Below are 220,439 nucleotides of genomic sequence, written 5' to 3'. Positions count from 1 at the left end.
CGCCCCCGCAAATCTGAAACCAACGAGGTCAAATAATGGCTATTGCTTTTGACACCATCCCGGGGAACCTGCGTGTCCCTCTCTTTTACGCCGAGCTGAGCGCGGGCGGTACGCCCTTTGCCTCTTCGGAGCGGCTTCTTCTGATTGGCCAGAAGCTGCCCGCCGGTGCCGCTGTCGCTGAGGAGCCCATCCTCGTGCCATCGTCCTCGCAGGCCGAAGATGCCCTGTTCGGTCAGGGCTCGATGCTTTCGCAGATGATCAGGATCGCTCGTCGCAACGCGCCTTTCCAAGAAATCTGGGCTCTGCCCTTTGATGACGCGGGCGGCGCGGCTGCCGCGACCGGCGCAGTCGACTACACCACCCTGACTCTCCCTGTCGCGATTGCGCAAACAGTGTCTCTGTACGTTGCAGGCCGCCGGTACGCTGTGACTGCGACACCAGCCTCGACGGCCGCCACGATCGCGACTGCGATGGCCGCTGAGATCAACGCTGATGCTGATGCGCCTGTCACCGCGACAGACGCTGCTGGCGTTGTAACCATCACCGCTCGGCATGCCGGCGACCTCGGCAATGGCATCGACATCCGCACCACCTTGATTGGCGGAGAGACCATCATTTCCGGTGAAGCAACCGTCACCGCTATGGCGGGCGGCGCCACCGATCCGACCATCACCGCCGGGCTGGCGAACCTCGCTGATGAGGACTTCCTCTGGCTGGCGTCTCCTTACGCGGATGCCACCAACACCACGGCGCTGACCGACCTGCTGAACAACCAATCTGGTCGCTGGTCTCCCTATCAGCAGCTGTATGGCCATGCGGTCACCGCAAAGATCGACACTGTAGCGAACCTCTCAACGCTCGGCAGCGGCCTGAACGACCCCCACCTGACCGTGATGGGGAGCAACGGCATGCCCAGCCCTGTTTGGGAGCTGACAGCTGCCCTTGGCGCGAAAGTGGCGCAGCACCTGTCCGACGCTCCAGAGCTGTCCCGTCCGCTGCACTACATCGAGCTGGAAGGCATCGTCGCGCCCAAGGTTTCCGATCGCTTCGGCATCTCCGACAAGAACGTCCTGCTGTATGATGGCATCGCAACCCATGGCGTAAGCCGTGCCGGTGCTGTGACCATTGAGCGTGCGATCACCACCTACAAGACCAACGCGGCTGGCGGTGCTGATGCGACCTTCTTGGATATTCAGACCATGGCGCAGAGCCAGTACATCTTGCGCTACCTGCGCACGAAGGTTCTATCCCGCCATGCCCGCCAAGGCCTTGCTGGCGACGATACTCCGGCAATCAACGGCGTGGCGCGTCCCAAGGATATCCGAGCCACCCTGATCGCGGGTTATGCGGAGCTGACTAATCTCGGCGTCGTGGAGAACCAGCGCGCATTTGAGGATGCCCTCATCGTCGAGCGTAACGCTGTCGACTACAACCGCGTCGACGTCTCGCTGCCGTTTGATGTCGTAAACCAGCTGCGCGTCCTTGCCGTGCAAGCTACCGCCAACCTGCAATTCTAAGGAGCTTCGAGCATGTCTTGCATTAGCGCTGGCGGTACAGTCCGCCTTACAGTGAACGGGACCGTGTACGCTGTACGCGGCTCCGTCACCATCAACCCGACCGCTGAGGAGCGCACCGAGGGCGCCAACCTCGACGGCTCGCCCTACTACACCTCCAAGCCGGTGGTTCCGAGCGTTGAGATGACCCTGTCGGATCAGGTCGGTCTCGATATCGGCGCGCTGTCGGGCACGGCGTGTGGTGATGCGACCATCGACCTCGACGAGGTGGAGCGGACTTACATCGTGGTGAACGCAACTGTGGTCGGCCGCGCGTCCTTGAACCCCGAGTCGGGCGAGTGGTCGGGCCTCAAGCTGATCGGCTCCGAAATCCGCACGATCAACGGCTAAGCTGCCCAGCGCGGCCAAGCACTACCCTAAAGGACCCCCGGCTTCATCGCTGGGGGTTTTTCTGTGCCGATCTGGAAAAACGAAAGAGCATAGCTTACATCTGGGGTTCAGAGGCGGGGGTGTTCCCCGAGTAACCCAGATGAAGAGGCATTCATGGAAAAGACTATCAAGCTGAGCAAGCCGATCAACGAAGGAAAGATCAAGGAGCTGACGCTCGCGGAGCCGACCTTTGGTCAGCTGAAGCGCTGCGGCATCCCGTTCTCTAAGGGTGAGTTTGACTTCGCGAAGGCTGGCCCGCTGCTGGAAGCGATCTCCGGCGTGCAGGAGCCCTTCCTCGACCAGATGTGCGCCAAGGACTCCATGAAGGTCATCGAGGCCATGGCTGAGCTGATCGGCGGTGACGAGGGAAACTCCGCAGAATTGCCCGCGAGCTAGTCTTCGGGTGCGAATGGTCTCCGCTCGATGTCGAGCGGATGACCCCCTCACAAATGAAATACTGGCACGGCGAGGCCGTCATATGGCAAAAGCAGAGGGGTAAGGACTGATGGCGATGTTCACGACGACCATCCGCGTCAATGCCCTCGACAACACCAAAGGTGCGTTTGGGAGCGCGATGCAGGGGCTGGAGCGCATCCAGCACCAGCTGAACAAAGTCGGCACCCAAACGCAGCTCGCTGGCTTCCGCATGACGGCAGCCATCACCTACCCGCTCCAGCGGTTCGGCCGATCGGCGCTGACCGCCGCCAAGGACATGAGCGAAGCTGAGAACCAGCTGCGCGCGGTCTTGAAGGGCGGCATGCTGGAGGACCTCAAGCAGTCCGTCCCCGGCATCACAGAGTCCGAAGCTCTGGCGAAGGTCACTCAGGGCATGAAGGACCTCCGCGCGGAGGCCCACCGGATGGCTGAGGGCTCGCGCTTCGATATCATCGAGGTGACGCAGGCTCAGAAATACCTATCGATGGCAGGCCTCGGCCAGCAGCAGGTTCTCGGCTCAACCGAGGCCACGATCGCGGCTGCGACGGCCCTGTCGATGGATGTGGCTACGGTTGCCGACAAGCTGTCGAACACCGCGCTCGGCTTCGGCTTGATGGATAGCGACAGCGACCTCGACGAAGCCCGGGGCGCGATGACCAAGATCGCGGACGTGGTGGCCTTCACCGCAAGCCGCACCAACGTATCCGGCGCGCAGGCCTTCGAGACTCTGAAGTCGCTTGGCCCTGTGGCGCGAGGCACCGGCCGCGATCTGGAAGAGATGGCGGCCATGATGGGCGTCCTCGGCAACAACGGTATCCAAGGTGCTGAGGCTGGCGTAGCCTTGCGCTCCAGTATCGCTCGCATCGCCGCCCCAACGAACAAAATGCTTGGCCTCTTCAAGAGCGTCAACCTGAACCTCGATGACTTTATGACGCGCTCCGGCAAGCTGGATAGCGGCGGCCTGTTCAAGGGCCTGCTGGGCACCGGCCTGCTGTCTCAGAGCGACATCTCCAAGATCGAGAACCCGATCAACGCCATTTTTGCCAACACGAACATTGGGGACTCCGAAAAGATCGCCGAGGTGCGATCTGTGATCAAGGATGTGCTGGACCTCGATCCTGCCGATCTGGAGGAGCTTGGCGAAGCGATCTCGACGTTTGGCATGAGCACGGTCTCTGGATTCAACTTCCAAGAGTTCATGAAGACCATCTCCACGATGGACCTCTCCTACGGCCAGCTGGCTGACATCTTCGGCAAGCGCCACGTCACCAAGATGCAGGCGTTGATGTACGGTATCGTCGACTCCTTCCGCATTGAGGATGAGATCAGGAACGGTGCGGCCGGGCAGGCCAACCGGATGCTGGAAGAGCAGATGGCGGGCCTGTACGGGGCCTTGGAGAAGCTCCGATCGACATGGAAGAACTTTCAGACCAACCTGTTCACCGGGGAGGCTGGCGACCTGCTGATCGGTTTCATCGAGAAGCTTCGGGGTGCGATCCAGTGGCTGGATGGCCTGAACCCGGCGATAAAAACCACTGTCATGGTGGGCGCGTCACTGCTGGCAGTTCTAGGGCCGCTGCTGATTTATCTCGGGATGGTGATTCAGTTCGGCGGCGTGGTCGTGGGTGTCTTCACGGGGCTAGCTAAGGGCATCGGAGTCGCTGCACGGGTTATGGCGCGACTTCCGCTCAGGTCGATGACACGCCTGTTCAGCGGCGGTGCGGGCGCTGTTGGCCGCATGGCTGGGGCGCTTCGCAAGCTGACCCCAGTGGGCATCGCATTGACGTTCCTGATCTCGATCTTCAAGTCGGTTAAGGATCGCCTGTCTGGCGCGGCCGATCAGGTCCGCCGGTTTTGGCGTGCCCTCAAGGGGGTGGCCGAATACTTTGCGATCCTGAACTTCCGCAAGTTTAACGAAGATTCTGACGGAGTCCGCCGCGCCTCGATCATCATGAAGTATCACATCGAGAACTTGGTTGAATCGTTTAAGATTCTCGCCAAGGAGATCGGTCTCGGCGTCCTTGAGGGTATCTTCGGGAAGAGCAACCTCGACACCGTGCTGGAGAACTTCGGCAAGATCAAGAAGGGCTTCGACAACATCACCGAGGCGGCAGGCGCGTTCTTCAAGGGCTTCCAAGGTGAGGAGGGGACCGGCCTAGTCGGCGGGATCATGGATCTGATCACGCAGGCATTCAGGGGCCTGCAGGACCGCCTGACGCTGGTGATCGAGGTTTTCGGCTGGCTCATGGAAAAGGTCGACCTGAACGCCGAGAGCTTCGAGGCCTTCGGCGAATGGGTGCGCTCGGTCGTCGATTGGCTTGCAGAGCTGACCGGCGACACCATTGAGGCGTGGCGCGAAATGCTGGGCATTGTCGACAATGCCTTGGAGAAGCTCGGAACCTACGTCGCTCCCTTCGCTCTGGACGAGTGGAACCGCTTCAAGGAAGACATGGCGGGAGTCTGGGATTTTATCACCACGGCGATCGAGGGCACCATCGGAGCTCTGCAGCGCGCCATGGAGGCCTTCCGCAATTGGCGCGATGGCCGCTCTGTGATGGACTACACCGGCGTGCCCACGCACAATCCCGAAGTGCCGGTCGGGCGCGGCGGCCCAATGGCTGCCCCCAAGCTTCCCGTTGCTCCAAAGCCGGGGCCGTCTTTCCGCGACACGCTGGGACTCACCGGCCCGAGCATCATGGATCAGTTCAACCTACCATCGGTGCCCGGCGGCGCAACGCTGGACCCCGCGAATTACAACGGGCCGGTGGTCAGCCCCGAGGGTCTGTCGGGCGACAGCCTGATGCCGCAGGAAGATGTGATGGCGTCCGCAATGACCCGAGCTCTCGACCGCAAGTTCGGGGAGGGCAATCTTCAGGCGAAGCTCGATGGCAAAGCAAATGTCGTAGTTTCACTGAAGGGATTCCCCAACGGCACGACGGCAAACAGCACCTCAAAGGGCGACGTATCCACATCACTAGACCTCGGCGGCTCTTCACTGTCCGCTTGATGTTGCCAAAATGGAAATCAGTTACCACATAGGTCGCATAGGATAGCCGAGGGCTGGTATGTTTGTAAAGACGAAGAATGACACCGTTGTCGCGAAGCTGATCGACGGAGGCAAGAAGCTGCAGCGGAGCTACTACAGCGCCGGCTCCACGATCGAGGTCAATTCCCTTGAGGGTGCGGACATGATCGCCGAGGGCATCGCCACCGCCACTGGTGCCGTATTCGCCTCAGCTCCCGTGAGCGTGGAGGTAGCCCCCACAGCCGCGGCATACATCGACAGCCCGCTCCCGGCCGGCGCTGCCGGGTGGCTTAAGAATGATGGGGTAGGGGGCCTCGCGTGGGACCCCGCTGGCCCCGGTGCGGTTAAGTCGACCCTCACCCCGCAAACTGGGAACAAGTTCCGCCACGACGACGGGCTCGGCAATACGGTGGACTTCCATGGAGGGCCAGACGTTCTCACCGCCGTAGGCTACAGCTACGTCTCAAATGAGCTGTCCTACATGGATGAGACTGGATTGATCACTAAGATCGATCTCTCTCACTTGTCCAACGACGTCCGCATTACCTCGGCGTCACTCACGTCTGACATCCTGTCTTTGCACGACAACAGCCCTATGACCGGGGATGTGACGGTGAGCCTCGCCTCGCTACGGGCCACCCTGACGGATAACGGGGATGGGACTTTCAACATCGACAACGGCGCGGGCAGCTCGATTACAATCGACACGCGCGCCGATGCCGCCTCAGCGCCGCCCCCCGCCACTGGGGCGACAGGCTCGGCGGGCGTATCCCCGCTGAAGGCGCGCGAGGACCACCGGCACGCCGCTCAGACTCCTTCTGCCGATGCCGGTAACAGCATCACGGTGGGCGCTGATGGCCTCCATTACCTCGCCGAAACCACGACCGGCCTGAGCTTCGATGGGGACAAGCTGCTCACCTACATCGACGAGGATGGCGTCTCGTCAGTCTTGGATATCAGCAACGTCGTCAAACTCAACGGCGCGACCCTGCCAGCCACGAGCCATGTTGGCGCTGCCGGCTCTTCGACTGAGGCTGCCCGCGCCGACCACCGGCACGCCGCTCAGGCCCCCTCAGCTGACGCGGGCAATAGCATCGGCATGGGCGGCGATGGCCTGCATTACTTCGCGGAGTCGGTGACGAGTCTGTCCCTCAACGCTGTGACGCGCCAGCTGCAGTACGTCGACGAGCTCGGGGTTCAGAAGAACATCGCCCTGCCGGCGCTGACGCCAGCCGCGACCAAGGACACGTTCACTGCCATCTCCGCTGCAACCCCGGCAGAGGTGGCCGGCTTCTCCGGCGGCGAGATGGTCCTGATCCAGCTCTCCAACGGCACGCTTCGACGCGCAAGCGTAGGGGACCTGCGTGTCACGGAAACCGTCACGACCATCACCTTTGACCCCGCCACAAGCCAGCTGACCTTCACGGATGAGGCTGGTGTCGCGAACGCAATCGACCTGTCGAGCTTGGCTTAATCCGCCGTGCCGTTGGCAACTTTCAAGAGGTAATCAATGCCCCGCTATCAAGTCACTCCCCGCCATAACGATATGGTCATTCAGCGCGTCACCAACTTCGGCGCGACCATCGAGCGGCAGCATTACCGCGAAGGCGACATCGTCACGATCGATGCCGTCGACGCAGCCCAGCTGCTCGCGGATAAAGAGGTCGTGCTCTACACCGGGCTGGACCCTGACTCTCTTCCGTACAAGACCCGAATTATTGCCAACCCCGCGGCCGGCAACACTGACCCCTTCAAGCTCCCCACCGACGAGCAGGGGGTCCTGCGAAACGATGGCACTGGCGTATTGACGTGGATGCCGCTCTCGATCGCCACTGGCCAGATTTCCGCGGACCCCGGCAACGACATCATCTTGGGGGGTGACGGCAAGCCTTACTTTGCTGAAGCTGTCACAGGCCTCACGCTGGTGGGTCACGACCTGCAGTTTGTTAACGAGACCGGCGCGACCACGACCATTGACCTGTCGCCATACGCCAGCAATCTTGCCCGCGTGGTTTCCGCATCGCTCAACACTCTCACGGGTGTTGCTACGTTCACCCGTAACGATGCTTCCACGTTCAATCTGGACCTGTCGGCGCTTCTCCCCGGCAACCCTGCTACCGCCGTCTCGCCGGCGTCCGATGACCCGGCTGGCGCCGTGGGCACCGATCCCGCGTATGCGCGAGGGGACCATAAGCACCCAGCACAGCGACCATCTTCGGATATCGACAATGCTCTGACCGTGGGGACCGACGGACTTCATTTCCTCGATATCGCGGAGGTGGGTGGGAACACGATCACGGTCGGCGACGAGCGCGGCAGCAACGCAGGCCCTGTTCCTGCTAACCCGCCTGCGACACCTAAGGTCGGCGACCTGCACGTCGAGTTCCATGACGACTACGTCAACTGGTTCCGACAGAGCGCAATGCCGGGCTTTTGGCAGCGGCTCATGGTTGAGCCGGTAGCGCTTAAGATCGCCGTCACGACACCCCCGGCGGCCGATGACGCAACTGGCGCTGTCGGGGTCGCGCCCGATGCGGCGCGGAGCGACCACAAGCATCCCGCTCAAGCCCCCTCGGCCGACGCCGGAAATGCGATCGTCGTAGGCTCCGACGGCCTGCACTTCGCACCAGAGGCGCCAATGGCTGATGCCGTCTCGCCTGCCGCTGATGACGCCACCGGAGCCGTTGGCGTGTCTCTCGAGTCCGCCCGCGAGGATCACAAGCACCCAGCTCAAGCGCCGTCCTCTGACCCCGGCAACGGGATCACCGTGGGCTCTGATGGCTTGCACTACGCCCCCGAGGCGCCGATGGCCGACGGTATCTCGCCAGCCGCCGATGACGCCACCGGCGCGGTCGGCATCTCTCTCGAGTCGGCACGTGAGGATCACAAGCACCCTGCGCAAGCGCCGTCGGCTGACCCGGGCAACGCGATTGCTGTTGGGGCTGACGGCCTGCACTACGCGCCCGAGGCCTCCTTCGCGGCCGTCGTCTCGCCAGCTGCTGATGACGCAACAGGGGCGGTGGGTGTGTCGACTGACGCAGCCCGTGAGGATCACAAGCACCCTGCGCAGGCGCCGTCCGCCGATGCTGGCAACGCGATCGTCGTGGGTTCTGATGGCCTGCACTTTGCCCCCGAGCCGCAGCTGGCTGATGCAGTATCGCCTGCCGCGGACGGCGTCACTGGCGTCGTGGGGGTGTCGACAGAGGCGGCCCGCGAAGACCACAAGCACCCCGCCCAGAAGCCTTCGACTGATTTAGGAAACTCGATCACCGTCGGATCGGATGGCTTGCACTACGCGGCAGGGACACCTTTGGCAAACTCGATCCCTCCCGCCGCGGACAACGGAGCGGGGGCTGTGGGCGTTTCCGGCGAAGCAGCGCGCGAGGATCACAAGCATCCAGCTCAGGTCCCCTCAGCGGACCCGGGCAACGCGATTACCGTGGGCTCCGATGGCCTCCACTACTCCGCCAGTGCGGCTCTGGGTAGCGTCGTGCCTCCCGCGGCGGACGACCTCACCGGCGCCAACGGCACAGCCAGTCAGGCAGCTCGCGAGGATCACAAGCATCCGGCCCAGCCCCCGTCGTCCGACCCCGGCAACGGAATTACTCTGGGCTCCGACGGGCTGCACTTCACGACTGCGATTGACTTCGCAAGCACCCCTTCACCCGCCGCTGACGACGCCGTCGGCATTGCGGGCACCACGCTCAGGGCCGCTCGGCAGGACCACAAGCACCCAGCTCAAGGTGTGTCGGCTGACGTCGGCAACGAGATCGCCGTCGGCTCAGATGGGCTGCACTACCACCAAGACACCGTGACTCAGCTCGTTCTTGATCCTGCAGCCCAGCGCCTGACCTACACGGACGAGGCGGGGGTGGCGAACCTGCTCGATATGGAAATGACTGGCGCGACTGCTGCAATCGCTGGCATGGGCGGCACGGTTCCGGCGCCTGCTGCAGGTGACGAAGGCAAGGTTCTGTCGGGAGCTGGAACTTGGATTGACCCGCTTGAGCCGCGCATCACTCGCGCCATGGTGCAGGTCAAGGACCTGTCGGGTACGGGGCTGCGGAGCTCTAACTTTGCGGTGCACTACAACGGTGTCGGGCGCGATGTCGACACCACCGGGTCAATGAACACATCAAATGGGGTCTTCTACGCGCCGCGTGATGGGGTCTACGATGTCCGCTCGATCCTGACGTGGGACAACAACGGCCCTGTTGGCGACGATACGATGCTGCATAACATTGAAGTCAACGGCGCCGCGAGGGTTCCGATGGAGATCAACCCGGGCGCATTCACACGCCCCGGTGAGGAGCTGAATACCGTCGTGCACGGGCTCGTGCGGGTGGATGCTGGCGACCAAATTCGGATTACCGTCACCGGCGTCAGCGATGTCACCAATCACAAGCAGAGCTTTCTGACCATCGTGGAGCTGTCGCCTTACCTCTGACGCAATCCGAAGGCGCCAGCAGTGCACCTTCATCCTTGCCAAAATGGCAATCCATAACCACATATCAAGCAAATCAGACAAGAGGTGATCGATGCCCCGCTATCAAGTTTCTCCCGACCGCAATGAGGTGGTCGTCCAGCGTGTCTCGGGGGGCGGTGCCTCCATCGTCCGCGAAACCTACCGCAGCGGTGACATCTTCACCATTGACGCGGTCGATGCTGCTCAATTGCTCGCCGATGGTGAGGTGATCGCGTATGGCGGGGCTGACCCAGACTCAACCCCCTACCGAACCACCACGCGGCCTAACCCCGCTGCGGGATCCACCGATCCCCTCGTTCTGCCAGCTGACGCGCCGGGGGTACTGCTTAATAACGGCAGTGGCGTACTGACGTGGTCAGTGGTGGCGGCCGGCGGCAGCACACCTTCCTTCGATGTCGGCAACGATATTACCGTCGGCTTTGACGGCGGCCTGTACTTCAGCGAGTCGGTCACGGCATTGAGCATGGTGGGTACAAACCTCCGCTACTTCGATGAGAACGGCATCCTGACCAACATCGACTTGGCGCCGTATGCGAACAACCCGCGCGTGGTTTCCGCTGCGCTAAACGGCGCGACAGGAATTGCGACCTTTACCCGCGACGACGGATCGACCTTCGCCCTTGACCTTTCAGGCCTGACCGGCGCCGCCACGGCCCCCTCTGCGGACCCGGGGAACGCGATCACTTTGGGATCGGATAACCTGCTGTATTCTGCGGGGGCGACTCTTTCGGGCGTGGTATCGCCTGCGTCTGACGACCCTGCCGGCGCAGTAGGCACTGCGGCTGAGGCTGCGCGCAGCGACCATAAGCACCCTGCTCAAGCTCCTTCGGCTGATGCTGGCAACACCATCACCGTGGGCTCCGACGGGCTGCATTACTCTAGCGGCGGCGCTGGCTCCCCTGCCACCAACGTCTCGCCAGCCGCCGATGACGCCACTGGCGCGGTCGGTGTGTCGACCGCCTCCGCTCGTGAGGACCATAAGCACCCGGCGCAAGGCGTGTCGGCTGACGCGAACAACTCGCTCACAGTTGGCTCAGACGGCCTGCATCACTTTGAAGAGGCGGTAACGAACCTTTGGCTGGACATGTTCTCGCTCGATCTGCGCTTCACTGACGAGACCGGCGTCACCAAGAACATTCCTATGCTCATGCAGGGCGGCACGTCTCCCTTCCCGCGCGGCGGTCTTGTTCCCGAACCGCCCTTCGGCGAGGGCACGTTTCTCCTTCAGTCGGACGGGACGTGGGTTGATCCGGCGGCTACCGCAGGCACGCCCGCGCGGGCATTCGTGGAGATCCCAGCGATGGGGTCACGAAACATGAACTACTACGTTAACTGGTTCGGGACCCCGGCGGAGGTTGACGTGACCAGCTCGATTGATCAATCTTCGGGTAAGTTCACGGCACCGAATGACGGCCTTTACGATATTGAAGTGTCCGCTGCGATCCTCCAAGACCCTATGGGGACGACGTCAGACGCCATCTATTTCAACTTCCGTGTGAACAGTGGAGTTGCACTCGCAAGCCCGCCAACGGACGTGGTTGGCGCGGCGACCGATACAAACTCAGTTGTTATGCGTCACCGTGCTGTGCTCGAACTGAATGCTGGTGACGAGTTTCGGTTTCAGGTCGCCGGGGTGACAGGCGCTCACGTTCATAACGGCGGAACGCTGACCGTCATCGAGCTGTAAGGCTTGCGCTAAAAGACCGGCTGGGCTCTACAGTTCTCGGAGCCCAGCCTCGATTGCTTCTTCCATCGTGACCATACTCAGGACGCGGTTTTCACGCACGGGTTCACACACGGAGCTGTATGTGAGGGCGAGGGGCTCGATACCGAGGAGATCGAGACGCAGAATCGTTTTGCGCGATCCGCACAGAAACTTGCCACGTAAGTTGACGTTGTGCTCGACACGAGCTGAGGCCAGCCTCCCAGTCATGAACCCTCTGAGTACTCCTGAGGCCTCCCCCTCCTCCCGAAGCCAGTCAGAGGAGACGTCACGCCAATCCTTGCCCACGACTTCATCCTCAGTGACGCCATAGAGCTCGCAGTACAGTTCGTTTACAGCCCGCACTCGAAGTGTGCTCAGGGATGTTGCTGAGGCCGCCTTTGTGCTGTTTTTCAGTATGCAGCGAACCGCCGGCGAGGAGCTCGCTGAACTGGGAATCTCAGCTCTAAGTTGTCTCTTTACGATGAGATTCGGCTCAGTTACGCCGCGCTCCCATCGGGACACCGTCACCGAATCAACTCCAAGCTGATGGGCAAGCTGCTTCTGCAGCATTCCCGTCCTCTCCCGGTATCGCTTCACCACGTTTGCCCAGTTCATGCCTAATTCCTGTCTACTTGAAGGATATTACCAACCCCAGATTGATGCTCTAAACACCTCCCCTGCATGCTTAACATATGTAATGGAGTGAGATTATGTCGAATGTTCAGGGGCTGGCAATCGATGCCCTCTTGGAGGCGCGTGAGGCCATCAAGGTTATGGAGGGCCTCATTGAGGAGCTTGAGGGCTATGTGAACAGATTCAACTGTGCTAGTTGCCATTGTCAAATGGGCAACACCATCCCACATGATGGAGATGACATGTCTGAGCCTTAGTGAGATTCGATCCCAGCTCCGCGCCGCCAGTTTTGGCGGTGTGGGTTTTCATGTGGAGTCGGCAGACAATAGCTACGGTCATAGGTCTGTCGTTCATGAGTTCCCGGGGTCAAATTCCCACTTCACGGAGCAGCTGGGCCGCAAGGCCCGCGAGGTCAGCATCACGGGCTACATCACTGGCCCCGAGTGGCTGGATGTCCGCGACCGGCTGATCGAGGTGTGCGAGAGCGGGGATGCTCAAAGCTTCAGGCATCCCTTTTATCCGTCCGCTCAGTCTGCAAAGTGCCTGACGCTGGACGTTCAGGAGAGCCGTGACGAGCTGGGCATGATCCGGTTCACGATGAGGCTGGTCCCTGAGAGCCGCGAGAAGCCCAGCTTCGGCGGCGATCTCCTATCATTCCGTATCAACAACGCCCTGGACTCATTCGTCGGGTCAGCTGCCGATGTATTTAATGGCAGCGTGCTGTCAGATATCCGTCAGTATGGCGACAGCGCGCGAGCTGGTTTCGTCGACACCCTCCGCGGCTGGGCGAATGACTTCGAGGGCTCCCGGCTGGTAACAGAGGTCCAGAGCGGCGCAGCATTGGCCCGCTCGATCGGCAACTTGTATGACAAAGCTGAAGCGGTAGTGGACGGCGGGGTCGCCATCAAAGACTTGATCGCGCCGCTCGTCGATCAGTGGCGCGCCGCGCCTGTATCGGCTGGAGCTGCAGCCCAATCGCTTCGCGAGATGATCTTCACCGGCGTCGAGCGCCGAGCGCCCATCGTGGGGTCGCGCACCGCTATCCGCGCGAGCGAGGTGGCCATCGCAACCGACCGCTTAATGCGACGTGTGGCTGGCGGCCTGTGGGCAGAAGCCACGTCAGCTCGGGATTACCCGGGCAGGGGGGAGGCCACGCAGGCCCGCAACGAACTGGTCCGCTGGCTGGAGAGCGAAGGCATGCTGATCGACCCACGAACAGAGCCCCAGCTCTTCGAGGACTTCGACCGATTCCGCGCTCGCCTGACCGAGGAGGTCTCGCGCAAGTGGACTGACAGCTCGCCCATCGTAACGATGACCATGCCCCGGCGCACGAGCGCGCTCGCGCTGGCACACCAATTGTACAATGACCCCACCCGGGCGGAGGAGTTGATCTCCCGCAACCGCGCCGCCAACCCCGCCGCGATCGGCCCCTACATCGAGGTCTTGGCGCGCTGATGGGGCTGACGATGCTGCATGACGGCAAGGAGTACGCCAACTGGACCTCGATCTCTGTCGAGGCCAGCTCCACTAAGGCCACGCGCGGGTTCACCGCCACGGTCATCGAGGTCAGCCCCGATGGTCTCGACGCTCCATTTTGGATGTCGCCGGGTGACGAGGTCGCAATCTACGCGGACGGTCACTTGCTGGTGCGTGGATACATCAACGAGTACAGGCCGACGTTTGACGCGAACAGTCACAGCGTGACAATCTCGGGGCGGGGGAAGTCTCAGGATGCAGTGGACTGCTCTGCTCGACACGCGACTGGGCGCTTCGAGAACATGACCGTGGGTCAGATTGCCAACGAGCTGGCGGGCATCGTCGGGATTACTGTCGAGGTGCCTGAGGACACCCAGCGCATCACGAAGTTTCAGGTCAACCAAGGCGAGACGATCTGTGGGGCGATCAACAGGCTTTCCAAGAGCTACGGGTTGAACCTGCAGGGGTTGCCTGACGGAAACATGAAGCTCTCCAAGGGCACCGACGGGGATCGCCTGTCCGGCGCACTTGTGCAAGGACAATGGCCCTTCTTGGCTGGTAGCGCCACGATCTCCGACGCGCAGAAGTTCTCAGACTATGAAGTGAAAAGCCAGCTGGCGGGCGCTGAGGGGCGCTACGGCACGCAGGCGGCGCAGGAGGTAGGTCGAGCTGTCGATCGCACTGTGAAGCGCTACAGGCCCCATGTGGCAGTATCAGAGATTGCCTCTCCCACGCAGACCGCCGCAGAGCGCGCCTCGTGGCAGGCCCGCCGGATCGCAGGCAAGAGCGTGAAAGCGGACGTCACCGTGCAGGGCTTTCACCTCGATGGCCAGCTATGGGCGCCAGATCGATTGGTCTACGTCCAGTCGGCGATGTTGAAGATGGATCACGAGATGCTCATCGAGAGCGTCAAGTACACGCAGGACGACAACGGCTCACGCTGCGACCTGAAGCTCGTGCCCCCGAAGGCCTCGAAAAGCACCGGCGGCAAGAAGCGGCGCGGCGGGGCTGGCAGCTCCTCAGGCAGCGGAAGTGAAGCCTACGACGGCGTCGAGCCGGAGAATGGCGTAAATCCCCCTTCGCAGCTCGGCGAATGGGGTGCATGGAAATGGCCGGTGGGACCCCAATGACGGACTTAGTGGAAGTGGTAATGCAGCTGAAGGCGGAAGTCGCCGAGCTGAAGACTCGCATGTCCAGTTCTATCTCTCGCGGCGTGCTTCTGGATACCGATGACCAGCCGGGGCTCCAGCGCCAGAGGGTCTTCGGGCTTTACGGTGAGGAGATGGACAAGGTCCAGAACTGGCAGCCTTTCGGTCTGACCGCTGTCTGCCCGCCGGGTGGCGATGTCGTGATGCTGTCGATCGGCGGGACGCGGGACGGTGCGCAGGTGCTGAGCGCAACACACCCAGCGTACCGGCAGAAAGACACGGGGATCGGCGAGACAGTCCTGTATGACGCGGGCGGTCAGACCGTAAAGCTGACCACTGCGGGCATCACGATCACCGACCAGTGGGGCAATATCGTGAGCATGGCAGACGGCAAGGTGACCATCACGGCTGCAGCTGACTACACGGTCAACGCGGGCGGCACCATTACGCTGGCGGCGAGCGACGTGAAGATCGAGAGCGGCTCGCTCACCCACAATGGCACCAATGTAGGTGACGATCACAAGCACTCGGGCGTCAGCAGCGGCCCATCAACTACAGGTAACCCGGTATGACACGACCCTCCGAGTATAGCGTATGCGATCGCGACAATCTGCTGTTGTGGGATACCGACTGGGCGTCGGGCGGCAGCATGGGCGACTGGGTCCTTGAGGGTGGTGATCTCAGGGATAACGCTGTGCTGCTTACTTCGATCATTCTCTGCGTCTTCTCTGATGCTCGCGCACCCGACGACCGCGACCTACCAACTTCAGCTGACGACCGCAGGGGGTGGTGGGGCGATCAGGTCGACGTGCGGGCGGAGGACGGTGAGACAGAGCTGGGCTCACTGCTGTGGCTCTACGAGCGCAGCGCGATCACCGATGAGACGCTGAAGGGCATCAAGGACACGGTATACGACTCCCTGCAGACGCTTGAGGATCAGGGCGCCATAGCAAGCCGGGCGGTGGAGGTGGAGGCTGACCGGGGGTCTGGTCACGTCTACATTGAGATCAATGTCTACTCTCGCGACGGCCAGAAGCGCTACAGCCAGCGGTTCTCACGCCTGTGGGGGCAGGTCTCGGGCCTTTAACCCAGCACATTGCCGCCCTATATGCCAAACAGGTAACCCGATGCGGCAAGGACGGCAAGAATGGCGTGGAGCATTCCCTCCCTACAAGACATCACCGAGCGGACCCGGGCTGCGTTCACCATGCACTTGCCCGGCACCGACTTTACGGTGTGGCCAAACAATATCACGATCTCCGCGAAAGTGATCTCTGGCCGCATCTGGGAGCTGTTCTCACGGCAGGATTATTTGGCTAAGCAGGCGTTCCCCCTCACGGCCGACGGTGAGTTTTTAGACCGGCACGCGCAGAGCTACGGCATCACTCGCCGGCTGGATATCAGAGCGACCGGCTTGGCTACTGTCACCGGCGGGACGCACATGGCCGCAATCCCGGCAGGGACCCAGTATCAAAACGCGGCAGGCCTGCTGTATAATGTGCTGGAGGAGACCCGCGTTGATGCCTCGGGTACGGCCACCCTGCTGCTGGAGGCTGACGCCTCTGGGGAGGATTACAACCTTTCCGGCGGCTCTGAGCTGACGATGATCGCGGTGATAGCAGGCGTGCCAGCCACATCCGAAACCGTAAGCGACGGCATCAACGGCGGCGCAGCCATCGAGTCGGACACCACGCTTCGGCGCCGACTACTGCATCGACTGCAGACTCCCCCTCATGCTGGATCAAGGGCAGACTATGTGCGCTGGGCGGGCGAGGTCTCCGGCGTCACCCGGGTCTGGGTCGCGCCCACCGCATACGGTCCCGGCACGGTTGGTGTCTGGTTCACGATGGATGACTCGTACCCCGACGGCGTGCCCAACGCTGCGGACGTCTCGATCGTGCAGGCCTACATCGATAGCCTCAAGCCGATCACGGCCAATGTCACCGTGTCCGCCCCCATCCCCGAGCCAGTGCGTATCGAGATCACCGGCCTGTCCCCGTACACTCCAGCGGTTGTGGCAAATGTGAAGGCTGAGCTGAAAAACATGATTGCCGAGAAGGCGGAGGTCTCGACGGTCGACGACACCGTCTACATCCGCCAGTCGTGGGTATGGCAGGCCGTGGCAAACGCCACCGGCGAGCGATACCACCGGGTTGTCCTGCCCGCCACCGACTACGCGATCCCTGTTGGGCGGCTACCCGTATTTGATGAGGCATTCATCGAGGTGTCCGCATGACAAGCTTTTGCGAAACTCAGCTTTCCGACAGCGCCGCCGCCCTTTGCGGGGCGGATGTGGATACGCAGCTTGAGCAGGTAGCTGACCTCCTGCCTCGGGGCCGGGCGTGGCCGCGCGATCCTGACTCTACGATGATGCGATACTGGAAGGGCTTCGCTGAGGTTGTGAAGTACTTCGAGGACCGGGCGTGCGCCTTGGTAAGCGAGTTCTTCTGCGAGGGCGCGGACGAGACGCTAGAAATCTGGGCTGAGCAGTACGGCATCGAGTACCAAGAGCAAGTAGACGCACCGCTGGTCTGCTTGAAGCCGGATGCTGACCCGAGAGCCAACCTGCGAGCCGACATTTGCGCTAAGGTGGCCGCGCAGGGCGGCGGCGACTGCGCTTACTTCACCAGTGTGGCGACGGCGCTTGGGTGGGTCGTGACCTGCGAGGACGTGTCAGGCATCCCGCCACTGGTGGCTGGAGGGTGCATCACCGGCTGCGCTCAGCTTGGGGTGACCCCAGAGCCAGCGGATGCCGGTTCGGGACTCGGCCTGACTGAGATTAACGCGAGCTGGGCGGGTAGGGCCGTAGAACACCCCGGTCCTGAAGACTGGCTGCAAGGCGGTGGGCAGCAGGTAACGTGCGCGACCGTCCCCGGGTCCTTGCTGGGTAGCGCGGCGCTTGGCGACGGGTGCTGCAACCTCGCTGGATGGTTCGTCAAGCCAGAGGCCCCCACCGGGCCTCGGATCGATGCCGGGTACTGCGCCGGCCCTGCGCTTAGCGGGGTAAATGGAAATCTTACGCCGCTGTATGGGAAGGAGGACTTCCCGCACTGCCGGGACGCAACCGGAAAGTTCAAGCCATACACCAACCACGCGCACCACTGGAAGCTGACGATCGACGTTCCGGCGTCGATGGTGAACCAGCAAGCTCAGTCCCCCTTTCTGGACCCGTGGTGCCTCACCGGGTGCGTATCCGCAGGAGACCCGTGCCAGCCCCTCAGGGGCTTGGGTATTGATACGCTCCTGACCGCAATGAACGAGATTAAGCCCGCGCACACCGTGTTGGCGATTGAAATGATCTGGAGCTGATATGGCGACCAATACTGCATTCGGCCCGCAGGGCTACAACTCCGCAACCTCACTGCCACCGGGGATCACGAACAACCGGGCCGGGTGGGGTGTGGATACATGGGTAGTGGACTGCACCCCGGGGGATCAAAACGGCACGATTCTTGATGCGGCATTCTTCAACATGATCCTCGGCTCGCTGCGCAATCTGGTGCGGCAGGCTGTGGCGGATGGCGCGCCCATCACCATAACCGACGGCGACATGAATATGGTCCTGCAGGCCGTGAAGTTCTACGGCAGCATTGACTCGCTGGTAGTCGGGTCGGGCCTGAAGAAAACGGGCAACAAGATTGAGATCGATGTTGCAACCCTCAAGACAATGACGGCGTGAAGCATGACAAAAGTTGACCCTAAAAACGACCTTCTGGTCATCCAAGACACTTCGGTAGGCGACTTTGGCAGTATCTCGCCCTACGAGATACTGAACGCCGTGCTGGTCCCACCCTCAGGCACAACTCTGACCATGGATAAGAATCCGGCGACAGGAAGGATCACCCTGAACCTTTCTACCGGAGCGTTCCTGACCTCATCCACCGCGGTTCTCGCAGGGCCGGGGCTGATCGGGGGCGGGGACCTTTCGCAGGACCGCGTGCTTAAATTGGATGTCTCAACTCTGCTGCCGGTGGCCAGTGTGGATCCAGTCAACGACTACATTCCGATCCACGACGCGAGCGCTGGGGGAACTCGGCGCGTCAGTATCGCAGAAGTCAACGCATCGATCGACACCTCCGCCTCAACAGCACGACCCATGGGGACAATCTGATGACCAAGTTCAATAACGCCGCCCACACTGTCTGTTTCCTACCGACCGATAAGCTCGGAGATGCGGAGCGCGCGCACCTGTCCGACTTGGTGCTCTCCGCTTTGGCGGACGCGGGTATGTTCGATCGGACTACAATCGCGCCCACCGCCCCGTCAGCTCCCCGCCGCCGAGACCTCTGGGTCGATACCGGCTCAGCGCCCGCTGTGGTAAAGTGCTTTGACGGCGCAGGGTGGGCCGCTGCGTCCTTTGATGAGGTGTTCCCCGTCACCAAGGCAACATCGAGCCCGGGTGCGCCGGCCAACCCTGCGCCCGGCGACCTGTGGACGGACACCGCTACGGGGGAGGTCCTCGTGCGGGCTCACGACGGCTCATCCGAGCGCTGGGTGAATGTCGCCACCATCGGTGATCCGAGGTGCGTTAAGATGGGCTCCTACTCCTCTCCATCGCTGCTGCCACCGGCCGGGTCGGCGGGGAAGGGCGCCGCCACCTACTGCGAGGGGATGGCAGGTGTCGGCGGCGCTGAGGGTATGGTCTACTGTGACGGCGCGAATTGGCGGAAGCAAACCAACGGCAATATCGTTGCCTGATCTCCGCTCACCGCGGCTGACGCTGTTTTAATCGGCAAGGGTTTTCTTCGGGCGCGGGCGACCCTATCTAGGTTCCTATACCGTGCCATATTGGCAATGAGGATACGCATATGACGGCACTTGGCCCGCAATCTCCAAACTACGCGACCACGCGACCGCCCCTTGACCCCAATGTGTCGGGTGTCGGGATCGATACCTATTTTAAGGACTGTACTGGCCCGGGGACGGCCGACGGCACCATCGTGACCGCGTCTTGGCTCAATGTAATTACCGTGCAGCTGCGAGAAGCAATCCGCGCCGCGGGGGTTACGCTGGACAACACCAACGACCTCATGCTGTCTCAGGCCATTACTGCAACCGTTGTCAATGCCATGGGGTCGCTGACCGCATCTCGCGGCGTGAAGCGTGTGGCAGACGACTTCTCAATGACATTGGGCGATGGCACCCAGCCGGTACTTGTTGCCGCCGCCACTGACCCTCTCAACGACAAGCTGAACGTATACGACGTTTCAGGCGGTGTGATCTCCGAGATTACGATTTACGATCTGGTCAAGGCGGCGCTTAGCTCCGCCACCGGCGTCACGTTCAACGATGTCGCGGGCACGATCCAGTTCTCCGCGCCGATTCATACCGTCAATCCTGTCCCCCCGGCTGCGCCCAACGTGGGCGACACTTGGTACGATTCCGACGATGACATTTTGTACAAGCGCACGAATGACGGCACGTCCGACATTTGGCTGCAAGTAGCGTAAGGACGAGGCATGGCATTCCCCACAGCACCAGCAGTAGGAACGCAGCACACTGCTGCCAACGGTCGGGCGTATGAGTACACCGCCGACGGAGCTTGGCGTCTGGTCGCCACAGGCGGCGGCGGGGCAACGCTCCCCCCAGACGCCGCCGGCACACTGACAAACGACGGCGCTGGCAATCTGACGTGGGTCGCTTCCGCTGCTGCGCTTCCTGCGGACTCTGAGGGATACCTACGCAACGATGGCGCGGGCAACGTGACGTGGGAGCCCACCAGCTGGGCAACCGCCGCGCGTCCAGCATCGCCTTACGTTGGCCAAGAAGGTTTCAACACAGACCTCGGGAAGTCTGAATGGTGGGATGGTGCGGCGTGGGCCACCAGCGCCACCCCTCAAGCGCCAACCAACCCCGCCGCAGACTTCACCGCAGCTGCTGGGGGTGAGTACTGGTGCGACACCTCGGGCGGCGCAATCAACGCCACGATGCCCGCCGCTCCGGCGGTCGGCGACAAGACCGCCGTGTACCGGCTTGGCGCGAATGATGTCGTGATCGTGGGCAACGGCAACACCATCGCGGGCGCGGCGACGTTCACGCTCGACGTGGACGAAACAGGAATCGAAATGACCTTCATTGCAGGGCAGTGGCAGGCAGTAGAAAGGGTTGTGGGCTAATGGCTACCTTCACAAGCACCTTCGGGGCAAAGTACAATTATTTCGAGTCGGACGGTGGTTTTTACCGGCACGTCGTCGGGACCGACGATCTTGAGAAGCTTGATCCAGCTACGGACACGTGGGCAAGCGTGACGTCCATTGACGTCGATCCTTACGAGTATTTCAGCGCCGGCGGCGTGTTCTATCGCCACAACGTGGATACGCCTGATCTTGAGCAATTTGATCCGGCGACCGACACTTGGTCGAATGCCACTGCTGTGGCTTCCACCTCCGGTCAGTATGAGTACTTTGTCGAGGACGGCACCGCCTACCGGCTGGATACCACCAACGGCGAGTTGAAGATGCTGAGTGGGTCGAGCTGGGTCTCTCCGTCCCCGGCGGGCAGTACGTCAATTGCTAATGCGATTATTACCGACTGGGTGCCTGCGTTCAATCCAACTGGCGCCGTCGATCACTACCAATCTGCGAGCGACGGCGATTCAGTTGTTGTCGCCATGCTTAACTCCTCGACGTCTGGCCCGGCGGGGCCTCTGGCTGTATCGCAGGATGGGAAATCTTGGGCGGAAATCCCCAAGGAAATGATTGACGCCTCAAGCCGTGGTTTTGCGGGCATTGTCCACGATGGGGCGCGGTATATTGCGGTATCCAAGGATACGGGGTCTGGCGGCGATATTATTTGGTCTAGTGACCTTATCTCATGGACCCCCGCACCAGCGGGGGCTCTGTCGGTCAATGATGACGTAGTTTCGCGTGTGGGCTTGGCGGTTGATTCCGCAGGCGGCGTGCTGTTCATGTCTCGCTGGACCACCACCACTGTCTACTACAGCTATTCTCCTGATGGCTTCGCAACAGCCCCCACCGACAGCGGCACCGCCCCCGGCGGCGACGGCTGGCAGGTGTGCTACTCCCCCACATACGGGCGCTTCTACCGCCCGCGCGAAGACAACCCGCCGCAGTACTTTGTCCCCGGTTCGGGCTGGACGGACTGCGCTGGGGTCAGTGCGGGCAGCAAGCCAACGGACGTCATTGAGTTTGATGGTGCGATCTATGCATTCGGAAAGGACGGCTATCACTACTCAAGTGACGGCATAAATTTCTCGTACATGCCGACCCAGTTTAGCGAGGACGCGCGTGCATTTGTTGCTGATGGGGCTTTGTATGTTCAGGGCAACGGCGGGGACCACGTCTACTCCGCAGCGAGTAAGGGCCTGCTCTATCAACTTGGCGAAGCCGAGGAGTTTATTGTTGCGAAGCACCGTGGGGTTTTCGTTGCGGTGAGCTACAGCTCGGGCGACCTCAGCTATCTCTCGTAAAGGATGAGCAAGATGAAGAACGACAAACTTAGCAAAGATGAGTGCAAGCGGTTGGCGGCGGCTTTGGAGGGCAACCTGATCACGGCCCGCGAATTGCCGGATGGCGGGTCTGCGCGCGACTTCAGGGTCGGGGAGGATACAGTCACACTTGAAGCTGGGCGGCATCAGATCGACGTACTCTTCAACGGGGACTACGCGGGCAGCACAGGGCGCGATTGCAAGTCCCTGCGCAGACTTGCCTTGCTTCCTGCGCCATCGAAAAAGGAGGCAATGCTCGCGGCAATTGCGCCCGTTGAGGGGGGCGGCGTCTAATGTTCGGCTGGCTGCGCCCCAAGCGGCGCCCAGCGAGGCTGAGAGCGCCGGTAGACGCCGAGCTGGTCCGCAAGGCCCTCAGCGTCGTGCCGGATGCAAAGCCCCATGTGCGCAATGCTATCATCGATCACACCGATGTGCTGATCGAGGGTGGCGTCGACACGCCGCTGCGTCTGGCTCACTTCCTCGCGCAAGCGGCTGTTGAGACCGCGCATTTCCGCACGTTCAGGGAGTACGGCGGCACCGCCTACTTTAATCGGATGTACGGCCCGCAAGGTGGTCGCAAGCACGTCGCCAAGATGCTTGGCAACACCCAGCCGGGGGATGGCGCCAAGTACCGGGGCCGGGGCATTTTCCAGACCACGGGGCGCTACAACACTACCGCTCTGGCGCGCGCCATGGGTGTCGACTTCGTGTCCAAGCCTCAGCTGCTGGAGACCCCCGAGTGGGCAGTCAAGTCCGCGGTCTTCTATTGGCAGGACCGCAAGCTCGGCGTCATCGCGGATCAGGGCGCCACAGGGGCTGTGGTCAAGAAGATCACCAAGAGGGTCAACGGCGGCTACAACCACCTCACAGAGCGCAAGGCGTACTTCGTGCGCTTCGCTGAAGCTCTGGAGCTAGGCCAGACCACCGGCAAGCCGATCACTCGATCCAAGACCGCTGGCGCGGCGCTGGGCCTCGGTAGCCTCGGCGGACTTGGGGCTGTGTCTGAGGCGCGCTATGCGCTGGAAGACGGCAAGGGTATCGCTGACCTGTTTGGCATCGATCCCATGCAGGCGCTGATGATCGCGGCGATCGTCGGACTCACTGGCTTCATTATCTACGATCGCTGGCGCAAGTCCCACGAGGAGCTGGTGTGAGACAGGCCCTCGGCCAATATCTGGTCTACCTGATCGTCGCGGGTGCTCTCGCCCTCGGGGCGGTCATGTACGGGCAGGGCCGGGGGGCCGAGAAGGCCGCCGCGATGCGCGATGAGCTGGCGCGCGCCGAGCGAGTCATCGAGGCGCACCAAAGGGTGCGTCAGCAGGATGTGGAACGCGCGAAACAACACCGCGCCGAGATCGTTGAGCTGGAGGAACGCCATGAAGAGCTGGAAGCCTATCTGCAGAGCGTGCCGGATCGCGCCTGTATTTCTAGCGATGATGCTGACTGGCTGCGTAGGCTTTGGGAGCCAGCATCTGGACCTGAGGCCCGACCCCGTCCCTGACGAGATCGTTGCCTGCTTTGAATATACCGTGCCCGCACCTGAGGGCGCGCTAACCCGGCAAGAGGCCATCCGGCTGATAGCCAAACTGAAACTCAGCGATCGACAGAAGGCCCTCTGTGGGGAACGTCTGATCGCTCTCTACCAAGGATTTACGATGTCATGACCGGAGTTGAGCCTTTGACCCTTCCTGCCCTTCTCGAATACCTCATCCCCGCGCTCGTTGCGACCGGGATTGTTTCCGTGATCGGGGCGGTGATGGGGGTCAAAGTTATGCGCGGCGAGCTAGCTGGTCTCAAGGATATGATTCAGAAGGGCTTTGAGAACGTCCACCGTGATATCGCGGACCTGAAGGCGCGGCATGGTGGCCACGAGGATCGCCTGCGGTCTCTGGAGATCAGAGCCGCCTTCAAAGACGGCCGCGACGGCACGCTTGTCGACCCCACGCTGCCAGCCACGGAATAGAATTGACGCGCCAGCCCCTGCCTCATTGAGGCGCGTCATACAGCCCCAGCGATCCGCGTGCGCCTCGCGCGAATCGTTGGGGTTTCTTTTGGCTCATACAATTGCCATATTGGCAAATATAAACAGCACAGGCAGAGATAATGGGCAAGATTTTTACCACCGAAGAGCTGCAGGCGGCAATCGATTGGCTTGATGTATGCGGTAGCTCTCGGGCGGCTGCGCGGGAAAGCGGCATTCCCCGTAATACGCTGGTCTACCGCCGCGACCGCGGTCTGGAACTGGGCATGACGCCCTCGGGGCGGGATCCACGCCACGACAATCTATCCCCAGAGCAGGTCGAGCAATGCGAGGCCCGGGGCATCCCCACCGCCCAGCTCAGGCACGGCTGGGACAAGGATCAAGAGACGGGGCGGTCCTACTTCTTCAAGGTCCCGCAGCCCGGCGATCTCGGAGCTACCGAGGATCACGTCAAAGCAATCATGGCTGCAGCGCACGCGCTCGGCGGGACTCGAGTCCCACTGAGCGGCATCGAGTACAAAGGCGGCGACCACGCGCTGGTACTGACCCCGGCGGACCTCCACTTCGGTAAGTTGGCGGCTGCGATCGAGACCGGCGATGAGTACAACATCCGTATCGCTGAGCAGCGCACCAAGGACGGCACCAAGGCGTTGCTGACCATGGCCGGGGCCTTTGGCCTTGAGCGCATCATCCTCAACACAGGCAACGACGGCATGCACACTGAGGATGGCCGAGCCACAACCGGCGGCACGCCTCAGGACTCCGACGTGACATGGCACAGCCAGTGGATCGCCGCATTCGAGACATGGGTCTGGGTGATCGAGGAGGCAGCCAAAGAGGCACCTGTCACTGTCGTCTTCACCGCATCCAACCACCCGTGGCGCAGCGACTGGAGCGTCAACATGGCGCTGGCCGCGCACTTCCGCAACGACGGGCGGGTGAGCTTCCCTGACGACCTGCAGACCCCGCGCCACCGCAAGTACATGGTCTACGGTGAGAGCCTGCTGGGCTTCACTCACGGCGACGGCGCAAAGGAGTCTGACCTCGCGCACCTGATGGCCTTTGAGGCGGGCCACCACTTCGGCGAGGCCATGCGCGGATACTGGATCACCGGGCACCTCCATCACAAGGTCAAGAAGTCGGTCGGCATCGGCGGGCAGATCGTCGAGAAGGACGGCATCGGTGTGACGGTGATCCGGCCCGGCAAAGAGGACTTCCGGCGTCAGGTCATGGTCGAGGTGGTGCGATCCCCCAGCGGCACCGACGGCTGGCATGACCGCAAGGGCTATGTCGGCGCGTTGAAGGCGGTCGAGGCGTTCATGTTCCACGTCCGCAACGGTCAGATCGCAAGGTTCACCCACCCCTTTTATTGACCCAAAATAGGTTTCCTCGCGCCCCGTATTGTGCCAGATTGGCAATACGAATCAACACAAGAGAAAAGCGCGAGGAACACCATGCTTGAAGTTCTCCAATTTTACGTCTCCGGTTTCTGGGTTTGGGCTGGCCTTACGGTCGGCCTGACAATTGCCGTCAGCGGCACAGTAAACCTGCTCTCCGCTGCTGCCCGCATGGTGCGCAAATGAGCGCCCCTAACATCCGCGCAATCAACGATATGGCATTCGACTTCCACGCTGCGAGCCTGAAGGCTGGCTGGTGGAAGACCCTGCAGGCCGACGGCACCGTCGATCCACATGAGGTCGGCACGAAGATTGGCCTGATCCACTCTGAGGTCAGCGAGGCGATGGAGGCCTTCCGCAAGGACGCGATGGACGACCACCTGACCGACCGCAAGGGCGTCGAGGTTGAGATCGGCGATGCCATCATCCGCCTGCTCGATCTGGCGGGTGCACTCCGAGTGGATGTCGGCAACGCAATCTACGCGAAGATGGCTTACAACGCCGCGCGCGCCGATCATAAGCCCGAGGCCCGTGCGGCCGTCGGCGGCAAAAAGTTCTAAGGGGCAGCATTATGGCAAGACTGATTATTGGGCTAAATGCGTATGCGGGGGCAGGCAAGAGCGCCGTCGCCCAGCGCTTGATCGACGAGCACGGGTTTGTCCGCGTGAAGTTCGCGAAGTACCTGAAGGCTGCGACCCGGGGGCTGCTGCAGTCCATCGGGTTCTCGGACGACATCGTCGACCAAATGATCGAGGGTGCGCTCAAGGAGGAGTACATCCAAGGCCTCGACACTACACCGCGTGAGCTGATGCAATGGCTGGGCGAGGGCGCGCGCGTCCGCTTCGGCGAGAACTTCTGGGTCGATAAGGCGGTGCGCGACATCCTCGCAATGCCGTCCGATTCTCGTATTGTTGTTGACGATCTCCGCTACGAAAATGAGCTGATCGCGATCAAAGCAGTTGGCGGCTACGCTGTCCGTGTGGATCGCCCGGGCGTGGGGCCGGTCAACGATCACGTTTCCGAGCTGTCAATGCCGGACGACCTGATGGACGGCGTCCTAACAAACGACGCAGGGCTTGAAGAGCTGCACAAGGATGCAGACGACATCGCCTTCGCGTTCATGGACCTTCTTGGAGAATGGACTGCAGCATGAACAGCACAACACTACCTGACGCGGCCTACCTCCCGGTCGGCAACATTGAGCGGCGCACACCCCTGAGCCCGGGCAGCATCGGCGCGCCGGGGTGTATCTCCTCGGTCTGCGGCACGCTGCTGGACATTGGTGCGCCCAAGGCTGCGGACGTGATCAATGAAGACGTGATCAACGCCATGCTCCACACGAACCGTTTCGGCGGTCGCGGCAAGACCAAATCGAACCTGCTACAGCACAGCTTGCTGGTTGCGGAGATGGTGCCGTATGACCTGCGCGGCATTGCGCTACTGCATGACGCGCATGAGGTCTACCTCGGTGAAATTCCGAGCCCTGCCAATGCGGTGATCAAGGCTCGCGCCGGGTTCGATGTTCTGGGTCAGATCAAGATGGACTTGGACAAGGCTATCTTTGCGTCCTTCGGCGTCACGCCGCCAGCCTGCGACCGGGACGTTCACTGGATCAAGGCTGCCGACGCCGAGGCTCTGCGGCTGGAGCGTGCCTTTTGCGAGATTGGGCCGGGGGTGAACTTCCACTGCGGGCCGGAAAAGATCACCACGAAGGAGCGCGCTCTGGTGGAGTACATCTTCAACATGTCTCGCGATGAGCTGGTGACCACATTCCTCTCGTCCATGCAGGAGTACAATGAGGGCAGGGCATCGCGCGATCGCCGCAAAGCAGGGGAGGTATCGGCATGAGCGTTCTGGGGTTCCTCTACTTCCTCTGCACCGGGATGTTCTATGTGATGGGGGGGCTGGCGATCGCCGCAGGTTGCGGCATCTTCATCGCTATGTGCCTGCCGGAGAAGTACCTCGGCAACTCGCTGGGGCGCATGTGGGCGTCCATGGAAATGTGCTTCTGGCAGGGCTACCACGATCAGCGGCAGGAGCAGCTGGAAGAGGCGCTCTTGAAGGGCAGCAAGAAGTAAATAGGGGGCCGGTTGCCAGCCATGCGGTTACCGTGGGCAGGGGGGGCTGGAATATCCCTGATGCGACGGGCTTTTGTGATCCTGCCCACCCGAAGACTTCTTCGAGGGCGGTATCACGATTTTAAAGCAGACGTTGTTATGGCATTGGGCAACGACCGACATGCGGTAAAACCGCACATTCGCTGCAGCCGCCCCGATGGCTACTATTGATCGGCGGATCATTATGCTTCGGCGCCCGTAGGCGTTATTTTGGTAATATACTAACAATATCTTCGGGGGTTTGCAGGAGATAGCCCCCTCCCAAAAAAAACGGCGACACGACGCTCAACTCTGCAGGCTGCCAGAGATAGACGTGAGTTAGCTATTTGAGGCGCTATCCAAATATTTCTTGATCGCGCCTCTGCAAGTGTCTCGTACCAATTTCGCCTCTGTTAAAACCAGCTCAATCGGCTCGCCTGTTCCCATCAGCGCATTCAAGCGTTCTGATGAGCCGCTAACTACTTTGTTAATATCTTCACCAAGCTTCGCGGCATAATCAGGGTCTTGACCTATTATGTGTCCAATCCAACGTGTGAGTGCTGAGAGCTTAGCGGTCGTTTCGGCAACAGCGTTGTGGTATTCTTGCACGCTCTTAGAGCTGAAGTTCAGGACGCCAACTGATATTCGAAAAGACGCTTCATAGAACTCCTTCGTGGGGGCTCCGGATGAACGACGTATCATTCGCTCTGCCTTCTCAATAGCCGCATCGAAATCATCCAACGCTTCCTCTAGTGGTGTTAACATCGAAATACGGTTACGGACGGCTCCCACAGTGGAAGAGGGGCGCGCCTTAGCTTGGCTGATCTGAATAAGCTGTAAAATTACCGCTGTACCCTGTAAGCACACGGCTGCGAGCAGAAAAGGATCAGGATCGACTAGCTCATTATTACTCGGGTTCATATTCTGTAAACTACTGTTGTTGGCTGTTTCATGTTACCTGTGATGTCGTCAAATTCTTACTGGACACAGGTGGGAAGCTCCAGTTCGCAATGGCTCGAATATCTTCGACAAGGCCGCAATCTCCAAAGCTGACCTTCGCTTGAATGCAGAATAAATGCAATATGGGCTTAAACCGGACTTCTACTGAGCGGGCGAGCCTTTTCAGCGGTGAAGGTTGCAGCTGATGGCGGGTCTGCGTTGAGAGCGGTACAAAGGCCTTTGCCTCTTGGGGCGTCGCACGTCAAAGTGGTTTTCTTCGCAAAGATAACTTAGAAAATTGTTGAAGCCCCAATATTGTGACTAAGGCCACGTGAATGCTAGTACCGTTTAAAAATGCGATGGAGACCGTAGATGCTTTTGAGGAGCTGCTGGCTTCAAAGAATATAAGCATCCCTAAGCACCCAGAATCTGGCGCCGATACGCTCTCTTTGTACAGAATCTTACAGCGTATCAAGAGCGGAGAGCCCACACCTCATGAAGACCGAAGACAAGAGAGTACGGCTGGTGCGGCCATCCACGACCTCGCGGCCAAGGTTCTCAAGGTACAGAAACATCCAGACTTCGAAATGCTTATCCCTCATCTAGAAAAGTTGGCCGATGGCGCTGTACACCTGACTCAACAGCGCCAGTACGAAAGCGCCGACACTTACAACAAGTTGATCGAATTGTATTGGGCCTGCCTTTTAATGGCGAACGACTTACGGATCCGGCTTGATCATCCAACACACTCTGCTGGAGACAATCCCGACGTGATTTCCGTTCAAGAGGACAAGTCTCGTGCCTATGCCTTTAAAACGATCCAATCCCATCACACGCAGTCTCTACTTGAACATCTGAAAAAAGGAATTGAACAAATAGAGCGATGTGATGCGGACGAAGGGATCGTTGTTTTCAATTTGACACCATACATCTTGGACGCCGATCCTTGGCCAGCTGAAGGAACCTATTATCAAGATTGGCGCGTCGTTTGGACAATATGCCGTTCCATGATTTCTGGAATGATAGAACAATTGATCGCAGACAATGGGCAGGCCGAGATTGATAAGATTTTTGCGGGGAAAAAGACTGTAGGGTCAATCCTATGTCTAGCGATTTTTACCACCGTTGCAAAGAACCCGTTGACCGGTAACCCCGTAGCGATGCCCATAAAGATGGCAGTACACATACCCGTGGCTTCAAAGTGCAATCTAGCAGGAGATTTTTACGACGAAGTCAATTTGGCCAACCATGCAATGCAGCAGAATCTTTGAAGCTCAAAGAACTCAACACCCGAGATGCGTCCCATAGTGCTCTCAGTGGACCAACTCGGACGTTGAGGCAGAGCGCAGCATTCGGAAGTATAAGCACGACCGGAACTTCGCCCCGCATTCGGCGAACGGCAGCATTCAGTTCAAACGAAGCGTCTCTGTCACACATGCGGGGTAGCCAACTGTGATTAACATTATGGGCCGGGGGGCCGGCTGGCCCCCTTTTCTTATGCCGCGCCTTTCTTTCTGGCCTCAGCCTGCGCAGCGAGCTTCGACAGGTTTGCGACAAATGCGATGAGCCCCTGACGGGCAGCGGCGATCTCTTTCTCGGTCATCGATATTCCTCTTGCATGGGTACGGATGTGGGCACAGCTGCGCCCGACATCAACTCTTGTAATTCTATGCCATAATGGTATTCTGATTCGGCATAGATTGAAAATATACCAAGAAAAGGACGAACACATGGCTGGATCACCCGACATCAAGGTCTTCGATGCCGACGGCAAGTATCAGGCGGCATGCAAAGAGATCGAGGCCGCCGCTGCCCTAATGGGCTTCTACGGCGAAGGGGCCACGATCCGCTTCGGTCACGCGAAGGCCGCCACGGTCTGGACCGAGGGTAAGGAGGATCAACTCGCATGCGAGAGCTACGACCACGTCGCACAAGTCGCCCTCGGCCGCCAGCACGAGCGCAACGTCGCGTCCCTGCGCAAGTCGGGCTACTCTGACGCCGAGATCGCGGTGCTGACCGGCGGCCCAGTCACGCTGGAAGCCTGAGGGATGTTCTACAAGCCGTTTACTGACAGGGTCTTCAAAGAAGGCGAGCATGAGATCGTGGTCATTCGCGCAAGCGGCGGGCGCACCACGATCCGCGGCGAGGTGGTCCCGGGCGGCATGAAGTTCCGCGTCGGCGGGTATGTCACCCACGCCTCGGTCGTTGAACTGATCCTCGATGGATACAGGCGGGCCTAAGCCCATCAGGAATTGGACACATTTTTGTGCACATTTTGGGTCACAGTCCGTATACGGCCCAGCGCATACTCTGTTTATTTTCAATAATTTAGAGTATCATCTCTCAAAACTATGGTTGATCTAGGGTCCGCCATTTTTCCCATATGAATGTCGTTTGTCGCGTTGGGGGTTGTGCCTTCGCCTGCGGGGGGCTTTGCCGTAGGCTTGCCAAGCGTTCGGATTATACTCTGTATCTAAAAACTCTATCCGCATCTCTCTCGGTTTATATAGCCCGGCAAGCTGATACCTTCTGCCCAACAGCAATATCCCTGCAGAAGGACAGACGAAATGAAAGCCATCGGCTATAACACCACCGGCCCGGCAGAGGTTTTGGAGATGCTCGAAATTGAGCGTCCCGCCCCCGGACCACGTGACCTTTTGGTGGAGGTGAAGGGCATCTCGGTCAATCCTGTGGATGTGAAGCTGCGCGCGCTTTCGGGGCCTGAGGGTGGTTCGAAGGTCTTGGGCTTTGACGCCGCGGGCGTGGTCGTGGAACTGGGCGCAGAGGTTAGCGATTTCGCGGTTGGCGATGAGGTGTTCTATGCCGGGGACGTGACCCGCGCGGGGACCAATGCCGCCTTCCACACGGTCGATTCCCGGATCGTCGGGCGAAAGCCTGAAACCCTTGATTACGTGGAGGCCGCCGGTCAGCCGCTGACCGCGATCACGGCTTGGGAGATGCTGTTCGATGCCTTCCGGCTGGCCGAGAGCGCTGGCGAGGGGGAGGCGATTTTGGTCATCGGCGGGGCCGGGGGCGTGGGGTCGATCCTTATTCAACTGGCGAAGGCCCTGACCGGTTTGACCGTGATCGCGACCGCCTCGCGGCCAGAGACACAAGATTGGGTGCGCAAGATGGGGGCGGATCATGTGGTGGACCACCGGGGCGATCTGGTGGCGCAGCTTGCCGCGCTCGATCTCACGCCCAGCTATGTCGCCGCGCTGACGGCCACCGATACGCATTGGCCCGCCATCATCGAAGCCATCGCGCCGCGTGGGCAGATCGCGCTGATCGACGACCCTGAGACGCTGGATATGAAAGCGGCGAAACCGAAAGCCCTAAGCGTGCATTGGGAGTTCATGTTCACACGCTCGATGTTCCAGACCGCGGACATGACTGCGCAGCGCGACCTGTTGAACCGGGTGTCGCAGATGATCGACGCAGGCATTTTACGCTCTACCGTGACAGAACATGCGGGCGTGATAAATGTGGAAAACCTTCGCGCGGCCCATGAGCGTCAGGAAAGCGGGCGGGTGATCGGAAAGCAGGTTCTGGGCGGTTGGTGATCGCGCAGAGCCGCCTCCCAACCCCGCGCAGAGACCCAGTAAGGAGAGACAGATGACCAAGACGATCCTCATCACCGGCGCGACCGACGGTATCGGTCTGTTGACCGCCAAAAAGCTCAGCGCGCAGGGGCATAGCGTTTTGCTGCACGGGCGCAGTGCCGAGAAACTCAGCGCCGCCGCGGCGGAGGTGGGCGGCAATCCCCAGACCTACCGCGCGGACCTGTCGCGGCTGGAAGAGGTCGTGACGCTGGCAGAGGCGCTGCGCATTGATCACAGCCAGATCGACGTGGTGATCAACAATGCCGGTGTCTTGAAACTGCCCGAGCCGCGCACCGAGGCAGGGTTGGACGCGCGTTTCGTGGTCAACACGCTGGCGCCCTATCTGCTGGTTCAACTGTTGCTGCCGGTGCTTCCCAAAGCGGGCAGGGTGGTGAACCTCTCCTCCGCCGCGCAGGCGCCGGTGGAAGTGGCTGCGCTTAGGGGCGAGGTGACGCTTGACGATATGGCGGCCTATGCGCAGAGCAAATTGGCGATCACGATCTGGACCCAACAGATGGCCCGCGCGCATCAGGACGGGCCGCTTTTCATCGCGGTGAATCCCGGCTCTCTTCTAGCGTCGAAGATGGTAAAGGAAGGCTTTGGCGTCGCCGGGAACGACCTGAGCATCGGGGCTGACATACTTGCCCGAGCAGCCCTTTCGGATGAGTTTGCAGAGGCCTCCGGCGCCTATTTCGACAATGACATGGGCGGGTTCAATGAGCCGCATAGCGCGGCAAAAGACCCCGATCATGTGGCCGCCGTCATGGCCGCGATCCAAGAATTGGTGAGTGGGAACCGGCCGGAGTAGCGCCGGAAAGCGTCGTTTCGGACTTCCGCCCGCCCGCATAGAAAAAGTCCCACCAAGCGATGCTGGCGGGGCTTTTCAATCTTGCTAGGCGGTCTTAGCGGCGGCGGCGTCCACCTGAACGGCCCGCGCGACCGCGGCCTTCTTGCCCCGCTTTGGGCGCGCTTTTGTTGAACTCGATCCAGGCGCTGCCGTGAGGGTCACGGTCAAAGAGGAAGTTGGCGGCGCGAATGGCCTCCATCTCCTTGCCCGGGCGGGGTTTGGTCGAGCCGAGGTTAAAAAGCGTCGCAAAGGTCTCATCATCCATATCTTCGGGGAGGATGATCCCCGCGGCGGTAATCTCGGCCCGCTTTTCGGCGATTTTGGTGGCGTTCAGCGGCACGGCCACCGGGTTCATGATCGCACTCGTCATGCCCGCACCCATCGCCATGGGCAGGAAGGCATTGTTGATGCCGTGGCGGTTGGGCAGCCCGAAGGAGATGTTGGAGGCGCCGCAGGTGGTGTTCACGCCCAATTCCTCGCGCAAACGGCGGACGAGGGTAAAGACCTGATGCCCCGCCGTCGCCATGGCGCCAATCGGCATGACCAGCGGGTCGACGACGATGTCATGGGCGGGAATGCCAAAATCGGCGGCGCGTTCGACGATCTTTTTCGCCACGGCAAAGCGGACATCCGGGTCCTCGGAGATCCCTGTGTCGTCATTGGAGATCGCCACGACAGGCACGTTGTATTTCTTGACCAGCGGCAGCACGACCTCCAGCCGCTCTTCCTCTCCGGTGACGGAGTTCAGCAGCGGGCGGCCTTCGCAGGCCTCAAGCCCCGCCTCCAGCGCGCCGGGGACCGAACTGTCGATGCAGATCGGCACGTCGACGGCGTTTTGCACGACCTTGATCAACTCCGGCATCAGCATCGGCTCGACAAAGTTGTTGTCGGCATAGCGCGGGTCTTCGGCCATTTTGTTGGAGAAGACCGCGCCCGAGTTCACGTCGAGCACCGTGGCGCCTGCGGCGACCTGCGCGATGGCATCCGCCTCGACCCGCGAAAAATCGCCTTGCTCCAGCTCTTGGCTGAGGATCTTGCGGCCCGTGGGGTTGATCCGCTCTCCGATCACGCAAAACGGCTCGTCAAAGCCGATGACGGCGGTCTTGGTCTTGGATTCGATGACGGTTCTGGTCATGTAACTTCCTTCAGGCTGCGTCGGCGGGCACCCCAGAGGCGCCGCCATTCTCTTGGACCCATGCGGCGCTGGTCTTGATCCCGCCCAGCGGGAAAAGATGCACATGGGTGATGTTGAAATCCGGGTGGGCCGCTTTGTGGGCGGCTAGTTCGCTGATCACATCTGTCGGCTCATAGGGCAACAGCAGCTTGGTGACATCCATCGCCCGCTTTTGCAGCACCTTGAGCGAGGGGCCGACGCCGCAGGCGATGGCGAATTTGATCAGCGTTTGCAATTTGGCGGGGCCCGCGACGCCGATGTGGATCGGCAGGGTGATACCAGCGGTTTTCAGACTGTCGGCCCATTCGATGATCGGCTGCGCGTCAAAGGCGAATTGCGTGGCAATGGCCATTTCGGCATCGGTGCGGGTCTGGAAATCGTTCTTCCATTTCAGCGCCGCATCGACGTTGAGGCGGCCCCCGTCGACATCGATATCGCGGTTGCCTTCGGGGTGGCCTGCGACATGCAGGCGGGTAAAGCCTGCTTTGTCGAACAGCCCCGTTTCCATCAACTGCATCGAGTCGCTGAATTCCCCCGCCGGGGTGGTGACACCGCCCGCCAGCAGCAGCGCCTGGCGGACATCGGCCTCGCCCTGATAACGGGCGATCCAATCGGCCAGCGTGGCGCGGTCTTTGATGATGCGGGCCGGGAAATGTGGCATGACCTTGAAGCCATCCGCGTTCAACCGCGCGGCGGTGGCGACCATATCCTCGATCGGGGTGCCGTCGATATGGGCGATATAGACACGGGTGCCCTCTGGCAGCAGGGCGCGGAAATCCTCGACCTTTTCGGCGGTGCGGGGCATCACCTCGATCGAGTAATCTTCCAACAGCGCCTCGATTTCGGCCACCGGCGCCTGCGGGACCGGTGTTTCCTTTTTGCGGAAGTTCAAAAGTGCCATGAGCGTGTCCTTGATCATAGGGCTGGCAGGCTATGCCCAGCCGTCGTTGTCAATCAGTTGCTTAATCCGGTCGCGGTCGTATTCCGCGTCGATGCGGGCGGCTTCGGCATCGGCGATGCTATCGGGATCACCCTCAACCTCAAAAGGCTCTGCCTTGCGCCATTCCGCGAGATAGGCATCGGTATTGGCGGCCCCCACCTTCATCGCCGCGCGGTCGATCGCCTGTTCAAAGCGTTCGGGCAGGGGGCGTTTTGACCCGCGACGGCCCTTGCCGACGATCACCTGAGCGGGGATATCGCGCCAGTAAACGATGGTGACTGCGGGCATGGGACGATTCCTCCGGTTTAAACCTGTCTAACGAGCGTCGCGGTCAGGACAGGGCCGTTTTTCGACAAAACACGACCCATCCGCGACTTGGGAGAGGTGATAGCGCATTGACCCTGCCATCACGAGGGGGCGGCGCCCCCATTATTCTCAAGATGATTGTGAGGTAGCCCTGATGGCGGGGCGAGGAAGGCCCACGGACGCCGCGGAAATTGGCCCAAGGCACCGCGACCACTTGCACCGGCTGGGCGCAGGGAATACCTTGGGGGCAACTCGATATGAAAGGCGCGTAACCATGGCGCCACAGCGTCCCAAAGGTGCGGGTGCGCTCGACAAAGACATTCCGGCTCTGAGCCCCGCGCCAGTTCCGCCCAGATCTAATGAGCTATATGCGGCCCTAGATCTGGGTACAAATAGCTGCCGCATGTTGATCGCCCAGCCTCGGGGCAGCGGTTTCCATGTGGTGGACAGTTTTTCGAAATCGGTGCAATTGGGTGCCGGTTTGGAGAAGACCGGGCGGTTGTCGCGCGGATCGATGGCGCGCACCATTCAGGCATTGCGCATCTGTCAGCAGAAATTGCGGCGCAACAAGGTGCAGAACATGCGTCTTGTCGCGACCGAAGCCTGCCGCCGTGCGCAAAACGGGGCGGAGTTCATGCGCCGTATCCAGCGCGAGACCGGTCTCAAGCTCGACATTATCCGCCCCGAAGAAGAAGCCCAGCTTGCCGTGATCTCCTGCGCGCCGCTGGTCAGCCGCAAGACGGAAAACCTGCTGGTGGTGGACATCGGCGGCGGCTCGACCGAGTTGGTCTGGATCGACATTTCCAAAGTGCCGCGGGCCGACCGCGCACGCTCGATCATGCGGCTTCAGGGCGGGTTCTATCAGGCGAAATCCGATGTCCCCGCCGCCCGGGTGGTGGATTGGATCAGCGTGCCTTTGGGGGTGGCCACCCTGCGCGATCAATTTTCTGACGTTGAAGACGATGCCGCGCGCTTTGCGCTGATGAGTTGGTTTTTCGAAGAGAACCTCACCGATTTTACGCCCTATCAGACGATCCAGTCGCAAAAGCGGTTCCAGATCGTTGGCACTTCGGGCACCGTGACCACCGTGGCGGCAAGCCACCTGAACCTGAAGCGCTATGACCGGACAAAGGTTGACGGCCTCAGCATGACCAGCGCCCAGATCGATAAGGTGATCCATTCCTATATCGCCATGGGTCCGGGCGGGCGGCGCGCCGATCCGCGTATTGGCCAAGACCGGGCGGCGCTGATCATGTCGGGGGCGGCGATCCTGCAAGCCTTGATGCGCTGCTGGCCGACCGACAGGCTGTCAGTTGCGGATCGCGGTCTGCGCGAAGGCCTGCTATATGCACAGATGAGCGCCGATGGCGTATTAGAAGAAGGGGTCTTTTAATGGCCAAGACACCGGACGGAAAGAACACCTCGGGGCGCGGTCAGCGTGACCTCAAGGTTAAGGTGAAATCCGCACGCGGGCGCAAGCTCAGTTCGACCCGTTGGTTGCAGCGGCAGTTGAACGATCCTTATGTCAAACGCGCGCAGGCCGAAGGCTATCGCGGGCGGGCGGCTTATAAGATCATGGAGTTGGACGATAAATACCGTTTCCTCGTCCCCGGCGCGCGGGTGGTGGACCTTGGCGCCGCGCCGGGCGGTTGGTGTCAGGTCGCCGTCAAACGCTGCAACGTATTGGGCGAAAAGAAGGGCAAGGCGCAGGGCACCATTCTGGGCGTTGACCTACAAGAGATGGAGCCGATTGCGGGCTGCGAGTTGCACCAGCTCGACTTCATGGAGGATGACGCCGACCTCAAGGTCAAGGAATGGCTCGGCGGCAAGGCAGATGTGGTGATGTCGGATATGGCCGCGGCCTCATCCGGGCATAAACAGACCGACCACCTGCGCATCATCGCGCTTTGCGAGGCGGCGGCCTATTTCGCTTTCGATGTCTTAGAAGAGGGCGGCACATTCGTAGCCAAGGTGCTGGCAGGCGGCGCGGAAGGTGAGTTGCAAAAGCTGCTCAAGCGCCGTTTTGCCAAGGTCGCCAATATCAAACCACCTGCAAGCCGTCCCGATTCATCGGAGAAATTCGTGGTGGCCACAGGGTTTAAGGGCGAAGAGGGTTAAGCCGCCATCGCCGTTCATGGGGCGTAAACCAGTCAAGGATTAGGGTGTAGCTCTCCCGCGGTATTGTGCCGCCTACCTCATGAGGGCTCCCCGATGCTACGACACCTGCCACTTGTATCGCTCATCTTCATCCTGTGTTCCGGGCTCAAGGTTTCCGCCTCCGAAGTGCCTTGGGCGGTGACCGATTACATCGACCGCGAATTGCTGTCTTGGGTCAATGATGCCCGCATCGTCGATGCGATCGCACAGCAGAATGAGCGGCACCGCGAAATGAATGCGCTGGCGGTCACGCCGGCGGCAGTCACCGGGCCGGGCGCCGGGGTGCCCCAGCTGAAAGCTCCGATTGCTGCCGCCTTTCTCCAAACGCAGATCGCCCGCGCCGAGGGTCAGATCGCCGGGGTGACTTTGCTGGATGCCTATGGGCTGACCGTGGTCTCCACCGGCAGCGCCTCGGTCTATTTCAAGGGCGGCAAGCCCAAGAACAGCAACCGTTTTTCGCCGCCCTCGGGGATTTTCGTGATTGATCAGGTGGCCGTTGACGAGAGGTCGAAGGCCCATCAAAGCCGCGTCTCGATGCCGATCACGGAACCGTCGAACGGCGCAATCATCGGGGTGATTACAGTTGAGCTGGAAGCGGCTGCTTTCTTCTGAGGCTGCTCTCTGCGCAGACCGGTCCCGGCAGGCGGGGCCGGTCTGTTACTCAGCCCTAAGCGGGGTCGGGACTATCAAATATCCCCGAACAATCCTTCAGCGATAAAACCCTTGGCCTCGGCCTGGGAAGCGGCAATTCTGCAGTCCATCCCGACGGAGAGAGTTGATGACCCCCCCAAGCTATTTCGCACCCACCGGCGGCCACCCGGATCAAAAAACGCTTTTGTCAGATCGCGCCGTCTTTACAGAGGCCTATGCCGTTCTCCCGCGCGGCACGATGCGCGATATCGTGACATCGTTCCTGCCGTTCTGGGAGGGCACACGGCTGTGGGTTATCGCCCGCCCGATGACCGGTTTTGCCGAGACATTCTCGCAATATATCATGGAAGTGCAGCCCGGTGGCGGCTCCGAGCGGCCTGAGCTTGATGCGCAGGCGCAGGGGGTGCTTTTCGTGGTCGAGGGTGGCTTCACCCTGACCGTTGATGGCCAGCAGCACGCGATGCGCGAGGGCAGCTATGCCTATGTCCCCGCGGGGGCCGATTGGACGCTGAAAAACGACAGCGGCGCGGTGACGCGCTTTCACTGGATCCGCAAAGCCTATGAGGCGGTGGAGGGGTTGGACCGCCCCGACCCGCTCGTGCTGAACGAGCAGGACATCGAGCCGAATGTGATGCCCGATACTGATGGGGTCTGGGCGACGACGCGGTTCGTCGATCCGCAGGATCTGCGCCACGACATGCATGTGACTATCGTCACGCTACAGCCCGGTGGGGTGATCCCCTTTTGCGAGACCCATGTGATGGAACACGGGCTCTATGTGTTGGAGGGCAAGGCGGTCTACCGGCTCAATCAGGATTGGGTCGAGGTCGAAGCGGGTGATTTCATGTGGCTCCGCGCTTTCTGCCCGCAGGCTTGCTACGCGGGCGGACCGGGGCCGTTCCGGTATTTGCTTTATAAGGATGTGAACCGGCATATGAAGCTGCGGTGAAGCGGTGAGGGCCAGCGCCTGCCCGCGGGTCGGCGATCCTGAGGTCGGCCCATGCCACTTTATGGTTCAACCGTGATCAGCGGCACCAAGGTCGCGCCTAGCCTCCCCAGATCGCCTACCCGTCCGGGCGGGCAGGCGATGGCCCGGCGCCTGCGGCTTGATTCCGGGCCGGGGTGGTAATCTCAGCCCCCCAAAGAAAAGGGCGCCACATCGGGCGCCCCTTCATCATCAAACCCGCTTCTCCAACGACCCCGAACCATGCCCCGAAAGCCCGCCGGAGACCTCCTCCGTCGCCTCATCCGACAATTGCTCAGGCAACACCAAGTTCAGCACGATCGCGATCAGCGCGGCAGGCAGCAGCCCGCTGGTCATCAGCACGCGCAGCGTGTCGGGCAGGTATTGCACCGCCTTGGGATCGAGCTGCAGCCCCAGACCGATCGAGAGCGAGATCGCGAAAATCACCATATTGCGGCGGTTCCAGTTCACGTCCGACAGCATCGAGATGCCCGCTGCGACCACCATGCCGAACATCACGATCACCCCGCCGCCGAGCACTTCGATGGGAATGGTGCGGATCACCGCGCCTACTTTCGGCACCAGTCCGCAAAGGATCAGGAACAGCGCGCCCACGGTTACCACATGGCGGCTCATCACGCCGGTCATGGCGATGAGGCCGACGTTCTGGCTGAAAGAGGTATTGGGAAACCCACCAAAGACCCCGGCCACCGCGCTGCCCAAACCGTCGGCATAGGTGGCACCCGTGATCTCGGCATCCGTCGCCTCACGCCCCGCGCCGCCCTTGGTGATGCCCGAGACATCGCCGACGGTCTCAACCGCCGAGACGAAGGCCATCAGGCAGAAACCGACGATGGCGGCGAAGCTGAACTCGAACCCATACGCAAAGGGCACGGGCAGCGCCACGGCGGCGGCGCGATTCCAACTAGTGGTGATGCCCTCAAAGGTGACCATCCCCATCGCCAGCGCATAAAGATAGCCCACCCCAATGCCGATCACCACGGCGGAGACCGATAGCATGCCCCGGGCGAAGAACTTCAGCCCCAGCGTCGCCACGATCACCACCAGCGCCGCCGACCAGTTCAATAGGCTGCCGTATTCGGGGCTGTTGATCGCAGGCACACCCCCGGCGGCATATTGGATGCCCACCTTGACCAGCGCGAGGCCGATCATCGTCACCACCAGCCCAGTTACCAGCGGGGGCAGGGCAAAGCGAATGCGCCCAATGAAAGTACCCAGCAGCACATGAAACAGCCCGCCGACCAGCACGCCGCCAAAGAGCGCGGGCAGCGCCTCGACCCCTTTGCCCGCGACCAGCGGGATCATGATGGGCAGGAAGGCGAAACTCGTACCCTGCACAATCGGCAGCCGCGCGCCCACCGGACCCATGCCGATGGTCTGAAACAGCGTGGCGATGCCCGCGAAGAGCATCGACATCTGGATCAGATAGGTCATGTCGGGAAACCCCTGCGCCCCGGCGTCCGAGCCAAAGCCAAAGCCCGCAGCCCCCGCCACGATGATCGCGGGGGTCACGTTGGAGACGAACATCGCCAAGACATGCTGAATGCCCAAGGGCACGGCCTTGGACAGGGCGGGGGTATAATTCGGGTCGCGCAGTTGCGCCGGCGTGCCCAGTGAAGCGTCAGTCATGTCATTCTCCCTATTGACCGATCCCGACTGCCGCTTCTGCTGAGGGCATGACGGTTATTCCTTGGCTGCGACCACCTCCCACGGCTGATCGAACCAATGTTCTTCCAAATTGTCGCCTTCGCCGATCCGGTCGACCACGGCGAAAAGACCGGGGGCGCTCAGCGGGCAGCAAACCGCGTGCCATGTATTGCGGCGGTAGTTCACGCCCTGACCGGGGCCTGCGAGAAACGCCTGCAAGGGGCCGGGGCGGCCTGCGTCATCGGGGGCGACGACCACCAGATAGGGGTTTTGGTGCATCGGCAGAAAAGCCTGCGCGCCAAGCGGATGCCGCTCGACCATCTCAAGGCTGAAGGGCAGGGCGCGCGGCTCTGCGTTAAAGACGCTGATGCCCGCACGCCCCCCGCCAAAGTCGAGATCGGCTAGATCGTGATGCCGCCCGCAAAGCCCCTGATTGATGATCTTGTCCGGCGCGCCTTTTACCTCGAGCACCTCGCCAAACGGCGCAAAGGCCTCCGCGGTCAGAGGCTGCAGGACCAGTTGCCGGCTCATGGCAGCATGTCCTTCAGCCGCAACTGCGCGATGCGCTCGACCTGACGGCAGGCCTCGGCGAACTCGGTGTCGCGGTCATTGCCGATACGGCGCTGGAACGCGGCGAGGATGCTGGCCTTGTCATGGTCGCGCACGGCGATGATGAAGGGAAAGCCGTGTTTGGCGACATATTCCTCGTTGAGCCGGGTGAAGGTCTCCCGCTCATCGTCCGTCAGCGCATCCAGTCCGGCCGCGGCCTGTTCCGAGGTGCTCTCAGCCGTCAGCCGCTTGGCCTGCGCCAGTTTGCCCGCCAGATCGGGGTGGGCCTGCAGCACGCTGAGGCGCTGCGCATCTGAGGCGGAGCGGAAGATCCGCGCCAGAGCGTTGTGCAGGCCGACGGCGGTGTCATGGCCCGCGCCAAGTTCCAGCGCATGGGCGCCTTCGGCGATCCATGGGGAGTGCTCAAAGATGCTGCCGTATTTGGCGACGAAGGTCTCGCGGTCCATCTGGCTGGGACGCGCGCGGCGCTGGTGCGGATGGGTGGCGGCCCAATGATCTGCGATCTGCTCGCGGGTCGCGAACCAGACGCCCTCATGGCTTTGGGCGTAGTCGATGAACTGGCGCAGCGCCTCGACCCGGCCGGGGCGGCCAATCAGGCGGCAATGCAACCCGACCGAAAGCATCTTCGGCGCGCCCTCGACCCCTTCGCGGTAAAGCGCGTCGAAACTGGCTTTGAGGTAGTCGAAGAACTGCGCGCCCGCATTGAACCCCTGCGGCGTGGCGAAACGCATGTCGTTGGCGTCGAGCGTATAGGGCACGATCAACTGGTCGCGGTCACCGACCTCCATCCAATAGGGCAGATCATCGGCATAGGCGTCGGCGACATAGGCGAACTGCCCGGTCTCTGCCGCAAGGCGCAGCGTGTTCTCGGACGAGCGCCCGCAGTAAAAGCCGCGCGGCGCTTGGCCTGTCACTTCGGTATGCAGGCGGATCGCCTCGGCGATGGCCGCGCGCTCTGCGTCTTCTGCCATGTCCTTGTGTTCGATCCATTTCAGACCGTGGGTCGCCATCTCCCAGCCGGCGTCGATCATCGCGGCGACCTGCACGGGCGAGCGCGCCAGCGCCGTGGCGACGCCATAGACCGTGACGGGCAGGTCCTTCATCAAACGGTGCAGCCGCCAGAACCCGGCGCGGGCGCCGTATTCATAGATCGATTCCATATTGGCATGACGCTGGCCCGGCCATTGCGCGGCGCCGACGATCTCGGACAGGAACGCTTCTGATGCCGCATCCCCATGCAGGATGTTGTTCTCACCGCCTTCTTCGTAGTTCAGCACCAGTTGCACGGCGATCTTCGCGCCACCGGGCCATTGTGCATCTGGGGGGGTGGGGCCGTAACCCTGCATGTCGCGGGGGTAGCGAGTCATGTCGTTCTCCTTCTGTCGTTCTCTGTCTAGACCGGAAGGTCTTGGATTGCTTTCAATTAATTCCTGAAAGACTATCGTGAAAAGGGTACTTTCGCTCAGCCACGGCTCGGGCGATCAAGGGTTAGGCACGGAGGGTATGATGACAGGCTATCTGACAACACATGTATTGGACACCGCGCGCGGATGCCCGGCGGCGGGGCTGAAGATCGACCTCTACCGTTTGGAGGGCGACAGCCGCACCCATCTACGCAGCCTCACCACCAATGCCGATGGCCGCACCGATGAGCAGATCCTGCCTGCGGCGGAGTTCCAGACCGGCACCTATGAGCTGCTGTTTCACTGCGGCGATTACCTCGACGCGCAGGGCGTCCCGGCAGAGGAACCGCGCTTTCTGGATGTCGTCCCGCTGCGTTTTGGCATGTCTGAGGCCGCGCATTATCATGTGCCGCTGCTGCTCTCGCCCTTCGGCTATTCCACCTATCGGGGCAGCTAGACCTTTAGCGCGTCTTCCATCCGCGCGATCATGAAATCCATGAAGAGCCGTGTTTTCGGGTCTTGATGGCGGCGATGGGTGTAGAGGCAGGCCATCTGAACGGGCAGGGGCGGCGTGTCTTCCACGACCCGCACCAAAGCGCCGCTTTGCAAATGTTCGGCGATCTCAAAGATTGGTTTCATGGCGATGCCCGCGCCGGCAAGCGCCCAATCGGTCAGCACGTCGCCATCGTCACTCTCAAACCGCCCGCGCACATCGTATTTCACCGCGCCTTCAGGGCCTTGTAGCTGCCATTGAAACTCGGTCGCGCCGGGAAAGCGCAGGTTAAGGCAATTGTGCTGGCCGCGGTCGATCTCGGCTCCCGAGCGGGGATGCCCATGCGCCGCGACATAGGCCGGGCTGGCGCAGAGCACGCGCTCGCAATCGGCCACCTTGCGGATCCGTAGTGTAGAATCCTGCGGGCGGCCCAGAAAAAAGGCCACGTCCAACCCTTCGGCAGTGAGATCGAGCTTGCGGTCGCTGAGGCGCAGACGCACATCTACCAGCGGATAAGCCTCTGAAAACGCAGGCACATGCGGCGCGATCAGCCGCCGCCCCACGCCCAAGGGGGCCGCCACATGCAGCGTGCCGCGCGGATTGTCAGTGACGTCTTCGATACCCGCCTCGGCCTCGGCCACGGAGGCGAGGATCTTGCAGGCCCCATCGTAGAAAATCCGCCCCTGTTCGGTGGCCGACAGGCTGCGTGTGGTGCGCTGGAACAATCGTACGCCCAGATGCCCCTCAAGCTGCGTGATCCGCGCCGAGGCCACCGCCGGAGAAACCCGCTGGTCGCGCGCCGCCGCCGACATGCTGCCAAGCTCGTAGACGCGCACGAAGGTGCGGATGTTGTCGAAATAGGACATTTATCGGGAACTTTTGATAGAGTTTAGGGAATGCCAAATCTAGCGGTAAAATCCGCGATTGAATAGTCTGCCCGGTGAATCATCCGGAGAGACCTCATGCACGACTTAGCCATCATCTGGGATTGGATCGGCTTTGCCATCCGCTGGGTGCATGTCATCACCGCCATGGCATGGATCGGCGCGTCCTTCTACTTCATCGCGCTCGACCTCGGCCTGCGCAAGGTGCCGCATCTGCCCGCGGGCGCTTTTGGCGAGGAATGGCAGGTCCATGGCGGCGGTTTCTACCATATCCAGAAGTACCTCGTGGCGCCGGAAAACATGCCCGAGCACTTGATCTGGCACAAATGGCAGAGCTATTCGACGTGGCTGTCGGGCGCGGCGCTCTTGATGGTCGTCTATTGGGCCGGCGCGGAGCTCTACCTGATCGATCCCTCCAAGGCGGACCTCTCGGTCTTCCAAGGTATCCTGATCTCAGCGGGTTCGCTGACGCTGGGTTGGCTGATCTACGACTTCCTGTGCAAATCGCAGCTCGGCAACCGGCCCACGGTGCTGATGCTGCTTCTCTTCGTGCTACTGGTGGCCATGGCCTGGGGCTACAACCAAGTCTTTACGGGCCGCGCGGCGCTGCTGCATCTGGGGGCATTTACAGCGACGATCATGACGGCGAACGTGTTTTTCATCATCATGCCGAACCAACGCATCGTGGTGAAGGACCTCCAAGAAGGGCGCACGCCGGACGCGAAATACGGCAAGATCGCCAAGCTGCGCTCGACCCACAACAACTACCTGACGCTGCCGGTCATCTTCCTGATGCTTAGCAACCACTATCCACTGGCGTTTGCGACCGAGTACAACTGGCTGATTGCCGCGCTGGTCTTCCTGATGGGGGTGACGATCCGGCATTACTTCAACACGATGCACGCGACCGGAAAGGGCCCGCATTGGACATGGGGCGTGACCGCGCTTTTGTTCGTGGCGATCATGTGGCTCTCAACCGCGCCCTTGATGCAAGACGATATCGAGGCGGCAGAGGCCCGCGCGCTGACAGAGACAGAGCAGCTTTTCGCCAGCGCCGAGGGGTTTGACGAGGTGGCCAATATCGTGCCGGGGCGTTGCGCCATGTGCCATGCGCGGGAGCCGTTCTACGACGGTATCCACCGCGCGCCCAAAGGGCTGCTGCTTGAAACACCCGCGGACATCGCCCGCGCCGCGCGGCAGATCTATCTGCAAGCGGGGGTGACCAATGCCATGCCCCCCGCCAATGTGTCCTTCATGGAGGAAGAAGAGCGCCGCAAGATCATGCGCTGGTATCGCGACGGGGCCGCATCACAGCCCTTCAGCCTTGCGGGGAAGTAGCGGGGCGCACTACTCGAACTCCATCTGCTCAAAAACGCGGCCTGCGTTTTTCGTCGCCAATTCCTCGAAAGTATCAAGCCCCGCATAGGGCGATTGATCTACATAGTAAGCCTCGGCCAGACCGCCGCCCGCCTCCAGATGGGCGGCGATCTGCGCGCGGAGGTAGAACAGATAATCCCGGGTGAAGCGACGGACCTGCGCCATATTGGTCGGATGCCCGTGACCGGGGATCACATAACGCGCCCCAAGCGGCTCAAATGCGGTTTCCCAAGTCTCGATCCATTCGGCGGTCATCGTGTCGGGAAAGATCGGCAGCATGCGCTCATGAAAGGCCATGTCGCCCGAGATCACGAGGCTCTGCTTCGGCAGCCAGATCACGATATCGCCGGGGCTATGGGCCGGGCCGAGGTGGCGGGCCTCGATGCGGAAATCGCCCTTCTCGACGATATATTCATCCTCGAAGGTCTCGGTTGGCAGCTGCACCTCCGTCCCCTCGGCCCGGTCGCGGTTGTAGCGCTGCATGGCCTCCAGAATGCTGCCGCCAAAGCGCTCCACCTCATGCGCGGCGTCTGCATGCGCGACGATCGGCACGCCTTGCTCAGCCCAGTAACCGTTGCCCAGAACCGCGTGGCCCTGACCGTTCTCGTTAAAGACCAATTTCACCGGCTCGTCGGTCACGGCCTTGATCTCTTCATGTAGCGCCGCGGCCAGCCCGTAGGCCGCGCCGCCGTTGATTACGACAACGCCTTCGCCGGTCACGATAAAGCTCAGGTTATTGTTATGGCCCGCGTTTTCATAACTGGGCGGGGCCGTCGCACCGATGGCTGAAAAGACGCCGGGAATGACTTCATAGGGTTTGTCGTAGAGCAGGGAGCCGGGGTATTTATCGGCGATATCCTCGCTGGCCATGACGTGCGAGCCGAGCAGAAGGGCGGCGGCGTAAATCAGGTGCTTCATTGTGCGGCCCCCAGAAAACGATAGCCCTCGCCACGGCGTTCGACACGGCCCAATCCGCCCTGCGGCAGGTGAAAGCCCATCAGCCAGATTTGCTCCTGCGCCAACCGATCCAACAAGCGCTGCCGGGTCCTCGCGCCTTTCTCGGGGTCTTGGTCCGATCCGCTGGCCCAGCCCGGACGGGCAAAGGCAAGATGGTGGTTGCCAATGGCATCGCCGCCGATCAACAGCGCATCACCGCCCGTGCCGAGAAGGAAGGACATATGCCCGGGCGTATGGCCGAAACTGGCCTGCGCCGTGATCCCGGGCAGCACTTCGTCCCCGTCGGCGAAATGGCTCAGCCGATCCTCAATCGCCGCCAACCGCCGCGCGGCCCCCACGGCAAAGGCGGCGCGGGCCGCACCAATCCGGTCCACCGTCGCCGGATCGCGCCAATAGTTCCATTCAACTTGGCCCATATGGTAGCGCGCATTGGGAAAAACCAGATCGTCGAAATCGTCCAGCACGCCCCACAGGTGGTCGGGGTGGCCATGGGTAAAGACCACATCGGTCACCGCCTCCGGCGCGACGCCTGCGGCATCAAGGCTGTCGAGCAGTGCCCCGGCGGAGGGCATAAAGGCAGGGCCCGCGCCCGCGTCAAAGAGGATCACACGCTCGTCATTGCGCAAAAGCGTGAGGTTGCAAGGTGGTTCCAACTGGTCTTGGGGCAGGTCAAAGGGTGCCAAGGCCTCCGCCAGTGCGTCTTGCGGCAAACCTTCGAAGAAAAAGCTGCGCGGCAGCACCAGATTGCCGTCGCTTACGCTGATGAACTCATAGCCGCCGATCTGGGCCGAGGTCATCGCGAAAGCGCGCAGCGGCGTTTGGGCGAGGGCGGCCGCCCCCATTCCGGCCAGCACCATCCGTCTGTTAATCTTCATCCGATCTCCTCCCATCATTCATTCCGATTCGTGAATATAATCATCCCCATCGGTTTGCGGCACAAGGGGCGAATGCGGCGGCGAGAGATAGGCCCGAGAAACAAGGCAGCTATGCATGATCATGCCTTGCATCGCCCGCAGGGGTTCTATCTACGGGGGCACCACTCGAAACCCACCCCGATCCGGACGGAAAATGACTGATATCACGACAGAAGGCGCCTCGATCGCCTTTGACAAGGTCGGCAAGGCCTTTACCAAAGCGGGCGGTGCGACCGTGAACGCGCTCGAAGGGATTTCCCTTGACGTGGCGCCCGGCTCCATCACCGGGATCATCGGGCGTTCAGGGGCGGGCAAGTCGACCCTGTTGCGGATGGTCAACGGGTTGGAGCGTCCGACGACCGGCAAAGTGCTGGTCGGGGGTGAGGATGTAGGCAGCGCCAAGGGCGGCAAGCTGCGCGCGATCCGTCGTGACGTTGGCATGATTTTTCAACACTTTAACCTGCTGTCTTCACGCACCGTGGCGGGCAATATCGCCCTGCCGCTCGAAGTGGCGGGAATGCCGAGCGCGCAGATCAAGCCGCGCGTGGCCGACCTGATCGACCGTGTCGGTCTGAGCGCGCAGGCGGGGCGCTATCCGGCGGAGCTTTCGGGCGGGCAGAAACAGCGTATCGGCATCGCGCGGGCCTTGGCCACCGGGCCGAAGGTGCTGCTTTCGGATGAGGCGACATCGGCGCTCGACCCCGAAACCACGCAAACTGTTCTGGCGCTCTTGAAAGATATTAACCGCGATCTGGGGCTGACGATCCTGCTGATCACCCATGAGATGGCCGTGGTGCGCGACATCGCGAGCCATGTGGCGGTGATCGACGCGGGCCGCATCGTGGAGCATGGGGAGACCTATGACATCTTCACCGCGTCGCAACATGCGACGACGCGGTCCTTCCTGTCGGGCGTGACGGGCGTCACCCTGCCTGCCTTCGTCAAAGACCGCCTGACCCAAACCCCGCCCGCGGCAGGGGGCGAAGAGGTCATCCGCGTCACATTTGCGGGTACCCATGCCACCGATCCGATGCTGGCGCGATTGACGCAAGAAATGGGCATTCCGGTCAATATCCTTGCCGGTGCGGTGGAAGAGATCGGCACGCGGCCCTTCGGCAACCTGCTGGTGTCGATGCCCGTGGCACAGGCCGCCCAAGCGCGGGCCTTTTTGGAACAACACGGGCTTCTGACGGAGGTGCTGGGCTATGTCGGCTAACCTGATTAACCTATTGATCGAAGCCACCGGTCAAACGCTTTATATGGTGGCGATTTCGGCCATCCTCGGCACGCTCTTCGGCCTGCCGCTGGGGCTGTTTCTGGCCACATCGCAACGTGGGGAACTGCTGTCGTCGCCATGGGTGAACAAGGTGCTCGGGCTGGTGGTGAACGCCACGCGCTCTGTGCCGTTCATCATTCTGGTCGTGGCCATCATTCCCTTCACCCGCATGATCGCCGGCACCTCCATTGGCACCACGGCGGCGATCGTGCCGCTGACAATTGCCACGGTGCCCTTCATCGCCCGGCTGGTGGAAAACGCTATCCGCGAGATCGATTCCGGCCTGATCGAAGCCGCGCGCGCCATGGGTGCGACACCGCTGCAAATCATCCGCAAGGTGCTGCTGCCCGAGGCGCTGCCCGGCATCACACTGGGCCTGACCCTCGCCATCGTGAGCCTCATCGGTTACTCCGCCATGGTCGGCGCCGTGGGCGGCGAAGGTCTGGGCGATCTGGGTATCCGCTATGGATATCAGCGGTTTATGCCCGACGTCATGGCGATTGTCGTGATCATCCTCATCGTTCTGGTGCAGCTTGTGCAGTCCATTGGCGAGCGTATCGCCAGCGCCGTGGATAAACGGGCCACCAAAAGTGGCGGTCAATAGGCCGCGCCTTACATCCGTTCTCTCAATCTAAGGAGACTACTATGCTTCGTCTTACAACACTCACCTCCGTTCTGGCGCTGATTGCCACTGGCCTTGCCGCCGAGGAAATCAAGGTCGGCGTTTCCCCCGGCGAACACGCCGAAATCATGGAAGAAGTCGCCCGCATCGCGGAGCCTATGGGCCTTGAAATTGATGTGGTCGAATTCTCTGACTATGTGGTGCCGAACCAAGCGCTCGCCGATGGCGACATTCAGGCGAACTCTTTCCAGCACGTGCCCTACCTCGAAGCGCAGATGAAAGACCGCGGCTTTGAACTCAGCGTGGTCGGCAACACGATCACCACCCCGATGGGCGTCTATTCCGACAAGATCACCGATCTTGCCGATCTCGAAGGAGGCTCAACATTCGGCATTCCGAACGATCCCACGAACGGTGGCCGCGCGTTGTTGGTTCTGCAAGAACTCGGTTTGATCAAGGTCGATGAGGCCGCAGGTCTGGTGCCGACCGTCCTCGACATCACCGAAAACCCCAAAGATCTGTCCTTCAAAGAACTCGACGCCGCGCAACTGCCGCGTTCGCTGGCCGATCTGGATGCGGCTTTGATCAACACAAACTACGCGATTGCTTCGGGCCTAAGCCCCAAGGAAGATTCCATCGCGATGGAAAGCGCCGAAAACCCCTATGTGAACGTCATCGCCGTCCGCAAGGGCGACGAGGACGCGGCATGGGTTGAGACATTGCTCAAGGCCTATCACTCTGATGAGATCAAAACCTTCATCGATGAAAGCTATCAGGGCACGGTCATCACCTCCTGGTAAGCGCTTGTTATAGAAGCGTATTGATAGACTTGACCCGCGCCCGCGCGGGTCAAGAGCGCCCCAGACCGTGCCGGGGCATTCCGACTGGTTAAAACTCCCCTAATCATTGGGTCGAGGCTGACGGTCAGCTAAAACCATTAAATTTCTGTTTAGAAATTCCGCGTAATTCTCGCAGACAACGCGCGTTCTGGCACATCTCTACGCACATTTCTTAACATTGAAATTATGTTGCGCTGCGGCGTGAGAAAATTGTTGAAAAGTTCAATTCCGCCCGTATCGTGAAATCGTGAGGGATTTTTTCACATGACCCGGGGCTTGCCCTTCCTGATGTCTGACAGGGCCGATGGTCGCGATCCATGTGAACGGGAGTTCGACTGCAAGACGCGACCATAACAAACCAAGGGAGACTATCATGAAGACCGTGAAACTGATGGGCACCGCCGCCAGCCTGCTTGTGCTGGGGGTCAGCCAATCCGCCGCGCAGGATCTGACCGTTGGGTATTTCCTCGAATGGCCGATGCCGTTCCAATACGCCAAGGCGGAGGGGATGTATGACGAAGCGCTCGGCACGACGGTGAATTGGGTGAGCTTCGATTCCGGTACCGCCATGTCGGCGGCGATGGCCTCGGGGGATGTGCAGTTGTCGCTGAGCCAAGGCGTGCCGCCCTTCGTGGTCGCCACTTCGGCGGGGCAAGACCTGCAAATTCTCGATGTCGCGGTCAGCTATTCCGAGAATGACAATTGCGTCGTGCGCGAGGCGCTGGAGATCGACAAATCCTCTGCCGAGGAACTGACGGGCAAGAAGGTCGCGGTGCCGCTCGGTACGGCTGCGCATTACGGTTTTCTCAAACAAATGAACCACTTCGACGTCGATGTAGGATCGCTCGACGTGGTGGATATGGCGCCGCCAGATGGGGCCGCGGCCATCGCACAGGGATCGGTCGATATGGCCTGCGGCTGGGGTGGGTCGCTGCGCCGGATGATGGAACATGGCAATATCCTTCTGACCGGCGCGGAGAAGGAAGAGTTGGGCATTCTTGTCTTCGACGTGACCTCCGGCCCGGCCTCCTGGGTGGCCGAGAACTCTGACACGGTCGCCGCCTTTCTCAGCGTGACGGCTGAGGCAAACGCGATGTGGGCGGATGAGGCCAACCGCGGCAAGATGCTGCCTGTCATCGCCAAGGACGCCGGTATGGACGAAGACGCCACGATGGAAACCATCGCGACCTTCTCCTTCCCTTCGGTCGATGAGCAGATGGGTGAGAAATGGCTCGGCGGGGGCGCGCAGGAGTTCATGAAAGGCGTGGCCGATGTCTTTGTCGAAGCAGGCGCGATCGACAGTGCGCTCGACAGCTATGAAGACGCGGTGAACACCGGCCCGCTGCAAGCGGCGAGCGATATGTAACCCAAGCGGCGCAAAAATAGGCCGCCCCGTTGCAGCCCGGTGCCTGATTGCGAGGGACAGGGCAGATGGGGCGCGCCGATAAACGAATAAGCAGCGGGGCGGCATGTCGGGATTGAAAATCGAAAACCTGTCGATGCGGTTTGATCTGCCCAATGGCAGTCATGTGCAGGCGCTTGAGGACGTATCGCTTGACCTTGCGGAGGGGGAATTGATGTCGGTCCTTGGCCCCTCGGGCTGTGGCAAGACGACGTTGCTCAATATCGTGGCGGGTTTCCTTGCCCCGAGTTCGGGCGAGATCGTGATGAACGGCCATCGTGTCACGGGGCCGGATGCCGAGCGTGGCATGGTCTTTCAACAGGGCGCGCTCTTTGAGTGGATGTCGGTGCGTGAAAACGTGAGCTTTGGTCCGCGCATGAAAGGGCAGAGCGAAAAGCAATACGGGGCCGAGGTTGACCATCTGCTTGATATCGTCGGGCTGGGCGATTTCAAGGAAAAGGCGATCTATGAGCTCTCGGGCGGGATGCAGCAGCGGGTGGCGCTGGCGCGCTGTCTGGCGAATGACCCCGATGTGATCTTGATGGACGAACCCTTGGGCGCGCTGGATGCGCTGACCCGCGAAAAGATGCAAAGCCTCGTGCTGAAACTGTGGAAAGAGACAGGCAAGACCATCATCTTGATCACCCATTCCGTCGAAGAGGCGCTGCTGCTCGGCGAGCGGCTTTTGGTCATGGCGCCGCGCCCGGGGCGCATTCACCGCGAATACCGTCTGCCCTTTGCCGATCTGGGCGTGGGGCAAGACCTGCGTGAGGTCAAGAAACACCCGGAATTCGCCGAAAGGCGCGAGGAAATCCTCGGCATGATCTGGGACATGGAGGAAGAGATCATGGGCCGGACGGAGGAGGCATGATGTTGATCCTGCTTATTTATATCGTCATCTTCGCGCTTTCCTTTTTCCTTGTCCGTTTGGTGGTCGATCAGACAGCCAGCGGCTTTGCGGCGCGTAAAACGGTAACCTTTGGCGACGAAAGCGCGGTGACGTCGAACCGCACCGCCAGCGTAATTTCGATCCTGACGATCTTCTTGCTGTGGGGCGCGTTCACCGGCTCGTCCCTGCTGCCCCGATTTTTACATGCGCCCGGCCCGTTCGAGGGGCTGGCTGAGCTGACCTATACTGCTGAGGCCGATGACGGCTCCCGCGATGATGGTACGATCACGGTGCTGGTGCATCCGGTGGGCGAAGACGCCGAGACGCCGCAGCTCGATCCCGGCGAAGGCTGGGCCAAGAATGACGCTTTCACCATCGGCGCTTGGCGCTCGGGGCTGTTGCGTGTTGATAAGAATGACGAGAAGGGCCGCGATCTCGGGCACCGGGTTGTTGCCGTGAACGGGCAGAAGATCGCGCCCGGTGGCGAGGTGCAGACCGAGTTTGGCCGTGTGGGCATGTCGCCCAAGGGCACGCTGAATTTCGAGCCCGCCAAGGGCTGGCAGATGGAACCGATCTGGCTGCCGCCCCCCGAAGCCGTGGTCTCCCGCCTTGCTGAAATCTCAAGCCAAGGCTACCGCGACAGCACCCTGTGGGAGCATCTGGGCTATTCGCTGTTTCGCGTGGTGGTGGGGTTCGCTCTTGGGGCGCTGGTGGGCATTCCGCTGGGCTATGCCATGGGGCTGTCGGGCTGGTTTCGGGGTTGGTTCGATCCGATTGTCGAATTCATGCGCCCGGTGCCGCCGCTCGCGCTGATCCCGCTGGTGATCATCTGGGCGGGGATCGGGGAGGTGGGCAAGATCATCCTGCTGTTCCTCGCGGCGCTGTGGATCATGGCCATCGCGGCGCGTTCGGGCGTGTCGGGGGTGAATATCACCAAGGTCCATGCGGCTTATTCGCTGGGCGCCTCCAAGGCGCAGATCATGCGCCATGTCATCGTGCCAAACTCGCTGCCCGAGATTTTCACCGGCGCGCGGGTGGCGATGGGGGTCTGTTGGGGCACGGTGGTCGCCGCCGAACTGGTCGCGGCAGAGAAGGGGGCGGGGATGATGATCATGGTCGCCTCCAAATTCCAGCTGACCGACATCGTGCTTATGGGGATCATCCTGATCGGCATCATCGGGTTCGGTATCGACATGCTGATGCGCAAGGCTGAGCGGTTGCTGGTGCCTTGGAAAGGGCGGTCTTAACCCCGCCCGTCACCCTTCGTTTTCAAGGAGAAACACTTGCCAGACGCCGAATTCCGCGCCACAGTGAAAAAATGGAGAGAATTTTCACATGACCCGAGCGAAGTCGTACGGGGCCGGGGGCACGGGCCCACGCTCACTCGGTGCGGATTTGCGCGCGATCCGCAAGGGGCGGAAACTGACGCTTGCGGATATGGCCGAGGCGTTGGACCGTTCGGTTGGCTGGGTCAGTCAGGTCGAACGCGATATCTCGACCCCCTCCATCGCCGATCTGCGGCGCATGGCCGAGATTTTGGACGTGCCGATTTCCCTGCTTTTCGGCGAGGCGACAGTGACCTCCGAAGAGCGCGGCTATGTCGTGCGGGCCGGGGCGCGGCGGGCCATGGGCAGTGCCGCCAACGGGCTGACGGAAGAACTGCTTTCGCCCGATCTGACCGACAGTTTCGAAGTGATCCATTCGACCTTTGCGGCCTATTCGGGGCTGGAAGCGCCGGTGAAGCGGGAGACGCAAGAGGTCGGCTTCGTCATCTCGGGCCGGTTGAACCTCACGATTGCCGACCGCCGCTTTACCGTTGGCCCCGGCGACAGCTTTCGCATTCGCGGCGAATATTACACTTGGGACAACCCGCACGACACGCCCGCCGTGGTGGTCTGGGTGATCTCTCCGCCGGTTTACTGAACCGGGTTTTCATCAATTTAAAAGAACTGCAACTGACCGGGGGCGCCTCTGGCAGGCCCTTTGTGAGTGCATGGCGATAGGAGGTGCATGTGGCTGATTTTCCGACAACGGCACGGGTGGTGATCATCGGCGGCGGCGTGGTTGGGGTCTCGACCCTCTATCACCTCGCCCGCGCGGGGTGGACCGATTGCGTTCTGCTGGAAAAGAACGAACTCACCGCAGGCTCCACTTGGCATGCGGCGGGCAACTGTCCGAATTTCTCGAACTCATGGGCGGTGATGAACATGCAGCGCTACGGGCTTGAGATGTACCGCGGTTTGGGTGAGGCGGTGGGCTATCCGATCAATTATCATGTCACCGGCGCGCTGCGGCTCGCGCATAGTCGGGAGCGGATGCAGGAGTTTGAACATGTCGCCTCCATGGCCCGCGCGCAGGGGCTGGGGATGGAGATGTGCACCCCCGCCGAATTGAAGGAACACAACCCTTTCATAGAGTTGCACGACCTAGCTGGCGGGCTGTGGGATCCCTTGGATGGGGACATCGACCCGGCGCAGCTGACCCAAGCCCTTGCCAAAGGCGCGCGAGAGGCAGGGGGGCAAATTCACCGCTTTACCCCCGCCACCGGCATAGATCGCGATGGGGGCGAATGGATCGTCCATACCGAAAAGGGCGATATCCGCTGCGAGAAGGTGGTCAACGCTGCCGGCTATTACGCGCAGCGGGTCGGCGAATGGTTCCGCCCCCATGGGGGCCGCCGCGTGCCTGCGGTGGTGATGAGCCATCAGTATTTCCTGACCGAAGACATCCCCGAACTCGCCGCTTGGACCGCCGAGAAGGGCCATAAGATGCCGATGGTCCGCGATGTGGACAGCTCCTATTACTTGCGGCAGGACAAGAACGGTCTGAACCTTGGCCCCTATGAGCGCAACTGCAAAGCGCATTGGATCACCCCCGAGGATCCGATGCCCGAAGATTTCAGCTTTCAGCTCTACCCCGACGATCTGGACCGGTTGGAATGGTATATCGAAGACGCGATGGGGCGGATGCCGCTCTTGGGCCAAAGCGGCGTCGGACGGGTCATCAACGGGCCGATCCCCTATGCGCCCGATGGCCTGCCGATGCTCGGCCCGATGCCGGGCGTCCCGAACGCCTTTGAGGCGCATAGTTTTACCTTCGGGATCGCGCAGGGGGGCGGTGCGGGCAAAGTGATGGCCGAATGGATCACGCAAGGCGAAACGGAGTGGGACATGTGGGATGTCGACCCGCGCCGCTACACCGCCTATGCCGATCACGACTTTACCCTCGCCAAGGCGCTTGAGACCTATGGCCATGAATATGCGATGCATTTCCCGCATTACGCATGGCCCGCCGGGCGCGACAAGAAGCTGTCGCCGCTGCACGACCGGCTGTGCGACGCGGGCGGTCAGATGGGGGCCTACAACGGGTGGGAGCGGGCGAATTGGTTTGCCAAACCCGGTGATGACACCGCCGAGGCCGCGACCCAGACATGGGACCGGGATGGCCCGTGGGCGGCGCGGGTTCGTGAGGAGGTCGCGGCGGTGCGCGACCATGTGGGCGTGCTCGATCTGCCGGGGTTCTCGCGTTTCGCGCTTGCGGGGCCGAGGGCCGCGGAATGGCTGCGGGGGCGGATCGCGGGCGCGCTTCCCAAGGTCGGGCGGATGACGCTGGGCTATTTCCCCGACAGCCGGGGCCGGGTGCTGACCGAGATGTCGATCCTGCGCCATGCAGAGGATGACTTCACCCTGATCACCGCCGCTCCCGCGCAATGGCATGACTATGAATTGCTGCGCGACGCGTTGCCCCAAGACGGGGCGATCAGCCTGACGGATCGAACCGATGCCGTCTCGACCCTGATCCTATGCGGCCCGAAATCCCGCGCCCTGCTGGCGCCGCTGGCCCCGGAGGCCGATCTGGCGCTGCCGTGGCTCAGCCATCAAGAGGCGTCGGTAAAGGGCAAGCCAGCGCTGCTCGCCCGGGTCTGTTTCGCGGGCGAGTTGGGCTGGGAAATCCACGCGGCCCCCGAAGACATGCCGGCGATCTATGATGCGGTCATCGCGGGCGGGGCCACGCCCTTTGGGATGTTCGCGCTCAATTCCATGCGGCTGGAAAAAGGCTACCGGACGTGGAAGGGCGATCTGTCGCAGGAGTATACCTTGCTGGAGGCCGGGTTGGACCGTTTCCTGCGTCTCGACAAGCCGGAGGCATTTCCAGGAAAGGAGGCGCTGATCGCCGAACGGGACGCAGGGCCGCAGCGCCGCTTCGTGACGTTGGTGGTCGGAGGTAACCCGCAAGATGCGCCGCCGATGGCCACGCTGCGCCTGAACGGAGATGCCGTGGGTGAGGTGACCAGCGGCGGCTATGGCTACCGGGTTGATGCCTCCATCGCGCTCGGCGTCGTGCGGGCCGAGGCTGCCGTGCCGGGTACCGAACTTACGGTCGAAATCTATGGTCAGAGCTACCGTGCCACGGTGCAGCCCGACACCCCGCTTTGGGACCGCGAAAACGCACGCATCCGCGCGCAGGAGGTTTGAGATGGGACAGCTGCCTTCCAAGGCCCGCGCGGTGATCATCGGCGGTGGCGTGATCGGCTGTTCGGTCGCCTATCATCTGACGAAACTGGGCTGGACCGATGTGGTTCTGCTGGAGCGCAAACAACTGACCTCGGGCACCACATGGCACGCGGCGGGGCTGATCGCGCAGTTGCGGGCGACGCAGAACATGACGCGGCTGGCGAAATACTCGCAAGAACTCTACGGTGCGTTGGAGGGGGAAACCGGGGTCGCCACCGGGTTCAAGCGCGTGGGCTCGATCACCGCCGCCCTGACGCTTGCGCGGCGCGAGGAGATCCTGCGGCAGGCCGCCATGGCCCGCGCTTTTGGCGTCGAGGTCGAAGAGATCACCCCTGAAGAGGTCCGCGCGAAATACCCCCATGTGAAGACCGAGGGCATGACCGGCGCGGTCTATTTGCCGAAAGACGGGCAGGGCGATCCGGCCAATATCGCGCTGGCCTTGGCCAAGGGCGCCCGGGCGCGTGGCGCGGTGGTGGCCGAGCGGGTCAAGGCGACGGGGGTCACCCGCGCGGGGCGTCGGATCACGGCGGTGGACTGGGCCGGGGAGGATGGCAGCACGGGCCGGATCGAGGCCGAACATGTCATCAATTGCGCGGGCATGTGGGGGCAGGACGTGGGCCGGATGCTGGGCTGCAACGTGCCGCTGCAAGCCTGTGAGCATTTCTATATCGTCACCGAGGCCGTGCCGGGCTTGCGCGAATTGCCGGTGCTGCGCATCCCCGATGAATACGCCTATTACAAAGAGGATGCGGGGAAGATCCTGCTCGGCGCCTTCGAACCCGTGGCCAAACCTTGGGCGCTGGACGGCATCCCCGAGAGTTTCGAGTTCGATCAATTGCCCGATGATTTCGACCATTTCGAGCCGATCCTCGAGATGGCGGTCAAGCGGCTGCCGCTGCTCGCGGAGGCGGGGATCCATACCTTTTTCAACGGCCCCGAAAGTTTCACCCCCGACGATGCCTATCACCTCGGTCAAGCGCCCGAGATGGACAATGTCTGGGTCGCCGCAGGGTTCAACTCCATCGGCATCCAATCGGCAGGCGGGGCGGGCATGGCGCTGGCGCAGTGGATGGAGGAAGGGCAGAGGCCCTTTGATCTGGGTGACGTGGACATTGCGCGGATGCAGCCCTTTCAGGGCAACAAGACCTATCTGGCGGAACGGTCGACCGAAACGCTGGGGCTGCTCTATGCCGATCACTTCCCCTACCGCCAAAAGGCCACCGCGCGGGGCATCCGGCGCAGCCCGCTCCATGCGCATCTGCTGGAGCATGGCGCGGTCATGGGCGAATTCGCAGGCTGGGAACGGGCCAATTGGTTCGCTGATCCCGGGCAGCCGCGCGAATATCGCTATGCTTGGGGCCGGCAGAATTGGTTCGACAATCAAGCCGCCGAACATGCCGCCATCCGCGCGGGCGTGGGGCTTTACGATATGTCGTCTTTCGGCAAAATCCGCGTCGAGGGGCCAGAGGCCGAAGCTTTCATGAACCACGTCTGCGGCGCGCAGATGGCGGTGCCGGTGGGCAAGATCGTCTACACTCAGTTCCTCAACCCTCGCGGCGGGATCGAGGCGGATGTCACCGTAACCCGGCTGAGCGAGACCGCCTATCTTGTCGTCACTCCGGCAGCGACGCGGCTGGCGGATGAGACATGGCTGCGCCGCCATGCTGGCGACCGGATGGTGGTGATCACCGATGTGACGGCGGGTGAGGCGGTGCTCGCGATTATGGGGCCGAAGGCGCGGGACGTGTTGCAGGCGGTCTCCCCCAATGACTTCTCGAATGAGACGCACCCCTTTGGCATGGCGCGCGAAATCGAGATCGGCATGGGCCTCGCCCGGGCGCATCGGGTGTCCTATGTGGGCGAGTTGGGCTGGGAGCTTTACGTCAGCGCCGAGATGGCGGGCCATGTGTTTGAGGTGCTGATCGAGGCGGGCGCGGCCTTTGGCCTGAAGCTTTGCGGCCTGCACGCGATGGACAGTTGCCGGATTGAAAAGGGCTTTCGCCACTTCGGCCATGACATAACCTGCGAGGATCATGTGCTGGAGGCGGGCTTGGGCTTTGCGGTGAAGACCGACAAGCCCGATTTCATTGGCCGCGACGCGGTGCTGCGCAAAAAGGAGGAGGGGCTGAAGCTGCGGATCCTGCAATTCCGCCTGACAGACCCCGAGCCATTGCTCTACCACGCCGAACCGATCCTGCGGGAGGGGGCGATCGTGGGCTATCTCACCTCCGGCAACTATGGCCATCACTTGGGCGGAGCAGTCGGGCTGGGCTATGTGCCCTGCGCGGGCGAAAGCCCCGCCGATCTGCTGGCCTCGACCTATGAGATCGACGTGGCAGGCCGCCGGATCAAGGCCGAGGCCAGTCTGAAACCGATGTATGACCCCAGCGGGGCGCGGGCCAAGAGCTAGGCCGTCGCCTTAAGAAAAACGATCCCTTCGCAGGCTTATCCGCCCGGTTTTGACATAGATCAAAGCGGCGGTTTGGGGCCCATGCGATCCGTCTCCCAAAGATGAAGGGATTCGGAATATGTTCGATACGCTCAAGTTGATCGTGCTTGCGCTTATAGTGTTCTTTGCAGCACTCGGGGCGGATTGGGCGCGCGATCCGGCTTATATGGTTCACGCCCTGCTGGTCATGTTGGTGGCCGCAGGGTTGTTTTTCTGGCAATTGCGCCGGATGCCTGTTGACGGCGCGGTGCCTGTCGCAGCTGTGGCGCCGCAGGGCTATATGGATGGCCCCATTCGCTATGGCGTCATCGCCACCGCCTTTTGGGGCGTGGTGGGGTTTTTGGTCGGCACCTTCATCGCCTTCCAACTGGCCTTTCCCGCGCTGAACATCGACTGGGCGCAGCCCTATGGCAACTTTGGCCGCCTGCGTCCGCTGCACACCAGCGCGGTGATCTTCGCCTTTGGCGGCAACGCGCTGATCGCCACGTCTTTCTACATCGTGCAGCGCACCTCTTCGGCACGGCTCTGGGGTGGGAACGCGGCTTGGTTCGTCTTTTGGGGCTATCAGCTTTTCATCGTTCTGGCGGCCACGGGCTATCTGCTGGGCGCGACCCAATCCAAGGAATATGCCGAGCCGGAATGGTACGTGGACATCTGGCTCACCATCGTCTGGCTGGTCTACCTCGCCGTCTTCTTCGGCACGATCCTGAAGCGGCGCGAGCGGCATATCTATGTCGCCAACTGGTTCTTTCTGGCCTTCATCATCACCGTCGCCATGCTGCATGTGGTCAATAACCTCGCCATTCCGGTGTCGATCTGGGGCTCGAAGTCGGTGCAGGTCTTCGCGGGCGTGCAGGATGCGATGACGCAGTGGTGGTACGGCCACAACGCCGTGGGCTTTTTCCTGACCGCCGGGTTCCTGGGTATGATGTATTACTTCGTGCCGAAACAGGCGGGCCGCCCGGTCTATAGTTACAAACTGTCCATCATCCACTTCTGGGCGCTGATCTTCCTCTACATCTGGGCCGGTCCGCACCATCTGCACTACACTGCCTTGCCCGATTGGGCGGCGACGCTGGGGATGGTGTTTTCGATCATCCTGTGGATGCCCTCATGGGGTGGCATGATCAACGGGCTGATGACGCTCGAAGGCGCGTGGGACAAGATCCGCACCGATCCGATCATCCGCATGTTCGTGGCCTCGCTCGCCTTCTACGGCATGTCGACCTTTGAGGGGCCGATGATGTCGATCCGCGCGGTGAACAGCCTCAGCCACTACACCGACTGGACCATCGGCCATGTGCATTCCGGCGCGCTTGGCTGGAACGGGCTGATCACATTCGGCGCGCTCTACTTCCTGACCCCGCGGCTCTGGGGCCGGGCGCAGATGCATTCGCTGTCGGCGATCAACCTGCATTTCTGGCTCGCGACCCTCGGGATCGTGCTCTACGCCGCGTCGATGTGGGTCTCGGGCATCATGGAGGGGCTGATGTGGCGCGAGGTCGACGCCAATGGCTTCCTCGTCAACAGCTTTGCCGACACCGTCGAAGCGAAATTCCTGATGTATGTGGTCCGTGGTCTGGGCGGGGTGCTCTACCTCGCGGGGGGTGCGGTGATGGTCTGGAACATGTGGATGACCATCCGCGCCCCGCAGGCCCGCCCCGTCACCGTCGCCCTGCCAGCGGAGTAAGATCAATGGCCAAGAACCCCCACAGCCCCAACTATGACCCCGCTGACGACCCGAAGGTGGTCACCGCCAGCGGAGGCTTGAAGACGGGCAAAATCCCCAACGAGCTGCCGCCCGAGACGGAGGCGATCACTTTTCACCAGCGGTTTGAACGCAATGCGACGCTACTGCTGATCGCCTCGCTCGGGGTGGTGAGCATCGGTGGGATCGTCGAAATCGCGCCGCTCTTTTGGCTGGAGAATACGATCGAAGAGGTCGAGGGCATGCGCCCCTATTCGCCGCTGGAACTGGCCGGGCGCGAGATCTATGTGCGCGAGGGCTGCTATGTCTGCCACAGCCAGATGATCCGCCCGATGCGCGATGAGACGGAGCGTTACGGCCATTACAGCCTTGCCGCCGAATCCATGTACGACCATCCGTTTCAATGGGGCTCCAAACGCACCGGGCCGGATTTGGCACGCGTGGGCGGGCGCTATTCGGACGAGTGGCATGTCGATCACCTGATGGACCCGCAATCGGTGGTGCCGGAAAGCGTCATGCCGAAATACGCTTTCCTGATGGAGGCCAAGCTTGAGCCTGAGGATGTGACCGATCTGGTGGCCACCCACCGCACGGTCGGCGTGCCCTATAGCGATGAGATGATCGCGAATGTCCGTGGCGATTTCCGGGTGCAGGTCGACCCTTTCGGCGATTACGACGAGCTGCTGGACCGCTACCCCGGCGCGCAGGTGCGCAACTTCGACGGCCAGCCTGGGGTGAGCGAGATGGATGCCCTGATCGCCTATTTGCAAATGCTCGGAACGCTGGTCGATTTCTCGACCTTCGTGCCTGATGCCAGCCGCTGAGGAGCCCGCAATGGACACCTATTCTTTCCTGCGTGAACTGGCGGATAGCTGGGCGCTGTTGATCCTGACGCTGATCTTTCTGGGCGTCATTGCTTGGGCCTTTCGCCCCGGCTCGCGCGCCCTGCACGACGATGCCGCCGCCGTCCCGTTTCGCAACGACGACCCCGATCAAGCCCGCAACGACGGAGCCCGCACATGACCGATAAACCCAAGATCGACCCCGCCACCGGGACCGAGACCACAGGCCACAGTTGGGACGGGATCGAAGAGCTGAACACGCCGCTGCCGCGCTGGTGGCTCTGGACCTTCTATGCCACCGTCGTCTGGGGCGTGATCTATACCATTCTCTATCCCGCCTGGCCGATGGTCTCAGGCGCGACGGCGGGGCTGCTGGGCTATTCCACCCGGGGCGAGGTCGCTGCCGAGATTGCGCGTGTGGACCTGTCGAATGCCGATCTGACCGAAAGCCTCGTCACCGTCGATCTGGGGGTGCTCAAGGACAACGAAGAGCTGCACCGTTTCGCGACACAGGCCGGGCGCTCGGTCTTTGCGGCAAATTGCTCGCAATGCCACGGCGCGGGGGCAGGGGGTGTGGTGGCCTCGGGCTATCCCAACCTTCTGGATGACGATTGGCTCTGGGGCGGCACGATGGAGGAGATCGCCTATACCGTGCGCCACGGCATCCGCAACGAGGATGACCCCGACGCGCGTTTCTCGGAGATGCCGCCGTTCGATTGGATGGAGGAGGCCGAGCTCGACGCCACCGTGCATTTCGTGCGCAGCCTTTCGGGGCTTGAGCATGACGCGGGCGCGGCGCAGGCGGGGGCAGAGGTCTATGTCGACAACTGTAGCGCCTGCCATGGGGAGCGTGGCCTTGGTGACCGTGAGTTGGGCGCGCCGAACCTTGCCGATGCGATCTGGCTGCGCGGCGGCAGCCATGAGGCGATCCTGCGGCAGCTCAAAGCGCCGCGTATGGGGGTGATGCCGCCGTGGCAGGCCCGTCTGGGCGAGGCCGAAGTGCGTGCCGTGACCGCCTATGTCCACGGACTGGGCGGCGGCGAGGCTGCAGTCGATGCCGAGGGTGCCGCTGCCGACTAAACCGGTACGACAAATAATCTGCGGATTGATGCAGATCAAAGCGGCCTGCGCCCTAGGGGTGTAGGCCGCAAGACGTAACACCGGAGCCTACTGCCCATGTCCAACGCCGCCCCCCCGCTTTTCGCCGCCCGCGAGCCGATCTTTCCCCGCCGGGTCAGTGGGTTCTTTCGTCGGTTAAAATGGGTGATCCTGATCCTCACGCTGGGGGTCTATTACATCACCCCCTGGATCCGCTGGGACCGGGGGCCGAACCTGCCGGACCAAGCGGTTCTGGTCGATCTCGCAAACCGGCGCTTCCATTTCTTCTGGATCGAGATTTGGCCGCATGAATTCTACTTCGTGGCCGGGCTGCTGATCATGGCGGGGTTGGGGCTGTTCCTGTTTACCTCCGCTCTGGGGCGGGTCTGGTGTGGCTATGCCTGCCCGCAGACCGTCTGGTCTGACCTCTTCATGACCGTGGAGCGTTGGATCGAGGGCGACCGCAACGCGCGCATCCGTCTGCACAACGCACCCTGGAGCCTGCGCAAGGCACGGCTGCGGGGGGCGAAATGGGTGGTCTGGCTGTTGATCGCGGTGGCGACGGGCGGGGCTTGGGTCTTTTACTTTGCCGATGCGCCCAGTCTGGCGCGCGACCTCGTGACCCTGCAAGCCGCCCCCGTGGCCTATGCCACCATCGGCGTGCTGACGGCCACGACCTTCATCTTTGGCGGTTTCATGCGCGAACAGGTCTGCATCTACATGTGCCCTTGGCCCCGCATCCAAGGCGCGATGATGGACCCCGGCACGCTGACCGTCGGCTACCGCAAATGGCGGGGCGAGCCGCGCGGCAAGGGCGGGGTGAAGCGCCAGAAAGCGGCGGCAGAGGCGATCGGCAGCGGCGATGCGGTGGCCCGCTATGGTGCGGCGCTCGACAAAAACACCGCGGGCGACCGCCAGTCGCGGGACGGCGAGGTTTTGGGCGATTGCATTGATTGCAACGCCTGTGTCGCGGTTTGCCCGATGGGGATCGACATCCGCGAAGGCCAGCAGATGGAATGTATCACCTGCGCGCTCTGTATCGATGCCTGCGACGATGTGATGGCCAAGATTGGCCGCCCGCGCGGGCTGATCGACTATCTCGCGCTGGATGATGAGCCGCCCACCGCGCCCAAGGAAAGCGCCGCCGTGGCGGGCCTTGCCGAGGCGCCCGCGGGCGATGTCGCCGGGGCCACTGCGCCGCCCTGGCAGCCCAAGCCGCTTTGGCAGCATGTCTTCCGCCCGCGTACCTTAATCTATACCGCCGCTTGGGCCGCCATCGGTGTGGCGCTTGTCGTGGCGCTCTTCATCCGGCCCGAGATCGACATGACCGTGGCGCCGGTGCGCAATCCGACCTTCGTCACCCTCTCGGACGGGTCGATCCGCAACGCCTATGACATCCGTCTGCGCAACAAACATGGGGAGGCACGGGATTTCCGGCTGTCTCTCGCCGGAGACCGTGGCTTGGACCTCAGCGTCGAGGGGGCGGCGGGTTCGGTGGTCTCCGTGCCCGCCGACACCACCCGCCTGCAACGGGTCTATGTCATCGCCCCGCCGCAGAATGACGCCGCCATCGCGCCGCGCAGCGATCTGCGGTTCTGGGTCGAAGACGTCCGCTCGGGCGAGCGGGCCTTTGGTGACACGATTTTCAATGGAAAGGACAGCCAATGACCGCAGCGCAATTGCAACGGGGGCGCCCCCTGACAGGCTGGCATGTGCTGGCGATCTTCGTGGGCGGGTTTTCGATCATCATCGCGGTGAACCTCGCGCTCGCTTTCAATGCGGTGCGCACCTTCCCGGGCAAGGAAACCGAATCGAGCTACGTCGCCTCGCAGAATTTCGACAGCGACCGCGCGGCGCAGGAAGCGCTCGGCTGGGCGGTGCAGACCGAGTTGACGGGGGAGACGCTCCGCTTGGCGGTGCAGGATGCCAATGGCGTGGTGCAGCCCGAGATCATCGCGGCGACATTGGGCCGGGCGACCACCGTGGCGGATGACATGACGCCCGACTTCGCCTGGGCTCGCCGCGCGTGGGTTGCGCCGGTCACCGCAGGCCCCGGCAACTGGAACCTGCGGGTCGAGATGCGCGCCGCGGATGGCACGCTCTTTCGCCGCCGCATTCCCTTGCAGGTGACACGATGACCGTCGCCGCCTGTCCCGGCTGTGTCGCAGGCACCCCCACGGCTGAGGCCGCGGCGCAGCGCATCGCGGAGAACGACAAGGCCATCCATCTTGCCCTGCCGCAGATCCGCTGCGCGGCCTGTATTGCGGGGGTCGAGGGGGTTTTGGCCCACTTGCCCTCGGTCAAAGCCGCGCGGGTCAACCTTGGGGCCAAACGGGTGCGGATCGTGCTGAGCCCCGGCTATGACGCCAGCGCCGCGCTTCAGGCGTTGAACGACGCGGGCTTCGAGGCACATGAGCTGGACGCGACCGCCCTGCGGCCTGCGGGGGATGACACGGGCCGCCGTCTGCTGGCCCGCGCCGCCGTGGCGGGCTTTGCCATGATGAATGTGATGGCAGTCTCCGTCGCGGTCTGGTCCGGGGCGGGCGATATCACACGCGAGATGTTTCATTGGGTCTCCGCCACCATCGCGCTGCCCGCCTTGGCCTTTTCCGCGGTGCCGTTCTTTGCCTCTGCCGCTGTCGCCCTGCGGGCTGGGCGGATGAATATGGATGTGCCGATTGCGCTGGCGATCCTGCTGGCGGCGGCGACCTCGCTTTATGAGACTTTCGCCGCCACCGGGGCGCATACTTGGTTCGATGCGGCGCTTTCGCTGACCTTTTTCCTGCTGGTGGGCCGCTATCTTGAGCATCGCGCGCGGGCCACAGCACGTTCCGCCGCGGCGGAGTTAACGGCGCTGGAGCTGCCCCGCGCGACGCGCCTGACCGCCACGAGGCGTGAGACGGTGGACGTCAGCGCCCTGATGCCCGATGACCGCATCGCCCTTGCCGCCGGGGCGCGCGCGCCGGTGGATGGCATCGCCTTGGGCGCGGTGATGGTGGACCGCTCCGCCCTGACCGGAGAGGCCGACCCCGTCGCGGTGGCGGCGGGCGGGCCGATCTGCGCGGGCGAGGTAATCCTTGGCACGCCGCTGACCCTAAGGGTCACCCGCCGGGCCGAGGACAGCACCCTGCGCCGCCTTGCGGCTTTGGTCGAGGTCGCCGAGACCGGCAAACACCGTTACAGCGGGATCGCGGACCGCGCGGCGCGGCTTTACGCGCCGGTTGTGCATGGGCTGGCGGCGCTGGCTTTCGTGGTCTGGTGGGCACTGACGGGGGACCTTTATCACGCGATTGCCGTGGCCACGGCGACGCTGATCATCACATGCCCCTGCGCGTTGGCGCTGGCCATTCCGGCGGTAACGGCGGCGATGACCGGGCGTTTGTTCCGCGCGGGCGTGCTGCTGAAATCCCCCACGGCGTTGGAGCGTTTGGCCGAGATCGACACGGTTCTCTTCGACAAGACCGGCACGTTGACCGAAGGCGTTGCGCGGCTGTCTGCGCTTGATGCAGAGGTGGCATCGGTCGCGCTTGCCCTCGCGCAGGCGTCTGACCACCCCGCCTCGCGCGCCTTGGCGGCGGCGTTGCAGGGGCAGATGCCCGCCGATCTGCGCGACCTGCAAGAGGTGCCGGGCGAGGGCGTCTGCGGTCTATGGCACGGGGCGCGGGTCTCTTTGCGTCGTGGGCTGGAGGGGCCGGAACTGCATCTGCCTGATCGCCGTATTCCTTTGCCCCTGTCCGAAACACCCCGCGCCGGGGCAGCGGAAGTTGTCAGCGCCCTGCGCGGGCGTGGGATGGCGGTGGCGATGGTCACCGGCGATACCGCGCAGCGTGCAGAAGCGTTGGCCGAAACCCTCGGGATCGCCAAGGTTCATGCCGCCGTTCGGCCCGAGGACAAGGCCGGTCTGGTCCGCGACATGGCCGCGCGGGGCAAGCGGGTGCTCATGGTGGGCGACGGGCTGAATGACACGGCGGCGCTTGCCGGGGCGCATGCCTCTCTCGCGCCCGCCACGGCGCTGGATGCCGCGCGGGTCGCCTCAGACGGGGTAATGCTGGGCGGTGATCTCTCGGCGGTCGCCGATACCCTGCGGCTGGCCCGTCGGGCGCGCAGCCGCATTCGCCAGAACCTCGGGCTGGCCGCCGCCTATAACGCGGTCGCGATCCCGGTGGCGGTCATGGGCTTCGCCACCCCGCTGATGGCGGCGGCGGTGATGTCTTCCTCATCCATCCTCGTGGTTTTGAATGCGGTGCGCCGATGAATATCCTGATTGTTCTCATCCCCGTCTCCGTCTGTCTTGGCGCAGCGGGGCTTGCGGCCTGTCTCTGGACGCTGCGCAACGGGCAATACGATGACCTTGAAGGAGACGCGGCGCGGATTTTGCTGGAGAATGGGGTGCCTGATGGGGACACCCACCAGCGAGATACCGAAAAGGCGACCTAAAAACGCAAAACGCGGGCCGAGACCCGCGTTTTCTTAACCCAGTACAAGCCCGCCGTCAGTCGGCGGCCTGAGAGGCCGAGATCAGCGCGTCCATATCCTTGATCAGCACGGTCTGAGAGGTCTCGAGCGCGATGATATCTTGCTTGCGCAGGCGGGTCAGGGTGCGGCTCACCGTCTCAATCGTCAGGCCGAGGAAATCCGCGATGTCGCTGCGGGTCATCGGCAAGGCGCAGGTGGTGTAGCTGCCGATCGGCCTGCCGGTGCGCTCCGCCAGCGTGATGAGGAAGGAGGCAACCTTTTCCAGCGCGGATTTGCGCGCCAGCATCATGAAGTGATCCTGCATCGCCGAAATCTCACGCAGGGCAGCGTTCAACAGCCGTTTATGCGTCTCGTGATCCCCCTCGAAATCGTCGAGCGCATGGCGGCGGTGGGCGATCACCTCTGCCGTCTGGATCGCCTCGCAATCGCTGTGATGGAGCGCGCCATTGGGAAAGCCGATGATGTCGCCGGGCAGGCCAAAGGCGATGACCTGCCGCCGCCCGTTGTCGAGCACGCGGGTCAGGCGAAAGACGCCCGAGGTGATCTCATAGATATGGTTGGCGATATCGCCCTCGTGAAACAGATGGCTGCCGACCGCCTGCCGCTTGCGCGGCGATTGCGCGGCGGGGGTGCGAGAGCAAAGCTGCACCTCGGGCACTTTGGTTGCGGGGGTGAACTCATTGGATAGCGTCACGTACATGCGATCGTCCTTTCTGCGGCGCGGTCACATTCTCAGGCGCATGTCGCAGAACGACCTGCGGTCTCGTATCCGTTTGTAACGCTTTGTCGCAGGGGATGGCGTGGCGGGTGGTGCTCGCTTGGGTTGCGGACTATACAAACGCAACTTTTGGGGTGATGGGCGTGACCGCGAAGAAGATCCTTGTTGTTGATGACGATGCCAAGATCCGGACGCTTCTGAGGCGCTGCCTTGAAAGCGACGGCTACCTTGTGACCGAGGCGCATGACGCGCAGAGCGTGCGCGCGGCCTTTGCGGCGGAGGCTTTCGATCTGGTGACCTTGGATCTGAACCTCGGCGCGGAGGACGGGCTGGACATCGCGCGCGACCTTCGCCGCGATCATGAGGTGCCGATCTTCATGGTTACGGGCAAGGACGATGTGATTGACCGTGTTGTCGGGTTGGAACTGGGCGCGGATGACTATCTGACCAAACCCTTCCATGTGCGAGAGGTCTTGGCCCGTGTGAAATCCGTCTTGCGGCGCAGCGGCAAGCGCGAGGCGGAGACGCCCGCACCGCAAAATGCAGAGCCGTGGCTTGCGCTTGATGGGCTGAAGATCAACCTCGACCGGATGCTGCTGGTAGGCCGGAACGGGCAGGAGGGGGATTTGACCACGGCTGATTTCAAACTTCTGGCCGCCTTCGTGAACCACGCGAAAAAGCCCTTGTCGCGGGACCGGTTGATGGATCTGATCGACGGGCAGAATTGGGCGCCTTTGGACCGCACCATCGACAACCAAGTGGCGCGGCTGCGCAAGAAGGTCGAGCGTGATCCGGCGCGTCCGCTGTTGATCAAGACGGTGCGCGGGGTGGGTTATGTGCTGACCGAAAGCCCCACCGCCACCTCGGGTTAGTCCCGTAACAAGGCACGAAACGCCTCGGCCAGATCCGCTTGCCTGTAGGGTTTGCGCAAGAGGGCGAAGGCGTTGCTTTCTTCCTCGCCGCGCAGGATGTTTTCGGAAAATCCCGAGGTGATCAATATTCGCAGATCGGGCATTTCCGCCGCGACCCGTTTGGCCAGCGCATGGCCCGACAACTCCCCCGGCATCACCAGATCGGTAAAGACCACGTCGATGTCGTCACGGTCTTGCAGGATGTCCCAAGCCGCATCGCCGGTGGTTGCCGTAACGCAGTCGAACCCGAGCGACTCCAGCCGTCGCTCCGACAGGCGCAGGACCATCGGGTCATCCTCGACCAGCAGCACGCGCAGGCCGGTGCCGATCCCGGCGTGCTGCTCTGGCGCGTCGCTGGAGGCCGCCCGCGCGCCGGTGCTGTCCACGAGGGCGGGGAAATAGAGGCTGATCGTCGTGCCCTTGCCCAATTCGCTGTAGATTGCGATATGCCCGCCGGATTGCTTGATGAAGCCGTAAACCATCGACAGGCCCAGCCCCGTTCCTTGGCCGACCGGTTTGGTCGAAAAGAACGGCTCCATCGCGCGGGTGCGAGTCTCGGCAGACATGCCTTCGCCCGTGTCCGCGATCGACAGGCGGATGTAGTTGCCCATGTCGATGCCGATCTCCTGCGCGACATAGGTGTCGTCGAGCTGCATGTTGCGGGTTTCCAGCGTGATTTTCCCGCCCGAAGGCATGGCATCTTGGGCATTGAGTGCAATGTTGAGCACGGCAGTCTGAAGCTGGGTGGCATCCACCTTGGCCTGCCAAAGGTCCTCGGCAAAGCCCGTCTCAACCGCGATATGCGCGCCGATGGTGCGTTTGAGCATCGCCACGGCTTTTGAGACTTCGGCGTTGAGGTCGATCTCCGCCGCGTTCAACGTGGTCTTGCGGGCAAAGACCATCAGGCGTGAGGTGAGATCGGCGCCGATCTCTGCCGCCTCCAACGCGTCCGAGATCAGCGCGCCGCTTTTGGCCGAGGTTTCCGACATCTCCAGCAGTTCCAGATTGCCGATCACGACCGTCAGAAGGTTGTTAAAATCATGCGCGATGCCGCCGGTCATCTGGCCGATGGCGTCCATCCGTTGCGAGCGGGCGGTGGCCTCCTCGGCGGCTTTTCGACGCGACAGATCGTGCATGATGCCGACAAAGGCGACCTCGCCCGAGATATCGGCGCGGCCCACGGAAAGATGCAGCGGGAAGATACTGCCATCGGCGCGCAGCCCTTCCACGTCGCGGCCCACGCCGATGATGCGTTTCTCTCCGGTCTCGAGATGGTGGCGCAGAAAGCCGTCATGTTGAACGGCCATATCCCCGGGCATCAGCATGCGCACGTTCTGCCCTACCAAATCCTCGACCGGATGGCCGAAGAGCGTGGCCGCCGCTTTGTTCACCCGCAGGATATTGCCCGCGTGATCCGCCACCACCATGGCATCGACGGCGGCGTCCAGAAGGGCCAGCAGAACGGGGCTTTCGTCGTTGATCTTCATGCGAGGGTTCCGTCTGTAGGGGCTGCGGGGCAGGGCATCCGATAGCGTGACAGGGGGCGGGGGCGCAATGCAGGGCGGGGGCGCGCTAAGTGCCCGGGGGCTGCCTCCCGAACCACGTCGGCCCTACCACTGGATCGCTTCCAGATAGTCGAGCAGATTGGCGAAATCGGTTTCCAGCACCTCCCCATCCGCGCCGCCATTGGGGTAGACGTGGCGCAGACCCACCGCGGAAAAGTCCGGCATGGGTGAGGCGGGGTCGTCTTTTGCAAGCTGGCCCATGACAAAGCGGCTGACAAACTCGCGCGGGAAGTAGCCATCATTGCGCTGTTTCAGCCCGGCCAAATCCGGTGGCACCACATTTAGATGCAAGGACATCGGACCGCCCCCTTCGCCCTGCGCCCCGTGGCAGGCGGCGCATTCCTTGGCATAGACCCGCTGCCCCGCGCGCACCCGGTCGGTGTCGTCAGAAGACCCCTCCGAACAGGCGGAGAGGAGGGCGCAGGAAAGCCCGGCGAGGGCAGCGAGGTGAGGGCGCATAGGGGGTCCTTTCGATGGGCGTTAGTGCGACAGAAGCACAGGAAAGGCGCTTTGTTCAATCAGGCTGCGGGTCGTGCCACCAAAAACCATCTCACGCAGGCGGGAGTGGTCATAGGCGCCCATGACGATCAGATCGGCCCCGGTTTCTTTGGCGCGTTTCAGGATGGCGGTGCCAATGTCCGCGCCTCCGCTGGCATATTGCTGCACGGCAACGTTGCAGCCTTGGTGGGTCAGCCAAGCGGCGACATCGGTGCCGGGGTTCTCACCGTCATAGGCCGAGATCGAGACCGGATCGAAAAGCGCCACCGTTACCTCCCGCGCATTGCGCAGGATTGGCAGAGCGGCGCGGATCGCCCGCGTGGCGGGAATGCCCGCTTTCCATGCGACGAAGACCGATTGTGGGGTCAAGGCCACCTTGGTCTGCGCGGTGTTGAGCAGAACCGGCACGGCGGACTCGAAGAGGGCGGCATGGACGATGTCCTCAAATAGGCGCTTGTCCTCGCGCAGGTCCGTGCCGATAAGCACCGCGTCACAGGTCAGCCCCGCCCGCGCTACCGTGTTGCGGAGGGCAGAGGCATCGCCACAGACCGCGCGCACATCCGCGCTGGCGCCTTGGTCGGTAAGATATTGGGAAAATTCCGCGCGCTGTTTTTCGACCGCCTCGCGGGCCGCGTCCACATCCGCCTGCCAGCCTGCCGGGAGGGAATAGGTGCTGAGTTCGCCCACCCCCATCGAATAGACCGGGACGGCAGGGGTTTCGCTGAGCAGAAGAACGATCAGATGCGCGCCCTGGGTCTGCGCCTCGCGGGCGAGGGCCTCTAGCTGATTGGGCCGGGCATCGACCCCCAGAACGACTGTGATGGTGGCATTTTGCATGGCGACGCTCCTCATGTGACCACGGCCATTATGGGGCAGGCTGGGCGCGGCTGCATTGATCTGGATCAAGCGGGAGGAGGACTGCGGAAGGAACCGTAGGCGGCATGCGCCGGAAAAGGGTATCGCCCCCGCGCAAAGGGGGGCGATACCTGCGTCAGTTAAAAGCTGATCGACGCGGTCAGGCTGACAGTGCGGCCCGGTTCGGTCAAGGGCACCACATTGGCAAGCCCAAGCCCATCGGAACTGCGGCTTGCATAGGTCGCGTCGAACAGGTTCTGCACGTCCATGCGCACGTTCAGGTTCTCCATCCGCCGCGGTTTGTATTCCGCGTAGAGATTGACCACCTCATAGCCGTCGAGCGACACATCGGTATCTTCGTTCTCCAAGGCGATCTGCGCGGTCGCCCCAATGCGCCATTCCTCGGTCACGTCATAGCCCGCTTCGAAGCCAAAGATATGGCCGACCGGACGGCCAAGGTAATAGGCGGTCGTGGCGGTTGTCGCGTCGTTGGTTTGCACATCGGCATAGGTGTAGTTCAAGGTCGCGAAGCCGCGCGCGCCGGTATAGGTGACCGACCCGTCGAAGCCGCGCGATGTCAGATCGTCCACAGCACCGCGTGCGCCGCTTGAGGGCAGAACGGCGTTGATGTCTTCGATCTCAGTGTCGAAGAGCGCGCCTTTGACCGCCCAAGGGCCGCTGTCGTAACGCAGGCCCAAACGCACCGCATTGGCGCGCGAGGTGGTGAAGCCGTCATAATTCCACGGGGTGCGGAAGTTGACCAATGCGGCCTCGCCCAACTCATAACCGCCCCAGCTGGAGGCGGCCCCTGCGTTGAGGGTCCATTGATCGTTCAAGACGTAATCGACCGAGCCGTTGACGCTGGCGCCGCCGGCGTCAAAATCGCTCCCATCCGCGCCTTCGAAGGACGCCCAGTCATAGCGCCCGCCGTAGGATACGGAGATGCGGTCCGACAGATCCTGCCGCGCTTGGGCGAAGATACCGATGTTGCTAAGCTCTTCGCGGCCGCTCGAACTGCGCGGGCTGACCGTGTTGTCATAGCCTTCGGCGCTTTCGTCAAAGAAATCGACACCGACATTGACGCTGCCGTTGCGGAGCGTGAAGTCGTTGCTCAGCACACCGCTGAAGCTTTTGTTCACACCATAAAGCGAGCCTACGTCCATCGCCTGCTCGTTGTAGCTGAGCTGCGCATAGGGCGCCCAGATGCCCGAGGGGTTCTCATCCTCATAGGTCAGGGTATAGGATGTGCGTTGCGACAGCGCTTCATAAAGCACTGTGTCGCGCCCGATCACATCGGCAAAGTCGGGACGGATGAAGCCACCCTGAGACGCGCGCAGGCCGTTGTCAGTGGTCTCAGACGCCGAAAAGCTCAGACGTTTGCCACTTTGAGAGGTATAGGCGAATTTCGCGATATAGTCGGTCAGGTCCGCCGCCGTGCCGGTGATGGTGCTGTCCGAGCCGTCTTCATAGTCATCGCCCGTCGCCCGGGTGCCGCTCAGCAGATATTCGAAACCGTCGTTCTGCCCGAAGAGCGTCAGGGTGTTGCGGAACCCTTGGCCATTGCTGCCATAGGACAGCGTGTAGCGACCTCCAAAGGGATCATCCCCGTCCAATAGGTCACGGGCGTCTTTGGTGGTATAGGCGATAGAGCCCGCCAGCGCGTTTGGCCCCTGATCCGCCGGGGCAAGCCCCGCGCTGACCTCAACGGATTTCAGCAAGGCCGGATCGAGCAGGACGTTGCCGGTATGGTGGAAGGCCGATTTGTTCTGTCGCGCGCCATCGATGGTGACGGAAAGCAAGCTTTCCTCGATCCCGTTCACATAGACCTTCTGCGCGATCGGCGCGCCGCCGCTGGCGGTGATCGCGGATTCGCCGGCAAAGACATCGGCTACGGTCGCCGGGTTGCGCTGTTCGATTTCGGTTTCGGTGATCTCGTCATTGCCCAAAACAGCCTGAGCGGCTGAGGTCTGAATGCGCAGCACACCGAGATCGAAGGCGGTGTCGTCTTGCGCGTAAGCGAGAGTGGCGGTCGAGCACATCAGCCAAGAGAGCGCGACGCGCTTGGCGGTATTGGTTTTCATTTTATTGTCCCTTGTAGAAATCCTTGGCTGGCTGGGACTCATGAAACCGCTTGCTTGCTCTGCGCGGATAGTTGCGACAATCCGCCGAAATGTTCAAGGCGCGGATTTGGCTAAAGCGGGACGGGGGCCGCTGGGCGTTGGATTTCTACGCGGGTGCCTGGTCTTTAAGCAGACCGGTTTGGAGGACGGCGACGTCGCCCCTTGCGCGGCGACTAACCTGCGTCTTCGTATCGGGGGGAATAAGCACCACGCCCAAGGCGTTAGTGGCGGAGAGACAGGGATTCGAACCCTGGGAACCCGTGAAGGCTCAACGGTTTTCGAGACCGTTTCCTACCTTAGCATGGGGGCGTATTTCCCTTTAAAATATAGCTTTTCGCGGAGCGAAACGAGAGAAATCGGCACGGATGGAAGCCGCGGGGGTCATAGCAAAGGGACATAGCTCCTGTTGTCGATGCTTGTTCTCTTCCCACGTTGTCAAGGCGCTTGGGATTTGTTGGCCGTTGCTACTCCCTGCGCCATAGCCAGAGGTAGCACTCTTCACTACGCTTTTTCCCTACGTCCGGCCTGCGGCTGTTGACAAAGTGGTGGTTATCGAAAGCGCTGAGGACACGAACTTTCATAGACAAGGTCGTCGTTCTCTTCGGCACCAACGCCGAGACCAAGCCTCCGGCGGCGCGCGAAGAACGCCCTTTCCTTGTTGCTGGGCTGGCCCATTTTTATAATGAACGCCGCCTCCCAGGCTGCATCCTCCGCCTCGTTGAGCTCGGCAGGGTCCAACCGCCCTTCCAGGGCAGCTGTGACGCGGGAGTGATCGATCTTTTGGGGGCTCTTCATGGTAGGCTCCTTCAACTCTATCTATAAGTATAGCGCAAGGGCAGGGGAGTCACAGACAGTCAATTGTGCGATACTGCCAGAATGATCACATTCGAAATCACCGCCTCGGTCACTGTCGTGATCGTTGCCAGAGGCACCATCGGTTACCTGGCCTACATCGCAAGGCATGTGGGCATTGGGAGTGCACCGTATTGAGCAGTCCCAAGTGAGTGGTCCAAACGGGAACCTTGTCTATGCCAAAGACCTTCCCGAGGCCAAAGAGACCTCGAAGCCAGAGCCGTAAATAGAGGTGTTTAATAGTGAATTGAAAATCCACACGTCGGTAGTCAGGCACTGTCGCCCTCTGACGGCTGGGGCGCAGCGAGTGCCAAGGGGAACGGACAAAGCGCCTGAAAGTGCTTCGCGACCTGCCGCACCTTGTCATGGGGAAGTCCCATCTCTGACATGAAAGACAGTTGAAGCTCCGGGGAGATTTCAGAGAAAAAGGAGAAGGCCGGTCCCCTGGCAGACTGAGCGATCTCAATGTCTGAGATTGCGGCGGCAAGCTGACAAGCCGAACGGTTCGCACCGTATGGAGCGTTCACAGTTTCGAGGATCTTCGATGCGACGTGCATTTCTCCTCACCTACGCGCCATTGGCAAATTAGGCGCTGTCGTCATCTGACGACAGGGATGCAGCGAGTGCCTGAATACGCTTTGCTGGGCCTTTGTAACGCGCCCCTCGGACGAAACCGCCGTTAGCGCGTGCCATATCAGCCGGCGAAACTTCACCAGAACGAAGTAGTTCTTCATCGCGTTCACGCGCGGCGGCTTTCTCAGCTGCGCGGTCTTTGAACGAAAATCTGGGCGCTTTGGGTTTCATGTTGCCTCCCTCGCGTGAAGCTTATCACATCGATGTCGATTTCTTCCTGGGAAACCGGGACACCTGTAGCCTGCCTGTGCCGCACTTGCAAAATGTGAAAAGTGCCAACTGAAGATATTAGCCTCTTCAACCATCGGGGAAGATCTGTCGTGCGGTGACATGTCACCGGCCTTCGGAGCAATTGCTTCGATTGCAAAAGTGCGCCAGAACCTAAATCTGGCGCACTAATGGAGAACAGCGATCTCTGATCTACTGTTACTTAACGGCTGTCGTTGCCGGGGCCGTAGCCACCGTAGATGTAGCCTTCGCCGGGGCTGCGCTCTGCGGAGCGGGTGCTCATGACTGCGTCGGCGTCGAAGCTGTTGTCGGCTGTGCTGAATGTAATGTCATTGGCTTTGGTCGACTCAAGGGGTGCCAGCATGCGGGCTTCATCACCGTAGGTCTTCTCAGCACCGATCGAGGTATCCAGGAAGAGGTCCTGGCGGTAGGTCGATGTGTCAGCCAGAGCGGCAGTGGAAATCAGGGCGGCGGCGGCTGTTGTCATAATCAGTTTCATTCTGGGATCCTTTGATCTTACGACTGTCGCGTGATTGCGACTTCATCGTTGCTGGAGGAGTAACGGGATCAGCATGATTAAAGTTTCTGCAGTGCAGCGCACACGGTCTGTGCATCACCGAACAACTCACCGAACTCGCGAACTCTTCTTGTGTCTCTGCGCAGGTGTCGTAGGTCAGCTGGCCCAGCAGCTCCGCCACCTGTTTAACGCGCGCTTTAAGGCAAGGTCGGTCAGCTGGGGCATGGTAGTCAGGATCTCATGAGCATTGTTCAGGTCAGCATTGAAGTCAGCATAGGTGATTGACCATGTAGTCACTGTATTCGCGCCGTCCTTACTGGGATTGATCCGATACTTCGACACCGTAGCTTGTATCGTCGTCACAAACGAAGGGCCCCTGCAAAATGTGCATGGTTCGGCATGCCTTGTGACAGAACCCGTGCTATATGTATCTTGTTCATTGCGTCATGGACGACGGAACAAAGGAGAGGACATGGCTACCTTTGACATTGTTGTGTCAATCGCGTCAGTTGTTGTGGCTGGCGTGACGATCGCCTATATGGCCTACTTGGCTCGGGTTAGCGGTCGGGACCGGCCGCACGATCCGGAGCGCCTGCGCCGATTTATCGCGGATGCGCCTTACCATCTCCTCAAGGGGGAGAAGGATACCGGGAGTAGATGACCGGATTTCTTATAGCGAGACCTTGTGCGTGGGCGGCCCACAGGAAGGGGCATTGTTGCCTCTGGTCGCTAACCCAATAAAGAAGATTTCTGACGACGCCCTTGCCCAGCCAGTAGTCCAACGCCGCAGCGTTCCATCGCAATTACACCTTTAGAATGTCAAACCCTCCACTGACCAAGGGGCCTCGACTGGTGCTGTTATAGCTGCGCAATCTTCCAAGCGAAGGCTCCCACCCAAGGTCTTCGCAGCTTCTTTGAATCTATTCAGCAACCGCTGTGAAGCTTTGTTGCGGTTTAGATATCCTTTTAGCGCATTTACGTCCTTGAAAACGCTTGGGGCTCCTTCTGCAATACCCTTGTAATCGAACTTGATCCTTTTTCCTTCGATCAATGCAAGCGCAATAGCTGCCTCAATCCGGTCCCCCTGCAGAGCATTCCAGCTAATTATTTCATTCACAGGCAAACCTGGGATTGGAATATTGCAAACCAGAATGACGCGCTTGCGGCAGGGCGCGTGTGCTAATCGGAGGCGTTCAACCAACTGGCGCGTAGCGAGTTCGCGTGACTGCAATTGAAGACGGCGGATCATGGGGTCTGGATGGCATGGCACTTTCACCGCCATGCCACTCCCGTCTGCCATTTCATATGGCAGTTCAACCAAGGGTAGCCATTGCCCGCCCCTCATATCCGGCGCCACAAAGTTCAGCGGTTCCCCATGTGTATCTCCCCACAGTGCGCGCCCCTGATCCTCAAGCGTCGAGACAGGCAACTCCTGACGACCAAGAACGATCACTGCGGAGCAGTCCTTGTAGCGGTTCGATCCCAACGACCTACCTCCGAGCCAGAGCCATCGTGCCCCATGGAGCTTTGTGCCAAGCATGATCTGGTTGATCTCGGCCTCATTTTTTGAACTGAAATCATGGCCGGCGTCCTCGAAGAACCTCTGCACAACCGTCCGGGTTGCACCTACAAGCACGCCTGTGTTCTTCGCGAGGCGATCACGCAGCACTTCTCTTGCAATTACCCTTCTGCACCCCTCGCGGTGGCTTTCGCTGTTCAGCAGTGCCGAGATGGACATCTGGTGATCGTGGACCTGCACTACATGGGCTCGAGGCCGTAGGGTCAGTTCATGCTCTGCTCGAATATCACAGCCGAGAGCGGCCAAGATCTCGGTGTCTGCATCGGCATCGAGAACCAGCATAGGTTCCTTGTGCCGCAGCGGCTGCTTACGCATCACGCGCAGCACCTCTTTTTCACCATCTGTAAATAGGCGAAGCCGCTCGCACTCGGTCAGGCCCAAACGCTTTGCCTCAGCCAACACTTCCCAGATCGCTGCGAAGCGTGAAACCTTCCGATGCGCCTGAGCGGCCTTCTCCAGTTTTATTTTCTGGGTCAGGAAGTCCTGGTCGGGGCGAATGTCAGAAGCGGGTTCCTGGCCCTTGCGCTCAAGCTCAGCAAAAGCAGTGAAATCGCTTGCAGAATAAGGCAATGCCAGCGGGCTCTCTCCAGCACAAAGCTTACCCATGACTTGCGCTGCCGCTTTTAGGAGTTCCGCATGATCTGCGGCGCCTGACGTCGGAAGAAATGTCCGCGCCGCCCTGAAGGCGATGGGATCGATGTCTCGTATCCAGAGAAAGTTTTTCCAGAAGGTTTCGTCCACGACCCTAAGTGCCGGGTCTACGCCTGGTTGCTTCGGCAAGGCAAAGTATGCAGTCGCGAGGAAGTGGCAAGCTGCGTCCACTCTGAATTGGCCAAGATAGGCGCATTCCTCGAAATGGGGGCATCGTGCAACTGTGCCATCTTCCAACTTCGTTTCGCAAAAATGCTCCTTTGCAGAGAGCCCAATCCGATTTGCTTGCTCGACCAGCTCGGCCTTGGCGCACATTTGACCATTTCCGTCAGGTCTGGGTGCAGACCTGCCGCGGATGGTTTGGGCAGAAAGGCCAAGGCACTCCGCTTCGCGTGTCGCCTCCGCAGCCAAGGCAAGCGTCGGCACATGGAAGGCCACGTTCCCAAGTTGCCCCTCAGACGCGCGTTCAGCCATGAGCTCTCGCTGAAGTGTGCTCTTTCCGGCTCCGGGGCTTGCGCGGATTACAGCGCTTGGCACACCTTCGCCTTCGGTCGCCTCCCGCAAGGTGCGGTTGGCCAGTGTCAACGCCGCCCTCAACTTTGGGCGCGCCTCAGATGCCGGGGTGAAGGTCGTCGGGCGACATGCGTGAGCCACGCGATAGGCGCCAGGATTGCAGAACCGACCTGAGCTATCACGGGCCGGCAGGTTTCGATTTGTCAAAGTCATCACTCTCATCCTGTTTGTTCAGGAGGGAGGTGAGACCGGTTCGGAAGATCGAGAAGAAATCGGTTGGATGCGGAAAAAAGGTGTCATCCCGGTAGTAGATATCTCTTACCGGCGTGACACTTTTCCTTCGCAAGCCTCTGTGGCTCCAGGAGCTCCTCCGGCATCTCAGAGGTCTTTTTTGCTTCGGAATTTTCCGAGAAAGCAGTGCGGAACCTAATTCCTCCATGACCCAATGGAGGAACATCATGAAAAAGCCTGTCTATTACACCGCCAGCGAAGTCGCGGAAATCTTTAACCGAGACCCGCATACGATCCGGGACTGGATCAACCACGGCTGCCCCACACCAGAAGGTATTGTGAGGCTTCAAGCCGCCAAGCTCGGCAAATCTTGGACAATAAAGGACGAGTGGCTGGCGATCTTCGAACTTCGAGTCCGGCCTACCCCCGTGAGGCCGGACCTCGAACTTGAAATCCCCTGCGAACCTGAAAGGGAAACTCCATGACACTCGATCAAATACTGCGCGATTACCTGGAAACCAGCGGTGAAAGCATGCGCGCGCTGTCATTGCGCGCAGGACTCAACCCTAAAGCCGTCAGCGACATCCTGAACATTCCGGGCCTTCGCCCGCGCAACGTGACCCTGTCTGCCCTGTCAGCCGCCATGGGACGTGATCTCTTTGCGTCGCAGCCGGGTTCGAGCGTCACTTTCGCCGACATGATCAAGGTTGCCCAGCAAAACGGGGACGGCACCCTCGTTTCGCGTCTGCGCTGGTTGTGCCGCAATGCCGGATGGGCCCCAGAGCTGCGCTCAGTGTGCAAACAAGATGTGATCGACTTCTTCGATCGCAACGAGCCAGCCCGCTTCGATCTCGCAACCGGCAGTTACGCCACATACCGATCCATGCTCGTGAACGCGGCCGGCTCGAGCCAACCACGCCAACGAAAGCGGCGCATCGATGACATCGCTGGACTATACAAGGAGGTCCATGAGGCTATCCGTTCGAGTGATCTTTCACGCTCGGCTGTATATGCCAGCGGCGCGTTTCTCCTGTTCCTCCACGACCAAGGCATCGCGCCAGCAGAGGTCACCCAGGACACCCTGGCTGCCTATTACAACCATCGTGTCGAGACCTCGTCCAAAAGTTCCGCTGCCTGCGAGAAACACGTTCGCGAGATTGCGACATTGATCGCACGCCTTTCCTCCGAACCAGGGTTTGTCCCCTTCGGGTTCATCGCAGCCCCACACCCGTTCGAAGACGGACGCGACAAGTTCCGGGTGAACCCAGATCAGATCGCTACCCTGATGAAGGAGTTCGATACGCGTGTGGCCCTTTGGGCGCAGGGACAGGCTTCGCGCGACGGGCTGAACCGGGCCGAGTTCATCGCGCAACTGGACCGGAGCGAGGCCGTCGGCAACATCAGCGACAAGAAGGCGAAGCTGCGCGCAAAACGGCTGGAAAAAGCCGGGAGACCGGGTCAATCCAGTCGGCAAGACGGTCCCAGCCGCTCCGAAATGCTGCGGCAGGCCGGCTTCCTGATCGGCAAGCATACTTGGAGCGACAAGACTCTCGCGACGCGCCGCGGCTACATTGTTTCGCTGGCCAAGGCTGTTGCCTCGTCCGTCGAGGTTGTGCCGGAGACCATTGAAGAGCTCACCGATCCGGAATTCCTCGATGTCGCTGCAGAGACCTTGAAGGAGGTCAATCGAGGCGAATACCCAAGCGCCTATGTGACCAGTGTGCTCAAGACGGCGCGCAAGATCGCCCGTGACTATCTCTGCCGCTCGCCGGAGGATCTCCGAGAAATAGATGATACGATCGCGCTGCATAAGGTGAACTATCAGGGCATCGCACCGCGGAACATGTCCAAGCTCAGGCTGTTTAATGACACGCGGATACAGCGGACCATCGATCTGAGCGCAGTGCTGCTGCGCGACATCGACGCGTCGATCCAGCGTAAGCGGAAAGCTGCGCACAAGTCGGACGGCTCCCTTCCCAAGGCCGTCGAAGTGATCGACCCGGAGCTTGGTCGCGATATTATGGCCGCCTTGGCGCATGATATCCTGCTCGCACGAGCTCCTCGAAGCGAGAACGTCGTAAAGGCGAGGCTGAACTGGGTGGTCTGGCAAGATGGTCGGGCGCGTATCGTGGTGCCTGCTGCCCAGGTCAAGATGCGGAGCGCTGGCGACGCGGATCTGACCATCCAACTGGGTAAAGCTGCGAGCAAGCTGCTTAGCACCTATTTGGAGACCGTGCGCCCGGCGATACTGACTGCTTCACAGAAGGAGAGCCCGTATCTGTTTCCAGCGCAAGGGAAAACCAATGCTGACGGCCACTACGCCGGCCTTCTCAAGCGGGTGACCGCCCGCTTGCACGAAAAGGTGGGCGTCCGCATCAACCCCCATCTCTACCGCCACCTGATCGGTTGGATCTGGCTCAGGGACAGCCTCGACCACCTGCCAAAGGTTCAGCGTTTGCTGGGTCACAAGCGGCTCCAGACGACCATTGATCACTATGCGGAGCTGGACGAGACTCTGATCTCAAACGAGTGGCTGGCGCATCTTGATAGTCGCACTGCAGCGTAATGAAGTTCGCTCCTACAGGGAATTCGTAAGAACATGAATAATCACCTCGTTCTTCTGAACTGCATCCGCAACGCGGCCCCTGCGGATCAGCCGCCGAGCCTTCTCAAGCTCGAGACGCACCTCGAACAGCGGCACCGCGAGGTCGGCTCAAGCGCTTTCATGGAGTTTGCCCATCTGCAAAGAGTAGCATCCGAAAAATGGGGCGCCGAACGCTGTGCGCATTTCGCCCAAGTGCTTCGCAAGGCGCGGGTGAAGCGGAAGGCGCCGCGCCAAACTGCATGGGAAAAGGCACAGAAAAGCCTCGGCGAGCTCCCGAAGGATTGGCATCCTGCTATCGCTGAACGGATCTCGGTATCGATGGAAGGAAAACGCTCCAAAGGGTGCCCGCTTTGGAGCGCGGCGTATTCCGCAAATGTGATCCGCGCGCTGGCGGGCTGGGTGGATCACTGCAGATCCCACGGCCTGCCCCTGCGGCCAACCGGTCAGGTTCTCGATCGCTACGCAGCTCAAGTTGCAGAACGCGCCTCAACGCGGACGGCATCGGATTATGTTGGCCGTATCCTGGCAGGCATGACCGTCATCGAGCCGGGCCTCACCTCGCCGGCCTGCGAATTCGTCGCATGTGACTGGCGGGAGCGCGCCGAGCAAGAAGGAGCCATAACGAAGACCGGCTCCCAACTTGTCGGAGCTTCGGAAATATACGGCCTCGGGTTCGATCTGATGGAGAAAGCCCGAAAGCGGCGCCTTCGAGGCATCCATGCCGCCCGGGATTTTCGGAACGGCATCCTGTTGTCTCTTGGCGCGGCCCTGCCGCAACGGGCACGTGCGCTGTCCGCGCTGGCTTTCGACCAGACCCTCGACCTGCCAGATGCAGGGTTGGTCCACGTTCGAATCCCGGCGCGCATGCTGAAATTGCCAGAGGATCGGAAGAACGGTGCGCCGTTTGAGAGGACTTTAACCAGTCAGAAACTTTCCGAGTCACTTCTGGAATACAGGCACTTCTACCGGCCGCTGTTTGACCGGGGGCAGTATCTGTTCCCGTCGATGCTGTCGCCCGATGTCGCCATCAGTGAAAGCCAGATCGGACGTCTCACCGGGGATGTGACCGCACGTGCCTTCGGCGTCCGGGTATCTATCCATCGCCTCCGTGACAACGTCGCGACTGAGGCCAGCGAACACCTGACCTCGGGCGCGCGCGCGGCAACGGCCTTGCTCGGGCACCGCAGCGAACGAACAGTGCAGAGGCATTACGACCACTCGACGGGACTGGCTTCCGCTCAGGAATTCGTAGACAAAATCGAAGGCCAGCGCAGCATGGATGTGGAATTGAAGCTTTGAGAAGGGAGAGCAGGCATCTGCGTATTGCCGTTCCCCACCGAAAATTCCCTTATTTCCGAAGGATGTTGAAAACGCCCAACCATCATCCGCACGGGATGGACGCTGGGCGTTTTCAACATTTTCCCGCCCTCGCCGAAATTTCCTCAGCGCTCTGAACACGGCTTAGCCGGGCCTCAACAAGAGTTCGGACTGCCCACTATCAGCCCGATGGTATGGGCGCTCGTCTGTTCTCGCGCTTGGCAAGAGGCACGCCGAAAAAAACCGTTTCGCGTTTCCGAAAAAGTTCCAATTTACCGTCTACCCAAACGGGCAAACAACTAAAGGAACGAAACCATGATCACTTATATCGAACTTGAAGGCATCGCACCCACGGAACTGAAGGAGATCGCTGGTGACCCGAAAGCGTCCGCAGCGCTGAACTCCAACTACCAGGATGCCGAGGCCTGCCGCCGGGTTCTCCTCGGCCAACAGGAAGCACAGGAGGCAGTGCGGGGGCTGTCGGCGAGCGAGGCGATTACGATCGCGCTTGCCTTCGGACGGGATGACCTTCTGCCCAAGTCTCATCGCGACTTCCGATCAGCCTGGCGCCGCATCGACAATCGGCAACGTCGACTGGTGGATGTTGCGGCCAGGGCGAAGTGGGCGACGCAATACGAGAGCCCTGCCTGTAACGGGTAACATAAACTTCCGGCGAACCGAACCTCTCTGTTCACGTTCGTCAATTGGTGGGGAGGGCGGCTGGTCAGGATTCCGCCCGACCAGCCCATCTGAGCATTTGGTGTGCAGCCACAGGGCACAGTCGAAAATGGATTGTGGTTCTCTTCTCTGACATAAAAGATGACATAGAACTTGTGCCACTCAGAGTTCGCTACCCCTGGTTTGAGGATCGATAAAACACCTCAGCTTGGGGCAATAGTGGTGATAGCTAAAGATCTTCCCTTAGCTGCCGGCCACGCCCGCTCTCGACACAGCTACGGAGTTTCCCTGAAGTGGACATCGGAGCAGATGCGCTGCCGTTCGACGCACGTGCTCGCTATTCGCCAACTCTGCGATCACCAATGAAGGTCGGGCGGATTCCAGTCATTCGCCGCGCCAGCGAGCATATCAGCCCTCGGAGGCGAAAAGCGACATTCAAGTCAACTGACTCTGGGGTGAACTTTTCCACCGCCACAAGTCGGCTACGAGCCCTTATTGACCGTGACGATCTTGAGGTAAAGTGCAGTTGCAGCATTGCATAGTGTGCAAAGAGCGGCCAATACCCCCGTCGGGTGAAGCCACCCTCCGAGGTGCAGCCTAAATTTCCGGTCCTTCGCCGCAAATGCAAAGCTTTCGCCCAGGATCAGGCATTGCTTGCAATGCCGACCTTGTAGGTCAAGTCAACCAAGCCTGAAGGAAAGGGTTTCGCCGATAGGAGTTGGAGATCAATGTCCCGCACGGCTGTGTCGAAGATGCGGATGCCCTCGCCAAGCAGGATCGGCACGATCGTGACCTTCATTTCGCCGATCAATCCTGCCCTGAAAAAGGACTGGATTACGGCACCGCCGTCGACATACGTTCGCTCATGGCCGCGGACGGCGAATTCACGCATGACGCCTTCGGGGCTAAGCTTTGAAACCTCGACTTTTCCCGCCAGGCGCTCTGGAATGTCTTGCTCGGACATTGAGCGGCTCAACACGACGACAGGCTTCGTATAGGCCCATTCACCAAACCCGAGAAGCGTGCGGAATGAACCAGATCCCATGACAATCACGTCCACGCTTTCCTGAAACGCGTCGAACCCATGGTCCTCCCCAGACGTCTGCTGCTTGGTCAGCCAGTCCAACCCGTGATCCTTGCGCGCGACGAAGCCGTCGGGGCTCATGGCCATCATGATGTGTCCGGTTGGCACGGAACCCTCCTTTCGTCGTTCCCTGAAAAAAGCGTCGCGTGACGCCGAGTGGTTGGTGCGGAATGGGACCTCTCTTGGGACGCCGCTCGGTTTCAGGCTGACTTTGCAGGGAAGGTTAGCGTCATGGCCTCGCCGATGGAACCTCGAGAGCGGGACTCCACACTTCCGCCGATGCGTTCCATGGCGGTTTGTGTGATGGATAATCCCAGCCCGCTGCCCCCTTCTGGGGCGTTTCGGCCCCGAAAAAAGCGCTCCGTTATGCGAGAGCGATCTGCCTCAGTGATGCCAAAACCCTCGTCTGACACGGTGACCTGTGCGGCATTGCCGAAGACAGCGGCGCGGATTTCGACCACTTTTCCGGTCGTGCTGGCCGCGATGGCGTTTTCGACCACGTTTCGCAGCGCCAGAGTCGCCAGGACGGTGTCGCCGGATACGGAAGGCAAGCTTGCCGGAAGATCAAGATGGAGATTGACGCCTTTGGCGTCAGCAGCGCGCTGCATGGAAGCCACGACGTCGGAGATCACCTCCCTGAGGTCAATTTCCCCGCCCCCATCGTCTGAAGCACCATCCACAGCTGCCAGTTCCAGAAGCTGGCGCACCATGCGGTCGGTGCGAGCCACGCCCTTCTCGATCTGCTCCAGCGCGTGCCGGCGAGTGTCCTCGTCTGGGGCCATGGCCGCGATCTGGGCCTGCGTCTTGATACCTGAAAGAGGCGTCTTCAGCTCATGCGCGGCATAGGCTGAGAAGCTGCGTTCTCGCTCCCGGGCTGTGGTCACCCGCTCAAACAGCGTGTTGAGTGCGGCCCCCATGGGGCGCAGCTCAAGCGGGAGGGGCTCCGCCTGAACCGGCTCCAGATTGTCAGCCGAACGCGCCGACAACGTCTTTGCCAAGCGTGAGAGTGGTGCGAGCCCTTGGCCCACGCTGAGCCAGATCAAACCCGCGAGAAACGGGAGGACAGCGAGTGCAGGGACCAAAAGACCGCGGATCACGTCACTGACCAGCCGGTCCCGCACGGCAAGGCGATCCCCCACCATCACCCTCAGGCCGAGCTCTTCGTTTACTTCGGCGAAGACGCGCCATCGTTCACCATCCACGACAGTTTCAGAAAAGCCGCTATCCGCCTGGGTCAGCCGTCCCGCCGGGGCGCTGCGCGACGCGCCGACCATCGTCCCGTCGAGTGACCAAATCTGGCAAGAAAGCTGGCGGGAATACCCGGCCTCGGACCGAGTGGTGAGCGCAGCCATCGCGTCGGCGGCGTTAGACAACTCGACGCGCCCATCGGAGAGGAGGGACGAGACCATTTCAGCCGCTTCCGCGAGACGGGCATCCAATACCCGCTCCACCTCGACGCGGGTGGAGTGCTGAATCCACCAGGCTGCGGAAAACCAGATCGCACCGGTGGAAACCAGAAGGATAAGAAACAGACGTGCGCGGATGGACGTCATGCGCTTTCCTCCGCAAGCCGATAGCCCACCCCGCGGACGGTCTCGATGAAATGCGGGCCCAGCTTCGCCCGGAGCTTGTGGACGTGCACCTCAACTGTATTGCTCTCGACGCCATCTTGCCAGCCGTAGAGCCGCTCCTCGAGCCGATCCTTGGGGACAATGACCCCGGGGCGTTCCAAGAGTGCCTGCAAGATCGTGAACTCGCGGCGGGAAAAGCGCACCTCACCCCCGCCGATCTTGCCTGCCATGCGCGCAGGGTCGAACACCAATCCGTTCCATTCAATAGTGGCACTGGCCTGACCCTGCGCACGCCGGGTGATAGCACGCAGCCGAGCGCCCAATTCGCCCAGGTCGAATGGCTTTGCGAGGTAGTCATCGGCGCCTGCGTCCAGCCCGGCGATCCTGTCGCAGATCTGATCGAGCGCTGTCAGTAGCAACACAGGTGTCCGGGTGCCTTGCGATCGTATGGTGCGGAGCAATTCGAGACCGGAGCCGTCTGGCAGCATAATATCGAGCACCACGGCAGAGAAGCCGTCCTGCTCCCAGGCCTCCTGCGCATCCTCACAGGTTCCCACCAGTTCGGGGACGAAACCGTGCAGACGCAGGCCGATGCACAAACCGTCGGCCAACGAGGCATCGTCTTCCACTACCAATATCCGCATTCCCGGCTCCTTCTGACTTCAGGCGGTTTCGGCTGTCAACATTAAGCCAGCGTTAAGGTTGGAGGCCGAGGGAGCGCTGCATGACAGCAATTCTCTCCGAATCTCTCCGACCACTCGCGTTTCTTTGCGCCTCGTTCCGGACAATCCTGCTGATTGCGGGTCTTGCAGGCTCCGCGGCCGCACAGGAAAACCTGTTTTCATCCGGCGCACCGCTGGACCCGCGCGAGGCTTTTGCCCTTTCAGTGGACCCCCAACCTGATGGCAGCCGCCTGTTACGATGGAAGATCGCTGAAGGCTATTACCTATACCGCGACTATCTCGCCGTCGAGACTGACACGGGTGCGCCCGTCACCTTCGAGAGCGACCCCGGCGCGCAGAAGGTAGACCCGACCTTCGGCCCGGTAGAGGTCTATTATGACCGGGCCGAGGCGCGCATCGACCTTGGTTCCGGCGAGTTGCACGTCACCTATCAGGGCTGTCAGGAAGACGGCATCTGCTACCCGCCGGTCACGGACATCTTGCCGGCTGTCCCGGCTGCTTCGCCTGGGGAGCCGGAAAAGATTGGTTCAGCGCCCATTACGCCGGAGGGCGGCATCACTTTGGCCGAAGATGTCGGGCTAATCGAGGGGTTGATGCAGCGCGGGGGTCTGAGCCTGTTGCTGCTGGGTTTCTTCGGTTTCGGACTGCTGCTGGCCTTCACGCCTTGCGTTCTGCCAATGATCCCCATCCTCGGCGGGTTTCTTGCAGGCCAGGGGGAGAGTCTGACGGCCCCCCGCGGGTTTGCGCTCAGTGCGACCTACGTGCTTGCGATGTCCTCCGCGCTTGCACTTCTGGGGGTGGCCGCCGCTTGGTCCGGGCAAAACCTCCAGATCGTCCTGCAATCGCCGTGGGCAGTCGGCGGAGTGGCGATACTCTTTTCCGCACTGGCGTTGTCGATGTTCGGCCTGTTCGAGCTGCGCCTGCCGCAGGGTTGGAACGATCGCATGGCGGCGGTCGGCGGCCGGCCCGGGGGGACATTTGCAGGGGCCGCTGGGCTCGGCTTCACCTCGGCCCTGATCATGGGGCCCTGCGTTACCGCGCCGTTAGCGGGGGCGCTGCTTTATATTGCTCAGACCGGAGATACCGCGCTTGGCGCCGCCGCGTTGTTTTCTCTTGGGCTCGGCCAAGGCGTGCCGCTTCTGCTGCTCGGTGCCTTCGGTAGCCGCGCCTTACCGCGCGCCGGGCGCTGGATGCAGGTGGTGAACCGCATTTTTGGTTTCATATTTCTCGGTATGGCCGCTTGGTTGGCGGGACGGGTCGTGCCACCCGCCGCTGGACTGGCGATCTGGTCCGGGGTGCTGGCCGGCGTTTTTCTCGGCGCGCTTGACCGGCCGGAGTCCGGCGCCGCGCCTACCGCTCGGCTGCGTCAGGCAGCTGGGGTCGCAACCCTTCTTGCCGCAGCCCTCATGGGGGTCGGAGTCGCCAGCGGCGGTGACGATCCCTTGCGACCGTTGGCGGGGCTGCGACTCGGAGCGCCGAGGCATGACAGTGAGAAGGCTGTCGCCTTCACCACGATCCGCTCTGTGCCGGAACTCGAGGAAGAGCTGGCGCGGACGGATCGGCCGGCCATGATCTATTTCACTGCCGAGTGGTGCGTGAGCTGCCGCTCCATCGAGCGCCGCGTCTGGCCAGACCCCGGAGTGCAGGCGGCGCTTTCGGAGATGCAGGTGCTTGCTGCCGATCTCACGACGTTCGACGCGGATAGCCAAGCGCTGCTGGATCGTCTGCGCTCGGTCGGGCCGCCAACGATGATTTTCCTCGATGCCGAGGGGCGTGAGCAGAAAGAAACGCGGCTTATTGGCGAGCCCGGTCCCGCTGACGTCGTGGCCTCGGCGAGGGCTGTGCAATGAACGCGACATCCATCGGTCCCCTGGTTTTCGCAAACGAACGTCTGCACGCGGTGATCGCGCTTGCCGCCGTTCTTCTGGTGCTGGACCTGGTTGGCCGGCGAAGACCGGGCCAAGCAGTCACGCTGCACCGGTGGGGGTGGCTGCTGTTGATGTCGTGGATCGTTGCGGCGCGTCTTGGTTTCGTCTTGGTTAATCGCGAGGCATTTGTCCTCGACCCGCTCTCGGCACTGGCCGTCTGGCAGGGCGGTTTCGAGCCGATTGCCGGACTGCTGGGCGCGGGACTTGTGGGACTTGTCTCGCTTCTGAAACGTCCCGAGGTGCTGCGCCCTCTGGTCCTTGCGGTGGCCATGGCCAGCTCTGCCCATACGGCGGCGGGATGGATCTTCTCGACCGAGGCACAGGGCAGCTTGCCTCAATTGGCCCTCACGAATCTCGGGGGTGCTTCAGTCAAGATGACCGAGTCCGATGGACGTCCGGTGGTCGTGAACCTTTGGGCAAGCTGGTGCCCGCCCTGCCGACGCGAGATGCCCATGATGATGGAGCTCGCGGAAGCACAGGACGATGTGATGCTGCGTTTTGTCAATCAGGGCGAGCCGCCAGCCACCGTGGTCCACTACCTCGAAGAAGCGGCATTGAATGGCAGGCATGTGGTGCTGGATGAAGGCCAACGCATGATGGAGCACTTCGATCTGCTCGGCCTTCCCAGCACGCTTTTCTTCGACGCGGAGGGGAATCTTGTCGCCGCACATACCGGCGAAATCTCACGAGCCGAGCTGACCAACCGCATGAAAGAACTTCAGGAGACAAAATGACTTTGAAGCCGACGACCTTTGGCGTGGTTGCGGGGTTGGCCTTGTTGGCGGCCTGCACGGCGCCACCCGCTGATGCTGTGCGAGAGAGAGCCACGCCAGTTGCCCTCAAATCCACAGAGACGGACCCGCTTTACGGTGAAGTGCAGGACGCGGGCCGCACAATCCCCGCAGTGCCAGAGGCGGCGTTGAGCGAGCGTAACCGTAGGCAGGAGGTCGACTACTGGACCGATGAGCCGCCCGGCACGATCATCGTCGATCCCCATGCGCGCTTCCTCTATCTCGTGCTCGAAGGCGACCGTGCCCTGCGCTACGGAGTCGCCGTGGGCGATCAGGGTCGCGGCTTTTCAGGCGAAGGGGTGATCCCGTTCAAGCGTGAATGGCCCCGCTGGACGCCGACGCAGAACATGCTGCGCCGTGATCCAGAGCTCTACGGCCCGGTGCGCAACGGGTTGGAAGGCGGGCTGGACAACCCCCTTGGCGCTCGTGCGCTCTATCTCTTCAAGGGTGGGCGGGACACGCTTTACCGCATCCACGGCACCAACAATCCTTTCTCGATCGGCAAGGCCGTCTCATCCGGCTGCATCCGCCTGTTCAACCAGGACATCCTCGACCTGCACGAGCGCGTCAACGATGGCGCTCGTGTGGTCGTGCTGAGCGAGAGCGACAGCGGCAAAGGAACGACGCCTCCGGGCCGCACCACGACCAGCAACTGACACGCAATAGGAGATTCTCATGCCCATGATCCCACGAAGAACCTTTCTGACTGGCGGCCTTTTCGCCGTTGCCGGCGGTGTGAGCCTGATGTCGATCTTCCACTCGGCTGCCAGCGCCAAGGAACTGACCGTCGAGGATGTTCTCTTCGATCCGGCCAACCCGGTGCTCGGCAACCCTGATGGCGACGTCACCATCGTGGAGTTTTTCGATTACCAGTGCCCTTACTGCAAGGCCAACCATCCGCCATTGACCGAGGTCGTCGAGACTGACGGCAACGTCCGTCTTGTCATGAAGGACTGGCCGATTTTCGGCGCGCCGTCCGTCAGGGCCGCCCAACTGGCTCTCGGGGCAGCCTCTCTGGGCCGCTATGAGGCAGCAAACACCGCCCTGATGGAGACTGAGGGAAAGCTCGACGATCACCTGATCGAAGAAACGCTGAACCTTGCGGACTTCGACATAGACGAACTGGACAAGGCCTATCGAGGCGAGCGGGACAAGTGGGACGGGCTGTTGAGCCGCAATAGCGAGCAGGCAAGTCTGATCGGCCTTCGTGGCACGCCCGCCTTCATCGTCGGCGAAACGCTATATCCGGGCGCACTGGACGCCAAAACCCTGCGTGAGGCCGTCGCCGCGGCCCGCAGCTGACTTTGGCAAAAGCGAAAGCATCACAAAAAAAGGAGAGAGCAGATGAAAAAACCTCTGACACGCCGTTCAGCGATCCTCACTGGCCTCGCAGGGCTGGCAACTCCGGGATTGCTGCGCGCGGCTGAGCCCGTGCGACGAAATTCCTCGAGCTTCAAGGTGCAGCGATGGCAGGACCATTTCGATGATCTGGGCGTCGGGATCATTGTCGCCGATACCTCCTCGCGGGCATTGCACTACTGGAACGCCGACGGATCGGACTACCGTGTTTATCCGACTTCGGTGCCTATCTCGGAGGAACTCACAAAGCGTGGTTATACGCGGATTGTGCGCAAGAAGGTGGGTCCCGACTGGACACCGACGCCCAGCCAAGTCGAACGCTTCGGCTGGACCTACATGCCGCCTGGCCCCGACAATCCGTTAGGAACTCACGCGATGTATCTGTCTTGGCCCGCCTACCTGATCCATGGCACCCACGATACCCGAAAGATAGGCCGCCCATCCTCTGACGGATGTATCGGACTCTACAATGAGATGATCGCGGAGCTCTTCGAGATCACGCCAGTCGGAACGCAGGTGCGGATCATCTAACTCGAACCGCATAAAAGCTGTCCGGCCTGAGGCCGGGCAGCTCGGTCTAATAATCCGGAATCCGGGCGTTATGTGCGCGATCACATTCGAATACGGCGGGAACGAACCGCCAATCGTTACGGCGAAGAACTGTCTGCCACCGGCAACAGAATTTGCACTCGCGTTCCGTGGTCAAGCTCGCTGGTGACGCCTATATCTCCACCAGCCTCCCGCGCGAAACGCCGGGTCTGATAGAGACCGAGACCGGTGCCATGCGTCCCTTTCGTGCTTGTGAACGGCTGGAACAGGCTGGCCAGTGTTTCCTGAGAGATGCCTTGTCCCGTATCTTCAACCTGAATGGACACATAACGTCCGGGATGAAGCTTGGGGTGTTCTTCGAGGTCGACGACCCTCGTCGAAATGACGAGTTCGCCCCCTTTGGACATTGCATGCGAGGCGTTGACCGCCAGATTCATCAAAGCCGCATCCAAAAGCGCGCGGCTTGCCTCCACGCAGGCTTCTCCGGCCTGGAGATCGAGTGAAAGCGTGACACCTGAGCCCGTGCTGCGGCGGAGCAGAGCCTCGAGGGAGCGGATCTGCCCATCCAGGCTGAATGTGCTGGTATGCACCTCCTGATCTTTGGCGAACTGGAGCAGATCAGAGATAAGTCCGACACCGCGCTCTCGGGCTTCATCAATGCCCCGAAGCAAGGTCTCGTCGGCGTCTCTCCGACGCAGCAAGCGCACCGCGGAGTCGATCACCGCAAGGATGTTCTTGAAGTCATGAGCGACTCCGCTTGTCATGAAACCGATGGTCTCAAGTTTCTGCTGCATCGCTGCCTTCTGGCGCTCGACCTGCCGCTCGAGCCGACGACGCTCCAGTGCCGAGTAGAGCAGCAGCATCAGCGCGATCAGGAGGATATCGGCGAGAACGACGGTCCAGAGTGTCCGGCGCCAATCGACCAGAGCGTCGCCGTGGTCAAGCCCGACGGCGACTACGAGAGGGAACGCGCCGAAACGTTCGAACCCGACCACCGCCTCGCGCTCGGTAAGTGGGTTCATGGTCTGATAAATACCGTTTGAAGCCTCGGCCAGGTCGGGCGCGAAAATCCTGACATTCTCGGCCTTTGTTCCATAGGCGTCGGGCAGCGGCGGGACGCTCGCAATCAGCGTTCGGTCCGCATGAAACAGGACGACTACGTCACGCGGCTCGAGTTTCAGGCGGCCGTAGGTTCGCTCGATGAAGTTCGGCTCGAGCGCCGCCACCGCAACCCCGGCGAATTGGCCATCGGTGGACTCGAGGCGACGCGCGACAGGAACAAACCAGCGCGAAACCGACCGGCTCAGAATCGGGCGGCCGACGTAGAAGTCCCTGTCGGGGTCGTCGCGCAATACGCTGAAATACTGCCTGTCGGCCAGCGAAACGCGCGGAGTGTCCGGGTAATCGGTGTCGTGACTGATGTAACCGTCCGCTCCGATCACGAAGAGCGCACGCACCGTCTCAAGGCGTTCGTTGAGACTGCGAATGAACGTGCGAAATTCCGCGTCGTCTTGTGGGAGATCCTCGCGTTCGAGCCAATCGGCGATCGCACGCAATGCGAGGTCGGTTGATTCAAGCGCGGTCCTGCCTTGCTGCGCAAGGAGCGCGCTGATGTTCGTCGCTGCGGTGCGGACATCGGCCTGCTCGTCCTGCCGCGCGTCCACCACGATCCAGATCGAGGCCAACAAGAGCGTTGCCACGGCTCCGCCCAAGCCGATCTTCAGATGCCGGGCATCCTTGGTTAAGCGGCGGCCCATCTGGACGCCAAGTCGCCTGATCGCTTGTGTGTTCATACAGCGATTACACGGCAAGCGCGATCAATACTCAATGTTCTTGTCCGTTCAAGTTGCCAGTCCCTTCCCAGTCGACATTGGCCAGCGCTAACGTGCGCAATACAGGGTGTGCAGGGTTTCCAGCACCGCCGCGGCTTCATTCCCGACAAGTCGATAGTAGACCGTCTGGGCTTCCCGGCGGCCTTCTACCAGACCGGCGTCTTTGAGCCGTTTGAGTTGCTGAGACATCGTGGGCTGGGCGACGCCACAGGCTTGGGCGAGCTCGCCTACCGAGCGCTCGCCTTCCACCAGACGACACAGAATCCGCAAACGGGCCTCCGAGGCCAGAATCTTCATCAGTTCAGCGGCTTTTTTGATGTCGCCGTCAAGCAGGTCGTCGTCGGCCACTACATGCCCCACCTTGAATATTCAGGCTCCGATATACATCGACAATAGATAACATCAAGCGTGCACGATCTTGCGCGCCATCACGGAGTGGAGAGATGGAAACTGCATTCACACCATGGCTGTCGCTCGGCGGCGGCATGATGATCGGGGCATCGGCGGTATTGTTGATGGCCACGAACGGCCGCATCGCTGGGATCAGCGGCCTGACCTCACGCATCTTCGCGCGTAGCAGCGACGGTGAAGCGCGCGGCGTTTCAGCCCTGTTCGTCCTGGGCTTGTTGCTGGCCGCTCCGCTCTGGCTGCTGGTGTCGGGCGATTGGCCTGAGCAATGGGTGCCGTCCAGCCCCGTTCTGATGGCGATTGCCGGCCTGCTTGTGGGCTTCGGCGCCGTCTTCGGCAGCGGCTGCACCTCGGGCCATGGGGTCTGCGGCATCTCCCGCGGCTCAGCGCGCTCCATTGTGGCAACGATCGTATTCATGACGGCGGCCTTCGTGACCGTCCTTGTCACCCGTCACCTGATCTGAGGTCTCAGCGATGAAACAGATATTTGCCCTAATTTCCGGCCTGATCTTCGGCCTCGGCCTGATCATCTCAGGCATGGCCAACCCGGCCAAGGTGCTGAACTTTCTCGACCTGTTCGGCAGCTGGGACCCGAGCCTCGCCTTCGTGATGGGGGGCGCCATCCTGGTGACGGCGCCAGGGTTCGCCTGGCTCACCCGCGCGCTCGACCGTCCATTCTTCGACAGCGAATTCCGCATCCCGCGGAAGAGCGACCTGGAGCCGAAGCTGGTCGTAGGAGCTGCGATCTTTGGAACGGGCTGGGGTCTCGGCGGGTTTTGCCCCGGACCGGCGCTCACTGCCCTTCCCATCGCCGCCACAGGCACGCTCATCTTCGTGCCGTTCATGCTGATCGGCATGTGGGCGGCCCGCCATGCGCCCGACAAACCCTTCTCGCTGAAAGGAGCCACCCAATGAAAGATCCGCTGAAGTCCCGCGTCGTCCGCCATTCGCCCTCGACCGGCGAAGGCAGCCCCGATGTCTGGGGCATCTATGAACCCGACACCGGTTCCATCCAATACATTTGCGCCGATCCGACGACGAAGAAAGCAGCGCTGATCGACGTCGCGTGGAACTTCGATCACCGGAACTATCGGTTCTCGACCGAGAGCATGGACCAGGTTCTGGACCTCGTGCGCGAGAACGGGCTGGAAGTTGAGTGGGTGCTCGACACGCATCCGCATGCCGATCATGTGATGGCTTCGACGCATCTGAAGGAGCGCACCGGTGCGCCGAACGCCATCGGGGCTCTGGTTCCCGAGATCGCGAAGATCTGGGCCGATCTATACAACCTGCCAGATGCCTTTGACCCCGAACGCGATTTCGACCGCCTCTTTGAGGAGGGCGAGACATTCAGTATCGGTGAGCTCGACGTGAAGATCATGTTGTCGCCGGGCCACACGCTCGGCTCGATCACCTACCTCTGCGGCGACGCGGCTTTTGTGCATGACACGCTGATGCAGCCCGACGTCGGCACCTCGCGCTCGGACTTCCCGGGCGGCAAGACAACCGAGCTCTGGGAATCGATCCAGGAAATCCTGGCGCTGCCGGGCAACACCCGGCTCTTCGTCGGCCATGACTACGGCGGCCCGGACCGCGACGAGCCGATGTGGGAAGCGACGGTTGCAGAGCACAAGGCAAGCAACAAGCACGTCAAGGACGGCACCGACCGTGAGGACTACATCAAGCGCCGACAGGAGCGCGATGCGACGCTGCCGCTGCCTGACCGCATTCTGGCCGCTCTTCAGGTGAACCTGCGGGGTGGGCGGCTGCCACCGGCGGAAGATGACGGCAATCATTACTTGAAGCTGCCGGTCAACCGCTTCGACTGAACCCGAGGCGGGTGGTCATGAGGCCACCCTACAGTTCCTCACTGATCCCGGACCTGATGCTATGTCGCTGTCGCGTTATTTCCCGATCCTTGACTGGGGGCGTCGCTATGATCGCTCCGCCTTTACCGGCGATGCTGTCGCGGCGGTGATCGTCACGATCATGCTGATCCCGCAGTCGCTGGCCTATGCGTTGCTGGCCGGGATGCCGCCGGAGGCCGGGATCTACGCCTCTATCGCGCCGATCCTCCTCTATGCGATTTTCGGCACGTCGCGGGCGTTGGCGGTCGGACCGGTGGCCGTGGTGTCGCTGATGACAGCTGCGGCAGTCGGCAATATCGCCGAAAGCGGCACGGCGGGCTATGTTACCGCGGCGCTGACGCTGGCGGCGCTCTCTGGCGCGATGCTCCTTGCCCTGGGGCTGCTGCGGTTGGGATTTTTGGCCAATTTCCTGTCCCACCCGGTAATCGCGGGCTTCATCACTGCCAGCGGCATCCTAATCGCCGCCAGCCAGTTACGCCACATCCTCGGCATCGATGCCGAGGGCCACATGCTGATCGAAATTCTCGCAAGCCTCTGGGCGCATCTGGATGACGTCAATCTCATCACCCTTGCGCTTGGCGCCTCGGCCACGGCCTTTCTCTACTGGGTGCGTGGCGGGCTGAAACCGCTTCTGCTTGGTGCCGGGCTCGGCCCGCGAGCGGCCGACCTGGGGGCGAAGACCGGCCCGGTGCTGGCCATCGTCGGCACCACCTTGGCCGTGTGGTCTTTCGATCTCGGCGAGCGCGGCGTTGCCATCGTGGGAGAGGTGCCGCAAAGTCTGCCGCCGCTCACCTTGCCGTCGGTCTCTCCGGAGTTGATCAAACAGCTTGCGATGCCCGCGTTGCTGATCTCGATCATCGGTTTCGTTGAATCGATTTCGGTCGCGCAGACCCTGGCCGCGAAGAAGCGCCAGCGGATCGACCCCGACCAGGAGCTGATCGGGCTTGGCGCGGCCAATATGGGTGCGGCCTTCACTGGCGGCTTCCCGGTCACGGGCGGCTTCTCACGCTCGGTGGTCAACTATGACGCGGGCGCCGAGACCCCGGCCGCCGGCGCTTTCACCGCCCTCGGTCTGGCGCTCGCGGCGCTGTTTCTGACACCGCTGATCCATTATCTGCCCAAAGCCACCCTGGCGGCTACGATCATCGTGGCCGTGCTGAGCCTCGTCGATCTGTCGATCCTCAAGCGCGCCTGGGCCTTCAGCCGTGCCGACTTTTCCGCTGTTGCAGTAACGATCCTGCTCACCTTGCTGGCCGGGGTTGAGATGGGCGTGACGGCCGGGGTCGTTACCTCGATCCTCGTGCATCTCTACAAGACATCGCGCCCACATATGGCTGTGGTGGGGCGCGTGCCGGGCACAGAGCATTTCCGCAATGTGCTGCGCCATGAGGTGGAAACCCAGCCGCATGTGCTGTCGCTGCGGGTCGACGAAAGCCTCTATTTTCCGAACGCACGCTATCTCGAAGACCAGCTTGCCGCCTATGCCGCCGACAAGCCGGAACTGACGGACCTGGTGCTGATGTTCCCCGCGGTCAATGAGGTTGATCTTTCGGCGCTGGAATCACTTGAGGCGATCAATGCACGCCTCCGTGATGCCGACATCCGCTTGCACCTGAGCGAAGTGAAGGGACCGGTGATGGACCGCCTCAAGCGGAGCCATTTCCTCGATGAACTGACGGGCGAGATCTTCCTGAGCCAGCATGAGGCCGAGTTGTATCTGAAAGACGCAGCCAGCATCCCGACCAGCGAATCCGGACGGTAGGCCCACCGCCGGATGTTGGTCGCCAGCGAAGGCGGCGCAGTCAGCAAGACCTCTCCTACGCAGTCAGCAAGACCTCTCCTACGTAGGCGGCCCGATGGGAACACCCTGCCACAGTAAACGGTTTGTCAGCAGGAGGACCCGACATGACATTACGCTTCGAACAGATACTGGCCGACGGGGTCGCCGAATGCTCCTATTTGCTCGGCGACGACGCGTCCCACACCTGCGCGGTTGTTGATCCGCGCCCGGACGTGGAGATCTATCTCGAGACCGCCCGGCGCTTCGGCATGGCCATTACCCATGTCTTCGAGACCCATATCCATGCGGATTTCCTGAGTGGCGCGCGCGAATTGGTGGATCGGCTGGGTGGGCAGGCCAAGCTCTATGTCAGCACCGAGGGCGGGGCCGAATACGGCTTCGACCATGAGGCGGTGCGCGACGGGGACGAGTTCACCTTTGGTGGCATGCGCATGAAGGCACGCTTCACCCCCGGCCATACGCCGGAGCATATGTCTTACCTGCTCTTCGACGGCGATACCGAGACGCCCTGGGGTGTTCTCTCCGGCGACGCCTTCTTCGTCGACAGCGTGGGGCGACCTGACCTTCTGGGCGACGACCAGTCCGAGGAACTGGCCGAGAAGCTCTTTTACACCGTCCGAGATGTCTTCATGGCCTTGCCTGACAATGTCATCATCTACCCCTGCCACGGCGCGGGCTCGGCCTGCGGGCCGGATATCGGCGACCGGATGTCCTCGACCATCGGATACGAGCGGCGCTTCAACCGCTACGCTCGGATCGAGGACCTGGAGAAGTTCAAGGAGGCGATCCTGGGGGATGCCCCGCCGGTGCCGACGCATTACCCGCGCATGAAGAAAGTGAATTCCAAAGGACCCGAGGTCCTGCGCAACCTGCCGCGGATTGAGCCCATGACCGTCAAGCGTTTCTCCGAAGCGGCAGAGGCTGGCGCTCAACTTTTGGACGTGCGCGACATGATGGACTTCGGCGCCGGACATGTGCCGGGAAGCCTCAATATCGGCGCCCGACCGGAGCTTTCGGTCTGGGCGGGATGGCTGCTCGACCCCGAGAAGCCGCTATACCTCGTCTTGCATGATGACGGCGATCTGTCCGACGTGTTGCGCCTGCTTTGGCGCACCGGCTTCACAAAATTCGGCGGTTACCTCGCCGGGGGGATGGCGGCTTGGCGCGAAGCCGGACGGGAATTTGCCCAGATCCCGCAGATTTCAGTGCATGAGCTAAAGGAGGCCGAAGATCTGCAACCGCTCGACGTGCGCAAACCCGACGAGTGGGAGGGCGGGCACATCCCCGGCGCGCGACATGCATTCCTTGGCAAGCTGCGCGAGACGCTGGACGACCTCGATCGCTCCGCCCCCTATGCCACCTATTGCGCCAGCGGTTTCCGCGCCTCGATTGCCGCGAGCTTGCTGAAGAAGAATGGTTTCGAGCAGGTGCGCAACGTGCCCGGAAGCTGGAAGGCCTGGCAGGCCGCCGACTACGAAACTGAAAAACCGAGTTAAGGAGGACACCATGCAAAATACAGTTCAGATCAACGACCGCTTCACCATCGCCAAGTTCGCGCCCGAGGCCGATCAGATCCGGCAGGCCGCGCAGGAGGGCTTCCAATCGCTCATCAACATGCAGACCGATGACGAGGACAAGAAGCTGAAGATGAAGCCGCAGGAGGAAGGTCAAAAGGCAAAGGAGGCCGGTCTGACCTTCCTGCACCATCCGGTCGACGGCGAGAAACTGTCCGAAGATCTTGTGGATGATTTCCGCCGAAAGGCCACCGATCTGCCGGCGCCCGTTCTCGTGCACTGCGCTTCCGGCAAGCGGTCCGGCGCCTTCGTGATGATGCACATCGGCTGCGAAAAAGGCATGACCGGCGAAGAGGTTATCAAAAAGGCAGAGGAAATGGGCTTCGAGTGTGACACGCCGGAGCTCGAGGATTTCGTGAAGAACTACGTGAACAGCCACAACGGCAAATAATTCGGCCGGCGCCGGGGGAACCAGCCCCCGGCCTTTCGAGCCCGGGGCGGTCCTCTGATGACGCCGTCAAAACGGCCGGCACGAGGTCATGTTCTGCTCTTCGGTATCACGCTGACCTGTCCATTTCGTTCAAGACGCGCTTCCTCGACCTCCGAGAGATCCCGCAAGCCATTCAGCCGCAACAGCTCCGCGATATCGTTCTCGCCGAAATGCGCTTTCCGGAATGCCTCGTCGTCAACTTCTCCGTCGCGAACAAGGGTTATGGGGCGGCCCTTCAGGAGGCGGGAGACGACCTTAGAGCGCGGCGCCAAGGCGGTCACCGAAACATATAGAACAACCAGCAGGCCGGTAGCGGCAAGGGTGGGCAGCAGCGGGGCATTACCGGTGAGCGACCGGCTCAGGCTCGACCCCAGGACGACAGTCAGGACAATGTCCTGCGCAGACAGATTTGAAAATGATCGTCGCGGTGCCACCCGGTAGAGCAGGATTGCGTAGAGGAAGGTGATTACGGCGCGCAGGCTCATCTGCCACCAGGCAATATGCGGCGTATCCTGCCCGATCAGATAATGGAATGTCTCCATGCTCGCAGCCCCCTCTTCGCCTCACCGTAAATTACTCTGAGCCCAACACAGTTAAGCGCAACTTCGCAATGGTGCAGGCAAGCTTTACTTCGCGCGCGAGCGTCAGGGGACCGGAAGGCGAGAGAACGTCCCCCCCCAAATGGTTTGCCGTTTACACAGGTCGCTGCATCTCCGCCGACGCGTGTGGTTCAGCTACGGGCGGATTTCGGTTATTCGTGAGCAGTGCGGCTTAGTCCCTCCGCCCCTCTCGCCCGGGTCTCTTCTTAACCGAAGCGAAAACTGTGGGTCCGCAGCGAACGGCAGGAAGTTCCGCTCTGCCGGCCTTCCCTCCCGAAAATACTGCGAGATGCATGGAGGGCTGGTTTGGTGAAGCTACACTGTGGCGAAGTCGTAACTAATGAACGGCTGCTCTGGGCCGGTAGCCGCTTGGATCTGGGTCACGAGGGGCGGAGGCCGGAAGGCTCTCATAGTGCTTAGAGCAGCAACGCGCATATCATCCCCGCACATTGAGCTTCGATGCGGCGCGGGCCAGCGCCTCGACCTCGGACCAGCGACCCGCTGATACCAACCCCTGTGGAGCCACCCAGCTTCCGCCGGCGCAAACGACATTGCTCAGCTTCAGATAACTTTCCGCATTTTCTGCGGTCACGCCGCCGGTTGGGCAAAAGTTGATCTGGGGCAGGGGGGCACTGATGGCCTTGAGGGCGGGCGCGCCACCGGAGGCTTCTGCGGGGAAGAACTTCAGCATGTCGTAGCCGCGTGCCAGCAGGCGCATGGCTTCCGAGGCGGTTGCGGCGCCCGGCAAGAGCGGTAGGTTTTCTTCCTCGCAGGCCGCGAGTAAAGCATCCGTGGCGCCAGGGGAGACGCCGAATGTGGCGCCCGCTTGTTTCGCGGCGCGGACGTCTGCCGGGGTGATCAACGTTCCCGCACCAACATGGCTGCCCGGCACTTTGGACATCGCGCGAATGGCCTCCAATGCAGCGGGGGTGCGCAGTGTCACTTCGAGTGCGGGAAGCCCGCCCGCGACCAATGCCTCGGCGAGGCCGGTTGCTTGGGCGGCATCCTCGACGACCAAAACAGGGATGATCGGCGCCAAGAAACATATCTCCCGGGTCATTTTGCTTGCTTGTGCGGGGGTCATCGACATATCTGGATCCAGTCACAGGTTGAGAGAGGGATCACGACTGTCCCTCGCGGTTGGTTGATCCGCGCTTCATCAACGTGACGTCGAGACGGATCTGGGGTGTCTTGACCGCCGCACGGTCGGTGATCGCGTTGCTTAGCAGACTCATCGCTCCGGCGCCGACATCATAGCGGGGCGTGGCGATCGAGGTGATGCCGGGGTTCAGGTGGCGCGACATTTCGAGATCGTTGAAGCCGCAGATGCCCAATTGCTCGGGGACCTTGATACCGCGGCGCTCGGCCTCGAACAGCGCGCCGGCGGCGAGGTCGTCGTTGTTGCAAAAGACGGCGTCGGTATCCGGGGCCCGCGCCAAAAGATCGGTGAGGAGTTGGCCGCCCATGCCCACGGAGGAGGGGTGGGTGGTAGCAACGATCCGCCGGGGATCGAACACCCCGCGCGCCTGCGCCTCGTCAGTGAAACCCGCCAGCCGCGCCTGAGAGCGCGGGTCCATTCGCGCGCCCAAAAAGCCGGGCTTGCGATAGCCTTCTTGGGTCAAATGCCGGGTGGCTTCCACGGCACCATCGTAATGCGAGAACCCGATCAGCAAATCGATCGGCGCCTCGGTGACATCCATGATCTGCACAACCGGGCAGGGGGCAGTCTTGAGCAGGGCGCGGGCGGCCTCGGTTTGGTCGATCCCCGCCACGATCAGCCCCGCGGGGCGCTGTCGCAAGAAAGTCCGCACGAGGTTTTCTTCCTTGCTGGGGCTGTAGCGATAATTGCCGATCTGAACCGACAGGCCCGAGCCTTCTATAACGTCGTAGACCCCCCGCAGCACGTCCGAAAAAACAGAGTTGGTCAGCGAGGGGACCAGCAACCCGACGACATTTGTGCGCTCGGAGGCCAGCGCCGAGGCGGCCTGATCCGGGACGTAGCCAAGCCGATCGATGGCGGCATGAACCTTTTCGCGCACCTTCGCGGACACCATGCCAGGAGAGCGAATCGACCGCGAAACCGTGATAGCGCTGACACTGGCTTCGGCAGCAACGTCGTCGAGCGTAACCCGCTTGTATCTCGCGTTTTTCTTCATACCCTATTGCGTATCACATGCAGGTATCTTTGTGAATGGTTGACAGATGACAGCGCTGTCATTAGCGTCCAGAAAATCGTGGCCAGTCTTGGCTCCGAGTTTTCACAGGGAGGATAGATAGATGCGCATTACCGCAAGGCTTCTGGCCGCTACCGCACTCATCAGCGCCGGATTGGTCGGTGCCGCTGCTGCACAGGATTTTTCGCTCAAGTTCCAGTCGTCTGATCCGGCAGGCAACGCCAATTTCTTGCTGCAACAGGAATGGGCCAAGGATGTGGCCGCCAAGACCGACGGCCGTGTCGAGATCGAACTGCTGCCGGTGGAGACCATCGTGGCGCATACCGAATCTCAGGATGCCGTTGCTGCGGGCATCATTGACGGTCACGTGACTGATACCTCCTACTTTGCAGGCAAGGAGCCGGCCTTCGGCCTCATTGCCAACCCGGTAGGGGCATGGTCTGACCCGCAGCAGATGTTCGATTTCATGGACAATGGCGGCGGCAATGAGTTGATGAACGAGATGCTCGAGCCTTATGGGTTGCACTTCATCGGCGCCACCACCCCCGGGCTCGAGGCCTTCTTGTCGAAGGTGCCGCTCGAAGGTGTGGATGATCTCAAAGGCCTGAAGATGCGGGCGCCGGAAGGCATGGTGCAGAAGGTCTTTGCCGCGGCGGGTGCGTCGCCTGTAAACCTGCCGGGGTCGGAGGTTTTCACCTCGCTCGACAAGGGCGTGATCGACGCGGCGGATTACACCGTCTTCTCGACCAACCATGCCCAAGGTATGCACGACGTGGCGAACCATCCGATCTATCCGGGCTTCCACTCGATGCCTTTGGTCGAAGTCTCGATCAATAAGGGCGTGTGGGATTCGATGCCCGAGGACATCCAGGCCGGGCTCACCGAGTCCGTGGTGGACTTCAGGCAGCTGCAGGTTTCGACCTTAGCCGAGCGGGACATGGCCGCAGTTAATGAAGCCGAAGTCAATCCCGACATCACCGTTCACAACTGGTCCGACGAGGAGCGCGCCAAGTTCCGCTCCTTTGCTAAGACCGAGTGGGAAAAAGCCGCCGAGGCCTCCGAAGCCTCGCGCAAGGTCTACGAAACTCTGACCGCCTACCTCGAAGAGAACGGCATGCTCAAGTAAGGCACCGCTGAAACGCAATCACCCTCCCGGCCTATGCGGGAGGGTGCTCATCCGCGAGGACCCTATGGAGAATAGACCAGATCCTATCGGCGAATTGGACGCCCCTGATGGCGCGATTCACGAGGCGGGGCTTCTGGGCCGCGGAATCGATCGGCTCGGCGTCATCTTTGCTTTCGCCATTCTCGCGTCCGCCGTGATCCTGGGGATTGAGGTGGTGCTGCGCTATGTTTTCAATGCGCCGACGATCTGGGCCCATGAGACCGTGATCTTCCTGAACGCGACTGCCTTTGTTTATGGCGGGCTCTATGTGGTGTCCCGAGATGCCCATATCCGCGTGGTCTTGATCTACGATTACCTGTCGCGGCCGTGGAGACGGATCCTCGATGTGGTGATATCGCTGGTGTGCCTCGTGGCAACGGCTTTCTTCGGCTGGGCGGCGTGGCAAAGCCTCGTCCGTGCAGTCTGGACGCCGTCTGGTGCGATCCGGCTGGAAAGCAGTGGCAGCGCATGGGATCCGCCCACTCCGGGGCTCCTCAAGATATTTCTTTTCTCAATTCTCGTGATAATGGCTGTGCAGTTCGCTGTCCTCGCCTGGAACTACATGACAAGGCGGGACCAGTGATGGACCTCTTCACAGTGCTGCAGGACTTCAAGGCAATGGGCATTGAGGTTGCGACTGGGGTGATGTTCGTCATTCTGTTCCTGCTTTTGCTCACAGGCATGCCGCTCGCGTTCGTCACCTTGTTGGTCGCGCTGATCTTTGCCCTTGGGTGGTTTGGCCCGATGGCGGTGCCGCTCATCACCAGCCGCATATTCAGCTTCGTCAATTCTTTCGTCTTCGTCTCGGTGCCGATGTTCGTGCTCATGGCCGCGATCCTCGACCGTTCGGGCATTGCGCGCGACTTGTTCGATGCGATGCGCGTGGTCGGCGGACGCCTGCGCGGTGGCGTTGCGATCCAGACCCTGCTGGTTGCCGTCGTGCTTGCCGCGATGTCTGGGATCATCGGGGGCGAAGTCGTGCTGTTGGGCTTGCTGGCGCTGCCGCAGATGCTGCGACTCGGCTATGATCGACGTTTAGCTATCGGGGTCTGCTGCGCCGGCGGCGCTCTGGGCACGATGGTGCCGCCGTCAATCGTGCTGATCATCTACGGTTTGACCGCATCGGTTTCAATCGGAGACCTCTTCACCGCATCCTTCATGCCGGGGCTGATGTTGGCGAGCTTCTATATCATCTACGTTCTCGTGCGGGCCTATATGAACCCAGAGGTCGCGCCGATCCCGGAACCGGATGAGACAACGACCGCCGAGAAGCTTCGCCTCCTCAAGGGCCTCATCCTGCCGATCATGGTGGTCATCTTCGTGCTCGGCTCGATCTACGGCGGCATCGCCAGTGTGACCGAAGCCTCGGCCATCGGTGTCATCGGCGTCACGCTGTCGACGATGATCCGCGGCGAATTCACCTTCGAGCTGATGATTGGCGCGGCCAAACGCACCTTGGCCACGGTCGGGATGATCGTCTGGATCGGCATCGGGGCCTCAGCGCTCGTCGGGGTGTTCAACCTAATGGGCGGTATCACTTTCGTGTCCAATCTGATCACCGGGGTGTCCGACAATCCCACCGTGATCGTGCTCTTCATGATGGCGATCCTTTTTGTGCTCGGCATGTTCCTTGACTGGGTGGGAATCGCGCTGTTGACGATGCCGATCTTCGTGCCGATTATCCGCGATTTGGGCCTCGACCCGGTGTGGTTCGGCGTTGTCTTCGCGATGAACATGCAGGTCAGCTTCCTGTCACCGCCCTTCGGTCCAGCCGCCTTCTATTTGAAGTCGGTCACGCCGCCCGATATCTCGCTCGGTGAGATCTTTCGCTCACTTCTGCCCTTTATTGCCCTTCAGATCCTGGCGCTTGGCATTCTTATTGCCTTCCCGGGTGTGACCGGCCGCTGAAAGACTAATCATGACTGATTTCAAATCCCTGCGCTCCCGCCAGTGGTTCGACAACCTCGACGATCCGGAGATGACCGCGCTCTATATCGAGCGGTATCTCAACTACGGTCTTACTCTGGAAGAGCTTCGGTCGGGCAAGCCGGTGATCGGGATCGCGCAAACCGGCAGCGATCTGAGCCCCTGCAACCGCCATCACATCGAGCTGGCCAAGCGGACCCGCGACGGCATCATCGCCTCCGGGGGCATCCCGATGGAAATCCCGGTCCATCCGATCCAGGAGACCGGCAAACGTCCGACGGCGATGCTGGATCGCAACCTTGCCTATCTGAGCCTTGTCGAAAGCCTCTACGGCTATCCGATCGACGGCGTGGTCCTGACCATCGGTTGCGACAAGACCACGCCCGCGCTCTTGATGGCCGCTGCCACGGTGGGCATGCCGGCGCTGGCCTTCTCGGTCGGTCCGATGCTGAACGGCTGGCATCGCGGCGAACGGGCGGGGTCGGGCTCGGTGATCTGGCAAGCGCGGCAGGAACTGGCGGCAGGCACGATCGACGCCGAGGAGTTCTTGGAGATCGCTGCCTCGTCAGCGCCCTCGGTTGGGTTCTGCAATACGATGGGCACCGCCTCGACGATGAACTCGCTGTCGGAGGCATTGGGCATGCAATTGCCGGGCGTCGCCTCGATCCCCGCGCCTTACCGCGAGCGGGGGCAGGCGGCCTATCACACCGGGCATCGGATCGTCGACATGGTGCGCGAAGACCTGCGCCCGGCGCAGATCATGACGCGCGCGGCTTTCGAGAACGCCATCGTCGTGAACTCGGCCCTTGGGGGTTCGACCAACGCGCCGATCCATCTAAATGCCATCGCCGCGCATCTGGGCATTTCGCTGAGCAACGCGGATTGGGAAGAGATCGGCCACGCCGTGCCGCTTCTGGTCAACATGCAGCCGGTGGGCAGTTACCTCGGCGAGGATTTCCACCGTGCAGGCGGGACCGCGGCTGTGATCGGCGAGTTGCTGCGTGCAGGGCTGTTGCCGCATCCAGAGGCGCTGAGCGTGACCGGCAAAACCATGGCCGAACTCTACGCCGAAACGCCTATTCTCGATGAGGACGTAATCCGCACGGTCGCGGCACCGCTGAAACCCAACGCGGGTTTTCTCAATATGGGCGGCAATCTGTTTGACAGCGCGTTGATGAAGACCTCCGCCATCGATCCGGCCTTTCGCGCGCGCTATTTCGACAATCCGGAACAGGCGTTCGAAGGGAAGGTCGCCGTGTTCGATGGCCCCGAAGACTTCCACGCGCGGATCGACGATCCGGCCCTGGGACTGACCGGCGACAGCGTGCTGGTGATGCGTGGTGCCGGGCCGAAGGGCTACCCCGGTGGTGCCGAAGTGGTGAACATGCGTCCTCCCAGCTACCTCATCAAACAGGGAATACGGGCGTTGCCCTGCATCGGCGATGGCCGCCAGTCCGGGACCTCCGGCTCGGCCTCAATCCTCAATGCGTCGCCGGAAGCCGCGGACGGGGGCGGGCTTGCGCTCCTCAAGGACGGTGACCCGATCCTCATCGACCTCAAACGCCGCCGGGTGGATGTGTTGTTGGATGAGAGCATATTGGCCGACCGTCGTGCCGCCCTCGACGCCGCAGGCGGCTTCCCCCAGCCAATGAGCCAATCCCCTTGGCAGGAAATCTTCCGCGAGCGGGTGCGCCCACTCTCGGAAGGTATGGTCTTTGACGGTGCCACCGAATACCGCGACATCACCAACCGCGGCCTGCCGCGCAACAACCACTGATCCCATGGGCGACTGTGACATCATCTGCATCGGCGAGCCGCTGGTCGAGTTCAACCATATCAGCGGCAGCGATTGGCGTCAGGGGTTCGGCGGGGACGTCTCGAATGTCGCGATCGCTGCGGCGCGGCTCGGCGCCGCAAGCGCTATCGCCACACGTCTCGGCGACGACGGGTTTGGCGCCGAACTGCGTGCGCTTTGGCAGCATGAAGGGGTAGATGCCTCTTGCGTCGTGACGGATCCTACCGCGCCGACTGGGCTCTATTTCGTGCGGCACGACGCCGATGGGCACGAGTTCGAATACCGGCGCGCCGGTTCTGCCGCCAGTCTGCTGACCGCCGATGCCTTGCCTATCGAGGGGATCAAAGGCGCGCAGTTTACGCATGTGTCGGGTATTACCCTCGCCATCAGTGCCAATGCACGCGAAGCCGGGCTCGAATCCATGCGCATGGCGCGGGTCGCGGGGCGCAGGGCGTCGTTCGATCCAAACCTGCGGCTGGCGCTTTGGTCGCTGGAGGACGCCCGGCGGGTGATCCGGCAAGCGCTTGGGCTGGCAGATGTCGCGCTGCCGGGTCTGGATGACGCGCGCCAGTTGACCGGCCTCGATGCACCCGAGGAGATCGTCCGTGCCTTTCACGATATGGGCCCCGATATCGTCGCGTTGACGCTTGGCGAAGAAGGCGCGTTGCTGGGCCATGCCGGGACCATCACCCATGTGCCCGGCGTCCCGGTTGCCGCGGTCGATGCCACCGGCGCTGGCGATTGCTTCGACGGAGCGTTTCTCAGCCGGTTGACCGCCGGGGACACGCCTGAAGCCGCCTGCCGCTATGCGGTCGTGGCCTCGGCGCTGTCGGTTGCAGGCTACGGCGCGGTGGCCCCGCTGCCCACCGCGGCCGAGGTGGCGGCTGCGGTGTCTGAATATGGGTGACTACGGCTTTTTGGTTTGCCGTATGGCACCTTTACTTAGAGTGAGAGTTTTTACGGCCCCGGTGATACGGTCTTCGAACGGAAAATCTGATTGCGGGCCATTTGGAACGCTTCGAATCGGCCGACGCGTATCCTGAAGATCATCGTCCCCGCTACTTCAGAGCAGTCATTTAATCTGCTATTGAACAATGGCAGCGCAACGGTCGTCAAACTTGAAACCACGGTAGGCTTTGCACTGGATACGCTCGCGGGTAGGACGCTTAATAGCGTGCTTTACTGTTCAAGAACATTGGATTGCAGTCTACCAGACCGCCGGCTGCACAGCGCGCGGGTCTCGTCTTCGTGTTAAAACGAAGCTTCTGTTTTTCTTATACGCGCTAAGAACTTTAGATCTCGACATCGTGTCATAGCCAGCCGCGTGACCAGCGAAGGCTATTCAATTTGCGAAGGCCCGCTTCGGGAACACTCAGGCGACTTCCAAACTTGCAAGAAACGACTGCTATGCGCTGAGGCTGACGGCTCACTAAGGGCGGAGAGCCGCCGTTCGCCGCAAAACGCGCGAACGGCAGCTATGCGAACAAAGCTGAGTCAAGCACTCGTCCCATGCACGTTTGCTTCAGTTGACCATTTCCGCCCTGCTAACTCGTGCTAAGCGCAAGATGCTGCGCCCGACCTTCAGGTAAACATCTTGGCCAACATCACGATGGCCATGCCCATCATCATTAGATTTTCGGACAGGCTCACAAATCCGAGAGGCACGTTCGAATTGCCGCCAACGCAGGCGCATTTTAACTCGCGCTTGTCGATGTAGACGGCCTTGAACACGCTTGCTGCGCCAACCGTGGCTATGAAGAGTGCGGCTGGGGCGGCAATTGAGGTTAGCAACATCCCGGTCATCAATACGCCCGCCCCGGTTTCAACCCATGGATAAACGTAGGCATATGGCACCCATTTGCGTGCCAGCAGGTCGTAGTTGAGGAACATCGTAGTGAAGCTTTCGATATCACGCAGCTTCTGCATCCCCAGTAGGATCATTGAGACCGAAATGAACCAACCGAGCGTCTGCCACGTGATCGCGCCGAGAAAGCCGATGGACAGAGCAAGCGCTGTCGCCGCAGCCACGGCAAAGAGATAGATCACCGGTTTGTAAGTGGTCGCCGCAGGTTCATAGTCGGTAAGTTCCTGGCGCAGAGCGTCATAGCCGCCGATGCGTCTCCCTTCGATCCAAACTTGTGGCGTTGTGGGAACATCGTATTGCGCCTTGAACGCGTCGACTTCGGACCGCGCGCGGAATAGGCGGTCATCGACCTCGTAGCCTTTGCGCTCCAAAAGCCATCGCGCCTTCTGCCCTGACGGGCACAGGTGGTTTGGCAGGGCCATGCGGTATAGCACGGCGGTTTTCCCTGTCGCGGATGCGGCTGGGTCAGCTGTTACGTCTGCGACATCGCGGGTGTCACATGGCATGATATGCTCCTTTATCTTAGGGTTTGGTGCGGGGCGTGCCAGGCGCTGCATCCCCGTTCGCTTCGATGTCTTCGATATAGAGCTTCATCTCTTCGATCTCGCTGCGCTGTGCCTCGATGATCGCGTCGGCCAACTCGCGCACGCGCGGATCGGACAGGTTTGCGCGTTCGCTGGTCAGGATCGCGATGGAATGGTGAGGGATCATGGCTTTCATCCAAGCGGTGTCGCCTACCGTATCTTGCGACCGGACCAAGTAGACGCCGGCCGCAAAGGCGATGGCAGCCCCAGTGAAGATCGCAAAATTCGTCTTTCGATTGGAATACATGCCGAGCATGAAGGCGAGCATGATGATTGCCATTACCCCGCCCATATAGAGCGCCATCCACATCCGAGTCTGCGAGAAGAAGACATGGTCAAGGGCATAAGTGTTAAGATACATCAGGCCATACATCACGACCGTCGAGGTGCCGATCATCGCAAAGAACCGACCATAGCCGCTGCTTGTTCTATCGTCGTGCTTATTCTTTGAATCCATTGTATTGTCCTCCTAAATTGCCAATGTGTGCCTTCGTTTTATACCCATATGGGGTATATTATCCGGTTGGCAACAAATCTCAAATGGAGCGCCGCCTCATGAAGGCTAACAAGGAAAAGACGCTGGACCGCCTATCACGGCTCGAAGGACAAGTGCGCGGCATCGCGAAAATGGTTGAGGCCGACCGCTACTGCATGGACATCTTAGCACAGACTGCGGCCATCCGATCCGCCGTTCTGGGGGTCGAAAAGCTTGTGTTGGAGAACCACGCCCAGCATTGCGTCGAGGCTGCGATTGCCAGCGGCGACCCGAAAGAACAACGCGCCAAATTTGACGAGTTGATCGGCCTTTTGCAGAAGGCGTCGAAGTAGGCGTTTCGGACCGAATGCCCATCGCGCTCTGGCACCGGAGCCAGCGCCTCTGGCCTCCACTTTGGGTCAGAACGTCAATCCGCTGCCCCGCACTTTAGGCCGTTTTCCGCCAGAAAACCGCAATCCTTCCAGCGCTGGACGCGTTGACAGGCTCTGCGACTTACGACACTGATAACACCTATGCGTGCTCTGGCAAACATATCCAACCTTTGTCGCGTCCTTCTCGGCGTGGTTTTGGCCTGTGGTCTGTTGCTGCTCCCGCCCTCTTCGATTCACGCACAAAGCGGGATGCATGAGAGCGCGCAGGCAGCGCATCACGCGGGCCACCAGATGGCCGCAGCGTCCGAACTGCATCAGGGCGCAGCGGCCATGCTGGACCAGACAGAAACACCAGACAGTTTCGAAGGCGAGCCTTGCTGTGGTGGTATCTGCCTGACGGCGGCGCTGACCACCTCGCAGGACGCGAAAATGACGGCTGCGCGATCCGTTGAATACACCAGCGTGTCCCATTCTGTCGCCTCTGGCCAACCCGCTGGTCAATTGCGTCCGCCTCGAGCCTGAGTTGATCCCGGCCGACTAACGGCCTTTGCATCCGCGGCGTCTGGCTGCGGGTAAGATCACCTTATTCTCAGGCAAAAAACCAATGAAATTACCACTGATTGCAGGGGCGATGTCCCTGACCCTTGGGGCTTGCGCCACGACGCTCCCCCCATTTCCAGACGTCACTGCCGCCTATGTGCAGCAGCCCACGCCTCTGCCCGAAGTCGCCGCGATGACCGCCGCCGACAACAGCACGCGCGGCAGTGCCACGACCGCCGAAGAGCAACCCTTTGCAGGCTACCGGCGTCGCGGCGTGGTGGAGCCGCTCGATTGGCGACGGTTGAACGCTGAACAGGCACCTATGCAAGGGATGGATATGCAGGGGATGAACCACTGATGCGTTGGAAATTGAAAACCGCCGCCGTCATTACACCACTGATCTTGGGCGCCTGCACGGCAACGGACCTGCCGGTGAGTTTCTCGGCCCGTGATGCTGGCTTTGCCACCGTGGAGGCACGCACCTCCAAGGCCATCGGCAAGCGCACCGTCTGGGCGCAGTCGCAGGCCGAGACCGTCGCGGCCTCCAAACAGGTCCGCGCCATGGTGCAGGGTAAAACGATCAGTGCCGAAACCGCTGTGCAGGTCGCGCTTTTGAACAACAAGGGGCTTCAGGCGTCCTATGCGCAGATCGGCCTCTCGGCGGCCGAAGCATGGCAGCAGTCCACGCCAGAAAACCCCGTCGTCTCCATCGGCTTGCTGGGCATCGGCGCGCCCGAGGTCGGGCTTTACCGTGCCTTGGAAAGCATGATCGCCGTGAACCTGCTGGACGCTCGCACCCGCAAACAGCGCATCGCCGCTGCCGAGGCGGAATTCCAGCACGCGCAGATGCAGGCGGTGAGCGACACGCTGGCACTGGCCAATGAAACGCGCGAGGCATGGATCAACGCGGTCGCCGCCTTTGAGGCGGTGGGCTACCTTAAACGTGCTGCCGTCACCACCGATGCGGCGGCGGAACTGGCGCAGCAGCTGGGCAAGACCGGCGCGCTCAACAAGGCCGCACAGGCCCGCGAGCAGGCGTTCAATGCCGAGATGGCCGGACAGCTGGCGCAGGCGCGGCTGGATGCGCAATTGGCTAAGGAACAGCTGACCCGGCTCATGGGGCTCTGGGGGCAGGACGTGGCCTATTATGTGCCCGATGCTCTGCCCCGCGTGCCCAATACGGTCAGCAGCCACAAGGGCATCGAACGGCTGGCGCTCGCCAATCGTGTTGATTTGGAAGTCGCCCGGCTGGGGTTGGCAGCAACGGCCAAGGCCTATGGTCTGACCGATGCCACCCGCACCCTGACCGACCTCGAAGTCATCGCTGGTGCCGAGATCGAGCGTGAGGAAGAGGACGGGGAAGTCGAGACCAGTATCTCACCTCAGGTCGAGTTCGAGTTCGTCATCCCAATTTTCGACAGCGGCAAGGCGCGAATGCGCAAGGCCGAGCTTAGCTATCTTCAAGCCGCCAATGTGCTGGCCGAACGGGCGGTGAACGTCCGCTCCGAAGCCCGGGCGGCGGCCACGGCCTACCGCTCAAGCCACCAGATCGCACGGCACTACTCAGACGTGGTGCTGCCTTTGCGCCGCACCATCGATGAAGAGGCTCTGCTCAGCAACAACGGCATGATCACCAGCACCTTCGATCTGTTGAACGATGCCCGCGAAAAGATCGGAAGCCAGCTTGAGGCAGCCAATGCCAAGCGTGAGTTCTGGCTGGCCTCTGCCGGTCTGACCGCCGCGATCTACGGCGGTGGCAGCGGCGGCGGCGGTGCCGGCGGAGAGACACAGATCGCCGCCAGTGGCGGCGCAGGACATTGAGACAAGGAAGCAACCAGATGATTAACAGACGTCAACTGCTGGGGGCCGGCGCTGCGGGTGCAACGCTCGTGTCCTCCAAAGCATGGGGCCAGACCATGAATATGGGCCTGCCCGAGGCCGCCGAGATGGATTCGGCCCTCACCCAAGCGCCGACCCGTCCCACCAGTGGGCCGGACTATAACCCCGTGGTCACGCTTAACGGCTGGACCCTGCCGCACCGGATGAACAATGGCGTGAAGGAATTTCACCTCGTTGCCGAGCCGGTCGAGCGTGAACTTGCTGATGGTATGGTCGCGCGCCTCTGGGGCTACAACGGTCAGTCCACCGGTCCGACCATCGAAGCCGTCGAGGGCGACCGGGTGCGCATCTATGTTACCAACCGCCTGCCGGAACATACGACGGTGCATTGGCACGGGCTGATCCTGCCCTCGGGCATGGACGGTGTCGGCGGGCTGAGCCATCCGGGCATCCCGCCGGGCAAGACATTTATCTACGAGTTCGACCTGACCAAATCCGGCACCTTCATGTATCACCCGCATGGGGATGAGATGGTGCAGATGGCGATGGGCATGATGGGCATGTTCGTGGTCCATCCCAAAGACCCCGATTTCATGCGCGTTGATCGGGATTTCCTGATTATGCTGAACGCTTTCGACATCGATCCGGGCAGCTACATCCCGAAAATCATGACGATGACAGATTTTAACCTCTGGACATGGAACAGCCGCATCTTCCCGGACATTGACCCCCTGGTCGTCAACCATGGCGACAAGGTTCGCGTGCGCGTCGGCAATCTCACGATGACCAACCACCCGATCCACATGCATGGCTATGACTTCAAGGTCACCTGCACGGATGGCGGCTGGGTGCCGGAATCGGCGCAGTGGCCCGAGGTCTCCATCGACATTCCCGTCGGCGCCATGCGCGCCTATGAGTTCGTGGCCGAGCATCTGGGCGACTGGGCGATCCACTGTCACAAGTCGCACCACACGATGAACGCTATGGGTCACGACGTGCCCACGCTAATCGGCACCAACAGTTCCAACATGACACGTCAGGTCCGCCGCGTGCAGCCTGAGTTCATGCCCATGGGCACGGCGGGCATGGCGGATATGGGCGAAATGTCGATGCCGCTGCCCGACAACACCGTGCCGATGATGGCCGGCTGGGGGCCGCATGGACCCCTTGAAATGGGCGGCATGTTTTCGGTCGTGAAGGTGCGCGAAGGCATCGACGCGGACGACTACGAAGATCCCGGCTGGTATGAAAACCCGCCGGGCACCGAAGCGTATGAATGGACAGGCGAGCTGCCAGACTTCGCGCAGAACCTCAGCCCGGAAACCCAGATTACGCCAAAACCAATCTCCAAGGGCTAAGCGGCCTTTGGACCATAATCACCTCTAAAAACATACAGGAAAAACAATGAACAAACTTCTTCTCTCGACCGCCCTCAACCTTCTCATCACGGCTCCGGCCTTTGCCGCGGGCACCCACGGCGGCAGTCACGGCGATGACGGCCACGGCGATATGCACAAGGAAATGGCCGCAGGCATGCCCGGCAAGGCCGAGGCGGTTGACCGCACCATCGAGGTGACCATGCGCGAAACCGACGACGGCGAGATGATCTTTGAACCCGCCGAGTTCGACATCAAAAAAGGCGATACCATCCGCTTTGCTGTCACCAATAAAGGCGAGATCGAGCATGAGTTCGTCATCGACACGATGGATGGCAATGCTGAGCACAAAGAAGCGATGGCCAAGATGGACATGGAGCATGATGACCCGAACTCCGTTCGCCTTGATCCCGGCATGGAGGGCGAGGTGATCTGGACCTTCGCCAATGAAGGCAGCTTCGAGTTCGCCTGCCTGATCCCCGGCCACTACGAATCCGGCATGCACGGTCCGATCACCGTCGCTCAGTCTAATGAGGCTCCCGAGGCACCTGCCGTCTACTCGACCGGGAAGATCAAGAAGGTCGACGCTAAGGGCAATAAGGTCACCATCATCCACGGCCCACTCGAAAACCTCGATATGCCGTCGATGACTATGGTGTTCAAAGCCGATGAAGCGCTGATTGCTAAAATGAAAGAAGGCCAAGACATCGAATTCGTGGCGGACCGTGTCAAAGGCAAATTGACTGTGACTGAGATGAAGTAAGCGCCAATCGCAGGGCCGGCTGACCGGGCCGGCCCTGTGCTTTCCACAAATATAAGGCACTTCGAGCTATGAAAACGCGTGGAACCATTGCCCTTTGGGCCATTGCAACACTACAGGCCATTGTGGCGATCTTCTTTACCGTCTGCTTCTTGTTGGACGCTATGGGAATGGAATCTGAGTTTCTGATCTGGCAGAGCCATGAGTATCAGCAAACGATCTTGGCCATCGGGTTGAACCTCGGCGTGGCGCTTGGCTGGATCGCCCTCAGGACAAGTCTGCAACGTGCGCGGCTCGCCGAAGAGAAGATGCGCCGATGCACCTCGGAGTTTTCGATGGTGATGACGCAGCATTTCACCGACTGGCGTCTGACGCCCGCAGAGCGGGATGTCGCCGTCTTTCTGGTCAAAGGCCTGAGCACCCGAGACATTGCGGAACTGCGCGGCACCTCTGAAGGAACGATCAAAGCGCAGACAAACGCGATTTATCGCAAGGCTGCCGTCACCGGGCGCACCCAGTTGCTCAGCACCTTCATTGAGGATTTGATGGATGACGCATTGATGCCTGCGGAGGCCCTGCAAACTGCAACTGTGAAGGGCTCAGCGATAGGCCCTGCAACCAGATCAAACGCCGCCCCGGCGTAATCGCTTGAGGAAAAGCCCCCCACAAAGCAGGTTGCCCCGTCATGGTCCAAGCAATGCTTCTATCCGTTCTGGTCGTCAGCATCTGCACGGCGATCCACTATCTCGTGCTCAAACGGGTTTCCGATACCATCGCGCAGCGCAAAAGTGCTGCGCATGGCCAGAACCTTGGCTTGGCCGTCGGCGCAATCACACTCGCGCATGTCATCGAGGCTTTCATCTATACGCTGTTCTTCCTCTGGGCCGAGCAGGGTTTGCAAATCGGCGCGCTGAACGGATCCGGCCCGGCGGGCAAGCCCACCACGATGATGGATTATTTCTATTTCTCGCTGGTCAACTTCACCACCTTGGGGCGCGGCGATTTGACCCCCGTGGGGCACCTGCGCTTCATCACCGGGATAGAGGCATTTCACGGCTTTCTCATGATTACGGCGTCAGGAAGCTTCGTGCTGCAGGTCATGGCGGGACGCGCCCCCTTGTCAGAGAAGGGATGACCCAAGTGGTTCGACATATTCTCTTTCCCGATAGAGAGCGCATAGGCGGTCCACCTCCAACCCGTCATCGACAGTTGGAATTGGCCCCTGCAGGACATACCAACACGCCTCGGACATCAGCGCGCCCTGTGCCCCGTGGCAGCATCAATCGCAATTCATCCCGATAAGGCATGACATGAACAGAAGACAATTCCTCGCCAGTGTTTCCGCCGCTGCGGTTCTGCCCCTTCCAAGCTTTGCTGGCGTCACGCCATTGAAGTTGAAGGCCGAAACAGTAAGCCAGCAGATCCTTCCCGAAGGCGAAGGCACCACCGCAATGCTGGGGTTCAACGGCTCAATGCCGGGGCCTGAGATCAGGCTTAAACGGGGTGCGCGGGCATCGATTGAGGTCAAGAATTCCCTGCAAGAGGGCACCGCCGTTCACTGGCACGGCATCCGGCTGGAAAACCGGATGGACGGCGTTCCGGTGCTGACGCAAGACCTGATCAACCCCGGTGACAGCAAGACCTACAGCTTCGTGCCGCCCGACGCGGGGACCTATTGGTATCATTCGCATTATATCTCGCAAGAGCAGGTGGCGCGCGGCTTGATGGGGCCGCTGATCGTCGAAGACGACGCCCCCCTCGATCTGGATCACGACATCACCCTGATCTTGTCCGATTGGATCATCGACGAAGATGGCAGCCTTGTTGATGAATTCACCGACATGCATAGCGTTGCCCATGCGGGCTATATGGGCAATTTTGCCCGCGGCTTCCTCTCGCGAAGCGAGGTGCGGCAAGGTGATCGCATCCGCCTGCGGCTGATCAATGCGGCGACCAATCGTATTTTCCCCCTGAGCATCTCTGGTGTCTCTGGTTCGGTCGTCGCCTTGGATGGCATGGCACTCAGCCAACCCCGCGCGGCCTCTGACCTCGTTCTGGCGCCGGCCCAGCGGGCCGATCTGATCGTCGATGTCACCGGCCCGGTCACCTTTGACATGCCCACGCGGCAGGAGCCTTACCGTCTCGCCGAATTGTCCATCTCTGGTGAGAATACGGATAGGCAATCGGGGCCTCTGCCGACCTTGGCGGCACCGGACCTCCCGGCACCGGGCGCCCCCTCCCAGCACCTGACGCTGACCATGATGGGCGGTGCCATGGGCGGTCGGCACGGCGGTGCCAATGTCTGGTCCTTCAACGATGTCTCGGACCTGCAACAGGACCCCTTTGCCGCCATCGAACGCGGCGAAACGGTGCGGATCACCTTGGTTAATGATACCGCATTCCCGCACGGCATTCATTTGCATGGACATCACTTCTATGAGGTGGCCCCTGACGGCAGCCTCGGCGATCTCCGGGATACAACCTTGGTCGTTGCTGGCGAAAGCCGCGATGTTCTCTGCGTCTTCGACAATCCGGGGCGCTGGTTGATCCATTGTCATATGTTGAGCCACTCGATCGGAGGGATGCGCACATGGGTAGAAGTTGCATGAAACGGGCTGCTTTGATTTTCTGTGCGGCCGCATCGGCAGCGCAGGCCGATCACGAACTCGAAGGCCGCAATCTCGTCGCGGGGCGCTCGCTCTACGCCGAGCGCTGCGCCGCCTGTCATGGTGCAGACCTCGAAGGACAGCCCGATTGGCGAACCCCAGACGAAGATGGTGTGCTGCCCGCGCCGCCGCATGATGCAACGGGACATACTTGGCACCATGATAATACGCTGCTGTTCGACTACACCAAACTCGGGGGCGAGGTTGCGCTGGCGGCCCGGGGGGTGAAGGGTTTCAACAGCGGCATGCCCGCCTTCGGTGAGGTAATCTCTGACGAAGAAATTTGGACCATACTTGCCTATATCAGGTCGACCTGGCCACCGCGCTCAAAGGCTGCTCAGGCCAGCCGAAATCGACCACATTGAGAGCCGGCAGCTTTGCTGGGGCTCGGCCCCCAAACTGACACCGATAAGCCGTAGGGGCTAAGATGTGCCACTTAAATGAACAGAAAATGCGAACATTCGTCTAAGCCTCGGCACCGGGCGATAGAGGGCGTTTCAGTCATTCGCTGAAACTTGATCTAAGGTCAGCTATGGGCCGGTCTGAGGGTCCGCCTCAGCTTATTCAGGGCCGCCATTCAGGAAGGATATGACTGCGTTAGAGACGTCCTGGTGGATCGCCCGGCGTGCGTCCGAAGATCCACCACAGATCGATGCATCACCTTCTTCCTCCATCAGGATCTTCGGTCCGGCGACCGTGCAAACGGCGAAAGCATCGGATGCCGTCGCTTGGGGCATGACAAAGGACGGAGCCGGCTGACCATCAGCCGATGTGTGCGCGAGCCGGCCGAGGGAAATCGATAGCGCCCGAACATCCGCCGGCACTGAACCCAGGTCTTCCGAGTATTCCGGGTTTATGGCAATCACCGAAGTCACGCGGGGGTCTCGCGCCATACCGGCCAGGCCGTCCAGGTTGGTGGCCGACATGTCCACCCCTTGGGCCGCAAACCATCCGCAATCCGGTCCGGGCTGCTCTCTGTCCGGCGCGCAAGAGTGAAGGTAGCTGGCGACATCCAGCTCCGCTCCGACGACAGACAGGGCCGCGGTCGCGCCAAGTGCAAATCCCGCGACTGACACCGTGGTTTCATCAATTCGCAGCCCCCAAGTCGAGTTGGCCAGCACCAAGTCAATCGCGCGGCTTATATACTGGGGTCTTTGCCAGATTTCGTTCACAGCAGCTTCGGCGTTGTTCGGGCGCGGCGCATTGACTTCGACCACAACAAAGCCTGCCCGTGCGATGGAGGAACTGAGCCAGGCACCTGAGTCAGTCGCGGATCGCAGGCCGCCATGTGATATGACCACCAGCGGAAGCGGGCTTTGCGTGAACTCCGCATCAGGTGCTGCTGCAAGCCCCTCGAACACAGGATTTCCACCGACAGTGCCCGATGCTTTTTCCTCAGACGGATACCAGATCGACATGGACAGAGGACGCGCGTCGTCGGATGTGTCCCGGAGATGGGCAAGTCCCGGAACGGTTTAAGCAAGAGAAGGCACTGCGACCAGGATCAGAGCCAACGACAGACCAAATTTCATTCCGGAACTCCCCGTGCGGGCCAAAAGACCATGTACTTTATCATGGGCTTACTGAAAAAGGGCAATGACCGCTCTGCCCAGGGAGCTGACCTTGACGTGCCAGATCTTGCTGCTGGATGCCACCGATGTCCTGGGTGGATTTGTGGTTTGGGAACCTGCTGATACCTGATCGGCGCAGGTGGCTCGGTCCGGTTCTGCACGGAGCAGCCAGCGTGGGTTGATGATCTGTGACAGGCCGGTCATGCGGCCTGCTCCCGTGGTGGCGCGCGTGACATCGGTTTCTGCCCGCGACGAAAAATTTCGATGATGCGCATGGGTCCCCCGCAGCATGGGCATGGTTCACGCAGCGTGAGCGGGGTGACGTCTGGCTCAGCGTCTTGGACATCTGCCTGATCTGGTGGTTGGACGCAGAGCAGTTTGCGGATCTTTGTGAGATTAGCTTTGCGAGCGCTGCTGGCCAGCAGGCCGTAGTGGCGGATCCGGTGGAACCCGTCAGGAAGGACGTGGATCAAAAAGCGTCGGATGAACTCAGGCGTGGCTAAGCGCATGATCTTCTGGCGGTCCCCATTTTTGAGGCGGTAGTCTTTCCAACGGAAGGCGACGGTGTCGGCATCAGCGCTGACCAAGCGGTGGTTTGAGATGGCGACGCGGTGAGTATAGCGGCTCAGGTAGGCAAGCATGGCCTCTAGGCCGCCAAAGGGCGGCTTGGAATAGACCACCCATTCGGATTTAAGGAAAGGGGTGAGCCAGGTGGTGAAGGCGTCCGTCAGCGCCAGCCGCTCCAAGTCCCCATAGAAAGCCAGGTCTCCGGCTTGGTGCAGCGCCACGAGCCCGTCCAGAAAGAGGCGGCGGAACAGGCGCGACAGCACGCGCACATGCAAGAAGAACCAAGGCTTGCTGGCGACCCATTTGGTGCTGTCCGGCGACAGGCCGCCGCCGGGGACGATCATATGGATATGCGGATGATGGGTCAGTGCCGATCCCCATGTGTGCAGCACGCTGGTCATGCCCACTCGCACGCCCATGCGCTTGCGGTCGGCCGCGATGGTCATGACGGTCTTGGCCGACGCCTTGAACAGCAAGCCATAGATCGCCTTCTTGTTCCAATAGGCGATCTGCGCGATCTCAGCTGGCAGGGTGAAGACGACGTGGAAATATTCCACGGGCAGCAGATCTTCGGCCCGTGCCTCCATCCAGTCGCGCGCGGCCGGTCCCTGGCACTTCGGGCAGTGCCGGTTCTTACAGGAGTTATAAGCGATGTGATGGTGGCCGCATGTGGCACAGCCAGCCACATGCCCGCCAAGAGCCTCAGTCCGGCAGGCCTCGATAGCCGACATCACTTTTAACTGGGAGAGGCTGACATGCCCCGCATTGGCCAGCCGCCACGCAGGACCATGGGCGCGGAAGATATCAGCAATCTCCAGTTCGGTCCGGGGCACCCCGGCGTCCGGTCACTCCAGACTTCGCTTCACCGTCTGATCCTGCAATTTGGCCAGCATCTCGTAGGGGCTGACAGTGTCGCGGATCGTCTTGGTGGCCTCATGAGTGTATCGCGCAGTGGTCGTCAGCTTGGCTTGGCCGAGCAGCACCTGAATAACCCGCACGTCGGTGTTTGCCTCCAAAAGGTGGGTGGCAAAACTGTGTCGAAACGTGTGCAATGTCGCCGGCTTCTTGACCCCTGGCATATGCTTGGCTGAGGTGAAAGCGCGGCTCAACTGACACGGCGAAATCGGGTTGATCTTCGGCTTGCCGGGAAACAGCCAGCCTTCGGGACGTGCCTCGCGCCACCAGGCCCTTAGCAAATCCAGCAAGCCGGGTGACAGCATCACCTTCCGGTCCTTCTGACCCTTGCCCAACTCGACATGGATCAGCATCGGGTCGCTGTCGATATCGCTGATCTTTAGGTTGCAGACCTCGGACGCCCGAAGTCCTGCGCCGTAAGAGATGCTGAGCGCGGCCCGATACTTCAGCCCCGGTCCGGGTGCTGCCATCAGGATGTAGGACACCTCCTCGACGCTGAAAACCACGGGCAGCTTGCGCGGTTCGGTGCGGATTTGCATGTAGCGCTTCATCTCCTCGCGCCCGCAGGTCATGCTGAAGAAGAACCGCAGCGCGACGATCCGCACGTTGAACGTCGACGGGGTCACCACGCTGTCTGTCATATGCAGCTGATACGCGCGGAGATTTTCCGGTGTCGCCGTGTCGGGTGGCCGCCCAAGAAAGGCCGCGAAGTCCTTGATCGCCCGGATGTGGGACTTCTGCGCCTTCTCGCCCATCCCACGGATGCGCATGTCTTCGATCATCCGCTGGCGCAGCGGGGTTACTATCTCCTCTGTCATGGGAACCTCCTGTCGGTTGATTGAGAAGGCCCCAATCGTCAGACAAGTCAGTCAGATCGCAAAATGCGGGCTGTTACGGAGGACGCAATCCATCAGCCGCAAGCGCCATTGCCGCGGAGCGGCTTAGTCCTTGGGCCGAGAGCCTCTTCCGCCATATCCTTCATTTCAGACATCAAAGACGCATCCATGCCGCCAAACTTTGCCCGCCATTTGTAGAAACTCGCATTGCTCATTCCGTGCTCGCGGCACAGTTCAGAAACCGGAACACCGCCCTCCGCATGCTTCAGGATCGCCATGATCTGTGCGTCGCTGTATCGTCCATTCTTCATCGTAAATCTCCTCAAATATCTTGCCGAGAAAATTCTACTTTTGAACACCACTAATTTGCGGGGGGATTACCACTGAACCGGCCGCGATGGGTTCGTGTTTCGACGACGAGCACGCCATCCTCGATCCCGGCCCGACGGATGGGTGCTTTGGTCAGGGCGATGCCCAGCGGTCGGCCGGCCTCCGTCAACACCCGCACACCCTTGTTCTCGACCAGCAAGACCAAGCCCTCCTCTACCAGCAGGTCGCATTTGGTCGTGTAGTCCGGTGATGCGCCTCCTGCCTCTTTCGCAAAACCACAGGGCAGCAGATTTTCCAGATGGCAGGCTAGACGTTTCCACCAGAGGGAATGCGAAAAACTGTGTTGTTGCAGCTTTCCAACGTGATAGCTCTTTTCACATTAGAAGCGAATACTCACGGACCTATAGATGTTACGGCTTGAAGACGAGATTGACCTTGCTCATTGGCGGACACTGAGTTCGGGTCTGCCGTCGCAACGTGTGTCTGCCGAGTTTCCGACTGAGAAAGACTGCGAAGATTGGTTTTCTCTTAATACATGGCCAGAGGGCTGTACCTGTCCGAAATGTGGCGTGCGTCGTGTTTGGTTCTTAGAGACGCGAAATTTGATCCAATGCTCCGGCTGTGACCATCATTTTTCTGCGCGATCTGTATCCCGTCTCCGCGGTAGGCGCGTTTCACTTCGTTCCTGTTTCTTAGGTGCAGAGTTCATTATTGAAACCACGGCGGCTGGAAAGCACCATATTCAAACAATTGAGAGATTTCAGAAGATAGTTGACCTGTCTTATCGTCCAGCAAGGTCACTTCGGATTGAAATGTTTGAGGAGCTCAAGAAGCCTTTGGGTGGCTTCTGGGGAGGACTCGTCTGCATAAATGAAATGGACGAAACTCATTATATCGAGAACCGCCTTGATGAGCTTTTAGAATACCACGGGTTCGGCGACATCGAGTAGTTCAGCATTTTTGTCGATTGCTTCAGTTGCGAAAGCCAATGCGTTGATTGAATTCGCTGGCCCAGGGTCTGCGAAAACGGTCTGTGTTGCCTCTTGATTGAACAACCTGAGTGTTTCCGGTTTTGAACACCAATTTCCACAAAATCGTCCCTTAACCCGAGTTAAGTGAATAAATATAGCCCCTCAACCTGACCTAAGTGCATAATATTGAGATGTTTTTGTCTTCCAAGGCAGAAACTTGCGCCTAGGTAGGAAGGTGAAGCGACATTGCGAAAACTATGAGGAGCAAGAAATCACTATTGAAGAGAGCGATTTTGACATCTGACTGCTTGCGAGAAACGTAAAGGTTTATCTTTTAAGTCACTGTAATGAAAGAAAGATTCGACTCTTTGCTTGAGCTGTGAGATGCCTCTGCGCCGAAATGGAATCATCAAAGAAGGGAGAAGAAATATCTGCTTGGAATAAAAAAAGGAGAGACGTCGTTGGCGCGACTGATCTCTCCTCTGGTCGGACTGACGCCCAACCTTTCACAGAACAAAGATAGCCGCTTTAGCGCCTTCGTTCAACGGTTTCAGCCCATCGCCCAGATCCAGACCAAGCTCATTTAGAAGATCACCTGCGATAGCCTGGTCGGCTTGCAAGCTGACTATCCCAATACCCTGACACCAACAATGCGCCCGTTTTGGCGCAAACGGAGAAGCTATGCCCGAAACTGAATTTTCGACCGCCTTCACGAAGTCTGTCGCCGAGACGACACTCATGAAGCTGCCGACTGGTCCCGTGGATAAAGCCTATGTCGAGCGACTGTTCGTGTCGCTGTCCAAATCGCTTGAACATTCGATGGGGTGGAAGAAATGACACTTCTCGAAGACGTTCGCGAGACAGCGCGTAAAACGACACATAGGACGAAAGCGCGGAAGGAAGCGGCAAAACGTAAGCCTCGGATTACGATCGGTGACATCGATGGGGTGATTGGCTGGGGCCAGCGGCGCAATCCTTTGTCCCGCAGCAATCGTTCTTATAAATCGGGTATGACCATCCGTACCCGCATGAACAGCATGCAACCGTCTTTGGTCTTGAATGATTCTGAGATCGAAGAGGCATTCAAAATTGATGCTTTGTTGCAGCCGAACGTTGTGGGGGTCGAGTGTCAGCCTCTGACCATTCCCTTGCCGTCGAAAACGGGGAAGAAGTCTCGGCGCTCGCATACCTTTGACGTCCGGATCACGCTTGAAGATGGCAAGGTCTATCTCGCCTACGTTAAAGCGCAACAATCTTTGCGTTCGAGCTCGAGTGTTCCGACGATCTCCGAGATCGTTGCCAATACGCCAGAAAATCTCTGCCATCGTATCGTCGTAATCTCGGATGTGTCTTTTTCCCGCAACTACCGTGACAACAATCGTCGCATCCTTATGTGCCATGAGATGCCGAATGCAGAGGCTGACCGGCGCATCTGTGAACTGATCAACGCGGAGGCATCGCCACTGCGTATTTCCTCTCTCATCGAAAAATCGCGGCTCGCAAAGAGTGACGCTTGGCAAGCCATTTTGCGCATGATCGGCGCAGGAATGGTTGGGACAGAGCGCGATGCCGTGATCGATTATCCTTCCCTCATTTGGAGACCTGAACAATGACGAAACATAACCCGCCCAAGTTCCCTGTGGGGACCGTTGTGACCGAGGGCAACAAAAGCTCGCGCATTATTGCAATCCTCGATGATATGGCGGTCATGCGGCCGACAACGGCCGATGCAAACGACCACCTCGATTTCTTCATGCCGGTTGAAGATCTGACGTCGAAGCTGAACGCTGTCGATTTCGAGATCGATCTGCCGCCATTGAAGTCTCTCTATGGGTCTACCGCTTTGCCGAAAACCGGGCCGGATTTTATCGATCTCGATGATGAGGAACAGCTCAAAGTCCTCTTCGAACTTTGCGCCATGTTGGTTCTGCAAGAGTATCAGAGCAATGGACTCAACAAAGTGACGGAGGCTTGGATCAACGATCATCATGAGGCTATTGAAGGGAAAGTAAAAAAACGCTTTCGTCAGCTGATTGGTCAGACGCAGCGCAAGTCCAAGTCGACGATTTCGTTTGATTTGCCGGCAGGTAAGAAGCTTGCACATCAGTTCAAGGACTATCAGTCCGAGTTTTTCGACCCGAGTGATTTCTCAACCAATCATTGTCGCGCAGGGCGCCCCGAGAAGGAGTTTCCTGACTGGGTTAATAAGCTCATCGACGAGAGCGCGGCGGACTATTGCGAGGGTCGTGAGAAGACAGTGAAGCGCGGCTATACTTTGCTCGAAGGTCGGCTTCTGGAGGAAAACGCGCGACGGGCAAAAACTGACCCTGGCCATGTTGATATCAAGGTTTCGGAGACAAAATACCGTAAGATCGTCAAGGCGATGCCGAAGACTGCGGTCATGGCGACGCGGAAGGGGCGTGCAGAGATGATCCGGAATATGCGCTCGGGCATCGGGGAAACAATTGCGCGCATGGTTGGCGAAGTCATCCAGATCGATGAATGCGAGCTTCCGCTTTGGGTGTTCCTGGAGAAAACCGGCCTTCATCATGTTGTGGGCGAACGCACGATGAAACAGCTTCGCAAAGAAGCTGAAAATGAGACTGTTGGCAAAGTGTGGATCCTTGTCGCTTACGATGTTGCGACGGGCACGCCGCTCGCGTTTAATATTGCGCGCTCTCAGAATGCCAACGATACGCTGGAGCTGATCCGTCGCCTGGTTTCTGACAAGACAAAGCTGGCACGCGAAGCCGGGTGTCAGCATGCTCCTCCGCCAGCAATTCGTCCGTTTCAGATCGTGATGGATACGGGCTCCGGACTTTGGAACCAGCACGTTCCGACGGCAATTCTCTCTCTCGGAGCAATGTTCCGGTTCGGTCGTACGAAATCTCCGACGGACAAAGCTTTTATCGAACGTTTCTTCGCGACTCTTAGCATCGATATCGTTCGGTCTCTTCATGGCCATAGTGGGAACGGTCCTGGGGCTGAGGCCGATTATGATGGGAAGGAGATGACCGCTCTTACGATCGCACAGCTTGAGAAATACATCTGGTGGTATTTCACCGATTGTCTTCCCTTCAAAAAGACACAGCGAAAAGGCGGCTGGGGTATCCAGCAAAAGCAGCTCTTTGATCAGACTGTCGAATACTATGGTTGTCTGCCGCAACTGTCCCGTCGCAAGGTCCGGCGCGCCCTCGGCCTGAAGGTGTGCCGCGTTGTGACAAAGATGGGTATCGAGGCATTCCGTATGCCCTTTCAGGGCGACGAGAATTTCCGGAAATGGGCTTTGGACAATATTGGGGCTGAGGTCACGGTGTACGTGGACCCGCACGCTATCGAGGAAGTCACTGTTAAGGCTGACAAGGGCGAGATTTTCCATTTGCGGGCATCGCTGTCCCAATTCCGCGACTTCACTTTGCAGGAGTGGGTGCATTTTCTCGAGGAATGGCGTGCGTCTGACGCGGTCAGCAAAGAGATTTCGGCCATGGCTCTGTACCGTTTTTACAAGCGCATTGATGCCGAGATGGAAAAACTCCTCGATTTCTACGGAAAAGAGCACAAGGTCATCACCTTGGATGAGGCACAGTGGCTCTGTGATGAATTGGCCGGCGGCGATTTGACGATCCTTGCGCCAGATGAAGGGAGCAAAGCGGCCGCACCAATGGATGTCTATCTTGGGGGCGATGAAGGGGAGGGCATCTTCGTCCCCGGCGCTGATATTGAAGATGCCGAAATCATCGAAGAGACGCTGCCTAAGACACCTGAAAAATCGAAGGCGCCGAAGACGTTTACCGGCGTAGCTAAGGGGAAAGGGGGACTGAAATGAACGCTCTTATCGACCCGCAAGCTCATGCTGAAGCCTTCACCACCTACCTGACTCAGTTCAAGAAACACAACTATGTCTTGCCGCGCTATGCTGGGCTGGAAGCTGGGTTCAACAGTGTTCTGGCGCAATTCGTGTCTTCTCGGATGGCTGACGTTCATTTCGAGGGGCGTGGGTTGGTCCTGACTGCCGGCACGCGGTCCGGCAAAACACATGACCTCAAAGAACTTCTTAAGTCGTTCTCGGATGATCCGTCAGAATTGGGCGGTGGCTTTGAGCGCAAGAGTGTCCGTGTGTCGCTTCGGGCCACGACGTCGTGGAAACATCTTGGGTCTGCTCTCTTGAAGGCAACAGGGTACTTTTCCGATCTCGATCATCGCAGCGCTGATTTGATCTGGCGGCGCACCGAGAGCCAATTGATGCGCAAAGGGGTCTTTGTGGTTCATGTCGACGAGGCTCAGCATCTGTTCTACGAAAAAAAATCGGAACAGATCAAAACGATCTTGGCAGGTCTCAAAGACTTGATGAAGCGCGCGGATTGGCCGGTGCTTCTGATCCTGTCTGGCGTGCCGACGCTCCTTGAGTTTCTCAATGGTTCTGATGAGTTGGTGGCACTGCTTGAACCGATTTCGTACGAGGATATTGCCTACAATTCTGAGAGCTTGGAAGAGGTTGATGCGATCCTCTGTGCTTTCGCCGAGGTGGCAGAAATCGACGTATCCACTCTTCGGAACGAAGAGGTCTATAACCGGATGATCCATGCAACAGCGAGACGCTGGGGGCGGCTCATCGAATTGGTGATCCAGTCCCTAGCTTATGCAAAAGCGTCCGGCAAAGGTGAGCTTTCCAATGCTGATCTCGCGGATACTTTTCGTCGGTGGACCGGCGCTGCAGATGGCGCGAATGTGTTTCTGGTAGAGAACCCTTACCGGATCAAGGCGCATATACTTTTTCCGTCATAGATCGGTTTTTCCGAGACCGACAGTTATGGAACCCGCGATGAATTCATCGCGGGTTTTTTGCATTGGGTATGTCGAAAACTGCGTAATTTCGAAATTCTAGGGAGGGGTTTCAAAGTTTCGAAATTAAAGCATTGAAATCATAAGATTTTGTTTTGTTTTGGTTGGTTTTTCGTAAGAAATTTCGAATTTCTACACAAAATTAAACCAGTCTCTCCCTATCAAGGTCATGAAAGGGAGAATTTGATGAAACGTCTTGTTATATTGGGATTTCTCACCGGATCGCTGGCGGGCTGTGTGGAGCCTCCGGCCTCACCGATGGAGGCCGCGGCGCGCAAAGCGGCGGCGGCGGAGTTGACGGCGAAACAATGTGCGGGTTTTGCGGGCGGCTATGAAAGCGTGCGCAAGCTGCGGCATGACGCGAACCAGAATATTGCCACCGCGCGGCGGCTTGGGGCGACGGATGCCACCATCGCCAAGGCGCGGGCGGATGTGCGCATGGCCTTTGATATGCAGGTCGCTTTCTCGACCCCGCAGCAGGCCTGCAACATGATGGTGGGCGAATTGGCTTGGGCCACGGGGTGAGGACGTCTAGCGATGCGCCACGTCGAGCCAGATCGGCAAATGGTCCGAGGCGCGGCGGGTCTGGGCTGTCTCGATCACACCGCCTTGGCGCACGGTAAGATGTTGGTCCAAGGCGATGCGATCTAGGAAGGCCACGGGCATCCGCGCGTGATAGCTCTTGCCCGGCGCATGAATGGTGAACCGTTTCGCCAAACGCCCGAGACCCACCTTTTGCGACCATTCGTTCAGGTCGCCCGCGATCAGCGTCGGGCAGGCGGCGCAGGCGTCGAGATGGGCGATCATGGCGCTCAGCTGCTCCTTGCGCGACGGACGCAGCAGGCCGAGATGCGAGGCGATCACGCGCAATTGCCGCGCGCCGAGATGCAGGTCGGCCACCATGGCGCCGCGCGGCTCCACCCCCGGCAGGGTCAGATGCGCCACCCGGTCGATCTTGGCCGAGGGGCGGACCAGAACGGCATTGCCATGCCAGCCGATGCTCACGTCGCTCGGCGTGGGCACAGGGCGCAGGCCCGTCACCTCTTCGACCCGGTCGAGAGGCAGGGCCGAAGGGCGGGGGGCACGGCGGCGGTCGGCCTCTTGCAGCACCACCACATCGGCATGCAGGCTGCGGATGATCCGCATGATCCGCTCGGGATCGCGGCGCCGGTCGGTGCCCATGGCCTTGCGGATATTATAGCTGACGATGCGCAGCGATTGCGGGGCGACGGCGGGGATCATAGGACGGGCGCTCCCAGACGAAACAGCCCTTCGGCCACCTTGCGGAACATCCCGCTAGGCGGTCTTTCCATGGCGCAATGCTCCGAGAGATGTTCGAACCAGTCATGCAGCTTTGCGACCGAGGCCGCGTCATAGACAAAGAGCGTGACCTCGAAATTCAGCAGCATGCTGCGCACGTCGAAATTGGCCGTGCCGACCAGCCCCATGTCGTCGATGATCCCGGCTTTGGCGTGGATCATGCCAGGCTGGTAATAGAGCACATGGCCGCCCGCCTCATGCAGATCGCGCAGATAGGCACCCCGCGCAAAATCGGCCATCCGTTGGTTTGAGCGTTCGGGGACCAGAACCCGCACATCCACACCCCGCCGGGCCGCAGTGGTCAAAGCCGAACCGAGCGCCTCGGTCGGGACGAAATAGGGGGTCACCAGCCAAATCCGTGCCTCGGCCAGATGTATTGCGCGGATCAGACCATCATGCAGCGGGTCTTCGGCGATGTCGGGGCCGGAGGGCACGAGCTGCACTGTCGCTGTCCCGCCCGTATGGGCCGCGACCGAGGGGGCCGGGTCCAAAGCCTCCCCACTGGCGACGCCCCAGTCTGAGCGGAACACATCGCCGAAACTCTGCACCGCGCGGCCTTCGAGCAGAAAGGCCAGATCGGTCCAGCCATCCTCCAAGGCCGCAGGCCCGAGGTAATGCGCGCCGATGTTCATGCCCCCGGAAAAGACCCGTGCATCATCGGCGATGATCATTTTGCGGTGGTTGCGCAGGTTCAGATGGCCCGAGCCCGGGAGTTGCAACAGCGGAGAGTAGAAGCGCACATCGCCACCCGCGTCGCACAGGCGGCGCAGGGCGGCTGTCGGGCCGCGCAGGGTGCCCAAACGGTCCATCAGCAGCCGAACCTTCACGCCCGCCTTGGCGCGTTCCGTTAGCGCGTCGACGAAAATGCGCCCGGTGTCGTCATTGGCTACGATGTAAAAGAGCACGTCGAGCCGTTTCTCGGCCCCTTGGATCAGTGCCATGACCGCTTCATGGGCCGCCGTGGGGTCGCCCAAGAGCCGCAGGTCTTGGCCATGGACAGCGGCGGGCAGGCCGAAATACTGCATCGTCGCGTCAAGCGTATGCACAGGGCGGGGCGGCGGGCCGCCGGTATCGCCTTTCAGAAAATGCACCGGCGTGTAGCGCGAGGATTGTTTGCGAAAGCCGAGCGCAAGAAACAAAGGCACCGCGACCCAAGGCAGCACGATGATGAACAACAGCCAAGCGGCAGTCGATTGCGGCGTGCGGCGTTGTTGCAAGATCACGATCGCCGCCAGCAGCGTCAGGATCACGATAATGACGACTTCCAGATGTGTGGTGATCCAAGACATGGGGTGGGGCCTGCTCCTTCTTGCTGACAATACAAGCAGATAACGCGTTCAGGGGCGACAGCAAGCCTCGGACGGGGTCTACCGTGAGGGCATGGTGCGGGGCCGGGGGCGTTTTAGTGGTTTTCGATCGGGGAGCCTCTTTTGCGCAGTTGCCTTGGGGTCGTTTCTCTGCCGGAACTTTCGCTGCGGTGAGGGCAAACATGGCCGGGAATTCGTGTTGCGGGATCAACCCACTAATTTAACAGGTCAAAATGCGTCTGAGCAGCGACAAATTCGACACATGATACATAACTTAAGCGGCCGCTAGCCGAGGGTGTGTTGCAAATGTGCGACAATCAGCGCATCGCAATTCTGTGATGTGAAAAACCTGAAACCCAACCCTAAATGGGGCGTTGCGTGAGTGACCCTGCGGCGAGGATCGCGGGGTCACCTGTATTTAAGGAGCAGAACATGAAACGCACGACAACAATCGCCAGCATCGCCCTGATCGCATCCAGCGCTTTCGCGGGTGCCGCATCAGCCGGTTCGCTGGAAGACACCACCGTTGAAGCACCGGTTTTCACACCGGCGCCGACACCCGTGGCCGTTGATGGCGACTGGACAGGCTTCTACACCGGTCTTCAGGTCGGCCAGACCGACGTCGACAGCGACAGCGGCAACCTTGACGGCGACGACACGTCCTACGGTTTCCACGCCGGTTACGACTATGACTTCGGCAAATTCGTTCTGGGTGGCGAACTTGACTACGACAAGACCGACATTGATCTGGGCAACGGCGCAGGCGATGTGGACTCCGTGGCACGCGCCAAGGTTAAGGCTGGCTACGACTTCGGTAAGACACTGGTTTACGCGACAGCAGGTGCGGCCCGTGCCGACACAAGCGTTGGCGATGAAACTGGCCCCTTCGCCGGTCTAGGCGTCACCTATAAAGTGACCGACCGCTACACCGTCGGTGGCGAAGTGCTGCAGCACAAATTCGATGACGTAGGCGGCACAGGCGAAGATCTGGACGCGACCACGATCTCCCTGCGCGGTTCCATGCGCTTCTGATCTGTCTTGGCGGGATGACCCGCTTGGATGAAGGGCCGGCTTCCGAAAGGAGGCCGGTCTTTTTGTTTACGCGGCGCGGCTGGCGCGCCCTTCGGCAAAGCGGCAGAGGTCGCGCAGGGCCGCCTCAAACGCACTGTCTTCGATCGTCATGGCCACGCGTACATGGCCCGCCGCCGCCGCACCGAAACTTTCGCCCGGCATCACCGCGATCTGCTTGTCTTCCAGAAGGGCATCGGCGAATTCGCTGCCGCTGTGACCCGTGGCGCGGATATCCAGCATCAGATACATCGCCCCTTGCGAGGGCACTGAACGCACCACGTTCTGATTGCCTAAAACCCGCTGCGCCAGCGCGCGGCGGCGGGCGAAGGGGGCGCTGATTTCCTCTTCGAAAGCGGGACCTTGGGCGAGGGCATAGTCGCTCGCGTCCTGAATAAAGCCCGGCACGCCGTAGTTGGTATGGGTGGCAAGGTCGATCAGGTCGGCAATGATGTCTTCAGGCCCGATAATCCAGCCACAGCGGCTGCCGGTCATCGCGTGGGATTTCGACATGGAGCCGATGACCAGCGTTCGCTCCGCCATGCCCGGCAGGACGCGGGGGCTGAGATGGGCGCCCTCCCAAATCTGCGTGTCATAGACCTCATCCGAGACGAGCCAGAGGTCGTGATCTTGGCAGACCTGTGCGATCTCTTCCAAGGTTTCGCGGCCATAGATCACGCCGGTCGGGTTGTTGGGCGTGTTGATCAACAGCGCTTTTGCGCCCCCGGCGGCTGCCGCCAGATCCGCCCTGCGGGGCAGGAACCCGTGATCGGCCCGCGCTTCGACCGCCACGGCCCGTGCCCCGGCAGCACGCAGGGTGCCGGGGTAGGTGGCGTAATATGGGTCGATGTAAAGCGCCGCATCGCCGGGGTCGCAGACCGCCATGAACGCCGCGAAAAGCCCCGCTTGCCCGCCCGGGGTGACCACCACATTGTCGCGGGTCGTCGGCACGCCGGTCCGCTCTTCGGCACGCTTTGCAATCCGGTCGCGCAGGGCATCGGTGCCCGGCACGGCGGCATAGCCGGTATGGCCGCCGAGGGCGCTGCGGTGCATCTCTTGCAGGATCGGGGCGGCGGTGCGGATGTCATGCTCGCCGATGGTAAGCTCGGTCACCGGCACCCCCGCCGCGATCATGGCGCGCGATTTGTGAAACACTTCCCAACCGTCGGACCCTCCGGCCAGAACCCCTTTGATGCGCGATGATCTATCCATGATGCCTCCGAAATTTTCCGCACAAGGGGGCAGAGCCTTGGGGCTTTGTCAATCCGCGCCGGCAAGGCGGAAGGCAGGGTTGCATAAAACTTAACCGGACAAGGGGCTTGGCGCAGGGCGGCGCGCTTGCTACAACCCGGTCATGAACACCGCAACGCTCATTATTTGCTGCATTACCCGCTGAGACATCCTCGCGGGCCGCTGTTCACGTCATTCCCATTCTGACAAAACTATGCCAAGCCCGCGTCACACCCGCGCAAGGACGCCTGCCCATGACCCGTGACCTGACGATCAAGCTGCACAACACCGCCACCCGGAAGAAAGAGGATTTCACCCCGATCGATGCGCAGAATGTGCGGATGTATGTCTGCGGCCCCACCGTCTATGACCGGGCACATCTGGGCAACGCACGGCCCGTGATCGTGTTCGATGTGCTCTACCGCTTGCTGCGCCATGTCTATGGGCCGCAGCATGTGACTTACGTCCGCAATTTTACGGACGTGGACGATAAGATCAACGCCCGCGCCGCTGAGAGCGGGCGCAGCATTGGAGAGATCACCGCCGAGACGACGCAGTGGTATCTGGATGACATGGCCGCCGTGGGCGCCTTGGAGCCCGATCACATGCCTCGCGCGACACAGTACATCCCCCAGATGGTCGCGATGATCCGCGGGCTGATGGATGAGGGCTATGCCTATGAGGCTGAGGGCCATGTGCTGTTCCGGGTGCGCAAATATGCCGAATATGGCGCGCTTTCGGGCCGGTCGGTCGACGATATGATCGCGGGCGCGAGAGTCGAGGTGGCGCCTTATAAGGAAGACCCGATGGATTTCGTGCTGTGGAAGCCTTCGGACGAAGACACCCCCGGCTGGGATTCCCCATGGGGTGAGGGGCGTCCGGGCTGGCATATCGAATGCTCCGCCATGGCGCATGACCTGTTGGGGGAGCGTTTCGACATCCACGGCGGCGGCATCGACCTGCAATTCCCGCATCATGAGAATGAGATCGCCCAATCGAAATGCGCGGGCCACGGGTTCGCCAACTACTGGCTGCACAATGAGATGTTGCAGGTCGAGGGCAAGAAGATGTCAAAGTCCTTGGGCAACTTCTTTACCGTCCGCGATTTGCTGGACCAAGGCGTGCCGGGGGAGGTCATCCGTTTCGTGATGCTCTCGACCCATTACCGCAAGCCGATGGACTGGACCGAGAAGAAGCGCGAGGAGGCCGAGAAGACCCTGCGCAAATGGTATCTTCAGGCGGCGGAGGCCGAGGCCGCGACGCCCGGGCCCGAACTGGTGGCGCTTTTGGCCGATGATCTCAACACCCACGCTGCTTTGACCGAATGCCACCGGCTGTCCAACGCGGGCGATACGGCAGGCCTGCGCGGGGCGCTGTCGCTTTTGGGGCTGCTGGATGATCTGATCCCCGAATGGGCCGCGGTTCAGGCGCTGGATCTGACAGATATCGAAGCCTTCCTCAGCGATGCCCGCGCCACTGCGATGGAGACCAAGGATTTCGCCGAGGTGGACCGGATCAAGAAAGCGCTGACCTCGGTCGGGATCGAGGTGCAGATGAGCAAGGATGGGGTGAAGCTGACGCCGCCGCCGGGCTTTGATCGGAGCCAGTTGGAGGGGTTGTTGTGATGTGTCGCCGTCCCAAGAACGGCGTTCGACCGCGGGCGGAAGCGAAGCGCCCGCCCATGGGGGCGGTCGGGCGCTGTTCGTGCCGCGGGCACGAACGGGAGTGTGACGCGGACGGAGGCAATCTCTCATGACCCGCGCGCGCCTCACCCTCTACGACACCACCCTGCGCGACGGGCAACAAACCCAAGGCGTACAGTTCTCCACCGACGAGAAACGCCAGATCGCCAGCGCGCTCGACGCGCTTGGCGTGGAGTACATCGAAGGCGGCTGGCCCGGCGCCAACCCGACCGACAGCGCCTTTTTCGACGCCGCCCCGCCGACGCGGGCAAGGCTCACCGCCTTTGGCATGACCAAACGCGCGGGCATGTCGGCTGAGAATGACGACGTGCTGGCCGCCGTGCTCAACGCGGGCACCACATCCGTCTGCATCGTCGGCAAGACCCACGACTTCCACGTCAAAACCGCCCTCGGCATCACGCTGGCCGAGAACACCGACAACATCGCCAAATCCGTCGCCCATCTTGTCGCCCAAGGGCGCGAGGCGCTCTTCGACGCCGAGCATTTCTTTGACGGCTACAAGGCCAATCCAGACTACGCGCTGGAAGCGATCCGCGCGGCCTATGAGGCGGGCGCGCGCTGGATCGTGCTTTGCGACACCAATGGTGGCACGCTGCCCGATGAGATTGGCCGCATCACCCGCGCCGTGATCGCGGCAGGCATCCCGGGGGATCATCTGGGCATTCACACCCACGACGACACCGAAAACGCCGTCGCCTGCACGCTGGCCGCCGTTGACGCGGGCGCGCGGCAGATCCAAGGCACGCTCAACGGGCTGGGGGAGCGTTGTGGCAACGCCAATCTTACCACCCTGATCCCGATCCTGCTGCTGAAAGAGCCCTATGCCAGCCGCTATGAGATCGGGGTGAGCCCCGAGGCACTGCGCGGGCTCACGCGCACCAGCCGCATGTTGGATGAGATCCTAAACCGCGTGCCGATGAAACAGGCAGGCTTCGTCGGGTCTTCGGCCTTTGCACATAAGGCGGGGCTGCATGCCAGCGCCATCGCCAAAGACCCCAGCACCTATGAGCATATCGACCCCGCGCTGGTCGGCAATACCCGCGTCATTCCGATGTCGAACCAAGCCGGGCAATCCAACCTGCGCAAACGGCTGAGCGATGCGGGCCTCTCAGTCGCCAAGGGCGACCCGGCGCTTGGCCGGATCTTGGAGGTGGTCAAGGACCGCGAGGCGCAGGGCTATGCCTATGACACCGCGCAGGCGAGCTTTGAGTTGCTGGCCCGCGACGTGATGGGCCAGTTGCCGCATCTGTTCGAGGTGGAGCGCTACCGCGTCACCGTCGAACGCCGCCGCAATGCCGAAGGCCGGATGGTCAGCCTCTCCGAAGCGGTCGTGGTCATTAATGTGGACGGGGAAAAACGGCTCTCGGTCTCGGAATCGCTGGACGAGGATGGCGCGGACCGTGGCCCGGTCAACGCGCTGTCCAAGGCGCTGGCCAAGGACTTGGGCAAATACAGCAGCCTTCTGGATGACATGCGTCTGGTTGACTTCAAAGTGCGCATCACCCAAGGCGGCACCGAAGCCACCACCCGCGTCATCATCGACAGCGAAGACGGGCAGGGGCGGCGCTGGTCCACCGTGGGCGTCAGTGCCAACATACTCGACGCCTCATTCGAAGCGCTGCTTGATGCGATACGTTGGAAATTGATCCGGGACCGCGCCCAATGACAGATGATATGACCGCCTTTTTCATTCTCCATCGCGATCTGCCGCGCGAAGGGCCGGGGGAGCCTGCGGATGTGAGCTGGGCCGTGGAACAGGTCGACCTGCCCGCGCGGGCCGAGATTGCCGATGTGGCCTGCGGCCCCGGCAGCGACATCGGCGCCCTGCGCGCGGCGATCCCGCAGGGCTATGTGACGGCCCTCGATCAAACTGCGCATTTCGTCGACACCGCGCGGGGCCGGTTTGTGGCCGATGGCAATGTCACCCTGCTGCGGGCCGATATGGCCGCGATCGCCAATGAATATGATCTCATTTGGTGCGCCGGTGCGGTCTATTTCCTTGGCGTGACCGAGGCGCTGACCCGCTGGCGCAAGTCGCTGCGCGCGGGCGGGGTGGTGGCCTTCTCCGAACCCTGCTGGCTGACGGATAGCCCGTCGGAAGAGGCCCGCGCGCAATGGGCGGACTACCCCGCGATGAGCGACGCGGACGGCATTGCCGAGCGGGTCCGCGCGGCGGGCTATGAGGTTGTGGCGACCCGTGTCCTGTCGGATGAGGCTTGGGAGAATTACTACACCCCTCTGGAGGCGCGGATTGAAAAGCTGCGCCCGGGTGCGGATGATGATTTGGCCCAAGTGCTCGACGCCGCCGAGGCGGAGATCGCCTGTTGGCGCGCGCATCGGGATGAGTTTGGCTATCTTCTGACGGTGGCGCGCCCCACATGACCTTCGACGCTGACCTGAACGCCTGCGCCGCCATGGTAGAGCGCGCCGACCCTTGGCGCTTTCGCGCCGCCATGGCCGCCCCCGTCGAGACGCGCAAGCTGCTCTTCCCGCTCTATGCCTTCAACGTCGAAGTGGCCCGCGCCCCATGGGTCACCCAAGAGACGATGATCGCCGAGATGCGGCTGCAATGGTGGCGCGACGCGCTGGAGGAGATCGCCAAGGGCGGCCCCGTCAGGCGGCATGAGGTGACCACGCCACTGGCCCGTGCGATTGCGCCAGAGGATGCCGAACTGCTCGATGAACTCGTCGCCGCGCGGCGGTGGGACATCTACAAAGACCCTTTCGAGGATGCCGCGCATTTCGAGCGCTACATCGACCAGACCGCAGGCCATCTGATGTGGGTCGCCGCCCGCCGCCTTGGGGCGACGGATGAAGCGGTGGTGCGCGATGCGGCCTACGCCACTGGCATCGCCGCATGGCTCTGTGCCATTCCGAATTTGGAAGAGGCGGGCCGCGTGCCGCTGTTGGACGGCACGGCAGAGGGAGTCTCGGCCCTCGCCAAGGGGGCGCTCGATCGGCTGAAATCGGCGCGGGCCAACCGGGGGAAGATCCCCAAGGCGGCGCGCGCGGCGCTGCTGCCTGCCGCCCACGCGGGTCCGGTGTTGCGGGCCGCGGCGGATGCGCCGGAAAAGGTCTCTCAAGCTGCGCTGCCTGAACCGCGCCGCCATTTCGCGCTGCGGGCCATGGCGTCGCGCTGGTAGGCGCTTAGCTCAGCTGCGCCTCTTTGCGGCTGCGCAGTACCAGCCAGATCAGCGACCCACCGGCCAGCACCAAGAAGGGCACCATGGCAAGGTTCACCGCCGCCCAGCCTTCCTGCGCCGTGCCCCCCGAACAGTTCATCAGCCCGCCCGAGGCCAGCGAGGCCACGGTCACGCCGCCGAACACCAGCAAGTCGTTCAGGCCCTGCATCCGCCCGCGCTCATGCGGCTCATGCGCGCCCGCAAGCATGGTGGTGGCCCCGATAAAGCCGAAGTTCCAGCCCAGCCCCAAGAGGATCAGCGCGACAAAGAAGTTGCCCAGTTCCACACCTTGCAACGCCACCACCCCGGCGGCGGCAAGGATCGCGATGCCGAGGCCCATGATCCGCTCAACCCCGAAACGGTTGATCAGATGGCCGGTAAAGAACGAAGGCGCGAACATCGCCAGCACATGGCCGGTGACCACATAGCCCGCGCTGTCTTGGCTATAGCCGCAGCCGACGACAGCCAGCGGGGTCGAGGTCATCACAAGGTTCATCAAGGCATAGGACACCATGGCACAGATCACCGCGACGGCGATGCGCGGCGTGGTCAAAAGCTCCCACCGGCTGCGGCCCTTGGGCGCGTCATGGGCCGGGATCGGCGGTTTCGGAATATCGATGAAGAGAAACAGCAGCGCCCCGATCAAGTTCACCGCCACCACGGCCATATAGGTGCCGAGGAAGGGGACAACGAGGCTCATCGACGTGGCCGTGGCAAGCTGCGGCCCGATGATGGCCGAGACAAGACCACCTGCCATGACATAGGAAATCGCCTTGGGCCGGAAATCATCCGAGGCGGTATCGGCGGCGGCGAACCGGTAGAAGCCCTGCGCCGACATATAGATGCCTGTCAGAAGCGACCCCAGCAGGAAAACCGGAAAGGACGCCAGATAAAGCCCGTAGGCCGCGACCGCGCCGCCCAAGGCACCGCCCGCGGCCCCCAGAAAGAACCCCGCCCGGCGGCCATAGCGCTGCATGATGGCCGAGACCGGCGTGGCCGAAAGCATGGAGCCCAAAACGATCATCGAGATCGGCAGAGTGGCAAGACAGACGTTCGTCGCAAGCGACTGCCCGGCGAGACCGCCGACAAGGAATATCATCGGCATCTGCGCCCCGAGAAAGGCCTGTGCTGCCACCAGCACCGCTACGTTGCGCCGCGCGCGTCTGTCGTCGATCATGTCTGAATTCCTCACTTCCCGCCAAGGGGTAGCCCTGCCCTTGGGTAAGGGCAAGCCCGGCAGCGGTTTTTGCGCCGCCGATCCCGCTTGCGCCCGGCGGCAAGCTCGCCGATGATCGCGCCGATGACCGCCGCCGTTCGCCCTTCGCTGACCCTTCTTCTGCTCGCTGGCACCGCCGAAGCGCGGCAGCTTGCCCGCGCTTTGAGGCAGGCCGGGCACCGGGTCACCGCTTGGCTGACGGAGCCGCCGCGCGGCAACAATCCGATGCCGATGACCTTTGAGATGCGCGATGCCAGGGAAGCCGCGGCGCTGCGGCGCGATATGGCGGGCTTTGATGCGGTGCTCGATCTTAGCCATGGGTTCGATGCGGTGCTGAGCCACGCAGGCTATGCCGCCGCCACGTCTCTGGGCAAACCCTTCGTCAGCTTTTCGCGCCCCCTCTGGCCCTTGGACAACCCGCTGCTGCAATCGGCGCCGGATGTGGCGACAGCCGCCCGTGCCGTGCCACCCACTGCCCGTGCCTTTGCCGCGACCGGATGGGCGAGCTTGCCAGCGTTCCTGCCGTTCAAGGGCGCGTGCCTCATGCTGCGGCAGACGAGCCGCCATGACCGCGCCGCACCCTTTGACTTTGTAGATCTGATCTTTGGCGAGCCGCCGTTCACCATGGAGAGTGAAACGGCATTGTTCCGCGACCTCGGCGTCGACCTGCTGATTTGCCGCAACCTCGGCGGGCAGGCCAGCCGCCCGAAAGTCGATGCCGCCCTGTCGCTCGGCCTGCCGGTGATCCTGATCGATAGACCACCACTGCCAGAGGGCGCGCCCTGTCTGGCCGATCTCGACGCGATGCTCGATTGGGTGGCACAGCTGTGAGCCTCGCGCGTCCGATCACCTGCGACGCCGATGTGGCCGAAGGCGCGGCCTGGCTGGCCGAACGGGAGCCGCGTTTCGCCATGGCGCTGGCCCAGACCGGCCCGCTGCCCCTGCGCCTGCGCCCACCCGGTTTCGCGGGGCTGCTCGACATCATTGTGGGGCAGCAGGTGAGCGTGGCCTCGGCCCGGGCGATCTATACGCGGCTTGTCGCGGCGGGGTTGGATCGGCCCGAAAACGTCCTGCGTGCCGGAGACGAGGGCCTGCGCGCTGCGGGGCTGAGCCGCCCCAAGGCGCGCTATGTATTGGCTTTGGCGGAACGCGATTTCGACTTCGACGCGCTGGACGGGTTGCCTGATGACGCGGCCATCGCCGCGCTGGTCGACATGCCGGGGATCGGGCCATGGACGGCGCAGATCTATGTGATGTTCTGCCTTGGCCGCCGCGATATCTTTCCCAGCGGCGACCTTGCGCTGCAAGAGGCGGCGCGGGGGCTGTTCGATCTGCCTGCCCGTCCCAGCCCGAAAGACCTCTCCGCGATGGCCGCCGCATGGTCACCTTGGCGGTCGGTTGCGGCGCGGCTGCTCTTTGCCTACTACCGGGTGTTGAAACAAAAGGAAGGATTGTCATGACACGGGTTTTGAACGCCGAGCGCCGCGCGCCGGTCTCTGGCACCACACGGTCGGTGGTGGTGTTCTTGCATGGCTATGGCGCGAATGGCGCTGACTTGCTGGGCCTTGCCGATCCGCTGAGCGAGCATTTGCCCGACACGCTTTTCGTCGCTCCCGACGCGCCCGAGGCCTGCGCCGGTGCGCCGATGGGCTATCAGTGGTTCCCGATCCCATGGATCGACGGGTCGTCCGAAGAGGAATCGATGCGCGGGATGATGAGCGCGGTCGAAGACCTCGATGCCTTCCTCGATGCGCTGATGGTCGACGAAGACGTGCTGCCCGAACAGGTCGTGCTCTTCGGCTTTTCCCAAGGCACGATGATGTCGCTGCATGTGGCCCCACGGCGCGAAGATGCCGTGGCGGGGATCGTGGCCTTCTCGGGCCGTCTGCTCAACCCCGAAGCGCTGGCCGAAGAGGCGCAGGTGAAACCGCCGGTGCTGCTGGTTCATGGGGATGCCGATGACGTGGTGCCGCCGCAATCCTTGCCGCAGGCCGCCGAAGCGCTGCAAGAGGCGGGGTGGCAAGACGTTTACGCCCATGTGATGAAGGGCACCGGCCATGGCATCGCGCCCGATGGGCTGAGCGTGGCGCTGGCCTTCATGCGCGACAAACTGGGGCTTTAACCCTTCATCTCGTCCCAAAGCCAGGGTTCGGCGAACTCAACCGAATTGCCAGCGGGGTCGCGCACATAGAGCGAGCGCGCCCCGTTGGGCCAATCAAAACTGGTGTCGATCTCGACCCCGGCGGCCCGCAGCCGCGCCTCCATCGTGGCGATCTCATCGCGTTTCATCGCAAAGCAGACATGCCCCGGGCCGCGCGCCCCATGGGGCGGCACAGGCATTTTCGGATTGCCGGGCGGCTGCGCCGTGGCGGTGGGGTTGAAGACCAGCAAGACCGAAGGGCCGAGCGCAAAGAACATATGCCGGCCCGGCACCTCCTGAAACAGTTTCAGCCCCAGAATGTCGCGGTAAAACCCCCGCGCCGCGTCCAGATCATCGACATAGACGGCGGCTTCGAGCAGGGATTGCGGGGCGGGCGCATCGGGGAGGGGGCTTTTCGACATGCCACAAGGTTAACAAACTCTGCCCATCTGTCACGCCTCTGTCGTAATCTTTGGGCAAAACCGGCGACATCTAGTGGTTCACCTTTGTCTTGCCAGAGAGAAACCGCGGGATATAGTGACTAAAACGGGCAGAGGACGCGACCAGATGGACGGCGATTTCAGGACCGAATTTACCCGCCACCCGGCGGCGCTCAAACACCACCCCGCGCTGGTGCTCAACGCGGATTACCGACCTTTATCCTATTACCCGCTGTCGCTTTGGCCATGGCAGGAGGCGGTAAAGGCCAAATGGCTCGACCGGGTCGAGATCGTCGCCGAATATGACGAGGTGGTGCGCAGCCCCTCTACGGTGATCAGGATCCCCTCGGTTGTCGTTCTCAAAGACTATGTCAAACCTCAAAAGCGCGTGGCCTTCACGCGCTTTAATCTATTTCTGAGGGATGAATTCCGATGCCAATACTGCGGCGCGAAGGGCGATCTGACCTTTGACCATGTGGTGCCCCGTGCTGCGGGTGGGGTGACCAGTTGGCAAAACGTGGTCGCCGCCTGTAGCCCTTGCAACCTGCGCAAAGGCTCGCGGCCCCTGCACCGCACGGGGCTTGCCCTGCGCAAACCGCCGCGGCAACCCGCCGCCGAAGAGCTGCGCAACATGGGCCGCAAATTCCCGCCCGGCCATCTGCATGAAAGCTGGATGGATTTTCTCTATTGGGATGCCGAACTAGAGGCCTGACTTCAGATATCCAGTTCGACCCAGATGGGCACGTGATCCGACGGCTTGTCGCGCCCGCGCACATCGCGGTCGATTTGGCAATCACGCAGCCGGTCGGCCACGGTGGGGGACAGGAGGAAGTGGTCGATGCGGATGCCGTTGTTGCGGTTCCACGCACCCGCCTGATAATCCCAGAAGGAGTAATGCCCCGGCCCTTGGGTGCGCGCCCGGAAGGCGTCCGTAAGGCCAAAGTTCACCAGCCGTCGCCATGCGGCGCGGGACTCGGGGCGGAAGAGGGCATCTTCGCGCCAGCTATCGGGTTTGGCGGCGTCTTCGGCCTGCGGGATGATGTTGTAATCCCCCGCCATAAGGAAGGGCGTTTCCTCGGCCAGCAGCGTTTCAGCACGGGCTTGCAGCCGCGCCATCCACGCGAGTTTATAGTCATATTTTGGCCCCGGCGCCGGGTTGCCGTTGGGCAGGTAGAGCCCGCAGACCCGCAGCGCCATATCGTCGCCCACAACCGTTGCTTCGATCCAGCGTGCCTGATCATCGGCATCATCGCCCGGCAGGCCGCGGGTCACATCCTCAAGCGGGAGTTTCGACAGGATCGCCACGCCGTTAAAAGACTTCTGCCCGTGGGTTTCGACGTTATAGCCGCGCTCTTCGAGCATTTCGCGGGGGAAGGCCTCATCCACCGACTTGATCTCTTGCAGCACGACAACGTCCGGCTGCGCCTCGTCTAGCCAATCGGGAAGGGCCGCCGCGCGGGCCTTGATACCGTTGATGTTGAAACTCGCGATTTTCATATCCGGCCCTCTTTCGACGTCCGACTGCTATCGCGCAATTGGCGTCGCGGAGCAAGGGGAAGGCTTGCGCGCTTAAGGTGATTCTCTGATCCGATTTCTCGCTATTGTAGAAGTTCGGCAAGTGGGTTGCCCGTATTGTCTCGATCCTGCCCTGTGGGCAGCATTTCTTTTTCTCCACAGGGCGCAAGAGAAATCGAGAATTAAGGCGAAACTGTGGCGCGACCTTAATGTGGATAAGTGTTTCAGTACAATGCGTTAGCCGAAAAATGCTTGGATCGACACGCATAACGTGCGTCAGTCGAAGAACTACATCTTTAAATTGCAAAACCCTTTGAAAGGACCTCACGATGACCGCTCTTTTTGCACGCGACTTTGCCCCAGTAACAGCCCCTCAGACAGAGGACAATCCAATGGCGCTCGGCGCCGGTGTTGGCCTTTTCACCACCGGCCTCAACCGTGGGGGCGGTGACATGTTGTTGGGCGAAGGGGTCGAGATCTTCACCACTGGGTTACAGCAGGACGGCAGCAGCATCACGCAAGGCGGCGGCGTCGGCCTGTTCAACACTGGCCTCGCCCCGGCTGAGGTGCTGCCCTTCAGTGGCTGAAGCCCTTTCAAGCGGGCGGCTTTGTCGCCCGCCGTTCCCCCTGTCGGAGGCCATGCGATGACCAATGTTGTTCTGCTCAGATCTGACGAAAGCCAAGACCCGGCCATTCAAAGGGCCCGGCTGATCCAAGCCTTCGCAGAAGGGCGTCGCGCGCAGGGGGATGTTTTTTGGCTGAAGGAAAACGCCGAACTGCTCGGGGCGCTGGCCAGCACGGGGGCCACGCTCGACACCGCGGCGCTTCAGCCGCTCACGGCCTTCCATCGGGGCTGCCGGAACCTGCTGCGCGATTTTCCTCAGTATTACCGTTTCATCCTGTCGATTTGTCTCGATCTCGAAGACCTCGGTTTGCCTCGGCACTACGGCGCGGCCCTTTGCGCCAAGGTTGCGCGGGCAGGGCTGGAGGGGGCGGAGCTGTCGGATCTGCAACGGGCCGAGGCACGCCGTCTGCTGCGCCGTCGGGGTGTGGGGCCGCGGGTGGAGGACGGGGCGCTCGGTCAACGGTTGCGCGATTTTATCGCCCGCAGTGCCACCTTCGCCATGCCCAATCGGAAGGCGGCCTATGAGTTGACCCATATCGTTTTCTATCTGTCGGACTATGGCCGCCGGAGCCCGGACATGCCTAAGGCGGCGCTGAAAAGCCTGCATTTCACGGGGCTGCTGGCCTTTCTCGATCAAGATATGGACCTGCTGGCCGAGGTCTGCGCCGCGTTGCGTTTTGCCGGGCACGCTCTCAGCCCCCTATGGGAGGATGCCATTGCCGCCAGCCACCGTACCATGCGGGTCTACGCAGACGAAGGCGCGCCTTTGCAGGACGAATACCACGAATGGCTCGTCACCGGCTGGGCCATGCAGATTGCGGGCAGCCCGATGCGATCCACCGATATCCCAAAAGGCGCATTGCGTTTTCACAAAGGCCGAAAGGGGGCAGGGGCCCTGCGCCCGCTGGCGGCCTGCCTCAACGACATGGGCGCAAAGCGCCTGGCCGACTGGGGGCAGATGCGCCCGCATGTGCTGTCGTATCTTTGCGCGGAAAGCCACGCGACCCTGCTGCACGCCGAACGCGCTGGGCCGTATTTCGAAGAGTTCTTCGAGGGGTTCGCCCGGGCGCGCGCCTAAGCGCGCCCGAAAGACTTACATCGAAAAGGACGTGCCGCAGCCGCAGGCCGCTGTCGCGTTCGGGTTCTCGATGGTGAAACGCGCGCCGATTAACTCTTCAGTAAAATCAATCACGGCGTCGGCCAGAAACGGCAGGGAGACGCTATCGACCACCACCTTCTGACCACTGCCTTCGAGCACGAGGTCATCTTCGGCGGGCTCGTCCAGCGCGATGTCGTATTGAAAGCCCGAGCAGCCGCCGCCTTCGACAGCGATGCGCAGGGCCTTGCCTTCGTCAGCGGCCCCGATCTCGGCGAGGCGTTCAAAGGCGCGGGGGGTGACTTTGGGGGGCAGGTTCATCTGCGGGCTCCGATGCATCGGTTTTCTTTCGCGTTCCTCTAACATATAGAAAGTACAAGGACAGGTCACAAGGACCGCGAGAGAGGACCAGCCGCGATGCGCGCAGAATTCGCCTCTGATCCGGACACCGCCAAGGGACGGTTGGTGCCGGAAGAGGAAAGCACTTTTCGCTCCTGTTATCAGCGGGATCGGGACCGGATCATTCATGCCTCTGCCTTTCGGCGGCTCAAACATAAGACGCAGGTCTTTGTGGAGCATGAGGGCGACTATTTCCGCACCCGTCTGACCCATTCCATCGAAGTGGCGCAGGTCGCGCGGACTATCGCAGGTGCGCTGCGTCTGAATGGCGAGCTGACCGAGGCGGTGGCGCTGGCCCATGATCTGGGCCACACGCCCTTTGGCCACACCGGCGAAGATGCGCTGCACAAGCTGATGGAACCCTACGGCGGCTTCGATCACAACGCGCAGGCGATCAAGATCGTCACCACGCTGGAGCGGCACTATGCCGAATTCGATGGGCTAAACCTGACGTGGGACACGCTGGAAGGCATCGCGAAACACAACGGGCCGGTGACGGACGATGTGCCCCATGCGCTGGCCGATTACAACGCGCGGCACGATCTGGAACTGCACACCCATGCCAGCGCCGAGGCGCAGGTCGCCGCGCTCTCCGATGACATCGCCTATAACAACCACGATCTGCACGACGGTCTGCGCGCAGGGCTGTTCACCGAAAGTGAGATTGCCGAACTGCCCATGGTCGGCCCCGCCTACGCCGAGGTTGACCGGCTCTACCCCGAGACCGACAGCTACCGTCGCCGTCACGAGGCGCTGCGGCGGGTCTTTGGGGTGATGGTCGGCGATGTGATCGAAACCTCGGCCAAACTGCTGAAAGACTCGGGGGCGAAATCCCCTGACGACATCCGCCATCTGGGCCGCCCGGTGATCCGTTTTTCAGACCCCGTCTGGCAAGACCTACGCGAGATCCGCAAGTTTCTTTTCACCCGCATGTATCGCGCCCCCTCGGTGATGGAGAATCGCGAGAAGGTGACCAAGGTGGTCGAGGACCTGTTCCCGCTGTTCCTGTCCCAGCCCAGCCTCTTGCCGCGCCATTGGGCGGCGGTGATCGAGGCGGCAGAGGATGAAACCGCGCTGGCGCGGATGGTGTCTGATTACATTGCGGGCATGACCGACCGTTTCGCCTTGCAAGAACACGCGCGTCTCTTCGACAGCGACCTGCGCAGCTTCCGCTAGGCTTCGCGGCATGGTAGTCTTCTTTTGATGATCCATAGGTGAGATGACATGATACAAACCCCCGTTCTGCCGGAAAGTCTGGCCGGTGACGCGACATTCGCGATCCTCTCGGCGGGGCAAGCGCCGGGGCCTGCGGTGGCCAAACGCGCGGCAGAACTGGGGGCGGAAGTCGTGGCGATGGACCGCGACCCTACGGTCCTGGCGCGGTTGATGAGCCAATCGACAGAACGTGTCGAAGCGCTGGCGCTGGCCGGCGATCTTGTCGCGCGGTTTGAGCCGTTGCACCGCAATTGGGGCGGCACGCCGCTGCATATGGTGCTAAACCTGATGCCGCTCGACCCCGACGATTGCTGCAAAGGCACGGATGCGCAGATCCGCGGGCTTTCGGCCATGATGCGTGCCTTGGGCCGGGGTCTGGTGGCCGGGCAGGGGGCGGTGGTGACCGTTCTGCCGCGGCCAAGCCAACCCTTGGCGCTTGCCGGGCATGCCATGATCGGTGCGTTTGAAGCGGCCAATGCGGCGCTCGACAAGGTGTTCGGGCCGCGGGGGCTGCGCTTCCATCTCATCACCGTGCCCGAGGGGCAGGCAGAGCTTGCAGCGGAAAGCGCGCTGTTCCTCGGCTCCGAAGCGGGTCGACGGCTCCGATCTGGGCGTTTGGACCTCGGCTGAACGCGCCGCTTCAAACGCCACTCCCCAACTTGGGCCGCGACGGCCCGACGCTTGATTGACTGCACCCCCGCACATGATAAACGGGCGGGGAACAAGGATACCCGACATGAACCTATTTGCCGAAATTCGCCATCTCATCATTGCGACGCTGGAACAGATGGTCGCGCAGGAAGCCCTGCCTGCGACCCTGAACTTTGACCCGATCACCGCTGAGCCGCCGCGTGACGCGGCCCATGGCGACATGGCCACCAATGCCGCGATGGTGCTGGCCAAACCTGCGGGCATGAAGCCGCGCGACATCGCCGAAGCACTGGCCGCGCAATTGCAAAACGATCCGCGCATCACCTCCGCCGAAGTGGCGGGGCCGGGCTTCATCAACCTGCGCCTTGCGCCTTCGGTCTGGCAGAACGTGGCCCGTCAGGTGCTGAGCCAAGGCACCGACTTTGGCCGCGCGATCCTTGGCGCCGGTCAGCGGGTGAACGTTGAATATGTCTCGGCCAACCCGACGGGGCCGCTGCATGTGGGCCACACCCGCGGCGCGGTCTTTGGCGATGCGCTGGCCAGCCTGCTGGACTTCGCGGGCTATGACGTGACGCGGGAATACTACATCAACGACGGCGGTGCGCAGGTCGATGTGCTCGCCCGGTCGGTCTATCTGCGCTACCTCGAAGCCAATGGCAAAGAGGTGGCCTTCCCTGATGGCACCTATCCCGGCGACTATCTGATCCCGTTGGGCGAAGCGCTGGCCAAGATGTACGGCGACAAGCTGGTCGATCAGCCGGAAAGCGAATGGCTGGACGATATCCGCGAATTCGCCACCGATGCGATGATGAACCTCATTCGCGACGATCTGGCGGCACTGGGTGTCGAGATGGACGTCTTCTATAGCGAAAAATCGCTCTATGGCACGGGTCAGATCGAAGCGGCCATCGCCTCGCTCGAAGCCAAAGGGTTGATCTACGAAGGCGTGTTGGAGCCGCCGAAGGGTAAGAAGCCCGACGATTGGGAACCGCGCGAACAGACCCTGTTCAAATCTACCGAACATGGCGACGATGTCGACCGCCCGGTCAAGAAGTCCGACGGGTCTTGGACCTATTTTGCCCCCGATATCGCTTATCACTATGACAAGGTCAGCCGTGATTTCGACATGCTCATCGACGTCTTTGGCGCGGATCATGGCGGCTATGTCAAACGGATGAAAGCGGCTGTCTCGGCGCTCAGCGACGGGCATGTGCCGCTCGACATCAAGCTGACGCAACTGGTGAAGCTTTTCAAAAACGGCGAGCCGTTCAAGATGTCCAAACGGGCAGGGACCTTTGTGACCCTGCGCGATGTTGTCGATCAGGTTGGCCCCGACGTGACGCGCTTTGTCATGCTGACGCGCAAGAACGACGCGATGCTCGACTTCGATTTCGACAAAGTGCTGGAGCAAAGCCGCGAGAACCCGGTCTTTTATGTGCAATACGCCCATGCGCGGGTCGCGTCGATCCTGCGCAAAGCCGAAGAGGCGGGGATCGAGGTGGCGGATGCCACGCTGCTGGACGCGGACCTGTCTAAGCTCGACCACGAGGCCGAGATCGGCCTGCTGCGCAAGCTTGCCGAATGGCCCCGTCTGGTCGAGACTGCCGCGCGCAGCAATGAGCCGCACCGGGTGGCCTTCTACCTCTATGAATTGGCCTCCGACTTCCACAGCCTCTACCACTTGGGCCGGTCCGAAGACGGCTTGCGTGCGTTGCAAGAAGGGGACGCGGCCACGTCGCAGGCAAAAATCGCGCTGTCGCGTGCCGTTGCGATTGTAATTGCGGCGGGTCTTGGTATTCTCGGGGTCACACCGGCGCAGGAGATGCGGTAACCGCACCAGCGCGCCGAAAACAGGCAACCCCATGACCAGACCCGCGTGGCGATGTATCACGCCGGGCAAAGAGGCAGAGATGGCAGATTTTACGTCTTCCCCGACGACGGCGGGCTATGCGCCCGATTCCGCGCATAGCTACGCAGTGGGCAGCGCGCCCAAGACCCTGACAACGCTCACAAATATTGCGGGCGCCGTGGTGTCCTTGGCGCTGGTGGCGGGGATCGGTGTTTGGGGCTACAAACTGCTTGTGCGTGACGTGACCGGCATCCCGGTGGTCCGCGCGATCGAAGGTGAGATGCGCGTGCGCCCCGAAGAGCCGGGTGGCGAATTGGCCCGGCATCAGGGGCTTTCGGTCAATGTGGTCGCCGCCGAAGGCAGCGCCGGGCGCCCGGCGGATGAGCTGCGTCTCGCGCCGCGCCAGATCGAACTGCAAGACGAAGACCAGCCCGTCAAAGTGGCAATGGTTGCCGCAAAGACACAAGGTAACGCGACGCCAGCCGTGGCGCGTGAGGATGACGGCGACCTGATCGACGCCTCCGAAGCGATCCGCTCGGGCAATGTGCAAGACCTCGTCGCGCAACTGACCAATGGCGTGGCCCCACTCACCGGTGAGGAGGCCGCCGCTGGCGATCCTGTCGATGCCGCCGTGGCGATGGCGCTGGCCGATACCTCCGTGCAACCCAAGGTGGTCAAGGCCGTGCTGAACGCGCCCGGCGTGCGCAACTCCCTGCGTCCGCGCCGCCGTCCGACGGGCGGTGCCGTGGTGACACCCGCCGCCGTGCAAGCTAATCCAGTGGCCGCCGCCACCCAAGAAGTCGATCCCGCATCGCTGCCCGCCGGCACCCGCATGGCCCAGCTTGGCGCCTTTGACAGCCCCGAGGTCGCGCGCGAACAATGGGACCGTTTGCAGAGCCGTTTCGGTGCCTATCTCGAAGGCAAGAGCCGCGTCGTGCAAAAGGCCACCAGCGGCGGGCGGGTCTTCTACCGCCTGCGTGCCATGGGCTTTAACGACATCGCCGACGCGCGCCGCTTCTGCTCGGCCCTCGTGGCTGAAAACGCGGATTGCATCCCGGTGGTGATGCGCTGATGCGCCCCTTCGGGGCCACGATCCTCGACGCGACGGGCCATCGGCTCAGCGTCGAGGAAAAGGCGTTCTTTCGGGACGTGCGGCCCTTTGGCTTTATCCTCTTCGCCCGCAACATCGACAGCCCCGACCAACTCCGCGCGCTCTGCGAAGAGATGCGCGAGGCGGCGGGGCATGACGCCGTCATCACCATCGACCAAGAGGGCGGCCGCGTGCAGCGCATGCGCGCGCCCCACTGGCGCGATTGGCTGCCGCCGATGGACCTCGCCGCCCGCACCGGCGATCAAGCGCGCCAAGCCTTCTACTTGATGTACCGGATCATCGCCCATGAGCTGCACAGTGTCGGGATCGACAGTAACTGCGCCCCGCTGATCGATGTGGCCGGGCCGGACACCCACCGTTTTCTGCGCAATCGCTGCTACGGCGAAACGCCGGGGCAGGTGGCCGAGATTGGCCGCGCCGTGGCGGATGCGCTACTGGCCGGAGGGGTCTTGCCGGTGATGAAGCACATGCCCGGCCATGGCCGCGCGACGCTTGACAGCCACCACGATCTGCCCCGGGTAGCGGCCCGCCGGATCGATCTGGAGGCGGTCGATTTCGCCCCCTTCCGCAGCCTCCGCGACCTGCCGATGGGGATGACCGCGCATCTGGTCTATGACGCGCTGGACAATGCCCCGGCGACCCTGTCGCCCGAGGTGATGCGGCTGATCCGGGAAGAGATCGGCTTCGACAACCTCGTGATGACCGACGACATCTCGATGAAAGCGCTGCAAATGACCCCGGCGGAAAGCACCCGCGCCGCCATCGCGGCGGGCTGTGACGTGGCACTTTTCTGCAATGGCCCGCTCGAAGAGCGCCGCGCCGTGGCCGAAGCCGCGGGCGAGATGACCCCCGCCGCCCAGACCCGCGCCCTGCGCGCGATGGATGCGCGGCAAACCCCCGATGACGTTGACATCGACGCCCTCAGCGCCCAGCTTGAGACGCTTCTGGGCGGGACATTGCATGGCTGACACGACATTTCAGGAAGACCGGGGCGGGGCGGGCAGCACCGTGGCCGACCGGCTGGCCGCCGAAGCCTTCATCATCGATGTCGAAGGGTATGAAGGTCCGCTTGACCTGCTGCTGTCGCTGAGCCGCACGCAAAAGGTCGATCTGCGCAAGATCTCGGTGCTGCAACTGGCGCGGCAGTATCTGGCCTTTGTCGAACGGGCCAAGGAGTTGCGGCTGGAACTGGCGGCGGATTACCTCGTCATGGCGGCGTGGTTGGCTTTCCTGAAGTCGCGTCTGCTGCTGCCTCCAGACCCGACCGAAGAGGGCCCATCGGGCGAGGAAATGGCCGCGCATCTGGCCTTCCAACTGGAACGTTTGCAAGCCATGCGCGACGCCGCCGCGCGTCTGATGGCGCGGGATCAGCTTGGCCGGGACTTCTTTGCCCGCGGCCAGACCCAAGAGATCACCAGCGTCAAAAAGGTCACTTATACCGCGACCCTGTTGGACCTGATGCAGGGCTATGCGCGCACCCGCACGCGAGAGGATTTTCGCCCCTTCGTGATGGACCGCGACAAGGTCTTCACCATGGAGGAGGCGCTGGACCGCATGCGGGGGCTGATCGGCTATGCGGGCGATTGGGGCGATCTGAACAGCTACCTGCCCGAAGGTTGGGAGAGCGACCCGGAACGACGCCGCTCGGCCACGGCGGCGACCTTTGCCGCCTCTTTGCAACTGGTCAAAGAGGGGCATATGGAGATCCGGCAGAAAGAGATTTTCGCCCCCATCCAACTGCGCAAGAAGGATTGATGCGTGTCGGAAGAGATTGAAACGAAAGAAAAGAAACTGTTCGACGCGCCCTCGCTCGCCGAGCAGGAGCGTATGATCGAAGCCGTGCTTTTCGCCAGTTCCGAGCCGATCACCCTGCGCGAACTCGAAGAGCGTTTGCCGCGCGGCTCAGACGTGGGCGAGGCGATGGCCTTCCTTCGGCACCGGTATCAGGGGCGCGGCGTGCAGGTGATGAAAGTCGGCGATGCCTATGCCTTTCGCACCGCGCCGGACCTTGGTTTCCTGATGCATAAGGAAACGGTCGAGACCCGTAAGCTCAGCCGCGCGGCGATCGAGACTTTGGCGATCATCGCCTATCACCAGCCCGTCACCCGTGCCGAGATCGAAGAGATTCGCGGCGTATCGGTGTCGCGGGGCACGGTGGATCAGTTGCTTGAGATGGAGTGGATCCGTTTTGGCCGCCGCAAGATGACCCCGGGCCGTCCGGTGACCTTTGTCGTCACGCAGGAGTTTCTGGATCACTTCGGTTTGGAAAGCGCGCGGGATCTGCCGGGGCTGAAAGAGCTGCGCTCTGCCGGGCTGTTGGAGAACCGTCCGCCCGCCGGTCTGTTGCCCACCGTCGGCGATGGCGAGGACGAGCCGGAAGCGACCGAAGGGCAGAGCGAGCTGTTCGAGGATTGACCGGCGCCGCGTCTTTACGCGGTGCGGAAATGCTTCGACAGTTTCAGCCCCTGACCTTGGTAGTTCGACGCGATGTCGGCGCCGTAAAGCTGGCTGGGGATCTGCGCCATATGCTCATAGACCAAACGGCCCACGACTTGCCCATGCTCCAGCACAAAGGGGGCCTCGTGACAGCGCACCTCTAGCACCCCGCGTGAGCCTGCGCCGCCCGCCTCGGCATGGCCAAAGCCCGGATCGAAGAAGCCCGCGTAATGCACGCGGAACTCTCCGACCATCGCCAAATAGGGTGCCATTTCAGCGGCATAGGCAGGCGGGATCGTCACCGCTTCGCGGCTGACGAGGATATAGAAGGCGCCGGGGTCGAGGATGATTTGACCGTTAGTGCTATGCACCTCTTCCCAATAGGCGGCGGGATCGTAATGGCCAATCTTGTCGAGGTCGATCACCCCGGTATGCGGCTTCGCGCGGTAACCGACGAGGCTGGTGCCGGGCAGCCGTAGATCGACGGAGAAGCCCAAGCCCTCATCGATCACGGCGGTCCCGTCAACGAGCGGTGTCTTATCGTGCAGCGCGCGCAGCGCGTCGTCGTCGAGGGTCGCATCCCCGCTGCCGAAACGAATCTGATTGAGCCGCATCCCGGGCCGCACCAGCACCGAGAAAGAGCGCGGGCAGATCTCGGCGTAGAGCGGGCCAGTGTAGCCCGGCGCAATGCGGTCGAATTCGGTGCCACCATCGGTGATGGTGCGGGTCAGCAGGTCGAGCCGCCCGGTGGAGCTTTTGGCATTCGCCACGGCAGAGACACCCTCGGGCAGCGCCAACTGCTCCATCAGTGGCACCACATAGACACAACCCTTTTCCAGTACGGCCCCTTCGCTGAGGTCGACGCGGTGCATCTCAAATTCCGCTAGACGATCCGAGACCTTGGCCCCATGCCCGGCAAGGAAAGACGCGCGGACGCGATAGGCGACGCTGCCGAGGCGGAGGTCAAGACTGGCGGGCTGGATCTGGGCAGAGGTGACCGCGGGATCGGCGGCAATGGCGCCGCTTTCGATCATCGCTGCAATCTGCTGGTTGGGGAGCACCCCGTTCATCGCATTGGGCATCGGGCGCGGCCTTCTTAGATGACAAAGGCCCGCGCGTTACCGGCGCGGGCCTTTTGTTGTAGTCGGTTGGTCGGGCTAGCAGGACTCGAACCTGCGACCTTCCGTCCCCCAGACGGACGCGCTACCAGGCTGCGCCATAGCCCGACTACGTGGGCTTCATACCCGATCTCGCAGGGGGTGCAAGAGGGAATTGCCAATCTTTTCATCGGGATTAGAAATTTGTTTCCGCGCCGGCTTCTTCGGCCATGCGCGCGCGCAATTCGGCCAGATCCAACAGCAGACCGGCGACCTGCGGTTGCACGTCACGGGGCAGGCGATGGACACGCGCCCCCACGCTGAGCAGCCCCGGACGGGCGGGGAAATCGGCTTCTGGGGTGAAATCGGGAAGGTCGATGATCGCGGGTTTCGGCCTGTCGTCCTCGGGGTCTTCCGCCTCGGCTTCAGCGGGGGCGGGCGAAACCTCAGCGGTCTCCTCCGGCTCAGCCGCCAGCGGGCGCTTGAGGAACTCGGGCAGGCCGGTCTCTGATGCAGGTTCCGGCGCGGGTTCTTCTTCGGGCTCAGCTTCGGACGCAGGGAGTTGCGGCGCATCGGGCGTGGCGCTGTCAGAAGGGGCCAGCGGATCGGGCGTGGCCCGTGGGTGATCGTCGGCGGGCGGCATGGGCGAGGGGCGCTGTGCTGCCGCGGGGGCGGGTTCTTCCAGCTCTGCTGTCGTCTCCTGCCGCGTGTCGACCGTCTCAGCGCTCGCCTCATCCCCGCGCGCTTCCGTCTTCGCACCGAAGTTCAGAACCACACCGGTCTCAGGCCGGATGATGTCCGGCTTCGGCGCAGGGCGCGGCTCCACGAAATCCAACTCATCAAGCGGGGCGGAGAGGGAGGAGACATGGGTCATCCCTTCCTCACGCAGGATCTTCTGAACGCCTTTGATGGTCAGCCCATCGTCATGCAGCAACTTCTTGATTCCGCCAAGCAGCAGCATATCGGCGGGGCGGTAATAGCGCCGCCCGCCAGCCCGTTTGATGGGTTTCACTTGGGTGAACTTACTCTCCCAAAACCGCAGAACATGGGCTTGGATACCGAGCCAGTCAGCGACTTCGGAGATGGTGCGAAAAGCGTCCGGCGATTTGACCATGGGTCAGGACTTGTTGCCTTCGGCAACCCGGTCTTTCATCAGATGCGAGGGGCGGAAGGTCAGCACCCGGCGCGGGTTGATCGGAACCTCTTCGCCGGTTTTCGGATTACGGCCCACACGCGCGGTCTTGTCGCGTACTGAAAAAGTGCCGAAAGAGGAAATCTTGACCTGTTCCCCGTCGACCAGAGCGTCGGACATATGCTCAAGCACGGCTTCGACCAGCTGAGCACTCTCATTGCGAGAAAGACCGACCTCACGAAATACAGCTTCGCTTAAATCCATGCGCGTCAATGTCTTGTTCGGCATTATATCCCCCATGCTTTCCAATAGCATATGCTGCTCAGATTTTTAGAGTCAACATCAATGCCCGGATCGAGCACGATTCGGCAGAGATTTTCCGCGTTAGCTCAGGGACTTACCAGCGCAGGACAACAGAGCCCCAAGCCAGACCGCCGCCAATGGCTTCGGTGACGATCAGATCGCCCTTGTTGATCTGACCACGCTCACGGCCCACCGACAGCGCCAGCGGGATCGAGGCGGCAGAGGTGTTGCCATGGTCCTGTACGGTCACGACAACGCGCGCCATCGGCAGGTTCAGTTTCTTCGCGGTGCCTTGGATGATGCGGATGTTGGCCTGATGCGGCACGATCCAATCGACGTCTTCGGCGCTGACGCCGGCACGCTCCATGGCGGTATTGGCCGTGGCGGCCAGCTTTTCGACCGCGTGGCGGAACACCTGATTGCCCTGCATCCGCAGATAGCCTGTGGTGCCGGTGCTGACGCCACCATCGACGTAGAGCAACTCGCGGTAGCGCCCGTCGGAATTCAGGTCGGTCGCGAGGATCCCACGATCCTCAGGCGTGCCTTGCCCTTCTTGCGCCTCGAGCAGCAGCGCGCCCGCGCCGTCGCCGAAAAGCACACAGGTCGACCGGTCGGTCCAGTCCATGATGCGGCTGAAAGTCTCGGCCCCGATCACCAGCACATTGCGCGCCTGACCGGAAACGATAAGCGCATTGGCGTTCGCCAGCGCATAGACAAAGCCCGCGCAGACCGCTTGCACGTCAAAGGCGAAACCATTGGTCATGCCCAGTTCGGCCTGCACCATTGTCGCGGCCGACGGGAAGGTCAGGTCGGGTGTGGAGGTGGCCACGACGATCGCGTCAACATCAGAGACATCGCGCCCTGCGTCTTCGAGCGCCTTGCGCGCGGCGGCGCTGGCCATGGAAGAGGTCGTTTCACCTTCAGCGGCGAAGTGGCGGCGTTCGATGCCCGAGCGCGAGCGGATCCATTCGTCATTCGTGTCGAGGGTCGCTTCAAATTCGGCATTTTCCACGACACGGGCGGGCAGGTAGTGGCCACAACCAGTGACAACGGCGCGCAGGCTCATTTGACGGACTCCTCAGCTGGCAGCGTCGCGGCGACGCGAGCGGCTAGCTTGTCATTGAATTTATTCTGCGACAACTGCGCGGCGAGTTTGATCGCAGCGGAGATGCCGGTCGCATCGGCGGAGCCGTGCGATTTCACCACTGTGCCGTTCAGACCCAGAAAGACGCCGCCGTTCACACGGCGCGGGTCGATCTTTTTGCTGAGACGGCGCAGAGAGGTATAGGCCAGCAGCGAGGCGAGCCGCGACAGGGGCGAGTATTTGAACGCTTCGCGCAGCCGGTCGCCGATCATGCTGGCCGTGCCTTCGCCGGTCTTGATCGCGACATTGCCGGTGAACCCATCGGTCACGATGACATCGGCGCGATTGCCCGAGATATCGCCACCCTCGACGAAACCGACGAATTCAAACCCGGTGGCATCGCCTTGGGCGCGAATCAAATCATAGGCTTCTTTGAGTTCGGTGCGGCCCTTATGCTCTTCGGTGCCGACATTCAGCAGTCCCACGCGGGGGCGCTGCAAATCCATACCGTTGCGGGCATAGGAGGTGCCCATCAGCGCGAAACGCAACAGATCATCGGCGTCGGCGCGCACATCGGCGCCCACGTCGAGCATCACGTTAAAACCCTGCGGGTTGGAAGAGGGGTAGAGCACGGCAATTGCAGGGCGATTCACGCCCGGCAATTTGCGCAGCCGTATCATCGACATCGCCATCAGCGCGCCGGTATTGCCGCAAGAGACAGCCACAGCCGCCTCTCCGCTGCGCACGGATTCGATGGCAGACCACATGGAACTGTCTTTGCCGGTGCGCACGACTTGGCTGGGCTTGTCGTCCATCGTGACGACATCCGTGGCGTGACGTATCTCGCAACGGCCCGACAACTCACCACGTTTGGCGATCAAAGGCTCCAACTGATCACGGGGACCATGCAGGATAAAACCGATATCGGGATTTGCTGTCGCAGAAAGCGCACACCCGGCAACAACTGCTGCCGGGCCTTCGTCACCCCCCATCGCGTCGACCGAGATCAGGGTGTGTCCGGCTTTCGCGTTGGGGTGATCGGGCTGGGCCGTCATCAGTGCGAATGCCTCACTGCCTAAGAGAAAACCTTAAAAACTACCGCAGCTTATGCTGCGTCGTCTTCCAGGTCCACTTCTTCGGTCAGGGCGACAACTTCGGCGTCGTCATAGTGACCGCAAGCCGCGCAGATGTGGTGGGGGCGCTTCAGCTCACCGCAGTTCGAACATTCGTTCGGGTTCGCCGCAGAAAGCGAATCGTGGGCGCGGCGGTTGTTGCGGCGGGATTTGGATACTTTATTCTGTTGGACAGCCATGTCTGGTGCCTTTGCCTTCGGGGTTGCTGACTTGTCAAAGCAGGCCGCAACCGTGTTTCAATTCGGACCCCGTTTCGGGCGTGACGACGCTTTAGGGCCGCAGCCGCGCAATGTCCAACCTTAATTCGGGTGAGGGCGGCAAAATAACGCGAAACCGGCGCGATGCAAGCGCGAATTTCCGCGGTTTTCCGCCTGTTTCTTTAGGTTTCGTCTTTCTTCAGCGCATCGCGCAGCGCGCCCAAGCCCGCGAAGGGCCGCGCGTCTTCGTCCGTCATCGGCTTTTGCCCCGGTTCGGCATGAACCATCTGGCCCAGTTCGGCGTCGCCTTTGCGGGGATATTCCGGCACTTCCAGCGCCAGCGCTTCGATCATGACCTGCGCGGGGTCGATCCATTGGCCCAAAGGCTCTGTCGTATCGTCCTCTGGCATTTCGACCTCCTCTTCGTCGGGGAGTTCGAAATCATGGATGAAGCGGCGGGTAATATCGGCGTCGATCCGCGTGGTCACTGGCTCAAGCGTGACGACGCAGGGCTGCACCACGGTCGCGCCCAGTTTCCCGTCCAGCTGCCAGTCCTGTTTGCCGAGCGGCTTGATGCTGCCCGAAAAGCTGAGTTTGCGCAGGGCCGATAGATCGAGTTCCTCGGCGATCTGCTTGAGCGCTTCCGCCTCAGGGCGCAGCGCGAACGCGTTTGGCTCCGTCTGGGACAGGTCCGCGACCCGAAGAGCGGTTGGCGTAGGTGATTTGCGCGACATGAGATCCGACTTTCGTTTCTTGTACACTTGGGGTGCCTTGGTGTATGCGAAATAAAAGCCATAATCCGTCAGGGCAAGAGGGCAGACCAAATGCGCAAAACCAAACAGACCGGCAAGACGCACCTCCGGATCGCGGGTATGGGCCTTGCACTGCTTCTGACCGCCTGTAGCCCGCAGTATGAGAACCACGGCTATGTGCCGCCGCAAGACCAGCTTGAGCAGGTCGTTGTGGGCAGCGATACCAAAGAGAGCGTCGCGCAAAAGATCGGTGTGCCCACGGTTTCGGGTGTTTTGAGCGATGATAGTTACTATTACGTTAAGATGCGCAAACGCGCTCTTGGCTTTATGGCCCCGAAAGAGATCGAGCGTGAGGTAGTGACCGTCAGCTTCAACGAAGCCGGTGTGGTGTCGAATGTCGAACGCTTCGGGCTTGAACGCGGGCAGGTTGTGCCGCTGTCGCGCCGCGTGACGACATCGCCTGTGGCCGACAACACCTTCCTGCGCCAGCTTCTGGGCAACCTTGGCCGCTTTAGCCCGTCGGCCTTCGGCAGCTAAGTTCCCCTTGCCCTGCCCCGGCAGCGGGGCAGGGCCGCGGATAAGCGAAGGCGACCTCGCAGATGACCCAAGCGCCCCCGGGCCGATATCTAACGCGCGAAGCCCTCACGCCCGGGGACATCACCCGGGCGCAGGCGCTGCGGACGCAGTGTTTTCAGACCGGGACCGCCGACCGTGATGCATTCGACGCGGCGGCACGGCATTTTCTGATAGAGGATCGCGACAGCGGCACATTGGTCTGCTGCTTTCGCCTGACCCCGTTTCAGGGCGCGGAGCTGGCCCAGAGCTATGCCGCGCAGTTTTACGAACTGAGCCGTCTGGAGCGCACGCAAGGCGCCATGCTGGAACTGGGCCGCTTTTGTATCCATCCAGAATGGCAAGACCCCGACATTCAGCGCCTCGCTTGGGGACAATTGGCCCGGGAAGTCGATGACAGCAGGGCGGCGCTTTTGTTTGGCTGTTCCTCTTTCACGGGCACGGATCCGACCCGCTACCGCGATGCCTTTGCCCTGTTGAAACAACAGCATCTTGCCCCCGCGGAATGGCGCCCCCGCGTCAGGGCGGCTGAGGTCCACCCCTATGCCCGCGAGCGCCACAGCCCCGATCCCCGGCGCGCGCGCCAGCAAATCCCGCCGCTGCTGCGCAGCTATCTGGCAATGGGGGGCTGGGTCAGCGATCACGCCGTGATCGACCGGCAAATGAGCACGCTGCATGTCTTCACCGGGCTGGAGATCGCCGCGATTCCGCCCAACCGCGCGCGGCTTTTGCGGGCGTTGGCCTGAAGCCGCACCGCCTTTGGACATTGACCTTGCCCGCGCCGAAAGATAGCTGGCAGGCATGGCACGCGCACCCCTTTTACAACTCACCGACATTTCGCTGACCTTTGGTGGCGATCCTGTTTTCGAAGACCTCTCCCTCGTGGTTCAGACCGGCGATCGGTTGGCCTTGGTGGGCCGCAACGGCTCGGGCAAATCGACGCTGATGAAGGTCATGGCCGGGCTGGTAGAGCCCGACAGCGGGGCGGTTGTGGCCGGGCCCGGCGTCTCGGTCGGCTATATGGAACAGGAGCCGGACCTCTCGGGCTTCGAGACGCTTGGCGACTTCGCCGCCCATGGGCTCGATCCGGGTGAGATGTATAAGGTGGAGCGCGCAGGCGAGGGGCTGAAGTTTGACCCCGCACGCCCTGTGGCCACCGCATCGGGCGGGGAGCGCCGCCGCGCGGCACTGGCGCGGCTGATGGCCGAAGAGCCGGAGCTGATGCTGCTGGACGAGCCGACCAACCACCTCGACATCGAAGCCATCGCATGGCTCGAATCCGAGCTAAAGGGCACCCGCACCGCCTTTGTCATCATCAGCCACGACCGCGCCTTCCTGCGCGAACTGACCCGCGCGACCCTCTGGGTCGACCGCGGCACCGTGCGCCGTCAGGACATCGGCTTTGAAGGGTTCGAGGCATGGCGCGATCAGGTCTGGGAAGAAGAGGACATGCAGCGCCACAAGCTGAACCGCAAGATCAAGGCTGAGGCGCGTTGGGCTGTCGAGGGGATCTCGGCCCGGCGCAAGCGCAATCAGGGCCGGGTGCGCGCGCTTCAGGAGTTGCGCGCCGAACGCTCGGCGCAGATCAAACGGCAAGGCACCGCGGCCATGGCGCTGGAGGCTGGGCCGAAGTCAGGCCGCAAGGTGATCGAAGCGAGCGGCATCGCCAAGAAATTCGGTGACAAACAGATCCTGCGCGACTTCTCGATCACCGTGCAGCGCGGCGACCGGATTGCGCTGGTGGGGCCAAACGGCGTGGGCAAGACCACGCTTCTGAACATGCTGATCGGCAAAGAAGAACCCGACGCGGGTGAGATCAAACTGGGCACCAATCTGGAACTCGCGCTGTTCGATCAAGCGCGCGCGCAGCTTGACGGGGACATGACCCTTTGGGACAGCCTCACCGGCGATCCTGAAATGCGCGTCTCGGGCAAGGCCGATCAGGTGCTGGTGCGGGGTCAGCCGAAACATGTGGTCGGCTACCTCAAGGAATTCCTTTTTGACGAGGCACAGGCCCGCGCGCCGGTCCGCTCGCTTTCGGGCGGCGAAAAGGCACGGCTGCTCTTGGCCAAGATCATGGCGCGCTCCTCGAACCTTTTGGTGCTCGACGAGCCGACGAACGATCTCGACGTTGAGACGCTCGACCTCATGCAGGAACTCTTGGGCACCTATGACGGCACCGTGCTGCTGGTCAGCCACGACCGTGACTTCCTCGACCGGGTGGCGGCGACCACCATCGCAATGGAGGGGGATGGCCGCGCCACGGTCTATGCGGGCGGCTGGTCCGATTATCTGGCACAGCGCGGGCAGGATGATTTCGCCCAAAGCGTGGTTAAACCCAAGCCGAGCAAACCCGAGCCGAAAGCGGAGAAAAAGCAATCCGCGGGCGGGCTCAGCTTTACCGAAAAGCACCGGCTCGAAGCCTTGCCTGCTGAGATCGAGCGGTTGGAGGCCGAGATTGGCAAGCTCGAAGAACTGCTTAGCGATGCGGAGCTTTTCACCCGTGAGCCGGTGAAGTTTCAAAAAGCCACCGATGCGCTGGTGCAGCGGCATGAAAAGCTCTCTAACGCCGAAGAAGAGTGGATGGCGCTTGAGGAGAAAGCGCAGGGCTAACCCCGCGCTTCTGCCAAAGCGATCTGCGGGCGGTAACCGTTGCGGAATGCCGCGACGATGCTCGGCGGGGTGAGCAGGGTGACGCGGCCCTGCGGGCGTCGCTGCACAGCCCCGTAGCCCTCCGGCGCATAGGGGTGAAGGGCATCGCCGAGAAGCATGCCGCTCTGGCCATCGCGATCCAAGGCGAAACTGCCGTCGGGCAGGTCCTGCGCTTCTACATCCCCATGGCGGCGCTGACGAAAAACGCGCGGCACGGCCCGTTCGGCGTGCAACTGACGGTCAAAATCCGCGGCGGGGCCGGGGAGGTCGCAACACGCGCGAAACCGTCGATAATCCGCAGCACGGCATTCCGCGCAAGGGCGGTGACCGGCGGCAAAGGCCACGGCCTCATCAAGAAAGAACAGCTCGGTGTAATGGCGCGGCGCCATCAGCTTGCGGCGACGCCCCTTGAAACTGAGCCGACAACAGACCCAATTCTGATGCGCCCAACGGCGTTTGGGGTGCAGTCCGTTTTCGTCATGCAGGATGCCACGGTTGCCCATGAAGCTGCCCCGCGCCGGGTGGGCGATGATCTCCCCATCCGGTTGGACGCGGTTTTGCAGCGGCATCAGCGCATCCTGAGCGCGCCGTCGAGGCGGATCACCTCACCATTGAGATAACCCATTTCGACGATGAACCCGGCCAGCCGCCCGTATTCCGCCGGATCGCCAAGGCGCGGCGGGTTGGGCACATCCTTGGCCAATTCGGCCTGCACCTCTTCCGGCAGTCCGGCCAGCATCGGCGTTTTGAAAATGCCCGGCGCGATGGTCATCACGCGAATCCCTTCCTTGGCCAGATCCCGCGCCATCGGCAGGGTCATGCCCGCGATCCCGCCCTTGGAGGCAGCATAGGCGGCTTGGCCCTTCTGCCCGTCGAAGGCGGCGATGGAGGCGGTGTTGATGATCACCCCGCGCGCGCCGTCGTCTTCGGGGGTGTTCTTGGCCATAGCCTCCGCCGCCAGCCGCGCCACGTTAAAGCTGCCGACGAGGTTGATGTCGATGGTGCGTTGGAAGGCGTCGAGCGGATGCGGCCCGTCGCGGCCCGTGGTTTTGATCCCAAGTGCGATGCCCGCGCAATTCACCGCCGCGGTGATCCAGCCCATCTTTTCTTGGGCATAGTCCACCGCTTCCTGCACCGAGGTCTCATCCGTTACATCGGTTAGGACGTAGTGGCCGCCGATCTCTTTCGCGATGGCTTCGCCTCGGGCGGCGTCACGGTCCAACAGGGTGACCTGCGCGCCCTGCGACGCAAAATAGCGCGCCGTGGCTTCGCCAAGCCCCGAGGCGCCCCCGGTGATGATGGCGGCTGTACTGTCTAGTTTCATGATGGCTCCCCCCCCGATATGAACACTTGTTCAGTTCAGCACGAAGTCTCACCCCATGCAAGAGATGCCGTTGCGGCGGCTGTAGGGCGGCGGGAGTGGGGAAGACGGGGCAGACCGAAGCCCGCCCCGTGAGAGATCAGCCGACCTGTACCAGCGCGTGGCGCTTCTTGCCCGCGCTCAGCTTGACCGGAGAGGACAGCGCGCCCGCATCCAGCATCAGGCCCGCATCGGTCAGCGGCTTGTCGTCGATCCGTGCGCCGTTCTCGGCGATCAGACGCTTGGCTTCTTTGCCAGATCCGGCAAGGCCCGATTTCACCAGCAATTGCACGATGGAAACCCCATCGCCCACATCCGCCGCCGACAGGGTCAGGGTGGGCAGGTCATCGCCCACACCGCCTTTTTCAAAAACTTCGCGCGCGGTGGCTTCGGCATTGCGGGCGGCCTCTTCCCCGTGGAGGAGACCAGTGACCTCATTGGCCAGACGCACCTTCGCCTCGTTGATCTCGGATCCGGCAAGCGCGCCCAGACGGTCGCATTCATCGACCGGCAGCTCGGTGTAGAGCTTAAGGAAACGGCCCACATCGGCATCGGTGCAATTGCGCCAGAACTGCCAGAACTCATAAGGGCTCAGCATATCGCCATTCAGCCAGACCGCACCGCCCGCCGATTTGCCCATCTTTTTGCCGTCGCTGGTGGTCAAGAGCGGTGACGTCAGGCCGTAAACCTCCCCATCGATCACCCGGCGCGTCAGGTCGATGCCGTTAACGATATTGCCCCATTGATCCGACCCGCCCATCTGGAGAATGCAACCATAGCGGCGGTGCAGCTCCATGAAGTCATAGGCTTGGAGAATCATGTAGTTGAACTCAAGGAAAGACAGCGACTGCTCGCGGTCCAAACGGGACTTCACGCTCTCAAAGCTCAGCATCCGGTTAATCGAGAAATGCCGCCCGATGTCGCGCAGGAAATCGAGGTAGTTCAACCCGTCGAGCCATTCCGCGTTGTTCAGCATCAAGGCGCCATTCTCGCCCTCGCCGTAATCGAGGTATTGCGCAAAGACCTGACGGATGCCTTCGATATTGTCGTCGATCGCCTTGGGCGTCAGCAGCGGGCGCTCGTCCGAGCGGAAGGAGGGATCGCCCACCTTGGTCGTGCCGCCGCCCATCAGGGTAATCGGCTTACCGCCGCATTTCTGTAGCCAGCGCAGCATCATGATATTGACCAGATGCCCCACATGCAGAGACTTGGCCGTGGCGTCATAGCCCACATAGGCGGGGGCCGCGCCTTTCAGCAGGGCTTCGTCCAACCCCTGATAATCGGTGCAATCGGCCAGAAAGCCGCGCTGCATCATCGTGTGGATGAACTCCGATTTGGGATGGTATGTCATGGTGACTTGCCTCAAAACTGTATTGCGGGGCAATCTATATGCGCACGAGCGGCAAAGGAAAAGGCCATGAATAGGGCCAAGCACAGGCAAGATGCCGGAACCGAAGTGGTGACGGCTTTGGGAATGATGTCGGGCACCTCTCTGGATGGGGTGGACGCCGCTATTTTGCGCACCGATGGGCAGGGCATCGCCAGCTTTGGCCGCAGCGCCTATCGCAGCTATGCCGCCGAAGAGCGGCGCGTGATCGCCGCGGGGTTCGGCAAGTGGCACGGGGCCGAGGTTGAGGAAGCCGCCAAGGCGGTGGAGGCCGCGCATCTGGCGCTTCTGGCCGACCTGCTGAAAGAAGCGCCCGAGGTCGACCTCATTGGTTTTCACGGCCAAACACTCGCCCATGCCCCACGCATGCAGGGCACCCTGCAAGTCGGAGACGGCGCGCTGCTGGCGCGAGAGATTGGCCTGCCCGTGGTCTGGGATTTCCGCAGCGCCGATGTTGAACTGGGCGGCGAGGGCGCACCGCTCGCCCCCTTCTTTCACCACGCCTGCGCGCGCTACGCCGGGCAAAAAGGGCCGGTGGCCTTCCTGAACCTCGGCGGCGTGGGCAACCTCACATGGGTCGACCCGCGCGTGGCCCGCCCGGAGGAGGACGGCGCGCTGCTGGCCTTTGACACCGGCCCCGCCAATGCGCCGATCAATGATTTGATGCAGACCCGCCTTGGCCAAGACTACGACGAAGGCGGCAAGCTGGCCGCGCGGGGCAGGGTGGAGCAGGGCGCCTTGGAGCTGTTTCTGGCCGAGCCTTATTTCGCACGCATGCCGCCCAAATCCCTCGACCGGAACGATTTTGCCGAGATGGTGGCCCTTGTGGGCGAACTCTCCGATGCCGATGCCTGCGCGACCCTCACTGCCATGTGCGCGGCTGGCGTGGCCGAGGCGATGCAGCATTGCCCAGCCCCGCCCGAACGCGTCTATGTGACGGGCGGCGGGCGGCATAACCCGGTGCTGATGCGAATGTTGGATGTCAGCCTCGATTGCCCCGTCGCCCCGGTGGAGGAGATCGGCCTCGATGGTGACATGCTGGAGGCGCAGGCCTTTGCCTATCTGGCAGTACGCGTGGCGCGCGGGCTGCCCACCTCGTGCCCCGGCACGACAGGCGTCCGCGCCGCCGTTGGCGGGGGCACCGTCAGCCGGGAGTGAGGTGGCCGGGGCGTTGCCTAACTTTGACGGAAAGGTGCCGGAGAAGGATTTTAAGGCCCCAGCCTGCAGTCGCTATGCCGTCATATCGGCAAGAACGCCAAATTGCTAACAAAGTTGCGAGAAATATACCTATAGCGCAATTTTCTTGAAACGCAATCGCGACTTCCCGCGTAGGTTCCCTGTGGGGGCTAAGGGTCGAAGGCATTCGACCGGCTTAGAGAAGGAGATTCGCTATGACTATCTTTCACACAGGTGCTTTCAAAAACAGCCTCGCCGTTACGGCAGTGACGCTCATGCTCGCACCCGCAGCGCAGGCCGAAATCGGCCTCGGGGTTGGGGTCAGCGTCGGGGGCCATGGCGACCATGGCGGCGCGGATGTCGGTGTCGGTGCTTCGGTTGGCGGCAGTGACGGCATCGGGGCCGGAGTTGGCGCTTCGGTCGGTGGGGGCGACGGTGTGAACGCAGGCGTCGGCGCTTCGGTGGGCGGCGGTGACGGTCTGGGGGCCGGAGCTGGCGTCTCGGTCGGCGGGGGCAGCGGCCACAGCGGGACGGACGACCCCGACAGCACCCCCACGGCGACCGCAGGCCGGGCGACCACCGGCGGCGACAACAGTGCCACCACACCAAGGCCGATCAACATCGCGACCCTCATCGGCGCGCCGGTCTGGAGCAAAGACAGTGTCTTGGTAGGCATGATCGAAGAGGTCGCCCCGGGGCCAAACGGCAAGGTGGACGCGGTGCTGCGCCTCAACGCAGCCCTTGATACCGACCGGGACATCATCCGCATGCGCATCGCGCCGCGCCTGTCGGACCGTGGGGCGCTGAAGCTGGGGTATTCGAAGCAGAAGTTCCTGCAACTCTTCGCCGGGTAAACCGCGCAACAATGAAAAACGGGGCGGCAATCTGGCCGCCCCGTTTGCGTTATTCGGCTGGCGCGCCCACATCCCTCAGCGGCATCTCAAAGAAACAGATCGCATCCCGCGTGAAATCCGGCATCGGTTGATAGGGCCCGCGCTCAACAAACCCAAGCGAACGATAGAGCGCGCGGGCAGGGGCGAAGCCCACAGAGGTGTCGAGATAGACCTTCTCGAACCCGTCCTGCCGCGCTTGATCGACAAGGCGCTGACAGATCGCCCGGCCCGCCCCCGTGCCACGGGCCGCATCGGTGACAAAGACGCGTTTGATCTCGCTCTCCGTCTCGGTCAGCGCATGGGACATGCCGCAGCCTAGGGGGATGCCATCCCGCTCGGCCAATAGGATGATGCCGCGCGGGCGGGCGTGTTCCTCGGGCAGGCGCGCCATCAGGGCGCTGTATTTGTCTTGGGGGTAGAAAGTCTCAACGATCCGCTGTTCGGTCGGGCCGAAGTGATAGAGAAAGTCGCGATAGGCCCAGCAGAGGTCCACCACCGCCGCGAGGTCCGCAGCGGTGGTGACAGGGCGAACGGTGAGGGCCGACATCAGCCGCGCAGGATCGAGCGGCCCGCGTATTGAGCGGTCTCGCCCAGCATTTCTTCTATGCGGATCAACTGGTTGTACTTCGCCAGCCTGTCGGACCGCGCCAGCGAGCCGGTTTTGATCTGGCCGCAGTTGGTGGCGACTGCAAGGTCGGCAATGGTGGCATCTTCGGTCTCGCCCGAGCGGTGCGACATGACGTTGGTGTAGCCCGCGCGATGCGCGATATCCACGGCTTTGAGGGTCTCGGTCAGGGTGCCGATCTGGTTGACCTTGACCAGCATGGAGTTCGCCGCGCCGCGCTGGATGCCATCGCTCAGACGCGCAGGGTTGGTGACGAAAAGGTCATCGCCCACCAGTTGGACCTTGCCGCCCAAAAGGTCGGTCAGCGCCTTCCAACCGTCCCAATCGTCTTCGGCCATGCCGTCTTCGATGGAGATGATCGGGTAGTCGTTCACCAGCGCCGCGAGGTAGTCGGCGTTCTCTGCGCTCGACAGGGTTTTGCCTTCGCCGGAGAGGACATATTTGCCGTCTTTATAGTATTCCGTCGCCGCGCAATCGAGGGCGAGATACATGTCTTCCCCGGGCTTGTAGCCCGCTTTTTCGATGGACTTCAGAATGAAATCAAGCGCATCGCGCGAGGAGTTGATGTTGGGGGCAAAGCCGCCTTCGTCGCCGATCCCGGTCGACAGGCCCGCGGCGGAAAGCTCTTTCTTCAGCGTGTGGAACACCTCGGCCCCCATGCGCACGGCTTCGCGGATGTTTTCCGCGGCGACCGGCATGATCATGAATTCCTGAATGTCGATCGGGTTGTCGGCATGTTCGCCGCCGTTGATGATGTTCATCATCGGCACTGGCAGAACGCGTGCGGTGGTGCCGCCGATGTAGCGGTAGAGCGGCTGCGCGCAGTAGTTCGCCGCCGCCTTGGCCGCTGCCATCGACACGCCCAAGATCGCATTGGCGCCGAGGCGGGATTTGTTCTCGGTCCCGTCGAGTTCGATCATCATCTCGTCGATCTCGACCTGTTCGGTCGCCTCGACCCCGACAAGCGCCTCGGCGATCTCACCGTTGACCGCGGCGCAGGCTTCGAGCACGCCTTTGCCCAGATAGCGCGACTTGTCGCCATCGCGCCGCTCGTTCGCCTCATAGGCGCCGGTCGAGGCACCGGAGGGGACAGCGGCGCGGCCCATGGTGCCGTCTTCGAGGATAACGTCGACTTCGACCGTCGGGTTGCCCCGGCTGTCGAGGATTTCGCGGGCGTGGATGTCGATGATCGTGCTCATGGGCTTTGTCCTCATGTTCGGGTTTGTGGCGGTTTACCCCGGCAGGCCCGGCTTGGAAAGACCACGGCGGGGCCGGGGGGTGATTTTGCGTTCGCGCAGCAGGGTATAGACCCCCGAGGCGATGATGATCCCGGCCCCGACCAGCGTCAGCGTGTCGGGGGATTCGTCAAAAACCACGATCCCCGCTACCAGCGCAAAGAGCATCCGGGTATAGCGAAAGGGGGTGACGAAACTCACCTCGCCCACGCGCATGGCGGCGACGATGGCGTAATAGGCCAGCACGCCGATCACCATCGCTCCGGCGAGATAGAGCACCTCGGCCCCGCCGGGCATGGCGGCTGGCGTGCCTGCAGCCAGCATCAGGATCAGCCCTGCGGGGACCAAGACGATAAAGGCCAGAAAGCTGAGCTGCATGGAGCTGATGCTTTTGGGAACTTTGCGTGTCGCCAAGTCGCGCAAAGCGAGGCCGATGACACCGGCCACGGCGAAAAGCGACAGCGCGTTGAACCCCTCCAGCCCCGGGCGCACGATCAAGAGCACACCGAGGAAGCCCACGATGATCGCGCTCCAGCGCCGCCAGCCGACTGGCTCGCCAAGGAACAGCGCCGCACCGAGGGTGACGGCCAGAGGGGTCGCCTGCAAAATAGCCGAGGCCGAAGAGAGCGGCGTCAGCACGATGGCGGTGACGAAACAAAGCGTGCCCAGCACTTCGCCCACGGCACGCAGCAGGATTGGCTGGGTCAGCATATCGGCAGAGAACAGGCGCTTTCCCTGAATGCGCAGGATCACGGCAAAGATCGCCCCGCCGCCCGCGCCTAAAAGCGCGATGATCTGACCGACGGGGAGCGCATCGCTCGTCAGTTTGACGAACATGTCCTCGACTGCGAAACCGGCCATGGCCAGCACCATCAGCATCGCGCCGCGCAGATTGTCCATGATCACGCTCCTTCATCCCGTGGTATTGCCAGTCGCCCATGAACCTTTTGCGACGAAAGGGCAAGGGTGCGCGATGCGCGTCATGCGTGTGGCACTGGCGCAGGCTCTACCGGAGTGCTAGCCCTACCGCATGAGATGGCCGATCCCCTCGCTCGCCGCGCGCGACACAGTGCTGACCCTTGCGGCCGGGGCCTTTGGTGCGCTGCTGTTCTGGTGGCTGAATGCGCCGGTCTATATGCTGCTTGGCCCGGTGATCGCGGTGAGTGTCTTAGGCCTGATGGGGGTGCGCACGGCGGTCGATCCGCGGCTGCGGGATGCCTGTTTCGTCGTGCTGGGCATCGCCGTGGGGGCAGGGTTCAACCAAGATGCGGTGAACGCCATGCTGCGCTGGCCTCTGGCCTTTGTCTTTATGACCGGGGTGATCTGGGGGATCATGGCGCTTTGCCGTTGGATGCTGGCGCGGTATTTTGGCTTTGACGCCCGCTCCGCGCTTCTGGCCTCGGCCCCCGGACATCTGAGTTTCGTGATGGCGATTGCCAGCGACAGCGGGTCGGACGTGCCGCGCATTTCGATCACGCAGTCGGTCCGGCTTTTGGCGCTGACCATCGTCGTGCCTTTCGCCGCTTTGCTGATGGGCGTCGACATGACCGGCAATATCGCCCCCGCGGGGGCGGGGATGAGCCTGCTGTCGATCCTCGTGATGATCGGCGTCTCCGTCGTCGTGGGGATGATCTTTGCCCGGCTTTCCGTGCCCGCGCCGCTTTTGATGGGTGCGATGGTGGTCTCGGCCATCGCGCATCTGACGGAGCTGGAGACTGGCGTTCTGCCGGGCTGGCTGACCCTTGTCGCCTATCTGGTGCTCGGCAGCCTCATCGGTACGCGGTTTTCGGGCATCACGCCTGCGCGTCTGGCAAGCGGGCTTGGCGCGGGGCTGGCGATTACCGGCGTGGCGGTGGGGCTCGCAGGGCTGGGCGCCGTCCCGGTGGCCTGGGCGCTTGGCATGCCGCTGGGGCATGTGCTGGTGGCCTTCGCACCCGGCGGGCTGGAGACGATGATCGCCCTTGGCGCCGTGCTGGCGGTGGTGCCGGGCTTCGTGGCCGCCTGCCACATCATGCGTCTGGTGGTGCTGAGCGTGCTGTTGCCCGCCATGCTCGCCCGTGTGGCGCGGCAAGAGCAGCGCGCCGCCGAGTGATCCGGCGTTAGCTTTTTAGGCGGACCATCAAGCGGTTGCCGTCTTTGCGCGTTTCCAAGGCTTTGAGGTCGGCGGCCAAGGCGCTCAGCTTGCCATGGCCATAGGTACGGCTGTCGAAATCGGGATGCGCCGCCTGAATGGTTTGGCCGATCTGGCCGAGGTTGTACCAATCGTCTTCGGTGTCGATCTTGTCCATCGCGGCTTTGAACAGGGGCAGGGCATCGCCCACCTTGGCCTTGGCCCGCGAGGGGGTGTCGGGCTCTACCTCGTCGAGGTTTTCGATCAGGATGAAGCGGTTGTAGACATTGCGCAGCGAATCGTGGGTCTTCTTCTCGCCAATGCCGATAACGGTCACCCCATCTTCGCGCAGGCGGTTCACCAGCGCGGTGAAATCGCTGTCGGAGGAAACGATCACGATAATATCGAAGCGGCGGCTGTGCAGGATGTCCATCGCCTGAATGACCAGCCCGATGTCGCTGGCGTTCTTGCCCTTGGTGTTCGCGGTTTCCTGATGCGCCACCAAACCCAACTCGCGGATCGGCGCTTTCCAGCCCTTGAGGTGGTCATTCGACCAATCGCCATAGACCCGTCGCAGGGCAGGCTCCCCAATCGTCGTGACCTCCCGCATGATGGCTGCGGCATGTTTTGCGGGCACGTTGTCGGCGTCGATCAACACGGCCAGCAAAGGGCGGTCACGTTCTGTCATGGGTCATCCTTCTTGATCGGCACACCGTAGAGTTCCATCCGGTGGCCCTGTAATTTGTAACCCAGTTTGCGCGCGATGCGTTCCTGAAGCTCTTCGATTTCCGCATCGACGAATTCGATGACCTCGCCCGAGTTCACGTCGATCAGGTGGTCGTGATGCGCCCGCTGCGCGTCTTCATAGCGCGCCCGGCCATCGCCGAACTCCAGCTTGTCGAGGATGCCCGCTTCCTCAAACAGCTTCACCGTGCGGTAGACCGTGGCGATGGAGATGCCGCTGTCGATCACGCTGGCGCGGGTCAGGATCTCTTCGGCATCGGGGTGGTCTTCGCTGTCGTGAATCACCTGTGCGATGACCCGGCGTTGACCTGTCATGCGCAGGCCCATGGCCTCGCAGCGTTTGATGATCGGGTTGCGCATCGTCTCGCCCTTCGTCCGTCGGACTACGGTCCTAGCATTTTAGCACCGCCGGACGCCACCGGAATTGACCGCGCCGGTTGACTTTTGCGCCCGCACCGCCCATGTGAGCATCAAGCGAAGCCTTCTGCCGCGTGAGCAGTATCAGCGCCAAGTCCCATGAGGGGCCTCTGGGACGCTGACGACAAGGCCCGCCGATGTTCCCAAAATCACGCGTGGGGCCAAGCGCGACAGACGGGTGTGAGGCATGTGGCCTGCGCCCGCGATCTGGCTTGCGCGACCCCGTGGCGCCTGTTGAGTGGCGCGGCGAAAGAACATGGCGCGCGTCTTCGCGGGCCGGAAAGTGAACGAATGAGCGATTTTGACATGATGGGCCTGCCTGCCAAACTGGTGGCCCGACTGAAAGAGATGGGGCTGAACGAGCCGACCCCGATCCAGAAACAGGCGATCCCTCATGCGCTGAACGGGCGCGACGTGATGGGCCTTGCCCAGACCGGCACCGGCAAGACCGCCGCCTTTGGCGTTCCGCTGCTGGCCCAGATGATGGAGATCGAGGGCCGCCCCGCAGCGCGTTCCGTGCGCGGGCTGGTGCTTGCGCCTACGCGCGAGCTGGCGCAGCAGATCGCCGTGAACCTGCGCGGCTATGCCGAAGGCACGCCGATCAAAGTGGCGATGGTGGTGGGCGGCCAGTCGATCAACACCCAGATCAAACGTCTGGAACGGGGTGTCGATCTGCTGATTGCCACACCGGGCCGTCTGCTGGACCTGCTCGACCGCCGCGCGGTCAAGCTCGACGCAACGACCTTTCTCGTGCTGGATGAGGCCGATCAGATGCTCGACATGGGATTCATCCATGACCTGCGCAAAATCTCGAACATGATCCCGAAAGAGCGGCAGACAATGCTCTTCTCGGCGACCATGCCCAAGCTGATGAACGAGATCGCCAACAGCTATCTCAACAGCCCGATCCGCATCGAAGTCTCGCCTCCGGGCAAGGCGGCGGATAAGGTGACGCAAGAGGTGCATTTCATCGCCAAGGCCGAGAAGACCGAACTGCTGAAAGAGCTGCTGGCCAAGCACAAGGGCGAACGCGCGCTGGTCTTTGGCCGCACGAAACACGGCTCGGAAAAGCTGATGAAGACGCTGGTGAAGGCCGGGTTTGACGCGGCTTCGATCCATGGCAACAAAAGCCAAGGTCAGCGGGACCGCGCGATTGCGGGGTTCAAGAATGGCGATATCACCGTGCTGGTGGCCACCGATGTGGCGGCGCGGGGCCTCGACATTCCGGATGTGAAACACGTTTATAACTTCGACCTGCCGAATGTGCCGGACAACTATGTCCACCGCATTGGCCGGACCGCGCGGGCGGGCAAGGACGGGGCCGCCGTGGCCTTCTGCGCCCCCGATGAAATGGGCGAACTGAAGGCGATCCAAAAGACCATGGGCATTTCGATCCCCGTGGCCTCGGGCCGTCCTTGGGAAGTGATTGATGAGCCTGCGAAACCCAAGGGCCGGGGCCGCAGACGCGGTGGCCGCCCCGGTGGTGGTGGCGGTCGTCCCGGTGGCGGCGGCGGCGGTGGTGAAGGCGCGGGCAAGCCAAGCGGCGGGCGGCGTCGCAGGCGCGGTGGCGGCGGTGGCAAGCCGGGCGGCCAGCAGGCGGCCTGAGCCGAGGCACCTCCCTAGGACAGCGAAATGGCGCGCCCGGAAAACCGCGGCGCGCCATTGACTTATCTGATCCGGGCAGCGCTTCTGGCGGGATGGAACGCAAATCACACATTGATACATTCGGCGCCGTGGCACTGGTGCTCTTCGCGCTGAACCTCGGCTTTAACCAAGTCGTCATCAAGGTCAGCACTGGCGGCTTCAACCCGGTCTTTCTGGCCGGGCTGCGCTCTCTCGGGGCGGTGTTTTTGCTGCTGATCTGGATGCGGTTGCGGGGCGTCAGCCTGTCGATCCCGCGCGCTGCGCTATGGGGCGGTGTGGCGGCAGGGCTTTTCTTTACGCTTGAGTTTGTCTGCCTGTTCCTCGCGCTCGATCTGACTACGGTCAGCCGCGCCTCGATCCTGCTTTACTCCATGCCGGTCTGGCTTGGCATTGCCGCGCATCTGTGGCTACCGGGAGAGCGGCTAAGCGGGGCGCGGCTCATCGGCATGGGGCTGGCCATGGGCGGTGTGGTGCTGGCGCTAAGCGATGGCGGAACCGAAGGGGCGCATTGGCTGGGCGATCTTCTGGCGCTTTTCGCCGCCCTCTGCTGGGCCGGCATCGCGCTTTGCGTTCGCGTCACGCCGCTGGCCAAGGTGCCGCCCGCGCAGCAACTCATGATGCAACTGGTGATCTCCGCCCCGATCCTTCTGCTGCTTGCGCCGCTCTTTGGCCCCTTGCTGCGCGAGGTGGCCCCGGTGCATCTAGCGGGGCTTGCCTATCAGATCATCGCGGTGGCGAGCTTTGGCTTTCTGGCGTGGTTCTGGCTGCTGACGATCTATCCCGCAGCCTCTGTCGCCTCCTTTAGCTTCCTGTCGCCGGTCTTTGCCGTGCTTCTGGGCTGGCTGATCCTCTCGGAAGAGGTGGGGCTGAGCATTTGGGCCGCATTGCTGGCGGTGGCGGCGGGGATTTACCTGATTAACCGTAAACCCCGCAGCCACTGAGCTTAGGTGCCGCAGAATGTGGCGGGCACGATCTCGTCCTCGGTTGGCGGGCGCTGAAGCTTGGGGTCCGTCTCGTCAAAGGGGGTGGCCAGCGCTTTCATCAGCCGCTCGAAAGGGGCCATGTCGCCTGCGACGGCGGCCTCGATCATCTGCTCGATCCGGTGGTTGCGGGGGATCACGGCGGGGTTCGCCGCATTCATCACCGCTTGCGGATCGGGTTCCCCTTCGATCCGCGCGCGCCAGCCTTCGGCCCATGTGTCAAAAGCGTCGCGGTCGGTGAACTGGTCGCGGGCTTGATCTGTAGGAAGGGCACGGAAGGCATTGGTGAAGTCCGCGCCATCCTTTTGCATCAGCCCCAGCAATTCGTTGATCAGATCGACATCTTCGGCCCGCGGCGTTGAGATACCAACCTTGGCCGCGAAACGGCGCAGCCATGCGGCTTCGATCAAGTCGGGCATGTCGTGAACGATCTCGGTGGCCTCTTCGACGGCGCTCTCCTTGTCCTCCATCTGCTGCAAGAGCGAGGTCGCCAGCTGCGCCATGTTCCAGACCACGATCTGCGGCTGGTTTCCATAGGCATAGCGCCCCTGCCAGTCGATGGAGCTGAAGACACGGCCTTGATGGAAGGCATCCATAAAGGCACAGGGGCCATAATCGATCGTCTCGCCCGAGATGCTGCAATTGTCGGTGTTCATCACGCCGTGGATAAAGCCCACGGCCATCCACTGCGCCACCAGTTCCGCCTGCGCGGCACAGACCGCGCGCAAAAGGCCAAGCGGGCCATCGGCCTCGGGGTAATGGCGCGCGATGGCATAGTCGGTGAGGGTTTTGAGCGCGTCAGTCTCCCCGCGATGGGCGAAGACCTGAAAGGTGCCGACGCGCAGGTGGCTGGCGGCGACGCGGGTCACAATGGCGCCGGGCAGGGGGCCGCTTTCGCGCAGGATCGGCTCTCCGGTGGCGACAGCGGCCAGGGCGCGGGTGGTGGGCACGCCAAGGGCATGCATCGCCTCGCTCACCAGATATTCCCGCAGCACCGGCCCGACCCATGCGCGGCCATCGCCCATCCGCGAATAGGGCGTGGGGCCAGAGCCTTTCAACTGGATGTCGCGGCGCTGGCCGCTCTGATCGACGACTTCCCCCAGCAGGATCGCCCGGCCATCGCCAAGCTGCGGGTTGAAGTTGCCGAATTGATGCCCGGCGTAAAGCTGCGCCAGGGGTTCGGCCCCCGCAGGCACATCGTTTCCGGCGAAGACCTGCGCGATTTGCGCGGGCTCAGCCCCTTCGATACCCAGTTCCGCCGCCAATTCGGCGTTCCATGCCAAAAGCTGGGGCGCTTTGACAGGCGTGGGAGCCAGCCGGGTAAAGAACCCCTCGGGCAGGGCGGCATAGCTGTTATCGAAAGGAATACGCATCACAGGGTCCGGGACATAAGCATGTAATCCTCGCGCGGGCGAAAGCCCGCACGGGTATAGAGTTTCATCGCCGCGGCATTGTTGCGATCCACCTCAAGATGGACGGCCCGCAGCCCGCCCGCCGCCAGCGCCCGGGGCAGCGCGATCAGCGCCTCCGAGGCGATGCCGCGACCCCGCACGCCGGGACGGACGTAGATTTCATCAATGATGGCGTCCAACCCGCCGAATTCAACCGACCAGCCGAAACAGATCACCACATAGCCGATGGGCGCGCGGGGCGGGCCGATCAGATAGGCGGCGCCATGGGGGATGCCGTCCAACAGCGGCGCCAGCCCGCGGCGACGCTGTTCATCGCTCATCTCGATCCCCGCTTCGGCATGGAATGCCGCAACAAGAGCGACAAGCTTGTCGAGATGCTCAGGCGCGCCGAGGGTGAGATGTGCGCTCATAGGCGGGCCAGCCTTTCGGTGAGCAGGGCAAAGAACCCATCGGCATCAAGGTCGCCTACGAAAAGCGCGTTGGGTGTGCTGTCGGTCACGCGCCACCAGTCGGCGACGGTCATGCCCATGGTCAGCTCCGACTGGGTTTCGATCTCGACATTGATATGACGGCCTTGGAAAAGATCGGGGTTGATCAGATAGGCGGTGACGCAAGGATCATGCAGCGGCGCGCCTTCGGAGCCGTATTTCTCTTTGTCGAACCGCTCGAAGAAATCGGTCATCTCGGCCACGGCGACGCCGACCTTGGTGCCAAGTGCGCGGAAGGCATCGTTGCGCGGTTTGGTGACCAGCGCCTTATGGGTGACATCGAGCGGCATCACGACGATCGGAATGCCGGATTTGAAAACGATATCAGCGGCATGGGGGTCGACGTAAATGTTGAATTCCGCCGTGGGCGTGATGTTGCCCCCCTCGAAATAGCCGCCGCCCATCAGCACGATCTCTTGCACCTTCTCAGCGATGTCGGGCGCTTTTTGCAGGGCGGTCGCGATATTGGTCAGCGGCCCCAAGGGGCAAAGGGTTACACTGCCTGCGGGATGGGCGCGGACCTGTTCGATGATGAAATCCACCCCATGCCCTTCGGCCAGCGGCATGGTTGGATCGGGCAGGTCAGGGCCGTCGAGCCCGGTCTTGCCATGCACATGTTCCGCCGTCACCAGATCACGCCCCAGCGGGCGGTCGCAACCGGCGAAGACTTTCACATCATCCCGCCCCGCCAATTCGCAAACGATCCGCGCGTTTTTCGAAGTCAGGTCCAGCGGCACGTTGCCCGCGACACAGGTGATGCCCAGAACCTCAATCTCTTGCGGGCTGGCGAGGGCAAGGAGGATCGCCACGGCGTCGTCCTGTCCGGGGTCGGTGTCGATGATGATTTTGCGCGGGGTCATGGGCTTACTTTCGTCAAATTGCTTGGGGCAGAGCCTTGCCGGAGGGGCGGGGCTTTGTCCAGCCGCTGCCCGGGGGATTAGCCGCGTTCCGCCAGTTTCACCGCCTCCCATAGCGCGTCCATCTCGGCCAGATCACTGTCTTGCGGGGCTTTGCCCATGGCGGCAAGCCGGGCCTCGACCCCTTCGAACCGGCGGGTGAATTTGGCATTGGCGGCGCGCAAAGCGGCCTCCGGGTCCAGCCCCAGATGACGGCCCAGATTGGCCATGACGAAGAGCAGATCGCCGTATTCTTCCTCGACCTCCGCTTGGCTCAGCTGGTCCTTCGCCTCGACCAATTCGGCAGCCTCTTCGGTGATCTTGTCGAGCACCTGCGTCGTCTCGGGCCAGTCGAACCCCACACGCGCCGCGCGTTTCTGAAGCTTCATCGCCCGCAACAGCGCTGGCAGGCCGATCGCCACCCCGTCCAAGGTGCCCCCCTGTGCTTTGCCCGCGCGTTCGGCGGCTTTGATCTTTTCCCAATCGGCGGTCTGCTGTTCGGCGCTCTTGTCGCGGGATTCGTCGCCAAAGACATGCGGATGCCGCGCCACCATCTTATCGCTGATGTTGCGGACCACGGATTGAAAGGTGAAATGCCCCGCTTCTTCACCCATCGCCGTGTGATAGACCGATTGCAGCAGCAGATCGCCCAACTCCCCCTCAAGCTCGCCCCAATCACGCCGTGCGATGGCATCCGCGACTTCATAAGCCTCTTCAATGGTATAGGGGGCGATGCTGTCGAAATCCTGCTCGATATCCCACGGGCAGCCCGTCTCAGGGTTGCGCAGGCGGCGCATGATTTCGAGCAACCGTTCGATCCCGGCATCTGAATCGTGAATGAGATCGGCTTTTGTGTTGTCCGGCATTGCAGGCCCCGTATGTCTGGTGTCAGATGCACCCTGACCAAACCAAACCCAAGGAGTCCAGCCCATGCCCGTGGTGAACCGCATCAACGCCTTTGCGGAGGATATGACAGCATGGCGGCGCCATTTGCACGGGATTCCCGAACTGGCGTTCGACTGCCATGAGACGGCAGCTTTTGTGGCCGAGCGGCTGCGCGCGTTTGGTGTGGATGATCTGCACGAGGGCATCGCGACAACCGGCATCGTGGCGATCATCGAGGGGCAGGGCGAAGGCCCGACCATCGGCCTGCGCGCCGATATGGATGCGCTGCCGATCCAAGAGGCAACGGGCAAGGACTATGCCAGCACGCGGGAAGGCAAGATGCACGCCTGCGGCCATGACGGGCATACCACCATGCTTCTCGGCGCCGCGCGATATCTGGCCGAGACACGCAATTTCGCAGGCCGGGTAGCGCTGATCTTTCAACCCGCCGAAGAGGCGGGCGGCGGCGCGGGCGTGATGGTCGAAGAAGGCATCATGGAGCGTTTCGAAATCGCGCAGGTCTACGGCATCCACAACGCGCCCGGCTTTGACGAAGGCGCATTCTACACGACGCCGGGGCCGATCATGGCGGCGGTGGATGAATTCCACATTCATATCAAGGGCAAAGGCGGCCATGGCGCGATGCCCCATGAGAGCCGCGACCCCGTCGTGGCGGCCTGTGGCATCGCCACGGCCATTCAGACCATCGTCAGCCGCAACCATGTCGCGGCGCAGGATTTGGTCGTCTCAGTCACGCAGATTCACACCGGCACCGCCGATAACATCATCCCTGAGACGGCCTATATCAACGGCACCGTGCGCACCTTTGACCGTGAGGTGCAAGCCATGGTCATGCGCCGGATGCAGCAGATCGTGGACGGGCAGGCGGCGAGTTATGACGTCACCGCCGAGTTGGACTATGAGGTCGGCTATCCCGCCACGGTCAATGACCCGGTCAAGGCCGAGGCCGCCATCGCGGCAGCGACAGAGGTGGTGGGCGCGGCCCAAGTGCACGGCGACTATGGCCGCGAGATGGGTGCGGAGGATTTCAGCTTCATGCTTGAAAAACGCCCCGGCGCCTATCTCTTCCTCGGGGCCGGGGAAGGCGCGGGGCTGCACCACCCGGAATACGACTTCAACGACGAGATCGCGCCGCTTGGCGCATCCTTTTTCGCCCGTATCGTTGAGCGGGCGCAGCCAGCAGGAGGCAACTAATGGCATTGGAAGACGCGGCCAAACAGATGGATATGGCCTTTACCCGCGAGGACCTCAAAGGGCCTAGCTATGAGTTGACCTTTGGCGGGGCAACCTCCTTCCTGCGACGGAAATACACCAAGGATCTGACCGGCGTCGACATCGCGGTAACAGGCGTGCCCTTCGACCAAGCGGTGACCAACCGCCCCGGCACGCGCCTTGGCCCCCGCGCCATCCGCGAGGCCAGCGCGCTGCAAGCGCCCGATGCGCCCTATGGCTGGGATTTCGACGTGCTCAGCGAATTCGCCATCGCGGATTACGGCGATCTGGCCTTCGACTATGGTCATGTCAGCCAGTTTCCCGCCGCCCTGACGGCCCATATCAAGACCATTCTGGACGCCGGGGCGGCCTCTGTAGTGCTGGGGGGGGATCACTATATCTCATTCCCGATCCTCAAGGCCTATGCGGAAAAATACGGGCCCATCAGCCTGTTACAGTTCGATGCGCATACGGATACTTGGCAAGACGACGACATGGACCGGATCGACCACGGGACGATGTTCTACAAGGCCGTGAAGTCTGGCATTGTCGACCCGTCGACCAGCGTGCAGGTCGGCATTCGCACCACCAATGAGGACACGATGGGCGTCAATATCATCGACGCGCGTGAGGTGCATGAGAAGGGCCCGCAGGCCACCGTTGCCAAGATCAAGAAGATCCTCGGCGATCGCCCCTGCTATCTGACCTTTGACATCGACGCGCTTGACCCGGCCTTTGCCCCCGGCACCGGCACGCCGGTGTGGGGCGGGCTGACCTCGGCGCAAGCGTCGATCATGCTGCGCGATCTGGCGGGGATCAACATCATGGGCGGTGACGTTGTCGAAGTCTCGCCCCCCTTCGACACCACCGGCGCCACGGCGGTGGCGGGTGCCCATGTCGCGACCGAGATTCTGTCGCTGTTGGGTCACCGCATGAGAACCGCGTGAGCGAAAGCCACGACATCACGCACCGGTCCGCTGAACGGCGGGCCGGCTTGCTTACTGCGACCTCCGTCGCCCCTGACCGCCGAGCTTTGAAAGGTGCTTAAAATGCTGTTCTGGATCATCGTGATCGCCCTCGTCGCCTTGGTGGCCTATGTCCGCCTTGCGCCCATCGACACCGCGCGTTGGCATGTTCAGGCCGAAGGGCAGAAGATGGGCAAGACCCAAGGCACCAACAGCTATATCCGGCGCGCGCCGGTCGACGGCGACGGGGCCGAGACCTTGGCCCAGCTTGACCGGGTGATCCTGCAAACCCCGCGCACCGAAGTCGTCGCCGGATCGCTCGCCGAGGGGCAGGTCACCTATGTCACCCGCACCAAATTGATGGGCTATCCCGATTTCACCACCATCGGCGTCTACGGAGACGCGCCGCGCTATGTCGAGGTCTATGGCCGCTCGCGCTTTGGCCGATCAGATCTGGGGGTCAACGCCAAGCGGGTCAACGGATGGCTTGATCAGATCGAGGCGCGATGACAGGCAGCCTTGCTGCACCTCCCGCCACATCGGCACATTGAGCGACATCTGGCATTGCGCCATGAACATGCGCCCATCCACTTGCAGGCAAATGGTCTCACCCAGTTCCACACGGGCACCGCTGCTGTTGGTGCAATAGCAATCAATCGTCTTGCCGCCCGGCGCTTTGACATCCGCAAGGGCAGGGTGCAGGGCCGTCAGGCCCATAAGGCAGATGAGCGGCATAAGACGTGTCATAGCCCATGATAGCACAAGCCGCCTCTTGACCAAAGCATTTGCATAAGCGACAGGAACCCCATGATCCCGATGCACCGCCTCGCGCAAATCTCGCAACGCTTCCAGTTTCTGGAGGCCAGCATGTCTGCGGGCTCTGATGGGGCCGATTTTGCAGCCCTCGCGAAAGAATACAGCGATCTCAAGCCCGTGGTCGATCAGATCGACCTCTACCAGCAGCTCCAGCGCGACCTTGAAGAGGCCGAAGAGATGCTGAAAGACCCCGAGATGGCCGAGCTTGCGCGGGATGAACTGCCGCGCCTGCGCGCCCGTCTGCCGGAGGTCGAGGAGGGGTTGCAACTCGCACTTCTCCCGCGCGACGCGGCGGATGCGAAACCCGCCATGTTGGAGATCCGCCCCGGCACGGGCGGCGATGAGGCGGCGCTTTTCGCCGGTGACCTTCTGCGCATGTACCAACGCTATGCCGAGGCGCAGGGCTGGGGGTTCGACCTGATCGAAAGCCAGATGACCGAACTCGGCGGCGTGAAAGAGGTCGTGGCCCATATCACCGGTCAGAATGTCTTTGCCCGTCTCAAGTTCGAAAGCGGCGTGCACCGCGTGCAGCGCGTGCCCACTACCGAAAGCGGCGGGCGTATCCATACCTCGGCGGCGACCGTGGCGGTCCTGCCCGAAGCCGAAGATGTGGATATCGAGATCAACGCAAATGACCTGCGGATCGACACGATGCGCTCTTCGGGCGCCGGCGGCCAGCACGTCAACACCACCGATTCCGCCGTGCGGATCACCCATATCCCGACCGGGATCGTCGTCACCTCGTCAGAGAAGTCCCAACACCGCAACCGCGACAAGGCGATGCAGGTGCTCAAGGCGCGGCTCTATGATATGGAGCGCAGCCGGATGGACAGCGAACGCTCTGCCGACCGGGCGGCTCAGGTGGGCTCCGGTGACCGCTCTGAGCGGATCCGCACCTATAATTTCCCCCAAGGTCGTATGACGGACCATCGGATCAACCTGACGCTATACCGGCTCGAAGCCGTGATGCAGGGCGATCTGGATGAGATCGTCGATGCGCTGACTGCTGACGCCCAAGCGCGGCAATTGGCGGAGATGGAGGGGTGAGGCCTCAGACCGCCGCCCAAGCTATGGCCGCCGCCGCCGGACGGCTGCGTGCCGCCGGTGTGCCCGATCCGGCGCGGGACGCGCGGCTGTTGCTCGCCCATGCCGCCGCCGTCGATGCCGCCCGCGTGACCCTCATCGCGCCCGAGGAAATCGCCCCCGAGGTCGCCGAACGCTTTGACCAACTCATCGCCCTGCGCGCCGTGCGCGTGCCAGTCTCGCAGTTGATCGGGCGGCGGGCTTTTTATGGCCGCGATTTCGCGATCAGCCGCGATGTGCTTGACCCGCGGCCCGAGACGGAGACCCTGATCGACCTTGCGCTCGGCGAGGATTTCACCCGCATTCTGGACCTCGGCACCGGCTCGGGCTGTATCCTCGTCACCCTGCTGGCCGAACGGGCGGCGGCGACTGGGCTGGGCGTGGACCTCTCGGAAGCTGCCTGTCTTCAAGCCAGCGCCAATGCGGTGCAGCACGGGGTGGCCGACCGCGCCGATATCCGGCAGTCCGACTGGTTCAGCGCCGTTGAGGGGCGGTTTGACCTGATCCTGTCGAACCCGCCCTATTTGGCCGCCGAGGAAATGGCCAATGTCTCTCCCGAATTGCGCCAGCATGAGCCGGAAATGGCGCTGACTGACGGCCAAGACGGGCTGAGCATCTACCGCATCATCGCCGCCGAGGCGCAGGGCCACCTCACGCCCCAAGGCCGCGTTATGGTCGAAATCGGCTGGCAACAGGGCGAAGCGGTGCAGGAAATCTTTGCCACGGCGGGCTGGGGCCGGGTCACGCTGGCGCATGATCTCGATGGGCGGCCAAGGGTCGTTTCAGCCGATAAACCGGCGTGAAATCGCGAAAAAACCGCCATTTGGCGGGCTAAGCGGCAGTTTCTTCTTGCCCAAGCCTTTCTGGCATGGTTAGTCAGGGGTGTTGCAGCGGTGGATGCCACAGGCGGTCCCGCGCGGCACTATGCCCAACATATCGCTTAGGCCGGGTTCAAGACGTGCTTTGCACCCCCGGTGAACGACACACAGCACACAAGGCTGACATCATTCCATGAATTCTCCCAGATCACGCTCCCGGTCGAAGAATAACCGCAAACGCTCGTCGCAAGGTGGCGGCGGCAATGTCGTCAACCGTGTTTTCGACAGCTCCGGCCCCGAGGGCAAGGTGCGCGGCACGCCGCAGCAGGTTATCGAGAAATACAACCAACTGGCCCGCGATGCACAGTTGAGCAATGACCGTGTGGCCGCCGAGAACTTTCAACAGCACGCCGAACACTACCTGCGCCTGCTGAGCGAGGCACAGCGCGAAGTGGACCAGCGCCGCGAGGAGCAAGAGCGCCAGAACCGTGAGCGTCAGGCCGAGCGGGATCGCGAGCGGGCCGAGCGTCAGGAGCGCGAGGCACAGCAGGGCGGCCAGTCGCAGGGCGAGCAGCCGAAAGCCGACAAACAGCTCGAGCAGCAAGAGCCCGCGCAACAGCAGGCCGAGGCCGAGACGAACAGCGAAGAGAGCACGCTGGTCGACACGCCCGAGAGCAAGCCCAAGCCGAAACGCGCCCCGCGCCGCAAGCCCAAACCGAAAGCGGCAGAGGCACAGCCGCAGGAGGGTGGCGACAGCAAGAGCGACACCGCAAAGGTCGCAGAATAAGAAAAGCCCCGCGATTTGCGGGGCTTTTTCGTGGGTGGTGAGGGTCGGCAGCGCGGGGCAGATTTACCCTTCCATCCCCGCCTGCACATATCTGATCCGCCCGTTGCGCCGCAGCACCTCTTCGCGCGGCGCCCAGTCATAACGCGGGTCGCTGGTGACCGGCGACCAGAACAGCTCGCCCCCGCGCCGCCACGGATCAAGGACAAGCCCCGCCTGCATCGGTGCCCCGGCGGCTGAGATGATGGCGGTGGAATGGTCCAGCAGGATCCGCGAGTCGCCATTGGCGATGGCGCGGTGCAGGTCGAGCGTGGCGAACCCCTCGGCCTTCAGACGGTTCTCCAAATCCTCAGCCCAATGCCAACACAGGCCGCGCGGCTTGCTGCCGTTGTTGACCTTCACGTTATGGATCAGCGGCGGGTCCGTGATTTGATAGGCGATCGCCAGTTCATGGGTATGCCGGTAAGCGATCCGCGCGGCACGGGCGGCCTCTTCGGGATTTACCTGTGGAGAGAGGTCTTCGATGGCGCGAGCGAGTTCCGCGATCTCGGCCTCGGTGCCCAGAGGTGGTGGGCCGTTGCGCGGCAGGGCGCAGGCGGAAAGCCCCAGCAACAGGGCAAAGACGAGCAATAGTCGGTAGAGCATGGTTACCCCTTGGCAATCTCGCGGGCGAGGGCGCAGAACCCCTCAAGCGGCACCTGTTCGGCGCGGTCGGTGGGTTTCAGCCCCGCGGCGGTCAGACGGTCCTCAATATCCGGCGCGGCGCCTTTCAGCGCCGAGCGCAGCATCTTGCGCCGCTGATTGAAGGCCATCGCGACCACATGGCTCAGCACCTTCGGATCAGCAGGGAAGCGCGGCTCGGGCAGCGCGGTCAGATGCACCACGCTCGACGAGACCTTGGGCGGCGGGGTGAAGGCGCCCGGCGGCAACTGCATCACGATCCGCGCGTCGCTGCGCCACTGCGCCAGCACGGCCAGCCGCCCATAGGCTTTCGCCCCCGGCTGCGCCACGATCCGCTCCGCCACCTCGCGCTGGAACATCAGCGTGAGGCTTTGCCAGAACGGCGGCCACTCGGGCGGGGTGAGCCAGCGGACCAGCAGTTCGGTCCCGACGTTATAGGGCAGGTTGGCGGCCACCCGGATGGGCGGGGTTAGATGGCTTAGCGGGTCGATCTCAAGCGCGTCGCCTTCAATCACCGTCAGGCGACCGGGGTAATGTTCCGCCACCTCGGCCAGCGCGGGCAGGCAGCGGCGGTCCTTTTCGATCGCCAACACATGACGCGCGCCTTCAGCCAACAGCCCACGGGTGAGGCCTCCGGGCCCGGGGCCGATCTCCAACACGTCGCAATCGGCCATATCCCCGGCCTGACGCGCGATCTTGGCCGTGAGGTTCAGATCCAGCAGAAAGTTCTGGCCGAGGGACTTGCGCGCCGCCAATTCGTGGGTGTTGATCACCTCGCGCAGCGGCGGGAGATTGTCGATTGCACTCATGTCTTCTGGCCCATCTGCCATGCCAATTTGATCGCTTCGATCATGCTGGTCGGGTTGGCGCGCCCTTGGCCCGCGATGTCAAAGGCGGTGCCGTGATCGGGCGAGGTGCGCACGAAGGGCAGCCCCAACGTCACATTCACGCCCCGGTCGAAATCCAAGGTCTTGATCGGGATCAGCGCTTGGTCGTGATACATCGCCACCGCCGCGTCATAGCCTTCGCGGGCGCGGGCGTGGAACATCGTATCGGCAGGCAACGGCCCGGTCAGCGCAAAGCCTTCGCCCTGCATCTCAAGGATCAGCGGCGCGATCCAGTCAATCTCTTGCCGGCCCATGCTGCCGCCTTCGCCCGCGTGCGGGTTCAGCCCGGCGACGGCAATCCGGGGGCGGGCGATGCCAAAGCGGTTTTGCAATTCCTGCGCGGTGATCTCAATCGTGCGGCGCAGGCCCGAAGGGGTCAGCGCCTGCGGCACCTGATCGAGCGCGATATGGATCGTGGCAGGCACGACGCGCAATTGATCAGAGACGAGCATCATCACCACGTCGTCGACGCCTGCCAGCGCTGCGAGGTATTCGGTATGGCCCGGATAGGCGAAACCGGCCCCGTCTTGCAGGGCCTTCTTGTGAATCGGCGCGGTGCAGACGCCGCAGGCGGCGCCCGTCTGCACCAGATCGACCGCCCGGGCGATCACATCGATCACCCCCTGCGCATGGCCGGGCTGCGGCACGCCCGGCAGGGCGGCGCTGTCGAAGGGATGGGGGAGCACGGGCAGCGCGTCGGCACTGGGCGCGCTCACCTCATCCAGGCTGCCGATCACGCGGTGCGGAACATCCTGCGGCAGATGACGCGGGTCGCCGATCCAGACCATTGGGATGTCCTTCGAAAGCGCCGCCCAAGCGCGGGCGGCGATCTCGGGGCCGATCCCGGCGGGTTCACCGCAGGTGATGGCCACCGGCCGGGACGGGCGGCTCATTGGCGGGTGATACGGGCTTCGGCGCGGGCCTGTTCCAGCAGCTGTGTGGCATAGCCCTCAAGCTTGCGCTGCCGGATCGAACTGACCACCGCCTCGCGGTTGACATCGGCATTGGCCGCCGTGGTGCGGTTGCAGAGCATCAGGAAGACCAAAGTCTCCCCATTGGCACGGGTCAGCGCGGTGGAGACTTCGCCGGGATCGAGTTTCGCCAGTTCAATGGCCACGTCCTGCGGGATCTCCGCCGGGGCCTTGGTACCACGGTCCAGCACGTTGGCGGGCTGGCCCTTGGCCACGCCATAGAGGTCGTCACATTGATCCACCTGACCGCGCAGCTGTGCCGCGCGCGACAGGGCAGCCTCGGAACGGCCACCGGGGATGTAATAGGCGGCATAATCGATCTCGGAATACTCGACGCTCGGCTTGCCGGTCTCTTCGATGCCGCGCAGCTGGAACAGCGCCACGGCATTGGGAATGGGCAGCGGCGCTGTCACCTCACCCGGGGCGAGGGCAAGCAGGATGGGCCGCAGGCTGGCGGGCAGATTCTCCAGCGGTGTCCAAGGCATCCGGCCACCGCGCCCGCGCGAGGCGGTGGCGGAGTATTTGCTGGCATAGGACGAAAACTCGGCTTCGGAGCGGCTCTCAGAAATCCGTTCGGCGAGTGCATTCACCTGATCGGCGTTCTGCGGCGGGGCGGGGATGATGATCTCCGACAACAGCACGCGCAGACCATTGTTGCCACGGCTGCTGCCAAGGGCGCGGTCGACCTCTTCGTCGGTGATGTTAACGCGGCCATTATAGCGCGCGCGAATAAGGTCACGCCATGCGGCGCTGATCACGATGAAATCGCGAAAAGTTTCTTCGGAAATCTGCGCTTGGCCAAGGACTTTCAGAAACTCCTCGGTCGTCAGATCCGCGCGGCTGGCAAATTCCGCCATGCCGGATCGAATGCCCTCAGGGGTGACTTCAAGCCCGGCTTGATCAAGGATCTGCCCACGCAGGCGGTCGTCGATCAGACTGTCGATCACGCTGTCGGTATCGGCCCCGGGGGCGCCGATCAGCTGCATAAAGCGCTGGCGCTGCTGCACTTCGTAGCCGGTGATCACCTCGTCATTGACACGCGCCACGGGCGCAAAGAGGTTCTGCGCCGCTGCGGATTGGCCGATGACCAGAGCAAGGGCGAGTGCCGCAGTCCCACGGATCCCGGCGCGGACGGTCTGTTTCGTTACTTCCCACATGAGCGTACGTATCTTTCTGTTCCGGTGTTTGCGGCAAAGCCCCTGAGGCCGATGTTAAAACCGATATCCGTTGAGGGCTCAACACTTGTTGAGGATGAATAGCTGCGGTTCACGGAAAGGTCGACCTGCACGCATTCATTGTTGTAGCTCAGGCCAAGACCCGCCGTCGCCGCGCGTTCGTCAGCAAGGTCGAACCGCCATTCGGCGGAGGCCTGCCACTGGCTGTTGATCGAATAGCTGCCGTCAAAGGTGATCTCCGACACGTCTTCGTTGCGGTCCTCGGCGGCATCTTCGTGTAGCCAGACATAACTGCCCGAGATCTGCCCGCGTTTGAAATCCCAGACCCCGCGCAACTCGGCCTTGGCGACCTCGAAGTCATCGTCGACCAGCCCGCGCCCGATAAGCGCCAGACCGTTGTCGCTGCGCAATTGCCCGGCAAGCAGGAAATCGGAATGGGTGCCCTGCAGCCCTGAGCTAAAGCTAAAGGCATCATCAGCATCAGCGCGGATCACCTGACCGAAAGACAGGCTGGCATCCATGCCGTTGGGATCGAGCCGCGCCCAATTCACCCCGATGGCCGCCACAGCACCCCGTTCGCGCCGGTCGGGCCGGGGGAAACGGCTGAGCGCCAAGAGGTTGCCCTCGTCATATTCCACAAGCGTGCTTTCCTCATTCGGAATGTCGAGCCGATCACCGCCAGTCCAGCCCAATTGCACCAGCGGTTCAAGCTGTTGCACCACGCCTGCGGCCTCGCGGCGCTGCATGGGGTAGCGCATGGTGACGGCAGCATGGGGCACGAGGTCGGAGTAGCGCCCGTCATAAACGGCATCCTGCGCGATGTTGAACAGACCAAAGCTTGCCCCCGCCTCAACATCGGTCACCAGACCATTGCCGAAGGTAAAACGCCGCAGCCAAGCGGCCTCCCCGTTAAGCCGCGACACATCGCGCCCGTCGGCTTCGCCATCCCCATTACCATCGGTGCTGAGGTCCGACGACCGGCGGTGGCTATGGGCCTCAAGCGTCAGGCGGAGTTCGCCGCCCACGGAAGTCGGGAAATAGCGCCGCTGGAATTCACCATCCAAGACCAGGTTGGGCAGCAGATCATTGTCCTCACCATCGCGGAGCGATTGGTAGTTCAGCAGGGTTGCCCGCATATATTCATCGCGCCGTGCGCGGCTGACGGTCAATTCGCTGGTCAGACGGTCCTTACCCGAATAGCCATAGTCGCTCAGATAGGAACTGTCGCTCGTGGTCTCGATATCGAAATACAGTTTGTAGTCGCGCCGCAGATCGAAACTGCCGGTGCCAAAGAGATAGCCACGGGTTTTGCCGGGATCCAATTCATCATCGGTGATCGCCCCTTCGAACTCGATCCGCCCCGAAACGAAAGCCTGACGGTAGCGGAACTCAAGCGTGCGGGTTTCGGCGGATAGATAGGGGGTCAGCGTCAGATCGCGGTGATCGCCGATCTTGATGAAATAGGGCAGTTTCAGCCCGACGCCCAATTGCGAGGTCGAGCGGATCGTGGGCGCCAGAAACCCGGTCGCGCGGTCCAATGTGGGGTCGGGCAGGCGCAGGCGGGGCAGATAGGCGATGGGCACGTTCTTGATGCGAAACTGCGCCTCGTCAAAGTAAAGCTGCTGCGCCAATTGATCATGCACCACCCGTTTCGCGCGGATTTGCCAGAGCGGTGTTTCGCCATCTTCGCAGACTTTGCAAGAGGTTACGGCGGCTTTGTAAAGTTGGCTATAACGCCCTTCGACACGGTTGATCTGCACGGCGGCAAGCTGCAGCTGCTGTTCAAGGATCATCTGCGCGCCGCGCAAAAGGCCGGACTGCAAACCCGCATCGAGTGAGGCCGCATCGGCGAGGATCGTGGTATTCTCCCCCTTAGACAGCACGATCGGCCCTTCGATACTAAGCGCGCCGGTGGCCTGATCATAGCGGATTGCCGTGGCGCGCAGCCGCGTCTCACCTTGGAAGGCTTCGACATTTCCCTGCGCGACCAAAACCTTATCGCGTGTAATGAAGACCTGATCGGCCACCAGAACGGCGGGGCGGTCGCTGGCAGGCGCGGTCTGGGCGGCAAGGCTCAGAGGCGCGAATGAAAGGGCAAGTCCAACAAGGGCCGCGCGCATGTCAGCCGTCCTCCGCATGCAGTAGCAGGCCTAGCGCCAGAAAGATCGCCGCCACGGGCGGCGCCCAAGCGGCAAGGATCACGGGGATCTGGCCATTCTCGCCAAGGATCTGTGCGAAACTGCGAATGAAATACAAACCGAACCCCAGCAAAATCGAGGCCAGCACTGCGACGCCGGTCCCCCCAAAGCGGGTATGGCGCATGGTGAATGCGCTCGCAACCAGAACCATGGCCACTAGAAAGAAGGGCCGTGCAAGCTCGGCCTGAAGCCAGACCTCATGCTGGCGCGTGCTGAACCCGGCCTGTTCCAACTGCCGAATGAACTCGGGCAGTTCATAGATCGAGACGGCGGCGACACGGCCAATGCTCTCGCGGATACGCTCGACGGTGAGGGAAGAGGGGATCGTCAGGGTCTCATGCACCTCCGCCGCGCCTTCGGCGTTCACCCCGGCCGCCAGCGGCCAAATCTTGGCCCCGGTGAGTTCCCAGTCGCCGCTGCTAAGTTGTGCGCTTTCGGCTTCAATGCGCCGGATCGGACCCTTCTCAGCGTCATAACTGATGATCGTGACGTTATAGAGGACGGAGGCGTCGGCGTTTGTGCGCCATGCGCGAATGACCGATTGGCCTTCCTCCGTGCCTTGCCGCAGCCACAGCCCCTCGTCGCTGACCGAGAGCGCCGCGCGGCCATTGGACCGGTATTCTTGGGTCAATTGCTCGGCCCGCTCACTTGTCGCCGCGACGATGGGGTTGAGCATGGCCACGGCCAGCGTGCCGATGATCAAGGCCACCACCACCGGGGCCACCAGCGCGCGCAGGGCCGAGCGGCCCGCGGCCCGGGTCACCACCAGTTCGGAGGACCGGGCAAGCCCAATGAAAAGCGCCACCGTGGCGAGGATCATGATCAGCGGCAGGATCATGTTGATGGTCTGGGGCATGTGCAGCAGCGTCATGCCCAGCACCTGATCCCAGCCCACATCGTCATCGGCGAAACGCCGGGCCTGATCCACACCATCGACCAGCATCACCAGCGCGGCCAGCACCCCGGTGATGACGAGAAAGCTCATGAAAAAGCGGCGGGCGAAATAGAAATGCAGGATCATGTGGCGGCCCTCTTGCCACGCAGACGCCGCCTTATCCAGCGCGGATGTGCGGCTTGCCAAAGCATCGCCAGCGTCAGCATGGCCCCGAGGAGCGAGGGCAGATAGGCCAGCGGCCAGAGCGCCGCCGCCTCGCGGATTTGCACGACCATCGTGCCCCGCAGCCCGTCGATTGCGATGAGCAGGCCAAAAGCGATCACCGCCTCGCGCCAGACGCCAAAGCGGGAGAAACCGCCGAGGATCAAAGTCGCAAAGCCAATCATCGCGGCGACGAGACAGAACAGCGGCTGCGCGAAGCGGCCATGCAGCTCTTCGGCCACCACGCCTGGCGAGGTGTCGGTCGCCGCCGCGACCCCGTCCCAATCCCAAAGCAGATCAGGCGTGACCATTGCGCTGACCGACAGGTCGATCGCGTCTCCGCTGCTGACCAGCGGGGAAATATCGAACGAAAAGTCGCGGAATTTGGCCGTCGCCAAACGGTTGCTCTCGGTGTCCAGCCGTTGGGCCATGCCGTTGAGCATGATCAGCGTCGTGTCGTCGCCGTTGCGGGCGAGGTAGGCTTCGGCAGCGGTGTAGATCACACCTTCGTCGGCCTTGCGCCGATCCGACAGGAAAACATCGCGCAGCACCCCGTCACTGTCGATGGCGCGGGTATAAAAGGTGACATCGTCGGAGGGATGCAGAAAAGTCCCCTCCGTCAGCAGCCTCGCGGTGAGGTTGCGCGAGATCTCGGCCTCGCGCTGCTTCAACTGCCCCTGCGCCATGGGGACCAGAAAATGGCTCAGCACCGTCATCATCGCCGCCACGCAGAGGCCAAAGACGAAGACGGGCCGCGCCAGCCGCCACGGGCCGGCGCCTGCGGCTTGGAGCACCGTCAACTCGGATTCGCCCGACATGCGGTTGGTCACATAGACCGAAGCGGCAAAGGTCGCGATGGGCAGGACGGTGACGATGAGTTTCGGCAGGCCGAGGGCCGTGAACTCCAAAAACACCAAGGCGGATTGGCCATCGCCGATCAAACGGTCGAACAAGACAACCGCGCGGTTGATCCAGAAAAGCGCCACCAGCACCAAAGCGAAAAAGCCGAACATAACCAGAAGTTGCGACAGCATGTAGCGGTCAATTCTTGCCACTCTGATCCCCCGAGATGCTCTGACGGCCTTTGCGCAGATCTTAAAGCAATTCGCGCGGCGGGAAAACTGCTATCTGGCAATGCGCCGCGCGGCGCGCTAGGTCTGGGGCAAAATCAACCATGAGGCATGCCATGACCGATCTGACCCCCATCACATTCGCCGAGACCGACATCGACCGTATCGCGGGGCATTCCGGGCGGGTCGCGGTGTTTCTTGAGCCCGAGGGGCGGCTCGATGCAGGGGCGCGGCGGGTGAACCGTCTGACCAAAGGCGCCTTGCAACGGCTGGTGGAAAGCGAGCGTTTCGCGGCACTGAAACCCGGCGATGTTCTCAGCATGGGCTATCCCGCGGGCATGGCGGCAGAGGCGGTCGACGTAATCCATATGCCGCGCCGGGCCGAGGTGATGACCGCGCGCAAAGCCGGGGCCGCTCTGGCCAAGCGCCGTGGTGACAGCGATATGTTGCTGCTCGCTGCCGCGACCAAACGGGTGGCCGATGTGGCCTTTGGTCTGGCAATGCGGGACTACGGGTTCGAAGATCACAAATCCGCGCCCAAGGTGCGCAAAGGCACGGTCGAAATTATGTGCTCCAAACCCGATGACGCGCGTGAGGCCGCCGCACCGCTCATGGCCGTGGCCGAGGGGGCCTTCATGACCCGCGATCTGACCAATGCGCCCGCCAACATCCTGACCACCACCAATTTTGCCGAACGACTGGCCGAGATGGAGAGCTTGGGCCTGAAAGTTGAAGTTCTGGATGAGGAAGAACTCGCAAAGCTCGGAATGCGCACGCTTTTGTCTGTGGGCCAAGGTTCGGACAGCCCATCGAAAGTGGTCGTGATGCGGTGGGAAGGCGGCGCGGATGACGCAGCCCCTCTGGCGCTGGTCGGCAAAGGCGTGGTCTTTGACACCGGCGGCATCAGCCTTAAACCCGGGGCCGGCATGGAAGACATGACCATGGACATGGGCGGCGCGGGCGTCGTCTCGGGCGTGATGCGCACACTTGCACTGCGCAAGGCTAAGGCGAATGTCGTGGGTCTTGTGGGTATCGTTGAGAACATGCCCTCGGGCAATGCCACCCGTCCGGGTGACGTGATCACCACGATGAAGGGCGATACGGTGGAGGTGATCAATACCGACGCCGAGGGGCGTTTGGTGCTCTGCGATGTCATGTGGTACGCGCAAGACCGTTTCAAACCCGCGGCGATGATCGATCTGGCCACGCTGACCGGGGCCATCATCATCGGGCTAGGCCATGAGAACGCCGGGGTCTTTTCGAATGACGACGGGCTGTGCAACGATTTCCTAAAAGCCGCCGACAGCGAAGGCGAGGGCGCGTGGCGGATGCCGCTGGGACAGGGCTATGACGACCTGCTGAAAAGCCGCGTCGCCGACATGAAAAATATCGGCGGGCGTCCGGCGGGGTCGATCACTGCGGCGCAGTTCCTCAAGCGGTTCGTCAAGGATGAGACACCTTGGATTCACCTCGATATCGCCGGTGTTGCCTCATTGAAATCCGAAAGCACGCTGGCGCCCGCGGGCGCGACGGGCTGGGGCGTGGCGGCGTTGAACCGTCTCGTCGCTGACCGTTTCGAGAAGGGCTGAGCGACTGATGGGGGCGGCTTACTTCTATCACCTGACCCAGCGACCTCTGGTCGAGACGCTGACGATGCTGCTGGAAAAGTCGCTCGCCAATGGCTGGCGCGTGGCCCTGCGCGGGACGGACCGGGCGGGGCTACAGGCGCTGGACCGGGCGCTTTGGACCTATGCGGATGACAGTTTTCTGCCCCATGGCATGGCGGGCGGGCCGCAGGACGCGGATCAGCCCGTGCTGCTGACGCTGGAGGATGGCGCCCCCAATCGCGCGGATTGTCTGATGACGTTGCATGGGGCCGATGTCACCGCTGCGGAAGTGGCAGCGCACCAGCGGGTCTGCGTCTTGTTCGACGGCCATGATCCCGTCGCGCTGGATCAGGCGCGCGGGCTGTGGAAGCGGCTGAAATCCGACGGCGCCTCGGCCCAATATTGGTCAGAGGAAAGCGGCCGCTGGGAAAAGAAGGCCGAGACCTGAAGGGCGGCAGTGCAGGGGCAGGGGCCGAAAGCCCGCCGCCCCTGAACGCGGATCAGGCCGCTTTATCGAGCGCGGGTTTCGCGACACCGGTGGCTGAGCCAGCTTCGGCCTCTGCCGCTTCGGGTTCTACCTTGCTGACGTAGGACTTCGCGGCTTCGGCGGCGCTGTTGTTCACTGGAGAGATCGTATCCAGCAAGGCGCGGGTGCGCTGGCTGTCGACGCTGCGCTGTGCTGCGGCGCGGGCAAAGGCCTCGTCATCCGCGCTGGTGGCCTTTTGGGCCGTCTCGACCGATTTTGCCTGCGCCACGGCTTGCACCGCTTCGGTCTTGGCAGGGGCTTGCACGGATTGAGGTTTCGACGCCTCTTGCGCCGCCGCGCTGTTTTGTGTGGTCTGCCCGTCGCCGGCGGGTTTCGCCTGCGCCTGCGCGTTGTTGTCCTTGGTCTTCTCGGCCTTCTCCGGCTTTTCAGCCTTCTCCGCCTTGGCGGGTTTGTTGCTTTGTTGGTAGGAAGATGACCCACCAAAAATGTTCGTCAGCATAGCAGCACTTTCTCCAAAATTGGGTACAGTTGTGCCCTGCAGATATCCGGCCAAAAGGGCGGAAACCTGTTCAATTCGCGGCGAATGCGGCGTTATTTCGCGGCGAGTTTGATGTTTTGCCGCATATTTCCGGCAAGGTCTTGCCCTATTCCGTCAGCGGCTCAGGCGCAGTTCACCGCCGCTGATCTCGATCCGGCCCCAGCGTTGCAGGTAGCCCATGCCGAGCAGTGATTGCGACATGATCCCGTCATTCACTACCGCGGGAACGTCGTGATCGACCGCATGGCCCACCACCACCTCGTTGAGACGCACGAAGGCGGTGCGCGTCTCGCCATTGGCGGTGCCGGCGCGGCCAAGGTAGTCCAGCCCCTCGGGGTCGATGCCGATGCGCGCCGCGTCGGATTTCGTCAGCACGATGTCAGAGGCACCGGTGTCGACGACGAAACGCACCGGCGCGCCGTTGATCTGGGCCGTCAGGTAGTAATGCCCATCGCGCCCGCGCGGCAGCACGATGTCACCCTCTTCGCTGATGGTGAGATGTTGGCGGGCGCTGTCGCGGGTGATGTCTTGCCACAGGCCGACCCCCGCCGCGGCACCGGTAAAGATCAGCCCCCAGACCGCCGCCTGTTGCAGGGTTTTGTTCATATTGGGGCGGCTGTGCATGAAAAACCAGCCCGCCACCATCGCCAGTAGAACGATGAGATAGATCAGATGTACTGTGTCGATTTCGGCCATGAACGCGCCCCCTTACATTTCATATAGGAAGGCCGCGCGGAAATGTCAGCCGGGCGTGGGGCCAGGGCCAAAGCCAAAGGCCGCCAAGCCGTCGAGCACGAATTGAACCGAAAGCGCCGCCAGCAACATGCCAAGCAGACGGGTCACGATGTTAATGCCCGTCTTGCCCATCGCCCGCTCAAGCGCGCCGCTGACTTGCATGGTCAGCGCCATGACCACCAGTGTCAGCGCGGTGATCACGATAATGGTCAACAGCCCTTCGCCGCCCGGTTTTTCCCCCGTCAGCAGGATGACCGAGGCGATGGAGCCGGGCCCGGCGATGAGCGGAATGGCCATGGGGAAGACGGAAGGGTCGTCATGGTCATCCTCATCCGCGCGGTCCTCGCGCCGTTTGGTGCGGCGGTCGAAGAGCATGTCGAGCGCGGTGATGAACAACAAGATGCCGCCCGCCACGCGGAAAGCGGGCATGGAGATGCCGATGAACCCCAGCACCGCTTCGCCGAAAGCGGCGAAGATCAGCAGCACCAACCCGGCCACGCCTACCGCGCGCCATGCGATCTTGCGCCGCTCTGCGTTGCTCATCCCGCGAGTGAGCGCGAGGAAGACCGGCGCGATGGCGATGGGGTCGATCACCACGAACATCGTGACGAGGGCGGTGATCATATAGGCGGTGTCGAGGGTCATGGGTCTTCCTTGGCGCGGGGCTTCTTGCCAGAATGCACGAGGGCCGCCCCTTAGGCGACCCCTGCGATGTGATAAAGTGAACGCTTCCGGATCAGGCCGTGGCCTTCTCCAGCTTTTCCTGTGCGCCCATCCAAAGCGATTCCGCGCGGTCCAGCGCCTCCATCACCTCGGCGTATTTCTTGTTCCAGACCTCAAGCTCACCGGTTTTGGCGTCTTCATAGAGCGCGGGATCGGCGAGTTTCTTGGCGAGCTTGTCGCGCATCTCGTTGATCTTTTCCATCCGCGCTTCGGCCTTGCGGACCTCGCTGCGCAGGGCCAACACCTCATCGCGGCTGGCGCGTTTGGGCTTGGGCGCTTCTTTCGGCTTGGCGGGGTTCTTGCTGACCGGCTTTTCCGGCGTCAGCAGCATCTTGCGATAGGCTTCGAGGTCTTCCTCATAGGGTTTGACCGTGCCTTTCGACACCAGCCACAGCCGGTCGGCCACCAGCGACAGCAGGTGCATGTCGTGGCTGACGAGGATCACCGCGCCCGAGTAGCGCGTCAGCGCCTCCACCAGCGCCTCGCGGCTTTCGATGTCGAGGTGGTTGGTCGGCTCGTCGAGGATCAGCAGATGCGGGGCGTGCAGCGTTGCCAAGAGCAGCGAGAGCCGCGCCTTCTGCCCGCCCGACAGCCGCCCGACCTCGGTCTCGGCCTGTTCGGGGCCGAGGCCGAAGCCCGCAAGCTGCGCGCGCAGCTTGGATTGCAACACGCCGGGGCGGGCTGCGATCATGTGCTGCAGCGGGGTTTCCTCGACGATCAGCTCATCCACCTGATGCTGGGCGAAGAAACCGACGCGCAGCTTGGAGGAGTTGATCTGCCGCCCAGCCATCAGGGGCAGGCGGTCCGACAGAAGTTTCGCCAGCGTCGATTTGCCCTGACCGTTCTTGCCCAGAAGGGCGATCCGGTCGTCTTGGTCGATGCGCAGGTTCAGCCGCGTAAGCACCGGGTTGTCGTCGCTGTAGCCCACCGCGCCGTTCTCGATGTTGATGATCGGAGGCGAGAGTTCCTCGGGCTCGGGGAAGGTGAAGACCTTGCGCGCCACGTCCTCGGGCGCGGTGATCATGTCCATCTTCTCGATCATCTTGAGGCGTGATTGCGCCTGCTTGGCCTTGCTGGCTTTGGCCTTGAAACGGTCGACAAAGGCCTGCATGTGATCGCGCCGGGCCTGTTGCTTCTTGGCCATCGCCGCCTGCAACGCGCGTTTCTCGGCGCGCTGGCGGGCGAATTGGTCGTAGGGGCCTTGGTAATAGGTCAGCTTGCGGTCTTCGAGATGCAGGATGCCGCCCACGGCGCGGTTCAACAGGCCGCGGTCGTGGCTGATGATCAGCACCGTATGGGGGTATTTCGCCAGATAGCTTTCCAGCCAGAGCGCTCCTTCAAGGTCGAGGTAGTTGGTCGGCTCGTCCAGAAGCAGCAGATCGGGCTGGGCAAAGAGCACGGCGGCGAGCGCCACACGCATCCGCCAGCCGCCGGAGAAGGCGGAGCAGGGCATCTGCTGTTCTTCGTCGTCGAAACCGAGCCCCTTCAGGATCGACGCTGCGCGCCCTTCGGCGGACCAAGCGTCGATATCGGCCAGACGGGTCTGGATGTCAGCGATGCGGGCGGGGTCCTCGGCAGTCTCGCTCTCTTTCATCAACCGGGCGCGTTCAATGTCGGCCTCCAGCACCGTGTCGATGAGCGAGGTCTCGGACGAGGGCACCTCTTGTGCCACACCGCCCATCTTGGCGCGGGAGGGCAAAGAGATATCGCCGCTGTCGAGTGACAGCTCACCACGGATGATTTTGAACAGCGTCGTCTTGCCCGCGCCGTTGCGCCCGACGATGCCGACCTTATGCCCCTCGGGGATCACGGCGGAGGCTTCCTCGAACAGGGGGCGGCCTTCGACGGAGTAGTTGATTTCTGAAATGCGTAACATGAAAGCCGTTTGGAGCAAGCGGGGCCGAAGGTCAATCACGGCTTTTCATGGGCCAGACCCCATGCTAGGGAGCGCGCAAATCAACACCCGCTATGGAGTACAGCCAATGGCCCTCGAACGCACCTTCTCGATCATCAAGCCCGACGCAACCCGCCGCAACCTGACCGGCGCCATCGTCAAGAAATTCGAAGACGCGGGCCTGCGCGTTGTCGCACAAAAGCGCATCCACCTGACCAAAGCGCAGGCGGGCGAGTTCTACAAAGTGCACGCTGAGCGTCCCTTCTATGACGAACTGTGCGAGTTCATGGCCTCCGCGCCGATCGTGGCTCAGGTTCTCGAAGGTGAAAACGCCATCGCGAAAAACCGCGAAGTGATGGGCGCGACCAACCCTGCCGATGCGGCAGAGGGCACCATCCGCGCAGAATTCGCTGAAAGCGTTGGCGAAAACTCCGTCCACGGTTCCGACGCACCGGAAACCGCAGCGGTTGAGATCGCTTACTTCTTCTCCGGTCTGGAACTGGTCGGCTAAGCCACCCGTTCTTCGGAAAGACTGAAAGGGTCGCCTCAAGGCGGCCCTTTTTTCTTTGGTGATCAGTTGTTGAGCGTCGGGTGGTGCGAGGACATGCGCCCTTCGACATTGCCCAGCGGCGGGGCTTTAGCCGCCTGGTCTTTTAGGTGACGCTCCAGCAGGTCGACGTTGCGCAGTTTCGACTTCCAACCGATATCGAAGAGGTCACCGACCAGCGGGACGGAGCCGATCACATAGTCGACCCCGGTGTTCACCAGCATTTTTGCCAGTACGCTTTTCGGCGCGCCCATGCGGTGCGATTCTTTCAGGATGTAGGCCGCGGGCAGAAGGGCGAGCGTATCGCCCACCACCGGCACTAGGCCCAGAATCGAATCCCATCCCATCCGCACGCCGACGATCGGCAGCTTATAGGCGCTGTCCATGCTGACGGCCAAACGGCGCAGACGGGCGAGGTCAGCCTCGTGAGAGGGGGTATGGGGTTTCATATCTTTCCTTGCGTCTTGCTCTAGGCGGCAAACGCATGGTCCGGCCCAAAAGTTCCCCCCATCCACCGGCCCCATCCGGTGCGCGGGGAGCGCCGTTCAAAGACTGGCGTAGTCGGTGATCAGCGGCGTGGGACGCTGCGGTGGTTGGGCCGAGGTGCCGTTCGGCTTCGGCGCGGGCTTCGGTTTTTGCGGTTGCGGCGTTCTGTCTAGTCGGGCCATCGGGTAGCTCCTTTGCTGCTCGCTGGGGTTTGATGTCTCTCACCCCCGCAACCAGCTTGGGCGCGGTTCGGGTCCATAAAGGGGCCAGATTGCGCCCAGAATGGGGCATTTGTTGCGATTTTGCGACGGAAGGGCCCGCATTCCCCTATGAGTTGAGAGTGAAACGCGCCTCTGCCTGCAAGGTGCCCTCTGGGGCCACCCGCCCCCGGCCGGTCAGATCGACCAGATGCGCCAGCACGTTTCGGGTGGCCGCGCCTAAAAGCGCGGCAGGTGTTTCGGTATAGATGGCGCGGGCGAGGTCCTCAGCCGTCGCGGGTCCGGCGGCCAGTGCGTCGAGGATCGACACCTCCCGCGCGCGACGATGCGCCACCAACCAGTCGAGCCGCGCGTTGGGATCGCTCACCGGGGCGCCGTGACCGGGATAGAACACCCGCCATTGCCGCGCGCCCAGCGTATCGCAGGAGGCCATGAAATCGGTCAGATCCCCATCAGGGGGCGAGACGAGGGAGGTCGCCCAGCCCATGACGTGATCCGCGGTCAGACAGGCATCCCCCCAAGCGAGGCTGATGTGGTTACCGATATGGCCCGGCGTGTGCAGCACCTTCAGCGTCCAGCCGTCCCCCTTCAGTACATCCCCATCGGCCAAAGTGTGATCAGGGCGAAACCCGTGGTCCACACCTTCGCCGCCGCCCATCAACCCCGCCTCAGCAAGCCCCTGCATCACCGTCGAACGGCCCTCCGTGGCCTCACCAAAGGCCCAGACCTCGGCCCCCGTACGCGCGGCCAGCGGGCGGGCAAGGGGGGAGTGATCCAGATGCGTATGGGTCACGATAATATGGCTGATCCGCTGCCCGGGCTGGATCGCGGCGAGAATCGCCTCAAGATGCGCGGGGCTGTCGGGGCCGGGGTCGATCACCGCCACGTCGGTTTCGCCCAACAGATAGGTATTGGTGCCGCGATAGGTCATCGGTGAGGGGTTCGGCGCCACGATCCGCCGCAGCCCGGGTTCCAAGGTTTCGGCAAGGCCAATCTCGGGGTCGAAGTTGTCGGGCGGCAGCATGGTTTCACCTTTCGCTGGGGCAGGGGGCTGGCTAAGGTCTAGCCATGAATTTTGCCTGGCTCAAACGATATGTGCCGCGCGGCATCTACGGACGTGCCGCGCTGATCCTGCTGTTACCAGTGGTGTTTTTGCAGTTGGTCGTCGTGGTAATCTTTGCGCAGAGGCATTTCGAAGGTGTCACCGGCCAGATGACCGATACGGTCCTGCGGGAACTGGAGCTGGTCATGCTGGCGGTCGGCACGGCCCCCGATGCGCAATCCGTGCCCACGGCGGTTGAGGCACGGGCGGGTCCGCTTGATTTCGTGGTGACCCCCGCCAACCGTCCGCTGCCCGAAGAAGACAGCATGCTGTGGTACGATTACTCGGGGCGCGTCCTCATCCCGCGGCTGCGCAGCAAGATGGACGGGATCGAAGCGGTCGACCTCAGCGATGACGATTTCGTCGTGCTCTATATCGAAAGCGTGCACGGGCCGCTGCGAATCCAGTTCGAGCGGCGGCGCATATCGGCCTCGAACCCGCATCAGCTCTTCGTCTACACCGTGTTTTTCGGCGTGCTTTTGAGCTATATCGCCACGATCTATCTGCGCAATCAGCTGCGCCCCATCAAACGTCTGGCCCGCGCGGCGGAGGCCTTTGGCCGGGGGCGGCATGAGCCCTATACCCCCACCGGCGCCATCGAAGTCCGCGCGGCGGGCAATGCCTTTGTCGATATGCGCGCCCGGATCGAGCGGCAGATCGAGCAGCGCACGCTGATGCTCTCGGGTGTCAGCCACGACCTGCGCACGCCGCTGACCCGGATGCGCCTTGGCCTGTCGATGATCGACGAAGAGGACGCAGCCCCGCTCTTGGCCGATGTGGATGATATGCAGCGGATGCTGGACGAATTCCTGAACTTCGCCAAGGGCGCCGCCGAGGGTGTGCCTGAAGAGGTGGCCCCGCATGGTTTCGTCAGCGCCATCGTGGAAGACGCGCAGCGGGCCGGGCGCAAGGTCACGCTGCTGCCGCCCGAGGGCGCGGGCGAGGGGATAGTGAAACTGCGCAGGGTCGCGATGCGCCGGGCGGTGGACAACCTGATTTCCAACGCCGTGCGCTATGGCACGCAGGCCGAAGTCTCGGTCATGCTGAGCGATCGCACACTGCGCATCCGGGTCGAAGACGATGGCCCCGGCATCCCAGAAGCGCGGCGGGACGAGGCGACGCGGCCTTTCTCGCGGCTCGATCCTGCACGCAATCAGGACAAGGGCGGCGGCGTGGGGCTTGGCCTTGCCATCGCCTCCGACATCGCCCGCGCCCACGGCGGGGTGCTGCGGCTTGGGGAATCGGACCGCCTAGGCGGGCTGCGCGCCGATATCGTCATCGCGCGGTGACCCGGCGGCATGATTGTGCGACGCGCCCGGCTTTGCCACAGTGAGGTGACCTTTATACGGAGCGCAGCGATGACCCCCTATGACATGATCAAAGCCCATCTCGACACGGCCGTGCCCTTCGCCGCCCATGTCGGGGTGAAACTGCTTGAGATCGGAGACGGCACCGCCAGCGCCGAAATGGTGCAGCGGCATGAGACCTCGAACCACATCGGGACGCAGCACGCGGGCGCGATGTTCACGCTGGGCGAAGCCGCCTCGGGGGCCGCCATGGCGGGGGCTATTGCGCCGGTGATCATGGACATGCGCCCCGTGGCGGCCATGGGGCAGATCACCTTCAAGAAGATCGCCGAAGGCACGCTGACCGCCCATGCCAAAACCTCGCGCCCCGGGGCCGACCTGTTGAGCGCGCTGCAAAAAGACGGAAAAGTCGCCTTTGACGTGGCGGTCGACATCCAGAACGAAGCGGGTGAGACGGTGGTCGAAATGCAGGTGAACTGGCACGTCAACGCCAAACGGTGAAGGCCACGAAAGGCGGGGGCGGAAGTATGGTAGGCCCGGCAGGACTTGAACCCGCAACCAAAGCGTTATGAGCGCTCTGCTCTAACCAATTGAGCTACAGGCCCGCCATGGGCGTTTGGGTATGACGCCGCAGGCCGAGCGTCAAGACATTAGCTGCACCAAATGATTGCAGTGGGCGGCGCAATACTCTAACTCCGCGCGCAAGGGAAAATGCGCGCCGGGGGCCATGACCATGACGAAATCCGACAACGGAATCACCTATGCCGAAGCAGGCGTGGATATTGACGCAGGCAATGCGCTTGTAGAGCGGATCAAACCGGCGGCGAAATCCACCGCGCGGCCCGGTGTGATGTCCGGCCTCGGCGGCTTTGGCGCGCTGTTTGATCTCAAGGGCGCAGGCTTCACCGACCCGGTGCTGGTCGCCGCGACAGACGGTGTGGGCACCAAGCTGCGCATCGCGATCGACACCGGCAATGTCGACAGTATCGGCATCGATTTGGTCGCCATGTGTGTCAACGATCTGGTTTGTCAGGGGGCCGAGCCGCTCTTCTTCCTCGACTATTTCGCCACCGGCAAACTGGAGCTCGACAGTGCCGCGCGGATCATCGAAGGCATCGCCAAGGGCTGCGCCGATTCCGGTTGTGCCTTGATCGGGGGCGAGACGGCTGAAATGCCGGGCATGTATCACGCGGGCGACTTCGACCTCGCTGGTTTCTCGGTCGGCGCGATGGAGCGCGGGACCGAGCTGCCGCGCGACGTGAAAGAGGGCGACGTGCTCTTGGGTCTGCCGAGCGACGGGGTGCATTCCAACGGCTACAGCCTTGTGCGGAAGATTGTCGAGCGTAGCGGTCTGGGCTGGGGCGACGATTGCCCATGGGGCGACGGTGATCTCGGCAATGCGCTGCTCACACCCACGAAACTCTACGTCAAAGGCGCTGTGGCGGCTCTGCGCGCGGATGCCGTCTCGGCTCTGGCGCATATCACCGGCGGTGGCCTGACCGAGAACCTGCCGCGCGTGCTGCCCGTGGGGCTGGCTGCTGAGATCGACCTCAATACATGGGAGTTGCCGCCGGTGTTCAAATGGCTGGCTGCCCAAGGCAGCATGGCCGAGGCCGAGTTGCTCAAGACCTTCAACGCCGGGATTGGCATGGTCGCCGTGGTCGCCGCCGACAAGGTCGAAGCCGCCAAGGCCGCCTTTGCCGAGGATGGCCATGCCGCCATCGAGATCGGGCGCATCACCACCGGCAATGGCGTCACCTATTCCGGCGCGCTGCTTTGACCAAGCGGGTTGCGATTTTCGTCTCGGGCGGCGGCTCCAACATGCGGGCGCTGGTCGAGGATATGACCGGCGACCATGCAGGCCGCCCCTGTCTGGTGGTGTCAAACAACGCGGATGCGGGCGGGATCGCTTGGGCGCAGGGGCAGGGGATCGCGACGGAAGTGGTAGATCACCGCCCCTTCGGCAAGGACCGCCCAGCCTTTGAGGCGGCGCTCAGCGCTGCGCTTGAGGCCCATGCGCCCGACATCATCTGCCTTGCCGGTTTCATGCGTAAATTGACCGAAGGATTTACCGATGCCTGGGCGGGGCGGATGATCAACATCCACCCCTCGCTATTGCCGAAATACCGCGGCCTGCACACCCATGCCCGCGCGCTGGACGCTGGCGATACCGAACATGGCTGCACCGTGCATGAGGTGACCGCCGCACTTGATGACGGTCCGATCCTTGGTCAGGCGCGCATCCCCGTTCTGCCCGGCGACACGGCCGAAAGTTTGGCCGAGCGGGTGCTGGTACAGGAACACCGCCTTTACCCCGCCGTGCTGCGCCGTTTCGCCGCTGGTGAGCGGGAGCCGGTCCTGCTCACGGGCTGACGCTGGTCAAACCCGTCCGCGTGATGTACCTCTTTGGCAAAGCCCGATGACCGGGCGTGCAACATGTCAAAGAGCATATATGAAAACCATCACCACGACCGCCGACCTCGCGCAATTCTGTGAAGAGGCTGCGCGCCATGATTACGTGACCGTCGACACGGAATTCCTGCGTGAGCGGACTTATTACTCCAAACTCTGCCTTGTTCAGCTTGCCATGCCCGGCACCGATGACAGCAACGCCGTGTTGGTCGATCCTTTGGCCGATGGCATCTCGCTTGAGCCGCTATACGATCTGTTCCGCGACACATCGGTGGTCAAGGTCTTCCACGCCGCGCGGCAGGATCTCGAGATCTTCTATGTTGACGCCAAGGTCTTTCCCAAGCCGCTGTTCGACACGCAGGTCGCCGCGATGGTCTGCGGCTTTGGGGAACAGGTGGGTTATGAGACTTTGGTGCGCAAGATCGCGCATCAGTCGCTCGACAAAACCTCGCGTTTCACCGATTGGTCGCGCCGCCCGCTGACCGAGGCGCAGAAGACCTATGCGCTGGCCGACGTGACCCATCTGCGCCAAATCTACGAATTTCTGGCCCGCAAGCTTGAACAGACGGGCCGTGCACGTTGGGTGGCCGAAGAGCTTGAGACGCTGCTCAGCCCCGACACCTATGTCACCCAACCGCAGGACGCTTGGAAACGGGTCAAAACCCGGACCAATTCGCCCAAGTTTCTGGCGATCGTCCGCGAGTTGGCGGCCTTCCGTGAGGATTACGCCCGCAGCCGCAACACCCCGCGCAACCGGGTGTTCAAGGATGACGCGCTGGTCGAATTGGCGAGCCTCAAGCCGTCGAATGGCGAAGAGTTGAACCGCGCCCGGCTGTTGCTGCGCGAGGCCCGCAAGGGCGAAATCGCCGAAGGTATCCTGAAGGCTGTGGCCGCAGGCGTGGCCTGCAAGCCTGCCGACATGCCCCAGCCCGACCGCAAGCGCGACAAGTTGCAGGTGAACCCGGCGCTGGCCGATCTGCTGCGCGTGCTGCTCAAGGCCAAGACCGAAAGCGCGGGCGTCGCGGCCAAGCTCATCGCCTCGGCCAGCGATCTTGACATGCTCTCGGCGGGGGAGCGTGACGTGCAGGCGCTGCGCGGCTGGCGGCATGAAGTCTTTGGCGCCGATGCGCTGCTGCTCTGCGAGGGCAAGATCGCCTTGGCCGCTGACGGAAATGACGTGAAAGCCGTCAAAGTCTGAAACGAAAAGAGCCGCCCGATCAGGGGCGGCTCTTTCTCAATAAAGAGTATGCAGCGTCTTAGCGGCGAGAGACCAGCGCGTTCAGCTGCCCTTCGACGCGAATCTCGCGCACCCCGGCCAGCATCTGATCGGTCAGGCGACGCCCGGCAATCACTTCGCGCGTGGGCCGGCTGCCTTGCGGGGTGGCCTTGTCGGGGCGCACCCCTTCCAAACGATAGGTCAGAACACCGTCGACGGGCGTCTCATCCGGCGTCGCGGGGGTCAGGCGCACTTTGTAGATGCCTTGGCGTGCCGCCAGCCCGGTGGCGCGCAGGATCGCACCGCCCGGCACCGGCTCAATGGTCAGATCGGTGATCTGCTCAAAGGGGCGCCCCTCATAGGTGTCGACCTCAACCGCGCGCCGCGCGAACAGCCCACTGCGCTGCGGAATCAGGGGGTTCGTGCTCTCCGCCGGGGCGGTCTCAACCGAACGGGCGGGCCCGAACCAATTCAACGGATTTATGCGACTGTCACGGACCGTGCCGCAGGCGGATACCAAAAGGGTCGAAGCCAAAAGAGCGAGGATTGTCTTGCGCATGGGAACCGCCGTTAAGTTTACTTGCCTTGTGCTACCCCATCCCGCCAGCCTTGGGAAGGGGGTGGACCTTTGCCCATGGGCATCCTACCTGTCAGGCAATGGAATTCACCCGAAGAGAGTGCACAGATGGCCACGCCCGCCTTTGAAGAACTGGTCGAGGATTTCGAGTTTCTGGACGATTGGGAAGACCGCTATCGCCATGTAATCGACCTTGGCAAAGCGATGGAGCCGCTGCCCGAGCCGCTGCGCGTGCCCGCGACCAAGGTCGACGGCTGCGCCTCTCAGGTCTGGCTGCACGCACAGTTCGAGGGCGGGAAACTGCATTTCGACGGCGCCAGCGATGCGATGATCGTCTCAGGGCTGATCGCGGTTTTACGCAAGCTTTACAACGGCTTGACACCTAGCGAGGTGGGCGGCGTCGATGCCAAGGCGGAACTGGCGCGGCTGGGGTTGAACGACCACCTCTCGGCACAGCGCTCGAACGGGTTGCGCGCGATGATCGAGCGGGTGCGCGAGACGGCAGCGCAGGAAGCGTAACGCTCAGAGGGCGCGCAACGCGCTCTCCAAATCCCCGTAACCCGTGAATCGCCGCTCGAACGCAAGGCCGAGCCGCGCGGCGCAGTCTTGGGCCTTTTCGGTCAGCGCCGGGTCATCCGTCTGCGCCTGATAGACCAGTTTCTCGTAATTGCCGAAATACATGTCGCGCAGCTCGGGATGCCGGTCGAGGCCCATGGGTTTGATGATGAAAGCGTCGAACTGCCGGACCAGAAAATCGGTGAGATAGAAGGTGGTGATCTCATCTTCGGCGGTTTTGGCGAAGCTATCGTTGCCTTGGAAAAAGCTGTAGCAATGCGGCCCGGCGACCATTTGCACGCCGAGTTCTGCGCAGGCGCGTTCCAGCCCGCCGCCCGTGCCGCAATCGGCGTAGACAACAAAGAAATCGTCGTAATCCGCACAGTGTTTGGCGACCGTATCACGCACCGCCTGCGTAATCTTTTCCGGGTAGAGGTGATATTTCGCGGGCAGGCAGGTCAGGTCCAGATGGGTCCAACCGTTGGCGGCTTTCAGATCCAAAATCTCACGCGCCAGCGCCCCGCAGGCAATCAGCAAGATACGGCCCGCGCGGGTGGGCGCGAGCCCGTCTTGGGTCAGGGTCCGGTCATCTGGCAGCGGGGTGTCATTCATGCCGATACCATCGCATGCCATCGCGCCCCAAGCCAAGCGGGCAGGGGCGAGAGGCTCAGGCGTTGGCCGAATTATGTCGACGGCCCATCCAGTCTTTCGCGGTTTCAACCGCCACGGCAGCGTCGCGGCAATAGGCATCGGCACCGATAGCCTTGCCGAATTCCTCGTTCAGCGGCGCGCCACCCACCAGCACGATATAGTCTTCGCGCTTGCCCTGTTCGACCAGCGTGTCGATCACCACTTTCATATAGGGCATGGTCGTGGTCAGCAGGGCGGACATGCCAAGGATATCGGCCTTTTCCGCTTCGAGCGCTTCGAGATAGGCTTCAACCGCGTTGTTGATGCCCAGATCGACGACCTCGAAACCCGCGCCTTCCATCATCATGCCGACGAGGTTCTTGCCGATGTCGTGAATGTCGCCTTTGACGGTGCCGATTACCATCTTGCCCACGCGCGGCGCGCCGGTTTCCGCAAGCAGCGGCTTGAGGATGGCCATGCCGCCCTTCATCGCATTGGCAGCCAGCAGCACTTCGGGCACGAAAAGGATACCGTCGCGGAAATCCGCGCCGACGATGGTCATGCCGCCGACAAGCGCCTTGGTCAGGATCTCATAGGGTTCCCACCCGCGGTCGAGCAGGATTTGCACCCCTTCTTCGATCTCTTCCTTGAGACCGTCATAGAGGTCATCGAACATCTGCTGGACCAGTTCTTCGTCGTCCAACTCGGCCAGGATGATATCGTCTTCTTCCGACATGGTGTTTCCTTCTGCTGGGCGTGCAGGTGCATGACACTTGAGCCCTTGTCTCACGGAATGTTAGCGCCGGGGTCGCGGTTTGCGACATCGGCCGCGCCTTGCGCGACGCCTTGGGGGCAAACTACTGCTTTTTGCGGTGTAAGGACAAGGGTTTGCACGAGGTTACTTGTCGATGTTCGCGCAATGTTCTAATCTTCTTTCATGGATAGGGAAGACCAGCGATTCCGCGTGCTTGGCCGCGCGGCAGGCAGCAATGATGCGGGCCGGTTTGAGCGTCATAGCCGCGTCGCCGAAGATGACGGTTGGGCGCGCGACGAGGTGCTTCCGGTGCTGCGCACCCAGACCAGTATCGAGGTGCCGCGCCGGGTGATCACCTACAACCGCTCGCCGGATTTGCCTTTCGACCGCTCGATCAACCCCTATCGCGGCTGTGAACACGGCTGCGTTTATTGTTTCGCGCGGCCCAGCCATGCCTACCTCGGCCTGTCGCCGGGGCTAGATTTTGAGACGCAGTTGATTGCCCGCCCCGAAGCGCCGGACGTTCTGGCGCGGGAGCTGCGGTCGAAGCGCTATCAAGTCGCGCCCATCGCCATCGGCACCAACACCGATCCCTATCAGCCGATCGAAAAGACCCATGGCATCATGCGGGAATGTCTTGAGGTGTTATCCGCGTTCAATCACCCGGTGGCGATCGTCACAAAGGGCAGCCTGATCGAACGGGACCTCGACATCTTGGGCGACATGGCAGGGCGCGGATTGGCGGCGGTCGGCATTTCGGTGACCACGCTGGACCCGAAGCTGAGCCGCTTGATGGAGCCGCGCGCGCCCGCGCCGCAGCGGCGGTTGCAGGTGATCCGAAAGCTGTCGGAAGCAGGGATCCCGGTGCGGATCATGGCATCGCCGATGATCCCGGCGCTGACCGACCCGGAGTTGGAGGCGATCCTGACCGCCGGACGCGACGCCGGCGCGCGGCATGCAAGCTGGATCATGCTGCGCCTGCCGCGAGAGGTGTCGCCGCTGGTGCAGGACTGGCTCGCCACCCATTACCCGGACCGGGCCGAGCGGATCATGGCGCGCTTGCGCGATATGCATGGCGGAAAGGAATATGACGCGGGCTGGCACAAGCGGATGCGGGGTGAGGGGCCATATGCGCAGATGGTGGCGCAACGCTTTGATCTGGCGGTGAAACGTTTGGGGCTGGCCCGGTCCGGCGTGCCGCTGCGCTGTGATCTGTTTCGACCGCCCTCCAAAAAGGGCGATCAATTAAGCTTGTTCTGAGCCTCAGCCCCGGCGGCGCCCGCGGCGCGGCGCGCGCGTCGGGCCTTGGCCATCGGTGCCATCGCTTTCGGAAGAGAAATCGCCAATCTCTTCGCGGATCTGCTCCAGCGTGGGGGCGGGGCCTTTTTCGGTGCTGTCGAGCGCTTCACGCATGGCGACCAGATGCTCGGGCAGGGTGCCGCAGCAGCCGCCGATGATGCTTGCGCCTGCGTTGCGGGCCATCACCGCATAGCACGCCATCAACTCGGGCGTGCCGTCATAGTGGATGTGGCCTTCGACGTATTTCGGAATGCCTGCGTTGCCTTTCGAAATGATCGGCAGCGTGCCGTTCTTCGCGGCAAAGCCAAGCACGGTGCGCAGCAAGTCAGAGGCGCCGGTGCCGCAGTTGGCACCATAGGCCAGCGGCATGTTGTCGAGCCCATGCACCAAGTCGACCATCCCTTCGGAGGTCAGCCCCATCATCGTGCGGCCTGCGGTGTCAAAGCTCATCGTGCCACACCACGGCAGACCGGCAAGCTGAAAGCCCTCAGCAGCGGCGCGGTATTCTTCGGGGGCGCTGATCGTCTCTAGCCAGCCGATATCGGCACCACCTGCCTTGAGCCCATCGGCGGTCTCGTGGAACATCTCAACGGCGAGGGAGTGGGACAGGGTGCCCACAGGCTCCATAATCTCGCCCGTCGGGCCGACGGAGCCTGCGACGATCACTTTGCGTTCGGCGGTATCGGCCACTTCGCGCGCCAGTTCGGCGGAGACACGGCTCAACTCATGCACACGGTTCTGCGCGTCGTGCAGCTTGAGGCGGGCGGCATTGGCACCAAAGGAGTTGGTCAGGAACAGATCGCTGCCCGAATCCACCGCGAAACGGTAGAGCTTAGTGATCTTTGCGGGCTCGTCGGTGTTCCACAATTCGGGCGCATCGCCCGACATCAGCCCCATGTTGAACAGATTGGTGCCCGTGGCCCCATCGGCGAGCAATGTGCCCTTTTCAGCGAGAAGATCGGTGAATGCGTTGCTCATGGGGGCTCCTGTTGGGTCTGGGAATTTCGCCTGATGTCACGCGGGCCACTTGGGGGCAATCTCATAATATTCATCTTCATTATGAGGGCAGGCGGGAAGGCTGCGCCGCGGTGCTAAGACCGGGGCGCAGGGGGTCAGCTTGTCTCGCTCAGCAGCTGCGCCTTGGCCTCGGCCATTAGACTTTGCATCTTGGCGCGGATCGTCGCCTCATCCGCGCGGTCGCCCAGATCGCCCGAGACTTTGCGATAAACGTCTTCGTCGCCCGCCTCTTCGAAATCGGATTTCACGACCTCTTTGGCATAGTCTTCGGCATCGCTGCCGGATTTGCCTAAAAGTTCAGCAGCCCAGAGACCCAGAAGCTTGTTGCGCCGCGCCTCGGCACGGAATTGCATATCCGCATCGTGGGCGAACTTGCTTTCAAAGGCATTTGCACGGTCGTCAAAGTTGCTCATGGCGGGTCTCCGGTTGCTGCGATTACCCTATCGATATGCGAACGCAGGCCCGTTCTCGCAAGTGGCGGGGCAAAGGTGACGGGCCATGCTTGCAGCAGCGGGGTGCTTGCACTAAGAGAAGCGCAAGCGGCGGGGATGTTCCCGGCCCCCTGTTGGAAAGGATGCCCATGGCCCGGCGCAACAAGATCTACGAAGGCAAGGCAAAGATCCTCTATGAAGGTCCCGAGCCCGGTACGATCGTTCAATATTTCAAAGACGATGCCACGGCCTTCAACGCCGAGAAGAAAGCCACGATCGAAGGCAAAGGCGTGTTGAACAACCGCCTGTCCGAGTTCTTTATGACTGGCCTGAACAGCATCGGCGTGCCGACGCATTTCATCAAACGCCTGAACATGCGCGAACAGCTTGTGCGTCAGGTTGAGATCATTCCGCTCGAAGTGATCGTGCGCAACTATGCTGCCGGTTCCATGTCCAAGCGCCTTGGCATCGAAGAGGGCACACAGCTGCCGCGCCCGATTGTTGAATATTGCTACAAGGACGACTCGCTCGGCGATCCGCTGGTGACAGAAGAGCATATCGCCGCATTCGGCTGGGCCAGTCAGCAAGACATGGACGATATTCTGAGCCTTGCGTTGCGGGTCAATGACTTCATGTCGGGCGTGATGATGGCCGTGGGCATCAAGCTGGTGGACTTCAAGATCGAGATTGGCCGCGTTTACGACGGTGATTTCCAGCGTCTGATCGTTGCCGATGAGATCAGCCCCGACAGCTGCCGCCTGTGGGACATCGAAACGGGTCAGAAGCTCGATAAAGACGTGTTCCGCCGCGATCTGGGTTCGCTCACCGATGCCTATACCGAAGTGGCCAAACGCCTTGGCGTCATGCCCAAGAACAACGCGCCGGTGACCAAGCCGACGCTGATCAACTAACGCGGCTTCGCCGTTCAATTTGCAGATGTTACAAAGGGGTGTCGCGCCATGAAAGCACGGGTGCATGTGATGCTGAAGAACGGGGTGCTCGACCCTCAGGGCGAAGCGGTTCGCCACGCGCTCGGAGCCTTGGGCTTTGACGGGGTGAACGGTGTTCGTCAGGGCAAGGTAATCGAACTTGACCTCGCCGAAGGCACCTCTGAGGCCGATGTGAACGCCATGTGCGAAAAGCTCTTGGCCAATACGGTGATCGAATCCTATTCGGTGGAGCTGGCCTGATGCACGCAGCGGTGGTTGTCTTTCCCGGGTCCAATTGCGACCGCGACCTTGCCGTGGCTTTCAAAGCCGCGGGCGCCAAGGTCTCCATGGTCTGGCACAAGGACAGCGAACTGCCGCAAGGCGTTGATATCGTGGGGATCCCCGGCGGGTTCTCCTATGGCGACTACCTGCGCTGCGGGGCCATCGCCGCGAATTCGCCGATCTGCCGCACCGTGGCGGCCCATGCGGAGCGTGGCGGCTATGTGCTGGGCATCTGCAACGGTTTTCAGGTGCTGACCGAAACCGGCCTGCTGCCGGGCGCGCTGCTGCGGAACGCAGGGCTAAAGTACATTTGCAAGACTGTCGGCCTCAAGGTTGAGACCACGGCGAGCGATTACACCTCTGGCTACACTGCCGGTCAGGTCATCGACATTCCGATCGCCCACCACGACGGCAACTATTTCGCGGATGACGAGACGATTGCGAAACTGCGGGGCGAAGATCGCGTGGCCTTCAGCTATGCCGAGAACCCGAATGGCGCGCGCGATGACATCGCGGGCATCCTGTCGGAAAACCGCCGGGTGCTGGGCATGATGCCACACCCTGAGCGGGCGGCGGAAGCGGCGCATGGCAATACGGATGGGGCGGCGCTCTTCCGCGCATTGACCGGTGCTTTGCAAACCGCCTGACTTGAGTGCGGTGCGCGGAGCGCGTAGGTTGCCGCGATGAGTGATACATCCGGTTCCGAAGGCAATAGCATGGCCGTATCCTGGCGGGTGCGGTTCGCCATCGCGGCGCTGATGATCCTCGCCGTGGTGACCATTTCGATCACCAACAAACTGCTGACCGACCGGTTTACTGAAAGCACCCGCAACCGCGCCGAACTGCGGATCGCGCTTTATAGCGGCAACCTGCTGGCGGAACTGCGCCAGAATGCCATCGTCCCGCAGCTTTTGGCCCGCGACCCCACCTTGATCGGGGCGCTGCAAACGGCGGATTATTCCCTGTCGACGCAACGGCTTATCTCCTTCGTGGAGGAGATCGGCGCGGCCTCCTTGATGCTTTATGACATTGACGGGCGCACGGTGGCGGCGACCGACCGCAACCGTTTGGGCTCTGCGCATAAATCCGAGCCTTATTTCGTCGACGCCATTCGCTCCAACGCAACAATCTTTTCAACGATTGAGAGGGAGCAGGGCGGCTATCGTTTCCTCTATTCGCGGCGCATGCAGTCGGGCGGCACGACCCTTGGCGTAATCGCGGTCGAGGTCGACTTGCAGAAGTTCGAGCGCGCATGGGCCGGGATTTCCGACGCGGTGATCGTCATGGACAGCACCGGACAGATCATTCTAGCCACCGAGCCGCGCTGGCGCGGGCTGACCGAACCCGAAGCCTTGGCCAACCACACGCCGCAAAGTGCTATTGAGCGCGCCATCCAAGCCACCACCGATTGGACCGCGCTGCCGCCCGACGCCTATTTGCAGGGCGAAGCGGTGATGCGTCTGGAAAACCGCATCCCGTTCCGGGGCTGGCGGATGAGCAGCTACACCACCTATGCCTCGGTCCGCGAGAAGGTGAACGGCGTGCTGGCGCTTGAAGTGATGGGTTTTGCGATCCTGCTGGCCTTGGCGTTCTACTTCCTTAGCCGCCGCACGGCCGGAAGGCTGGCGATCTTCCAACGGGAATCGGCAAAACTCAGGGCGCTGAACCTTGCCCTGCAACGTGAGATTGCCGAACGCAAGCGCGTGCAACAGACCCTCGCCGTGGCCGAACAAACGCTTGAACAGTCATCGAAACTCGCCGCCTTGGGCGAGATGTCCGCCGCCGTCAGCCATGAGTTGAACCAACCGCTTGCCGCGATGAAGACCTATTTGGCGGGCGCGCGTTTGTTGCTCAATCGCAACCGGCAGGATGAAGCGCTATCGTCCTTTGGGCGGATCGACGATCTGATCGAACGGATGGGCGCAATCACCCGGCAGCTGAAATCCTATGCCCGCAAGGGGCAGGAGGCCTTCTCTCCGGTGGATATGGGCGCGGCCTTGGCCTCATCCTTGTCGATGATGGAGCCGCAATTGCGCCAACGACAGGTCCAGATCAGCCGGATTCTGCCCGATAATCCCGTCATGGTGATGGGAGACCGTATGCGGATCGAGCAAGTTATGGTAAACCTGTTAAGAAACGCATTGGACGCAACAAAATCGGAACGAAACCCTCAGGTGGACATTATACTATCAGCGGGGGAGACGGCGACATTGACCGTGCGCGACAATGGCCCGGGGATCGAAGACTTGGACGCGCTGTTCGAACCTTTCTACACGACCAAACAGCCCGGCGATGGCGTGGGGCTGGGTCTTGCCATTTCATCGGGGATCGTCAACGACCTTGGTGGAAGGCTGACGGCGCGCAACGGACAGAACGGTGGCGCTGTATTTGAAATGCAGCTGCCCATATTGGCAGATGAAACGAAGATAGAAGCGGCGGAGTGAACGCATGGCTCAGGCAATGAAAATCGCGATTGTAGATGACGAACAGGACATGCGGCAGTCGATCAGCCAGTGGCTGGCCCTCTCAGGCTATGACACGGAAACTTTCGGCAGCGCCGAGGACGCGCTCAAGACATTGGGGCCCGATTATCCGGGCATCGTCATTTCCGACATCAAGATGCCGGGCATGGACGGGATGCAGTTTCTGAAAAAGCTGATGGGTAGCGACTCGGCCCTGCCGGTCATTATGATCACCGGCCATGGCGATGTGCCGATGGCGGTTGAGGCGATGCGGGTGGGCGCGTTCGATTTCCTCGAAAAGCCCTTCAACCCCGACCGGATGAGCGAGTTGGCTAAGAAAGCCACCAACGCGCGGCGGCTGGTGATGGACAACCGCGCGCTGCGGCGTGAACTGTCAGACGGCGGCCAGTTGATGAAAAAGCTGATCGGCCAATCCCCGGTGATGGAGCGCCTGCGCGAGGATATTCTCGATCTGGGGCAGGCCGATGGGCATGTGCTGATCGATGGGGAAACCGGGACGGGCAAGACTTTGGTCGCCCATGCGCTGCACGCCGTAGGCTCGCGTGCGGGCAAGAAATTCGTGCTCGTCTCCTGCGGTGCCTTGGAGGAGGAAGCGCTGGCCAAACGGCTTTTCGGCCCGATGCAGCCCGAAGACGCGCAACTGCCTGCTATCGAAGAAGCCCGTGGCGGCACTTTGGTCTTGGAGGATATCGAAGCGCTGTCTGAGCAACTCCAAGCCCGGCTGCTGAGCGCGATCAACGAGCAGGGCACCCCGGCGGAGACGCGGATCGTCGCCATCTCGAACCTGCAAGAGGCAGGGCGCACCTCGGAAGACGCGCTGCGCTCGGACCTGTTTTACCGTCTGGCGGCGCTGCGCATCACCGTGCCCCCATTGCGCCAGCGGGGCGAGGATATTCTGACGCTCTTCACCCGGTTGAGCGATCAATTCGCGGATGAATACGGTTGCGAGGCGCCTCAGGTCAGCGCGCAAGAGGCGGCACAGCTGTTGCAAGCGCCTTGGCCCGGGAACGTGCGCCAACTCATCAACGTCGCCGAACGCGCCGTACTGCAATCGCGCCGCGGCTCGGGCACCATCGCTTCGCTGTTGATGAGCGATCATGATGAGATGCAGCCGGTGATGACCACCGAGGGCAAGCCACTGAAGGAATATGTCGAAGCCTTTGAGCGTATGTTGATCGACAACACCATGCGCCGCCACAAGGGCTCGATCGCCAGCGTCATGGACGAGCTTTGCCTGCCACGCCGGACCTTGAACGAGAAGATGGCGAAATACGGGTTGCAGCGGTCAGATTACCTCTAACCGCGCCCCACAAGCAGCGCGGCTTAACCGTTGCGCTGCTCTGCGATCTCGACCGCTTTGCCATTCGGATCGGTGATGCAAGACCAGCTCGCCGCGCCGGGCACATCGACGATATGGCGGTAAAGCTCAACCACCGGACGGGTGGTATTGATCGCAACCCCCGCCGCTTCGGTTTGCTGGGCCACCGCAGAGATACAGCTTTTCTGCCCGCGCAATTCCGCCAAAGCTGCGGGGTCGTCGGCCACGGCGATCTCATCACAGGCGGTGAGGCCCAGAAGGGTCAGACAAAGCGCGGGGCGCAGAAATTTAGGCATGAAAGCGGTCCTTTGAAACTCTGGGCCGCATTGGCGGCAAGGCAATTCTATAGCGTCGCCCGGCGACAGCCGCCACGACAGTCTGAATGTTTCCAAGCCCATGCGCCTTGTCAACCGACCGGGGATAAAGCGCATTTGACTGTTGCTCATTCGATTGACCATTGTGTTTCACCCCGTAAAGCCCTTAACTAGCCGGATAAGTCCCGTAACGTCCGACCGGCGTGGGGTGACTTTTGACAGTTTCGCTGCCGTGCCCGCCCGACACCGGGGGGCCAGCAGACCGATTGGGCCGGAAACGGCCGAAGAACCGCTGATATTCGCGAGGGTTAGCCCGACCGAAGCACAGCTAATTAATGGATGGGAGAGGCCGCAGAGCGCTCGCATCGGAGAAGAACCGCGATGACGCGCGCAGATGCTCAGAGCAGACAGTCGGGGGCCCTTGGTGGCCCTGCTGTTGCCGCGTCCTCCATCGCCCTGACAAGTCACACCTCCCAGCCCGAAGCCCCGCCAGGGGCCTTTTGTGCGCGGGTGCTGTGCATAATGGATCTATGTCTAAGAAAATGCTTATCGATGCCACCCACGCCGAGGAAACTCGGGTCGTGGTCGTGGACGGAAACAAGGTCGAAGAATTCGATTTTGAATCGGAAAACAAACGCCAGCTTGCTGGCAATATCTATCTAGCCAAGGTTACACGGGTCGAACCGTCGCTTCAGGCGGCCTTTGTCGATTATGGCGGCAACCGTCACGGTTTCCTTGCTTTCTCGGAAATTCACCCCGATTATTACCAGATTCCCGTGGCCGACCGTCAGGCGCTGCTGGAAGAAGAGCGCGCCTATGCCGAAGCGCAGGCCGCCAAGGATGACGAAGAAGAAAAACCCAAGCGCACCCGCTCGCGGTCGCGCAGCCGGTCGAAGAGCCAAGCCGCCGAGACCAACAGCGATGATGCCGTAGCCACCGCCGAGGTCGCCGAGGACAACAGCGATCAGATCGCGGGCATGGAAACCGTCGATCTCGACAGCGAAGAGGGCAGCTCGCCCATGGAACGGGTCGCGGAAACGCCGGTTGAAGCGCCGGAGAGCGACGCGAACGACGACGTTGCCAAGGCCGCTGACCCGGCCCCCGCGGATGTTGATGACGCGCCGAAAGCAGACGACACTGACACTAAAGACGAAGCGCAGGCCGACGGTGAAGACGCCGATGGCGAAGATGACAAGGGCAGCGACGCCACGGCGAAGGACGATTCCATCGAATCCGTCGCCGACGAAGACGACAGCGAGGACATCCGTCCCGTGCGCAAACCGCGCCCGCGTCGTTACAAAATCCAAGAGGTCATCAAGGTTCGCCAGATCCTGTTGGTGCAGGTCGTCAAAGAAGAGCGCGGCAACAAGGGTGCTGCCCTGACCACTTACCTCAGCCTCGCGGGTCGCTATTGCGTGCTGATGCCCAACACCGCGCGTGGCGGTGGCATTTCGCGCAAGATCACCAATGCCGCCGACCGCAAGAAACTCAAGGAAATCGCGACCGAGATTGAAGTGCCGAAAGGTGCCGGCCTCATCGTGCGCACCGCCGGGGCGAAACGCACCAAGGCCGAGATCAAGCGCGATTACGAATACCTCCAGCGTCTCTGGGAACAGATCCGCGAGTTGACTCTGAAGTCCATCGCGCCTGCCAAAATCTACGAGGAAGGCGACCTGATCAAACGCTCGATCCGCGACCTTTACAACCGCGAGATCGACGAGATTCACGTCGAGGGCGAGCGCGGCTACCGCATCGCCAAGGACTTCATGAAGATGATCATGCCGTCCCACGCCAAGAACGTGAAGCTCTACAATGAGAGCCTGCCGCTCTTCGCCCGCTATCAAGTCGAGAGCTACCTCTCGGGCATGTTCAACCCCACGGTGCAACTGCCCTCGGGCGGCTATATCGTGATCGGCGTGACCGAAGCGCTGGTGGCAATCGACGTGAACTCCGGCCGGGCCACCAAGGAAGGCTCGATCGAACAGACCGCGCTCAAGACCAACCTTGAAGCCGCCGATGAGGTCGCACGCCAGCTACGTCTGCGTGACCTTGCCGGGCTCATCGTGATCGACTTCATCGACATGGACGAGCGCAAGAACAACGCTGCCGTCGAAAAGCGCATGAAGGACCGGCTCAAGACCGACCGCGCGCGCATTCAAGTGGGCCGCATCTCGGGCTTTGGCCTGATGGAAATGTCGCGCCAGCGTCTGCGCCCGGGCATGATCGAGGCGACGACCCAGCCTTGCCACGCCTGCCACGGCACCGGCCTTGTGCGCTCGGACGATAACCTCGCCCTGTCGATTATCCGCCAGATCGAAGAAGAAGGCACCCGCCGCCGGTCCCGCGAAGTCCTCGTGCGCGCGCCCGTGGGCATCGCCAACTTCCTGATGAACCAAAAACGCGAGCATATCGCCCATATCGAAATGCGCTACGGCATGTCCGTGCGGATCGAAGGCGATCCTTCGCTGGTGAGCCCTGACTTCCACATCGAGAAGTTCAAGACGGCTACGCGCACCGTGCCGCCCGTCTCGGATCACGTCGTCTCGGTCGATACTTCCCTCATGGATCAAATCGATGAGGATGAGAGCGCCGCCGAGGCCGAAGAGGCCCCCGCCGCACAGGACGCCAGCCCCTCAGACAACGGGAACGGCAATGGCAATGGTGAAGAGGGCGAGGGCAAATCCAAGCGCCGCCGCCGCCGCCGTCGCAGCCGGGGTGGCCGTGGCCGCAATGGGAATGGCGATCAGCAGAACGGTGCAGAGGATCAAAACGGTGCTCAGCCGCAGGACGAGGCGAAATCGAACGAGGGCGAGAAAACCGCGCCGGTAGAGGCGGAAGCCCCGCAGGCCGAAGTGGAAGCCGCGCCCGCCGCCGAGGAGAAACCCAAGCCGAAATCCCGCAGCCGCTCGCGCAAGCCCAAGGCCGAAATCGCTCCCGAAGCGGAACCCGCGCCCGAAGCTCTTGCCGCCGCAGAAGGCGAAGCGCCGAAGGTCAGCGCCGAGGCTGAAGGGGAGGAGACGCCCAAGCCCAAGGCCAAGCGTAGCCGTCGGACCAAGAAACCCGCAGCCGAAGCGGCGGAAGAGACCGTGAGCGCAGACGCCGTGGCAAGTGAGGAAGAGGCCGCACCCGCGCCAAAGCCCAAGCGCCGCAGCCGGGCAAAAGCCAAGCCGGTCGAGCCGGTCGCCGAAGCCACGCCCGATGCGATGGCCGAAGCCCTGCCGAGCGAAGCGCCCATCGCGGCCCCGTCACCGGAGACGGCGACGCCCGTTGCGGAAGCGCCTCAGTCTGAGCCGCAGCCCGACCCCGCGCCGCAGCCGGTCGAGGCCGAAGCACCCGCTGCCGAAACCGCTCCTGAGCCAGTGGCCGAGAAGGTCGAAGAGCAGCCCGCCGAAAAGCCCAAGCCCAAACGGCGCGGCTGGTGGTCGCTGGGCAGCTAAAGCGCTCTAGATAAAGGAAACGGCGGGCTCTCAGGCCCGCCGTTTTCAGTTTGGCGATAGGGTAAGAAAGACGGCGCGACCGCGCCCGCTCAGCCGCCCTTGGTGATGATGTAAAGCTCAGCCGCGCCCTCGGTCCGGGTTTCGGTCAGCTGATGGCCCGCCTCGGCACAGAAATGCGGCACGTCGATCACGGCGGCGGGGTCATCCGCCGTCATGTGAAGCTGATCGCCCGGCGCCAGCGCGGCCAGTCGTTTGCGTGCTTTCAGCACGGGCAGGGGGCAGAGAAGCCCCGTTGCATCCAGTTTTTCGATCTTCATAAGATCAGTTAAGCCAAGCCGGTCCCGAGGTCCACGATCTTGTGACAATATGACAGGTGACGCCGGGGCCATGTCGGTCTAGGAGTCGGTCATGTTTGAAATAAGCCTCCTCGACGCCGGGATACTGCCGGCCATGACCATCGCCCTTGTCGCCGGGATTTTCAGCTTCCTGTCGCCCTGCGTGCTGCCCATCGTGCCGCCCTATCTGGCCTATATGGGGGGCGTGTCGATTAATGACATGTCGAGCCAATCCAGCGCGCGGCGGCGGGCGGTGGTGGCGGCGCTGTTCTTCGTGCTGGGGCTAAGCACCGTCTTCGTGCTCTTGGGCTTCACCGCCTCGGCCTTTGGGATGTTCTTTCTCCAGAATCAGGCGCTTTTCGCTAAGATTTCCGGCGTGGTGATCATCGTCTTTGGCCTGCATTTCATTGGCCTCTTCCGCATTCCGTTTCTGGACCAAGAGGCGCGGTTGGACGCGGGCGATAAGGGCGGCTCCAGCTTTGGCGCCTATGTTCTGGGGCTGGCTTTCGCCTTTGGCTGGACGCCCTGCATCGGCCCGCAGCTCGGCGCGATCCTGTCGCTCGCGGCGAGCGAGGCTTCCGTCTCTCGCGGTACCCTTTTGCTGGGCGTCTATGCGGCAGGGCTGGGGATCCCGTTCCTGCTGGCCGCGATGTTCATCACCCGCGCCATGACGCTGATGAACCGGATCAAACCGCATATGAAGCTGATTGAGCGGATCATGGGGGGGCTTCTCGTACTCGTCGGGCTAGCCTTGCTGACCGGTGCCTTCACCGCCTTCTCCTTCTGGCTGCTCGAAACCTTCCCGATCCTCGCAACCGTGGGTTAAGCCTTATTCTCGCCCCGAATTACGGCTAGACTATGCCGAAGAAGAGGGCGGGCATGGTAAGCAAAGCGCAGGGAAAGACGGTGAAAACGCGCCGGGTGTTCTACATCCCCGGCTACGATCCGATTCACCCGCGCCGCTACCGCGAGCTGTACCGCAAGGAAGGCGCCGCGCAGGCGGCGATCTCGGGCTATGAGATCGGGCTGAAGCCGAAGGCGGGCCGCGGCAATTACGGCTGGCAGGTGGATGCTGAGATCGA

227 protein-coding genes, 3 tRNA genes and 1 pseudogene (2 of these 231 only partly in view) are annotated in these 220,439 nt (G+C 61.9%); 145 read left to right on the top strand and 86 right to left on the bottom strand.

Going from position 1 to position 220,439, the window contains the following annotated elements:
- The 8 genes from ACGYKA_RS11900 to ACGYKA_RS11865 all read left to right on the top strand — a co-directional run.
- Window positions 1–36: the final stretch of a DUF2635 domain-containing protein gene (locus tag ACGYKA_RS11900; protein WP_394438852.1), read on the top strand. The gene continues 234 nt to the left of window position 1, outside the view; the window shows 36 of its 270 coding nt (coding positions 235–270); its start codon lies off the left edge, out of view; it ends in the stop codon at window positions 34–36.
- Window positions 36–1,517, top strand: a complete 1,482-nt coding sequence (locus ACGYKA_RS11895; protein ID WP_394438850.1) for a phage tail sheath subtilisin-like domain-containing protein — start codon at window positions 36–38, stop codon at window positions 1,515–1,517. The genes ACGYKA_RS11900 and ACGYKA_RS11895 overlap by 1 nt, the downstream gene beginning before the upstream one ends.
- 12 nt (window positions 1,518–1,529) lie before the next feature.
- The gene (locus tag ACGYKA_RS11890; protein ID WP_394438849.1) at window positions 1,530–1,904 is read left to right on the top strand and encodes a phage tail tube protein; all 375 of its coding nucleotides are present in this window, start codon (window positions 1,530–1,532) and stop codon (window positions 1,902–1,904) included.
- 153 nt (window positions 1,905–2,057) lie between these two features.
- Entirely contained in the window at window positions 2,058–2,339 is a 282-nt protein-coding gene (locus ACGYKA_RS11885) for a phage tail assembly protein (protein WP_394438847.1), read from the top strand.
- A gap of 115 nt (window positions 2,340–2,454) precedes the next feature.
- Window positions 2,455–5,385 (top strand): phage tail tape measure protein, encoded by a 2,931-nt coding sequence (locus ACGYKA_RS11880; protein WP_394438845.1) that lies wholly within the window; start codon window positions 2,455–2,457, stop codon window positions 5,383–5,385.
- A gap of 58 nt (window positions 5,386–5,443) precedes the next feature.
- Entirely contained in the window at window positions 5,444–6,877 is a 1,434-nt protein-coding gene (locus ACGYKA_RS11875; protein WP_394438843.1) for a hypothetical protein, read from the top strand.
- A gap of 36 nt (window positions 6,878–6,913) precedes the next feature.
- The gene (locus ACGYKA_RS11870; RefSeq protein WP_394438841.1) at window positions 6,914–9,850 is read left to right on the top strand and encodes a hypothetical protein; all 2,937 of its coding nucleotides are present in this window, start codon (window positions 6,914–6,916) and stop codon (window positions 9,848–9,850) included.
- A 91-nt stretch (window positions 9,851–9,941) separates the two neighbouring features.
- Entirely contained in the window at window positions 9,942–11,576 is a 1,635-nt protein-coding gene (locus ACGYKA_RS11865; protein WP_394438839.1) for a hypothetical protein, read from the top strand.
- A 27-nt stretch (window positions 11,577–11,603) separates the two neighbouring features.
- Here the strand turns inward: ACGYKA_RS11865 and ACGYKA_RS11860 are convergent, their stop codons facing one another.
- Window positions 11,604–12,209 (bottom strand): helix-turn-helix domain-containing protein, encoded by a 606-nt coding sequence (locus tag ACGYKA_RS11860; RefSeq protein WP_394438837.1) that lies wholly within the window; start codon window positions 12,207–12,209, stop codon window positions 11,604–11,606.
- A gap of 246 nt (window positions 12,210–12,455) precedes the next feature.
- Between ACGYKA_RS11860 and ACGYKA_RS11855 the strand changes: the two genes are divergently transcribed.
- The 22 genes from ACGYKA_RS11855 (at window position 12,456) to ACGYKA_RS11750 (ending at window position 27,754) form a co-directional block, all read left to right on the top strand.
- Window positions 12,456–13,682: a DNA circularization N-terminal domain-containing protein gene (locus ACGYKA_RS11855; protein ID WP_394438835.1), complete on the top strand. Its 1,227-nt coding sequence runs from the start codon at window positions 12,456–12,458 to the stop codon at window positions 13,680–13,682.
- Window positions 13,682–14,833, top strand: coding sequence for a phage baseplate assembly protein (locus ACGYKA_RS11850; RefSeq protein WP_394438833.1), 1,152 nt, complete (start codon window positions 13,682–13,684; stop codon window positions 14,831–14,833). Before ACGYKA_RS11855 ends, ACGYKA_RS11850 begins: the two co-directional genes overlap by 1 nt.
- A gap of 59 nt (window positions 14,834–14,892) precedes the next feature.
- Window positions 14,893–15,423: a phage baseplate assembly protein V gene (locus ACGYKA_RS11845; RefSeq protein WP_394438831.1), complete on the top strand. Its 531-nt coding sequence runs from the start codon at window positions 14,893–14,895 to the stop codon at window positions 15,421–15,423.
- Window positions 15,424–15,500: 77 nt separating this feature from the next.
- Window positions 15,501–15,938 (top strand): phage GP46 family protein, encoded by a 438-nt coding sequence (locus ACGYKA_RS11840; RefSeq protein WP_394438830.1) that lies wholly within the window; start codon window positions 15,501–15,503, stop codon window positions 15,936–15,938.
- A gap of 60 nt (window positions 15,939–15,998) precedes the next feature.
- The gene (locus tag ACGYKA_RS11835; protein ID WP_394438828.1) at window positions 15,999–17,087 is read left to right on the top strand and encodes a baseplate J/gp47 family protein; all 1,089 of its coding nucleotides are present in this window, start codon (window positions 15,999–16,001) and stop codon (window positions 17,085–17,087) included.
- The gene (locus tag ACGYKA_RS11830) at window positions 17,084–18,160 is read left to right on the top strand and encodes a hypothetical protein (RefSeq protein WP_394438827.1); all 1,077 of its coding nucleotides are present in this window, start codon (window positions 17,084–17,086) and stop codon (window positions 18,158–18,160) included. The genes ACGYKA_RS11835 and ACGYKA_RS11830 overlap by 4 nt, the downstream gene beginning before the upstream one ends.
- Before the next feature lies 1 nt (window position 18,161).
- Window positions 18,162–18,530, top strand: coding sequence for a hypothetical protein (locus ACGYKA_RS11825; RefSeq protein WP_394438825.1), 369 nt, complete (start codon window positions 18,162–18,164; stop codon window positions 18,528–18,530).
- Between the two features lie 3 nt (window positions 18,531–18,533).
- Window positions 18,534–18,962, top strand: coding sequence for a hypothetical protein (locus tag ACGYKA_RS11820; protein WP_394438823.1), 429 nt, complete (start codon window positions 18,534–18,536; stop codon window positions 18,960–18,962).
- A complete protein-coding gene (locus tag ACGYKA_RS11815; RefSeq protein WP_394438821.1) occupies window positions 18,962–19,549 on the top strand; it encodes a hypothetical protein in 588 nt (195 codons plus the stop codon). Before ACGYKA_RS11820 ends, ACGYKA_RS11815 begins: the two co-directional genes overlap by 1 nt.
- A gap of 110 nt (window positions 19,550–19,659) precedes the next feature.
- Window positions 19,660–20,301 (top strand): hypothetical protein, encoded by a 642-nt coding sequence (locus tag ACGYKA_RS11810; protein ID WP_394438820.1) that lies wholly within the window; start codon window positions 19,660–19,662, stop codon window positions 20,299–20,301.
- Between the two features lie 9 nt (window positions 20,302–20,310).
- Window positions 20,311–20,967, top strand: coding sequence for a hypothetical protein (locus ACGYKA_RS11805; protein ID WP_394438818.1), 657 nt, complete (start codon window positions 20,311–20,313; stop codon window positions 20,965–20,967).
- Window positions 20,967–22,280 carry a hypothetical protein gene (locus ACGYKA_RS11800; protein WP_394438816.1) on the top strand — a complete coding sequence of 438 codons (1,314 nt, stop codon included), beginning with the start codon at window positions 20,967–20,969 and terminating at the stop codon, window positions 22,278–22,280. The genes ACGYKA_RS11805 and ACGYKA_RS11800 overlap by 1 nt, the downstream gene beginning before the upstream one ends.
- Window positions 22,281–22,292: 12 nt before the next feature.
- Window positions 22,293–22,592, top strand: coding sequence for a hypothetical protein (locus ACGYKA_RS11795; protein ID WP_394438814.1), 300 nt, complete (start codon window positions 22,293–22,295; stop codon window positions 22,590–22,592).
- Window positions 22,592–23,452, top strand: coding sequence for a glycoside hydrolase family 19 protein (locus tag ACGYKA_RS11790; protein WP_394438812.1), 861 nt, complete (start codon window positions 22,592–22,594; stop codon window positions 23,450–23,452). Before ACGYKA_RS11795 ends, ACGYKA_RS11790 begins: the two co-directional genes overlap by 1 nt.
- Window positions 23,449–23,799: a hypothetical protein gene (locus ACGYKA_RS11785; RefSeq protein ID WP_394438810.1), complete on the top strand. Its 351-nt coding sequence runs from the start codon at window positions 23,449–23,451 to the stop codon at window positions 23,797–23,799. The genes ACGYKA_RS11790 and ACGYKA_RS11785 overlap by 4 nt, the downstream gene beginning before the upstream one ends.
- A 159-nt stretch (window positions 23,800–23,958) precedes the next feature.
- Complete coding sequence (locus ACGYKA_RS11780; protein WP_394438808.1) at window positions 23,959–24,261, top strand: hypothetical protein; 303 nt, start codon at window positions 23,959–23,961, stop codon at window positions 24,259–24,261.
- 140 nt (window positions 24,262–24,401) lie between these two features.
- A complete protein-coding gene (locus ACGYKA_RS11775) occupies window positions 24,402–25,652 on the top strand; it encodes a hypothetical protein (protein ID WP_394438806.1) in 1,251 nt (416 codons plus the stop codon).
- Window positions 25,653–25,733: 81 nt separating this feature from the next.
- On the top strand, window positions 25,734–25,862 hold the full coding sequence (locus ACGYKA_RS11770; RefSeq protein ID WP_394438804.1) for a hypothetical protein: 129 nt from the start codon (window positions 25,734–25,736) through the stop codon (window positions 25,860–25,862).
- Window positions 25,859–26,236: a hypothetical protein gene (locus ACGYKA_RS11765; RefSeq protein ID WP_394438802.1), complete on the top strand. Its 378-nt coding sequence runs from the start codon at window positions 25,859–25,861 to the stop codon at window positions 26,234–26,236. Before ACGYKA_RS11770 ends, ACGYKA_RS11765 begins: the two co-directional genes overlap by 4 nt.
- Before the next feature lie 11 nt (window positions 26,237–26,247).
- Window positions 26,248–26,829, top strand: coding sequence for a hypothetical protein (locus ACGYKA_RS11760; RefSeq protein WP_394438801.1), 582 nt, complete (start codon window positions 26,248–26,250; stop codon window positions 26,827–26,829).
- The gene (locus ACGYKA_RS11755; RefSeq protein ID WP_394438799.1) at window positions 26,826–27,524 is read left to right on the top strand and encodes a hypothetical protein; all 699 of its coding nucleotides are present in this window, start codon (window positions 26,826–26,828) and stop codon (window positions 27,522–27,524) included. Before ACGYKA_RS11760 ends, ACGYKA_RS11755 begins: the two co-directional genes overlap by 4 nt.
- Window positions 27,521–27,754 (top strand): hypothetical protein, encoded by a 234-nt coding sequence (locus tag ACGYKA_RS11750; RefSeq protein ID WP_394438797.1) that lies wholly within the window; start codon window positions 27,521–27,523, stop codon window positions 27,752–27,754. Before ACGYKA_RS11755 ends, ACGYKA_RS11750 begins: the two co-directional genes overlap by 4 nt.
- 357 nt (window positions 27,755–28,111) lie before the next feature.
- Here the strand turns inward: ACGYKA_RS11750 and ACGYKA_RS11745 are convergent, their stop codons facing one another.
- On the bottom strand, window positions 28,112–28,693 hold the full coding sequence (locus ACGYKA_RS11745; RefSeq protein WP_394438795.1) for a hypothetical protein: 582 nt from the start codon (window positions 28,691–28,693) through the stop codon (window positions 28,112–28,114).
- Window positions 28,694–29,046: 353 nt separating this feature from the next.
- Here ACGYKA_RS11745 and ACGYKA_RS11740 point away from each other — a divergent pair, with 353 nt between their 5' ends.
- The 5 genes from ACGYKA_RS11740 (at window position 29,047) to ACGYKA_RS11720 (ending at window position 33,121) form a co-directional block, all read left to right on the top strand.
- Entirely contained in the window at window positions 29,047–29,982 is a 936-nt protein-coding gene (locus tag ACGYKA_RS11740; RefSeq protein WP_394438793.1) for a hypothetical protein, read from the top strand.
- Between the two features lie 459 nt (window positions 29,983–30,441).
- Entirely contained in the window at window positions 30,442–30,756 is a 315-nt protein-coding gene (locus ACGYKA_RS11735; protein WP_394438792.1) for a hypothetical protein, read from the top strand.
- A gap of 3 nt (window positions 30,757–30,759) precedes the next feature.
- Complete coding sequence (locus ACGYKA_RS11730; protein WP_394438790.1) at window positions 30,760–30,951, top strand: hypothetical protein; 192 nt, start codon at window positions 30,760–30,762, stop codon at window positions 30,949–30,951.
- A 327-nt stretch (window positions 30,952–31,278) separates the two neighbouring features.
- A complete protein-coding gene (locus ACGYKA_RS11725; RefSeq protein ID WP_394438788.1) occupies window positions 31,279–32,274 on the top strand; it encodes a zinc-binding alcohol dehydrogenase family protein in 996 nt (331 codons plus the stop codon).
- 52 nt (window positions 32,275–32,326) lie between these two features.
- Window positions 32,327–33,121 (top strand): SDR family NAD(P)-dependent oxidoreductase, encoded by a 795-nt coding sequence (locus ACGYKA_RS11720; protein ID WP_394409222.1) that lies wholly within the window; start codon window positions 32,327–32,329, stop codon window positions 33,119–33,121.
- A 94-nt stretch (window positions 33,122–33,215) separates the two neighbouring features.
- On the opposite strand, the gene ACGYKA_RS11715 is transcribed toward ACGYKA_RS11720, so the two are convergent.
- Genes ACGYKA_RS11715 through ACGYKA_RS11705 form a run of 3 tightly spaced genes read right to left on the bottom strand, consistent with a single transcriptional unit; the run spans window position 33,216 to window position 35,562 of the window.
- Window positions 33,216–34,295, bottom strand: coding sequence for a methyltetrahydrofolate cobalamin methyltransferase (locus tag ACGYKA_RS11715; RefSeq protein ID WP_271687328.1), 1,080 nt, complete (start codon window positions 34,293–34,295; stop codon window positions 33,216–33,218).
- 10 nt (window positions 34,296–34,305) lie between these two features.
- On the bottom strand, window positions 34,306–35,235 hold the full coding sequence (locus ACGYKA_RS11710) for a methylenetetrahydrofolate reductase (protein WP_394418005.1): 930 nt from the start codon (window positions 35,233–35,235) through the stop codon (window positions 34,306–34,308).
- Window positions 35,236–35,265: 30 nt separating this feature from the next.
- Entirely contained in the window at window positions 35,266–35,562 is a 297-nt protein-coding gene (locus ACGYKA_RS11705) for a virulence factor (RefSeq protein ID WP_168613014.1), read from the bottom strand.
- 292 nt (window positions 35,563–35,854) lie between these two features.
- Here ACGYKA_RS11705 and ACGYKA_RS11700 point away from each other — a divergent pair, with 292 nt between their 5' ends.
- From ACGYKA_RS11700 to ACGYKA_RS11685, 4 genes are all read left to right on the top strand, one after another.
- Complete coding sequence (locus ACGYKA_RS11700) at window positions 35,855–36,973, top strand: Ppx/GppA phosphatase family protein (RefSeq protein ID WP_067266266.1); 1,119 nt, start codon at window positions 35,855–35,857, stop codon at window positions 36,971–36,973.
- Window positions 36,973–37,698 (top strand): RlmE family RNA methyltransferase, encoded by a 726-nt coding sequence (locus ACGYKA_RS11695; protein WP_168613015.1) that lies wholly within the window; start codon window positions 36,973–36,975, stop codon window positions 37,696–37,698. The genes ACGYKA_RS11700 and ACGYKA_RS11695 overlap by 1 nt, the downstream gene beginning before the upstream one ends.
- A gap of 93 nt (window positions 37,699–37,791) precedes the next feature.
- Window positions 37,792–38,349 (top strand): hypothetical protein, encoded by a 558-nt coding sequence (locus ACGYKA_RS11690; protein ID WP_394409228.1) that lies wholly within the window; start codon window positions 37,792–37,794, stop codon window positions 38,347–38,349.
- A gap of 166 nt (window positions 38,350–38,515) precedes the next feature.
- Entirely contained in the window at window positions 38,516–39,337 is an 822-nt protein-coding gene (locus tag ACGYKA_RS11685; RefSeq protein WP_394409231.1) for a bifunctional allantoicase/(S)-ureidoglycine aminohydrolase, read from the top strand.
- Window positions 39,338–39,565: 228 nt separating this feature from the next.
- On the opposite strand, the gene ACGYKA_RS11680 is transcribed toward ACGYKA_RS11685, so the two are convergent.
- From ACGYKA_RS11680 to puuE, 3 genes are read right to left on the bottom strand one after another with little or no spacing between them, the layout of a single operon-like run.
- The gene (locus ACGYKA_RS11680) at window positions 39,566–41,002 is read right to left on the bottom strand and encodes a nucleobase:cation symporter-2 family protein (protein ID WP_271687322.1); all 1,437 of its coding nucleotides are present in this window, start codon (window positions 41,000–41,002) and stop codon (window positions 39,566–39,568) included.
- Between the two features lie 54 nt (window positions 41,003–41,056).
- Window positions 41,057–41,551: an ureidoglycolate lyase gene (locus ACGYKA_RS11675; RefSeq protein ID WP_394409234.1), complete on the bottom strand. Its 495-nt coding sequence runs from the start codon at window positions 41,549–41,551 to the stop codon at window positions 41,057–41,059.
- On the bottom strand, window positions 41,548–42,957 hold the full coding sequence (puuE, locus tag ACGYKA_RS11670; protein WP_394409237.1) for an allantoinase PuuE: 1,410 nt from the start codon (window positions 42,955–42,957) through the stop codon (window positions 41,548–41,550). The genes ACGYKA_RS11675 and puuE overlap by 4 nt, the downstream gene beginning before the upstream one ends.
- 139 nt (window positions 42,958–43,096) lie before the next feature.
- Between puuE and uraH the strand changes: the two genes are divergently transcribed.
- Window positions 43,097–43,450, top strand: coding sequence for a hydroxyisourate hydrolase (gene uraH / locus ACGYKA_RS11665; RefSeq protein WP_394409741.1), 354 nt, complete (start codon window positions 43,097–43,099; stop codon window positions 43,448–43,450).
- Here uraH and ACGYKA_RS11660 read toward each other — a convergent pair.
- Window positions 43,447–44,352 carry a LysR family transcriptional regulator gene (locus ACGYKA_RS11660; RefSeq protein WP_394409240.1) on the bottom strand — a complete coding sequence of 302 codons (906 nt, stop codon included), beginning with the start codon at window positions 44,350–44,352 and terminating at the stop codon, window positions 43,447–43,449. The genes uraH and ACGYKA_RS11660 overlap by 4 nt on opposite strands.
- Before the next feature lie 96 nt (window positions 44,353–44,448).
- Between ACGYKA_RS11660 and ACGYKA_RS11655 the strand changes: the two genes are divergently transcribed.
- Window positions 44,449–45,708, top strand: a complete 1,260-nt coding sequence (locus ACGYKA_RS11655; RefSeq protein WP_394409243.1) for a urate hydroxylase PuuD — start codon at window positions 44,449–44,451, stop codon at window positions 45,706–45,708.
- A gap of 9 nt (window positions 45,709–45,717) precedes the next feature.
- On the opposite strand, the gene ACGYKA_RS11650 is transcribed toward ACGYKA_RS11655, so the two are convergent.
- Both ACGYKA_RS11650 and ACGYKA_RS11645 read right to left on the bottom strand, forming a co-directional pair.
- A complete protein-coding gene (locus ACGYKA_RS11650; RefSeq protein ID WP_394409246.1) occupies window positions 45,718–46,665 on the bottom strand; it encodes an MBL fold metallo-hydrolase in 948 nt (315 codons plus the stop codon).
- On the bottom strand, window positions 46,662–47,579 hold the full coding sequence (locus ACGYKA_RS11645; RefSeq protein WP_394409249.1) for an MBL fold metallo-hydrolase: 918 nt from the start codon (window positions 47,577–47,579) through the stop codon (window positions 46,662–46,664). Before ACGYKA_RS11645 ends, ACGYKA_RS11650 begins: the two co-directional genes overlap by 4 nt.
- Before the next feature lie 193 nt (window positions 47,580–47,772).
- Between ACGYKA_RS11645 and ACGYKA_RS11640 the strand changes: the two genes are divergently transcribed.
- From ACGYKA_RS11640 to ccoS, 17 genes are all read left to right on the top strand, one after another.
- Window positions 47,773–48,834: a methionine ABC transporter ATP-binding protein gene (locus ACGYKA_RS11640; protein WP_271687312.1), complete on the top strand. Its 1,062-nt coding sequence runs from the start codon at window positions 47,773–47,775 to the stop codon at window positions 48,832–48,834.
- Window positions 48,824–49,498, top strand: coding sequence for a methionine ABC transporter permease (locus ACGYKA_RS11635; RefSeq protein WP_394409252.1), 675 nt, complete (start codon window positions 48,824–48,826; stop codon window positions 49,496–49,498). Before ACGYKA_RS11640 ends, ACGYKA_RS11635 begins: the two co-directional genes overlap by 11 nt.
- A 41-nt stretch (window positions 49,499–49,539) precedes the next feature.
- On the top strand, window positions 49,540–50,316 hold the full coding sequence (locus tag ACGYKA_RS11630; protein ID WP_394409255.1) for a MetQ/NlpA family ABC transporter substrate-binding protein: 777 nt from the start codon (window positions 49,540–49,542) through the stop codon (window positions 50,314–50,316).
- 412 nt (window positions 50,317–50,728) lie between these two features.
- Complete coding sequence (locus ACGYKA_RS11625) at window positions 50,729–51,721, top strand: ABC transporter substrate-binding protein (RefSeq protein ID WP_394409258.1); 993 nt, start codon at window positions 50,729–50,731, stop codon at window positions 51,719–51,721.
- A gap of 103 nt (window positions 51,722–51,824) precedes the next feature.
- The gene (locus ACGYKA_RS11620; RefSeq protein WP_394409260.1) at window positions 51,825–52,628 is read left to right on the top strand and encodes a taurine ABC transporter ATP-binding protein; all 804 of its coding nucleotides are present in this window, start codon (window positions 51,825–51,827) and stop codon (window positions 52,626–52,628) included.
- Window positions 52,628–53,893, top strand: a complete 1,266-nt coding sequence (locus ACGYKA_RS11615) for an ABC transporter permease (RefSeq protein WP_394409263.1) — start codon at window positions 52,628–52,630, stop codon at window positions 53,891–53,893. Before ACGYKA_RS11620 ends, ACGYKA_RS11615 begins: the two co-directional genes overlap by 1 nt.
- A gap of 88 nt (window positions 53,894–53,981) precedes the next feature.
- On the top strand, window positions 53,982–54,569 hold the full coding sequence (locus ACGYKA_RS11610; RefSeq protein WP_394409266.1) for a helix-turn-helix domain-containing protein: 588 nt from the start codon (window positions 53,982–53,984) through the stop codon (window positions 54,567–54,569).
- 89 nt (window positions 54,570–54,658) lie between these two features.
- Window positions 54,659–57,121, top strand: coding sequence for an FAD-dependent oxidoreductase (locus ACGYKA_RS11605; RefSeq protein ID WP_271687303.1), 2,463 nt, complete (start codon window positions 54,659–54,661; stop codon window positions 57,119–57,121).
- Window position 57,122: 1 nt separating this feature from the next.
- Window positions 57,123–59,570, top strand: coding sequence for an FAD-dependent oxidoreductase (locus ACGYKA_RS11600; RefSeq protein WP_394409269.1), 2,448 nt, complete (start codon window positions 57,123–57,125; stop codon window positions 59,568–59,570).
- 118 nt (window positions 59,571–59,688) lie between these two features.
- A complete protein-coding gene (gene ccoN, locus ACGYKA_RS11595) occupies window positions 59,689–61,299 on the top strand; it encodes a cytochrome-c oxidase, cbb3-type subunit I (RefSeq protein ID WP_394409272.1) in 1,611 nt (536 codons plus the stop codon).
- Between the two features lie 5 nt (window positions 61,300–61,304).
- A complete protein-coding gene (gene ccoO / locus ACGYKA_RS11590; protein WP_394438781.1) occupies window positions 61,305–62,141 on the top strand; it encodes a cytochrome-c oxidase, cbb3-type subunit II in 837 nt (278 codons plus the stop codon).
- 10 nt (window positions 62,142–62,151) lie between these two features.
- Window positions 62,152–62,340: a cbb3-type cytochrome c oxidase subunit 3 gene (locus ACGYKA_RS11585; RefSeq protein ID WP_136720504.1), complete on the top strand. Its 189-nt coding sequence runs from the start codon at window positions 62,152–62,154 to the stop codon at window positions 62,338–62,340.
- Window positions 62,337–63,239 (top strand): cytochrome-c oxidase, cbb3-type subunit III, encoded by a 903-nt coding sequence (ccoP, locus tag ACGYKA_RS11580; RefSeq protein ID WP_394409275.1) that lies wholly within the window; start codon window positions 62,337–62,339, stop codon window positions 63,237–63,239. The genes ACGYKA_RS11585 and ccoP overlap by 4 nt, the downstream gene beginning before the upstream one ends.
- Before the next feature lie 96 nt (window positions 63,240–63,335).
- On the top strand, window positions 63,336–64,925 hold the full coding sequence (gene ccoG / locus ACGYKA_RS11575; RefSeq protein ID WP_394409278.1) for a cytochrome c oxidase accessory protein CcoG: 1,590 nt from the start codon (window positions 63,336–63,338) through the stop codon (window positions 64,923–64,925).
- Entirely contained in the window at window positions 64,922–65,395 is a 474-nt protein-coding gene (locus ACGYKA_RS11570; RefSeq protein WP_394409281.1) for a FixH family protein, read from the top strand. Before ccoG ends, ACGYKA_RS11570 begins: the two co-directional genes overlap by 4 nt.
- Window positions 65,392–67,512, top strand: coding sequence for a heavy metal translocating P-type ATPase (locus ACGYKA_RS11565; protein WP_394409283.1), 2,121 nt, complete (start codon window positions 65,392–65,394; stop codon window positions 67,510–67,512). Before ACGYKA_RS11570 ends, ACGYKA_RS11565 begins: the two co-directional genes overlap by 4 nt.
- Complete coding sequence (gene ccoS, locus ACGYKA_RS11560) at window positions 67,509–67,694, top strand: cbb3-type cytochrome oxidase assembly protein CcoS (RefSeq protein WP_394409286.1); 186 nt, start codon at window positions 67,509–67,511, stop codon at window positions 67,692–67,694. Before ACGYKA_RS11565 ends, ccoS begins: the two co-directional genes overlap by 4 nt.
- 55 nt (window positions 67,695–67,749) lie before the next feature.
- Here the strand turns inward: ccoS and ACGYKA_RS11555 are convergent, their stop codons facing one another.
- Window positions 67,750–68,433 carry a helix-turn-helix domain-containing protein gene (locus ACGYKA_RS11555; protein ID WP_394409288.1) on the bottom strand — a complete coding sequence of 228 codons (684 nt, stop codon included), beginning with the start codon at window positions 68,431–68,433 and terminating at the stop codon, window positions 67,750–67,752.
- A 155-nt stretch (window positions 68,434–68,588) separates the two neighbouring features.
- Between ACGYKA_RS11555 and ACGYKA_RS11550 the strand changes: the two genes are divergently transcribed.
- A complete protein-coding gene (locus ACGYKA_RS11550; protein ID WP_394409291.1) occupies window positions 68,589–69,323 on the top strand; it encodes a response regulator in 735 nt (244 codons plus the stop codon).
- Here ACGYKA_RS11550 and ACGYKA_RS11545 read toward each other — a convergent pair.
- From ACGYKA_RS11545 to ACGYKA_RS11510, 8 genes are all read right to left on the bottom strand, one after another.
- Window positions 69,320–70,849: a PAS domain S-box protein gene (locus tag ACGYKA_RS11545; protein WP_394409293.1), complete on the bottom strand. Its 1,530-nt coding sequence runs from the start codon at window positions 70,847–70,849 to the stop codon at window positions 69,320–69,322. The two genes, ACGYKA_RS11550 and ACGYKA_RS11545, sit on opposite strands and share 4 nt — an antisense overlap.
- 123 nt (window positions 70,850–70,972) lie before the next feature.
- Window positions 70,973–71,386, bottom strand: a complete 414-nt coding sequence (locus ACGYKA_RS11540) for a c-type cytochrome (protein ID WP_394409296.1) — start codon at window positions 71,384–71,386, stop codon at window positions 70,973–70,975.
- Window positions 71,387–71,407: 21 nt separating this feature from the next.
- Window positions 71,408–72,262 (bottom strand): universal stress protein, encoded by an 855-nt coding sequence (locus ACGYKA_RS11535; protein ID WP_394409299.1) that lies wholly within the window; start codon window positions 72,260–72,262, stop codon window positions 71,408–71,410.
- Window positions 72,263–72,420: 158 nt separating this feature from the next.
- The gene (locus ACGYKA_RS11530) at window positions 72,421–74,361 is read right to left on the bottom strand and encodes a TonB-dependent receptor domain-containing protein (protein ID WP_394409302.1); all 1,941 of its coding nucleotides are present in this window, start codon (window positions 74,359–74,361) and stop codon (window positions 72,421–72,423) included.
- A 264-nt stretch (window positions 74,362–74,625) separates the two neighbouring features.
- Window positions 74,626–74,717 (bottom strand) — tRNA-OTHER (locus ACGYKA_RS11525).
- Between the two features lie 232 nt (window positions 74,718–74,949).
- Entirely contained in the window at window positions 74,950–75,195 is a 246-nt protein-coding gene (locus tag ACGYKA_RS11520) for a hypothetical protein (RefSeq protein WP_394409343.1), read from the bottom strand.
- A gap of 642 nt (window positions 75,196–75,837) precedes the next feature.
- A complete protein-coding gene (locus ACGYKA_RS11515; RefSeq protein ID WP_394409346.1) occupies window positions 75,838–76,056 on the bottom strand; it encodes a hypothetical protein in 219 nt (72 codons plus the stop codon).
- A 259-nt stretch (window positions 76,057–76,315) separates the two neighbouring features.
- On the bottom strand, window positions 76,316–76,612 hold the full coding sequence (locus ACGYKA_RS11510) for a hypothetical protein (protein ID WP_394409349.1): 297 nt from the start codon (window positions 76,610–76,612) through the stop codon (window positions 76,316–76,318).
- 490 nt (window positions 76,613–77,102) lie between these two features.
- Between ACGYKA_RS11510 and ACGYKA_RS11505 the strand changes: the two genes are divergently transcribed.
- Window positions 77,103–77,291: a hypothetical protein gene (locus tag ACGYKA_RS11505; protein ID WP_394409352.1), complete on the top strand. Its 189-nt coding sequence runs from the start codon at window positions 77,103–77,105 to the stop codon at window positions 77,289–77,291.
- Between the two features lie 150 nt (window positions 77,292–77,441).
- Here the strand turns inward: ACGYKA_RS11505 and ACGYKA_RS11500 are convergent, their stop codons facing one another.
- Window positions 77,442–79,586, bottom strand: coding sequence for a hypothetical protein (locus tag ACGYKA_RS11500; protein WP_394409355.1), 2,145 nt, complete (start codon window positions 79,584–79,586; stop codon window positions 77,442–77,444).
- A gap of 245 nt (window positions 79,587–79,831) precedes the next feature.
- Between ACGYKA_RS11500 and ACGYKA_RS11495 the strand changes: the two genes are divergently transcribed.
- From ACGYKA_RS11495 to ACGYKA_RS11480, 4 genes are all read left to right on the top strand, one after another.
- Window positions 79,832–80,089 (top strand): helix-turn-helix domain-containing protein, encoded by a 258-nt coding sequence (locus tag ACGYKA_RS11495; protein WP_394409358.1) that lies wholly within the window; start codon window positions 79,832–79,834, stop codon window positions 80,087–80,089.
- The gene (locus tag ACGYKA_RS11490; RefSeq protein ID WP_394409361.1) at window positions 80,086–82,170 is read left to right on the top strand and encodes a tyrosine-type recombinase/integrase; all 2,085 of its coding nucleotides are present in this window, start codon (window positions 80,086–80,088) and stop codon (window positions 82,168–82,170) included. Before ACGYKA_RS11495 ends, ACGYKA_RS11490 begins: the two co-directional genes overlap by 4 nt.
- A 33-nt stretch (window positions 82,171–82,203) precedes the next feature.
- A complete protein-coding gene (locus ACGYKA_RS11485; RefSeq protein WP_394409364.1) occupies window positions 82,204–83,508 on the top strand; it encodes a hypothetical protein in 1,305 nt (434 codons plus the stop codon).
- 333 nt (window positions 83,509–83,841) lie between these two features.
- Window positions 83,842–84,186, top strand: a complete 345-nt coding sequence (locus ACGYKA_RS11480) for a hypothetical protein (RefSeq protein WP_394409367.1) — start codon at window positions 83,842–83,844, stop codon at window positions 84,184–84,186.
- Window positions 84,187–84,847: 661 nt separating this feature from the next.
- Here the strand turns inward: ACGYKA_RS11480 and ACGYKA_RS11475 are convergent.
- The 3 genes from ACGYKA_RS11475 to ACGYKA_RS11465 form a co-directional block, all read right to left on the bottom strand.
- The gene (locus tag ACGYKA_RS11475; RefSeq protein ID WP_394409370.1) at window positions 84,848–85,396 is read right to left on the bottom strand and encodes a dihydrofolate reductase family protein; all 549 of its coding nucleotides are present in this window, start codon (window positions 85,394–85,396) and stop codon (window positions 84,848–84,850) included.
- Between the two features lie 92 nt (window positions 85,397–85,488).
- On the bottom strand, window positions 85,489–86,841 hold the full coding sequence (locus ACGYKA_RS11470; RefSeq protein WP_394417915.1) for an ATP-binding protein: 1,353 nt from the start codon (window positions 86,839–86,841) through the stop codon (window positions 85,489–85,491).
- Window positions 86,838–87,503: a response regulator transcription factor gene (locus tag ACGYKA_RS11465; RefSeq protein ID WP_394409376.1), complete on the bottom strand. Its 666-nt coding sequence runs from the start codon at window positions 87,501–87,503 to the stop codon at window positions 86,838–86,840. Before ACGYKA_RS11465 ends, ACGYKA_RS11470 begins: the two co-directional genes overlap by 4 nt.
- Window positions 87,504–87,583: 80 nt before the next feature.
- On the opposite strand from ACGYKA_RS11465, the gene dsbD reads away from it, so the two are divergent.
- The 5 genes from dsbD to ACGYKA_RS11440 are packed head-to-tail and all read left to right on the top strand — an operon-like array spanning window position 87,584 to window position 92,151.
- A complete protein-coding gene (dsbD, locus tag ACGYKA_RS11460; RefSeq protein WP_394409379.1) occupies window positions 87,584–89,392 on the top strand; it encodes a protein-disulfide reductase DsbD in 1,809 nt (602 codons plus the stop codon).
- Window positions 89,389–90,204: a redoxin family protein gene (locus tag ACGYKA_RS11455; RefSeq protein ID WP_394409381.1), complete on the top strand. Its 816-nt coding sequence runs from the start codon at window positions 89,389–89,391 to the stop codon at window positions 90,202–90,204. Before dsbD ends, ACGYKA_RS11455 begins: the two co-directional genes overlap by 4 nt.
- Window positions 90,201–90,917 carry a L,D-transpeptidase gene (locus tag ACGYKA_RS11450; protein WP_394409384.1) on the top strand — a complete coding sequence of 239 codons (717 nt, stop codon included), beginning with the start codon at window positions 90,201–90,203 and terminating at the stop codon, window positions 90,915–90,917. Before ACGYKA_RS11455 ends, ACGYKA_RS11450 begins: the two co-directional genes overlap by 4 nt.
- A 19-nt stretch (window positions 90,918–90,936) precedes the next feature.
- Complete coding sequence (locus tag ACGYKA_RS11445) at window positions 90,937–91,563, top strand: DsbA family protein (RefSeq protein WP_394409387.1); 627 nt, start codon at window positions 90,937–90,939, stop codon at window positions 91,561–91,563.
- Between the two features lie 42 nt (window positions 91,564–91,605).
- Complete coding sequence (locus ACGYKA_RS11440) at window positions 91,606–92,151, top strand: L,D-transpeptidase (RefSeq protein WP_394409390.1); 546 nt, start codon at window positions 91,606–91,608, stop codon at window positions 92,149–92,151.
- Between the two features lie 116 nt (window positions 92,152–92,267).
- Here the strand turns inward: ACGYKA_RS11440 and ACGYKA_RS11435 are convergent, their stop codons facing one another.
- Window positions 92,268–93,962: an ATP-binding protein gene (locus tag ACGYKA_RS11435; protein ID WP_394438772.1), complete on the bottom strand. Its 1,695-nt coding sequence runs from the start codon at window positions 93,960–93,962 to the stop codon at window positions 92,268–92,270.
- A gap of 87 nt (window positions 93,963–94,049) precedes the next feature.
- The gene (locus tag ACGYKA_RS11430) at window positions 94,050–94,349 is read right to left on the bottom strand and encodes an ArsR/SmtB family transcription factor (protein WP_394409396.1); all 300 of its coding nucleotides are present in this window, start codon (window positions 94,347–94,349) and stop codon (window positions 94,050–94,052) included.
- Window positions 94,350–94,444: 95 nt separating this feature from the next.
- On the opposite strand from ACGYKA_RS11430, the gene ACGYKA_RS11425 reads away from it, so the two are divergent.
- From ACGYKA_RS11425 to ACGYKA_RS11400, 6 genes are all read left to right on the top strand, one after another.
- Window positions 94,445–94,873, top strand: a complete 429-nt coding sequence (locus ACGYKA_RS11425; RefSeq protein ID WP_074839018.1) for a YeeE/YedE family protein — start codon at window positions 94,445–94,447, stop codon at window positions 94,871–94,873.
- 10 nt (window positions 94,874–94,883) lie between these two features.
- Entirely contained in the window at window positions 94,884–95,324 is a 441-nt protein-coding gene (locus tag ACGYKA_RS11420; protein ID WP_074839016.1) for a YeeE/YedE family protein, read from the top strand.
- A complete protein-coding gene (locus ACGYKA_RS11415; protein ID WP_394409399.1) occupies window positions 95,321–96,238 on the top strand; it encodes an MBL fold metallo-hydrolase in 918 nt (305 codons plus the stop codon). Before ACGYKA_RS11420 ends, ACGYKA_RS11415 begins: the two co-directional genes overlap by 4 nt.
- A 61-nt stretch (window positions 96,239–96,299) precedes the next feature.
- Complete coding sequence (locus ACGYKA_RS11410; RefSeq protein WP_394409402.1) at window positions 96,300–98,039, top strand: SulP family inorganic anion transporter; 1,740 nt, start codon at window positions 96,300–96,302, stop codon at window positions 98,037–98,039.
- A 143-nt stretch (window positions 98,040–98,182) separates the two neighbouring features.
- On the top strand, window positions 98,183–99,574 hold the full coding sequence (locus ACGYKA_RS11405; RefSeq protein WP_394417903.1) for a rhodanese-like domain-containing protein: 1,392 nt from the start codon (window positions 98,183–98,185) through the stop codon (window positions 99,572–99,574).
- Window positions 99,575–99,584: 10 nt separating this feature from the next.
- Window positions 99,585–100,043, top strand: a complete 459-nt coding sequence (locus tag ACGYKA_RS11400) for a beta-lactamase hydrolase domain-containing protein (RefSeq protein WP_394409408.1) — start codon at window positions 99,585–99,587, stop codon at window positions 100,041–100,043.
- Between the two features lie 86 nt (window positions 100,044–100,129).
- On the opposite strand, the gene ACGYKA_RS11395 is transcribed toward ACGYKA_RS11400, so the two are convergent.
- The 3 genes from ACGYKA_RS11395 to ACGYKA_RS11385 all read right to left on the bottom strand — a co-directional run bounded on the left by ACGYKA_RS11395 (window position 100,130) and on the right by ACGYKA_RS11385 (window position 102,837).
- Window positions 100,130–100,624: a DUF421 domain-containing protein gene (locus ACGYKA_RS11395; protein ID WP_394409411.1), complete on the bottom strand. Its 495-nt coding sequence runs from the start codon at window positions 100,622–100,624 to the stop codon at window positions 100,130–100,132.
- Window positions 100,625–101,117: 493 nt separating this feature from the next.
- Window positions 101,118–101,765, bottom strand: a complete 648-nt coding sequence (gene eda / locus ACGYKA_RS11390) for a bifunctional 4-hydroxy-2-oxoglutarate aldolase/2-dehydro-3-deoxy-phosphogluconate aldolase (RefSeq protein WP_394409414.1) — start codon at window positions 101,763–101,765, stop codon at window positions 101,118–101,120.
- Window positions 101,766–101,802: 37 nt separating this feature from the next.
- Window positions 101,803–102,837 (bottom strand): LacI family DNA-binding transcriptional regulator, encoded by a 1,035-nt coding sequence (locus ACGYKA_RS11385; protein WP_394438767.1) that lies wholly within the window; start codon window positions 102,835–102,837, stop codon window positions 101,803–101,805.
- A 121-nt stretch (window positions 102,838–102,958) separates the two neighbouring features.
- Between ACGYKA_RS11385 and ACGYKA_RS11380 the strand changes: the two genes are divergently transcribed.
- The 5 genes from ACGYKA_RS11380 (at window position 102,959) to ACGYKA_RS11360 (ending at window position 108,648) form a co-directional block, all read left to right on the top strand.
- Window positions 102,959–103,981: a TRAP transporter substrate-binding protein gene (locus ACGYKA_RS11380; protein WP_394409420.1), complete on the top strand. Its 1,023-nt coding sequence runs from the start codon at window positions 102,959–102,961 to the stop codon at window positions 103,979–103,981.
- Window positions 103,982–104,045: 64 nt separating this feature from the next.
- Window positions 104,046–104,603 carry a TRAP transporter small permease subunit gene (locus tag ACGYKA_RS11375; RefSeq protein ID WP_394409423.1) on the top strand — a complete coding sequence of 186 codons (558 nt, stop codon included), beginning with the start codon at window positions 104,046–104,048 and terminating at the stop codon, window positions 104,601–104,603.
- Window positions 104,603–105,928 carry a TRAP transporter large permease subunit gene (locus ACGYKA_RS11370; protein ID WP_394409744.1) on the top strand — a complete coding sequence of 442 codons (1,326 nt, stop codon included), beginning with the start codon at window positions 104,603–104,605 and terminating at the stop codon, window positions 105,926–105,928. The genes ACGYKA_RS11375 and ACGYKA_RS11370 overlap by 1 nt, the downstream gene beginning before the upstream one ends.
- A gap of 10 nt (window positions 105,929–105,938) precedes the next feature.
- Window positions 105,939–107,723: an IlvD/Edd family dehydratase gene (locus ACGYKA_RS11365; protein WP_394409426.1), complete on the top strand. Its 1,785-nt coding sequence runs from the start codon at window positions 105,939–105,941 to the stop codon at window positions 107,721–107,723.
- 4 nt (window positions 107,724–107,727) lie between these two features.
- A complete protein-coding gene (locus ACGYKA_RS11360) occupies window positions 107,728–108,648 on the top strand; it encodes a sugar kinase (protein WP_394409429.1) in 921 nt (306 codons plus the stop codon).
- Window positions 108,649–109,322: 674 nt separating this feature from the next.
- On the opposite strand, the gene ACGYKA_RS11355 is transcribed toward ACGYKA_RS11360, so the two are convergent.
- Together ACGYKA_RS11355 and ACGYKA_RS11350 are read right to left on the bottom strand one after the other, a co-directional pair.
- Window positions 109,323–110,111, bottom strand: coding sequence for a MauE/DoxX family redox-associated membrane protein (locus ACGYKA_RS11355; protein ID WP_394408039.1), 789 nt, complete (start codon window positions 110,109–110,111; stop codon window positions 109,323–109,325).
- A gap of 16 nt (window positions 110,112–110,127) precedes the next feature.
- The gene (locus tag ACGYKA_RS11350) at window positions 110,128–110,646 is read right to left on the bottom strand and encodes a DUF305 domain-containing protein (protein ID WP_394408036.1); all 519 of its coding nucleotides are present in this window, start codon (window positions 110,644–110,646) and stop codon (window positions 110,128–110,130) included.
- Between the two features lie 98 nt (window positions 110,647–110,744).
- Here ACGYKA_RS11350 and ACGYKA_RS11345 point away from each other — a divergent pair, with 98 nt between their 5' ends.
- From ACGYKA_RS11345 to ACGYKA_RS11305, 9 genes are all read left to right on the top strand, one after another.
- Window positions 110,745–111,017 carry a metal-sensitive transcriptional regulator gene (locus ACGYKA_RS11345; RefSeq protein ID WP_394387319.1) on the top strand — a complete coding sequence of 91 codons (273 nt, stop codon included), beginning with the start codon at window positions 110,745–110,747 and terminating at the stop codon, window positions 111,015–111,017.
- Window positions 111,018–111,660: 643 nt separating this feature from the next.
- Window positions 111,661–111,954: a hypothetical protein gene (locus ACGYKA_RS11340; protein WP_136720347.1), complete on the top strand. Its 294-nt coding sequence runs from the start codon at window positions 111,661–111,663 to the stop codon at window positions 111,952–111,954.
- On the top strand, window positions 111,954–113,417 hold the full coding sequence (locus tag ACGYKA_RS11335) for a TolC family protein (protein WP_276153990.1): 1,464 nt from the start codon (window positions 111,954–111,956) through the stop codon (window positions 113,415–113,417). Before ACGYKA_RS11340 ends, ACGYKA_RS11335 begins: the two co-directional genes overlap by 1 nt.
- Window positions 113,418–113,434: 17 nt before the next feature.
- On the top strand, window positions 113,435–114,793 hold the full coding sequence (locus ACGYKA_RS11330; protein ID WP_394408026.1) for a multicopper oxidase family protein: 1,359 nt from the start codon (window positions 113,435–113,437) through the stop codon (window positions 114,791–114,793).
- 46 nt (window positions 114,794–114,839) lie between these two features.
- Complete coding sequence (locus tag ACGYKA_RS11325; protein WP_394408023.1) at window positions 114,840–115,574, top strand: copper-binding protein; 735 nt, start codon at window positions 114,840–114,842, stop codon at window positions 115,572–115,574.
- A 68-nt stretch (window positions 115,575–115,642) separates the two neighbouring features.
- Complete coding sequence (locus tag ACGYKA_RS11320) at window positions 115,643–116,215, top strand: helix-turn-helix transcriptional regulator (RefSeq protein WP_394408020.1); 573 nt, start codon at window positions 115,643–115,645, stop codon at window positions 116,213–116,215.
- Between the two features lie 41 nt (window positions 116,216–116,256).
- On the top strand, window positions 116,257–116,706 hold the full coding sequence (locus tag ACGYKA_RS11315) for an ion channel (RefSeq protein ID WP_394408017.1): 450 nt from the start codon (window positions 116,257–116,259) through the stop codon (window positions 116,704–116,706).
- A 175-nt stretch (window positions 116,707–116,881) separates the two neighbouring features.
- Window positions 116,882–118,180: a multicopper oxidase family protein gene (locus tag ACGYKA_RS11310; protein WP_394408014.1), complete on the top strand. Its 1,299-nt coding sequence runs from the start codon at window positions 116,882–116,884 to the stop codon at window positions 118,178–118,180.
- The gene (locus tag ACGYKA_RS11305; RefSeq protein WP_394408011.1) at window positions 118,177–118,602 is read left to right on the top strand and encodes a c-type cytochrome; all 426 of its coding nucleotides are present in this window, start codon (window positions 118,177–118,179) and stop codon (window positions 118,600–118,602) included. Before ACGYKA_RS11310 ends, ACGYKA_RS11305 begins: the two co-directional genes overlap by 4 nt.
- A gap of 195 nt (window positions 118,603–118,797) precedes the next feature.
- Here the strand turns inward: ACGYKA_RS11305 and ACGYKA_RS11300 are convergent, their stop codons facing one another.
- The 5 genes and pseudogenes from ACGYKA_RS11300 to ACGYKA_RS11280 form a co-directional block, all read right to left on the bottom strand.
- Window positions 118,798–119,655 (bottom strand): alpha/beta hydrolase family protein, encoded by an 858-nt coding sequence (locus tag ACGYKA_RS11300; RefSeq protein ID WP_394409438.1) that lies wholly within the window; start codon window positions 119,653–119,655, stop codon window positions 118,798–118,800.
- 353 nt (window positions 119,656–120,008) lie between these two features.
- A complete protein-coding gene (locus ACGYKA_RS11295) occupies window positions 120,009–121,208 on the bottom strand; it encodes an IS91 family transposase (protein ID WP_394409441.1) in 1,200 nt (399 codons plus the stop codon).
- A 12-nt stretch (window positions 121,209–121,220) separates the two neighbouring features.
- A complete protein-coding gene (locus ACGYKA_RS11290; protein ID WP_394408002.1) occupies window positions 121,221–122,108 on the bottom strand; it encodes a tyrosine-type recombinase/integrase in 888 nt (295 codons plus the stop codon).
- A gap of 143 nt (window positions 122,109–122,251) precedes the next feature.
- Window positions 122,252–122,437 (bottom strand): annotated as a pseudogene (locus ACGYKA_RS11285) (transposase); the annotation flags it as partial.
- 50 nt (window positions 122,438–122,487) lie between these two features.
- Window positions 122,488–122,655, bottom strand: coding sequence for a hypothetical protein (locus ACGYKA_RS11280; protein WP_394407999.1), 168 nt, complete (start codon window positions 122,653–122,655; stop codon window positions 122,488–122,490).
- 208 nt (window positions 122,656–122,863) lie between these two features.
- Between ACGYKA_RS11280 and ACGYKA_RS11275 the strand changes: the two genes are divergently transcribed.
- The 6 genes from ACGYKA_RS11275 to ACGYKA_RS11250 all read left to right on the top strand — a co-directional run bounded on the left by ACGYKA_RS11275 (window position 122,864) and on the right by ACGYKA_RS11250 (window position 128,794).
- The gene (locus ACGYKA_RS11275) at window positions 122,864–123,406 is read left to right on the top strand and encodes a transposase (RefSeq protein WP_394407996.1); all 543 of its coding nucleotides are present in this window, start codon (window positions 122,864–122,866) and stop codon (window positions 123,404–123,406) included.
- A 702-nt stretch (window positions 123,407–124,108) separates the two neighbouring features.
- A complete protein-coding gene (locus ACGYKA_RS11270; RefSeq protein ID WP_394407993.1) occupies window positions 124,109–124,264 on the top strand; it encodes a hypothetical protein in 156 nt (51 codons plus the stop codon).
- A complete protein-coding gene (locus ACGYKA_RS11265) occupies window positions 124,261–125,040 on the top strand; it encodes a hypothetical protein (protein WP_394407990.1) in 780 nt (259 codons plus the stop codon). Before ACGYKA_RS11270 ends, ACGYKA_RS11265 begins: the two co-directional genes overlap by 4 nt.
- On the top strand, window positions 125,037–127,253 hold the full coding sequence (locus tag ACGYKA_RS11260; RefSeq protein WP_394409446.1) for a hypothetical protein: 2,217 nt from the start codon (window positions 125,037–125,039) through the stop codon (window positions 127,251–127,253). The genes ACGYKA_RS11265 and ACGYKA_RS11260 overlap by 4 nt, the downstream gene beginning before the upstream one ends.
- Window positions 127,250–128,212, top strand: coding sequence for an ATP-binding protein (locus tag ACGYKA_RS11255; protein ID WP_394409449.1), 963 nt, complete (start codon window positions 127,250–127,252; stop codon window positions 128,210–128,212). The genes ACGYKA_RS11260 and ACGYKA_RS11255 overlap by 4 nt, the downstream gene beginning before the upstream one ends.
- Before the next feature lie 243 nt (window positions 128,213–128,455).
- The gene (locus ACGYKA_RS11250; protein ID WP_271687144.1) at window positions 128,456–128,794 is read left to right on the top strand and encodes a hypothetical protein; all 339 of its coding nucleotides are present in this window, start codon (window positions 128,456–128,458) and stop codon (window positions 128,792–128,794) included.
- Window positions 128,795–128,800: 6 nt separating this feature from the next.
- Here ACGYKA_RS11250 and ACGYKA_RS11245 read toward each other — a convergent pair whose 3' ends face one another.
- Window positions 128,801–129,511, bottom strand: coding sequence for an endonuclease/exonuclease/phosphatase family protein (locus ACGYKA_RS11245; RefSeq protein WP_271687145.1), 711 nt, complete (start codon window positions 129,509–129,511; stop codon window positions 128,801–128,803).
- The gene (locus ACGYKA_RS11240) at window positions 129,508–130,878 is read right to left on the bottom strand and encodes a phosphatidylserine/phosphatidylglycerophosphate/cardiolipin synthase family protein (RefSeq protein ID WP_271687146.1); all 1,371 of its coding nucleotides are present in this window, start codon (window positions 130,876–130,878) and stop codon (window positions 129,508–129,510) included. The genes ACGYKA_RS11245 and ACGYKA_RS11240 overlap by 4 nt, the downstream gene beginning before the upstream one ends.
- A gap of 450 nt (window positions 130,879–131,328) precedes the next feature.
- Between ACGYKA_RS11240 and ACGYKA_RS11235 the strand changes: the two genes are divergently transcribed.
- The gene (locus ACGYKA_RS11235) at window positions 131,329–131,928 is read left to right on the top strand and encodes an outer membrane protein (protein WP_394409452.1); all 600 of its coding nucleotides are present in this window, start codon (window positions 131,329–131,331) and stop codon (window positions 131,926–131,928) included.
- Window positions 131,929–131,994: 66 nt separating this feature from the next.
- On the opposite strand, the gene ACGYKA_RS11230 is transcribed toward ACGYKA_RS11235, so the two are convergent.
- Window positions 131,995–133,176, bottom strand: coding sequence for a pyridoxal phosphate-dependent aminotransferase (locus ACGYKA_RS11230; protein WP_394409455.1), 1,182 nt, complete (start codon window positions 133,174–133,176; stop codon window positions 131,995–131,997).
- 272 nt (window positions 133,177–133,448) lie between these two features.
- Here ACGYKA_RS11230 and cysS point away from each other — a divergent pair, with 272 nt between their 5' ends.
- The 4 genes from cysS to ACGYKA_RS11210 all read left to right on the top strand — a co-directional run bounded on the left by cysS (window position 133,449) and on the right by ACGYKA_RS11210 (window position 138,040).
- A complete protein-coding gene (gene cysS / locus ACGYKA_RS11225; RefSeq protein ID WP_394409458.1) occupies window positions 133,449–134,819 on the top strand; it encodes a cysteine--tRNA ligase in 1,371 nt (456 codons plus the stop codon).
- Window positions 134,820–134,946: 127 nt separating this feature from the next.
- Window positions 134,947–136,563 carry a citramalate synthase gene (gene cimA / locus ACGYKA_RS11220; protein WP_394409461.1) on the top strand — a complete coding sequence of 539 codons (1,617 nt, stop codon included), beginning with the start codon at window positions 134,947–134,949 and terminating at the stop codon, window positions 136,561–136,563.
- Complete coding sequence (locus ACGYKA_RS11215; protein WP_394409464.1) at window positions 136,560–137,279, top strand: class I SAM-dependent methyltransferase; 720 nt, start codon at window positions 136,560–136,562, stop codon at window positions 137,277–137,279. Before cimA ends, ACGYKA_RS11215 begins: the two co-directional genes overlap by 4 nt.
- A complete protein-coding gene (locus tag ACGYKA_RS11210; RefSeq protein WP_394409467.1) occupies window positions 137,276–138,040 on the top strand; it encodes a squalene/phytoene synthase family protein in 765 nt (254 codons plus the stop codon). The genes ACGYKA_RS11215 and ACGYKA_RS11210 overlap by 4 nt, the downstream gene beginning before the upstream one ends.
- Window positions 138,041–138,044: 4 nt before the next feature.
- Here ACGYKA_RS11210 and ACGYKA_RS11205 read toward each other — a convergent pair whose 3' ends face one another.
- Window positions 138,045–139,256, bottom strand: coding sequence for an MFS transporter (locus tag ACGYKA_RS11205; protein ID WP_394409470.1), 1,212 nt, complete (start codon window positions 139,254–139,256; stop codon window positions 138,045–138,047).
- A gap of 123 nt (window positions 139,257–139,379) precedes the next feature.
- Here ACGYKA_RS11205 and ACGYKA_RS11200 point away from each other — a divergent pair, with 123 nt between their 5' ends.
- Genes ACGYKA_RS11200 through ACGYKA_RS11190 form a run of 3 tightly spaced genes read left to right on the top strand, consistent with a single transcriptional unit; the run spans window position 139,380 to window position 141,417 of the window.
- A complete protein-coding gene (locus ACGYKA_RS11200) occupies window positions 139,380–140,126 on the top strand; it encodes a precorrin-6A/cobalt-precorrin-6A reductase (RefSeq protein WP_394409473.1) in 747 nt (248 codons plus the stop codon).
- A complete protein-coding gene (locus ACGYKA_RS11195) occupies window positions 140,123–140,755 on the top strand; it encodes a DNA-3-methyladenine glycosylase family protein (RefSeq protein ID WP_394409476.1) in 633 nt (210 codons plus the stop codon). Before ACGYKA_RS11200 ends, ACGYKA_RS11195 begins: the two co-directional genes overlap by 4 nt.
- Window positions 140,752–141,417, top strand: a complete 666-nt coding sequence (locus tag ACGYKA_RS11190) for an alpha/beta hydrolase (RefSeq protein WP_067267442.1) — start codon at window positions 140,752–140,754, stop codon at window positions 141,415–141,417. Before ACGYKA_RS11195 ends, ACGYKA_RS11190 begins: the two co-directional genes overlap by 4 nt.
- On the opposite strand, the gene ACGYKA_RS11185 is transcribed toward ACGYKA_RS11190, so the two are convergent.
- Window positions 141,414–141,857 (bottom strand): VOC family protein, encoded by a 444-nt coding sequence (locus ACGYKA_RS11185; RefSeq protein WP_394409479.1) that lies wholly within the window; start codon window positions 141,855–141,857, stop codon window positions 141,414–141,416. The genes ACGYKA_RS11190 and ACGYKA_RS11185 overlap by 4 nt on opposite strands.
- A gap of 145 nt (window positions 141,858–142,002) precedes the next feature.
- Here ACGYKA_RS11185 and ACGYKA_RS11180 point away from each other — a divergent pair, with 145 nt between their 5' ends.
- Entirely contained in the window at window positions 142,003–142,587 is a 585-nt protein-coding gene (locus tag ACGYKA_RS11180; protein ID WP_067265843.1) for an HNH endonuclease, read from the top strand.
- Window positions 142,588–142,589: 2 nt separating this feature from the next.
- Here ACGYKA_RS11180 and xth read toward each other — a convergent pair whose 3' ends face one another.
- Window positions 142,590–143,372, bottom strand: coding sequence for an exodeoxyribonuclease III (gene xth, locus ACGYKA_RS11175; RefSeq protein WP_394409482.1), 783 nt, complete (start codon window positions 143,370–143,372; stop codon window positions 142,590–142,592).
- A 347-nt stretch (window positions 143,373–143,719) separates the two neighbouring features.
- Between xth and ACGYKA_RS11170 the strand changes: the two genes are divergently transcribed.
- On the top strand, window positions 143,720–143,977 hold the full coding sequence (locus tag ACGYKA_RS11170; protein WP_394409485.1) for a hypothetical protein: 258 nt from the start codon (window positions 143,720–143,722) through the stop codon (window positions 143,975–143,977).
- Window positions 143,978–144,034: 57 nt separating this feature from the next.
- The gene (locus ACGYKA_RS11165; RefSeq protein WP_394409488.1) at window positions 144,035–145,093 is read left to right on the top strand and encodes a DUF6902 family protein; all 1,059 of its coding nucleotides are present in this window, start codon (window positions 144,035–144,037) and stop codon (window positions 145,091–145,093) included.
- Between the two features lie 15 nt (window positions 145,094–145,108).
- On the opposite strand, the gene ACGYKA_RS11160 is transcribed toward ACGYKA_RS11165, so the two are convergent.
- Entirely contained in the window at window positions 145,109–145,432 is a 324-nt protein-coding gene (locus ACGYKA_RS11160) for an iron-sulfur cluster assembly accessory protein (RefSeq protein ID WP_067265985.1), read from the bottom strand.
- Window positions 145,433–145,528: 96 nt separating this feature from the next.
- Here ACGYKA_RS11160 and ACGYKA_RS11155 point away from each other — a divergent pair, with 96 nt between their 5' ends.
- The 7 genes from ACGYKA_RS11155 (at window position 145,529) to scpB (ending at window position 152,751) form a co-directional block, all read left to right on the top strand.
- A complete protein-coding gene (locus ACGYKA_RS11155) occupies window positions 145,529–146,686 on the top strand; it encodes a deoxyguanosinetriphosphate triphosphohydrolase (protein ID WP_394409491.1) in 1,158 nt (385 codons plus the stop codon).
- A 48-nt stretch (window positions 146,687–146,734) separates the two neighbouring features.
- On the top strand, window positions 146,735–147,355 hold the full coding sequence (locus ACGYKA_RS11150; RefSeq protein ID WP_394409494.1) for a hypothetical protein: 621 nt from the start codon (window positions 146,735–146,737) through the stop codon (window positions 147,353–147,355).
- 106 nt (window positions 147,356–147,461) lie between these two features.
- Complete coding sequence (gene argS, locus ACGYKA_RS11145) at window positions 147,462–149,207, top strand: arginine--tRNA ligase (RefSeq protein WP_067265857.1); 1,746 nt, start codon at window positions 147,462–147,464, stop codon at window positions 149,205–149,207.
- A 79-nt stretch (window positions 149,208–149,286) separates the two neighbouring features.
- Entirely contained in the window at window positions 149,287–150,297 is a 1,011-nt protein-coding gene (locus tag ACGYKA_RS11140; protein WP_394409497.1) for an SPOR domain-containing protein, read from the top strand.
- Window positions 150,297–151,304 carry a beta-N-acetylhexosaminidase gene (gene nagZ, locus ACGYKA_RS11135; RefSeq protein ID WP_394409500.1) on the top strand — a complete coding sequence of 336 codons (1,008 nt, stop codon included), beginning with the start codon at window positions 150,297–150,299 and terminating at the stop codon, window positions 151,302–151,304. The genes ACGYKA_RS11140 and nagZ overlap by 1 nt, the downstream gene beginning before the upstream one ends.
- Window positions 151,297–152,091, top strand: coding sequence for a ScpA family protein (locus ACGYKA_RS11130; RefSeq protein WP_209217704.1), 795 nt, complete (start codon window positions 151,297–151,299; stop codon window positions 152,089–152,091). Before nagZ ends, ACGYKA_RS11130 begins: the two co-directional genes overlap by 8 nt.
- Before the next feature lie 3 nt (window positions 152,092–152,094).
- Entirely contained in the window at window positions 152,095–152,751 is a 657-nt protein-coding gene (scpB, locus tag ACGYKA_RS11125; protein WP_067265864.1) for an SMC-Scp complex subunit ScpB, read from the top strand.
- Between the two features lie 14 nt (window positions 152,752–152,765).
- Here the strand turns inward: scpB and ACGYKA_RS11120 are convergent, their stop codons facing one another.
- The 8 genes from ACGYKA_RS11120 to ACGYKA_RS11085 all read right to left on the bottom strand — a co-directional run bounded on the left by ACGYKA_RS11120 (window position 152,766) and on the right by ACGYKA_RS11085 (window position 158,452).
- Complete coding sequence (locus ACGYKA_RS11120; RefSeq protein WP_394409747.1) at window positions 152,766–153,842, bottom strand: 2'-deoxycytidine 5'-triphosphate deaminase; 1,077 nt, start codon at window positions 153,840–153,842, stop codon at window positions 152,766–152,768.
- A 79-nt stretch (window positions 153,843–153,921) separates the two neighbouring features.
- A tRNA-Pro gene (locus tag ACGYKA_RS11115) sits at window positions 153,922–153,998 on the bottom strand.
- Between the two features lie 67 nt (window positions 153,999–154,065).
- Window positions 154,066–154,983, bottom strand: coding sequence for a MerR family transcriptional regulator (locus ACGYKA_RS11110; RefSeq protein ID WP_394409503.1), 918 nt, complete (start codon window positions 154,981–154,983; stop codon window positions 154,066–154,068).
- Between the two features lie 3 nt (window positions 154,984–154,986).
- Window positions 154,987–155,289, bottom strand: a complete 303-nt coding sequence (gene ihfA / locus ACGYKA_RS11105) for an integration host factor subunit alpha (RefSeq protein WP_067265868.1) — start codon at window positions 155,287–155,289, stop codon at window positions 154,987–154,989.
- Window positions 155,290–155,398: 109 nt separating this feature from the next.
- On the bottom strand, window positions 155,399–156,370 hold the full coding sequence (locus ACGYKA_RS11100; RefSeq protein WP_271687172.1) for a beta-ketoacyl-ACP synthase III: 972 nt from the start codon (window positions 156,368–156,370) through the stop codon (window positions 155,399–155,401).
- The gene (gene plsX, locus ACGYKA_RS11095; RefSeq protein WP_209217708.1) at window positions 156,367–157,443 is read right to left on the bottom strand and encodes a phosphate acyltransferase PlsX; all 1,077 of its coding nucleotides are present in this window, start codon (window positions 157,441–157,443) and stop codon (window positions 156,367–156,369) included. The genes ACGYKA_RS11100 and plsX overlap by 4 nt, the downstream gene beginning before the upstream one ends.
- Before the next feature lie 50 nt (window positions 157,444–157,493).
- Entirely contained in the window at window positions 157,494–157,700 is a 207-nt protein-coding gene (gene rpmF, locus ACGYKA_RS11090) for a 50S ribosomal protein L32 (RefSeq protein ID WP_067265873.1), read from the bottom strand.
- Window positions 157,701–157,900: 200 nt separating this feature from the next.
- Window positions 157,901–158,452, bottom strand: a complete 552-nt coding sequence (locus ACGYKA_RS11085; protein ID WP_394417924.1) for a YceD family protein — start codon at window positions 158,450–158,452, stop codon at window positions 157,901–157,903.
- A 90-nt stretch (window positions 158,453–158,542) separates the two neighbouring features.
- Here ACGYKA_RS11085 and ACGYKA_RS11080 point away from each other — a divergent pair, with 90 nt between their 5' ends.
- The 3 genes from ACGYKA_RS11080 (at window position 158,543) to ACGYKA_RS11070 (ending at window position 161,656) form a co-directional block, all read left to right on the top strand.
- On the top strand, window positions 158,543–159,007 hold the full coding sequence (locus tag ACGYKA_RS11080; RefSeq protein ID WP_067265877.1) for an outer membrane protein assembly factor BamE: 465 nt from the start codon (window positions 158,543–158,545) through the stop codon (window positions 159,005–159,007).
- Window positions 159,008–159,069: 62 nt separating this feature from the next.
- The gene (locus ACGYKA_RS11075; protein ID WP_394409509.1) at window positions 159,070–159,789 is read left to right on the top strand and encodes a GNAT family N-acetyltransferase; all 720 of its coding nucleotides are present in this window, start codon (window positions 159,070–159,072) and stop codon (window positions 159,787–159,789) included.
- Between the two features lie 55 nt (window positions 159,790–159,844).
- Entirely contained in the window at window positions 159,845–161,656 is a 1,812-nt protein-coding gene (locus tag ACGYKA_RS11070; RefSeq protein ID WP_271687175.1) for an ABC-F family ATP-binding cassette domain-containing protein, read from the top strand.
- Here ACGYKA_RS11070 and ACGYKA_RS11065 read toward each other — a convergent pair.
- The 3 genes from ACGYKA_RS11065 to tyrS all read right to left on the bottom strand — a co-directional run bounded on the left by ACGYKA_RS11065 (window position 161,653) and on the right by tyrS (window position 164,406).
- Window positions 161,653–162,264 carry a hypothetical protein gene (locus tag ACGYKA_RS11065; RefSeq protein ID WP_394409512.1) on the bottom strand — a complete coding sequence of 204 codons (612 nt, stop codon included), beginning with the start codon at window positions 162,262–162,264 and terminating at the stop codon, window positions 161,653–161,655. The two genes, ACGYKA_RS11070 and ACGYKA_RS11065, sit on opposite strands and share 4 nt — an antisense overlap.
- Window positions 162,264–163,019 (bottom strand): 3-hydroxyacyl-CoA dehydrogenase, encoded by a 756-nt coding sequence (locus ACGYKA_RS11060; protein WP_394409515.1) that lies wholly within the window; start codon window positions 163,017–163,019, stop codon window positions 162,264–162,266. The genes ACGYKA_RS11065 and ACGYKA_RS11060 overlap by 1 nt, the downstream gene beginning before the upstream one ends.
- Window positions 163,020–163,155: 136 nt before the next feature.
- A complete protein-coding gene (gene tyrS, locus ACGYKA_RS11055) occupies window positions 163,156–164,406 on the bottom strand; it encodes a tyrosine--tRNA ligase (RefSeq protein ID WP_394409518.1) in 1,251 nt (416 codons plus the stop codon).
- 66 nt (window positions 164,407–164,472) lie between these two features.
- On the opposite strand from tyrS, the gene ACGYKA_RS11050 reads away from it, so the two are divergent.
- Window positions 164,473–165,600 (top strand): anhydro-N-acetylmuramic acid kinase, encoded by a 1,128-nt coding sequence (locus tag ACGYKA_RS11050; RefSeq protein WP_394409521.1) that lies wholly within the window; start codon window positions 164,473–164,475, stop codon window positions 165,598–165,600.
- Window positions 165,601–165,833: 233 nt separating this feature from the next.
- A complete protein-coding gene (locus ACGYKA_RS11045) occupies window positions 165,834–166,472 on the top strand; it encodes a hypothetical protein (protein WP_394409524.1) in 639 nt (212 codons plus the stop codon).
- A gap of 49 nt (window positions 166,473–166,521) precedes the next feature.
- Here the strand turns inward: ACGYKA_RS11045 and ACGYKA_RS11040 are convergent, their stop codons facing one another.
- From ACGYKA_RS11040 to ACGYKA_RS11030, 3 genes are read right to left on the bottom strand one after another with little or no spacing between them, the layout of a single operon-like run.
- Complete coding sequence (locus tag ACGYKA_RS11040; protein WP_394409527.1) at window positions 166,522–167,058, bottom strand: GNAT family N-acetyltransferase; 537 nt, start codon at window positions 167,056–167,058, stop codon at window positions 166,522–166,524.
- Entirely contained in the window at window positions 167,058–168,335 is a 1,278-nt protein-coding gene (eno, locus tag ACGYKA_RS11035; protein WP_394438757.1) for a phosphopyruvate hydratase, read from the bottom strand. The genes ACGYKA_RS11040 and eno overlap by 1 nt, the downstream gene beginning before the upstream one ends.
- Window positions 168,336–168,368: 33 nt before the next feature.
- Complete coding sequence (locus ACGYKA_RS11030; RefSeq protein WP_394409531.1) at window positions 168,369–169,271, bottom strand: DMT family transporter; 903 nt, start codon at window positions 169,269–169,271, stop codon at window positions 168,369–168,371.
- Window positions 169,272–169,401: 130 nt separating this feature from the next.
- Here ACGYKA_RS11030 and ACGYKA_RS11025 point away from each other — a divergent pair, with 130 nt between their 5' ends.
- Window positions 169,402–170,463 carry an AbrB family transcriptional regulator gene (locus ACGYKA_RS11025; RefSeq protein ID WP_394409534.1) on the top strand — a complete coding sequence of 354 codons (1,062 nt, stop codon included), beginning with the start codon at window positions 169,402–169,404 and terminating at the stop codon, window positions 170,461–170,463.
- A 7-nt stretch (window positions 170,464–170,470) separates the two neighbouring features.
- On the opposite strand, the gene ACGYKA_RS11020 is transcribed toward ACGYKA_RS11025, so the two are convergent.
- On the bottom strand, window positions 170,471–171,169 hold the full coding sequence (locus ACGYKA_RS11020) for an NYN domain-containing protein (RefSeq protein ID WP_209217720.1): 699 nt from the start codon (window positions 171,167–171,169) through the stop codon (window positions 170,471–170,473).
- Window positions 171,166–171,585 carry a Fur family transcriptional regulator gene (locus ACGYKA_RS11015; RefSeq protein WP_067265902.1) on the bottom strand — a complete coding sequence of 140 codons (420 nt, stop codon included), beginning with the start codon at window positions 171,583–171,585 and terminating at the stop codon, window positions 171,166–171,168. The genes ACGYKA_RS11020 and ACGYKA_RS11015 overlap by 4 nt, the downstream gene beginning before the upstream one ends.
- Before the next feature lie 348 nt (window positions 171,586–171,933).
- On the opposite strand from ACGYKA_RS11015, the gene ACGYKA_RS11010 reads away from it, so the two are divergent.
- A complete protein-coding gene (locus ACGYKA_RS11010) occupies window positions 171,934–173,247 on the top strand; it encodes a DEAD/DEAH box helicase (protein WP_394409537.1) in 1,314 nt (437 codons plus the stop codon).
- A gap of 92 nt (window positions 173,248–173,339) precedes the next feature.
- Entirely contained in the window at window positions 173,340–174,227 is an 888-nt protein-coding gene (locus ACGYKA_RS11005) for a DMT family transporter (RefSeq protein WP_394409540.1), read from the top strand.
- Window positions 174,228–174,229: 2 nt separating this feature from the next.
- On the opposite strand, the gene ACGYKA_RS11000 is transcribed toward ACGYKA_RS11005, so the two are convergent.
- The 4 genes from ACGYKA_RS11000 to mazG form a co-directional block, all read right to left on the bottom strand.
- A complete protein-coding gene (locus tag ACGYKA_RS11000; RefSeq protein WP_394438755.1) occupies window positions 174,230–175,639 on the bottom strand; it encodes a YdiU family protein in 1,410 nt (469 codons plus the stop codon).
- Window positions 175,639–176,088, bottom strand: a complete 450-nt coding sequence (locus tag ACGYKA_RS10995) for an N-acetyltransferase (RefSeq protein ID WP_067265911.1) — start codon at window positions 176,086–176,088, stop codon at window positions 175,639–175,641. Before ACGYKA_RS10995 ends, ACGYKA_RS11000 begins: the two co-directional genes overlap by 1 nt.
- On the bottom strand, window positions 176,085–177,026 hold the full coding sequence (locus ACGYKA_RS10990) for a nucleoside hydrolase (protein ID WP_394409546.1): 942 nt from the start codon (window positions 177,024–177,026) through the stop codon (window positions 176,085–176,087). The genes ACGYKA_RS10995 and ACGYKA_RS10990 overlap by 4 nt, the downstream gene beginning before the upstream one ends.
- A 77-nt stretch (window positions 177,027–177,103) precedes the next feature.
- Window positions 177,104–177,928, bottom strand: a complete 825-nt coding sequence (gene mazG, locus ACGYKA_RS10985) for a nucleoside triphosphate pyrophosphohydrolase (RefSeq protein WP_394409549.1) — start codon at window positions 177,926–177,928, stop codon at window positions 177,104–177,106.
- A gap of 64 nt (window positions 177,929–177,992) precedes the next feature.
- Here mazG and ACGYKA_RS10980 point away from each other — a divergent pair, with 64 nt between their 5' ends.
- From ACGYKA_RS10980 to ACGYKA_RS10970, 3 genes are all read left to right on the top strand, one after another.
- Entirely contained in the window at window positions 177,993–179,162 is a 1,170-nt protein-coding gene (locus tag ACGYKA_RS10980; protein ID WP_394409552.1) for a M20 aminoacylase family protein, read from the top strand.
- Complete coding sequence (speB, locus tag ACGYKA_RS10975) at window positions 179,162–180,127, top strand: agmatinase (protein ID WP_394409555.1); 966 nt, start codon at window positions 179,162–179,164, stop codon at window positions 180,125–180,127. The genes ACGYKA_RS10980 and speB overlap by 1 nt, the downstream gene beginning before the upstream one ends.
- 102 nt (window positions 180,128–180,229) lie before the next feature.
- Complete coding sequence (locus ACGYKA_RS10970) at window positions 180,230–180,655, top strand: DUF1499 domain-containing protein (protein WP_394409558.1); 426 nt, start codon at window positions 180,230–180,232, stop codon at window positions 180,653–180,655.
- Here the strand turns inward: ACGYKA_RS10970 and ACGYKA_RS10965 are convergent.
- On the bottom strand, window positions 180,593–180,892 hold the full coding sequence (locus tag ACGYKA_RS10965; RefSeq protein ID WP_271687199.1) for a hypothetical protein: 300 nt from the start codon (window positions 180,890–180,892) through the stop codon (window positions 180,593–180,595). The two genes, ACGYKA_RS10970 and ACGYKA_RS10965, sit on opposite strands and share 63 nt — an antisense overlap.
- Window positions 180,893–180,952: 60 nt before the next feature.
- Between ACGYKA_RS10965 and prfA the strand changes: the two genes are divergently transcribed.
- The 3 genes from prfA to ACGYKA_RS10950 all read left to right on the top strand — a co-directional run bounded on the left by prfA (window position 180,953) and on the right by ACGYKA_RS10950 (window position 183,649).
- Window positions 180,953–182,008 (top strand): peptide chain release factor 1, encoded by a 1,056-nt coding sequence (gene prfA, locus ACGYKA_RS10960; RefSeq protein WP_322327676.1) that lies wholly within the window; start codon window positions 180,953–180,955, stop codon window positions 182,006–182,008.
- Window positions 182,005–182,847: a peptide chain release factor N(5)-glutamine methyltransferase gene (gene prmC, locus ACGYKA_RS10955; RefSeq protein ID WP_394409561.1), complete on the top strand. Its 843-nt coding sequence runs from the start codon at window positions 182,005–182,007 to the stop codon at window positions 182,845–182,847. The genes prfA and prmC overlap by 4 nt, the downstream gene beginning before the upstream one ends.
- Before the next feature lie 208 nt (window positions 182,848–183,055).
- The gene (locus tag ACGYKA_RS10950; RefSeq protein WP_394409564.1) at window positions 183,056–183,649 is read left to right on the top strand and encodes a DUF4167 domain-containing protein; all 594 of its coding nucleotides are present in this window, start codon (window positions 183,056–183,058) and stop codon (window positions 183,647–183,649) included.
- A gap of 63 nt (window positions 183,650–183,712) precedes the next feature.
- Here the strand turns inward: ACGYKA_RS10950 and ACGYKA_RS10945 are convergent, their stop codons facing one another.
- The 7 genes from ACGYKA_RS10945 to lptF are packed head-to-tail and all read right to left on the bottom strand — an operon-like array spanning window position 183,713 to window position 191,709.
- Complete coding sequence (locus ACGYKA_RS10945; RefSeq protein ID WP_394409567.1) at window positions 183,713–184,291, bottom strand: hypothetical protein; 579 nt, start codon at window positions 184,289–184,291, stop codon at window positions 183,713–183,715.
- Window positions 184,292–184,293: 2 nt separating this feature from the next.
- Window positions 184,294–185,136, bottom strand: coding sequence for a 16S rRNA (adenine(1518)-N(6)/adenine(1519)-N(6))-dimethyltransferase RsmA (gene rsmA / locus ACGYKA_RS10940; RefSeq protein ID WP_394407861.1), 843 nt, complete (start codon window positions 185,134–185,136; stop codon window positions 184,294–184,296).
- Window positions 185,133–186,107, bottom strand: a complete 975-nt coding sequence (gene pdxA, locus ACGYKA_RS10935) for a 4-hydroxythreonine-4-phosphate dehydrogenase PdxA (RefSeq protein ID WP_394409570.1) — start codon at window positions 186,105–186,107, stop codon at window positions 185,133–185,135. The genes rsmA and pdxA overlap by 4 nt, the downstream gene beginning before the upstream one ends.
- A complete protein-coding gene (locus tag ACGYKA_RS10930; protein WP_394409573.1) occupies window positions 186,104–187,342 on the bottom strand; it encodes a peptidylprolyl isomerase in 1,239 nt (412 codons plus the stop codon). Before ACGYKA_RS10930 ends, pdxA begins: the two co-directional genes overlap by 4 nt.
- Complete coding sequence (locus tag ACGYKA_RS10925; protein ID WP_394409576.1) at window positions 187,330–189,480, bottom strand: LPS-assembly protein LptD; 2,151 nt, start codon at window positions 189,478–189,480, stop codon at window positions 187,330–187,332. The genes ACGYKA_RS10930 and ACGYKA_RS10925 overlap by 13 nt, the downstream gene beginning before the upstream one ends.
- Window position 189,481: 1 nt before the next feature.
- A complete protein-coding gene (gene lptG, locus ACGYKA_RS10920; protein ID WP_394407853.1) occupies window positions 189,482–190,579 on the bottom strand; it encodes an LPS export ABC transporter permease LptG in 1,098 nt (365 codons plus the stop codon).
- Window positions 190,576–191,709, bottom strand: a complete 1,134-nt coding sequence (lptF, locus tag ACGYKA_RS10915) for an LPS export ABC transporter permease LptF (RefSeq protein WP_394409579.1) — start codon at window positions 191,707–191,709, stop codon at window positions 190,576–190,578. Before lptF ends, lptG begins: the two co-directional genes overlap by 4 nt.
- A 131-nt stretch (window positions 191,710–191,840) precedes the next feature.
- On the opposite strand from lptF, the gene ACGYKA_RS10910 reads away from it, so the two are divergent.
- Both ACGYKA_RS10910 and ACGYKA_RS10905 read left to right on the top strand, forming a co-directional pair.
- Window positions 191,841–193,313 carry a leucyl aminopeptidase gene (locus tag ACGYKA_RS10910; RefSeq protein WP_394409582.1) on the top strand — a complete coding sequence of 491 codons (1,473 nt, stop codon included), beginning with the start codon at window positions 191,841–191,843 and terminating at the stop codon, window positions 193,311–193,313.
- 7 nt (window positions 193,314–193,320) lie between these two features.
- Window positions 193,321–193,779, top strand: a complete 459-nt coding sequence (locus ACGYKA_RS10905) for a DNA polymerase III subunit chi (protein ID WP_394409584.1) — start codon at window positions 193,321–193,323, stop codon at window positions 193,777–193,779.
- A 52-nt stretch (window positions 193,780–193,831) separates the two neighbouring features.
- On the opposite strand, the gene ACGYKA_RS10900 is transcribed toward ACGYKA_RS10905, so the two are convergent.
- The 4 genes from ACGYKA_RS10900 to ACGYKA_RS10885 form a co-directional block, all read right to left on the bottom strand.
- A complete protein-coding gene (locus ACGYKA_RS10900) occupies window positions 193,832–194,317 on the bottom strand; it encodes a hypothetical protein (RefSeq protein WP_394409587.1) in 486 nt (161 codons plus the stop codon).
- A gap of 153 nt (window positions 194,318–194,470) precedes the next feature.
- Window positions 194,471–195,052 (bottom strand): TIGR02281 family clan AA aspartic protease, encoded by a 582-nt coding sequence (locus ACGYKA_RS10895; RefSeq protein ID WP_394417869.1) that lies wholly within the window; start codon window positions 195,050–195,052, stop codon window positions 194,471–194,473.
- Between the two features lie 45 nt (window positions 195,053–195,097).
- Window positions 195,098–195,736 (bottom strand): MarC family protein, encoded by a 639-nt coding sequence (locus ACGYKA_RS10890; protein ID WP_322327687.1) that lies wholly within the window; start codon window positions 195,734–195,736, stop codon window positions 195,098–195,100.
- A gap of 91 nt (window positions 195,737–195,827) precedes the next feature.
- The gene (locus ACGYKA_RS10885; RefSeq protein ID WP_394409593.1) at window positions 195,828–197,690 is read right to left on the bottom strand and encodes an ABC-F family ATP-binding cassette domain-containing protein; all 1,863 of its coding nucleotides are present in this window, start codon (window positions 197,688–197,690) and stop codon (window positions 195,828–195,830) included.
- A gap of 106 nt (window positions 197,691–197,796) precedes the next feature.
- Here ACGYKA_RS10885 and ndk point away from each other — a divergent pair, with 106 nt between their 5' ends.
- Window positions 197,797–198,219, top strand: a complete 423-nt coding sequence (gene ndk, locus ACGYKA_RS10880) for a nucleoside-diphosphate kinase (RefSeq protein ID WP_067266630.1) — start codon at window positions 197,797–197,799, stop codon at window positions 198,217–198,219.
- A gap of 62 nt (window positions 198,220–198,281) precedes the next feature.
- Here ndk and ACGYKA_RS10875 read toward each other — a convergent pair whose 3' ends face one another.
- From ACGYKA_RS10875 to ACGYKA_RS10865, 3 genes are all read right to left on the bottom strand, one after another.
- Window positions 198,282–198,704 carry a DUF4112 domain-containing protein gene (locus ACGYKA_RS10875; RefSeq protein WP_271687216.1) on the bottom strand — a complete coding sequence of 141 codons (423 nt, stop codon included), beginning with the start codon at window positions 198,702–198,704 and terminating at the stop codon, window positions 198,282–198,284.
- Between the two features lie 96 nt (window positions 198,705–198,800).
- Window positions 198,801–198,923 (bottom strand): hypothetical protein, encoded by a 123-nt coding sequence (locus ACGYKA_RS10870; protein ID WP_269451603.1) that lies wholly within the window; start codon window positions 198,921–198,923, stop codon window positions 198,801–198,803.
- A 145-nt stretch (window positions 198,924–199,068) separates the two neighbouring features.
- Window positions 199,069–199,983 (bottom strand): MBL fold metallo-hydrolase, encoded by a 915-nt coding sequence (locus ACGYKA_RS10865; protein ID WP_271687219.1) that lies wholly within the window; start codon window positions 199,981–199,983, stop codon window positions 199,069–199,071.
- 44 nt (window positions 199,984–200,027) lie between these two features.
- On the opposite strand from ACGYKA_RS10865, the gene ACGYKA_RS10860 reads away from it, so the two are divergent.
- Together ACGYKA_RS10860 and ACGYKA_RS10855 are read left to right on the top strand one after the other, a co-directional pair.
- Window positions 200,028–201,350: an ATP-binding protein gene (locus ACGYKA_RS10860; protein WP_271687221.1), complete on the top strand. Its 1,323-nt coding sequence runs from the start codon at window positions 200,028–200,030 to the stop codon at window positions 201,348–201,350.
- Window positions 201,351–201,419: 69 nt separating this feature from the next.
- Window positions 201,420–201,869: a DUF4442 domain-containing protein gene (locus ACGYKA_RS10855; protein ID WP_394409596.1), complete on the top strand. Its 450-nt coding sequence runs from the start codon at window positions 201,420–201,422 to the stop codon at window positions 201,867–201,869.
- 27 nt (window positions 201,870–201,896) lie between these two features.
- On the opposite strand, the gene ACGYKA_RS10850 is transcribed toward ACGYKA_RS10855, so the two are convergent.
- Window positions 201,897–201,973: transfer RNA gene (locus ACGYKA_RS10850), tRNA-Ile, on the bottom strand.
- A gap of 128 nt (window positions 201,974–202,101) precedes the next feature.
- On the opposite strand from ACGYKA_RS10850, the gene purM reads away from it, so the two are divergent.
- From purM to rnd, 3 genes are all read left to right on the top strand, one after another.
- Window positions 202,102–203,148: a phosphoribosylformylglycinamidine cyclo-ligase gene (gene purM, locus ACGYKA_RS10845; protein ID WP_394409750.1), complete on the top strand. Its 1,047-nt coding sequence runs from the start codon at window positions 202,102–202,104 to the stop codon at window positions 203,146–203,148.
- Window positions 203,145–203,741 carry a phosphoribosylglycinamide formyltransferase gene (gene purN, locus ACGYKA_RS10840; RefSeq protein WP_394409598.1) on the top strand — a complete coding sequence of 199 codons (597 nt, stop codon included), beginning with the start codon at window positions 203,145–203,147 and terminating at the stop codon, window positions 203,739–203,741. Before purM ends, purN begins: the two co-directional genes overlap by 4 nt.
- 79 nt (window positions 203,742–203,820) lie before the next feature.
- Complete coding sequence (gene rnd, locus ACGYKA_RS10835; protein WP_394438746.1) at window positions 203,821–204,978, top strand: ribonuclease D; 1,158 nt, start codon at window positions 203,821–203,823, stop codon at window positions 204,976–204,978.
- 58 nt (window positions 204,979–205,036) lie between these two features.
- Here the strand turns inward: rnd and ACGYKA_RS10830 are convergent, their stop codons facing one another.
- A complete protein-coding gene (locus ACGYKA_RS10830) occupies window positions 205,037–205,555 on the bottom strand; it encodes a hypothetical protein (RefSeq protein WP_322327696.1) in 519 nt (172 codons plus the stop codon).
- Between the two features lie 126 nt (window positions 205,556–205,681).
- Here ACGYKA_RS10830 and ACGYKA_RS10825 point away from each other — a divergent pair, with 126 nt between their 5' ends.
- The gene (locus ACGYKA_RS10825) at window positions 205,682–206,092 is read left to right on the top strand and encodes a SufE family protein (RefSeq protein ID WP_067266648.1); all 411 of its coding nucleotides are present in this window, start codon (window positions 205,682–205,684) and stop codon (window positions 206,090–206,092) included.
- Between the two features lie 3 nt (window positions 206,093–206,095).
- Here the strand turns inward: ACGYKA_RS10825 and ACGYKA_RS10820 are convergent, their stop codons facing one another.
- Window positions 206,096–206,740 carry a DUF1638 domain-containing protein gene (locus ACGYKA_RS10820; RefSeq protein ID WP_394409601.1) on the bottom strand — a complete coding sequence of 215 codons (645 nt, stop codon included), beginning with the start codon at window positions 206,738–206,740 and terminating at the stop codon, window positions 206,096–206,098.
- A 55-nt stretch (window positions 206,741–206,795) separates the two neighbouring features.
- Window positions 206,796–207,494, bottom strand: coding sequence for a corrinoid protein (locus ACGYKA_RS10815; RefSeq protein ID WP_394409604.1), 699 nt, complete (start codon window positions 207,492–207,494; stop codon window positions 206,796–206,798).
- A 201-nt stretch (window positions 207,495–207,695) separates the two neighbouring features.
- Here ACGYKA_RS10815 and ACGYKA_RS10810 point away from each other — a divergent pair, with 201 nt between their 5' ends.
- Window positions 207,696–208,772, top strand: a complete 1,077-nt coding sequence (locus ACGYKA_RS10810) for a PA0069 family radical SAM protein (protein WP_394409607.1) — start codon at window positions 207,696–207,698, stop codon at window positions 208,770–208,772.
- A gap of 3 nt (window positions 208,773–208,775) precedes the next feature.
- On the opposite strand, the gene bmt is transcribed toward ACGYKA_RS10810, so the two are convergent.
- Window positions 208,776–209,789 carry a betaine--homocysteine S-methyltransferase gene (gene bmt, locus ACGYKA_RS10805; protein ID WP_394409610.1) on the bottom strand — a complete coding sequence of 338 codons (1,014 nt, stop codon included), beginning with the start codon at window positions 209,787–209,789 and terminating at the stop codon, window positions 208,776–208,778.
- A gap of 134 nt (window positions 209,790–209,923) precedes the next feature.
- Entirely contained in the window at window positions 209,924–210,241 is a 318-nt protein-coding gene (locus tag ACGYKA_RS10800; protein ID WP_394409613.1) for a DUF1476 domain-containing protein, read from the bottom strand.
- Window positions 210,242–210,408: 167 nt separating this feature from the next.
- Here ACGYKA_RS10800 and purC point away from each other — a divergent pair, with 167 nt between their 5' ends.
- From purC to ACGYKA_RS10775, 5 genes are read left to right on the top strand one after another with little or no spacing between them, the layout of a single operon-like run.
- Window positions 210,409–211,170, top strand: a complete 762-nt coding sequence (gene purC / locus ACGYKA_RS10795; protein ID WP_067266657.1) for a phosphoribosylaminoimidazolesuccinocarboxamide synthase — start codon at window positions 210,409–210,411, stop codon at window positions 211,168–211,170.
- 48 nt (window positions 211,171–211,218) lie between these two features.
- Window positions 211,219–211,449, top strand: coding sequence for a phosphoribosylformylglycinamidine synthase subunit PurS (gene purS, locus ACGYKA_RS10790; protein WP_067266658.1), 231 nt, complete (start codon window positions 211,219–211,221; stop codon window positions 211,447–211,449).
- On the top strand, window positions 211,449–212,117 hold the full coding sequence (gene purQ / locus ACGYKA_RS10785) for a phosphoribosylformylglycinamidine synthase subunit PurQ (protein ID WP_394407819.1): 669 nt from the start codon (window positions 211,449–211,451) through the stop codon (window positions 212,115–212,117). The genes purS and purQ overlap by 1 nt, the downstream gene beginning before the upstream one ends.
- 36 nt (window positions 212,118–212,153) lie before the next feature.
- A complete protein-coding gene (locus tag ACGYKA_RS10780) occupies window positions 212,154–213,914 on the top strand; it encodes an ATP-binding protein (protein ID WP_067266661.1) in 1,761 nt (586 codons plus the stop codon).
- Between the two features lie 4 nt (window positions 213,915–213,918).
- Window positions 213,919–215,253: a sigma-54 dependent transcriptional regulator gene (locus ACGYKA_RS10775; protein WP_067266663.1), complete on the top strand. Its 1,335-nt coding sequence runs from the start codon at window positions 213,919–213,921 to the stop codon at window positions 215,251–215,253.
- A gap of 23 nt (window positions 215,254–215,276) precedes the next feature.
- Here ACGYKA_RS10775 and ACGYKA_RS10770 read toward each other — a convergent pair whose 3' ends face one another.
- Complete coding sequence (locus tag ACGYKA_RS10770; protein ID WP_394409619.1) at window positions 215,277–215,567, bottom strand: hypothetical protein; 291 nt, start codon at window positions 215,565–215,567, stop codon at window positions 215,277–215,279.
- 548 nt (window positions 215,568–216,115) lie between these two features.
- On the opposite strand from ACGYKA_RS10770, the gene ACGYKA_RS10765 reads away from it, so the two are divergent.
- Entirely contained in the window at window positions 216,116–219,022 is a 2,907-nt protein-coding gene (locus ACGYKA_RS10765) for an Rne/Rng family ribonuclease (RefSeq protein WP_394409622.1), read from the top strand.
- Window positions 219,023–219,111: 89 nt separating this feature from the next.
- Here the strand turns inward: ACGYKA_RS10765 and ACGYKA_RS10760 are convergent, their stop codons facing one another.
- A complete protein-coding gene (locus ACGYKA_RS10760) occupies window positions 219,112–219,339 on the bottom strand; it encodes a sulfurtransferase TusA family protein (RefSeq protein ID WP_067266668.1) in 228 nt (75 codons plus the stop codon).
- Between the two features lie 91 nt (window positions 219,340–219,430).
- Here ACGYKA_RS10760 and ACGYKA_RS10755 point away from each other — a divergent pair, with 91 nt between their 5' ends.
- Both ACGYKA_RS10755 and ACGYKA_RS10750 read left to right on the top strand, forming a co-directional pair.
- Window positions 219,431–220,183, top strand: coding sequence for a cytochrome c biogenesis CcdA family protein (locus ACGYKA_RS10755; protein ID WP_271687236.1), 753 nt, complete (start codon window positions 219,431–219,433; stop codon window positions 220,181–220,183).
- A gap of 53 nt (window positions 220,184–220,236) precedes the next feature.
- Window positions 220,237–220,439, top strand: partial view of a hypothetical protein gene (locus ACGYKA_RS10750; protein WP_394409625.1) — the start only. It continues 1,027 nt past the right edge of the window; the window shows 203 of its 1,230 coding nt (coding positions 1–203); the start codon lies at window positions 220,237–220,239; its stop codon lies beyond the right edge, outside the window.

This window comes from Sulfitobacter sp. 1A15106 (genome assembly GCF_043556995.1).
Taxonomy (GTDB): domain Bacteria; phylum Pseudomonadota; class Alphaproteobacteria; order Rhodobacterales; family Rhodobacteraceae; genus Sulfitobacter; species Sulfitobacter faviae.
This window is presented reverse-complemented; position numbering and strand designations above follow the sequence as displayed.

Coding starts and splice junctions, on each gene's coding strand:
- ACGYKA_RS11895 (WP_394438850.1), top strand. CDS start 36: ATGGCTATTGCTTTTGACACCATCCCGGGGAACCTGCGTGTCCCTCTC.
- ACGYKA_RS11890 (WP_394438849.1), top strand. CDS start 1,530: ATGTCTTGCATTAGCGCTGGCGGTACAGTCCGCCTTACAGTGAACGGG.
- ACGYKA_RS11885 (WP_394438847.1), top strand. CDS start 2,058: ATGGAAAAGACTATCAAGCTGAGCAAGCCGATCAACGAAGGAAAGATC.
- ACGYKA_RS11880 (WP_394438845.1), top strand. CDS start 2,455: ATGTTCACGACGACCATCCGCGTCAATGCCCTCGACAACACCAAAGGT.
- ACGYKA_RS11875 (WP_394438843.1), top strand. CDS start 5,444: ATGTTTGTAAAGACGAAGAATGACACCGTTGTCGCGAAGCTGATCGAC.
- ACGYKA_RS11870 (WP_394438841.1), top strand. CDS start 6,914: ATGCCCCGCTATCAAGTCACTCCCCGCCATAACGATATGGTCATTCAG.
- ACGYKA_RS11865 (WP_394438839.1), top strand. CDS start 9,942: ATGCCCCGCTATCAAGTTTCTCCCGACCGCAATGAGGTGGTCGTCCAG.
- ACGYKA_RS11860 (WP_394438837.1), bottom strand. CDS start 12,209: ATGAACTGGGCAAACGTGGTGAAGCGATACCGGGAGAGGACGGGAATG.
- ACGYKA_RS11855 (WP_394438835.1), top strand. CDS start 12,456: ATGATGGAGATGACATGTCTGAGCCTTAGTGAGATTCGATCCCAGCTC.
- ACGYKA_RS11850 (WP_394438833.1), top strand. CDS start 13,682: ATGGGGCTGACGATGCTGCATGACGGCAAGGAGTACGCCAACTGGACC.
- ACGYKA_RS11845 (WP_394438831.1), top strand. CDS start 14,893: ATGTCCAGTTCTATCTCTCGCGGCGTGCTTCTGGATACCGATGACCAG.
- ACGYKA_RS11840 (WP_394438830.1), top strand. CDS start 15,501: ATGGGCGACTGGGTCCTTGAGGGTGGTGATCTCAGGGATAACGCTGTG.
- ACGYKA_RS11835 (WP_394438828.1), top strand. CDS start 15,999: ATGGCGTGGAGCATTCCCTCCCTACAAGACATCACCGAGCGGACCCGG.
- ACGYKA_RS11830 (WP_394438827.1), top strand. CDS start 17,084: ATGACAAGCTTTTGCGAAACTCAGCTTTCCGACAGCGCCGCCGCCCTT.
- ACGYKA_RS11825 (WP_394438825.1), top strand. CDS start 18,162: ATGGCGACCAATACTGCATTCGGCCCGCAGGGCTACAACTCCGCAACC.
- ACGYKA_RS11820 (WP_394438823.1), top strand. CDS start 18,534: ATGACAAAAGTTGACCCTAAAAACGACCTTCTGGTCATCCAAGACACT.
- ACGYKA_RS11815 (WP_394438821.1), top strand. CDS start 18,962: ATGACCAAGTTCAATAACGCCGCCCACACTGTCTGTTTCCTACCGACC.
- ACGYKA_RS11810 (WP_394438820.1), top strand. CDS start 19,660: ATGACGGCACTTGGCCCGCAATCTCCAAACTACGCGACCACGCGACCG.
- ACGYKA_RS11805 (WP_394438818.1), top strand. CDS start 20,311: ATGGCATTCCCCACAGCACCAGCAGTAGGAACGCAGCACACTGCTGCC.
- ACGYKA_RS11800 (WP_394438816.1), top strand. CDS start 20,967: ATGGCTACCTTCACAAGCACCTTCGGGGCAAAGTACAATTATTTCGAG.
- ACGYKA_RS11795 (WP_394438814.1), top strand. CDS start 22,293: ATGAAGAACGACAAACTTAGCAAAGATGAGTGCAAGCGGTTGGCGGCG.
- ACGYKA_RS11790 (WP_394438812.1), top strand. CDS start 22,592: ATGTTCGGCTGGCTGCGCCCCAAGCGGCGCCCAGCGAGGCTGAGAGCG.
- ACGYKA_RS11780 (WP_394438808.1), top strand. CDS start 23,959: ATGACCGGAGTTGAGCCTTTGACCCTTCCTGCCCTTCTCGAATACCTC.
- ACGYKA_RS11775 (WP_394438806.1), top strand. CDS start 24,402: ATGGGCAAGATTTTTACCACCGAAGAGCTGCAGGCGGCAATCGATTGG.
- ACGYKA_RS11770 (WP_394438804.1), top strand. CDS start 25,734: ATGCTTGAAGTTCTCCAATTTTACGTCTCCGGTTTCTGGGTTTGGGCT.
- ACGYKA_RS11765 (WP_394438802.1), top strand. CDS start 25,859: ATGAGCGCCCCTAACATCCGCGCAATCAACGATATGGCATTCGACTTC.
- ACGYKA_RS11760 (WP_394438801.1), top strand. CDS start 26,248: ATGGCAAGACTGATTATTGGGCTAAATGCGTATGCGGGGGCAGGCAAG.
- ACGYKA_RS11755 (WP_394438799.1), top strand. CDS start 26,826: ATGAACAGCACAACACTACCTGACGCGGCCTACCTCCCGGTCGGCAAC.
- ACGYKA_RS11750 (WP_394438797.1), top strand. CDS start 27,521: ATGAGCGTTCTGGGGTTCCTCTACTTCCTCTGCACCGGGATGTTCTAT.
- ACGYKA_RS11745 (WP_394438795.1), bottom strand. CDS start 28,693: ATGAACCCGAGTAATAATGAGCTAGTCGATCCTGATCCTTTTCTGCTC.
- ACGYKA_RS11740 (WP_394438793.1), top strand. CDS start 29,047: ATGCTAGTACCGTTTAAAAATGCGATGGAGACCGTAGATGCTTTTGAG.
- ACGYKA_RS11735 (WP_394438792.1), top strand. CDS start 30,442: ATGGCTGGATCACCCGACATCAAGGTCTTCGATGCCGACGGCAAGTAT.
- ACGYKA_RS11730 (WP_394438790.1), top strand. CDS start 30,760: ATGTTCTACAAGCCGTTTACTGACAGGGTCTTCAAAGAAGGCGAGCAT.
- ACGYKA_RS11725 (WP_394438788.1), top strand. CDS start 31,279: ATGAAAGCCATCGGCTATAACACCACCGGCCCGGCAGAGGTTTTGGAG.
- ACGYKA_RS11720 (WP_394409222.1), top strand. CDS start 32,327: ATGACCAAGACGATCCTCATCACCGGCGCGACCGACGGTATCGGTCTG.
- ACGYKA_RS11715 (WP_271687328.1), bottom strand. CDS start 34,295: ATGACCAGAACCGTCATCGAATCCAAGACCAAGACCGCCGTCATCGGC.
- ACGYKA_RS11710 (WP_394418005.1), bottom strand. CDS start 35,235: ATGGCACTTTTGAACTTCCGCAAAAAGGAAACACCGGTCCCGCAGGCG.
- ACGYKA_RS11705 (WP_168613014.1), bottom strand. CDS start 35,562: ATGCCCGCAGTCACCATCGTTTACTGGCGCGATATCCCCGCTCAGGTG.
- ACGYKA_RS11700 (WP_067266266.1), top strand. CDS start 35,855: ATGGCGCCACAGCGTCCCAAAGGTGCGGGTGCGCTCGACAAAGACATT.
- ACGYKA_RS11695 (WP_168613015.1), top strand. CDS start 36,973: ATGGCCAAGACACCGGACGGAAAGAACACCTCGGGGCGCGGTCAGCGT.
- ACGYKA_RS11690 (WP_394409228.1), top strand. CDS start 37,792: ATGCTACGACACCTGCCACTTGTATCGCTCATCTTCATCCTGTGTTCC.
- ACGYKA_RS11685 (WP_394409231.1), top strand. CDS start 38,516: ATGACCCCCCCAAGCTATTTCGCACCCACCGGCGGCCACCCGGATCAA.
- ACGYKA_RS11680 (WP_271687322.1), bottom strand. CDS start 41,002: ATGACTGACGCTTCACTGGGCACGCCGGCGCAACTGCGCGACCCGAAT.
- ACGYKA_RS11675 (WP_394409234.1), bottom strand. CDS start 41,551: ATGAGCCGGCAACTGGTCCTGCAGCCTCTGACCGCGGAGGCCTTTGCG.
- puuE (WP_394409237.1), bottom strand. CDS start 42,957: ATGACTCGCTACCCCCGCGACATGCAGGGTTACGGCCCCACCCCCCCA.
- uraH (WP_394409741.1), top strand. CDS start 43,097: ATGACAGGCTATCTGACAACACATGTATTGGACACCGCGCGCGGATGC.
- ACGYKA_RS11660 (WP_394409240.1), bottom strand. CDS start 44,352: ATGTCCTATTTCGACAACATCCGCACCTTCGTGCGCGTCTACGAGCTT.
- ACGYKA_RS11655 (WP_394409243.1), top strand. CDS start 44,449: ATGCACGACTTAGCCATCATCTGGGATTGGATCGGCTTTGCCATCCGC.
- ACGYKA_RS11650 (WP_394409246.1), bottom strand. CDS start 46,665: ATGAAGCACCTGATTTACGCCGCCGCCCTTCTGCTCGGCTCGCACGTC.
- ACGYKA_RS11645 (WP_394409249.1), bottom strand. CDS start 47,579: ATGAAGATTAACAGACGGATGGTGCTGGCCGGAATGGGGGCGGCCGCC.
- ACGYKA_RS11640 (WP_271687312.1), top strand. CDS start 47,773: ATGACTGATATCACGACAGAAGGCGCCTCGATCGCCTTTGACAAGGTC.
- ACGYKA_RS11635 (WP_394409252.1), top strand. CDS start 48,824: ATGTCGGCTAACCTGATTAACCTATTGATCGAAGCCACCGGTCAAACG.
- ACGYKA_RS11630 (WP_394409255.1), top strand. CDS start 49,540: ATGCTTCGTCTTACAACACTCACCTCCGTTCTGGCGCTGATTGCCACT.
- ACGYKA_RS11625 (WP_394409258.1), top strand. CDS start 50,729: ATGAAGACCGTGAAACTGATGGGCACCGCCGCCAGCCTGCTTGTGCTG.
- ACGYKA_RS11620 (WP_394409260.1), top strand. CDS start 51,825: ATGTCGGGATTGAAAATCGAAAACCTGTCGATGCGGTTTGATCTGCCC.
- ACGYKA_RS11615 (WP_394409263.1), top strand. CDS start 52,628: ATGTTGATCCTGCTTATTTATATCGTCATCTTCGCGCTTTCCTTTTTC.
- ACGYKA_RS11610 (WP_394409266.1), top strand. CDS start 53,982: ATGACCCGAGCGAAGTCGTACGGGGCCGGGGGCACGGGCCCACGCTCA.
- ACGYKA_RS11600 (WP_394409269.1), top strand. CDS start 57,123: ATGGGACAGCTGCCTTCCAAGGCCCGCGCGGTGATCATCGGCGGTGGC.
- ccoN (WP_394409272.1), top strand. CDS start 59,689: ATGTTCGATACGCTCAAGTTGATCGTGCTTGCGCTTATAGTGTTCTTT.
- ccoO (WP_394438781.1), top strand. CDS start 61,305: ATGGCCAAGAACCCCCACAGCCCCAACTATGACCCCGCTGACGACCCG.
- ACGYKA_RS11585 (WP_136720504.1), top strand. CDS start 62,152: ATGGACACCTATTCTTTCCTGCGTGAACTGGCGGATAGCTGGGCGCTG.
- ccoP (WP_394409275.1), top strand. CDS start 62,337: ATGACCGATAAACCCAAGATCGACCCCGCCACCGGGACCGAGACCACA.
- ccoG (WP_394409278.1), top strand. CDS start 63,336: ATGTCCAACGCCGCCCCCCCGCTTTTCGCCGCCCGCGAGCCGATCTTT.
- ACGYKA_RS11570 (WP_394409281.1), top strand. CDS start 64,922: ATGACCGCAGCGCAATTGCAACGGGGGCGCCCCCTGACAGGCTGGCAT.
- ACGYKA_RS11565 (WP_394409283.1), top strand. CDS start 65,392: ATGACCGTCGCCGCCTGTCCCGGCTGTGTCGCAGGCACCCCCACGGCT.
- ccoS (WP_394409286.1), top strand. CDS start 67,509: ATGAATATCCTGATTGTTCTCATCCCCGTCTCCGTCTGTCTTGGCGCA.
- ACGYKA_RS11555 (WP_394409288.1), bottom strand. CDS start 68,433: ATGTACGTGACGCTATCCAATGAGTTCACCCCCGCAACCAAAGTGCCC.
- ACGYKA_RS11550 (WP_394409291.1), top strand. CDS start 68,589: ATGGGCGTGACCGCGAAGAAGATCCTTGTTGTTGATGACGATGCCAAG.
- ACGYKA_RS11545 (WP_394409293.1), bottom strand. CDS start 70,849: ATGAAGATCAACGACGAAAGCCCCGTTCTGCTGGCCCTTCTGGACGCC.
- ACGYKA_RS11540 (WP_394409296.1), bottom strand. CDS start 71,386: ATGCGCCCTCACCTCGCTGCCCTCGCCGGGCTTTCCTGCGCCCTCCTC.
- ACGYKA_RS11535 (WP_394409299.1), bottom strand. CDS start 72,262: ATGCAAAATGCCACCATCACAGTCGTTCTGGGGGTCGATGCCCGGCCC.
- ACGYKA_RS11530 (WP_394409302.1), bottom strand. CDS start 74,361: ATGAAAACCAATACCGCCAAGCGCGTCGCGCTCTCTTGGCTGATGTGC.
- ACGYKA_RS11520 (WP_394409343.1), bottom strand. CDS start 75,195: ATGAAGAGCCCCCAAAAGATCGATCACTCCCGCGTCACAGCTGCCCTG.
- ACGYKA_RS11515 (WP_394409346.1), bottom strand. CDS start 76,056: ATGAAACCCAAAGCGCCCAGATTTTCGTTCAAAGACCGCGCAGCTGAG.
- ACGYKA_RS11510 (WP_394409349.1), bottom strand. CDS start 76,612: ATGAAACTGATTATGACAACAGCCGCCGCCGCCCTGATTTCCACTGCC.
- ACGYKA_RS11505 (WP_394409352.1), top strand. CDS start 77,103: ATGGCTACCTTTGACATTGTTGTGTCAATCGCGTCAGTTGTTGTGGCT.
- ACGYKA_RS11500 (WP_394409355.1), bottom strand. CDS start 79,586: ATGACTTTGACAAATCGAAACCTGCCGGCCCGTGATAGCTCAGGTCGG.
- ACGYKA_RS11495 (WP_394409358.1), top strand. CDS start 79,832: ATGAAAAAGCCTGTCTATTACACCGCCAGCGAAGTCGCGGAAATCTTT.
- ACGYKA_RS11490 (WP_394409361.1), top strand. CDS start 80,086: ATGACACTCGATCAAATACTGCGCGATTACCTGGAAACCAGCGGTGAA.
- ACGYKA_RS11485 (WP_394409364.1), top strand. CDS start 82,204: ATGAATAATCACCTCGTTCTTCTGAACTGCATCCGCAACGCGGCCCCT.
- ACGYKA_RS11480 (WP_394409367.1), top strand. CDS start 83,842: ATGATCACTTATATCGAACTTGAAGGCATCGCACCCACGGAACTGAAG.
- ACGYKA_RS11470 (WP_394417915.1), bottom strand. CDS start 86,841: ATGACGTCCATCCGCGCACGTCTGTTTCTTATCCTTCTGGTTTCCACC.
- ACGYKA_RS11465 (WP_394409376.1), bottom strand. CDS start 87,503: ATGCGGATATTGGTAGTGGAAGACGATGCCTCGTTGGCCGACGGTTTG.
- dsbD (WP_394409379.1), top strand. CDS start 87,584: ATGACAGCAATTCTCTCCGAATCTCTCCGACCACTCGCGTTTCTTTGC.
- ACGYKA_RS11455 (WP_394409381.1), top strand. CDS start 89,389: ATGAACGCGACATCCATCGGTCCCCTGGTTTTCGCAAACGAACGTCTG.
- ACGYKA_RS11450 (WP_394409384.1), top strand. CDS start 90,201: ATGACTTTGAAGCCGACGACCTTTGGCGTGGTTGCGGGGTTGGCCTTG.
- ACGYKA_RS11445 (WP_394409387.1), top strand. CDS start 90,937: ATGCCCATGATCCCACGAAGAACCTTTCTGACTGGCGGCCTTTTCGCC.
- ACGYKA_RS11440 (WP_394409390.1), top strand. CDS start 91,606: ATGAAAAAACCTCTGACACGCCGTTCAGCGATCCTCACTGGCCTCGCA.
- ACGYKA_RS11435 (WP_394438772.1), bottom strand. CDS start 93,962: ATGAACACACAAGCGATCAGGCGACTTGGCGTCCAGATGGGCCGCCGC.
- ACGYKA_RS11425 (WP_074839018.1), top strand. CDS start 94,445: ATGGAAACTGCATTCACACCATGGCTGTCGCTCGGCGGCGGCATGATG.
- ACGYKA_RS11420 (WP_074839016.1), top strand. CDS start 94,884: ATGAAACAGATATTTGCCCTAATTTCCGGCCTGATCTTCGGCCTCGGC.
- ACGYKA_RS11415 (WP_394409399.1), top strand. CDS start 95,321: ATGAAAGATCCGCTGAAGTCCCGCGTCGTCCGCCATTCGCCCTCGACC.
- ACGYKA_RS11410 (WP_394409402.1), top strand. CDS start 96,300: ATGTCGCTGTCGCGTTATTTCCCGATCCTTGACTGGGGGCGTCGCTAT.
- ACGYKA_RS11405 (WP_394417903.1), top strand. CDS start 98,183: ATGACATTACGCTTCGAACAGATACTGGCCGACGGGGTCGCCGAATGC.
- ACGYKA_RS11400 (WP_394409408.1), top strand. CDS start 99,585: ATGCAAAATACAGTTCAGATCAACGACCGCTTCACCATCGCCAAGTTC.
- ACGYKA_RS11395 (WP_394409411.1), bottom strand. CDS start 100,624: ATGGAGACATTCCATTATCTGATCGGGCAGGATACGCCGCATATTGCC.
- eda (WP_394409414.1), bottom strand. CDS start 101,765: ATGACCCCCGCACAAGCAAGCAAAATGACCCGGGAGATATGTTTCTTG.
- ACGYKA_RS11385 (WP_394438767.1), bottom strand. CDS start 102,837: ATGAAGAAAAACGCGAGATACAAGCGGGTTACGCTCGACGACGTTGCT.
- ACGYKA_RS11380 (WP_394409420.1), top strand. CDS start 102,959: ATGCGCATTACCGCAAGGCTTCTGGCCGCTACCGCACTCATCAGCGCC.
- ACGYKA_RS11375 (WP_394409423.1), top strand. CDS start 104,046: ATGGAGAATAGACCAGATCCTATCGGCGAATTGGACGCCCCTGATGGC.
- ACGYKA_RS11370 (WP_394409744.1), top strand. CDS start 104,603: ATGGACCTCTTCACAGTGCTGCAGGACTTCAAGGCAATGGGCATTGAG.
- ACGYKA_RS11365 (WP_394409426.1), top strand. CDS start 105,939: ATGACTGATTTCAAATCCCTGCGCTCCCGCCAGTGGTTCGACAACCTC.
- ACGYKA_RS11360 (WP_394409429.1), top strand. CDS start 107,728: ATGGGCGACTGTGACATCATCTGCATCGGCGAGCCGCTGGTCGAGTTC.
- ACGYKA_RS11355 (WP_394408039.1), bottom strand. CDS start 110,111: ATGCCATGTGACACCCGCGATGTCGCAGACGTAACAGCTGACCCAGCC.
- ACGYKA_RS11350 (WP_394408036.1), bottom strand. CDS start 110,646: ATGGATTCAAAGAATAAGCACGACGATAGAACAAGCAGCGGCTATGGT.
- ACGYKA_RS11345 (WP_394387319.1), top strand. CDS start 110,745: ATGAAGGCTAACAAGGAAAAGACGCTGGACCGCCTATCACGGCTCGAA.
- ACGYKA_RS11340 (WP_136720347.1), top strand. CDS start 111,661: ATGAAATTACCACTGATTGCAGGGGCGATGTCCCTGACCCTTGGGGCT.
- ACGYKA_RS11335 (WP_276153990.1), top strand. CDS start 111,954: ATGCGTTGGAAATTGAAAACCGCCGCCGTCATTACACCACTGATCTTG.
- ACGYKA_RS11330 (WP_394408026.1), top strand. CDS start 113,435: ATGATTAACAGACGTCAACTGCTGGGGGCCGGCGCTGCGGGTGCAACG.
- ACGYKA_RS11325 (WP_394408023.1), top strand. CDS start 114,840: ATGAACAAACTTCTTCTCTCGACCGCCCTCAACCTTCTCATCACGGCT.
- ACGYKA_RS11320 (WP_394408020.1), top strand. CDS start 115,643: ATGAAAACGCGTGGAACCATTGCCCTTTGGGCCATTGCAACACTACAG.
- ACGYKA_RS11315 (WP_394408017.1), top strand. CDS start 116,257: ATGGTCCAAGCAATGCTTCTATCCGTTCTGGTCGTCAGCATCTGCACG.
- ACGYKA_RS11310 (WP_394408014.1), top strand. CDS start 116,882: ATGAACAGAAGACAATTCCTCGCCAGTGTTTCCGCCGCTGCGGTTCTG.
- ACGYKA_RS11305 (WP_394408011.1), top strand. CDS start 118,177: ATGAAACGGGCTGCTTTGATTTTCTGTGCGGCCGCATCGGCAGCGCAG.
- ACGYKA_RS11300 (WP_394409438.1), bottom strand. CDS start 119,655: ATGTCGATCTGGTATCCGTCTGAGGAAAAAGCATCGGGCACTGTCGGT.
- ACGYKA_RS11290 (WP_394408002.1), bottom strand. CDS start 122,108: ATGACAGAGGAGATAGTAACCCCGCTGCGCCAGCGGATGATCGAAGAC.
- ACGYKA_RS11275 (WP_394407996.1), top strand. CDS start 122,864: ATGTTACGGCTTGAAGACGAGATTGACCTTGCTCATTGGCGGACACTG.
- ACGYKA_RS11270 (WP_394407993.1), top strand. CDS start 124,109: ATGCCCGAAACTGAATTTTCGACCGCCTTCACGAAGTCTGTCGCCGAG.
- ACGYKA_RS11265 (WP_394407990.1), top strand. CDS start 124,261: ATGACACTTCTCGAAGACGTTCGCGAGACAGCGCGTAAAACGACACAT.
- ACGYKA_RS11260 (WP_394409446.1), top strand. CDS start 125,037: ATGACGAAACATAACCCGCCCAAGTTCCCTGTGGGGACCGTTGTGACC.
- ACGYKA_RS11255 (WP_394409449.1), top strand. CDS start 127,250: ATGAACGCTCTTATCGACCCGCAAGCTCATGCTGAAGCCTTCACCACC.
- ACGYKA_RS11250 (WP_271687144.1), top strand. CDS start 128,456: ATGAAACGTCTTGTTATATTGGGATTTCTCACCGGATCGCTGGCGGGC.
- ACGYKA_RS11245 (WP_271687145.1), bottom strand. CDS start 129,511: ATGATCCCCGCCGTCGCCCCGCAATCGCTGCGCATCGTCAGCTATAAT.
- ACGYKA_RS11240 (WP_271687146.1), bottom strand. CDS start 130,878: ATGTCTTGGATCACCACACATCTGGAAGTCGTCATTATCGTGATCCTG.
- ACGYKA_RS11235 (WP_394409452.1), top strand. CDS start 131,329: ATGAAACGCACGACAACAATCGCCAGCATCGCCCTGATCGCATCCAGC.
- ACGYKA_RS11230 (WP_394409455.1), bottom strand. CDS start 133,176: ATGGATAGATCATCGCGCATCAAAGGGGTTCTGGCCGGAGGGTCCGAC.
- cysS (WP_394409458.1), top strand. CDS start 133,449: ATGACCCGTGACCTGACGATCAAGCTGCACAACACCGCCACCCGGAAG.
- cimA (WP_394409461.1), top strand. CDS start 134,947: ATGACCCGCGCGCGCCTCACCCTCTACGACACCACCCTGCGCGACGGG.
- ACGYKA_RS11215 (WP_394409464.1), top strand. CDS start 136,560: ATGACAGATGATATGACCGCCTTTTTCATTCTCCATCGCGATCTGCCG.
- ACGYKA_RS11210 (WP_394409467.1), top strand. CDS start 137,276: ATGACCTTCGACGCTGACCTGAACGCCTGCGCCGCCATGGTAGAGCGC.
- ACGYKA_RS11205 (WP_394409470.1), bottom strand. CDS start 139,256: ATGATCGACGACAGACGCGCGCGGCGCAACGTAGCGGTGCTGGTGGCA.
- ACGYKA_RS11200 (WP_394409473.1), top strand. CDS start 139,380: ATGACCGCCGCCGTTCGCCCTTCGCTGACCCTTCTTCTGCTCGCTGGC.
- ACGYKA_RS11190 (WP_067267442.1), top strand. CDS start 140,752: ATGACACGGGTTTTGAACGCCGAGCGCCGCGCGCCGGTCTCTGGCACC.
- ACGYKA_RS11185 (WP_394409479.1), bottom strand. CDS start 141,857: ATGTCGAAAAGCCCCCTCCCCGATGCGCCCGCCCCGCAATCCCTGCTC.
- ACGYKA_RS11180 (WP_067265843.1), top strand. CDS start 142,003: ATGGACGGCGATTTCAGGACCGAATTTACCCGCCACCCGGCGGCGCTC.
- xth (WP_394409482.1), bottom strand. CDS start 143,372: ATGAAAATCGCGAGTTTCAACATCAACGGTATCAAGGCCCGCGCGGCG.
- ACGYKA_RS11170 (WP_394409485.1), top strand. CDS start 143,720: ATGACCGCTCTTTTTGCACGCGACTTTGCCCCAGTAACAGCCCCTCAG.
- ACGYKA_RS11165 (WP_394409488.1), top strand. CDS start 144,035: ATGACCAATGTTGTTCTGCTCAGATCTGACGAAAGCCAAGACCCGGCC.
- ACGYKA_RS11160 (WP_067265985.1), bottom strand. CDS start 145,432: ATGAACCTGCCCCCCAAAGTCACCCCCCGCGCCTTTGAACGCCTCGCC.
- ACGYKA_RS11155 (WP_394409491.1), top strand. CDS start 145,529: ATGCGCGCAGAATTCGCCTCTGATCCGGACACCGCCAAGGGACGGTTG.
- ACGYKA_RS11150 (WP_394409494.1), top strand. CDS start 146,735: ATGATACAAACCCCCGTTCTGCCGGAAAGTCTGGCCGGTGACGCGACA.
- argS (WP_067265857.1), top strand. CDS start 147,462: ATGAACCTATTTGCCGAAATTCGCCATCTCATCATTGCGACGCTGGAA.
- ACGYKA_RS11140 (WP_394409497.1), top strand. CDS start 149,287: ATGGCAGATTTTACGTCTTCCCCGACGACGGCGGGCTATGCGCCCGAT.
- nagZ (WP_394409500.1), top strand. CDS start 150,297: ATGCGCCCCTTCGGGGCCACGATCCTCGACGCGACGGGCCATCGGCTC.
- ACGYKA_RS11130 (WP_209217704.1), top strand. CDS start 151,297: ATGGCTGACACGACATTTCAGGAAGACCGGGGCGGGGCGGGCAGCACC.
- ACGYKA_RS11120 (WP_394409747.1), bottom strand. CDS start 153,842: ATGAACGGGGTGCTCCCCAACCAGCAGATTGCAGCGATGATCGAAAGC.
- ACGYKA_RS11110 (WP_394409503.1), bottom strand. CDS start 154,983: ATGGTCAAATCGCCGGACGCTTTTCGCACCATCTCCGAAGTCGCTGAC.
- ihfA (WP_067265868.1), bottom strand. CDS start 155,289: ATGCCGAACAAGACATTGACGCGCATGGATTTAAGCGAAGCTGTATTT.
- ACGYKA_RS11100 (WP_271687172.1), bottom strand. CDS start 156,370: ATGAGCCTGCGCGCCGTTGTCACTGGTTGTGGCCACTACCTGCCCGCC.
- plsX (WP_209217708.1), bottom strand. CDS start 157,443: ATGACGGCCCAGCCCGATCACCCCAACGCGAAAGCCGGACACACCCTG.
- rpmF (WP_067265873.1), bottom strand. CDS start 157,700: ATGGCTGTCCAACAGAATAAAGTATCCAAATCCCGCCGCAACAACCGC.
- ACGYKA_RS11085 (WP_394417924.1), bottom strand. CDS start 158,452: ATGTCGCGCAAATCACCTACGCCAACCGCTCTTCGGGTCGCGGACCTG.
- ACGYKA_RS11080 (WP_067265877.1), top strand. CDS start 158,543: ATGCGCAAAACCAAACAGACCGGCAAGACGCACCTCCGGATCGCGGGT.
- ACGYKA_RS11075 (WP_394409509.1), top strand. CDS start 159,070: ATGACCCAAGCGCCCCCGGGCCGATATCTAACGCGCGAAGCCCTCACG.
- ACGYKA_RS11070 (WP_271687175.1), top strand. CDS start 159,845: ATGGCACGCGCACCCCTTTTACAACTCACCGACATTTCGCTGACCTTT.
- ACGYKA_RS11065 (WP_394409512.1), bottom strand. CDS start 162,264: ATGCCGCTGCAAAACCGCGTCCAACCGGATGGGGAGATCATCGCCCAC.
- ACGYKA_RS11060 (WP_394409515.1), bottom strand. CDS start 163,019: ATGAAACTAGACAGTACAGCCGCCATCATCACCGGGGGCGCCTCGGGG.
- tyrS (WP_394409518.1), bottom strand. CDS start 164,406: ATGACATACCATCCCAAATCGGAGTTCATCCACACGATGATGCAGCGC.
- ACGYKA_RS11050 (WP_394409521.1), top strand. CDS start 164,473: ATGAATAGGGCCAAGCACAGGCAAGATGCCGGAACCGAAGTGGTGACG.
- ACGYKA_RS11045 (WP_394409524.1), top strand. CDS start 165,834: ATGACTATCTTTCACACAGGTGCTTTCAAAAACAGCCTCGCCGTTACG.
- ACGYKA_RS11040 (WP_394409527.1), bottom strand. CDS start 167,058: ATGTCGGCCCTCACCGTTCGCCCTGTCACCACCGCTGCGGACCTCGCG.
- eno (WP_394438757.1), bottom strand. CDS start 168,335: ATGAGCACGATCATCGACATCCACGCCCGCGAAATCCTCGACAGCCGG.
- ACGYKA_RS11030 (WP_394409531.1), bottom strand. CDS start 169,271: ATGGACAATCTGCGCGGCGCGATGCTGATGGTGCTGGCCATGGCCGGT.
- ACGYKA_RS11025 (WP_394409534.1), top strand. CDS start 169,402: ATGAGATGGCCGATCCCCTCGCTCGCCGCGCGCGACACAGTGCTGACC.
- ACGYKA_RS11020 (WP_209217720.1), bottom strand. CDS start 171,169: ATGACAGAACGTGACCGCCCTTTGCTGGCCGTGTTGATCGACGCCGAC.
- ACGYKA_RS11015 (WP_067265902.1), bottom strand. CDS start 171,585: ATGCGCAACCCGATCATCAAACGCTGCGAGGCCATGGGCCTGCGCATG.
- ACGYKA_RS11010 (WP_394409537.1), top strand. CDS start 171,934: ATGAGCGATTTTGACATGATGGGCCTGCCTGCCAAACTGGTGGCCCGA.
- ACGYKA_RS11005 (WP_394409540.1), top strand. CDS start 173,340: ATGGAACGCAAATCACACATTGATACATTCGGCGCCGTGGCACTGGTG.
- ACGYKA_RS11000 (WP_394438755.1), bottom strand. CDS start 175,639: ATGCGTATTCCTTTCGATAACAGCTATGCCGCCCTGCCCGAGGGGTTC.
- ACGYKA_RS10995 (WP_067265911.1), bottom strand. CDS start 176,088: ATGAGCGCACATCTCACCCTCGGCGCGCCTGAGCATCTCGACAAGCTT.
- ACGYKA_RS10990 (WP_394409546.1), bottom strand. CDS start 177,026: ATGACCCCGCGCAAAATCATCATCGACACCGACCCCGGACAGGACGAC.
- mazG (WP_394409549.1), bottom strand. CDS start 177,928: ATGCCGGACAACACAAAAGCCGATCTCATTCACGATTCAGATGCCGGG.
- ACGYKA_RS10980 (WP_394409552.1), top strand. CDS start 177,993: ATGCCCGTGGTGAACCGCATCAACGCCTTTGCGGAGGATATGACAGCA.
- speB (WP_394409555.1), top strand. CDS start 179,162: ATGGCATTGGAAGACGCGGCCAAACAGATGGATATGGCCTTTACCCGC.
- ACGYKA_RS10970 (WP_394409558.1), top strand. CDS start 180,230: ATGCTGTTCTGGATCATCGTGATCGCCCTCGTCGCCTTGGTGGCCTAT.
- ACGYKA_RS10965 (WP_271687199.1), bottom strand. CDS start 180,892: ATGACACGTCTTATGCCGCTCATCTGCCTTATGGGCCTGACGGCCCTG.
- prfA (WP_322327676.1), top strand. CDS start 180,953: ATGATCCCGATGCACCGCCTCGCGCAAATCTCGCAACGCTTCCAGTTT.
- ACGYKA_RS10950 (WP_394409564.1), top strand. CDS start 183,056: ATGAATTCTCCCAGATCACGCTCCCGGTCGAAGAATAACCGCAAACGC.
- ACGYKA_RS10945 (WP_394409567.1), bottom strand. CDS start 184,291: ATGCTCTACCGACTATTGCTCGTCTTTGCCCTGTTGCTGGGGCTTTCC.
- rsmA (WP_394407861.1), bottom strand. CDS start 185,136: ATGAGTGCAATCGACAATCTCCCGCCGCTGCGCGAGGTGATCAACACC.
- pdxA (WP_394409570.1), bottom strand. CDS start 186,107: ATGAGCCGCCCGTCCCGGCCGGTGGCCATCACCTGCGGTGAACCCGCC.
- ACGYKA_RS10930 (WP_394409573.1), bottom strand. CDS start 187,342: ATGTGGGAAGTAACGAAACAGACCGTCCGCGCCGGGATCCGTGGGACT.
- ACGYKA_RS10925 (WP_394409576.1), bottom strand. CDS start 189,480: ATGCGCGCGGCCCTTGTTGGACTTGCCCTTTCATTCGCGCCTCTGAGC.
- lptG (WP_394407853.1), bottom strand. CDS start 190,579: ATGATCCTGCATTTCTATTTCGCCCGCCGCTTTTTCATGAGCTTTCTC.
- ACGYKA_RS10910 (WP_394409582.1), top strand. CDS start 191,841: ATGACCGATCTGACCCCCATCACATTCGCCGAGACCGACATCGACCGT.
- ACGYKA_RS10905 (WP_394409584.1), top strand. CDS start 193,321: ATGGGGGCGGCTTACTTCTATCACCTGACCCAGCGACCTCTGGTCGAG.
- ACGYKA_RS10900 (WP_394409587.1), bottom strand. CDS start 194,317: ATGCTGACGAACATTTTTGGTGGGTCATCTTCCTACCAACAAAGCAAC.
- ACGYKA_RS10895 (WP_394417869.1), bottom strand. CDS start 195,052: ATGGCCGAAATCGACACAGTACATCTGATCTATCTCATCGTTCTACTG.
- ACGYKA_RS10890 (WP_322327687.1), bottom strand. CDS start 195,736: ATGACCCTCGACACCGCCTATATGATCACCGCCCTCGTCACGATGTTC.
- ACGYKA_RS10885 (WP_394409593.1), bottom strand. CDS start 197,690: ATGTTACGCATTTCAGAAATCAACTACTCCGTCGAAGGCCGCCCCCTG.
- ndk (WP_067266630.1), top strand. CDS start 197,797: ATGGCCCTCGAACGCACCTTCTCGATCATCAAGCCCGACGCAACCCGC.
- ACGYKA_RS10875 (WP_271687216.1), bottom strand. CDS start 198,704: ATGAAACCCCATACCCCCTCTCACGAGGCTGACCTCGCCCGTCTGCGC.
- ACGYKA_RS10870 (WP_269451603.1), bottom strand. CDS start 198,923: ATGGCCCGACTAGACAGAACGCCGCAACCGCAAAAACCGAAGCCCGCG.
- ACGYKA_RS10865 (WP_271687219.1), bottom strand. CDS start 199,983: ATGCTGCCGCCCGACAACTTCGACCCCGAGATTGGCCTTGCCGAAACC.
- ACGYKA_RS10860 (WP_271687221.1), top strand. CDS start 200,028: ATGAATTTTGCCTGGCTCAAACGATATGTGCCGCGCGGCATCTACGGA.
- ACGYKA_RS10855 (WP_394409596.1), top strand. CDS start 201,420: ATGACCCCCTATGACATGATCAAAGCCCATCTCGACACGGCCGTGCCC.
- purM (WP_394409750.1), top strand. CDS start 202,102: ATGACGAAATCCGACAACGGAATCACCTATGCCGAAGCAGGCGTGGAT.
- rnd (WP_394438746.1), top strand. CDS start 203,821: ATGAAAACCATCACCACGACCGCCGACCTCGCGCAATTCTGTGAAGAG.
- ACGYKA_RS10830 (WP_322327696.1), bottom strand. CDS start 205,555: ATGCGCAAGACAATCCTCGCTCTTTTGGCTTCGACCCTTTTGGTATCC.
- ACGYKA_RS10825 (WP_067266648.1), top strand. CDS start 205,682: ATGGCCACGCCCGCCTTTGAAGAACTGGTCGAGGATTTCGAGTTTCTG.
- ACGYKA_RS10820 (WP_394409601.1), bottom strand. CDS start 206,740: ATGAATGACACCCCGCTGCCAGATGACCGGACCCTGACCCAAGACGGG.
- ACGYKA_RS10815 (WP_394409604.1), bottom strand. CDS start 207,494: ATGTCGGAAGAAGACGATATCATCCTGGCCGAGTTGGACGACGAAGAA.
- ACGYKA_RS10810 (WP_394409607.1), top strand. CDS start 207,696: ATGGATAGGGAAGACCAGCGATTCCGCGTGCTTGGCCGCGCGGCAGGC.
- bmt (WP_394409610.1), bottom strand. CDS start 209,789: ATGAGCAACGCATTCACCGATCTTCTCGCTGAAAAGGGCACATTGCTC.
- ACGYKA_RS10800 (WP_394409613.1), bottom strand. CDS start 210,241: ATGAGCAACTTTGACGACCGTGCAAATGCCTTTGAAAGCAAGTTCGCC.
- purC (WP_067266657.1), top strand. CDS start 210,409: ATGGCCCGGCGCAACAAGATCTACGAAGGCAAGGCAAAGATCCTCTAT.
- purS (WP_067266658.1), top strand. CDS start 211,219: ATGAAAGCACGGGTGCATGTGATGCTGAAGAACGGGGTGCTCGACCCT.
- purQ (WP_394407819.1), top strand. CDS start 211,449: ATGCACGCAGCGGTGGTTGTCTTTCCCGGGTCCAATTGCGACCGCGAC.
- ACGYKA_RS10780 (WP_067266661.1), top strand. CDS start 212,154: ATGAGTGATACATCCGGTTCCGAAGGCAATAGCATGGCCGTATCCTGG.
- ACGYKA_RS10775 (WP_067266663.1), top strand. CDS start 213,919: ATGGCTCAGGCAATGAAAATCGCGATTGTAGATGACGAACAGGACATG.
- ACGYKA_RS10770 (WP_394409619.1), bottom strand. CDS start 215,567: ATGCCTAAATTTCTGCGCCCCGCGCTTTGTCTGACCCTTCTGGGCCTC.
- ACGYKA_RS10765 (WP_394409622.1), top strand. CDS start 216,116: ATGTCTAAGAAAATGCTTATCGATGCCACCCACGCCGAGGAAACTCGG.
- ACGYKA_RS10760 (WP_067266668.1), bottom strand. CDS start 219,339: ATGAAGATCGAAAAACTGGATGCAACGGGGCTTCTCTGCCCCCTGCCC.
- ACGYKA_RS10755 (WP_271687236.1), top strand. CDS start 219,431: ATGTTTGAAATAAGCCTCCTCGACGCCGGGATACTGCCGGCCATGACC.